206 protein-coding genes, 2 rRNA genes, 3 pseudogenes and 3 riboswitches are annotated in these 222,448 nt (G+C 73.1%); of the genes and pseudogenes, 95 read left to right on the top strand and 116 right to left on the bottom strand.

The window, feature by feature from the left end:
• From RM779_RS25085 to metE, 3 genes are all read right to left on the bottom strand, one after another.
• Nucleotides 1–3,913 (bottom strand): type I polyketide synthase (locus RM779_RS25085; RefSeq protein WP_394813386.1); only part of this gene is annotated, 3,913 nt, incomplete at its 3' end.
• 330 nt (nt 3,914–4,243) lie between these two features.
• Nucleotides 4,244–5,710, bottom strand: coding sequence for a beta-N-acetylhexosaminidase (locus RM779_RS25080; protein ID WP_311620016.1), 1,467 nt, complete (start codon nt 5,708–5,710; stop codon nt 4,244–4,246).
• Between the two features lie 264 nt (nt 5,711–5,974).
• Nucleotides 5,975–8,299, bottom strand: coding sequence for a 5-methyltetrahydropteroyltriglutamate--homocysteine S-methyltransferase (metE, locus tag RM779_RS25075; protein WP_311620015.1), 2,325 nt, complete (start codon nt 8,297–8,299; stop codon nt 5,975–5,977).
• 172 nt (nt 8,300–8,471) lie between these two features.
• Nucleotides 8,472–8,656: riboswitch (cobalamin riboswitch) on the bottom strand.
• 117 nt (nt 8,657–8,773) lie between these two features.
• On the opposite strand from metE, the gene RM779_RS25070 reads away from it, so the two are divergent.
• Nucleotides 8,774–9,820, top strand: a complete 1,047-nt coding sequence (locus RM779_RS25070) for an enoyl-CoA hydratase/isomerase family protein (protein WP_311620014.1) — start codon at nt 8,774–8,776, stop codon at nt 9,818–9,820.
• A gap of 660 nt (nt 9,821–10,480) precedes the next feature.
• Here the strand turns inward: RM779_RS25070 and RM779_RS25065 are convergent.
• Complete coding sequence (locus tag RM779_RS25065) at nt 10,481–13,516, bottom strand: AfsR/SARP family transcriptional regulator (protein WP_311620013.1); 3,036 nt, start codon at nt 13,514–13,516, stop codon at nt 10,481–10,483.
• Between the two features lie 217 nt (nt 13,517–13,733).
• Here RM779_RS25065 and RM779_RS25060 point away from each other — a divergent pair, with 217 nt between their 5' ends.
• Nucleotides 13,734–16,124: a tetratricopeptide repeat protein gene (locus RM779_RS25060; RefSeq protein ID WP_311620012.1), complete on the top strand. Its 2,391-nt coding sequence runs from the start codon at nt 13,734–13,736 to the stop codon at nt 16,122–16,124.
• A gap of 88 nt (nt 16,125–16,212) precedes the next feature.
• Here the strand turns inward: RM779_RS25060 and RM779_RS25055 are convergent, their stop codons facing one another.
• Nucleotides 16,213–16,827 (bottom strand): hypothetical protein, encoded by a 615-nt coding sequence (locus tag RM779_RS25055; protein WP_311620011.1) that lies wholly within the window; start codon nt 16,825–16,827, stop codon nt 16,213–16,215.
• Complete coding sequence (locus RM779_RS25050) at nt 16,824–18,077, bottom strand: hypothetical protein (RefSeq protein ID WP_311620010.1); 1,254 nt, start codon at nt 18,075–18,077, stop codon at nt 16,824–16,826. The genes RM779_RS25055 and RM779_RS25050 overlap by 4 nt, the downstream gene beginning before the upstream one ends.
• 251 nt (nt 18,078–18,328) lie before the next feature.
• Here RM779_RS25050 and RM779_RS25045 point away from each other — a divergent pair, with 251 nt between their 5' ends.
• The gene (locus RM779_RS25045) at nt 18,329–19,330 is read left to right on the top strand and encodes a GNAT family N-acetyltransferase (protein ID WP_311620009.1); all 1,002 of its coding nucleotides are present in this window, start codon (nt 18,329–18,331) and stop codon (nt 19,328–19,330) included.
• On the opposite strand, the gene RM779_RS25040 is transcribed toward RM779_RS25045, so the two are convergent.
• From RM779_RS25040 to RM779_RS25025, 4 genes are all read right to left on the bottom strand, one after another.
• Entirely contained in the window at nt 19,331–20,338 is a 1,008-nt protein-coding gene (locus tag RM779_RS25040; RefSeq protein WP_311620008.1) for a hydroxyacid dehydrogenase, read from the bottom strand.
• Between the two features lie 135 nt (nt 20,339–20,473).
• A complete protein-coding gene (locus tag RM779_RS25035; protein ID WP_311620007.1) occupies nt 20,474–21,559 on the bottom strand; it encodes a LacI family DNA-binding transcriptional regulator in 1,086 nt (361 codons plus the stop codon).
• A 132-nt stretch (nt 21,560–21,691) separates the two neighbouring features.
• On the bottom strand, nt 21,692–23,005 hold the full coding sequence (gene thrS, locus RM779_RS25030; RefSeq protein WP_311620006.1) for a threonine--tRNA ligase: 1,314 nt from the start codon (nt 23,003–23,005) through the stop codon (nt 21,692–21,694).
• A gap of 225 nt (nt 23,006–23,230) precedes the next feature.
• On the bottom strand, nt 23,231–24,046 hold the full coding sequence (locus RM779_RS25025; protein WP_311620005.1) for an alpha/beta fold hydrolase: 816 nt from the start codon (nt 24,044–24,046) through the stop codon (nt 23,231–23,233).
• Nucleotides 24,047–24,422: 376 nt separating this feature from the next.
• Here RM779_RS25025 and RM779_RS25020 point away from each other — a divergent pair, with 376 nt between their 5' ends.
• The 8 genes from RM779_RS25020 to RM779_RS24985 all read left to right on the top strand — a co-directional run bounded on the left by RM779_RS25020 (nt 24,423) and on the right by RM779_RS24985 (nt 31,198).
• Nucleotides 24,423–25,385 carry a sugar phosphate isomerase/epimerase family protein gene (locus tag RM779_RS25020; RefSeq protein WP_311620004.1) on the top strand — a complete coding sequence of 321 codons (963 nt, stop codon included), beginning with the start codon at nt 24,423–24,425 and terminating at the stop codon, nt 25,383–25,385.
• 102 nt (nt 25,386–25,487) lie between these two features.
• Nucleotides 25,488–27,620, top strand: coding sequence for a PQQ-dependent sugar dehydrogenase (locus RM779_RS25015; protein ID WP_311620003.1), 2,133 nt, complete (start codon nt 25,488–25,490; stop codon nt 27,618–27,620).
• Between the two features lie 155 nt (nt 27,621–27,775).
• Complete coding sequence (locus tag RM779_RS25010; RefSeq protein WP_311620002.1) at nt 27,776–28,981, top strand: helix-turn-helix domain-containing protein; 1,206 nt, start codon at nt 27,776–27,778, stop codon at nt 28,979–28,981.
• 108 nt (nt 28,982–29,089) lie between these two features.
• Nucleotides 29,090–29,413, top strand: coding sequence for a hypothetical protein (locus RM779_RS25005; protein ID WP_311620001.1), 324 nt, complete (start codon nt 29,090–29,092; stop codon nt 29,411–29,413).
• 145 nt (nt 29,414–29,558) lie between these two features.
• Nucleotides 29,559–29,741 carry a hypothetical protein gene (locus tag RM779_RS25000; protein ID WP_311620000.1) on the top strand — a complete coding sequence of 61 codons (183 nt, stop codon included), beginning with the start codon at nt 29,559–29,561 and terminating at the stop codon, nt 29,739–29,741.
• Complete coding sequence (locus RM779_RS24995; protein ID WP_311619999.1) at nt 29,738–29,959, top strand: hypothetical protein; 222 nt, start codon at nt 29,738–29,740, stop codon at nt 29,957–29,959. Before RM779_RS25000 ends, RM779_RS24995 begins: the two co-directional genes overlap by 4 nt.
• Nucleotides 29,960–30,063: 104 nt before the next feature.
• Nucleotides 30,064–30,660 carry a VanZ family protein gene (locus tag RM779_RS24990; protein ID WP_311619998.1) on the top strand — a complete coding sequence of 199 codons (597 nt, stop codon included), beginning with the start codon at nt 30,064–30,066 and terminating at the stop codon, nt 30,658–30,660.
• A 52-nt stretch (nt 30,661–30,712) separates the two neighbouring features.
• Nucleotides 30,713–31,198 carry a cupin domain-containing protein gene (locus tag RM779_RS24985; RefSeq protein ID WP_311620032.1) on the top strand — a complete coding sequence of 162 codons (486 nt, stop codon included), beginning with the start codon at nt 30,713–30,715 and terminating at the stop codon, nt 31,196–31,198.
• A gap of 14 nt (nt 31,199–31,212) precedes the next feature.
• On the opposite strand, the gene RM779_RS24980 is transcribed toward RM779_RS24985, so the two are convergent.
• On the bottom strand, nt 31,213–31,974 hold the full coding sequence (locus RM779_RS24980; protein ID WP_311619997.1) for a GNAT family N-acetyltransferase: 762 nt from the start codon (nt 31,972–31,974) through the stop codon (nt 31,213–31,215).
• Between the two features lie 215 nt (nt 31,975–32,189).
• Here RM779_RS24980 and RM779_RS24975 point away from each other — a divergent pair, with 215 nt between their 5' ends.
• The 5 genes from RM779_RS24975 (at nt 32,190) to RM779_RS24955 (ending at nt 44,282) form a co-directional block, all read left to right on the top strand.
• A complete protein-coding gene (locus tag RM779_RS24975) occupies nt 32,190–33,215 on the top strand; it encodes a glycoside hydrolase family 5 protein (protein WP_311619996.1) in 1,026 nt (341 codons plus the stop codon).
• A 121-nt stretch (nt 33,216–33,336) separates the two neighbouring features.
• Nucleotides 33,337–34,731, top strand: coding sequence for an aminotransferase class V-fold PLP-dependent enzyme (locus RM779_RS24970; RefSeq protein WP_311619995.1), 1,395 nt, complete (start codon nt 33,337–33,339; stop codon nt 34,729–34,731).
• A 60-nt stretch (nt 34,732–34,791) separates the two neighbouring features.
• Nucleotides 34,792–35,652 (top strand): GNAT family N-acetyltransferase, encoded by an 861-nt coding sequence (locus RM779_RS24965; RefSeq protein ID WP_311619994.1) that lies wholly within the window; start codon nt 34,792–34,794, stop codon nt 35,650–35,652.
• A gap of 181 nt (nt 35,653–35,833) precedes the next feature.
• Complete coding sequence (locus RM779_RS24960) at nt 35,834–43,426, top strand: SDR family NAD(P)-dependent oxidoreductase (RefSeq protein ID WP_311619993.1); 7,593 nt, start codon at nt 35,834–35,836, stop codon at nt 43,424–43,426.
• Nucleotides 43,413–44,282, top strand: a complete 870-nt coding sequence (locus RM779_RS24955; RefSeq protein WP_311619992.1) for an alpha/beta fold hydrolase — start codon at nt 43,413–43,415, stop codon at nt 44,280–44,282. The genes RM779_RS24960 and RM779_RS24955 overlap by 14 nt, the downstream gene beginning before the upstream one ends.
• A gap of 14 nt (nt 44,283–44,296) precedes the next feature.
• On the opposite strand, the gene RM779_RS24950 is transcribed toward RM779_RS24955, so the two are convergent.
• Complete coding sequence (locus RM779_RS24950) at nt 44,297–45,334, bottom strand: phosphotransferase family protein (protein ID WP_311619991.1); 1,038 nt, start codon at nt 45,332–45,334, stop codon at nt 44,297–44,299.
• Nucleotides 45,331–46,572 carry an acyl-CoA dehydrogenase family protein gene (locus RM779_RS24945; protein ID WP_311619990.1) on the bottom strand — a complete coding sequence of 414 codons (1,242 nt, stop codon included), beginning with the start codon at nt 46,570–46,572 and terminating at the stop codon, nt 45,331–45,333. Before RM779_RS24945 ends, RM779_RS24950 begins: the two co-directional genes overlap by 4 nt.
• Before the next feature lie 145 nt (nt 46,573–46,717).
• Between RM779_RS24945 and RM779_RS24940 the strand changes: the two genes are divergently transcribed.
• On the top strand, nt 46,718–47,764 hold the full coding sequence (locus RM779_RS24940; RefSeq protein ID WP_311619989.1) for a zinc-binding dehydrogenase: 1,047 nt from the start codon (nt 46,718–46,720) through the stop codon (nt 47,762–47,764).
• Nucleotides 47,765–47,768: 4 nt separating this feature from the next.
• On the opposite strand, the gene RM779_RS24935 is transcribed toward RM779_RS24940, so the two are convergent.
• A complete protein-coding gene (locus RM779_RS24935) occupies nt 47,769–48,104 on the bottom strand; it encodes a hypothetical protein (RefSeq protein ID WP_077062361.1) in 336 nt (111 codons plus the stop codon).
• Nucleotides 48,105–48,296: 192 nt separating this feature from the next.
• Nucleotides 48,297–48,415: riboswitch (SAM riboswitch) on the top strand.
• A 15-nt stretch (nt 48,416–48,430) separates the two neighbouring features.
• Here RM779_RS24935 and RM779_RS24930 point away from each other — a divergent pair.
• On the top strand, nt 48,431–49,726 hold the full coding sequence (locus RM779_RS24930) for an aminotransferase class V-fold PLP-dependent enzyme (RefSeq protein WP_311619988.1): 1,296 nt from the start codon (nt 48,431–48,433) through the stop codon (nt 49,724–49,726).
• Between the two features lie 65 nt (nt 49,727–49,791).
• On the opposite strand, the gene RM779_RS24925 is transcribed toward RM779_RS24930, so the two are convergent.
• The 6 genes from RM779_RS24925 to RM779_RS24900 form a co-directional block, all read right to left on the bottom strand.
• Nucleotides 49,792–50,442 (bottom strand): response regulator transcription factor, encoded by a 651-nt coding sequence (locus tag RM779_RS24925; protein WP_311619987.1) that lies wholly within the window; start codon nt 50,440–50,442, stop codon nt 49,792–49,794.
• 52 nt (nt 50,443–50,494) lie between these two features.
• A complete protein-coding gene (locus RM779_RS24920; RefSeq protein WP_311619986.1) occupies nt 50,495–51,856 on the bottom strand; it encodes a sensor histidine kinase in 1,362 nt (453 codons plus the stop codon).
• A 73-nt stretch (nt 51,857–51,929) separates the two neighbouring features.
• Nucleotides 51,930–52,514 carry a hypothetical protein gene (locus RM779_RS24915; protein ID WP_311619984.1) on the bottom strand — a complete coding sequence of 195 codons (585 nt, stop codon included), beginning with the start codon at nt 52,512–52,514 and terminating at the stop codon, nt 51,930–51,932.
• Nucleotides 52,515–52,685: 171 nt separating this feature from the next.
• Nucleotides 52,686–53,915, bottom strand: a complete 1,230-nt coding sequence (gene rocD, locus RM779_RS24910; RefSeq protein ID WP_311619983.1) for an ornithine--oxo-acid transaminase — start codon at nt 53,913–53,915, stop codon at nt 52,686–52,688.
• Nucleotides 53,912–54,724: a dimethylargininase gene (gene ddaH, locus RM779_RS24905; RefSeq protein ID WP_311619982.1), complete on the bottom strand. Its 813-nt coding sequence runs from the start codon at nt 54,722–54,724 to the stop codon at nt 53,912–53,914. Before ddaH ends, rocD begins: the two co-directional genes overlap by 4 nt.
• Nucleotides 54,725–54,808: 84 nt before the next feature.
• Nucleotides 54,809–55,312: an Lrp/AsnC family transcriptional regulator gene (locus tag RM779_RS24900; RefSeq protein WP_311619981.1), complete on the bottom strand. Its 504-nt coding sequence runs from the start codon at nt 55,310–55,312 to the stop codon at nt 54,809–54,811.
• Between the two features lie 110 nt (nt 55,313–55,422).
• Between RM779_RS24900 and RM779_RS24895 the strand changes: the two genes are divergently transcribed.
• On the top strand, nt 55,423–56,925 hold the full coding sequence (locus tag RM779_RS24895) for a PucR family transcriptional regulator (protein ID WP_311619980.1): 1,503 nt from the start codon (nt 55,423–55,425) through the stop codon (nt 56,923–56,925).
• On the opposite strand, the gene RM779_RS24890 is transcribed toward RM779_RS24895, so the two are convergent.
• Together RM779_RS24890 and RM779_RS24885 are read right to left on the bottom strand one after the other, a co-directional pair.
• Nucleotides 56,892–58,355 (bottom strand): sodium:solute symporter family transporter, encoded by a 1,464-nt coding sequence (locus RM779_RS24890; protein ID WP_311619979.1) that lies wholly within the window; start codon nt 58,353–58,355, stop codon nt 56,892–56,894. The genes RM779_RS24895 and RM779_RS24890 overlap by 34 nt on opposite strands.
• 1 nt (nt 58,356) lies before the next feature.
• Nucleotides 58,357–59,277, bottom strand: coding sequence for an arginase family protein (locus RM779_RS24885; RefSeq protein ID WP_311619978.1), 921 nt, complete (start codon nt 59,275–59,277; stop codon nt 58,357–58,359).
• Between the two features lie 357 nt (nt 59,278–59,634).
• On the opposite strand from RM779_RS24885, the gene RM779_RS24880 reads away from it, so the two are divergent.
• Both RM779_RS24880 and RM779_RS24875 read left to right on the top strand, forming a co-directional pair.
• Entirely contained in the window at nt 59,635–60,717 is a 1,083-nt protein-coding gene (locus RM779_RS24880; protein WP_311619977.1) for a glycoside hydrolase family 26 protein, read from the top strand.
• Between the two features lie 293 nt (nt 60,718–61,010).
• On the top strand, nt 61,011–61,307 hold the full coding sequence (locus tag RM779_RS24875) for a hypothetical protein (protein WP_311619976.1): 297 nt from the start codon (nt 61,011–61,013) through the stop codon (nt 61,305–61,307).
• 65 nt (nt 61,308–61,372) lie between these two features.
• Here the strand turns inward: RM779_RS24875 and RM779_RS24870 are convergent, their stop codons facing one another.
• Both RM779_RS24870 and RM779_RS24865 read right to left on the bottom strand, forming a co-directional pair.
• On the bottom strand, nt 61,373–62,077 hold the full coding sequence (locus tag RM779_RS24870; protein ID WP_311619975.1) for a UdgX family uracil-DNA binding protein: 705 nt from the start codon (nt 62,075–62,077) through the stop codon (nt 61,373–61,375).
• Nucleotides 62,078–62,106: 29 nt separating this feature from the next.
• Nucleotides 62,107–62,793: a cysteine hydrolase family protein gene (locus RM779_RS24865; protein ID WP_311619974.1), complete on the bottom strand. Its 687-nt coding sequence runs from the start codon at nt 62,791–62,793 to the stop codon at nt 62,107–62,109.
• An 84-nt stretch (nt 62,794–62,877) separates the two neighbouring features.
• Between RM779_RS24865 and RM779_RS24860 the strand changes: the two genes are divergently transcribed.
• Nucleotides 62,878–63,561 (top strand): TetR/AcrR family transcriptional regulator, encoded by a 684-nt coding sequence (locus RM779_RS24860; RefSeq protein WP_311619973.1) that lies wholly within the window; start codon nt 62,878–62,880, stop codon nt 63,559–63,561.
• Nucleotides 63,562–63,967: 406 nt separating this feature from the next.
• The gene (locus RM779_RS24855) at nt 63,968–65,401 is read left to right on the top strand and encodes a dihydrolipoyl dehydrogenase family protein (protein WP_311619972.1); all 1,434 of its coding nucleotides are present in this window, start codon (nt 63,968–63,970) and stop codon (nt 65,399–65,401) included.
• Here the strand turns inward: RM779_RS24855 and RM779_RS24850 are convergent.
• Nucleotides 65,358–66,071 carry a hypothetical protein gene (locus tag RM779_RS24850; protein WP_311619971.1) on the bottom strand — a complete coding sequence of 238 codons (714 nt, stop codon included), beginning with the start codon at nt 66,069–66,071 and terminating at the stop codon, nt 65,358–65,360. The two genes, RM779_RS24855 and RM779_RS24850, sit on opposite strands and share 44 nt — an antisense overlap.
• Nucleotides 66,072–66,130: 59 nt before the next feature.
• Here RM779_RS24850 and RM779_RS24845 point away from each other — a divergent pair, with 59 nt between their 5' ends.
• The gene (locus RM779_RS24845; protein ID WP_311619970.1) at nt 66,131–66,730 is read left to right on the top strand and encodes a GrpB family protein; all 600 of its coding nucleotides are present in this window, start codon (nt 66,131–66,133) and stop codon (nt 66,728–66,730) included.
• Between the two features lie 22 nt (nt 66,731–66,752).
• Here the strand turns inward: RM779_RS24845 and RM779_RS24840 are convergent, their stop codons facing one another.
• Nucleotides 66,753–67,442, bottom strand: coding sequence for a hypothetical protein (locus tag RM779_RS24840; RefSeq protein WP_311619969.1), 690 nt, complete (start codon nt 67,440–67,442; stop codon nt 66,753–66,755).
• A gap of 61 nt (nt 67,443–67,503) precedes the next feature.
• Here RM779_RS24840 and RM779_RS24835 point away from each other — a divergent pair.
• Together RM779_RS24835 and RM779_RS24830 are read left to right on the top strand one after the other, a co-directional pair.
• Nucleotides 67,504–67,737 (top strand): annotated as a pseudogene (locus RM779_RS24835) (mycothiol transferase); the annotation flags it as partial.
• A gap of 148 nt (nt 67,738–67,885) precedes the next feature.
• Nucleotides 67,886–68,653, top strand: a complete 768-nt coding sequence (locus tag RM779_RS24830) for a hypothetical protein (protein ID WP_311619968.1) — start codon at nt 67,886–67,888, stop codon at nt 68,651–68,653.
• Nucleotides 68,654–68,670: 17 nt separating this feature from the next.
• Here the strand turns inward: RM779_RS24830 and RM779_RS24825 are convergent, their stop codons facing one another.
• Together RM779_RS24825 and RM779_RS24820 are read right to left on the bottom strand one after the other, a co-directional pair.
• Nucleotides 68,671–69,069, bottom strand: a complete 399-nt coding sequence (locus RM779_RS24825) for a hypothetical protein (RefSeq protein WP_311619967.1) — start codon at nt 69,067–69,069, stop codon at nt 68,671–68,673.
• A 455-nt stretch (nt 69,070–69,524) separates the two neighbouring features.
• Nucleotides 69,525–70,070 (bottom strand): annotated as a pseudogene (locus RM779_RS24820) (ABC transporter ATP-binding protein); the annotation flags it as partial.
• Between the two features lie 136 nt (nt 70,071–70,206).
• A riboswitch (cobalamin riboswitch) is annotated at nt 70,207–70,333 on the bottom strand.
• Between the two features lie 140 nt (nt 70,334–70,473).
• Here RM779_RS24820 and RM779_RS24810 point away from each other — a divergent pair.
• Nucleotides 70,474–70,989 carry an RNA-binding S4 domain-containing protein gene (locus tag RM779_RS24810; RefSeq protein WP_394813387.1) on the top strand — a complete coding sequence of 172 codons (516 nt, stop codon included), beginning with the start codon at nt 70,474–70,476 and terminating at the stop codon, nt 70,987–70,989.
• A gap of 20 nt (nt 70,990–71,009) precedes the next feature.
• Here the strand turns inward: RM779_RS24810 and RM779_RS24805 are convergent, their stop codons facing one another.
• The 5 genes from RM779_RS24805 to RM779_RS24785 all read right to left on the bottom strand — a co-directional run bounded on the left by RM779_RS24805 (nt 71,010) and on the right by RM779_RS24785 (nt 73,906).
• Nucleotides 71,010–71,321 (bottom strand): GNAT family N-acetyltransferase, encoded by a 312-nt coding sequence (locus RM779_RS24805; RefSeq protein ID WP_311619965.1) that lies wholly within the window; start codon nt 71,319–71,321, stop codon nt 71,010–71,012.
• A gap of 125 nt (nt 71,322–71,446) precedes the next feature.
• Nucleotides 71,447–72,052, bottom strand: coding sequence for a DUF305 domain-containing protein (locus RM779_RS24800; protein WP_394813384.1), 606 nt, complete (start codon nt 72,050–72,052; stop codon nt 71,447–71,449).
• Nucleotides 72,049–72,705, bottom strand: coding sequence for a DUF3105 domain-containing protein (locus RM779_RS24795; RefSeq protein ID WP_311619964.1), 657 nt, complete (start codon nt 72,703–72,705; stop codon nt 72,049–72,051). The genes RM779_RS24800 and RM779_RS24795 overlap by 4 nt, the downstream gene beginning before the upstream one ends.
• A 332-nt stretch (nt 72,706–73,037) precedes the next feature.
• Entirely contained in the window at nt 73,038–73,412 is a 375-nt protein-coding gene (locus tag RM779_RS24790) for a hypothetical protein (protein WP_311619963.1), read from the bottom strand.
• The gene (locus RM779_RS24785; protein WP_311619962.1) at nt 73,409–73,906 is read right to left on the bottom strand and encodes a MarR family winged helix-turn-helix transcriptional regulator; all 498 of its coding nucleotides are present in this window, start codon (nt 73,904–73,906) and stop codon (nt 73,409–73,411) included. Before RM779_RS24785 ends, RM779_RS24790 begins: the two co-directional genes overlap by 4 nt.
• A gap of 82 nt (nt 73,907–73,988) precedes the next feature.
• On the opposite strand from RM779_RS24785, the gene pip reads away from it, so the two are divergent.
• The 7 genes and pseudogenes from pip (at nt 73,989) to RM779_RS24750 (ending at nt 79,691) form a co-directional block, all read left to right on the top strand.
• Nucleotides 73,989–74,948, top strand: coding sequence for a prolyl aminopeptidase (gene pip, locus RM779_RS24780; protein WP_311619961.1), 960 nt, complete (start codon nt 73,989–73,991; stop codon nt 74,946–74,948).
• An 87-nt stretch (nt 74,949–75,035) separates the two neighbouring features.
• Nucleotides 75,036–75,809: pseudogene (locus RM779_RS24775) on the top strand (sporulation protein); the annotation flags it as partial.
• Nucleotides 75,810–76,130: 321 nt separating this feature from the next.
• The gene (locus tag RM779_RS24770; protein ID WP_311619960.1) at nt 76,131–77,072 is read left to right on the top strand and encodes a sulfotransferase family protein; all 942 of its coding nucleotides are present in this window, start codon (nt 76,131–76,133) and stop codon (nt 77,070–77,072) included.
• Nucleotides 77,069–77,512 carry a hypothetical protein gene (locus RM779_RS24765; protein WP_311619959.1) on the top strand — a complete coding sequence of 148 codons (444 nt, stop codon included), beginning with the start codon at nt 77,069–77,071 and terminating at the stop codon, nt 77,510–77,512. The genes RM779_RS24770 and RM779_RS24765 overlap by 4 nt, the downstream gene beginning before the upstream one ends.
• A complete protein-coding gene (locus RM779_RS24760) occupies nt 77,509–78,705 on the top strand; it encodes a glycosyltransferase family 4 protein (protein ID WP_311619958.1) in 1,197 nt (398 codons plus the stop codon). Before RM779_RS24765 ends, RM779_RS24760 begins: the two co-directional genes overlap by 4 nt.
• 118 nt (nt 78,706–78,823) lie before the next feature.
• Nucleotides 78,824–79,204, top strand: coding sequence for a VOC family protein (locus tag RM779_RS24755; protein WP_311620030.1), 381 nt, complete (start codon nt 78,824–78,826; stop codon nt 79,202–79,204).
• Between the two features lie 112 nt (nt 79,205–79,316).
• Nucleotides 79,317–79,691, top strand: coding sequence for a VOC family protein (locus RM779_RS24750; protein WP_311619957.1), 375 nt, complete (start codon nt 79,317–79,319; stop codon nt 79,689–79,691).
• Between the two features lie 120 nt (nt 79,692–79,811).
• Here the strand turns inward: RM779_RS24750 and RM779_RS24745 are convergent, their stop codons facing one another.
• Together RM779_RS24745 and RM779_RS24740 are read right to left on the bottom strand one after the other, a co-directional pair.
• Complete coding sequence (locus tag RM779_RS24745; protein WP_311619956.1) at nt 79,812–80,663, bottom strand: ABC transporter permease; 852 nt, start codon at nt 80,661–80,663, stop codon at nt 79,812–79,814.
• Nucleotides 80,663–83,389 carry an alpha/beta fold hydrolase gene (locus RM779_RS24740; RefSeq protein ID WP_311619955.1) on the bottom strand — a complete coding sequence of 909 codons (2,727 nt, stop codon included), beginning with the start codon at nt 83,387–83,389 and terminating at the stop codon, nt 80,663–80,665. The genes RM779_RS24745 and RM779_RS24740 overlap by 1 nt, the downstream gene beginning before the upstream one ends.
• A 156-nt stretch (nt 83,390–83,545) precedes the next feature.
• Here RM779_RS24740 and RM779_RS24735 point away from each other — a divergent pair, with 156 nt between their 5' ends.
• From RM779_RS24735 to RM779_RS24725, 3 genes are all read left to right on the top strand, one after another.
• Nucleotides 83,546–83,773: a potassium transporter TrkA gene (locus RM779_RS24735; RefSeq protein WP_077062328.1), complete on the top strand. Its 228-nt coding sequence runs from the start codon at nt 83,546–83,548 to the stop codon at nt 83,771–83,773.
• A 3-nt stretch (nt 83,774–83,776) separates the two neighbouring features.
• Nucleotides 83,777–85,255: a cation:proton antiporter domain-containing protein gene (locus RM779_RS24730; protein ID WP_311619954.1), complete on the top strand. Its 1,479-nt coding sequence runs from the start codon at nt 83,777–83,779 to the stop codon at nt 85,253–85,255.
• A 162-nt stretch (nt 85,256–85,417) separates the two neighbouring features.
• On the top strand, nt 85,418–86,935 hold the full coding sequence (locus RM779_RS24725; protein ID WP_311620029.1) for an MDR family MFS transporter: 1,518 nt from the start codon (nt 85,418–85,420) through the stop codon (nt 86,933–86,935).
• Nucleotides 86,936–87,070: 135 nt separating this feature from the next.
• On the opposite strand, the gene wrbA is transcribed toward RM779_RS24725, so the two are convergent.
• The 3 genes from wrbA to RM779_RS24710 form a co-directional block, all read right to left on the bottom strand.
• Nucleotides 87,071–87,685 (bottom strand): NAD(P)H:quinone oxidoreductase, encoded by a 615-nt coding sequence (wrbA, locus tag RM779_RS24720; protein WP_311619953.1) that lies wholly within the window; start codon nt 87,683–87,685, stop codon nt 87,071–87,073.
• A gap of 159 nt (nt 87,686–87,844) precedes the next feature.
• The gene (locus RM779_RS24715; protein ID WP_077062325.1) at nt 87,845–88,081 is read right to left on the bottom strand and encodes a DUF397 domain-containing protein; all 237 of its coding nucleotides are present in this window, start codon (nt 88,079–88,081) and stop codon (nt 87,845–87,847) included.
• A gap of 38 nt (nt 88,082–88,119) precedes the next feature.
• Nucleotides 88,120–88,977: a helix-turn-helix domain-containing protein gene (locus RM779_RS24710; protein ID WP_311619952.1), complete on the bottom strand. Its 858-nt coding sequence runs from the start codon at nt 88,975–88,977 to the stop codon at nt 88,120–88,122.
• 208 nt (nt 88,978–89,185) lie between these two features.
• Between RM779_RS24710 and RM779_RS24705 the strand changes: the two genes are divergently transcribed.
• Together RM779_RS24705 and RM779_RS24700 are read left to right on the top strand one after the other, a co-directional pair.
• Nucleotides 89,186–89,650, top strand: a complete 465-nt coding sequence (locus RM779_RS24705) for an ATP-binding protein (protein WP_311619951.1) — start codon at nt 89,186–89,188, stop codon at nt 89,648–89,650.
• Between the two features lie 177 nt (nt 89,651–89,827).
• On the top strand, nt 89,828–91,597 hold the full coding sequence (locus RM779_RS24700) for a VanW family protein (protein WP_311619950.1): 1,770 nt from the start codon (nt 89,828–89,830) through the stop codon (nt 91,595–91,597).
• A gap of 48 nt (nt 91,598–91,645) precedes the next feature.
• Here RM779_RS24700 and RM779_RS24695 read toward each other — a convergent pair whose 3' ends face one another.
• Together RM779_RS24695 and RM779_RS24690 are read right to left on the bottom strand one after the other, a co-directional pair.
• Nucleotides 91,646–93,070: a transporter substrate-binding protein gene (locus tag RM779_RS24695; RefSeq protein WP_394813383.1), complete on the bottom strand. Its 1,425-nt coding sequence runs from the start codon at nt 93,068–93,070 to the stop codon at nt 91,646–91,648.
• 141 nt (nt 93,071–93,211) lie between these two features.
• Nucleotides 93,212–94,327: a substrate-binding domain-containing protein gene (locus RM779_RS24690; protein WP_311619949.1), complete on the bottom strand. Its 1,116-nt coding sequence runs from the start codon at nt 94,325–94,327 to the stop codon at nt 93,212–93,214.
• 96 nt (nt 94,328–94,423) lie between these two features.
• Between RM779_RS24690 and RM779_RS24685 the strand changes: the two genes are divergently transcribed.
• Entirely contained in the window at nt 94,424–94,864 is a 441-nt protein-coding gene (locus tag RM779_RS24685) for a MarR family winged helix-turn-helix transcriptional regulator (RefSeq protein ID WP_311619948.1), read from the top strand.
• A gap of 290 nt (nt 94,865–95,154) precedes the next feature.
• Complete coding sequence (locus tag RM779_RS24680) at nt 95,155–96,810, top strand: BCCT family transporter (RefSeq protein ID WP_311620027.1); 1,656 nt, start codon at nt 95,155–95,157, stop codon at nt 96,808–96,810.
• 1 nt (nt 96,811) lies between these two features.
• Here RM779_RS24680 and RM779_RS24675 read toward each other — a convergent pair whose 3' ends face one another.
• From RM779_RS24675 to RM779_RS24665, 3 genes are all read right to left on the bottom strand, one after another.
• On the bottom strand, nt 96,812–97,618 hold the full coding sequence (locus tag RM779_RS24675; protein WP_311619947.1) for a class I SAM-dependent methyltransferase: 807 nt from the start codon (nt 97,616–97,618) through the stop codon (nt 96,812–96,814).
• Nucleotides 97,619–97,670: 52 nt separating this feature from the next.
• Nucleotides 97,671–98,420, bottom strand: a complete 750-nt coding sequence (locus RM779_RS24670; RefSeq protein ID WP_311619946.1) for an SDR family oxidoreductase — start codon at nt 98,418–98,420, stop codon at nt 97,671–97,673.
• Nucleotides 98,421–98,524: 104 nt separating this feature from the next.
• Nucleotides 98,525–99,652 carry a DUF2330 domain-containing protein gene (locus RM779_RS24665; protein ID WP_311619945.1) on the bottom strand — a complete coding sequence of 376 codons (1,128 nt, stop codon included), beginning with the start codon at nt 99,650–99,652 and terminating at the stop codon, nt 98,525–98,527.
• 88 nt (nt 99,653–99,740) lie between these two features.
• Here RM779_RS24665 and gvpO point away from each other — a divergent pair, with 88 nt between their 5' ends.
• Genes gvpO through RM779_RS24615 form a run of 10 tightly spaced genes read left to right on the top strand, consistent with a single transcriptional unit; the run spans nt 99,741 to nt 104,577 of the window.
• Complete coding sequence (gene gvpO, locus RM779_RS24660; protein ID WP_079252243.1) at nt 99,741–100,043, top strand: gas vesicle protein GvpO; 303 nt, start codon at nt 99,741–99,743, stop codon at nt 100,041–100,043.
• A gap of 49 nt (nt 100,044–100,092) precedes the next feature.
• The gene (gene gvpJ, locus RM779_RS24655) at nt 100,093–100,554 is read left to right on the top strand and encodes a gas vesicle protein GvpJ (RefSeq protein ID WP_077062312.1); all 462 of its coding nucleotides are present in this window, start codon (nt 100,093–100,095) and stop codon (nt 100,552–100,554) included.
• Complete coding sequence (locus RM779_RS24650) at nt 100,551–101,291, top strand: GvpL/GvpF family gas vesicle protein (RefSeq protein WP_311619944.1); 741 nt, start codon at nt 100,551–100,553, stop codon at nt 101,289–101,291. Before gvpJ ends, RM779_RS24650 begins: the two co-directional genes overlap by 4 nt.
• Nucleotides 101,291–101,539 carry a gas vesicle protein GvpG gene (locus tag RM779_RS24645; protein ID WP_311619943.1) on the top strand — a complete coding sequence of 83 codons (249 nt, stop codon included), beginning with the start codon at nt 101,291–101,293 and terminating at the stop codon, nt 101,537–101,539. The genes RM779_RS24650 and RM779_RS24645 overlap by 1 nt, the downstream gene beginning before the upstream one ends.
• 8 nt (nt 101,540–101,547) lie before the next feature.
• The gene (locus tag RM779_RS24640; protein ID WP_311619942.1) at nt 101,548–102,000 is read left to right on the top strand and encodes a hypothetical protein; all 453 of its coding nucleotides are present in this window, start codon (nt 101,548–101,550) and stop codon (nt 101,998–102,000) included.
• A gap of 28 nt (nt 102,001–102,028) precedes the next feature.
• The gene (locus tag RM779_RS24635; RefSeq protein WP_311619941.1) at nt 102,029–102,901 is read left to right on the top strand and encodes an SRPBCC family protein; all 873 of its coding nucleotides are present in this window, start codon (nt 102,029–102,031) and stop codon (nt 102,899–102,901) included.
• Nucleotides 102,898–103,239: a gas vesicle protein gene (locus RM779_RS24630; protein ID WP_394813382.1), complete on the top strand. Its 342-nt coding sequence runs from the start codon at nt 102,898–102,900 to the stop codon at nt 103,237–103,239. Before RM779_RS24635 ends, RM779_RS24630 begins: the two co-directional genes overlap by 4 nt.
• On the top strand, nt 103,236–104,090 hold the full coding sequence (locus RM779_RS24625; RefSeq protein WP_311619940.1) for a GvpL/GvpF family gas vesicle protein: 855 nt from the start codon (nt 103,236–103,238) through the stop codon (nt 104,088–104,090). Before RM779_RS24630 ends, RM779_RS24625 begins: the two co-directional genes overlap by 4 nt.
• On the top strand, nt 104,087–104,299 hold the full coding sequence (locus RM779_RS24620) for a gas vesicle protein (protein ID WP_311619939.1): 213 nt from the start codon (nt 104,087–104,089) through the stop codon (nt 104,297–104,299). The genes RM779_RS24625 and RM779_RS24620 overlap by 4 nt, the downstream gene beginning before the upstream one ends.
• The gene (locus tag RM779_RS24615; protein ID WP_311619938.1) at nt 104,296–104,577 is read left to right on the top strand and encodes a gas vesicle protein K; all 282 of its coding nucleotides are present in this window, start codon (nt 104,296–104,298) and stop codon (nt 104,575–104,577) included. Before RM779_RS24620 ends, RM779_RS24615 begins: the two co-directional genes overlap by 4 nt.
• Before the next feature lie 10 nt (nt 104,578–104,587).
• Here the strand turns inward: RM779_RS24615 and RM779_RS24610 are convergent, their stop codons facing one another.
• The 6 genes from RM779_RS24610 to RM779_RS24585 form a co-directional block, all read right to left on the bottom strand.
• Complete coding sequence (locus RM779_RS24610) at nt 104,588–106,240, bottom strand: FAD-binding dehydrogenase (RefSeq protein ID WP_311619937.1); 1,653 nt, start codon at nt 106,238–106,240, stop codon at nt 104,588–104,590.
• 61 nt (nt 106,241–106,301) lie between these two features.
• Nucleotides 106,302–107,174, bottom strand: coding sequence for a 5-oxoprolinase subunit C family protein (locus tag RM779_RS24605; RefSeq protein WP_311619935.1), 873 nt, complete (start codon nt 107,172–107,174; stop codon nt 106,302–106,304).
• Nucleotides 107,171–107,791 (bottom strand): 5-oxoprolinase subunit B family protein, encoded by a 621-nt coding sequence (locus RM779_RS24600; protein WP_311619934.1) that lies wholly within the window; start codon nt 107,789–107,791, stop codon nt 107,171–107,173. The genes RM779_RS24605 and RM779_RS24600 overlap by 4 nt, the downstream gene beginning before the upstream one ends.
• Nucleotides 107,788–108,561 carry a LamB/YcsF family protein gene (locus RM779_RS24595; protein WP_311619933.1) on the bottom strand — a complete coding sequence of 258 codons (774 nt, stop codon included), beginning with the start codon at nt 108,559–108,561 and terminating at the stop codon, nt 107,788–107,790. The genes RM779_RS24600 and RM779_RS24595 overlap by 4 nt, the downstream gene beginning before the upstream one ends.
• Nucleotides 108,558–109,325: a putative hydro-lyase gene (locus RM779_RS24590; protein WP_311620025.1), complete on the bottom strand. Its 768-nt coding sequence runs from the start codon at nt 109,323–109,325 to the stop codon at nt 108,558–108,560. Before RM779_RS24590 ends, RM779_RS24595 begins: the two co-directional genes overlap by 4 nt.
• A 113-nt stretch (nt 109,326–109,438) precedes the next feature.
• Nucleotides 109,439–110,725, bottom strand: a complete 1,287-nt coding sequence (locus tag RM779_RS24585; protein WP_311619932.1) for an MFS transporter — start codon at nt 110,723–110,725, stop codon at nt 109,439–109,441.
• 183 nt (nt 110,726–110,908) lie between these two features.
• Here RM779_RS24585 and RM779_RS24580 point away from each other — a divergent pair, with 183 nt between their 5' ends.
• Nucleotides 110,909–111,604 carry a GntR family transcriptional regulator gene (locus tag RM779_RS24580; RefSeq protein ID WP_311619931.1) on the top strand — a complete coding sequence of 232 codons (696 nt, stop codon included), beginning with the start codon at nt 110,909–110,911 and terminating at the stop codon, nt 111,602–111,604.
• Between the two features lie 121 nt (nt 111,605–111,725).
• On the opposite strand, the gene RM779_RS24575 is transcribed toward RM779_RS24580, so the two are convergent.
• Nucleotides 111,726–112,712, bottom strand: coding sequence for a Rossmann-fold NAD(P)-binding domain-containing protein (locus tag RM779_RS24575; RefSeq protein ID WP_311619930.1), 987 nt, complete (start codon nt 112,710–112,712; stop codon nt 111,726–111,728).
• Between the two features lie 112 nt (nt 112,713–112,824).
• On the opposite strand from RM779_RS24575, the gene RM779_RS24570 reads away from it, so the two are divergent.
• Together RM779_RS24570 and RM779_RS24565 are read left to right on the top strand one after the other, a co-directional pair.
• Entirely contained in the window at nt 112,825–113,223 is a 399-nt protein-coding gene (locus RM779_RS24570; protein ID WP_311619929.1) for a YidH family protein, read from the top strand.
• Nucleotides 113,220–113,534 carry a DUF202 domain-containing protein gene (locus tag RM779_RS24565; protein ID WP_311619928.1) on the top strand — a complete coding sequence of 105 codons (315 nt, stop codon included), beginning with the start codon at nt 113,220–113,222 and terminating at the stop codon, nt 113,532–113,534. The genes RM779_RS24570 and RM779_RS24565 overlap by 4 nt, the downstream gene beginning before the upstream one ends.
• Nucleotides 113,535–113,542: 8 nt before the next feature.
• Here RM779_RS24565 and RM779_RS24560 read toward each other — a convergent pair whose 3' ends face one another.
• Together RM779_RS24560 and RM779_RS24555 are read right to left on the bottom strand one after the other, a co-directional pair.
• A complete protein-coding gene (locus RM779_RS24560) occupies nt 113,543–113,950 on the bottom strand; it encodes a VOC family protein (protein ID WP_311619927.1) in 408 nt (135 codons plus the stop codon).
• A gap of 62 nt (nt 113,951–114,012) precedes the next feature.
• On the bottom strand, nt 114,013–114,429 hold the full coding sequence (locus tag RM779_RS24555) for an AraC family transcriptional regulator (protein WP_311619926.1): 417 nt from the start codon (nt 114,427–114,429) through the stop codon (nt 114,013–114,015).
• Between the two features lie 301 nt (nt 114,430–114,730).
• Between RM779_RS24555 and RM779_RS24550 the strand changes: the two genes are divergently transcribed.
• The 6 genes from RM779_RS24550 to RM779_RS24525 all read left to right on the top strand — a co-directional run bounded on the left by RM779_RS24550 (nt 114,731) and on the right by RM779_RS24525 (nt 120,257).
• Nucleotides 114,731–115,693 (top strand): NAD(P)-dependent oxidoreductase, encoded by a 963-nt coding sequence (locus RM779_RS24550; RefSeq protein WP_311619925.1) that lies wholly within the window; start codon nt 114,731–114,733, stop codon nt 115,691–115,693.
• Complete coding sequence (locus RM779_RS24545; RefSeq protein WP_311619924.1) at nt 115,690–116,025, top strand: hypothetical protein; 336 nt, start codon at nt 115,690–115,692, stop codon at nt 116,023–116,025. The genes RM779_RS24550 and RM779_RS24545 overlap by 4 nt, the downstream gene beginning before the upstream one ends.
• A 70-nt stretch (nt 116,026–116,095) precedes the next feature.
• Nucleotides 116,096–116,557: a MaoC family dehydratase gene (locus tag RM779_RS24540; RefSeq protein ID WP_311619923.1), complete on the top strand. Its 462-nt coding sequence runs from the start codon at nt 116,096–116,098 to the stop codon at nt 116,555–116,557.
• 229 nt (nt 116,558–116,786) lie between these two features.
• Nucleotides 116,787–118,094, top strand: coding sequence for a hypothetical protein (locus RM779_RS24535; RefSeq protein ID WP_311619922.1), 1,308 nt, complete (start codon nt 116,787–116,789; stop codon nt 118,092–118,094).
• Nucleotides 118,095–118,156: 62 nt separating this feature from the next.
• Complete coding sequence (hmgA, locus tag RM779_RS24530) at nt 118,157–119,449, top strand: homogentisate 1,2-dioxygenase (RefSeq protein WP_311619921.1); 1,293 nt, start codon at nt 118,157–118,159, stop codon at nt 119,447–119,449.
• A 49-nt stretch (nt 119,450–119,498) separates the two neighbouring features.
• Complete coding sequence (locus RM779_RS24525; RefSeq protein ID WP_311619920.1) at nt 119,499–120,257, top strand: GntR family transcriptional regulator; 759 nt, start codon at nt 119,499–119,501, stop codon at nt 120,255–120,257.
• Between the two features lie 34 nt (nt 120,258–120,291).
• On the opposite strand, the gene RM779_RS24520 is transcribed toward RM779_RS24525, so the two are convergent.
• Together RM779_RS24520 and RM779_RS24515 are read right to left on the bottom strand one after the other, a co-directional pair.
• Complete coding sequence (locus tag RM779_RS24520) at nt 120,292–120,561, bottom strand: hypothetical protein (RefSeq protein ID WP_077062284.1); 270 nt, start codon at nt 120,559–120,561, stop codon at nt 120,292–120,294.
• A 321-nt stretch (nt 120,562–120,882) separates the two neighbouring features.
• A complete protein-coding gene (locus tag RM779_RS24515; protein ID WP_311619919.1) occupies nt 120,883–121,368 on the bottom strand; it encodes a carboxymuconolactone decarboxylase family protein in 486 nt (161 codons plus the stop codon).
• A 173-nt stretch (nt 121,369–121,541) separates the two neighbouring features.
• Between RM779_RS24515 and RM779_RS24510 the strand changes: the two genes are divergently transcribed.
• Nucleotides 121,542–122,477: an RNA polymerase sigma-70 factor gene (locus tag RM779_RS24510; protein ID WP_311619918.1), complete on the top strand. Its 936-nt coding sequence runs from the start codon at nt 121,542–121,544 to the stop codon at nt 122,475–122,477.
• A gap of 9 nt (nt 122,478–122,486) precedes the next feature.
• Here RM779_RS24510 and RM779_RS24505 read toward each other — a convergent pair whose 3' ends face one another.
• Both RM779_RS24505 and RM779_RS24500 read right to left on the bottom strand, forming a co-directional pair.
• The gene (locus RM779_RS24505; RefSeq protein ID WP_311619917.1) at nt 122,487–123,218 is read right to left on the bottom strand and encodes a class I SAM-dependent methyltransferase; all 732 of its coding nucleotides are present in this window, start codon (nt 123,216–123,218) and stop codon (nt 122,487–122,489) included.
• A 562-nt stretch (nt 123,219–123,780) separates the two neighbouring features.
• Nucleotides 123,781–124,872, bottom strand: a complete 1,092-nt coding sequence (locus RM779_RS24500; RefSeq protein WP_311619916.1) for a substrate-binding domain-containing protein — start codon at nt 124,870–124,872, stop codon at nt 123,781–123,783.
• Nucleotides 124,873–124,990: 118 nt separating this feature from the next.
• On the opposite strand from RM779_RS24500, the gene RM779_RS24495 reads away from it, so the two are divergent.
• From RM779_RS24495 to RM779_RS24470, 6 genes are all read left to right on the top strand, one after another.
• A complete protein-coding gene (locus tag RM779_RS24495) occupies nt 124,991–126,316 on the top strand; it encodes an ABC transporter substrate-binding protein (protein ID WP_311619915.1) in 1,326 nt (441 codons plus the stop codon).
• Complete coding sequence (locus RM779_RS24490; protein ID WP_311619914.1) at nt 126,313–127,239, top strand: carbohydrate ABC transporter permease; 927 nt, start codon at nt 126,313–126,315, stop codon at nt 127,237–127,239. Before RM779_RS24495 ends, RM779_RS24490 begins: the two co-directional genes overlap by 4 nt.
• Nucleotides 127,236–128,090, top strand: a complete 855-nt coding sequence (locus RM779_RS24485) for a carbohydrate ABC transporter permease (protein ID WP_394813381.1) — start codon at nt 127,236–127,238, stop codon at nt 128,088–128,090. Before RM779_RS24490 ends, RM779_RS24485 begins: the two co-directional genes overlap by 4 nt.
• Nucleotides 128,091–128,122: 32 nt before the next feature.
• A complete protein-coding gene (locus RM779_RS24480) occupies nt 128,123–129,106 on the top strand; it encodes a hydroxyacid dehydrogenase (RefSeq protein WP_311619912.1) in 984 nt (327 codons plus the stop codon).
• Nucleotides 129,103–131,025, top strand: coding sequence for a DUF2264 domain-containing protein (locus RM779_RS24475; RefSeq protein WP_311619911.1), 1,923 nt, complete (start codon nt 129,103–129,105; stop codon nt 131,023–131,025). The genes RM779_RS24480 and RM779_RS24475 overlap by 4 nt, the downstream gene beginning before the upstream one ends.
• 238 nt (nt 131,026–131,263) lie before the next feature.
• On the top strand, nt 131,264–132,697 hold the full coding sequence (locus RM779_RS24470) for an RICIN domain-containing protein (RefSeq protein WP_311620024.1): 1,434 nt from the start codon (nt 131,264–131,266) through the stop codon (nt 132,695–132,697).
• A gap of 48 nt (nt 132,698–132,745) precedes the next feature.
• Here the strand turns inward: RM779_RS24470 and RM779_RS24465 are convergent, their stop codons facing one another.
• Nucleotides 132,746–133,945 (bottom strand): helix-turn-helix domain-containing protein, encoded by a 1,200-nt coding sequence (locus RM779_RS24465; protein ID WP_311619910.1) that lies wholly within the window; start codon nt 133,943–133,945, stop codon nt 132,746–132,748.
• Nucleotides 133,946–134,119: 174 nt separating this feature from the next.
• On the opposite strand from RM779_RS24465, the gene RM779_RS24460 reads away from it, so the two are divergent.
• From RM779_RS24460 to RM779_RS24450, 3 genes are all read left to right on the top strand, one after another.
• Nucleotides 134,120–134,746 carry a hypothetical protein gene (locus tag RM779_RS24460; protein WP_311619909.1) on the top strand — a complete coding sequence of 209 codons (627 nt, stop codon included), beginning with the start codon at nt 134,120–134,122 and terminating at the stop codon, nt 134,744–134,746.
• Between the two features lie 227 nt (nt 134,747–134,973).
• A complete protein-coding gene (locus RM779_RS24455; RefSeq protein WP_311619908.1) occupies nt 134,974–135,996 on the top strand; it encodes a LacI family DNA-binding transcriptional regulator in 1,023 nt (340 codons plus the stop codon).
• Nucleotides 135,997–136,111: 115 nt separating this feature from the next.
• On the top strand, nt 136,112–137,788 hold the full coding sequence (locus RM779_RS24450) for a glycoside hydrolase family 13 protein (RefSeq protein WP_311619907.1): 1,677 nt from the start codon (nt 136,112–136,114) through the stop codon (nt 137,786–137,788).
• Between the two features lie 7 nt (nt 137,789–137,795).
• Here the strand turns inward: RM779_RS24450 and RM779_RS24445 are convergent, their stop codons facing one another.
• Together RM779_RS24445 and RM779_RS24440 are read right to left on the bottom strand one after the other, a co-directional pair.
• Nucleotides 137,796–138,224: a GntR family transcriptional regulator gene (locus RM779_RS24445; protein WP_171987819.1), complete on the bottom strand. Its 429-nt coding sequence runs from the start codon at nt 138,222–138,224 to the stop codon at nt 137,796–137,798.
• Nucleotides 138,224–138,688: a MarR family winged helix-turn-helix transcriptional regulator gene (locus RM779_RS24440; protein WP_311619906.1), complete on the bottom strand. Its 465-nt coding sequence runs from the start codon at nt 138,686–138,688 to the stop codon at nt 138,224–138,226. The genes RM779_RS24445 and RM779_RS24440 overlap by 1 nt, the downstream gene beginning before the upstream one ends.
• A gap of 114 nt (nt 138,689–138,802) precedes the next feature.
• On the opposite strand from RM779_RS24440, the gene RM779_RS24435 reads away from it, so the two are divergent.
• Together RM779_RS24435 and RM779_RS24430 are read left to right on the top strand one after the other, a co-directional pair.
• Complete coding sequence (locus tag RM779_RS24435; RefSeq protein ID WP_394813380.1) at nt 138,803–139,375, top strand: DoxX family protein; 573 nt, start codon at nt 138,803–138,805, stop codon at nt 139,373–139,375.
• A 27-nt stretch (nt 139,376–139,402) separates the two neighbouring features.
• Entirely contained in the window at nt 139,403–140,191 is a 789-nt protein-coding gene (locus RM779_RS24430; protein WP_311619905.1) for a dioxygenase family protein, read from the top strand.
• Here RM779_RS24430 and RM779_RS24425 read toward each other — a convergent pair.
• The 4 genes from RM779_RS24425 to RM779_RS24410 all read right to left on the bottom strand — a co-directional run bounded on the left by RM779_RS24425 (nt 140,179) and on the right by RM779_RS24410 (nt 145,058).
• Nucleotides 140,179–141,510: a lysine N(6)-hydroxylase/L-ornithine N(5)-oxygenase family protein gene (locus RM779_RS24425; RefSeq protein ID WP_311619904.1), complete on the bottom strand. Its 1,332-nt coding sequence runs from the start codon at nt 141,508–141,510 to the stop codon at nt 140,179–140,181. The genes RM779_RS24430 and RM779_RS24425 overlap by 13 nt on opposite strands.
• On the bottom strand, nt 141,507–142,997 hold the full coding sequence (locus tag RM779_RS24420; protein ID WP_311619903.1) for a pyridoxal phosphate-dependent decarboxylase family protein: 1,491 nt from the start codon (nt 142,995–142,997) through the stop codon (nt 141,507–141,509). Before RM779_RS24420 ends, RM779_RS24425 begins: the two co-directional genes overlap by 4 nt.
• A gap of 374 nt (nt 142,998–143,371) precedes the next feature.
• A complete protein-coding gene (locus tag RM779_RS24415; protein WP_311619902.1) occupies nt 143,372–144,271 on the bottom strand; it encodes an aminoglycoside phosphotransferase family protein in 900 nt (299 codons plus the stop codon).
• A gap of 34 nt (nt 144,272–144,305) precedes the next feature.
• Nucleotides 144,306–145,058, bottom strand: coding sequence for a hypothetical protein (locus RM779_RS24410; protein ID WP_311619901.1), 753 nt, complete (start codon nt 145,056–145,058; stop codon nt 144,306–144,308).
• Nucleotides 145,059–145,135: 77 nt separating this feature from the next.
• On the opposite strand from RM779_RS24410, the gene RM779_RS24405 reads away from it, so the two are divergent.
• Nucleotides 145,136–146,023 carry a class I SAM-dependent methyltransferase gene (locus RM779_RS24405; RefSeq protein ID WP_311619900.1) on the top strand — a complete coding sequence of 296 codons (888 nt, stop codon included), beginning with the start codon at nt 145,136–145,138 and terminating at the stop codon, nt 146,021–146,023.
• Here the strand turns inward: RM779_RS24405 and fxlM are convergent, their stop codons facing one another.
• From fxlM to RM779_RS24375, 6 genes are all read right to left on the bottom strand, one after another.
• A complete protein-coding gene (gene fxlM, locus RM779_RS24400) occupies nt 146,024–147,235 on the bottom strand; it encodes a methyltransferase, FxLD system (RefSeq protein ID WP_311619899.1) in 1,212 nt (403 codons plus the stop codon). It lies immediately after the preceding gene.
• Nucleotides 147,236–147,330: 95 nt separating this feature from the next.
• Nucleotides 147,331–148,488 carry a lanthionine synthetase C family protein gene (locus RM779_RS24395; protein ID WP_311619898.1) on the bottom strand — a complete coding sequence of 386 codons (1,158 nt, stop codon included), beginning with the start codon at nt 148,486–148,488 and terminating at the stop codon, nt 147,331–147,333.
• Nucleotides 148,485–151,538 (bottom strand): lantibiotic dehydratase, encoded by a 3,054-nt coding sequence (locus RM779_RS24390; RefSeq protein WP_311619896.1) that lies wholly within the window; start codon nt 151,536–151,538, stop codon nt 148,485–148,487. Before RM779_RS24390 ends, RM779_RS24395 begins: the two co-directional genes overlap by 4 nt.
• Nucleotides 151,539–151,636: 98 nt before the next feature.
• Complete coding sequence (gene fxlA / locus RM779_RS24385; RefSeq protein ID WP_311619895.1) at nt 151,637–151,816, bottom strand: FxLD family lanthipeptide; 180 nt, start codon at nt 151,814–151,816, stop codon at nt 151,637–151,639.
• A 220-nt stretch (nt 151,817–152,036) separates the two neighbouring features.
• The gene (locus tag RM779_RS24380) at nt 152,037–152,594 is read right to left on the bottom strand and encodes a GNAT family N-acetyltransferase (RefSeq protein WP_311619894.1); all 558 of its coding nucleotides are present in this window, start codon (nt 152,592–152,594) and stop codon (nt 152,037–152,039) included.
• Nucleotides 152,595–152,616: 22 nt separating this feature from the next.
• Nucleotides 152,617–153,951 (bottom strand): hypothetical protein, encoded by a 1,335-nt coding sequence (locus RM779_RS24375; protein WP_311619892.1) that lies wholly within the window; start codon nt 153,949–153,951, stop codon nt 152,617–152,619.
• Between the two features lie 224 nt (nt 153,952–154,175).
• On the opposite strand from RM779_RS24375, the gene RM779_RS24370 reads away from it, so the two are divergent.
• The 8 genes from RM779_RS24370 (at nt 154,176) to RM779_RS24335 (ending at nt 157,669) form a co-directional block, all read left to right on the top strand.
• Nucleotides 154,176–154,589 (top strand): hypothetical protein, encoded by a 414-nt coding sequence (locus RM779_RS24370; RefSeq protein ID WP_311619891.1) that lies wholly within the window; start codon nt 154,176–154,178, stop codon nt 154,587–154,589.
• Nucleotides 154,582–154,782, top strand: a complete 201-nt coding sequence (locus RM779_RS24365) for a hypothetical protein (protein ID WP_311619889.1) — start codon at nt 154,582–154,584, stop codon at nt 154,780–154,782. Before RM779_RS24370 ends, RM779_RS24365 begins: the two co-directional genes overlap by 8 nt.
• Nucleotides 154,779–155,015: a hypothetical protein gene (locus RM779_RS24360; RefSeq protein WP_311619888.1), complete on the top strand. Its 237-nt coding sequence runs from the start codon at nt 154,779–154,781 to the stop codon at nt 155,013–155,015. The genes RM779_RS24365 and RM779_RS24360 overlap by 4 nt, the downstream gene beginning before the upstream one ends.
• Nucleotides 155,016–155,068: 53 nt before the next feature.
• A complete protein-coding gene (locus RM779_RS24355) occupies nt 155,069–155,593 on the top strand; it encodes a nucleoside/nucleotide kinase family protein (RefSeq protein ID WP_311619887.1) in 525 nt (174 codons plus the stop codon).
• A 58-nt stretch (nt 155,594–155,651) separates the two neighbouring features.
• Nucleotides 155,652–156,482 carry a phosphotransferase family protein gene (locus tag RM779_RS24350; RefSeq protein ID WP_311619886.1) on the top strand — a complete coding sequence of 277 codons (831 nt, stop codon included), beginning with the start codon at nt 155,652–155,654 and terminating at the stop codon, nt 156,480–156,482.
• Nucleotides 156,483–156,758: 276 nt separating this feature from the next.
• Complete coding sequence (locus tag RM779_RS24345) at nt 156,759–156,995, top strand: helix-turn-helix domain-containing protein (protein ID WP_311620022.1); 237 nt, start codon at nt 156,759–156,761, stop codon at nt 156,993–156,995.
• A 60-nt stretch (nt 156,996–157,055) separates the two neighbouring features.
• Nucleotides 157,056–157,334, top strand: a complete 279-nt coding sequence (locus tag RM779_RS24340; RefSeq protein ID WP_311619885.1) for a deaminase domain-containing protein — start codon at nt 157,056–157,058, stop codon at nt 157,332–157,334.
• Between the two features lie 5 nt (nt 157,335–157,339).
• Nucleotides 157,340–157,669, top strand: a complete 330-nt coding sequence (locus tag RM779_RS24335) for an ankyrin repeat domain-containing protein (protein ID WP_311619884.1) — start codon at nt 157,340–157,342, stop codon at nt 157,667–157,669.
• A gap of 527 nt (nt 157,670–158,196) precedes the next feature.
• Here RM779_RS24335 and RM779_RS24330 read toward each other — a convergent pair.
• The 4 genes from RM779_RS24330 to RM779_RS24315 all read right to left on the bottom strand — a co-directional run bounded on the left by RM779_RS24330 (nt 158,197) and on the right by RM779_RS24315 (nt 163,508).
• Nucleotides 158,197–158,622: a type II toxin-antitoxin system VapC family toxin gene (locus tag RM779_RS24330; RefSeq protein WP_311619883.1), complete on the bottom strand. Its 426-nt coding sequence runs from the start codon at nt 158,620–158,622 to the stop codon at nt 158,197–158,199.
• Nucleotides 158,619–158,849: a FitA-like ribbon-helix-helix domain-containing protein gene (locus tag RM779_RS24325; protein ID WP_311619882.1), complete on the bottom strand. Its 231-nt coding sequence runs from the start codon at nt 158,847–158,849 to the stop codon at nt 158,619–158,621. The genes RM779_RS24330 and RM779_RS24325 overlap by 4 nt, the downstream gene beginning before the upstream one ends.
• 220 nt (nt 158,850–159,069) lie before the next feature.
• Complete coding sequence (locus RM779_RS24320) at nt 159,070–160,056, bottom strand: DNA polymerase Y family protein (RefSeq protein ID WP_311619881.1); 987 nt, start codon at nt 160,054–160,056, stop codon at nt 159,070–159,072.
• Complete coding sequence (locus RM779_RS24315) at nt 160,053–163,508, bottom strand: DNA polymerase III subunit alpha (RefSeq protein WP_311619880.1); 3,456 nt, start codon at nt 163,506–163,508, stop codon at nt 160,053–160,055. Before RM779_RS24315 ends, RM779_RS24320 begins: the two co-directional genes overlap by 4 nt.
• A 245-nt stretch (nt 163,509–163,753) precedes the next feature.
• Here RM779_RS24315 and RM779_RS24310 point away from each other — a divergent pair, with 245 nt between their 5' ends.
• On the top strand, nt 163,754–164,410 hold the full coding sequence (locus tag RM779_RS24310; RefSeq protein ID WP_311619879.1) for an HAD family hydrolase: 657 nt from the start codon (nt 163,754–163,756) through the stop codon (nt 164,408–164,410).
• A 36-nt stretch (nt 164,411–164,446) separates the two neighbouring features.
• On the opposite strand, the gene RM779_RS24305 is transcribed toward RM779_RS24310, so the two are convergent.
• On the bottom strand, nt 164,447–165,019 hold the full coding sequence (locus tag RM779_RS24305; RefSeq protein WP_311619878.1) for a TetR/AcrR family transcriptional regulator: 573 nt from the start codon (nt 165,017–165,019) through the stop codon (nt 164,447–164,449).
• A gap of 197 nt (nt 165,020–165,216) precedes the next feature.
• On the opposite strand from RM779_RS24305, the gene RM779_RS24300 reads away from it, so the two are divergent.
• On the top strand, nt 165,217–166,242 hold the full coding sequence (locus RM779_RS24300; RefSeq protein ID WP_311619877.1) for an aldo/keto reductase: 1,026 nt from the start codon (nt 165,217–165,219) through the stop codon (nt 166,240–166,242).
• Nucleotides 166,243–166,305: 63 nt separating this feature from the next.
• On the opposite strand, the gene RM779_RS24295 is transcribed toward RM779_RS24300, so the two are convergent.
• Entirely contained in the window at nt 166,306–167,115 is an 810-nt protein-coding gene (locus tag RM779_RS24295; protein WP_311619876.1) for a phytanoyl-CoA dioxygenase family protein, read from the bottom strand.
• Nucleotides 167,116–167,190: 75 nt separating this feature from the next.
• On the opposite strand from RM779_RS24295, the gene RM779_RS24290 reads away from it, so the two are divergent.
• A complete protein-coding gene (locus RM779_RS24290) occupies nt 167,191–168,117 on the top strand; it encodes an AraC family transcriptional regulator (RefSeq protein ID WP_311619875.1) in 927 nt (308 codons plus the stop codon).
• Here the strand turns inward: RM779_RS24290 and RM779_RS24285 are convergent.
• From RM779_RS24285 to RM779_RS24260, 6 genes are all read right to left on the bottom strand, one after another.
• On the bottom strand, nt 168,096–168,860 hold the full coding sequence (locus RM779_RS24285) for an urease accessory protein UreD (protein ID WP_311619874.1): 765 nt from the start codon (nt 168,858–168,860) through the stop codon (nt 168,096–168,098). The two genes, RM779_RS24290 and RM779_RS24285, sit on opposite strands and share 22 nt — an antisense overlap.
• Nucleotides 168,857–169,555: an urease accessory protein UreG gene (gene ureG / locus RM779_RS24280; protein ID WP_311619873.1), complete on the bottom strand. Its 699-nt coding sequence runs from the start codon at nt 169,553–169,555 to the stop codon at nt 168,857–168,859. The genes RM779_RS24285 and ureG overlap by 4 nt, the downstream gene beginning before the upstream one ends.
• Before the next feature lie 13 nt (nt 169,556–169,568).
• Nucleotides 169,569–170,243, bottom strand: a complete 675-nt coding sequence (locus RM779_RS24275) for an urease accessory protein UreF (RefSeq protein WP_311619872.1) — start codon at nt 170,241–170,243, stop codon at nt 169,569–169,571.
• A 12-nt stretch (nt 170,244–170,255) separates the two neighbouring features.
• Nucleotides 170,256–171,977, bottom strand: a complete 1,722-nt coding sequence (locus RM779_RS24270; RefSeq protein ID WP_311619871.1) for an urease subunit alpha — start codon at nt 171,975–171,977, stop codon at nt 170,256–170,258.
• Nucleotides 171,970–172,296 carry an urease subunit beta gene (locus tag RM779_RS24265; RefSeq protein WP_311619870.1) on the bottom strand — a complete coding sequence of 109 codons (327 nt, stop codon included), beginning with the start codon at nt 172,294–172,296 and terminating at the stop codon, nt 171,970–171,972. The genes RM779_RS24270 and RM779_RS24265 overlap by 8 nt, the downstream gene beginning before the upstream one ends.
• Nucleotides 172,297–172,358: 62 nt before the next feature.
• Nucleotides 172,359–172,661, bottom strand: coding sequence for an urease subunit gamma (locus RM779_RS24260; RefSeq protein WP_077062247.1), 303 nt, complete (start codon nt 172,659–172,661; stop codon nt 172,359–172,361).
• A 205-nt stretch (nt 172,662–172,866) separates the two neighbouring features.
• On the opposite strand from RM779_RS24260, the gene RM779_RS24255 reads away from it, so the two are divergent.
• Nucleotides 172,867–173,892 carry an aspartate-semialdehyde dehydrogenase gene (locus RM779_RS24255; protein WP_311619869.1) on the top strand — a complete coding sequence of 342 codons (1,026 nt, stop codon included), beginning with the start codon at nt 172,867–172,869 and terminating at the stop codon, nt 173,890–173,892.
• 111 nt (nt 173,893–174,003) lie between these two features.
• On the opposite strand, the gene RM779_RS24250 is transcribed toward RM779_RS24255, so the two are convergent.
• Nucleotides 174,004–175,086, bottom strand: coding sequence for a S1 family peptidase (locus RM779_RS24250; RefSeq protein ID WP_311619868.1), 1,083 nt, complete (start codon nt 175,084–175,086; stop codon nt 174,004–174,006).
• A gap of 459 nt (nt 175,087–175,545) precedes the next feature.
• The gene (locus tag RM779_RS24245; protein ID WP_394813379.1) at nt 175,546–176,466 is read right to left on the bottom strand and encodes a S1 family peptidase; all 921 of its coding nucleotides are present in this window, start codon (nt 176,464–176,466) and stop codon (nt 175,546–175,548) included.
• A 371-nt stretch (nt 176,467–176,837) separates the two neighbouring features.
• Here RM779_RS24245 and RM779_RS24240 point away from each other — a divergent pair, with 371 nt between their 5' ends.
• Complete coding sequence (locus RM779_RS24240) at nt 176,838–177,281, top strand: cell division protein SepF (protein WP_077062243.1); 444 nt, start codon at nt 176,838–176,840, stop codon at nt 177,279–177,281.
• Between the two features lie 37 nt (nt 177,282–177,318).
• On the opposite strand, the gene RM779_RS24235 is transcribed toward RM779_RS24240, so the two are convergent.
• From RM779_RS24235 to RM779_RS24225, 3 genes are all read right to left on the bottom strand, one after another.
• Nucleotides 177,319–178,581 carry a glycosyltransferase family 39 protein gene (locus tag RM779_RS24235; protein ID WP_394813378.1) on the bottom strand — a complete coding sequence of 421 codons (1,263 nt, stop codon included), beginning with the start codon at nt 178,579–178,581 and terminating at the stop codon, nt 177,319–177,321.
• Between the two features lie 88 nt (nt 178,582–178,669).
• Nucleotides 178,670–179,857 carry an acyl-CoA dehydrogenase family protein gene (locus tag RM779_RS24230; protein WP_311619867.1) on the bottom strand — a complete coding sequence of 396 codons (1,188 nt, stop codon included), beginning with the start codon at nt 179,855–179,857 and terminating at the stop codon, nt 178,670–178,672.
• A gap of 10 nt (nt 179,858–179,867) precedes the next feature.
• A complete protein-coding gene (locus RM779_RS24225) occupies nt 179,868–181,445 on the bottom strand; it encodes an MFS transporter (protein ID WP_311619866.1) in 1,578 nt (525 codons plus the stop codon).
• Nucleotides 181,446–181,820: 375 nt separating this feature from the next.
• On the opposite strand from RM779_RS24225, the gene RM779_RS24220 reads away from it, so the two are divergent.
• Complete coding sequence (locus tag RM779_RS24220; protein ID WP_311619865.1) at nt 181,821–182,780, top strand: phosphatase PAP2 family protein; 960 nt, start codon at nt 181,821–181,823, stop codon at nt 182,778–182,780.
• A 19-nt stretch (nt 182,781–182,799) separates the two neighbouring features.
• Here the strand turns inward: RM779_RS24220 and RM779_RS24215 are convergent, their stop codons facing one another.
• Nucleotides 182,800–183,015: a hypothetical protein gene (locus RM779_RS24215; RefSeq protein ID WP_311619864.1), complete on the bottom strand. Its 216-nt coding sequence runs from the start codon at nt 183,013–183,015 to the stop codon at nt 182,800–182,802.
• Nucleotides 183,016–183,436: 421 nt separating this feature from the next.
• On the opposite strand from RM779_RS24215, the gene RM779_RS24210 reads away from it, so the two are divergent.
• Both RM779_RS24210 and RM779_RS24205 read left to right on the top strand, forming a co-directional pair.
• Nucleotides 183,437–184,261 carry a hypothetical protein gene (locus RM779_RS24210; protein WP_311619863.1) on the top strand — a complete coding sequence of 275 codons (825 nt, stop codon included), beginning with the start codon at nt 183,437–183,439 and terminating at the stop codon, nt 184,259–184,261.
• 124 nt (nt 184,262–184,385) lie between these two features.
• A complete protein-coding gene (locus RM779_RS24205) occupies nt 184,386–184,685 on the top strand; it encodes a hypothetical protein (RefSeq protein WP_253195115.1) in 300 nt (99 codons plus the stop codon).
• Between the two features lie 28 nt (nt 184,686–184,713).
• Here RM779_RS24205 and der read toward each other — a convergent pair whose 3' ends face one another.
• The 13 genes from der to RM779_RS24140 form a co-directional block, all read right to left on the bottom strand.
• The gene (gene der / locus RM779_RS24200; RefSeq protein WP_311619862.1) at nt 184,714–186,180 is read right to left on the bottom strand and encodes a ribosome biogenesis GTPase Der; all 1,467 of its coding nucleotides are present in this window, start codon (nt 186,178–186,180) and stop codon (nt 184,714–184,716) included.
• Between the two features lie 59 nt (nt 186,181–186,239).
• Nucleotides 186,240–186,878 (bottom strand): lysophospholipid acyltransferase family protein, encoded by a 639-nt coding sequence (locus tag RM779_RS24195; protein WP_311619861.1) that lies wholly within the window; start codon nt 186,876–186,878, stop codon nt 186,240–186,242.
• Entirely contained in the window at nt 186,875–187,564 is a 690-nt protein-coding gene (gene cmk, locus RM779_RS24190; RefSeq protein ID WP_311619860.1) for a (d)CMP kinase, read from the bottom strand. Before cmk ends, RM779_RS24195 begins: the two co-directional genes overlap by 4 nt.
• 154 nt (nt 187,565–187,718) lie before the next feature.
• Nucleotides 187,719–188,804 carry a prephenate dehydrogenase gene (locus RM779_RS24185; RefSeq protein WP_311619859.1) on the bottom strand — a complete coding sequence of 362 codons (1,086 nt, stop codon included), beginning with the start codon at nt 188,802–188,804 and terminating at the stop codon, nt 187,719–187,721.
• A gap of 42 nt (nt 188,805–188,846) precedes the next feature.
• A complete protein-coding gene (locus RM779_RS24180) occupies nt 188,847–189,818 on the bottom strand; it encodes a pseudouridine synthase (RefSeq protein ID WP_311619858.1) in 972 nt (323 codons plus the stop codon).
• Nucleotides 189,818–190,456 carry an SMC-Scp complex subunit ScpB gene (gene scpB / locus RM779_RS24175; RefSeq protein ID WP_311619857.1) on the bottom strand — a complete coding sequence of 213 codons (639 nt, stop codon included), beginning with the start codon at nt 190,454–190,456 and terminating at the stop codon, nt 189,818–189,820. Before scpB ends, RM779_RS24180 begins: the two co-directional genes overlap by 1 nt.
• The gene (locus tag RM779_RS24170; protein WP_311619856.1) at nt 190,453–191,553 is read right to left on the bottom strand and encodes a segregation and condensation protein A; all 1,101 of its coding nucleotides are present in this window, start codon (nt 191,551–191,553) and stop codon (nt 190,453–190,455) included. Before RM779_RS24170 ends, scpB begins: the two co-directional genes overlap by 4 nt.
• Nucleotides 191,543–192,115 carry a hypothetical protein gene (locus RM779_RS24165; protein ID WP_311619855.1) on the bottom strand — a complete coding sequence of 191 codons (573 nt, stop codon included), beginning with the start codon at nt 192,113–192,115 and terminating at the stop codon, nt 191,543–191,545. Before RM779_RS24165 ends, RM779_RS24170 begins: the two co-directional genes overlap by 11 nt.
• The gene (locus tag RM779_RS24160) at nt 192,112–193,146 is read right to left on the bottom strand and encodes a ParA family protein (protein ID WP_394813377.1); all 1,035 of its coding nucleotides are present in this window, start codon (nt 193,144–193,146) and stop codon (nt 192,112–192,114) included. The genes RM779_RS24165 and RM779_RS24160 overlap by 4 nt, the downstream gene beginning before the upstream one ends.
• Before the next feature lie 477 nt (nt 193,147–193,623).
• Nucleotides 193,624–194,739, bottom strand: a complete 1,116-nt coding sequence (gene ald / locus RM779_RS24155; protein WP_311620019.1) for an alanine dehydrogenase — start codon at nt 194,737–194,739, stop codon at nt 193,624–193,626.
• 77 nt (nt 194,740–194,816) lie between these two features.
• Nucleotides 194,817–197,006, bottom strand: coding sequence for a tetratricopeptide repeat protein (locus tag RM779_RS24150; RefSeq protein ID WP_394813376.1), 2,190 nt, complete (start codon nt 197,004–197,006; stop codon nt 194,817–194,819).
• Nucleotides 197,007–197,052: 46 nt separating this feature from the next.
• Entirely contained in the window at nt 197,053–197,697 is a 645-nt protein-coding gene (locus RM779_RS24145) for an NUDIX hydrolase (RefSeq protein WP_311619853.1), read from the bottom strand.
• A gap of 84 nt (nt 197,698–197,781) precedes the next feature.
• On the bottom strand, nt 197,782–199,470 hold the full coding sequence (locus tag RM779_RS24140; RefSeq protein WP_311619852.1) for a CTP synthase: 1,689 nt from the start codon (nt 199,468–199,470) through the stop codon (nt 197,782–197,784).
• Nucleotides 199,471–199,809: 339 nt separating this feature from the next.
• On the opposite strand from RM779_RS24140, the gene RM779_RS24135 reads away from it, so the two are divergent.
• Nucleotides 199,810–201,615, top strand: coding sequence for a glycoside hydrolase family 15 protein (locus RM779_RS24135; RefSeq protein ID WP_311619851.1), 1,806 nt, complete (start codon nt 199,810–199,812; stop codon nt 201,613–201,615).
• Between the two features lie 33 nt (nt 201,616–201,648).
• Here the strand turns inward: RM779_RS24135 and RM779_RS24130 are convergent, their stop codons facing one another.
• On the bottom strand, nt 201,649–202,593 hold the full coding sequence (locus RM779_RS24130; RefSeq protein WP_311619850.1) for a glycoside hydrolase family 16 protein: 945 nt from the start codon (nt 202,591–202,593) through the stop codon (nt 201,649–201,651).
• 137 nt (nt 202,594–202,730) lie between these two features.
• Between RM779_RS24130 and RM779_RS24125 the strand changes: the two genes are divergently transcribed.
• Nucleotides 202,731–203,783: a LacI family DNA-binding transcriptional regulator gene (locus tag RM779_RS24125; protein WP_311619849.1), complete on the top strand. Its 1,053-nt coding sequence runs from the start codon at nt 202,731–202,733 to the stop codon at nt 203,781–203,783.
• 27 nt (nt 203,784–203,810) lie between these two features.
• On the opposite strand, the gene RM779_RS24120 is transcribed toward RM779_RS24125, so the two are convergent.
• The 5 genes from RM779_RS24120 to RM779_RS24100 form a co-directional block, all read right to left on the bottom strand.
• On the bottom strand, nt 203,811–204,923 hold the full coding sequence (locus tag RM779_RS24120) for a glycosyltransferase family 4 protein (RefSeq protein WP_311619848.1): 1,113 nt from the start codon (nt 204,921–204,923) through the stop codon (nt 203,811–203,813).
• Nucleotides 204,924–205,095: 172 nt separating this feature from the next.
• Entirely contained in the window at nt 205,096–206,898 is a 1,803-nt protein-coding gene (gene recN / locus RM779_RS24115) for a DNA repair protein RecN (RefSeq protein ID WP_311619847.1), read from the bottom strand.
• A 52-nt stretch (nt 206,899–206,950) separates the two neighbouring features.
• On the bottom strand, nt 206,951–207,865 hold the full coding sequence (locus tag RM779_RS24110) for an NAD kinase (protein WP_311619846.1): 915 nt from the start codon (nt 207,863–207,865) through the stop codon (nt 206,951–206,953).
• Entirely contained in the window at nt 207,862–208,686 is an 825-nt protein-coding gene (locus RM779_RS24105) for a TlyA family RNA methyltransferase (protein ID WP_311619845.1), read from the bottom strand. The genes RM779_RS24110 and RM779_RS24105 overlap by 4 nt, the downstream gene beginning before the upstream one ends.
• Before the next feature lie 7 nt (nt 208,687–208,693).
• Nucleotides 208,694–208,999, bottom strand: a complete 306-nt coding sequence (locus RM779_RS24100; RefSeq protein WP_311619844.1) for a hypothetical protein — start codon at nt 208,997–208,999, stop codon at nt 208,694–208,696.
• 257 nt (nt 209,000–209,256) lie between these two features.
• Here RM779_RS24100 and RM779_RS24095 point away from each other — a divergent pair, with 257 nt between their 5' ends.
• The gene (locus RM779_RS24095; protein ID WP_311619843.1) at nt 209,257–210,090 is read left to right on the top strand and encodes a siderophore-interacting protein; all 834 of its coding nucleotides are present in this window, start codon (nt 209,257–209,259) and stop codon (nt 210,088–210,090) included.
• A 58-nt stretch (nt 210,091–210,148) separates the two neighbouring features.
• Here the strand turns inward: RM779_RS24095 and manD are convergent, their stop codons facing one another.
• The 6 genes from manD to RM779_RS24065 all read right to left on the bottom strand — a co-directional run bounded on the left by manD (nt 210,149) and on the right by RM779_RS24065 (nt 216,604).
• Nucleotides 210,149–211,369: a D-mannonate dehydratase ManD gene (gene manD, locus RM779_RS24090; RefSeq protein WP_311619842.1), complete on the bottom strand. Its 1,221-nt coding sequence runs from the start codon at nt 211,367–211,369 to the stop codon at nt 210,149–210,151.
• 54 nt (nt 211,370–211,423) lie between these two features.
• Nucleotides 211,424–212,293: a carbohydrate ABC transporter permease gene (locus tag RM779_RS24085; RefSeq protein WP_311619841.1), complete on the bottom strand. Its 870-nt coding sequence runs from the start codon at nt 212,291–212,293 to the stop codon at nt 211,424–211,426.
• Nucleotides 212,290–213,258: a carbohydrate ABC transporter permease gene (locus RM779_RS24080; RefSeq protein WP_311619840.1), complete on the bottom strand. Its 969-nt coding sequence runs from the start codon at nt 213,256–213,258 to the stop codon at nt 212,290–212,292. Before RM779_RS24080 ends, RM779_RS24085 begins: the two co-directional genes overlap by 4 nt.
• On the bottom strand, nt 213,258–214,574 hold the full coding sequence (locus tag RM779_RS24075; protein WP_311619839.1) for an ABC transporter substrate-binding protein: 1,317 nt from the start codon (nt 214,572–214,574) through the stop codon (nt 213,258–213,260). Before RM779_RS24075 ends, RM779_RS24080 begins: the two co-directional genes overlap by 1 nt.
• A gap of 136 nt (nt 214,575–214,710) precedes the next feature.
• A complete protein-coding gene (locus RM779_RS24070) occupies nt 214,711–215,493 on the bottom strand; it encodes a FadR/GntR family transcriptional regulator (RefSeq protein ID WP_311619838.1) in 783 nt (260 codons plus the stop codon).
• A 43-nt stretch (nt 215,494–215,536) separates the two neighbouring features.
• Nucleotides 215,537–216,604: an HAD hydrolase-like protein gene (locus RM779_RS24065; protein WP_311619837.1), complete on the bottom strand. Its 1,068-nt coding sequence runs from the start codon at nt 216,602–216,604 to the stop codon at nt 215,537–215,539.
• Between the two features lie 45 nt (nt 216,605–216,649).
• On the opposite strand from RM779_RS24065, the gene RM779_RS24060 reads away from it, so the two are divergent.
• The 3 genes from RM779_RS24060 to RM779_RS24050 are packed head-to-tail and all read left to right on the top strand — an operon-like array spanning nt 216,650 to nt 220,351.
• Entirely contained in the window at nt 216,650–217,903 is a 1,254-nt protein-coding gene (locus tag RM779_RS24060) for a DUF1015 domain-containing protein (protein ID WP_311619836.1), read from the top strand.
• Nucleotides 217,904–217,950: 47 nt separating this feature from the next.
• Entirely contained in the window at nt 217,951–218,538 is a 588-nt protein-coding gene (locus tag RM779_RS24055; RefSeq protein WP_311619835.1) for a GNAT family N-acetyltransferase, read from the top strand.
• 4 nt (nt 218,539–218,542) lie between these two features.
• Nucleotides 218,543–220,351: an IucA/IucC family protein gene (locus tag RM779_RS24050; RefSeq protein WP_311619834.1), complete on the top strand. Its 1,809-nt coding sequence runs from the start codon at nt 218,543–218,545 to the stop codon at nt 220,349–220,351.
• Between the two features lie 7 nt (nt 220,352–220,358).
• On the opposite strand, the gene RM779_RS24045 is transcribed toward RM779_RS24050, so the two are convergent.
• The 4 genes from RM779_RS24045 to RM779_RS24030 form a co-directional block, all read right to left on the bottom strand.
• Nucleotides 220,359–221,048 (bottom strand): tetratricopeptide repeat protein, encoded by a 690-nt coding sequence (locus RM779_RS24045; protein WP_311619833.1) that lies wholly within the window; start codon nt 221,046–221,048, stop codon nt 220,359–220,361.
• Nucleotides 221,045–221,920 (bottom strand): hypothetical protein, encoded by an 876-nt coding sequence (locus RM779_RS24040; RefSeq protein WP_311619832.1) that lies wholly within the window; start codon nt 221,918–221,920, stop codon nt 221,045–221,047. Before RM779_RS24040 ends, RM779_RS24045 begins: the two co-directional genes overlap by 4 nt.
• Nucleotides 221,921–222,138: 218 nt before the next feature.
• Nucleotides 222,139–222,255, bottom strand: a 5S ribosomal RNA gene (rrf, locus tag RM779_RS24035).
• A 98-nt stretch (nt 222,256–222,353) separates the two neighbouring features.
• Nucleotides 222,354–222,448 (bottom strand): 23S ribosomal RNA (locus RM779_RS24030); the annotation flags it as partial.

Raw genomic sequence — 222,448 nt, 5'->3', positions numbered from 1 at the left:
CCGTCAGCCCATTGCTCGCACCGTCCTGATTCACCGCAGAACCCCGCACCACCGCCAGCACCCGATGACCGTTCCGCCGCGCATCCGACAACCGCTCCAACAGCAACACCCCCACCCCCTCCGCCCAGCCGGTGCCGTCCGCGCCCGCCCCGAACGCCTTGCACCGGCCGTCCGGGGACAGCCCCCGCTGACGGCTGAACTCCACGAACATCCCCGGCGTCGACATCACCGTCACGCCACCGGCCAGCGCCATCGAGCACTCGCCGTTCCGCAGCGACTGCGCCGCCAGATGCAGCGCCACCAGCGACGAGGAACACGCCGTGTCCACCGTCAACGCCGGGCCCTCAAGCCCGAAGCTGTACGCGATCCGGCCGGATGCGACGCTCGGGGTGATGCCGGTCAGGCGGTGGCCGCCGATGTCGTCGGTCGACTCGTGCAGCCGCGGCCCGTAATCCTGAGCGGTGGCCCCGACGAAAACGCCCACGCCGCTGCCGCGCATCCCGAGCGGATCGAGCCCCGCCCGCTCGAACACCTCCCACGACGCCTCCAGCAACAACCGCTGCTGCGGGTCCATCGCCAACGCCTCACGCGGCGAAATCCCAAACAACTCCGCGTCGAAATCCCCCGCCTCCGACAGAAACCCGCCCCGCCGCGTATACGACGTCCCCACCCGCTCCGGATCGGCATCGAACAACCCCGCGAGGTCCCAGCCCCGATCACCGGGGAAATCACCCACCGCGTCCCCGCCCCCGGCCACCAACCGCCACAAATCCTCCGGCGATTCCACCCCGCCCGGATACCGGCACGCCATTCCCACAATCGCCACCGGCTCATCCGCACCGCCACCGTCACCACCGGTGATGGACGGGGCGGGCCGTTCCTGCCGGGGGCCGTGCGCCAGGTAGTCGGCGAGCGCCGCGGGCGTGGGGTAGTCGAACAGCACGGTGCTGGGCAGCGGGTGCGCGGCGGCGTCCCGGAGCCGGTCGCGCAGCTCGACGGCCATGAAGGAGTCGAAGCCGAGGTCGCGGAACGTGGTGCCCTCCGGCACCGAGTCCGCCGAGGCGTGGCCGAGCACGGCCGCGGCCTCCTGCCGCACCAGGGTCAGGCGGTCGCGCGGCGGCACGGCCGACACGGCCGGCTCAGCCGGCGCGGCTTCGGGCCGGGGCTCGGGGTCCCGCTCCGGCCGGGCCGCGGCGGGCGCGCCGGGGGCCGGTTCGTCCAGCCAGTAGCGTTCCCGCTGGAACGCGTAGGTGGGCAGGGCGACGCGCCGGGCGGCGCGCCCTTCGGCGAACGGGAACGCGGACCAGTCGACGCGGTGGCCGCGCGCGTGCAGCCGGGCGGCCGCGGTGGCGGCCGTCCGCGGCTCGGGCTGGTCGGCGCGGAGCAGGGGCACGAACAGCGCCGCGGGGTCGTCCGGGAGGCAGCCGCGGCCCATGGCGGACAGCACGGCGCCGGGGCCCAGTTCGAGGAACGTGCGCGCGCCCGCGCCGTGGGCGTGCCGCAGGCCGTCGGCGAACCGGACGGGCCGCCTGGCCTGCGCCACCCAGTAGGCCGGGGTGCGGATCTCCTGCGGGTCGGCGGCGCGGCCGGTCACGTTGGACATGACCGGCAGCCGGGGGGCGTGGAGGCCGAGGCCGGCCACGATCTCGGCGAACTCGTCGAGCATGCCGTCGAGGTGGTGGGAGTGGAAGGCGTGGGACGTCGTCAGCTGCTTGACCCGGCGGCCGCGTTCCCGCCACTGCGCGGCGATGTCGGCGACGGCCCCGGCGTCGCCCGAGATGACGACGGCTTCGGGTCCGTTGACGGCGGCGAGGGTCACGCGTTCCTCGTGGCCGGCGAGCGTGGCGCGTATCTCGTCCTCCGACGCCTGCACGGCGACCATGCCGCCGTCGTCGCGCCGCGCCTGCATGAGGCGGCCCCGCGCGGTGACGAGGACGGCCGCGTCGGCCAGCGACAGGACCCCGGCGGCGTGGGCGGCGCCGATCTCGCCGACCGAGTGGCCGACGAGCGCGTCCGGGCGCAGGCCCCAGGTGGTGACCAGGTGGAACAGGCCCGCTTGGAGGGCGAACAGCGCGGGCTGGGCGTAGGCGGTGCGCTGGAGGAGGTCGGGGCGTTCGGCGATGACCCGCTGGACGGGCTCGTCCAGGTGGCGGTCGACCTCGGCGCATGCCGCGTCGTAGGCGGCGCGGAACGCCGGGGACGTCTCGCGCAGTGCCAGGCCCATGCGGGGGCGCTGGCTGCCCTGCCCGGTGAACAGCAGCCCGAGGCCGCCGGGGCCCGCGCCGTCGGCGGTGTCCGTGACCAGGTCAGGGGCCGGCCGGTGCTCGGCGAGCGCCGCGACCGCGGCGGCGGCCTGTTCCCGGTCGGCGGCGACGAACACGGCGCGGTGCGGCAGGTGCGTGCGGGCGGTGGCCAGGGTGTGGGCGATGTCCGCCACGGGCTGCGCGGGGTGTGCGTCGAGGTGGCGGGCCAGGCGGTCCGCCTGCGCCCGGAGCGCCGTCGGGGTGGCCGCGGACAGCAGCCACGGCAGGGCGCGCGGCCGTTCCTCCCCGGTGTCCTCAGCCTCTGCCTCTGCCTCTGCCTCGGTGTCCCACGCGCCCACGACCACATGGCAGTTGGTGCCGCCCATGCCGAAGGAGCTGACGCCGGCCACGGGCGGCCGCCCGGCACCCAGCGGGGCGAGCGGGACGAGCGGGGCGAGCGCGGTCTGCACGCGGAGGCCGAGGTCGTCGAGCGGGATGTCCGGGTTCGGGTGCTCGAAGTTGAGGCTGGGCGGGAGTTCGCGGTGGCGCAGCGCCAGCAGGGCCTTGAGCAGCCCCGCGATACCGGCCGCGCCTTCCAGGTGGCCGATGTTGGTCTTCACCGACCCGACCGGCAGGAACGTTCCCTCCTGCCGCGCGGAGCCGAGGACCGCGCCGAGCGCCGCGGCCTCGACGGGATCGCCCGCGCGGGTGCCGGTGCCGTGCAGTTCGACGAACGCCACGTCGGCCGGGTCCACCCCGGCCCGCCGGTGGGCCAGCGCGATGCAGTCCTCCTGGGCGCGCTGCCGCGGCACGGTGAGCCCCGCACCGCCGCCGTCGTTGTTCACGGCGCTGCCGTGGACGACTCCGTACACGGTGTCGCCGTCGGCCAGGGCCGCGGCCAGCGGCTTGAGGACGACGAGACCGGCGCCTTCGCCGCGGACGTAACCGTTGGCGCGCTCGTCGAAGGTGTGGCACAGCCCGTCGGGCGAGAGGGCGCCGAAGGCACGGACGCCCAGGGCGCTTTCCTCGGCGAGGTTGAGGTGCACGCCGCCCGCGAGGGCGACGGCGGACTCCCCGGCGCGCAGACTCTGGCACGCCTGGTGGACCGCGACCAGGGACGAGGACTGGCCGGTGTCGATGGTCATGCTGGGGCCGCTCAGCCCCAGGGTGTGGGAGAGCCGGTTGGCGACCATGCCGCGCTGGAGGCCGGTCACCGTGTGGTGGGTGATCGCGTCCGTGCCGCGCCGGTGGAGGAGGGCCGCGTAGTCGTCCGCGGTGGCGCCGACGAAGACACCCGTCTCGCCGCCGTCCGCGGCGAGCGCGGCCGGGGTGAGCCCCGCGTCCTCCAGGGCCTCCCAGCCGAGTTCGAGCATCAGCCGCTGCTGCGGGTCGAGCATCGCCGCCTCGCGCGGCGAGACACCGAAGAACGCGGCGTCGAAACGGTCGGGGGCCGCCAGGTAGCCGCCGGGGCCGAGCCCCGGCCGGTCGGCCGGGGCTTCGGTGATGGCGCTGCCGCCCCGGCGCAGTAACCGCCACAGCTCCTGCGGGTCCCGCGCCTGTGGCAGGCGGCAGGCCAGCCCGACGACGGCTATGGCTGTCGAGTCCTGCGCGGACGTCCGCGGGCGCGCGGCAGAGCTACCTGACGTTCCGGTCACGTGTTCCCCCGTCATGGCCACACGTCTGATCTGCTTCGGCCCGGGCTGGTACTCGGGCAGGTCAGTCCGCATCCTAGACGAGGCGGACTGCGCGTCGCTCCAGGATAGTTACGGCCCTGCCACGTTCCGCTCACCTCCCGTTGCGGCGCCGGGGCGCGGCGGCGCGTTCGGCCCCGGCGCTGAACTGCGGAGACTCCTGGGGCACCGGAGGAACGCCGCGGCGAAAGGGGCAGCTTCCGCACGAAACGGAACCGGCGCTTCGGGCGTGGCGCTTCAGTGAGGCTTGAGAGGCCCTGTATCGGGGCCGTACATCGAGCGCCGGCCCCGGGCCCGGGGCCGGGCCCGTCAGGCGGCCGGTTCCAGGGGCCGGTAGCCCACACCCAGCGCGTCGAGCAGCGGCAGATGTGCGGTCAACCGGCGGCGGAACTCGGCGAAGTCCCGGCCGCCCGCGGACCAGCCGACCTCGGCCAGGGCGGCCAACCGGGGAAAGGCGCGCCACTCGACCAGTTCGGGCGTCGGCAGGTACTCGCTCCACAACTGGCCCTGAACGCCCAGCACGCCGTCCGGCGGCGCGTAGCCGTACACCTCGGACATCGGCAGGCCGGCGCGGATGGCCAGCGGCTCCTGCGGAGCGTCGCTCTCCGACCAGTCCAGGTAGGTCCGTTCCTGCGGGGCGGCGATCACGTCGAGCCCCTGGCGGAGGGCCAGCGTGACGCGTTCCGACGTGCGCCAGGCGAAGACGGCCGTGCCCTCGGGCACGCCGTGCTCGATCAACTCGTCCCAGACGGCGGCCCGCCGCCCCAGGCCCGACAGGTGCCGGGCGAGCCGGGCGGACCACCAGCCGAGGAGCTGATCGGGCCCCGGCAGTCCCTCCTCCGCGGCGCGGCGGCGCGCGGCCGGGCTGGCCCGCCACTCGTGCGGGGGCACCTCGTCGCCGCCGATGTGCACGTAGCGGAAGGGGAAGACGTCCGTCAGCTCATCCAGCACGTGCCGGACGAACGCGACGGTCTCGTCGGCGGCGTTGAGCACGTGGGAGGAGATGCCCCACTCCCGCCGCACCGGCAGCCGGCGGGCCGGGTCGTTGCCCAGCTCGGGGTGGGCGGCGATCGCGGCCTGCATGTGCCCGGGGGCGTCGATCTCCGGCATGATCCGCACGCCGCGCCGCTCGGCGTGGGCGACCAGTCCGCGTAGTTCGCGCTGGGTGTAGAAGCCGCCGTGCGGAACCTCGTCGGTGCGGCGGTCCCTGGCGTGACCGACAGGGGAACCGGTCCGGAAGGCGCCGACCTCGGTCAGCCTCGGGTACCGCTCGACCTCGAACCGCCAGCCCTGGTCGTCGGTGAGGTGCAGGTGCAGGGTGTTCAGCTTGTACAGGGCGAGCAGGTCGACATAGCGGTAGAGGAACGGCAGCGGGTGGCACCAGCGGGCCACGTCGAGCAGCGAGCCGCGCCAGGCGTGCCGGGGCCGGTCGGTGATCTCCACGCAGGGCAGCCGGTCGCCGTCGGCGAGCTGCCGCAGGGTCTGCACCGCCCAGCGCAGCCCGGCCGGCGTCGCCGCCTCGCCCCGCACCCCGTCCGGCGTGACCCGCAGGCGGTAGCCCTCCGCGCCAAGGCCCGGGCCGGGGCCGTTATCCCTCGTCAGGGACAGTTCGATCCCCTCGTCCGCCGCGGCGCCGCCCGCGACGCCCAGTACCTCGCGCAGCAGATCGCCGATGTCGTCGGGGGCGCGCACCGCGGTGCCGGGGCCGAAGGTGAAGTGCCCCTCCCCCACGTGCATCGTCTCGGGCCGCGGCACGACGGTCGGCGGCCGGCCCACCGGGCGGCTCACCGGGCGGCGCGGCCGGTGCCGCGGGGGGATATAGGGGCGGTCGGATCGGCGGCCGGGGGCCGGTGCGCGGTGCGGTGCCGGGATACGTCCATGCCGTGCGGGACTCCAGACTCGTCGGCGAAGGGAAGGGGGCCGTGCCCGCCAATGCGACAGAAGGTACATCTCGCTCGACCCGCTGCCAATAGGCCGCGGCGCCCCCGCCCCCTGCGGCCGGTGCCCCCGCGGCGAACGCGGGCGCACCGGCCGCCGCGGTCAGGACCGAGCCGCGGGCAGCCGTGCGCGGACCTCGCGCGCCGCGGCCACCACGTTCGCCAGCGAGGCCCGTACCTCGGGCCAGCCGCGGGTCTTCAGGCCGCAGTCGGGATTGACCCACAGCCGTTCGGCGGGGATGGCCTCAAGTCCCTTGCGGAGCAGGGCCGCCACCTCCGCCGCCCCCGGAACGCGCGGCGCGTGGATGTCGTACACGCCGGGGCCCACCTCGCGCGGGTAGTCGGCGCCCGCGAGCTCGACGGCGACCTGCATGTGCGAACGCGCCGCCTCCAGGCTGATGACGTCGGCGTCCAAGTCGTCGATGGCGTCCAGGACATCACCGAACTCGGCATAGCACATGTGCGTGTGGATCTGGGTGTCAGGGCGCGCCCCGCCGGTGGTGAGGCGGAACGCTTCGGTGGCCCAGGCCAGATACCCGGCGTGGTCGGCGGTGCGCAGCGGCAGGGTCTCGCGCAGCGCCGGTTCGTCGACCTGGATCACCGCGCTGCCGGCCGCCTCCAGATCGTCGACCTCGTCGCGCAGGGCGAGGGCGACCTGCCGGGCGGTGTCGGCGCGCGGCTGGTCGTCGCGGACGAAGGACCAGGCGAGCATCGTGACCGGGCCGGTCAGCATGGCCTTGACCGGCCGGCCCGTCAGCGACTGCGCGTACCGGGTCCAGCGGACCGTCATCGGCCCCGGCCGCGAGACGTCGCCCGCGAGGATCGGCGGGCGGACGTAACGGGTGCCGTAGGACTGGACCCAGCCGGACTGCGTGGCGAGGTAGCCGGTGAGCTGTTCGGCGAAGTACTGCACCATGTCGTTGCGTTCCGGCTCGCCGTGGACCAGGACGTCGATACCGGCCGCCTCCTGGAAGGCGATGACGTCCCGGATCTCGGTGCGCACCCGCTCCTCGTAGGCTTCGGTGCCGATGCGCCCGGCGCGCAGGTCGGCACGCGCCGTGCGCAGTTCGGTGGTCTGGGGGAACGAGCCGATGGTGGTCGTGGGCAGCGGCGGCAGGGCGAGGCGCGTGCGCTGGGCGGCGGCCCGTTCCGGATAGGGCAGGGAACGGCGTGCGTCGGCGCCGGTGACGGCCTCGCCCCGGGCGCGGACCGCCGGGTCGCGGGTGAGGGGTGAGGCGGTGCGGGAGGCCAGGTCCGCGCGGTTGGCGGCGAGTTGGGCGCCGATGGCGACGCTGTCCCCGTTGAGCCCGCGGGCCAGGGTGACGACTTCGGTGACCTTCTGCCGGGCGAAGGACAGCCAGCGGGCGATCTGCGGGTCGAGGTCGCGTTCCGCCGACGTGTCGAGCGGAACGTGCAGCAGGGAGCAGGAGGCGGCGACGTCTACGCCGTCGGCCAGGCCGAGGAGCGTGGCCAGCGTGGCCAGGGAGCGTTCGAGATCGTTGATCCACACGTTGCGGCCGTCGACGACGCCCGCGACCAGGCGCTTGCCCGGCAGCCCGCCGGCGGCGGCCAGATCGCCGAGGTTGGCGGCGGCCCTGCCGGTGAAGTCCAGCGCGAGCCCGTCGACCGGCGTCTTGGCGAGGAGCGGCAGCGCCGGGCCCAGCCGGTCGAAGTAGGAGGCGACCAGGATCTTCGGCCGGTCGCCGAGCGCGCCCAGCTCGCCGTAGGCGCGGGCGGCGGCGGCGAGTTCGGACGGGCTGCGGTCCTGCACGAGCGCGGGCTCGTCCAGCTGCACCCAGCGGGCGCCCGCCGCGCGCAGATCGGCCAGCACCTCCGCGTACACCGGCAGCAGCCGCTCCAGCAGGGCCAGGGGCGGGAAGTCGCCCGCGACGCCGGGGGCGGGCTTGGCCAGCAGCAGGTAGCTGACCGGGCCGAGCAGCACGGGCCGGGCGGTCAGGCCGAGCGCGATGGCCTCCTTCAGCTCGGCGAGCTGCTTGGCGGGGTCCGCGGCGAAGGACGTGTCGGGGCCCAGCTCCGGCACGAGGTAGTGGTAGTTGGTGTCGAACCACTTCGTCATCTCAAGCGGCGCGACGTCCTGCGTGCCGCGGGCCATGGCGAAGTAGCCGTCGAGGGCGCTCGCGGCCACGGCCGCGCGGTGCCGGTCCGGGATGGCGCCGACCATCACCGAGGTGTCCAGGACGTGGTCGTACAGCGAGAAGTGGCCGGTGGGAACCTCGTCGATCCCCGCCTCCGACAGCTGCTCCCAGGTGGCGCGGCGCAGCCGGGCGGCGGTGCCGCGCAGGTCTTCCACGGCGACCCGGCCCTGCCAGTAGCCCTCGGTCGCCTTCTTCAGTTCGCGGTTGCTGCCCTGCCGGGGATAGCCGTACACGGTGGCCCGTGCTGCCGCGGCTGCGGACTTGGTGGTCAAGAAACTCTCCTTCGCGAGCATGTCTCCTGCTGACCGCCGGGACGGACGAGGGCTGCGAAGGGATGGCGAACGGGCGGCGGCCGCACGGTGGTTGCCGCGCCGCGCTCGCCCAGGCCGACCCGCCCTCGAAGGTCACCGCGATCACCGCGCGGAATCGGTCCCGCGCGGGCAGTGGCAGGTCTTCGGACTCGCGGGCACCTCTGCCAGAGGCAGAGACCTAGTGGCCGTCGCTTCCCAGGCCCGGCCGGACCCAGTGCATCAAGACGGCGGTCGTTCCCGCTCACCGCTGCGGGGCAGTCCCGGATTCCCACCGGGTTCCCTCTTGCGACGCGTCTGCCTGGCGGGCAGGGCGAACCAGCTGCGCCGCCAGCCTAACGCGCGCAGCCCCCGGCGCGGGGGCCGCGCCCGCGAATTGAGAAGATCGTCCGAGACCCCGACCGGAGACCGAGGGGAACGCACGACACCATGGACCGCATGATGGCCGCAGAAGCCCCCGTCCTGCTGCACACCGAGGGCCGCGCGGCCCGCCTCACCCTGAACCGGCCCGAGGCCCTCAACGCACTCACCCACCCCATGGTCCAGCACCTGGACCGGGCGCTGACCGCCTGGGCGGAAGACCCCGCGGTCCACACCGTCGTCATCGAAGGCGCGGGCCCACGCGGGCTGTGCGCCGGCGGCGACATCCGCGCCATCCACCGCAACGCGCTGGCCGGCGACAACGGGCCCACGCGGGCGTTCTGGCGCGACGAGTACCGCCTCAACGCACGCATCGCGCGCTACCCCAAGCCGTATGTGGCCCTGATGGACGGAATTGTCATGGGCGGGGGCGTCGGCATCTCCGCGCACGGCAGCGTGCGGGTCGTCACCGAACGCTCGCGCGTCGCGATGCCCGAGACGGGCATCGGCTTCGCACCCGACATCGGCGGCCTGCACCTGCTGGCCCGCGCCCCCGGCCGGCTCGGCACGCACCTGGCCCTGACCGGCGCCCCGGTGGGCGCGGCGGACGCCATCGCCTGCGGGCTCGCCGACCACTACGTGCCCGCCGACCGGCTCGGCGCCCTCCGCGAGGACCTGGCCACGGCCCCCGCCGCGGAGGTCATGACCCGCCACGCACGCCCGGCCCCCGCGGGCGAACTGGCCGCGCACCGCGAGTGGATCGACCACTGCTACGCGGCCGACAGCGTCGAGGAGATCGTGGCCCGCCTGCGCACCTCCCCCACCCCCGCCGCCCGCACCACCGCCGACACCCTCCTGGCCCGCTCCCCCACCGCGCTGAAGGTCACACTCGCCGCCCTGGGCCGCGCCCGCCGCCTCGACTCCCTGGAACGCGTCCTGGAACAGGACTACCGCGTCTCGTGCGCCGCCCTGTCAACCCCCGACCTGGTGGAAGGAATCCGAGCCCAGGTCATCGACAAGGACCGCACCCCCCACTGGTCCCCCGCCACCCTGCAAGAAGTCACCCCCTCAACAATCTCCCGCTTCTTCACCCACCGCGGCCCGGAAGAACTGACCCTGCCCTGAAACCCGCGAAACCCCCGAAAAACAAAGAAGGTCCGAGACCGTACGGTCCCGGACCCAGATCGGATCGACTCACGCGTAGAGACACACTTTGGGCACCAACCTCGCCGACTTCGTCTGATATGCGCCTCCCGCCTCTTCGTCTGCTATGACCGCGGCACCTGACACGGGATGACTGTCGTGCGCGGACGCACTGCTTGTCATTCCTACCAGGACGACGGCGGTGAAGGCCAAGAGGGGAACAATCGAAGAACGCTTCGGGGACAAGAAGGTGCGCCTTTCCGAACGGGATTATCCGCCTCGGGCGGCTTATCCGCCGAGGGCTGGATCAGCGTAGATCATCCAGCCAGCGGATGCCAAATCGTATGTTCGAAGAGGGAACCGGAGGAATATCGGGCCCGACGAGCACACGGGCATTACCCCACGGGCATGGCTCAATCACCGGCAGATTCGCACGGGACCACATTCGCGCGTCACGCCGACGGTGGCACGGACCACGAATATGGTACCCCCCGCAGGGCGGGCCGGTGACCGCGAATACCTTCTGCCCTGCGCGCTTGCCAGGGCCTTCGGCCCGGTCTCAGCTGTCTCGTTGATCGGTGAACTTGTCAGTCACCGACAGTCTGCGGGCCGGCCGCCCGGTCACGCCGGACAAGCCCGCCATCAAGACCTCAGAACGGAAAGTAACTCCCGTGCACGTGCAGCCTCACTTTCCGCACCGATACGCCGCGCCACCTCGAGCGCCGCCGCCGCATGCGAGGCCGCGGCCTCGTCGGCACCGAAGTGGTGCTCGGTGACAGCCATGTCCAGCAGGGCCTGGGCCTCTTCCGGCGCGGCACCGATGGCTCGGGCCACACCCAGGGCCTCCTCGTGGTGCCGCACGGACGCCTCTCTCCGGCCCTGCCTCCGCAGGATTACACCGATTCCATTCAGAACGATGGATTCGGTGCGCCGCTCACTGGCATCGCGCAGCACGGGCAGGGCTTTCTGGTACAGGTCGAGCGAGGAATCGAATTCGCCGAAGTGCTGAAGGAGATCTGCCAGATTTAGCTGGACGGTCGCACGCTCCACAGCACTGCCATGAGTCTCGAAGATCCGGAGCGCACGCTCATAGGAGGAACGAGCCTCACCTGGTTTGTTGCGTTCCCCGAGAATGTCACCCAGGTTATTGTGCGCCAACCCCATCAGCCGGTGATGGCCACTCGCCTCGAAACCCTCCAGAGCGGACTGGAAAAGTTCCTGAGCGGTGTCGAGATCGCCCAGGTGGAGCAGCGTGATGGCGAGATTGTTCTGCGCCCTGGCCGACTGGCCGCGATCGGATACTCGCAGCCGGATATCGAGTGCTTCTCGCTGCAGCACGGCGGCGCCGCGCCGGTCCCCCAGGAAAGTCTGGGGCACGGACAAACGCGTGAGTGCTTCCGCCACGATGTCCGCGTCACCCAGCGAACGAGCCAGATTCAGCGCCCTTTTCCCTGCGGTGACCGCGTCCGGCAGAAGGCCGGCGTGCGTGCGCGCCGCGCACAAGTCAATCAGGGCGCGGGCTTCTTCCGCCCGGTCCTCCGTGGTCTGCCAATAAGCGGCGGCCCGCCGTATCAGCTCCGCGGCCACGGAACCGAGACGTTCCGCGTCGTGGAATCCGGCAAGGACATGCGCAAACAGGGCGGCGCGTCGTGGGGGGCCGGCATCCCACGCGTTTTCGGCAGTTGCGAGCAGGTTCTCCCGTTCCGCTCCCAACCACGTACGCGCCTGCGCTTGGTCGGCCCATTCGGGAATCGTGTGCGCCACTGCGTCGAGAGGCGTTCGCGAGCGGTGGGGGTACAGAGTGCGATCGGCGGCGTCCGCGTACCGGAGATAAAAGTCGATCAGCTGGCTCCTGGCAGCCGCGCGTTCCGTCTCCGGCTCCTCCGAAGAGGCCAGTATCTGCGCGTACTCTCGCAGCAGATCGTGCAGGGAGTAGCGCCCGGGTACGAGTTCCTGAATGAGGTACCGGTCGAGAAGATCTTCGAGGACGTGCTCCGCCCGGTGGCTGCTCATGCCGGTCAGCGCGGCTACCGCCTCCGGTGTGATGTCCGGGCCGACATGGAGGCCGAGGCGCCGGAAGACTCGCTGCTGTTCGCCGGTGAGCAAGCGGTAGGAGAATTCAAATGCTCGCCAGATCTCTCGATCGCCGTCGCGGATCGCACTTATCCGCTGACTGCTGCCCAGAAGCCGTCGGGTCAGGTCGGAAAGACTCCACGTGGGGTGGGAGTTGAGCCGACCGGCCATGATCTCGAGCGCGAGCGGCAGGTAGCCGCTCAGCCGGACGATGTCCGCCACTTCCGCGTCGCCCCGCGTGCGTTCCTCGCCCACCAGTCGCCGGAACAGTGCGATGGCGTCGCGCTCCGGCAGCATGCTCAACGTGATGCGGCGCAGTCCTGGGATGCCGACCAGCCGGCGGCGGCTGGTCACCACGACGACGGACGGGGAATCGCCGGGCAGCAGCGGGCGTACCTGGTCGGGGTCGGCCGCGTCGTCGAGCAGTACCAGCACCCTTCGCTGGGTGAGCATCGCGCGCCACAGCGACGTCGCCGAGTCGAGGTCCCTCGGTATGCGGTCGGTCGGCGTGCCGAGGAAGCGCAGCAGGAAATCGAGCGCCGCCCCCGGGCTCATGGGGGCGGCGGCACCGGCGTGCGCCCGTAAATTTATATATATAAGCCCATCAGGGAATAAATGCCGCATCTCGCGCCCCACGGCGACGGCCAGCGCGGTCTTGCCCACGCCCGACATTCCCTCGATGGCCTCCAGGGCCACCGAGCCTCCCCCTCCCGCCGCGCTCTCCCCCTGCTCCAATGCACCCCTCAGCGTGGCGCGTTCCTGATCTCGGCCGACGAGACCGGCGGCGGGCGGCAGGTTGTCGGGGGGCGGACCGGTGGCAGACCGGAGCTGCTCCCTGACGCCACCGGGCACGAGTTCCCCAATGGGGACGTTGCGCAGGATGCTCTTCTGGAGGCGCCTGAGTCGGTGATCGGGCTCGACGCCGGATTCCTCGCGCAACCGCCGCCAGGTTCTCTGGTAGACCTGAAGAGCTTCCGAAGTCCGCCCGCAGCCGTAAAGGGCGAGCATCAGATGCTCGGCCAGCCGCTGATCCTCGGGGTACTGGCTGGTCAGCGAGACCAGCGAGCCGACGATGTCGGCGAAGTGACCACGCCGGAGGCCGATCTCAGCCCGGATGAGAGCGGCCGCGAGCAAGCGGGGCGTCAGTGAACGGCGCACTTCCTCTGCCCACAGGCCGGATATTCCCGCGAGCGGATCGCCGCGCCACAGAGGCACCGCCTCGTCGAGCGCCTGAAGTGCCCCCTCGTCATCGCCTCCGTCGACGAGATGGCGGGCTCGTGTACTGAGCAGGAGATAACGATAGAGATCAATGCTCTGCGGAACGACATCGAGGAGGTAGCCGTGATCCTGCTGCACCACGGGGGACTTATGTGTTCCGGGATGCTTCGTCGCCTTCCTGAGGCGCGACGTCAGAGAGCGCAGATTGCCACGTGGGGAAACCGGGGGCCGATCTTCCCACAATCGGTTGATCAATGTGTCGGAGGATACGGATTTGCGCACGTCAAGCGCCAAGGAGGCAAGTACGATTCGCTCTTTGATGGAGCCGGGACGGCGCACCTCACCGTCCACGACCATATCCACGCTGCCGAGTATCCGGAACTCCACCAGCCCCCTCCTGCCGGTATCGCTCCCCGATTCAAGTAAGACAGTATAAGAATGGCACACAAGCCGGAGTCGCCACCAGTACTCCGAAGGCCCCCTCACTCTCGATTGACACCCTTGCCCACCTTCGATCACTTGTACGACACTGAAGTTTCAGGATGGCCACGTGAATTGCCGAGGGGGAGCAGTGGCGGAATCTGAGTTGTCAAGGGCACTTACAGTGGCTCTCGACCGGGGGCAGGCCGAGCCGGCCCGTGCGGAGTTGGCCACCATCCTCGGCCAACCCCGCGGTCAATACGACGACATGGCGACACAATGGGCACGGCTCACGAAGACCGGCGCCGGGGCCGCGGACATCGCGTCGCTGGCCGAGACCCTGGCCCGATATGGCGAGCGGGACGCCGCACTGGCCGAAAAGCTGCGTCACTGGGTCGGCAGAACGCTGCGGAACAGGCCCCGCCTTCCCGACCGCGCCGATCACCACAACGTGATGGACGGGTTCGGCCAGAGCTGGGGAATGGCTGTTCAGGCCCGGGACATCCTCGGGGGCATTCATCTGCACGAGCAGGTCACCCGGCCGCCCGTGCCGCGGCAACTGCTGCCCGTTCCCGCCCATTTCACGGGGCGGGAAAACGACCTTGACGCGCTCGACGTCATGCGCAATGAACGAAGGGCCGACCGGCCCCAGGTCATCGTGGTCAGCGGCCCGGCGGGGGTGGGCAAGACCACCCTGGTGTCGCAGTGGCTGTGGCAGCACAAGGAGGAGTTCCCCGATGGCCACCTCTATGCGGACCTGAAGGGCTACTCACCCGCGCCTCCGGTTTCCCCATCCGACATACTCGGCGATCTGCTGCGGGCTTTCGGCCGGAAAGAACTGCCGGAAAAGCTGCCGGAGCTGACCGCACTGTGGCGTTCGGTGACCGCCGAGCTACGGTTCGCCCTCGTCCTGGACAACGTACTCACCGCGGCCGTGGCCCGGCTCATGCTGCCGAGCGCCTCGGGGAGCCTGGTGGTCGTCACCAGCAGGCACCGGCTGACCGGGCTGGTGACCGACGGCGCGTCCTTCCGGCACGTGGGCACGCTCGACGAACGGGCGGCCGTGGAACTGCTGTCACTCAGCGTGGGGCACGAACGGATCGCGCGGGAACAGTCCGCCGCGCGCCAGGTGGTCACGCTCTGTGCTTCGCTGCCGCTGGCCGTGTGCCTGGCCGCGGCCCGCATCACCGCGCGCCCCGAACAGCCGATGGCGCGTTTCGTCGAGGCCCTGACCCGGGGCGCCGGGCCGCTGGGCACGCTGGCCGTGGAAGGTGACCGCACCATGCAGACCGTCCTGGACGAGTCGTACGCGGCCCTGGCACCCGACGCGGCGGACGCCTACCGGCGCCTCGGCCTGCTGCCGATCGCCGTCTTCGACGCGTCCCTGGCCGGCGCCGCCCTGGGCTCCGACGAGCACGAGGCCGACCGACTGCTGCAACTCCTGCTGGACGTCAACCTGCTGGAGGCAGTCGATGGGAGCCGTTACCGCTTTCACGACCTCGTGCGCACCCACGCCGTGCAGTGGGGCCGACAGGAGGCCGACGCCGCACGCGAAGAGACGGTGGGCAGGTTCCTCGACTGGTGCCTGGCCGGCGCCACCGCGGCCGAGGAGACGCTGACGCCGTCCCACAGAACGCTGGGCCCGCGCACGTACCGCCACCCACCCGCGCCGCCGTTCTCCCTGCCGGACGAGGGTACGGCGATGGCATGGCTCGAAATCCACCGCGAGACGCTGGCGGCCGCCCTGCGGTATGCCGCGGACGCCGGGTGGGACGACACGGTGTGGCAGCTCACCGATGCCCTGTGGCCGCTCTTCCAGCGACTGCGCCTTTATGAGTTCTGGGCGGATGCCCACCGGCGCGGACTCGCCGCCGCGCGGCGCGTCGGGAACAGGCCGGCCGAGGCACGCATGCTGACCTCGGGCGGCATCGGCCTGCGCAGCGCCGGGCGTTGGGAGGACGCGGTCGAGTGGTTCCGCCAAGCGCTGGACCTGGCCAGGGAGACGTCCGACCGGCGGGACGAGGCCCAGGCGCTCAACGGCCTGGGCAGTTCGCTGAAAGGTGCCGGACGGCGTGCGGAGGCTGAGCGGTGCTTCACCGAGGCCCTCACCCTGCGCGAGGAGATCGGATACCGCCGTGGGGCCGCGCTCTCGCGGGTGCGCCTGGGCGAACTCGCCCTTGAGGCGGGGGATTTCGCGCGGGCGGTCACCTTTCTGCGGCGGGCCTGTGCCGATCTCGACGCGGAGAACGACACGTATGACGGCACCCGGGCGGGCGCCCTGCTCGGCTTCGCCCTCGTTCAGCAGGGGGACGAACGTGAAGGGCTCGGCCGGCTGCATACCGCTCGGGAGCACTTCGCCGCCACGGGCTCCGGTTTCTGGCACGGGCGGGTTCTCGACATGCTCGGTCAACTGGCGGCGCGCCGGGGTGACGCGGCGGGGGCGCGGGAGTTCTTCGAGCACGCCCTCCCGCTGCTCACCGCCGCGGGCGCGCCCGAGGCCGAACGTGTCGCGGAGCGCCTCAAGGAGCCGGCTCCCGAGACCCCCGAGGCCCCCGAGTTCCCCGGGCCCTCCTGACCTCCGGCTGCACCAAGGCCCGCCGGCGAAGGCGCGCCCAGCAGGCGGGCCCCGCCCCGGAAGGGCTCCGGGGCGGGGCCCGCCGCTCTCAGGCCACCGGGTCAGCGCCCGCCGCCGGGCCGTTCAGCGGCAGCAGCAGCACGCGTAGCGCGCCGCCCGCCACCGGCCGGCCGTTCCGGGTCAGGGCGACGGGGCCGAGCGCGGACCAGGGGCGGCCCAGTACCAACTGGCAGTGCAGCAGGGAGGCCACGGCGCAGCAGTCGCCCGCCGTGAGGGCCGGGCGGTGCGCGCCGTCCGGCACGACCCGCAGACGCGTTCCGTCCCGGGCGCCGACGACGCAGCCGCCGGTGTCCTCCCGCGCGGCGGCGACCAGGCAGCCCGGATACCGGGACAGCGCCCGGCCGACCGCCTCGGCGGCGCTGCCGCCGGGCTGCCCGCGGTCGATGCGCAGCACGTCGGCGGTCTCGTACCACCGGGAGCCGTACCGCGGATCGAGGGCCGCGCTCAGGTGAACGTCGGCCGCTCCCACGCCATGACCGCGGTCCGGGGGCGAGGCGAAGGGCGGGGCCCAGTGCCGCGCCCATAAGTGCAGCCGCTCCGACGAACGGGTCAGCTCCGCCGTCATTCCGGGAAGCGCCCCCGCCCCGGCCGGCGGCGGTCCTTCGCCCGCCGGGGCCACGGCGACGGACAGGCACCGCTTCATGCAGCCACCTCCGCGTCGTCCCCGGTCCCGTGGGTCCAGGTGTCCAGCGGCGGCGGCGCGGGGAGCGGAGGCAGCAGCGGCGGGCAGGCGGGCTCGCCAATCCCCAGCATCCGGTACATCAGCGACCGGATGTTGCGGTGGAAGTGCCCGGGCTCGGACGAGATGCGTTCAGCGATGCGCGCGTACGCGGACCGCCGGTACTCCCTTCTCGCGTAGTCGAGTTGTTCTTCGAGCGGGGACCCGGGCGACAGCACGGGCGCGGTGGCGGCCAGGGCCGCCGCGGGTGAGGCATGGTGCACCTCGGCGTGCGGGAAGCGGGCCAGCAGGATGGGGACCGGGGTGAGGGTCGCGTAGGAGGTCAGCGATCCGTGGTCCCCGATGACCCAGTCGGCCGCGGGCAGGACCGCCCGCCAGTCGACCTCCGGCGGGATGACGGCGATGCCGCGACGCCGGTATGCGGCCAGCCACGACCGGATCTGGTACCAGCCGTGTGCGGCCCAGATATTGGGGTGCGGCAGCACGGCCGTGCGGAACGTGTCCTGCGGCAGTTCGCTGAGCAGCCGGGGCAGGAGCGCGTCGAACGCCTGGAAGGACGCCGAAGCACCCCAGGTGCTCGCCACCACCACCAGCTTGCGGCCGTCGTTCAGGCCCAGTGCGCCGCGATACCGGTCGCGGTGCCCGATGCCGTCCAGGAGCCGGTCGTACGCCGGATCGCCGACCACCGTGGCGACCGGCAGCGCCTCGGGGCAGTCCCGGGCCAGCGTGGTCAGTTCGTCGCGGTGGGCCAGGGCGAGCGCGGCGGTGAGGAGCCGGTCGCCGCGCATGAGGTTGTCCCGGCTGAGCATGCCGGGCGGCCGTTCCCGCGCGGTGCCTCCGGCCCATGACTTCTGGAGCTTGATGTGCCCGGCGCCGTGGGAGAGCAGAACGAGCGGCGCCCGCACCGCGTCGATACCCTCCCAGCCGGCGGCGAGCGCGAGGTCGAACTCGGTCGCGGTCGCCTCCCGCCACGGCAGCACCGGGCTGCCGAGGCGGTGCAGGAACCGCGCCACTCCTTCGCTGAACGCGTGCGGGGCCACGGTGAAGTGAACCTCGATCCGCATGTCGGACTCCAGCAGCGGAAAGATGTCGAGCAGGCGCTGAGCGAAGGTGAGTGTCTGAGCGACAACGAGCACCCTCTTGCAGCCACGAACGGTCAGCCACCGCTCGTGAGCGTGAGGTATCGGCCCGTCGAGGCCGATCACGGATGACATGACGTCCCCCTTACGATCGCCCCGATCCCCCTGATCGGGGCGGTTGCACGGCCGCGCACCCGCCGACGGCATGGTGCCTCTCGGCCGCCAGTACGGCGCATGCCCGCGCGGGTGGACGGAAGCCTTGCAGAAAGGTTGCAGCGCGATGCCGCGCGGCGCAGTGCAGCGCCGCGCGGTGCCGCGCCTCGGCTGCGGCGCGGGGTGAGCCCCCGCGTTCCCGCATGTCACGGGCCCGGTTAAGGTACGCCGGTATGACGCATCGGCGGGATGGTTCGGATGGTGGGGCCTGCATACCGACGTCCGAACCCGATCTCGTGCTGCGGGAGTTGCTGGCCGCGGACGCCGGGGAGTACGTGGGTCTGCTGGCGGCGAACCGGGAGCACGTGGGGCGGTACGCGGACTGGGACGACGAACGGTCGTCCGATCCGGGGTGGATCGGGCAGCAGCTGGCGGAGGTGCCGTCGGACGGCTCCGTGCGGTTCGGCCTGCGACTGGGCGGAAGCCTGGTCGGGCGGGTGGACCTGATCGCGACGGCCGCCTCGCGCTACCGGATCGCGTACTGGCTGGACGAACGGCACACCGGGCGCGGCTTCGCGACGGCCGCGGCGCGCGCGGCCGTCGCGCACGCCGGGGACGTGCGCGGCGCGCGCGACGTGTACGCGGCGGTGACCGGCGCCAACCGGCGCGGCGCGGCGGTGCTGGGGCGGCTCGGCTTCGCCGCGGCCGGGGAGGCGCGGGAATACCGGCTGTTCCAGCGGGCGTTCGGCCCGCCGCCCGGAGCGGTGCCCGTGCCGCGGCCCGCGGCGCGCGTTCTGCTGGTGGACGGCGAGGGGCGGCTGCTGCTGTTCTCCGGGCGCAGGGACGGGACGACCTATTGGTACTCGGCCGGCGGCGGCCTCGAACCCGGCGAGAGCCACGAGCAGGCGGCCCTGCGCGAACTGCGCGAGGAGACCGGGCTGACCGGGGTGCGGCTGAGCGGCGAGGTATGGCGCGGCCGGCCGGTGATCGCGCGGTGGGGCGGCGTCGCGCACGAGCTGCGGCAGCGCTACTTCCTGGCGCGGGTGCCGGTCTGCGAGATCGACACGTCCGGCTTCGACGAGCTGGAACGGGCGCGCGTCACGGGCCACCGCTGGTGGACGCAGCAGGAGCTGGCGGCCACGGCGGACGTGCTGCGCCCGGCCGGGCTGCCCGGGCTGCTGGCCCGGCTGCTCGCCGAAGGGCCGCCCGCGCGGCCGGTGCTGGTGGACGCCTGATCAGGCGGCCCGGTCGAGCTGCTCGGGGGTCACGCGGTGCAGGAGGGGCGCGCCGGCCAGCAGGCGTTCCAGCTCCTCGACCACGGTGAGCCCGAGGCGCCGCAGCTCGTTGCCGTGCGAGCCGGCGATGTGCGGGGTGAGCAGCACGTTGGGCAGGCCGTACAGCGGGGAGTCGGCGGGCAGCGGCTCCGGCTCCGTGACGTCGAGGACGGCGCGCAGCCGCCCGGCGGCCAGCTCCGCGGTCAGCGCCCCGGTGTCGACCAGCGACCCGCGGGAGGTGTTGATCAGGACGGCGCCGTCGCGCATCAGGGCCAGACCGGAACGGTCGATCAGGTGCCTGGTCCCGTCGTTCGCCGGGGCGTGCACGCTGACGATGTCGCTGTCGGCGAGCAGCTCGGCGAGGCCGGAGGACCGCACACCGAGCCGGCCGGCCGCCGCGTCGTCCACGTAGGGGTCGTAGAGGCTGACGTCGAAGTCGAAGGGCCGCAGCAGCTCGATCACGCGGCGGCCGATGCGGGAGGCGCCGATGACGCCGACGCGGCGGCCGAGGTTGCCGATGCCGGGGTGAATCTCGCCAAGCGTGAACCGGCGTTCGGCACGGAGGCGGTCGGCGAGCCCGAGCGTGTCCTTCCCGGCCAGCAGGATCATCGCCAGCGTGTACTCGGCGACGGGCAGGGCGTTGGCCGCGGCGGCCGAGGAGACGACGAGGCCGCGCTGCCACTCCCGCGTCGGGAGCAGGTGGCGGACGGAGCCGCCGGTGTGGAGCACGGCCCGCAGCCGGGGGGCGGCGGCCAGCACCTCGGAGGGCACCTGCGGGCAGCCCCAGCCGGTGATCAACACGTCGAGCGACGGCAGCAGGGGCCCGATCCGCGGGTCGCGGAAGTCGGCCGCGACCAGCCCCGGGTCGATATCGGCCAGGGCCGTCAGCCGGGACAGCACCGCGGGCGGGAAGAGCATCGGCAGGTGCTTGGCGTCCAGGACGAACAGCGCAGAGGGACGTGCGGACATGAGGAAGGTCCCTCCCGGGCGGTAGAAATCGTTCTCTAATCTAGGAGGCGGCGAACCGCGCGGTCAACTTCCCGCAGATGTGCGCGGCCCGCGGCCCGGCGCGGCCACGGGCTCAGTCCGCCTTCGGCCGCGGGCTCAGTCCGCCTTCGGCGGCGGGGCGACGGACTCGCGGACGACGACGTGCGTCCCGAGCAGCACGTGCTGCTCGGGAACGCCCGGGCCATCCCCGCGGCGGTCGAGCGCCAGCCGGACCGCGGTACGGCCCATCTCCTCGTACGGCACGTGCACGGTGGTGAGTTGGGGGCGCAGATCGGTGGCAGGGGGCACGTCGTCGAAGCCGACGAGTGATACGTCCCGCGGCACGGAGAGCCCCGCCTCCGCGAGGGCCCGCAGCGCGCCCGCGGCCACGGCGTCGGTGAGCGCGAACACGCCGGTGAAATCCCGGTCCCGGTGCAGCCGGGCACGCATGCTCAGGTATGCCTCGCCGCGGTCGAAGGGCACCTTCTCCACCAGCGCCGCGTCGAAGGGAACGCCGAAGTCCGACAGCGCCCTGCGGTACCCGGCCAGGCGCTCCGCGCTGGTGGTCAGCTCCGCGTCACCGCCGAAGAACAGCACCCGCCGGTGCCCCGCCGCGAGCAGGCGGCTGGTGATCGCGTGCGCGCCGCCCTCGTTGTCGTACTCGACCACGGTGGCGGGCACGGAATCCCCCGGGGCCGGCCGGCCGCACAGCACCAGCCGTGATCCGGACTGGTGCAGGGAACGGGCGATGGCCGACATCTGCCGCCGGTACGGCTCGTCGTCGCGGACGCTGCCGATGAGGATGACGGCCTCGGCGCCCTGCTGCCGCATGAGGTGCACCGCCTCCAGCTCGCGCGCGGGATCGCCCCCGCTGACACACACCAGGCACAACCGCCCGCGGCGCGACGCCTCCTCCTCGATACCGTGCGCGACCTCGGCGAACGACGGCCCGCGAACGTCCTTCAGCACGAACGCGACGGTCTGCGCGCCGTGGCCGCGCAATGCCCTGGCGTGCGTGTTGGCCACGTAGTCCAGCTCGCGCAGCGCCTTCTCCACGCGCCGCCTGGTGGCCGAGGCGACCGGGTAGTTGCCCGCGATGACCCGGGAGACCGTCGGCACCGAGACACCGGCCCGGTGCGCAACGTCCTTGAGCGTGGCCCGTCCCGTCGCGGCGCCGCCAGGCTGCCCGGTCTGCGTCGTCACACGCGCCAGTTTAACCGCGGGCCCACGCGGGCCCTCCCCCGTGGCGCGGCCCGCGCATCCTTCGGAACGGGGCCGCGCGGGCGGGCGAGTTCCGGGCGCGGCGGGCTGCGGAACGGCCGTTCGTGCCGTGCCTCAGACGCCCCCGCCACCGTTCCCGTTCCCGTTCCCGTTCCCGTTCCCGTTCCCCTCACCGTCCCCCTCGTCCTCCCACAGCACGGTGCGGTGCGCGCCGACGAGTGCCGCGATGCGGGAGAGCGCGGCCTCGGCGGGCTGCGGGCCGGGGCGGCGCCCGTCCCGCAGCCGCAGCGACACCTGACCGGCCGCGGCCTCCCTGGCGCCGATGACCGCCTGGTACGGCACGAGGCTGGCCTGCCGGACGCGGGCGCCGAGGCTGCCGCGCTCCGGGCCTTCGACCTCGGCCCGCAGCCCGCGTTCGGCGCACCGCTGGGCCAGCGCGGCGGCGTGCGGCACTTCCGCGTCGGACACCGGCAGGACGACCAGCTGGGTGGGCGCGAGCCAGGGCGGGAACGCCCCGCCGTGCTGCTCGATCAGGTGGGCGACGGCCCGTTCGACGCTGCCGATGATGCTGCGGTGCACCATGACGGGCCGGTGGCGGCCGCCGTCCGCGCCGGTGTAGTAAAGGTCGAAGCGTTCGGGCTGGTGGAAGTCGATCTGGACGGTCGACAGGGTGGACTCCCGGCCCGCGCCGTCGGTGACCTGGACGTCGATCTTGGGCCCGTAGAACGCCGCCTCGCCCTCGACGGCCTCGTAGGGCAGCCCGGACCGTTCCAGGACGTCGGTCAGCAGCGCCGCGGCCCGCCGCCACATGCCGGGGTCGGCGACGTACTTGCCGCCTTCCCCCGGGAGGGAGAGGCGGTAGCGCGCGGCGCGGATGCCCAGCGCCTCGTAGGCGGCGCGGATCAGCTCCAGGGCGGCCCGCGCCTCCTCGGTGACCTGGTCGAGGGTGCAGAAGATGTGCGCGTCGTTCAGCTGGATGGACCGCACGCGGGTCAGCCCGCCGAGCACGCCGGACAGCTCGGAACGGAACATGCCGCCCAGTTCCGCGATGCGCAGCGGGAGTTCGCGGTAGCTGCGGCCGCGGGAACGGAAGATCACGGCGTGGTGTGGGCACAGGCTCGGCCGCAGGACGACCTGTTCCCCGCCCAGGTCGACCGGCGGGAACATGTCGTCGCTGTAGTGCGACCAGTGCCCGGAGATCTCGTACAGTTCGCGCTTGCCGAGCACGGGCGAGTACACGTGCCGGTAGCCGCCGCGGCGCTCGGCGGTGCGGATGTATTCCTCCAGGGTGTGCCGCACGACGGCGCCGTCCGGCAGCCAGTAGGGCAGTCCGGCGCCGATCAGCGGATCGGTGCCGAAGATGCCGAGTTCGCGGCCGAGTCTGCGGTGGTCGTGGCGGTGGCCGGGAACGGCGGGCTGGTCCTGCATGGGGGTCTCCTCGCGGTCATGGGACGGGTGACCGCAGGAAGAAGCCCCGGGGCACTCGCCCCGGGGCTTGAAAACAGAACGTCTGTCAGCGCGCCGGGACACTCTCCGGCGTCGTCGTCTCGAACACAGCGCGCTTCATACCGGCAACCGTAGCAGAGCGCCCCGCGCCGGATCGCACGGATAGACATCGTTTTCCGTCCATCCCCGCCTCCGCCTTGTCCACGTTCACCCGGGCTCGACGCCCGGGTCGGCGAGCTGGCGGTGGGGGGCGAGGAAGTCGAGGACGGCCGGGGAGGCGGTCTCGCGGAACTCCTCGAAGTAGGCGTGCCTGGCGCCGGGAACGAGGTGCGTGGTGGCGTTCGGGATGCGGCCGGCCAGGAGCGGGACGTTGGCCGCGGGGTTGAACCTGTCGTCGGTGCCGTGGATGACGAGGGTCGGAGCGGTGATGCGGGGCAGCGCGTCCCAGGCGTCGTGCTCCGCGCTCGCGGCCAGGTGGCGGCGCCGGGCGTGGGCGGGCATGCCCGGGTCGCCGACGGTCCGGTACGGGCCGCGGTGGGTGGCCAACCACGCAGGCGTGTACATGAGTTCGAGCAGGGTGCGGCCCGCCGCCTTGCGGTCCGGCTGCGACAGCGCCTTCCTGACGTCGTAGCCGCGTTCCACGCCGTGCTCGCCGCCGGGCGAGGTGCAGCCGAGGACGAGCGCGGCGACCCGGTCCTGGTGGTCGGCCGCGAGCCACTGGGCGACCCGGCCGCCCATGGACGTGCCGTAGACGTGGGCGCGCCGCACGCCGAGCGCGTCGAGCACGGCGACGGCGTCGGCCGCGAACTCGCGGGTGCTGTAGGGCAGGTCGGGCTTGTCGCTCGCGCCGGTGCCGCGGTAGTCGAACGTCGTGGTGCGGTAGCCGGCCTCCTCGAAGTCCTCCCGGACGCCGTCCCACCAGTGGTGGCTGTTGGACTGACCGGGCAGCAGCAGAAGCGGCTCGCCGCGACCTCGGGTCTGGTGGTGGAGCGTGACGCCGCCCCTGGTGATGGCTGTGGGCATGGCCCGACCCTACGCAGCCGGAACGCGGGGCGTGCGCCGGCGGGCTTCCGGGGCTTTGTACCGCTCTTGGACAGGGTTTCGCGCAAAAGTGCGGAACTTTCTCTTGACTATGAGGAAAGTCGTTCCTACGTTGTCGGCCATGGCAGGCGCGCCGGAGACGTCCGGCCCGCAGGAATCGACGAACACCCCGGCACGCGACCCTCGATGAGCGCACGCCCGAGCGTCCTCCGGCGCGTGCCCCCGCCCCACGATCCCCGGCCCACGATCCCCGGCCCGCCGTACTCGCCCCGGTCCACGCCCCACCGGCCCCGCGCCCCGTTCCGCGAGCCCGCGGCGGGGCCCGCCGTAGTACCGACCTTCCCCAACAGGAGCCGCCATGTGTTACGGATTTCCGGATGACCAGGCGCTGAGCGCCGCGCGTGCCCAGCGCGGCCCCGGCAGACGCGCCATGCTCAGGGGCGCCTTCGCGGGCGCGGTGGGCGCCGGCGCGCTCGCCGCGGGAGTGGCCACCGCGCCGGGCGCGCACGCCCACACGCACCGGCGCGGGCGCCCGCTCGTGCCCCCGGGGCGCATCAGTCTTCAGATCTACTCGATGCGCGACGACCTGAACGGCGAGCGCGGCTTCGACGAGACCCTGCGCGCGGTGGCCCGCATCGGGTACCCCCGGGTCGAGCAGGCCCTGGGCCTCTTCGGCCGCACCGCGGAGGAACTGCTCGCCTTCTACGAGGACATAGGCGTCCGGGCCACGTCGAGCCACAACGACATCAGCGCCGACGAGCAGGCCCTGGAGACCAAGCTGCGCGACGCCAGGACGCTGGGGCAGTCGTACATGAACGTGCCGTACCTGGACTCCGAGGTCCTGGACGACTGGAAGCGCTTCGCCGAGCAGATGAACCACGAGGCGGCCAGGGCGCGGCGCCACGGCGTGCGTTACGGGTACCACAACCACGCCCACGAGTTCACCCGCGACCTCGGCGGCGGCGTGACGCCCTGGGACGTGCTGACCTCGGAGCTCGACCCGCGTCTGGTGCACCTGGAGATCGACATCCACTGGGCCGTCACCGGCGGCATCGAGAGCGGCGACGGAGTCCGCGACCCGGAGCGCTTCACCATCGACGTCATCAGGTCCGCGCCGCAGCGTGTGCTCCAGTACCACGTCAAGGACCGCGACCCGGACACCGGGGACACCGTCGACGTGGGGACCGGGATGATCGACTTCGAGCGAATCTTCCGGGCCCATCCGGTCAAGGAGTACATCGTGGAGAACGACACCCCGGACGTGACGCCCCAGCAGACCGCCGAGGTCGGCTACGCCTACCTCCGTCACGGGCGCTGCTGAGGTCCGGCCGCCGCGCCGTTCTCGCTTACGAACACCCAGAAGAACCCGACCGGTTCCTGCCCGGCGCTGCCCGCCCCGGCCGGAACGCCACGAAAGGTCGTCATGCGCAACCTGCCCATCCTTGCCACCGCGGCGCTCATGGCCGCGGGGCTGCTGACCGCCCCCGTCCCCGCGGCGGCCCACGAGAACCATCCGCCGGACGAAACCGCCCCCGCCGACGAAGCGTTCCAGAAGGTCACCCTCAACGACACGCCCGGCGAGCCGATCGACCTGGCCGTCCTGCCGGACTCCCGGGTCCTGCACACCACCAGGAACGGCGAGGTCTGGCTCAACGACCCCGACAGCGGCCTCAATACGCTCGCCGCCCGGCTCGACGTGTACGAGCACGACGAGGAGGGCCTCCAGAGCATCGCCGTGGACCCCGGGTTCAACGGCCTCACCAACCGCTGGGTCTACCTGTACTACGCGCCCGTTCTCGACACCCCCGTGGACAACCCGGACACCCCGGACGTCAATGAGGGCGACGCGCCCACCACCGGGGAGCCGGCGGACTTCGAGCCGTTCGAGGGCGTGACCCGGCTGTCCCGTTTCCAGCTGAACGGGGACACCATCGACCTGGACTCCGAGCAGCAGATCCTGGACGTCGACGCGGACCGCGGCGTGTGCTGCCATGTCGGCGGCGACATCGCGTTCGACGGCAGGGGCGACCTGTACCTGGCCACGGGCGACGACACCAACCCGTTCGAGTCGGGCGGCTACACGCCCATCGACGAGCGCGAGGGGCGCAACCCCGCCTTCGACGCGCAGCGCACCGCGGCCAACACCGACGACCTGCGCGGGAAGGTGCTGCGCATCCGGGTGGGCCGGGACGGCTCGTACACCATTCCGCGGGGCAACCTGTTCGCCCCCGGCACCCCGCAGACCCGCCCGGAGATCTACCTCATGGGCCTGCGCAACCCGTTCCGCATCGAGATCGACCGGCAGACCGGCGACCTGTTCGTCGGCGACTACTCGCCGGACGCGGGCGAACCCGACCCGGAGCGCGGTCCTCAGGGGCACGGCAAGTGGTTCGTGGCCAGGGACGCGGGCAACCACGGCTGGCCCTACTGCGTGACGCCCGACCTGCCGTACATGGACTACGACTTCGCCACCGAGACGTCGGGCGAGGCGTTCGACTGCGCCGCGCCGGTCAACGAGTCGCCGCACAACACCGGCCTCACCGAACTGCCGCCGGTCGAACAGCCCGACGTCTGGTACCCGGGCTCACCGTCCGAGGAGTTCCCCGAGCTGGGCGAGGGCGGCGTGGCGCCCATGGCCGGCCCCGCGTACGACTACAACCCGTGGACGGCGATCGGCCGGCACCCGGTCGCCTGGCCGCGTGAGTACGACGGCGTCCCGCTGTTCTACGAGTGGACGCGCCACTACATCAAGGGCTTCCACTTCGACGAGTCGGGCGAGCTGACGGACATGGAGGATGTGGTACCCGGCATCGAGTTCTGGGGCGTCATCGACATGGAGTTCGGCCCCGACGGCGCGCTGTACGTCCTGGAGTACGGCGAGGGCTACTTCGCGGAGAACGACGCGGCGCAGCTGGCCCGCATCGACCACATCGGGTCCGGCGGCAACCATTCGCCGGTGCCGGTGGCGAGCGCCGACGTGACGTCCGGGGACGCGCCGCTGACCGTGTCGTTCTCCAGTGAGGGCACGACGGACGCCGAGGGCGACCGCCTGAGCTACGCCTGGGACTTCGACTCGGACGGGCGGGTCGACTCCCGCGAGCCGAACCCGCAGCACACCTACGAGGAGAACGACCTCTTCCAGGCCAGCCTCCAGGTGACCGACCACGGCGGGCGCCACCGCGGGCGTTCCGCGTCGGCCGAGGTGGAGATCTCGGTCGGCAACGACCGGCCGGTCGTCACCTTCGTGACCCCGCAGGACGGGGACGAGTTCGCCTTCGGCGACGAGGTCGCGTTCGAGGTGGAGGTGACGGACGACCAGCCGGTCGACTGCGCCCAGGTCACCGTGTCGTACATCCTCGGCCACGACACCCACGGCCACCCGCAGTCCTCCGCCACCGGCTGCTCCGGAACGATCCAGACGTCGCACCCGGAGGGCCACGAGGGCGAGGACAATCTCGCCGGCGTGTTCAACGCCTCCTACACCGACCCCGGCTCCGATGTCGGCACCCCGCCGGTCACCGGCAGGGCGGAGGTCGTACTGACGCCCACCCACTGACGACACCCACGCCGCCCGCAGAACGGCCGACAGAACGGCCGACAGAACGGCCGCAGCACAACAGCCCCGCCGGTTATGGCGGGGCTGTTCGCTGTTCACCCGTGTACTTACGGGAGGTACCGTCCTGAGTGCCTGAGTTCAGAACGGAGTTCAGCATGCGACATCCCGCTGACGACCACACCGGCGCACGGATCGCCGACTACAGGAAGCTGCGTCACCTCACCCAAGCGGGCTTGGCGCAGCGCGCGTTCGTCTCCCGGGGCACCATTGCGAAGATCGAGGCAGGGCTGTCGCCCGCCTCCCCCGCCGTCGTCGCGGCCGTCGCCCGCGCGCTCGAAGTCGATGTTGCCGTGCTCAACGGCCAGCCGTACCTCGAAGAGATGCGGCAGGACCAGCTCGACCGCATGATCGCGTCGCTGACTTACGCCCTCGACATGTACGACCTCGGACCCGATCCGGGCATCCGGCCCAGGCCGCTCCAGCAGGTGTCGGCCGATGTCGACGAGCTGTGCAAAGCGGCCTGCGCGACTGAGTACACCAGGACCGGTGACCGGCTGCCGGCGCTGCTGTCCGAGCTGACTACGATCATCAGCGGTCTGCCGGAAGGAGCCGAGCGCCGCCGAGCCGCTGCGCAACTCGCATGGTGCTACTGGGTGGCCTACGAATTCGCCTACCGGCTGGGGTTCCACCACCTCGCCGCCATCGCACTGGAACGCATGGGCTTCATGGGCGAGCAGGCCCAGGACCCGCTGCTCCTCGCGCTACGGCTCCAGCGCCGATCGAGCATGCTGTTGCGCCGTGGCGACAACCCGATGGCGCTCAGCGTCCTCGACCGCGCCCACCAGTTGGTGGCGCAGCACGACGCACCCCGTTCCGTGCCTGCGCTCGCGGTATCCGGGAGTCTCCACCTCGCGGGAGCCATCGCCACGGCGCAGGCGAAGAACGCCGAGGACGTCAAGGAACGGATGGCGGAGGCCCGTGCCGTCGCCGACCGCATCGGCAGGGATGTGCCCCTGGTGTACTGGGCGTCGTTCGGGCTGACCAGTGTCGCCCACTTCGATGTCGCGACCGCGGTCGAGCTGGGGCAGCTCGGCGAGGCGATGAAGTCCGCGCGGAAGGTGCGGTTCCCGGCGGATCACCCGCGGATGCGGGTCGGCCGCTATCACATGGAGCTGGCGCGGGCCTACTCGCGGATGGGCCGGTCGGAGGCGGCGCAGAAGGAGTTGTTCCGGGCGCGCGAGGCGGCGCCACAGCAGGCTCGGTATCACCCGCTGATGCGGGAGACGGTCGGCGTGTTGGTCCGTCGGTCGCGCGCGGTCCCGGGCACCCTCGCATCGCTGGCGGCCTGGGTCGGCTTGTAGACGCGCTACGAGGCAACACCCCCTGTTGTTCCCAGTTACGGGAACACCACGGACTGTTGCACACGCCACGCTGTGACGGTCAGCACATGATCTGTCACAGGAGCGAACATGTCGAGAGCTGCCTCCGAGACCCTGCCCGAGTGGTTGCCGTCCGGTGGTGCGGCGGTGTTGCCGTCCGGCCGGTGGTGGGACGCGGTTCGCGTCACCTCGCTCGCCGGTACCCGTGTGGTGGGCGTACTACGCGAGCGGTCCGGGCCGGTGATCGAGGATCAAGCGCTGCGCACGATGACGTGGCTGGTACCCGTCGGCTCGGCCGACGGGTGGCCGCGGGCCGGTGGAATGCTGGTCATCGGGGCGGGTCTGGCCGCGCTGGTCCCGCCCGCCGAGGGCATCGGCGGCCATGGGCGGACGGCGAATCGCTCCGGTGGCTGATCCCGCCGACCGCCACGTGCCTGACCGACCCCGACGCCCTGCGCGAGGCACTGGAACAGGCCCGGTGACCACGCTGCGCCGCGCGGGCGAATCGCCGATCGCGGCGAACCTGCTCCTCGTCATCGGCTCGCAGGAGTGAGCGTTCGTGCCCGCATCGGCCTGCCACCACCCCGGCGTCCTCGACCGCCGCACGGACGGCGCGTACTGCCCTCACTGCGATGCCCTGGTCTACACCGCCCGCGCCTGGGTCCCCCCTGCGGAGCCGCTGCGCGAGCCGCCCGCGCCACCGCTGACCGACACCGCCCGGACCGAAAGGACCGCACCATGACCCGCAGGCCCCTGGCCCGGGCCGGCCAGGTCATGACCTCCGTGGAAGTCACCGCGCAGACCGTGCGCCGCGGCGACCGACTGGCGATCGGCGGACAGGACTTCACCGTCCGCGACCTCACCACGATGCACCGCGGCACCAAACGACTGGAGTTCACCACCGGCGAGACGTTCACCATGACCAGCGGCACCGTCCGGTGGGCCGCCCGCCCCAGGTGACCGCCCCCGCGTGGCAGGGAGGGGGGCGCGGGCGTGCCGCGCCGGGCCCGGGGTAGGCGGCTGGAAACGGTTGCCGAGCGAGGGCGGTGACGAAAGTGGCGAGAATGGCGCTGTTCCGAGCGGTGCGCCGGCCGGCGTCCGGCGCCCGGACTCCCGTGCTGCAACGGCACACGAAGGGCGCGGTGCTGGCGCGGGGCGTGGTGCTCGCGGTGGCCATGGTCTGCATGGTGGCGTTCGCGGTCGCGCTGGCCCGGGTCACCCTGGTGCCCTCGCCCGGCTCCACGGAACTGGTGCACACCAACCTGCGGCCCGGGCACTCGATCCGTACCTACCTCGACCAGCCCGACTGGCAGGACACGGTCCGGCAGATCGGTGGCAACGTGCTGCTCGGGGTGCCGTTGGGCGTGCTGCTGCCGATGCTCTTCCCGCGCGTCCGCGGCCTCGTGCGGGTGATGGCGTTCACCGCACTGGTGATGATCATGGTGGAGATCGCGCAGGGCTGGATCGTGGCGGGCCGCGCGTTCGACATCGACGACGTCTTCCTCAACGTGACGGGGGCCCTGCTCGGCTACGCGCTCGCGGGCCGCCGGCTCGGCCGGGCCCTGCACCCCCGCCGCCACCACTGGTGGCACCGGTGGACCGGCGGACCCGCCGACGCGGAACGCGGTGCTGACGAGGACCACGGGCCCCGGGCCGCGTGACATGCTGGCCGAGAACGTGACGACAGCGCTTGAGGAGAACGACGTGGCGCCGATGCAGACACCCGATGTACTCGCCCGGGTGGCGGAGCTGCTGCGCGAGGCCCCTGTGGACCAGGACGGCGCGCTGTGGCGCCTCGGCCCCGCCGACCGCCAGCTCGACGCCAACGTGGTGCGTCTCGCCCCGCTCGCCGGCATCGCCGGACACATCGAACGGGACCTGGACGTCCTGCTGTTCGTGATCGAGGGGGCCGGGCACCTGGAGACGGACGCCGGGGACCTCGACCTCGTGCCCGGCACCATCACCTGGCTGCCGCGCGGCAGCCGCCGCGCCCTGTCCGCAGGGCCCGCCGGGCTGGTGCACCTCACGGTCCACCGGCGCCGCCCCGCGCTCGCCGTCCGGGGCACCGCGGCGGAGCAGGAGGGCGGCGAGGCGGCCTGCCTGCTCCACCGGGTCTGCACGGAGTGCGGGCGGCTGGCCGGCGAGCGGGACGCCCGCTACTGCGGCCGGTGCGGCACCCTCCTGCCCGAGGCGGCGTAAAGCGCGGCGTGCGGTCAGCCGCGTTCGAAGGCGAACGTGCGGCCGATCGTCGTGAACCCGAGGCGCTCGTACCAGTCGCGCGGCCAGTCCGCCTCGTCGGCCAGCAGGAACCGCGTGCCGCAGCCGGCGTCCGCGGCCCGGCGCAGCGCCGTGGTCAGCACGGCGCGGCCGTGTCCCTTCCCCAGGTGTTCCTCCGCGGTGAGCACGTCCTCGATCTGCGCGACGCCCGCGGCCGGGTCGAGGTAGAGGTCGGCCCAGGACGCGGGCTCGCCGTCCGGCGCGCGGGAGGCGATGAACTCCACGGTGTCCGCGCCGCGGTGGCGTACGGCGCGGCGCTCGACGAGCTGGCGGATCGCCTCCTCGTCGGCGGCCGGGAGGAATCCGCGCCAGCGTCGGACGAGCGGCGCGCGGAGCGCGTCGAGGCCGACCGCCTCGGCGGCGCCGCCCTCGGGCACCGGCCCGGTGTGCAGCATGACCAGGTGAACGGCCTTCGTGTAGCCGGCCGCGAGCAGGGCGGGGCCGCAGGCCGCTCCGGCCCGCTCGTCGAGCACGGTGATCAGGCGGTGCGGCAGGTGCCCCAGAAGCGCGTCGGCGGTGGCGGGCAGCGTGCCCGGGTCGGCTGCCCCGTCGACGATCAGCTGGTTGTCCGTGTGGGAGTGCCCCAGGGCGTCGTTGAGGACGGCGAAGCCGCCGGGCAGCGCGATCGTGCGCCCCGCCTGGCGGCGGGCGAAATCGGCCAGGAAGGAACGAATCCGCGGTAGGTGAGAGCCTGACATGGGGCCAGCCTAGAAGCCGCGGCGGAACGTACGCCTCCGCAATTCCGCCGGCGCACGCCGCGGGCCGGTCCGAGGGAGCGACCGGCCGCCGCCGGGCCTTTGGTACAGACCTGTTGACCGGGCCGGGAATTGCCCTTACTTTCGCACCGACCGCAGCTCCATTCCCCCACCCCCGGACGGCATTCGAAGCCCCGGGGACCTTGGAGAGGACGGCTATGGCCCTCGCCCACATCCTCCGCCGCTTCCGCGCCCCCGCCCTGACCGCCGGCCTGGTGGCCGGCACCGCGGCACTGCTCCCCGCCGGCCCGGCGGGCGCCGCACCCGCCGCCACCCCGTTCGAGAGCTACGGCGCGCTCGACGTGTGCGGCACCACGCTCTGCGGCGAAGACGGACAGCCGGTACAGCTGCGCGGCATGAGCACCCACGGCACCCAGTGGTACGCGCAGTGCGTCACCGACGGCTCCCTCGACGTGCTGGCCGACGACTGGGGCGCGGACGTGCTGCGCGTCTCCACCTACGTGCAGGAGGAGGGATACGAGACGGACCCCGAGCACTTCACCGAGCTGGCGAGCCGCATCATCGACCAGGCGACGGCGCGCGGGATGTACGTCATCGTCGACTGGCACATGCTCACGCCCGGCGACCCGAACGCCAATACGGAGCTGGCCGAGCAGTTCTTCACGGACATCACGGCGCGGCACGGCGACCAGGACAACCTGCTGTACGAGATCGCCAACGAGCCGAGCGGCGTGAGCTGGCAGGGCATCAAGAGCTATGCCGAGGACATCGTCCCGGTCGTGCGCGCGGGCGATCCGGACGCGGTCGTCATCGTCGGCACCCGCGGCTGGTCCTCGCTCGGCGTCTCGGAGGGCTCGGACGAGTCGGAGATCGTGGCCAACCCGGTGAACGCCGACAACATCATGTACACCTTCCACTTCTACGCCGCTTCGCATCAGGACGGGTACCTGTCGACGCTCTCCCGCGCGGCGGACCAGCTGCCGATCTTCGTCACCGAGTTCGGCACCCAGGAGTACACCGGCGACGGGCCGAACGACTTCGCGTTCGCCCAGCAGTACATCGACCTGATGGCCGAGAAGAACATCAGCTGGACGAACTGGAACTTCTCGGACGACTTCCGCACCGGCGCCGTGTTCGAGCCCGGCACCTGCGACAGCGGTTCCTGGGGCGACCCGGGTTCGCTGAAGGAGGCCGGCACCTGGATCAGGGACCGGATCGCCTGACGCCACGCCGCCGCCCGGCGCACTCCCCGCGCCGCCCCGCGCGCCTTGCCACCGTTCGCGGGGAAGGGATACGCAGACAGGCGGAGCCCGCCAGCCCGGCGGGGTGAACGGGGGTAAGGCCATGACCGGAACGGTCCGATGTCCCGTCGACGCGCTGCGCGCCGAGGAGTTCCCCTATGTCGAGGCGTCCGGCCGGGCCTACCTCGACCACACGGGCGCCGCGCTGCCGCCGGTGTCCCTGGTCCGCGGGCACGCGGAACGCGTCACCGGCGGCGTCTTCGGCAACCCGCACGCGGCGAGCCCCGCCTCCCGCGCCTCCACGGCGCAGGCGGCGGCGGCGCGGGCGGCCGTGCTGTCGTTCTGCGGGGCCTCGGCCGACGACTACACCGTGGTGTTCACGGCGAACGCCACCGCCGCGATCCGCCTGGTCGCCGAGGCGTTCTTCACCGCGGATGCCCCGGGCCCGCTCGCGCTGCTGGCCGACAACCACAACTCGGTGCTCGGCATGCGCCGTTACGCGGCCAGGGCCGGGGTGCCCGTCGGCGTGGTGCCGCTCGCGGACGATCTCACCGCGGGCTGGGACGCCGTCGCCGCCTGCCTCGACGCCTGCGAAACGGCGCGCGGCCCCGGCCTGTTCGCCTATCCCGCACAGTCCAACGCCAGCGGCGTGCGGCATCCGCTGGCGTGGGTGCGGGCGGCGCAGGGCCGCGGCTGGCGCGTGCTGCTCGACGCGGCGGCGCACGCGCCGACCGGCCCGCTCGACCTGTCGGCCGTGCCCGCCGACTTCGTCTGCCTGTCCTGGTACAAGATCACCGGTTATCCCCCGGGCGTGGGCTGCCTGGTGGCGCGGCACGACGCGCTGCGCGAGCTGCGCCGCCCGTGGTTCTCCGGCGGCACGGTGCTCGCCTCCGCCTCCGAGGCCGACTGGCACCTGTCCGCGCCGGCGCCCGAGCGCTTCGAGGACGGCACCCTGCCGTTCCTGCTGCTGCCCGACGTCACCGCCGCCGTCGCCTGGTACGCGGCCGTCGGGCGGGCGGCGTTCGCCCGGCACGCCGCGGCCCTCACCCGGCGGCTGCTGGACGGCCTCGGCGCGCTGCGGCACCCGGGCGGCGCCCCCATGGTGCGGCTGCTCGGCCCCGTCTCCGCGGCGGAACGCGGCCCGACCGTGGCGTTCCATCTGCTGCGCCGGGACGGCTCGCCCCTCGACGAACGCCTCTGCCTGGCCGCCGCGTCCGCCGCGGGCGTGGACGTGCGGTCCGGCTGCTTCTGCAACCCCGGCGTCGCGGAGGTGGCCAACGGCATGACGCGGGAGATCGTTCGCGCGGCGCTGTCCGGCGGGGGCCCGGCCGACCTGGACGGCTACCTGCGCCGGCTGCGGGTGCCCGCGCAGGGCGCCGTCCGTGCCTCGGTCGGCGCCGCCACGCACGCCGCGGACGTGGACCGCCTGCTCGCCGTGTGCGCCGAGGTGGCGGCGCGCCCGGGGCCGGGGTCCGCCGGGCCGCGCACCGGCTGCTGAGCGGGTCCGCCCGGCGGTAATCCCGTTGCCGGGCCCGGCGCGCCCTGCTGGGGTGGGCTCATGGATCATGCCGCGGTGCTCGACCTGTTCGACCGTTCGATGCGGCGCGGGGCGGTGGCCGACGCGCCCGGCGCCCGCGTCGAGCACGCCGGGAATGTGGTGCGGCAGGTTGGCGTGGACGCGGCGGCCGGCGCCTGGGAGGGCGTGCTCTGGTCGGACCTCGACGCGTCCACGGCGGATGCGGACATCGCCGCGCAGACGGCGTATGCCGCCGCGCTCGGCCGGGAGTTCGAGTGGAAGGTCTACTCGCACGACCGGCCGCGGGACCTGTCGGACCGGCTGCGGGCCGTGGGCTTCGTGCCGGAGCCGCCGGAGACGCTGATGGTCGCGGAGACCGCCGCCCTGTCGGCCGCGGACGAGCCGCCCGCGGGTGTTCGCCTGCGGGCCGTAGCGGACGAGGCGGACATCGCCGCGCTCGCGGACGTGCACGACGAGGCGTTCGGCGGGGCGCTGCCGCCCCGGCTGCGGCTGCGGCTGCACGCGCAGCTCGGAGCCGGAGCCGGGGCCGGAGCCAAGGCCGGGGCCGGGGCCGGGGCACCGGCCGCCGGCGGCACGAGGACCGTCGCGGTGCTGGCCCTGGCGGACGGCCGGGCGGTGAGCGCGGCCCGCATGGAGCTGGTGGCCGGCGCGCCGTTCGCCGGTCTTTGGGGCGGCGGCACCGCGCCGGAGTGGCGGGGCCGCGGTATCTACCGCGCCCTGGTGGCGTACCGGGCCTCCCGCGCCGCGGCGCTCGGCCACCGCTACGTGTACGCGGACGCCTCCGATCTCAGCCGCCCGATCCTCGCCCGCCTCGGCTTCTCACCGCTGAGCATCACTACTCCCCACGTGCTCCGGCCGGTCGGAAAAGACTATCCCGAGTGAACGGCTATCCCGTTCATATGTAGAAATGATGCTCGGCTGAACGCCATTGGCGGAATTCACGGTGCGTCTGGTACCCATGCTTCAGGGCATTCCGGATGCGCGAGGCTCCTCGACGACCAACTCCGCATCACACCGCCATTTTTTACCGGTGTTCGACATCCGTGAGCGTGGAGACTTACCCGTGACAGACGCTGTGGCAGATGAAGAAGACGCCGTCGCGATCGTGGGCGTGGCCTGCCGGATGCCCGGGGGTGCCGACGACCTGGCCGGGCTCTGGGACATCCTGGAGCAGGGCCGGGACGTGGTCACCACCGTACCGCCGGACCGCTTCGACACCGGGCGGTTCGTCGACGCCCGCGGACCGCGCCCGGGACGCAGCCTCACCGCGGCGGGCGGATTTCTCGACGACGTAAGTCAGTTCGACGCGGAATTCTTCGGCATTTCCCCCCGCGAGGCGTCGCGGGTCGACCCGCAGCAGCGTCTGCTTCTCGAACTCGCGGTCGAAGCATTGGACGACGCGGGGCAGGACAGGGCCGCGCTGGCCGGCTCGGACACCGCGGTGTTCATCGGCATTTCCGGCCACGACTACGCCGATCTCCAGGCGGCGGACACCGACAGCGTCAACGCCTGGACCATGGCAGGCGGCACGGCGGCCAATGCGGCCAACCGCATTTCCTACACCCTGGACTGGCACGGCGAGAGCGCCGCCGTCGACACCGCCTGCTCCTCGTCCCTCACCGCCCTGCACCTCGCCTGCGGTCACCTGCGGGCCGGGCGTTCGCGCGCGGCGCTCGCCGGCGGGGTCAGCATCCTGCTCAACCCCGCGCCGTTCGTCGGCTTCTCCGCCGCCGCCATGCTCTCCCCCACCGGGCGCTGCCGCTCCTTCGCCGCCGACGCCGACGGCTACGTCCGCTCCGAGGGCGGCGGCGCCGTGCTGCTCAAGCGGCTCGCCGACGCCCTGGCCGACGGTGACCGCGTCCACGGCCTGATCCTGGCCACCGGCGCGAACAGCGACGGGCGCACCGCGGGCCTGTCGGTGCCCAACTCGGCCGCCCAGGAAGCGTTGCTGCGGGAGACCTACGCCCGGGCCGACGTGCCTCCCGACGACCTCGTCTACTTCGAGGCGCACGGCACCGGCACGCCCTCGGGTGACCCGATCGAGTGCGCCGCGATCGGCCACGCGCTGGGCCGGCACCGCACCACGGGGCCGCTGCCGATCGGCTCCGTCAAGAGCAACCTCGGCCACCAGGAGTGCGCTTCGGGGATGGCCGGTCTCCTCAAGGCGCTCCTGGTGCTCCGGCACCGCCGCATTCCGCGGACGCTGCACGCCGAGCCGCTGAACCCGCACATCCCGTTCGACGCCTGGGGCCTCGCCCCCGTGCTCGGCGACCTGCCGGTGCCCGCCACGGCGGCCAGGCCGGTCGTCGGCGTCAACTCCTTCGGCTTCGGCGGTGCGAACGCCCACGCCGTGCTGGCCGCTCCGCCGCCGCCGCGGCCCCGGCCGACACCGGCGGCCCCGCGGCCCGTTCCGCGGCCCGTTCCGCTGACCGTTTCCGGGCGCACGCCCCGCGCCGCGGCCGCCATCGCGGGCCGCATGGCCGACCGTCTCGCGGCGGCCGGGGACGCCGAGTTCCGCGACGCGGCCTGGACGGCCACCAGGCGGCGCGCACACCACGAGCACCGCGCCGTCGTGCTGGCCGACAGCCCCGCCGAGGCGGCGCACGCCCTGCGGGCGCTGGCCGCCGGCGGCCGGGCGCCGGGTGCCGCCACGGCGACGGCCGTGGCCAGGGGCCGGACGGCGTTCGTCTTCTCCGGCAACGGCTCGCAGTGGGCGGGCATGGGCGCCGGGCTCCTCGCCCGCGAAGAAACGTTCGCGGCGGCCGTGGCCGACGTCGACAAGGCGCTGGCCCGCCACCTGGGGTGGTCCGTGGCCACCGCCCTGGCCTCCGGCGTCCACGCGGACCCGGGCCTGGCGGACGCCGCCGTGGCGCAGCCGCTGCTGTTCGCCGTCCAGGCCGGTCTGGTCAGCCTGCTGCGCGCGCACGGCATCACGCCGTCCGCGGTGCTGGGGCACAGCGTCGGCGAGATCGCCGCCGCCTGGGCGGCCGGTGCCCTCGACCTGCCCGCGGCCGCGCTGGTCGTGGCCGCGCGCAGCCGTACGCAGGCCGCCACGGCGGGCGCGGGCCGGATGGCCGCCGTGGGGCTCCCCGAGGCGGCGGCACACAAGGAACTGGCCGCGTTCGGCGGCCGCGTCGAGATCGCCGGCGTCAACAGCCCGCGCGACGTCACCCTCGCCGGGCCCGCGGCGGACCTGGCGGAGCTGGGGCGTCAACTGAACGGCCGGGACGTGTTCTTCCGCATGCTGGACCTCGACTACGCCTACCACAGCCGGTCCATGGACCCGATCGAGGAGCCGCTGCGCGCCGCCCTCGCCCGCCTGCGCCCGGCCCGGCCCGCCCTCCCGTTCGCCTCGGGCGTCACCGGGGCGCTGCTGGACGGCACGGACCTCGACGGCGACTACTGGTGGCGCAACGTGCGCGAGCCGGTGCTGTTCGCCGAGGCCGCCGAGGCGCTGCTCGCCGAGGGCTGCGACGTGCTGGTCGAGATCGGTCCGCACCCCGTCCTGACGCCCTACCTGCGGCGCGTGACCAACCTGCGGGCGGAGCCGGCGGCCATCGTGCCCACGTGCCGCCGCGAGGACGACGGGCCGGACCGGATGCACCGGGCGGTGGCGAGGATTCTGGCCTCGGGCGCCGCGGTGGACTGGTCCGCGGTCTTCCCCGAGCCCGGGCGCGTCGTCGACCTGCCCGCCTACCCCTGGCAGCGGGAACGGCACTGGAACGGCGCCCCCGGCTGGTGGTCGCGTTCCGGCGAAGGCGAAGGCGAAGGCGAGGCGGGCGGCGGCCCCCACCCGCTGCTCGGCCCCCGGCTGCCCGCCGGGGACGCCGTCTGGTCGGGCCCCGTGGAGCCCGCCCGCGTGCCGTGGCTGGCCGACCACCGGGTGGACGGCCTCGTCGTGATGCCGGGCGTGGCCTACCTGGAGATGGCCTTCGCCGCCGCGGGGCAGCTCGCCCCAGGCCCCGTGGAGGTCCAGCACCTGGCGATCAGCCGCGCCATCGTGCTGCCCTGGGACGACGAGGCGGCGGGCGGCCCGCGGGTGCAGGTCTCCGCGGGACCCGACGGACAGGCCCTGCGGATCGCCACCCGCGAGGGCGCCGACGCCGACTGGCGCGAACACGCACGCTGCCGCGCCCGCCGGCTACTGCGCGCCGTGCCGCCGCCCCTGGACGTCGATGCCGTCCTGGCGCGGCTCCGGCCCTGGCCGGGCGCGGCGGAGGCGTACGAGCAGGCCGCGCGCCGCGGCCTCGGCCTCGGGCCCGCGTTCCGCGTCGTCACCGGCCTGTGGGCGCGCGACGGCGAGGCGCTCGCGGCCTTCGCCGGCGAGGTGGACACCACCGGGTACCGGGCCCACCCGGCGCTGCTGGACGGAGTCATGCAGGCGGGCGCCTGCCTCGCGGCCGAACTCACGGGCCAGGACGCCCTGTTCCTGCCCGCCGCCGTCGAGAGCGCCCGCAGCTGGGACGACGTGCCCGCCGCGGGCTGGCTGCACGCCCGCTGCCGGGAGGTCACGGGCACCGAGGTCGGCTGGGACTTCACCGTCACCGACGGAACGGGGCGCGTCGTCATGGAGTTGACGGGCTGCCGGCTGCGGCTGTTCGCCCGCGGCGACAGCACGGCGCAGCGCCTGACGACGGTGCTGCGCGCCGCCCCGCGCGCGGCGGACGGCGCGCCGTGCGCCCTGCCCGCGCCCGGCGCGCTGCTGGAAGCGAGCGCGGCGCGGCGCGCCGCCCTGACCGCGGCCCACCGCGCCCAGCGGCCCGAACGCGCCCGGCGCGCCGCACGTGAGGTGCAGGCGCAGCTGGCGGCCCGCGCGCTGGCCGAGCTGCTGCCGGACGCGGACGAGGTGGGGCTGCCCGCGCTGCTGGCCGCCGGGGTGCTGCCGAAGTACGCGGGCCTGTGCCGGCTGCTCCTCGGCCTCGCCGCGGAACACGGGCTGCTGGCGCCGCCCCCCGGCGGCGGGGAACAGCCGCCGCGGCGCGTCGCCGCGCCGCCGGAGCCCGGCCGTGCGGTGCGGGCCGTGCTGTCCGCCGCGCTGCTCGACCAGCCGGGTTCGCTCGCCCTGTTCTGCCACTGCGGGGAGCACCTCGCCGAGGTGCTGTGCGGCCGGGCCGACCCGGTGGAGGTGCTGTTCGCCGATGCCGACCGGCACCTGGTGGAGCAGTTCTACAGCGACACCCCGGACTGCCGCTTCCACAACAGGACGGCGCGGGAGCTGCTGCGGGCCGCGGTCGAGGCGTGGCCGGCGGACCAGCCGCTGCGCATTCTCGAGGTCGGCGGCGGCACCGGCGGGATGACCGCGGAGCTGCTCCAGGTGCTGCCGCCGGAGCGCACCACCTACGTCTTCACCGACGTCTCCCCCGCCTTCCTGCCGCGGGCCAGGGCCCGTTTCGCCGCGCACGACTTCATCGAGTACCGGACGCTCGACCTGGCGGGGGACCCGGTGGCGCAGGGGCTGCCCGCGGGCGGCTTCGACCTGGTGGTCGCGGCGAACGCGCTGCACGTGACGGCCGATCTGCGGGACTGCCTGCGGAACGTGGCGGGGCTGCTCGCGGACGGCGGCCAGCTGCTCGCGTTCGAGTTCCACGACGCGCGCCTCGGCGCCATCGCCTTCGGACTGCTCGACGGTTTCTGGGCGTTCACCGACACGGAGCTGCGCACCGCGTCGCCGCTGCTGCCCGCGGACCGCTGGGCGACGCTCCTCGCCGAGTGCGGGTTCACGGATGTGTGCCGCGCCGGGGAGCCGGTGGCGGACGGCGCGGAGCCGGCGATGTCCGTGCTGCTCGCCCGCCGGGCGGGCGGGCCCGCCGCGGCGGACTGCGGGCCGCCCGCGGCGGCCGGGGCGGGCCTGGTCGTGGCCGCGGAGCGGCCGGCGGACGCGGCGGCGCGCGCCCTTGCCGCGGAGCTCGGCGCGGCGGCCGGGGCGCCGGTGCCCGTGGTGGACGTGGTGGACGTGGTGGACATGGTGGACATGGTGGACGTGGGCGCGGCGGGCGGGTTGCCGGGCGAAGTGCTCTCCGGTGTGCGGGGCGCGCCGCACGTCATCTTCCTGCTGGCGGACGACCCGGCCGCGGCGGACCCCGCGGGGGCGCTGGACGAGGCGGTGCGGCGCACCGCGTTCCTCGCCGCGCTCGCCGGGCACGAGCCGTTCGTCTCGGCGCCAGGTGCCGCGCTGTCCCTGGTCACGCGGCCGTGCGGGGCGCTGCCCGCGCCCGCGGGCGTCTCGCACGTGCGGGACGCGGCCGTGTGGGCCGCGGCCCGCACCTTCGGGAACGAGCGGCCGGGGGTCGCCGTGCGCCGCATCTCGTTGGACCGCGGGCCCGATCCGGCCGCCGACGCCCGGCGGCTGGCCCGGGAGCTGCTGGCGCCGGACGACGGCGACGAGGTGGTGCTGACCCGCAGGGGCCGCTTCACGCCGCGCATGCTGCCGCTGGGCGCCGCGGCGGACGAGGGCACGGGCGAGGACGCGGACGCGGCGACGGACGCGGCGACCGGCACGGGCGAGGGCGAGGGCGCGGAACGGGCGCCGTTCCGGCTCCAGTTGCGCGAGGCGAGCCTGACGCCGCGGCTGGCCTGGGTGCCCGCGCCGACCGCCACGCCAGGGCCCGGCGAACTGCTGATCGAGGTGCGGGCCGCGGGGCTCAACTACCGCGACGCGCTCCTCGCCACCGGGCTGCTGCCAGCGGGGGCGGAGGACGGTGCGGCCGTGGCGCACCGGCTCGGGCTCGAATGCGCCGGCGTGGTCCGCGCAACGGGCGCCGGTGTGGCGGAGTTCGCGCCGGGCGATCGGGTGTTCGCCCTGGCGCCGGGTTCGCTCGCCTCGCAGGTCGTCACGGACGCGCGTTCCGCCGGGCGCCTGCCCGACGGCATGGACTTCGCGGCGGGCGCGACCCTGCCCGTCGTGTGGTTCACGCTGCACCACGGCCTCGAACGGCTGGCCCGTCCGGTACCGGGCGAAACGGTTTTGGTGCACGGCGGGGCCGGCGGAGTGGGCCTGGCCGCCGTGCACCTGCTGCGGTCGCTCGGGGTCACCGTGATCGCGACCGCGGGCACGCCCGCGAAGCGCAGCCTGCTGCGGCTGCTCGGCGTCGAGCACGTGCTGGACTCGCGGAGCCTGCGCTTCGCCGAGGAGGTGCGGGAGCGCACCGGCGGCCGGGGCGTCGACGTCGTGCTCAACTCGCTGGCCGGCGAGGCTCTTACCCGGGGCCTCGAACTGCTGCGCACCGGCGGGCGGTTCGTCGAGCTGGGCAAGCGCGACATCTATGCGGACAGCCCGTTGCCGATGCGGCTGCTGCGGGACAACATCAGCGTGTTCGTCGTGGACGCCTCCCGGCTGGCGGCGGCCGCGCCCGAGCTGGCCGCCGAGCGCTTCCGCGCCGTGGCGGAAGGGGTCGCGGCGGGCACCTACCCGCCGCTGCCGCACCGGCGGTGGCCGGCCGCGGGCGTCGGGCAGGCGCTGGCCGCGCTCCAGCACTCCAGGCACCTGGGGAAGGTCGTCATCGACCTGACGCGCCCGCCGCGGGTGGCACGTCCCGCCGAGCCGCCCGCCCTGGACCCGGGCGGCACCTATCTGGTGGCGGGCGGCCTCAGCGGGCTCGGCGCCGACACCGCGCGTCGGCTCGCCGGGCGCGGGGCCGGGCACCTGGCGCTGCTGTCGCGCCGCGGCGCGGACACCCCGGGCGCGGCCGAGCTGCTCGCGGCCCTGCACGACCTCGGCGCGCGGACGTCCGTGCACGCGGCGGACGTCACGGACGAGGCGGTGCTGCGCGGGATCGTGGCGGACGCCGCGGCGCGGGGGCGGCCGGTGCGGGGCGTCGTGCACGCCACCATGCACATCGACGACGCGCCGCTCGCGGAGCTGTCGGCGGAGCGCATCCGGGCCGTGCTGGCGCCGAAGTTCCTCGGCGGCGCGCTGCTCGACGGGCTGACCGCCGAACTGCCGCTGGATCTGTTCCTGGCCTACTCCTCGTTCGCCGCGGGCGTCGGGAACCTGGGGCAGGCGGCCTACGCCGCGGGGAACCTGTATCTCGAAGCGCTGGTCCGCCGACGGCGCGCGGCGGGTTCTCCCGGGCTGGCCGTGGCGCTCGGCACGCTGGGCGAGACGGGCTTCGCGGCGCGCGATCCGCTGCTGACGAACCGTCTTGAGCGGATCGGGGTGCACCCGATGACGCCGGCGGAGGCGCACGCCGCGAGCCTGGCCTTCGAGGCGGCGGGCGTCGGCGTGGGCACCGTCGGGCACTTCGACTGGGACCGGCTGCGCGAGGTGATGCCGGGGGTGAACGGTCCGCGCTTCGCGGCCGTCCTCTCCGAGGGCGGCGGCCGGCCGCGCGACGGGGGCCCCGAGGAGCTGGGCAGACGCCTTTCCGGCCTGTCGGATGAGGAGGCCACGGGCGTGGTCGCCGACGTACTCGCGGAGGAGCTGGCCAGAGTGCTGCACACCGAGCCGGACCGCATCGACCGGGCCCGCCGCCTCGACCGGCTGGGCATGGACTCGCTGATGGCCGCGGAGCTGGTGGTCGCGGCGCGGCGGCGCCTGGGCTGCGACCTGCCGGCCCTGGAGATCATGAACGCCTCCGGACTCACCGACCTCGCCCGGCGCACCGTGCCCAGGGTCGGCCGCGCCGCGCGGAAGGAGCATACGGGTGTCCGGGCATGACACCGGAGAGGTGCGGGACTTCGCTTACGAGGGGTTCCGTTACAGCTGCCGGGTGGTGGCGGCGCACCGCCCGCGCCTCGACCCGGTGCTGATCCTGGGCGGGGCGTTCCAGGACAAGGACTCCTGGCGGCAGCACCAGCCGTACTTCGGCGCGATGGCCGACCTGGTCACCGTCGACCTGCCGGGCTGGGGCGACGCGGACGACCTGCCGGCCCGTTACGGCTACGACTTCCTGGCCGCCGCGCTTGAGCACCTGCTCACCGGGCTCGGCCGGCCGCGGGTCAACCTGGTGGGGGCGTCCTACGGATCGCTGGTGGCCTACTGCCTGGCGCAGCGCTGCCAGGACCGGATCGCGCGCATGGTCCTCAGCGGCGCGTTCGACGGCGTTCCCGCGCACACCAGGGCCACGCACGAGCGGACGGTGGAGTTGCTCGCGGCCGGCCGGACCGTGGAGTTCACGGAGGTGATGCTGTCGCTGCTGGCGCCGCGGACGCGGGCCGGGGCCGCGGACGGGCGGAACGAGGCACTGACGCGGCTGCTGCGCGCCCAGTTCGCCGGGATGACGCCGGAGGCGGCCGTCCGGTACGCGGAAAACTCGGCGCGGGTCCTCGCCCATCCGCGGCTGCGGTCCGGGGGGCACGACGTGCCGACGCTGGTGCTCGCCGGTGAGCTGGACCTGTGCACGCCGCCGGAGACGGGCCGGCGGGTGGCGGCGATGATCCCCGGGGCGGCCTTCGTGACGGTGCCGGACGCGGGCCACCTGATGTGGCTTGAGCGGCCCAGGCAGTTCGTCGGGCTGCTCGACGACTTCTTCTCGGGCCGGTCCGTGGGCGAACTGGCCTGCGGCGCACGGTGACCCGGGCGCCCGGGTCAGGCGGCGCGGACGGCGGCCGTGCAGCGGCGGTGCAGGTCCGCCACGACGGCGGGCAGGTCGCGGAACGCCGGGTTGTGGGTCTGGCCGTGGTGGTAACGGTAGGTGATCTGCTGGGCGATGGCCGCGAGCCGGAACCGGCCGAAGGTCTCGTAGAACGGCCAGTGGTCCGCGTGCAGGCCGGTGCGTGCGCAGTAGCGGGCCACGATCTGGGCGCGGGTGTACATGCCGGGCAGGTGGCTCGGCTGGCGGCGGGCGGCGAGGGCGGCGGGGCCGTCGCCGGCCTCGGTCCAGTAGGCGAGGGCGCTGCCGAGGTCCATCAGGGGGTCGCCGATGGTGGCCATCTCCCAGTCGAGGACACCGCGCACGCGCAGGTCGTCGGCGTTCAGGACGAGGTTGTCCAGCCGCCAGTCGTTGTGGATGACGCGGGCCCCGGTGTCGGCCGGCCGGTGGGCGGCGAGCCAGGAGGTGACGGCGGCGAAGTCGGGCGAGCCTGGCGTGCGGGCCCGTTCGTAGCGGCGGGTCCAGCCCTCGACCTGGCGCCGCACGTAGCCTTCGCCGCGGCCGAGTTCCGCCAGGCCGGGAGTCGTGGGGTCGACGCGGTGCAGCTCGACGAGGGTGTCGACGTAGGTCTCCGAGAGGGCTGTGGCGCGGGCGGTGTCCAGGGCGAGTCCCGGGGGCGGGTCGCGGCGCAGGACGACGCCGGGCACGCGGTCCATCACCAGGAAGTCGCAGCCGATGACGGCGGGGTCCCGGCACAGCGCGCGGACGGCGGGCACCAGGGGGAACGCGGGCGCGAGCGCCCGGAGCACGTGGTGTTCGCGAACCATGTCGTGGGCGGACGCGGCCTTGTGTCCTGCGGGCGGGCGGCGCAGGACGAGTTCGGCGCCGGGGTAGCGCAGCAGGTAGGTGAGGTTGGAGGCGCCGCCGGTGAACTGGGAGACCTCGGGGGTGCCGGTCAGGTGCGGAAGCTGCCGTTTGAGCCAGGTGTCGACGCGGGCGACGTCGAAGGCGTCCTCGGCGCGGACGGCGTTCACAACTGCTCCTGCTCCTGCTGCTGCTCCTGCTGCGCGGCGAGTTCGAGGCGGGCGACGAGGGCGAGGTGCACTTCGTCGGGTCCGTCGGCCAGGCGCAGCGCGCGGGCGGTGGCGTAGGCGGCGGCGAGCGGGGTGTCGTCGGAGAGGCCGGCGGCGCCGTGCAGTTGGACGGCCATGTCGACGACGTCACAGGCCATGGCGGGCACGGCCGCCTTGACCTGGGACAGCGGACCGCGGGCCGCGGCGGGCCCCCGGGTGTCGAGCAGCCAGGCGGCGTGCAGCACGTGCAGCCGCGCCTGGTCGATGGCGATGCGGGCGCGGGCGATGCGTTCGCGGTTGCCGCCGAGGTCGGCCAGCGGCCGGCCGAAGGCGGTTCGGGCCGTGGCGCGGCGGCAGGCGAGGTGCAGGGCGCGTTCCGCGAGGCCGATCAGGCGCATGCAGTGGTGGATGCGGCCGGGGCCGAGCCGGGACTGGGCGATGGCGAAGCCGTGGCCCGGGCCGCCGATGACCGCGTCGCGGGGCAGACGCACATCGGTGAAGGTGACCTCGCCGTGGCCGTAGGGCTCGTCGTAGTGGCCGAGCACGGGCAGCATCCGTTCGATGCGGACGCCCGGGGTGCCGGTGGGGACGAGCACCATGGAGTGCCGCCGGTGGCGCTCGGCGGCGGGGTCGGTGAGACCCATGAAGACGAGGAACCGGCAGTCGGGGTGGCCGAGGCCGGTGCTCCACCACTTGCGGCCGTTGAGGACGACCTCGTCGCCCTGGACGACGGCGGTGGCGGCCATGGTGGTGGCGTCGGAGGAGGCGACGCCGGGCTCGGTCATGCAGAACGCGGAACGGATCTCACCGGCGAGCAGCGGCGCGAGCCACCGGTCGCGCTGCTCGCGGGTGCCGTGGTGCAGCAGGACCTCGGCGTTGCCGGTGTCGGGGGCGTTGCAGTTGAAGACCTCGGGCGCGAGCGGCGAGTGGCCCATCTGCTCGGCGAGCGGGGCGTATTCGGCGGTGGTGAGGCCGGGCCCGTGCGCCGGGTCGGAGAGGTAGAGGTTCCACAGCCCGGCGGCGCGGGCGGCGGCCTTCAGCTCGGCGGTCACGGGCGGAACGGTCCACGGTCCCGGCCGTTCGCGTGCGGCGCTCAGGTGCGCCCGGTGTGCGGCCTCGGCGGGCAGGATCTCCGATTCGAGGAAGTGGCGCACGGATTCGAGGTAGCCGCGCGCCCGGGGAGTGTGCGCGAAGTCCACGTCGGCCTCCTCGTGCGGTCGTGTGGTGCGTGCCCGGGGAGGTTAGCGGCGGGCGGGGCGCGGCTCAACAGGGCGTGCCCTCCCGCGGTCTCGCGCGGTCTCGCGCGGTCTGGCGCGCGCGGCGAGGCGGGGCTACGGTCGGCCGGTGGAGACGATGCCTGCGGGACGGCTTGACGTGGCGGCGGGACGGTTCGCCGTCGAGGAGGTTCCGGTGCCGGAGCCGGGACCGGGCGAGGTGCTGATCGAGGTGCGGGCGGCGGGGGTGTGTCTCTCGGACGCGCACCTGATCGACGGCTCGCTGCGGCCGCTGTACCTGGCGGGCGAGAAGGTGACGCTGGGGCACGAGGTGGCGGGCGTGGTGCACGCGGCCGGCCCGCGGCTCGTGGGCGACTGGGCGCCCGGGCGGCGGGTGCTGCTGGCGGCCGGGCAGAGCTGCGGGGTGTGCCCCTCGTGCGTGCGCCGCAGGCCGTGCCCGCGGGTGCTGACTCGCGGTGTGGACTACGACGGCGGGTGGGCGCGGTACGCGCTGGCCCGCGAGGACACGCTGGTGCCGATTCCGGATGGGCTGCCGTTCGAGCAGGCGGCGATCATCCCCGACGCGGTCTCCACGCCCTACGCGGCCGTCGTGGGAACGGCGGGGGTGCGGCCTGCGCAGTCGGTGGGGATCTGGGGCGCGGGCGGCCTGGGGGCGCACGCCGTGCGCCTGGCGCGGCTGGCGGGCGCGGTGCCGGTCATCGCCGTTGACCCGCTGCCCGTGGCCAGGGAACGGGCGCTGGCCTTCGGCGCGGACGCCGCCCTCGACCCGGCGGCGCCCGACTTCACCGCGGCGGTGCTGCGTGCGACGGGCGGCGCGGGTCTCGACGTCGCGCTCGACGTCGCGGGCGTGCCCGCGGTGCGCGAGCAGGCCGCGGCGGTGCTCGGCGCGGCCGGTGTGCTGGTGCTGGTGGGGCTGACGCACGCGCCGTTGACGATCACGCAGGGCACGCGGTTCAGCTATCTGGGCAACCAGGTGCGCGGCCACTACGGTTCAGGACCAGGGCACATCGAGGAGCTGATCCGGCTGGCCACGACGGGCCGCCTGGACCTGGGGCCCTCGGTCAGCGGCCTGGTGCCGCTGACCGAGGCGCCACACGCGGTGGAACGGCTGACGAGCGGCGCGGACCGGCCGGTCCGCCTGGTGCTCGTGCCGTGAGCGGTCAGGCGTTCCTCGTCGGGAAGAACTTCACGCTGCCGGCCCCTTCGCTCTCGAAGCCGGCGCCGGACTGGATGTCCCGCGGCAACTCGTAGGTGCAGGCGCCGTCCGCGTACAGGCGGGCGGTGAACACCGTCGCGTTGAAGCCGCCCACGGCGGGCTCCTCAGGGTCGGCCAGCGGGTAGCACAGGTACGGCTCGGGAAGATCGACAACGTTCTCGTTGCCGCCGAGGGTGTGGTACCTGAACTCCCCGGTCTGTGCCTGGGCGGTGACGGCCGGTCCGGTGACGGCGATGAGGGCGGCGGCGGCCAGGGTGCCCGCGGCGTGTCGAATGCGCATGATGTCCTCTCGGCTTGGCAATGGCCCTGCGTGGCGGCGCCGCTGCGGGGCAGCGCCGTGATCGGGGCCAATGAACACCGCCCGTGCTACCCGGTGCAATCGCCCGCATGCACTGCGTACTTCCTTCGTGTGATCCTCGTCCCACGGGCGAGTGGCCGACGAGGCGGCGGTGTGTGGCAGAATCACCCACAAGGTCACGAGTGACAGCGCTGATGGACCCCGGTCCGCTGTCCGGCAACCCTCCTGCCGTGGTGGGGTGCTCCGGGTGATGACCGGGCCGCGGACAGCAAGGTCCGTGGCAAGCGCGGATCTTGGAGTTTTTCGCCATGACCACTCTGTCCTGCGGCACGCTGCCCGGAAACACGCACGCCCCCACCGGCCCCGCGCTGCCCGTACTGAGCGACGGGGTGCGCGTGCCGCTCGCCGCCGGCGGCGAAGTGGAGTACGCGGCCCTCGACTACGCGGCCAGCGCCCCCGCCCTGCGCTCGGTGTGGGCGGACGTCGCGGAGTTCGCGCCGCTGTACGGCAGCGTGCACCGCGGCGCCGGGTATCTTTCGCAGCGCGCCACGGAGTTGTTCGAACGCAGCCGGGAGACGGTGGCCTCGTTCCTCGGCTGCCGCCCGGACGACCGGGTGGTGTTCACCCGGTCCACCACCGACTCGCTGAACCTGCTGGCCACCGCGCTGCCCGCGGGCACGCACGTCTTCGTCTTCGAGACCGAGCACCACGCGGCGCTGCTGCCGTGGCGCCGCCACCACGTCACGCACCTGCCCGCGCCCCGTTCCCGCGCGGCGGCCGTGCGCGCCGCGGAGGCGGCCCTCGCGGACGCGCCCGCGGGCGCGCCGAAGCTGCTGTGCGTCACCGGGGCGTCCAACGTCACCGGCGAACTGTGGCCGGTGCGCGAACTGGCCGCGGCCGCGCACCGGCATGGCGCCCGCGTCGTGCTCGACGCGGCCCAGCTGGTGCCGCACCGGGCGGTGGACGTGTCGGAGCTGGACGTCGACTGGGTGGCGTTCTCGGGCCACAAGCTGTACGCCCCGTTCGGCTCGGGTGTGCTGGCCGGCCGCGCGGACTGGCTGGACACGGCCGAGCCGTATCTGGCGGGCGGCGGCGCGACGCGCGTGGTGGCGCGCGGCGCGGACGGCCGGCTGACGGCGGAGTGGTCGGCGGGCGAGGCCAGGCACGAGGCGGGTTCGCCGAACGTGATCGGGGCCTACGCCATCGCGGCCGCCTGCCGGGCACTGTCGGCGGCCGGGTACGGGGCGCTGGCCGAGCACGAGGAGCGGCTGCTCGGGGTGCTGCGGGACGGTCTCGCGGCGGTGCCCGCGGTCCGGGAGCTGTCGCTGTTCGGCCAGGACGCGCCGCGGATCGCGGTGGTGTCGTTCACGGTGGCGGGCCGGGACAGCGCGGAGTTCGCGCGGGAGCTGTCGGAGCGCTACGGGATCGGGGTGCGCTCGGGACTGTTCTGCGCGCAGCCGCTGGTGCGCCGGCTGCTGGGCGAGGCGGACGCGGACGGCGACTGCGAAGGGCCCGTGCAGGCGATCCGGGCCAGCTTCGGCGCCGGGACCCCGGCCGAGCACGTGCACCGCCTGATCCGCGCGGTGCGGGAGCTGGCAGGCTGAGGCCGCGGACGACGCGGCCCCGGCCGGGAGCGGCCACGGACCCGTTCACGTCATGACGGGTCGTGTCACGACGTGTGTTCGAGAAAGCGCAGCACCGCAAGGACCCGGCGGTGGCCCGGCTCGGTGGGGGGCAGCCCCAGCTTGAGGAAGATGTGGGCGACGTGCTTCTCGACCGCGCGTTCCGAGACGACGAACGACGCGGCAATGGAATGGTTCGTCCTCCCCTCCGCCATCAGCGCCAGCACCTCGCGCTCGCGCGGCGTCAGCGCGTCGAGCGCGTCGCCACGCCGGACCGCGCCGAAGAGGCGGCCCACGACGTCGGGGTCGAGGGCGGTGCCGCCTGCCGCCACCCGGCGCAGGGAGTCGGTGAACTCGGCGATGTCCATCACCCGCTCCTTCAACAGGTAGCCGACCCCCGCCGCGCCGTCGCCGATCAGTTCGGCGGCGTACCTCGTCTCGACGTACTGGGAGAAGATCAGCGTCCCGGTGCCCGGGTGGTCCCTGCGGATGGCGACGGCCGCCCGCAGTCCCTCGTCCGAGTGGCCGGGCGGCAGCCGGATGTCGATGACGGCGGCATCCGGCCGGTGTTCCGCGACGGCGGCGAGCAACGCCTCCGCGTCCCCGACGGCGGCTGCGACTTCGATGCCCCGCAGGCCCAGGAGCTGGACGAGGCCCTCCCGCAGGATGGCGGAGTCCTCGGCGATGACGATGCGCATGTGCTTCCGTTCGCTGATGCGGTGGTCTTCCGGCCTGCCGGCCCAGGCCCGCTCAGTCCGCCTGCCGACGGGCGGGCAGTTCGACGGTGACAGTGGTCGGCCCACCGGCCGGGCTGGTACAGGCGAGTGTGCCGTCCACCGTACGGACCCGGGCCAGCAGTCCGGTGAGCCCGCTGCCCGCTCCGGGCAGCGCCCCGCCGGCCCCGTCGTCCCACACGGTCAGCACCAGGGTGTCGCCCCGCACCCGGACGTCCACCAGGACGCGGGTGGCGCGGCTGTGCTTGGCCGCGTTGGCGAGCAGTTCGGCGGCGCAGAAGTAGGCGATGGACTCGACGGCGGGGGCCGGCCGGAACGGCAGGGCGGTCGTCAGGTCGGTGGGCAGGGGCCCGTCGGTGACGAGCGTGGCGAGCGCGGTGGCCAGGCCCTGATCAAGAACGGGTGGGTGGATGCCTCTGACCAGGCCCCGTAGATCGGACACGGCCGCCGAGGCGTTGCTCCTGGCCGTCTCGATCACGGCCAGGACCTGTTCCGGGTCCGCGCCGGCCTCGATCAGCTCCTGGATCGTGGCGAGGTGCACCCCGAGTCCAACCAGCCGGGCCTGCGTGCCGTCGTGCAGGTCGCGTTCGATGCGGCGCAGGGTGGCCGCGGCGTCGTCGACCGCCTGGGCGCGGGTCTCCTCCAGCGTCCTGATGCGGCGGTCGCGGTCGTCGGTGACGCCGGGGCCGAGGAGCGCTCGCTGCAGCAGCACGTGTGAAGTGGTGGCGACCCGCAACAGCCATGGCGCCGCCAGCAGCAGCAGGGCCCCTACCGCCATGGGCACCAGCCAGCGGGGCCAGGTGTCGAGTTGTACCCCCGCCACCTCGAGCGCGACGTGGTCGATGCTCCCGTCGGAGCGGCGGACCGTGTGGTTGTTCCAGTGCCGGACCACCGGGTGGGCGAACAGCAGGAGCCCGTACACGTATCCGACCAGCACCGCACACACCGGAAGCAGCGCGGCGAACGGCGCGGTGAGCGCGTATCCCACGGCACGCCAGCCGTCCCGCTGGGTCAGCCGCGCCCTCCGCCACCCCAGGGCGCCCCGCCACGACGGCTCGTTCCCCTCCGGGATGTCGGCCGGACGGTCGATCCGTTGACCGAGGAGTGCCCCGGTCAGGGCCCGCTGGACGTCGCCCAGGGCGAGCGCACCACGGACGGTGAGCGCCATCAGCCACAGGCCGAAGGTCGTCCAGGACAGCACCCCCGCAACGAGAAGTCCGGCGAGCACCAGCACCAGCCCCAGGAGCGCGAGGGGCAGCGCGCACACGGCACACAGCACGGCGGCGAGTGCCCGTGGCGCGAAGGGCGAGGCCAGGCGCGGGCGGCCCGGGCGAAGCCGGTCCCCGGTCCGGTACTGGTTCACTCGCCGCTGGTTCATGAGTCCCCCACTCGGGATCGTCGTCCACGGGCCGCCGGCCGCACACGTTCCGGCGCCGACGAGGGCGTCGGCCTCACAGTTGGTTCACGACGGGCCACGCCAGTGCGCCGCCGATCGCGACGGTCAGCAACGCCCTGACGAGGGTCGGGCCCGGGGCATGGCCCGTGCCCAGCAGCGCGGTGAGGAGCCGGCTCTGGGAGGTGGTCAGCCCCCGGCCTATCCAGGGCATCACGAGCAGGAACGTCACCCCACCGGGAATGGCATGCGTCAGCCAGGCGCCGACGAGCGTCGGCCCGCCCCAGTCCGTCTCCGGGTGGGCGTCCGGCCGCAGCGGATAGCCCAGGTTCATCGGCACCAGCCACCAGCCGTAGACGGTGACCAGCGCGGCGACCAGGTTAAGCGGCAGCGACAGCACCGCGTGCGCCAGCCCTCGCACCCTCCCGGCGCGCTCGGGCGCGGCGACCTCGACGCCGAGCAGCACTCGGGCCAGGCCCCGTTGCACCCGGCCGGCCGGCCCCCCGGCCAGGGCCAACGGCACGCACAGCGCGCCCACGGGCAAGGCGAGCAGCAGGTAGGCGACGCGCTTCCAGGTCTCGGCGAGGAACGGTCGGCGCAGGACGGTCAAAGCGCGGGCGGTGGCGGTGCGGCTCTCGGTCATGCGTCCAGCCTGCGCAGCGCGGGTGGGGAGATCCACCGTGCGACCACGGAGATCCGGGGTTCGGTTTCCCCCACCCGGCCGCCGTGGCGCGGGTGCGCCGGCCCGCCGGAACCGCACTCGAACGGCTGCATCCGCTTCGCGCAGCCGCACCGCCCGCCCGCCCGCCCGCGGTCAGGCGGAGAGGACCGCCGCCAGGCGGGCCAGTGCCCAAGTCAGCTCCTCCCGGGTGATCGTCAGCGGCGGGGCGAGGCGGATCGTCGAGCCGTGGGTGTCCTTCACCAGCACTCCCTCGGCCATCAGCCGCTCGCTGATCTCCCGCCCGGTGCCGATCGCCGGGTCGATGTCGACACCGGCCCACAGGCCGCGGCTGCGGTGGCCGACGACCCCGCGGCCCGCCAGGGCGGCAAGGCCCGCGTCGAGCACCTCGCCCAGCTCCGCGGCCCGCCGCTGGTACTCGCCGGTGCGCAGCAGGTCGAGCACGGCGGAGCCGACGGCCGCGGCCAGGGGATTGCCGCCGAACGTGGAGCCGTGCTGCCCCGGGCCCAGCACGCCGAGCACCTCCCGGCGGGCCACGACGGCCGAGACCGGCACGATCCCGCCGCCCAGGGCCTTGCCGAGCAGCAGCACGTCCGGCAGCACGCGCTCGTGCTCGACGGCCAGGGTGGCGCCGGTGCGGCCCAGGCCCGACTGGATCTCGTCGGCGATGAACAGCGCGTTCGCGCGGCGCGTCAGGTCCCGCACGCCCGCGAGGTAGCCGTCGTCCGGGATCACAACGCCCGCCTCGCCCTGGATGGGCTCGATCAGCACGGCCGCGGTGGTCTCGTCCACCGCCGCCTCCAGGGCCGGCAGGTCGTTGTAGGGAACGACGCGGAAGCCGGGGGCGAACGGGCCGAAGCCCTCCCGGGCGACCTCGTCGGTGGAGAAGCCGACGATCGTCGTGGTGCGGCCGTGAAAATTGTCCGCGGCCACCACGACCGTCGCCCGGTCCCGGGCCACGCCCTTGACCTCGTACGCCCACTTGCGGGCGACCTTGACCGCGCTCTCCACGGCCTCGGCGCCGGTGTTCATGGGCAGCGTCATGTCCAGGCCGGTCAGCTCCGCGAGCCCTTCTGCGAAGCCGGCGAGCCGGTCGTTGTGGAAGGCCCTGGAGGTCAGGGTGAGCTGGTCGAGCTGGCGGTGCGCCGCCTCGATGAGCGCCGGGTGGCGGTGGCCGAAGTTCAGCGCGGAGTACCCGGCGAGCATGTCCAGGTAGCGCCGCCCCTCCACGTCGCTGACCCACACTCCTTCGGCGCGGGCGACGACCACCGGCAGCGGGTGGTAGTTGTGCGCGAGGGCGGTGTCCTCGGCGCGGATCAGCTCCGCCGAGGAACGGGTGGCGGCCTGGGCGGTCGGTGCGGTCATGACCTGATCTCCTGGGTGCAGCACTTGATGCCTCCGCCGGCCTTGCGCAGCTCGGACAGGTCGACGGGGACGGGAACGTATCCGCGGCGGTCCAGCTCGGCGATCAGGCCGGACGCCTCGGGGGCGATGAACACGTGACGGCCGTCGGAGACGGAGTTGAGGCCGAAGGCCATGGCGTCGGCCCCGGTGGCGATGACGGCGTCGGGGAACAGCCGCCGGAGCACCGCGCGGCTGCCCGGGGAGAACGCCTCCGGGTAGTACGCGACGTTCTCCTCGTCCAGCGCGAACAGCGCCGTGTCCAGGTGGTAGAACAGCGGGTCGGTCAGGCGCAGGCCGACCGTCGGCACGCCGAACAGCTCCTGCGCCTCCGCGTGCGCGGCGATGGCCGTGCGGAAGCCGGTGCCGGCCAGGATCATGCCGCCGACGGGCACGAGGTCGCCCTCGCCCTCGCAGACGGCCTGGGGCTCGTGGACGTCGAAGCCGGCGTTCTTGAACCACAGCTCGTAGGCCGCGCTCTCCGGCTGCCGCTGCACGGCGTGGAACCGGGAGCCGAGGACGCGGCCGTCCAGAACGAGCGCCGCGTTCGCCGCGAAGACCATGTCGGGCAGTCCCGGCACCGGCGCGACCGTCTCCACGGTGTGGCCGTGGTCGCGGTAGGCCCGCAGGAGGCCGTGCCACTGGGTGAGGGCCAGAGCGGTGTCCACCGGCGCGTCCTCGCGCATCCAGGGATTGATGGCATACCGCACGTCGAAGAACCGGGGTTCGCAGGTCAGGTAGCGCCTGGGGCGCCGAACGCGCGTGACTGGCATGTCTTCCACGGTAGGAACGCCCCAGGCGGGCGACAAGAAACCACGATTGCGTATACGCGCAGCAGTGTTGCGTCCTTGGGCCGCTCAGCGGCGGTTCGTTTCGTCGGCGGGGGTGGCCGGGCTCGCGCCGGCCTCGGGGCTGCCGGACAGCAGGTGGGAGAGCACGATGTAGCTGATCGTCTTGTCGATGAACGGCTCCGCCCGGATGCGTTCGAGCACCTCCTCGAAGTGCTCGATGTCCTCGGCCCTGATGTGCAGCAGAGCGTCGGCGCCGCCGGTCACCGTCATCGCGGCGGTGATCTCGGGGTAGTCGCGGACCACCTCGGCCAGCCGCCGCGGGGGCGTCGCGCTGTGGCAGTAGACCTCCACGTACGCCTCGGTCCGCCAGCCGAGTGCCGTCGGCGAGACCATCGTGGTGAAGCCGGTGATCACCTCGGCGTCCCGCATGCGGTCCACCCGCCGTTTCACGGCCGGGGCGGACAGCCCGATGGCCGCGCCGATCTCGGCGAAGCTGGTGCGGGCGTTGGCCACGAGGGCGGCGACGATCTTGCGGTCGAGATCGTCCAGCGACGCGGGGTGACTTGTCATGATTGGTAGCCCTTTGTTCGGCCGGTGGGCGGTACGGCTAGTCTGCCTGTCATGGTGAATACCCCGGTCGGCGCCGGTGCGGCGCCCGTGCGACGGGCGGCGGCCCCGGCATGCCGCTGAGCGTGCGGGAGCTGGTGGCGCGCCGCGAGTTCCGGCTGACCGTGGTCGCGGGCGAGGCCGGGCTCGACCGGCCGATCACCTGGGTGCACGCCAGCGAGGTGCCCGATCCGACCCCCTGGCTCGAGGCGGGCTCGCTCGTGCTGACCACCGGCGTCGGCCACGAGGACCCCGCCTCGGTCGCGGCGATGGCCAGGCGGCTGGCGGCCACCGGCGCGGCCGGTATCGGCATCGCCGTCGACCTGGTGTACCGGACCGTGCCGCCCGAGGTGGCGGCGGTCGGCGAGGAGACCGGGCTGCCGGTGCTCGTGGTGCCCTACGCGACGCCGTTCGTGGCGATCTCCCAGGCGGTGGCCAGCCGCGTCGCGGGCGAGGAACGGGCCGCGCTGGAACGTGCCCTGCTGGTGCACCGGCGCCTGACCGAGGCGGCCCTCGCGCATGGCGCGGCGCCCGGCGCGGTCCGCGTGCTGGCCCGGGAGTACGGCGGCTGGGCGGCCGTGGTCGACGCCTCGGGCGCGGTCCTGCACGCCGCCCCTGAGGCCGCGGCGGCCGAGGCGGCCGAGGCCGCCGCGGAGGCGGGCGGCCTGCGGAGCCGGGAGGGGCAGTCGCTCTCGTTCGTCGATGCGCGCGGCCACCTGGTGGGGCACGCGCTGGGCACGGGGGCGGCCCGCGGGATGCTGCTGATCTGGCGGCGCGCCGCGTTCACAGGACCCGAGCACAGCGTCGTCGCCGCGGCTGCCTCGCTCGTGACGTACGAGTTCGAGCAGCGCCGCGCCGCCACGGCCCAGGCCAGGCGGTCCAGCGCGGACGCCGTGCACCAGGCTTTGCGCGAGGGCGCGGACCCGGCCGCGGCGCGGCGGCTGCTGTCGGCCTGGGGCCTGGACCCCGCGGCGGTCACCGTGCTGGTGGCCCGCGCCGCCCGCTGGCCGGGCGACGCGCACGACGTGCTCGCCGACCAGGACCTGCCCGTGCTCGCCGCCGCGGGCACCGACGGCGAGACGGTGCTGCTGACCTCAGAACCCGAACGGGTGCTCGCCCTGCTGGAGGACCGCACCGCCGGGGTGGGCGCCAGCGGCCGGGTCGGCGCGGGCGAGCTGGCCGAGGGCCTGCGCCAGGCCCGGCAGGCCCTGGTCATCGGGCTGCGCGAGGGCCGCCAGGTCACCTCGGTGGGCGATCTGGGGGTGATCGAGCTGCTGCTCGCCTCGGCCGAACGTTCCGTGCCGGACGCCCTGGTGCGGCGGCTCATCGACCCGCTGCGGCGCGCCGAGACCGAGCGCGGCATCCCGCTGGTCGCGACGGTCCGCGCGTTCCTCGACAACAACGGCTCGGTGGCCAGGGCCTCCGCCGAGCTGAGCGTGCACCGGCACACGCTGCACTTCCGGCTCGGCGTGGTGGGCGACGTGCTGGACGCGGACCTGGACTCCTCCTACGTCCGCCTTGAACTGGCCCTCGCGCTCCAGGCTCACGCGCTGCGCGGGGACGCCGCCGCGCCCTGAGCCGCCGGCGCCGGGGCCGGCTCCCCGGCGGCGGGCAGTTCGGGCAGGTCCTCGAAGTCGAGGTCTCCCGTCCCGGGGTCGGGGCGGGTGGCGAGGCTGACGCCGACGAAGGCGACCAGGCAGGCGAGCATGCCGTAGGCGACCGGCTCGTTCGCGTACAGGCCGGACACCACCATGAACAGCACGCAGGCCGCGGTCCCGGCCAGGACCCCGGCGACGGCGCCCGCGGTCGTGGACCGCTTCCAGAACATCGCGCCCACCACGGGCACCAGCAGGGCCGCCGCCAGCACGTCGGCGGCGACGGTGACCGCGCCGACGACGGAGTCCAGCGCGAAGGAGAACGCCAGGGCGACGAGACCGACGGCGAACAGGGCGATCCTGTTGGCCCGCACGCTCGCCAGGCGGGCCCCGCCAAGCGGGCGCAGCACGTCGTTGGTCAGCACGGTGGAGGCGCCGATCAGCAGGCCGCTGGCCGTGGACATCGAGGCGGCGAGCGCGGCGGCGATGACGAGGCCGAACAGGCCGACGGGCAGCACGAGCGAGGCGACGGAGGCGTAGGCGTCGTCCGGGTTGTCGAGGTTCGGCAGCAGGGCGCGGCTGGCCGCGCCGATGAGGGCCCCGGCGAGCCCGTACAGCGCGCAGTAGCCGCCGGAGGCCACGGCGCCCCAGCGGGCCACGCGCTCGGAGCGCGCGGTCAGCAGGCGCTGCCAGTTCCCCTGGTCGATCATGAACCCGAAGAAGAACAGCAGGAAGTAGGCGCCGATGGTGCCGATACCGATGCCGGTGGGCGAGAAGAAGTCGTCCGGCAGCTCCTCGCGCATCGTGCCGAAGCCGCCCGCCTCGTGGACGGCCAGGGGCAGCAGGAGACAGAAGATGCCCACGGTCTTGACGAGAAACTGCACGACGTCCGTGAGCGTGATCGACCACATGCCGCCCGCGACGCTGTAGACCATGATCGTCGCCCAGCCGATGAACGCGGCCGTGGTCGGCGTGACGTCGAAGACCACGGTCAGGACGCTGCCGATGCCGATGATCTGGCCGACGCCGACCATCAGGGTGTAGAAGACGACGATGGCCGAGCTCATGACGCGGGAGGAGCCGCCGAAGCGGCGGCCGAGCGCGTCCGGCACGGTGTAGACGCCGCTGCGGAACAGCTTGCCCGCGAAGAAGAAGCCGATCGCGGCGATGCCGAGGGCCAGGGCCAGCACCAGCGCCATGCCGGAGACGCCGTACTGCCAACCGAGGCTGACCCCGCCGACCGTCGAGGCGGCACCGAGGACGACCGTGCTCATGGCCGAGGTGTACATGAACGGGCCGAGGCGGCGCCCCGCGATCGCGAAGTCCTCTGAGGTGCGGCTGCGGCGCATGCCGTAGTAGCCGGCGAGGATCATGACCGCCAGGTACAGCAGGATGACGAGTTTGTCTGCCATATCAGAATTCCCCGGCTTCCTCGGTGTTCGAGCCGGTCACGCCACCGTGCACCACGAAGTGGGCCACGAGGTAGGCGGCGAGGTTGGCGGTCTGGTCGTGCAGGTCGGTGAGCGGGTTGACCTCGGTCAACACCATCGCATCCACGTGCGGAGCGAGGCGCTGGACGAGCGAGATGGCCTGGAACGACGTCAGCCCGCCGGGCTCGTGCGCGCCCGCGCCCGGGGCGTGCGCCGGATCGATGCAGTCGATGTCGAACGCGAGCAGCACCCGGTCGGCGCCGGAGACGTGCGCGATCACGTCGTCGGCGACCGGGTCGGCGCCGCGCCGGTGGATCTCCGCGGCGGGGATGTTGCGCAGCCCGCGGTCGGCGCGGTAGGCGAGCGAGGAGGGAAAGTTGAAGTGGCGCGACGCCAGCTGCACGCTGGCGGAGACGTCGACGGCCGGCAGTTCCGAGGCGCGGCGCATGCCGGAGCTGTGGCTGTGCGTGCCCTGCTGCTCGCTGCGGTCGAGCAGATCGAGGTGGGCATCGAGGTGGATGACCGCGACGCTGCCCGCGCCCGCCTCGGCAAGACCGCGGGCGGCCGGGAAGAGCAGGGAGTCGTCGCCGCCGAGGAGGACCGGAAGCCGTCCGCCGGCGAGCGTGTCGCGGACGCCGTCGGCGGCGGCGGCGAGGGTCGCCTCCAGGTCGTGGGCCACGGTGTGCACGTCGCCGCCGTCGGTCAGCAGGTCCTCGGGGAACGGGTGCAGCGCCGCGTGGTCGAGGCAGTAGATCTGTCCGTTCTCGCGGCGCTGGAGAATCCAGCTCATCGCCTGCCGGATGCGCGCAGGAGCGTAGCGGCTGCCCGGCCAGCCCAGCGTGGCGGCGCCGTCGAACGGGGCCCCGAGCAGGGTGTAGCGGCGATCGGTTCCGGTGGTGGACATGCGGCTCCTGTGAACGGCGAGTGGGCTGGCGCACATCGTGCGGGCGGCGGGGCGGTCCACCTATCGCCCGGATGTCGAACGCGGGCGGGCGCGGCTGGCCCGGTGGGCCAGCGGGGCGCGCCCGGCCGGGAAAACCGCAGCGTGGCGCCGGTGCCGGCGAATGCTCACCGGCCCGTCGGCCCGTGTTGGCTTCTGGTTACTTCCGCGTTTCCGCGGTGTGGCGCGACCGGACTACTAAACCGGTTCAGCGAATTCAGGTCCATACCATTGACGCGGACATGGCGCGCCTTTACGGTCCTCGCACCGGCCCGCGCGCAGGCCCCCCACCGACACCGTCGTCCGACTGGAGGGTCGCTCATGCGACGACTTCGCCCCCCGTTCCCCCCACGCCCCGCGCGCCGCACCCCGCGGCTGCGCACCGCCCTGGCCGTGACCGCGCTGCTCGTGGCAGTGCCGGTGACGGCCGCGCCCGCCGCGGCGGGCGCCGCGCCCCAGGCCCGCCCGGCGTTCGCCCCCGCGACCCCGGGGGACGTGCTGGCCTTCCTCGACCGCATCGGCGGCAGCGCGACCGTCACCGGCCAGCACAACAAGGAGCCCAACTCCTGGCCCTCGCAGTACACCGCGCAGGTCCACGAGATCACCGGCCGCTACCCCGGCCTGTGGGGCGGCGACTTCCTCTTCGCGCAGGCCGACGTCGAGAACCGGCAGACGTTGACCGACCAGGCCGTGACCGAGTGGGCCAACGGCTCGCTCACGACGCTCACCTGGCACGTCTGCCCCCCGACCCGCGGCTCGTCCTGCGGCTGGGACGCCGGAACCGGCGTCATGGACCGCCTGTCCGACGCCCAGTGGCAGGAGCTGATCACCGAGGGCACCGCGCTGAACCGGGCGTGGCTGGCCCGGCTCGACGAGGCCGTGCCCTACCTGCGGCAGCTGGCGGACGCCGGCGTCCCGGTGCTGTTCCGCCCGCTGCACGAGATGAACGAGGCGTGGGCCTGGTGGGGCGGCAGGCCGGGCCCGGACGGCAGCAGCGCGCTCTACCGCATCACGCACGACCACCTGGCGGGCACCCGGGCGCTGGACAACCTGATCTGGGTGTGGAACGTCAAGGACGTCCAGGGCGGCGCGGGGCAGGTCGCCGACTACTACCCGGGCGACGCCTACGTGGACGTCGTCAGCCTCGACGCCTGGATGAACCACTTCCCGCCCACCGCCTACTACGACGCGCTGCGCGGCCTCGCCGGTGACAAGCCGCTCGCGCTCGCCGAGGTGGGCCGCATCCCCAGTCCCGCCGAGCTGGCGGCGCAGCCGGAGTGGACCTACTTCATGGTGTGGTCCGAACAACTGAGGGACCCCGCGTTCAACACCCCGGAACGCGTCCGTGCGACGTATGACGACGCGCGCAGCCTGAGCCAGGGCCAGTTCGGCCTCGACGGCTGACATCCGTAAGCGCGTCCCGGGCGGCGTCCGCCCGGCGGCATCGGCGGGCGCCGCGGCGGGAACGCTTCCCACGGGCCGCGGCGAGCGCGGGCGGCCGGTGCGCGGGAGGAGGGTCGTTCCCGGTGGCGCCGCACGGCGAGCACGCACCGCGGGCCGCGCCCCGCTGCCGACTTCCCTGGTCGTCCGCGCCTCGACGTGAACGCTCCGGTGCGTGTCCCGGGGCGCGGTTCACCTGAAAGGATGACGCGAACGCCGCCGGACAGTGGCGGCCGGTCTCCACCGGAGGAGTTCTCGTGGTCCGCGATCTGTACGGCGTGCGCGAAGTGCCCGGGCCGCAGGACCCCGTTCCGCTGACGGAGGAGGAGGAACGACGCTGCCGCGCCGCCTTCCTCGTCCACATCGGCGAGCAGGTCGCGCGCCAGGGGTGGGCCACGTTCCCCGCTTACACGCCGGCCGAACGGGCGCGGCTGCTGGCCATCGGCCGCGAGCTGGGCGAACGGTGGGGCCGCACCGTCCGGGTGACGGCGGTGGACATGTGCTCGATGCGTTTCACCCTGACCGACGGCATCGAGCCGGACGACGGGCGCTGAGCGCTCCCGCCCGCGCCTCTCGCCCGCGCCTCCCGCCCGCGCCTGCGACCTGCGGCCGGGGCGGTTCAGGGGCCGCCCGCGCCCAGCGTCTCCGCCGCCACGCGCAAGTCGGCGACCAGCCCGCCGTAGACCGCGTCGCGGTCCTCGCCGGCCCGCAGCACCGCGGACGGGTGGATGGTCGCCACCAGCACGCGTTCGCCGTCCGGTAGTTCCAGCGGCAGCGGAACGCCGCGTTCCTTCGTCACGCGGAAGGACGAACCGCGCAGGGCTTTGCCCGCCGAGGCGCCGAGCGCCACGACGACCTCGGGGCCGACCTCGCGCAGTTCCGCGCGCAGCCACGGCTTGCAGGCCGTCAACTCCCGCAGAGTGGGCGGCTTGTGGATGCGCCGCTTGCCTGAGCCTGCGCGCGTGAACTTGAAATGCTTGACGGCGTTGGTGACGTAGGTCTGGTCCGGGTCGAGCCCGGCCTCCTCGACCGCGCGCGTCAGCAGCCGCCCGGCGGGGCCGACGAACGGCTCCCCGCGCCGGTCCTCCTGATCGCCCGGCTCCTCGCCCACCAGCATCACCCGGGCCCGCGGGGCGCCGGCCCCGAAGACCGTCCGCGTGGCGTCCGCGTGCAGCGGGCAGCCCTCGCAGCCCGCGGCGGCCCGCCGCAGGGCGGGCAGTCCCGCCTCGCCGTCCGGGAGGTAGGGCCCGGCGTCGTAGGCGTCCGGGCCGCTCCGCTCGCGCGGTGGCCGCCGTTCCGTTCCACGGCTCGTTCGCTGCGCCATGCGCGGCGAGTACCCCGCCGCCGCGCGTCCTATCCGGGCATCGGCGCGTCCACGGCGCGGCGGAACGCGGCGGAGTCGGCGACCCAGCCGAAGACCCGCTCGATCAGGACGAGCGTGGACTCGTGGTGCTCCCGCCCCTGCGGCTCGCCGGTGCAGTCGGCCAGCAGCACCGGCCGGTAGTCGAGGAACATCGCGTCCCTGACCGTCGACTCCACGCAGACGCTCGTGGTGCAGCCGGTGACGATCAGCGTGTCGACGCCGAGCCCGCGCAGCGTCGCGTCCAGGCCGGTGCCGTGGAAGCCGCTGAACCGGGTCTTCCCGATGACGAGGTCGCCGTCCCGGGGCGTCAGTTCGGCCAGAATCCGGGTGTTCCAGGTGCCGCGGACCAGGATGCGGCCGGTGCTGCCGTCGGGCGCGGCGGTCTCCTGTCCGACGTGGGTGGCGTGCACCAGCCAGTTCTTCGAGTCCCGCGGGCCCATGTCGGACAGGTCGGGCGCGTAGCCGTGCGTGAGGTAGATGACGCGGATGCCCGCCCGGCGGGCGGCGTCCAGCGCCGCGGCGGTGGGCGCGACGGCGGCCCGCACCACCGAGATGTCCCCTCCCCCGGCGTGCACTCCGCCGCCCTCGGCCCCGAAGTCGTTCTGCATGTCGACCACCACGACCGCCGTCCGCTGCGGGTCCGCTGTGAGCGGCCCCGGCCGAGCCTCGATGATCATGTCTGCCCCTCTCGCCAAACTACACAGCACGTGCACTTCTTGGAAAGTACACAGCATGCGCAGTTGTGTGCAAGGCTGAACGCCATGAGCCGCCCCATCCGCACACCGCGGAACGCCAGGAGCCGACGCACCCGCGCGGCGCTGCTGACGGCAGCGAGGAGCCTGCTGGAGGAGCACGGGCTCGAAGCGCTGACGATGACCGAAGTCGCCGAACGCGTCGGGATCTCCCGGCGCGGCGCATACCTGCACTTCGCGTCCCGCACCGAGCTGATGGCCGCGCTGTTCGACCATGTGGCGGACGAGGAAGGGCTGCATGCCTCGTTGGAACGGGTCTGGGCCGCCCCGGACGCGGAGGCCGCGCTGGCGGAGTGGGCCGCGCACCTCGCGCGCTACCACCCCCGGGTCCTGGCCGTCGACCGGGCCATCAGGCGAGTCGGACGGCGGGACCCCGACGCCGCCCGGCACATGGCGCGCGCCGCCGCTTCCCAACTCGCCCACTGCACGCGGCTCGCCGAGTGGCTGGCCCGGGAGCGGCGGCTCGCGCCGCCGTGGACTCCTGAGACGGCACGGGACATGCTGATGTCGCTGATCTCCACCGACATGGTGGAGACCCTGCTCACCGAACGCCGGTGGGCGGCCGAGACGTTCGGCGAAGGGCTGGCCCTTCTGCTGCACCGGACGTTCGTCCGCAGCCCGCAGCCCGCGGCAGGACAGGGGCTAGTGGAAGCTCACGCTGTAGGAGCCGTCGGACGGCACCTGTCCGGATAACGCCGTCGGGGTGGGTGAGGGAGACGGCTCCGCTGTCACCTCCGCCTGCTGGGACGGCGCCGGTGCGGGACCGCCGCCCTCCTCCTCGCCCGGGGCCGAGAACGCCCCGCCGATGAACGCCGCGACCACCGCCGCGCTCCCGCCGATGAATGCCGCGCCCAGCGCCGTTACCACGCCCGACGAGCGCTTTTCGCCATCCCCCGCCACGTTCCACCCCCTCGCCCTCCCGGCCATGACGACGACGTTACTGCCCCCACGCCCCTCCACACCATGCCTTCGCGCCTTCTGTGGAGAAAATGTGAGGGCACGCCGATCGGGCCGACGCCGGACAGCCGCGGCCCACCGTGCCTACGGTGGGCGCGAGCCATGCCGACGGTCCGCGATCTCTCGAGGAGCAACCACCCGCATGAACGACACCAACGAGTACGACGTCATCGTCATCGGCGCCGGGCCGACCGGCGAGAACGTGGCCGACCGGACCAGCGCCGCCGGCCTGTCCACCGCCATCGTCGAGGCCCACCTGGTCGGCGGCGAATGCTCCTACTGGGCGTGCATCCCCAGCAAGGCACTGCTGCGCCCGTCGGCGGCGCTCGGCGCGGCCCGCGCGGTCGGCGGCGCCAAGGAGGCGGTGCGCGGGCCCCTCGATGTGGCGGCGGTCCTGGCCAGGCGCGACGCCTTCGTGTCCGACTGGCACGACGACGGCCAGGTGTCCTGGCTGGAATCGGCCGGCATCGACCTGATCCGCGGCCACGGGCGGCTGGACGGGCCGCGCCGGGTCACGGTCGAGGCATCCGACGGCAGCGTGCGGCAGTTGACGGCCCGGCACGCCGTCGCCGTGGCGCCCGGCAGCGCGGCGAAGCTCCCCGGCCTGCCAGGCGTCGCGGAGGCCAGGCCGTGGACCAGCCGGGAGGCGACCGCCGCCAAGGCGGCGCCGGGCAGGCTGGCCGTCGTCGGCGGCGGCGTGGTCGGCGCGGAGATGGCGGCCGCCTGGGCGGCGCTCGGGTCCGAGGTCACGCTGCTGATGCGCGGGGAACGGCTGCTCCCGCGGATGGAGCCGTTCGCCGGGGAGTTGGTCGCGGAAGGTCTTGCGGAACGGGGAGTGACGATCCGTCCCGGCACGTCCGTCACGGCCCTCGCCCGGCCCGGCGGGTCTGGCCCGGTGACGGTGTCGCTGGACGACGGCGGGCGGATCGAGGCCGACGAGGTGCTGTTCGCCACCGGGCGCAGGCCGCTGACGGACGATCTGGGCCTCGGGTCCGTCGGCCTGGAGCCCGGCTCGTGGCTGGAGGTGGACGACGCGCTGCGGGTGCGGGGCGTGCCGGACGGCTGGCTGTACTGCGTGGGCGACGCGAACGGACGGGCGCTGCTGACGCACCAGGGCAAGTACCAGGCCCGCGTCGCGGGAGCCGTGATCGCCGCCCGCGCCACGGGCGAGCCGGTCGACGGCACGGCGTGGGGACCGCACGCGGCGACGGCCGACTCGGCCGCCGTGACGCAGGTGGTGTTCACCGAGCCCGAGGTGGCGTCGGTCGGGCTGACCGCGGCCGAGGCGGAGCGCGCGGGGCGCCGCACCCGCGTGGTGGATTACGAACTGGGGAACGTGGCGGGCGCGTCCCTGTTCGCCGACGGCTACCGGGGCCGCGCCCGGATGGTGGTCGACCTGGACCGGGGGCATCTGCTCGGCGTCACCTTCGCCGGGCCGCAGGCGGGCGAACTGCTGCACGCGGCAACGATCGCCGTCGCGGGTGAAGTGCCGGTGGACCGCCTGTGGCACGCGGTCCCGGCGTTCCCCACGGTCAGCGAGGTGTGGCTACGGCTGCTCGAAACGTTCCGGGGCTGATCCCGGCGGCGGCCCGCGCCGCCTCCCAGACGGCGGGCCCGCCCGCGACCGGCCAGGCGCGGGTCCTGCCGCGCTCGCGCGGCACCGCCGCGTCGGGGCCGAGGGCCAGTACCAGGCAGGGCGGGTCGGCGCCCTCGGCCAGGGCGGCGACGGCGCGGTCGTGGCCGTCGAGCAGCAGGTGGCCGTCGAGGCCGCTGACCCACCACAGCAGCACCGGCGCGAGCGTCCCGTCCCGCGCGTGCTTGCGGTACGCCTTGACCCGGCCCTCGTCCTGGCCGCCCAGCGGGCGCAGCGGAACGATGCCGTGCCAGCCGTCGAACCAGTCGAGATGGGCGGCCGGCCAGTCCGTGACGAGGTCGCCGCGCCAGCAGTAGGGCGGCGGCCCGGCCTCGTCGAGCAGCCAGCGGCCCGCGTGCAGCGGCCCGTTCCCCGCCGCGGCCAGCCGGGTGCGGAACACGTGCGCCCAGTCGGGCTTCCGCCGCATCACGGCCGCCCGCACCGGCGGCAGCGGCGAGACGTAGCCGGGGCAACGGAACAGCGACACCCCGTAGTTGTGCGGATCGACGCGGCCGAACAGCAGGGGCCTCGCCCCCTGGCGCACCAGCAGCCTGCCGCCGTCCGCGGTCTCGATCCGCAGACCCGGCCCGCCTGACGCGTCCCATCGGAGCATGCGCCCAGCGTAGGCCGGTACCCTCGGCGGACGACGGGCACGAGACGAGAGGGCGGCACGTGGACGAGGACAGGCGGCGCACGCCGATGACGGACGCGGAGATCGAGGCGGCGAGCGTCGGGGAGCCCTCGCGGGTCGACGGCCGCGTCGGCATCGCCGACTACGACCCGGCGTGGCCGGCGGTGTACGAGCAGGAAGCCGCGCTGGTCGGGCAGCGGCTGAACGGGCTGGTGCGGCGCCTGGAGCACGTCGGGTCGACCTCGGTGCCCGGGCTCCCCGCCAAGCCGGTCATCGACATGCTGCTGCTGGTGCCCGACCCCGCCGACGAGGCCGCCTACGTGCCCCCGCTCACGGCCGTCGGCTACCGGCTGGCCGTGCGGGAGCCGGAGTGGTACGAGCACCGCGTCCTGCGCAAGCAGGACCCGGCGCCCGCCGCCGGGGCGGTCAACCTGCATGTGCTGCCCGAGGGTTGCGCGGAGGCCGGCCGAATGTTGCGCTTCCGCGACCGGCTGCGGGCACACGCGGGAGACCGCGAGCTGTACGCCGCGACCAAACGCCGCCTCGCACAGCGCGAGTGGACGTACATGCAGCACTACGCGGACGCCAAGTCCGAGGTGGTGGAAGCCATTCTCGCGCGCGCCCTGCACGGCGCCGCCTGACGCCGTACGCGGGCGTGCGGCGTCAGGCGGCAGCCTCCAGCACCTCCCGTAGCCGCTGGGCATCGGGGACGCCGCTGACCGCCGCGTACACCGACCGGGCCCGAGTACGGGTGAGGCCCTGCCGGTGTGCGGCGGGCAGCTCGTCGTACGCACGACCCGCGATACGGGCGGCCTCGCCACGTTCACCGTTGTGTGCGAGGCAGGCCGCCCGGTCCAGAGCGATCAGGCTGCGCGTCATCACGCTGGGGCGCCGGGACAGTTGCAGAGCCCGGTCCTGTGACGCGTACGCACGCCGGGTCTCGCCGAGGAGGGTGAGTGCCTGCGAAAGATGGACGTGGTGCTTCTGCTCCGGGTAGCCGAACCACGTATCGGCGGCTTGGTCGCTGGGCAAACGGCTCAGGAGCCCTTCGGCCTCGTCGATTGCGCTCAGCGCCGCCGCTCGGTCACCACGAGCCGCGTGTGCACGGGCCGCCACAACGGTGACCAGTGCGGTGGCCGCGGTGGCCCGTCCGGCGGCCACTGCGCGCGCCTGCTCGGTGATCTGTCCGGCGACCGCCGCGGCCCCGAAGTTGAGCGGCACCATCGCCTCGCGGCCGAGCACCCAGGCGTGCAGGTCGCGGTCCCCGCTCTCCGCTGCGGCACGGCCCGCGGTATGAAACCAGCGGGTGCTTTCCCGGTGCGCCCCCATGTCGTGGAGCACGATCGCGGTCATGCCCGCCATGTGCGCGGCGATTCGGCACAGCCGGGTACGGGCGGCAACCGTGCGCGATGCTGCCAGCAAGGCGGACACTTCCGCTGAGGTGTTCGCGGCCTGGGAGGCGGAGGTGGCGCACGCACGGCGGGTCGAGGCGGCGGCGGAGTCGCTGGAGGTGACCGGGCGGCACACCAGAACCGGCGAGACGGTGTCGCTGCGGTTGGTGATGCTGCACCTGATCCACGAGTACGCGCGGCACAACGGGCACGCCGACCTGCTGCGCGAGGGCATCGACGGAGCGGTGGGCGTCTAATTCGCTTCCGTGGCGCGGGCGGTCGCGGGTAGCGTCCGCGGTGTGAGGTGAATCCCCCGGTGGCCGCGTCGTGCGGCCACGGACGTCGACATGGATCAGGCATCCGTGGCCCGCCGGGCCGCGGACACATCGACGTGGAGTTCTCACCGTGGAGTACGACCTCACCCCCGGCGCCGACGCCGAAACCACCCTGGCCGCGTTCCTTGCGCGTGCCGAGGCCGATCCGACCGTCCTCGGGGTGGTCCTGTCCGGCTCGCGGGCCCATGACGGCATGCCGACCGTGCGCTCCGACTTCGACGTGCACGTCGTCACCGGCGACGAAGGGCCGTCCGCCTTCGACGCGTTGGACGGTTACCGGTCGGACCAGCTGGACCTGGTGGTGCTGAAGCTCGCCGAGTTCCGTAGGCGCGGGCTGCCCGGCGACCCGCAGAGCTGGTCCCGTTACGCGTACGTGCACGCGCGGGTGCTGGCCGACCGCCTCGGCGGGGGCATCGCGGACATCCTCGACCGGAAGCGGACGCTGACGGCGGCGGAGGCGGCGGAGCAGGCGGCCGGCTACCTCGACGCGTACATCAACCAGGTCTACCGGTCCCTGAAGAGTCACCGCGACGGCCGGGGCGCGCTGGCGCACTTCGACGCGGCGGAGAGTGTCCCGTTCGCGCTGGAGGTGCTGTTCGCGCTGCACGGCCGGGTCCGGCCTTACAACAAGTTCCTGGAGTGGGAGCTGTCGCGCCGGCCGCTGGGGCGCGGCTGGGCGGCGGAACGGCTGCTACCGCGGCTGCGCCGCATCCTCGCCGACGGCGATCCGGCCGCGCAGCGCGGCCTGTTCGCGGATGTCGAACGCGCGGCCCGCGCCGGCGGGCACGGCGGGGTCCTGGACTCCTGGGGCATCGACCTGGAGTTCCTGCGGCCCTGAGGTCCTGGCCCAACGTCCTACCCGGCGCCGGTCATGTACTCCTCGCACAGCTGCCGCAGGTAGTCGTCCCAGATCGCGTCGCCGATCTCGCAGTCCTCCGGGCGCAGTTGGGGCCCGGTCGGCTCGGCGGGCGGTTCCGGGGGCGGGGGCGTCTCCGCCGCCGGGGGCGGTGTCCGCGTGGGCTCGGGGCTCTGCGGCGTCGGCTCCGGCGGTGGCAGGGGGGTGGTCAGGTCTTCCCTGGGGGACGGCTCGGTCAGCTCGGACTCCGGCTCCGGGGCGGGCGGGGTGTCCTCCCGGGTGCGGACGGGCCGGGGGCCGTCGCCGTCCGGTGGCGCCGGCTCTTCGGCGCCGCAGGCGGTGGCACCCAGCAGAACGACCAGCGTCGCGGCGCTCAACATCCTTGTCCCAGTGGTCACTTGGCCCCTCCGGCTGCGGTATTGCCGGATACTCTCTCAGACTGCGGATGGCCTCGGGCGGCTGGGAGGACCGGAGGGCCAAGGCTCCGGGGCGTGACCAGGGGCCGCGGGGGTGTCCCGCAGCAGGCGACGCGGCCACGGTGGTCGAGGCGGCCGGGTCCGACGATGCCCAAGCCGGGCGGCGACGCTCGTCGGCGTCGGGAACGCCGCGGTGTTCGCCGCGCGGAGCCCGGACGGGGCGGGTGAACGGGGGAGCGTTCACCCGCCCGTGCGGCCCGGCGGGCGGCCGCGGTCTACTCGGCCTCGGTCCAGGTGAGCGCAACGTCGTCGCCCTCGTCGAGGAGGAACTGGCAGCCGCCGACCGAGGTGGCGGTCCCGTTGACGGTGATCAGGTAGAAGTAGTCGGCGGTCTGGGCGTGCCCGGCTATCTCGGTCACCAGGTAGTCCTCGAACGACGCGTACACTTCCTCGGCGGCGGTCGGGTCGAGGGCGGAGGTGGGCTCGTCGAGAACGAGGACGGCGGGGTGGGCGGTGAGGACGGAGCCGATGGCGACGCGCTGCTGCTGCCCGCCGGAGAGGGTGCGCAGGGGGCGGTGCCGCAGGTCGGCGATGCCGAGCAGGTCGAGGGTCTCCTCGACGCGTTTGCGCATGGTGTCGGGACCGACCGCCAACTGCTCCATTCCGTAGGCGAGTTCTTCCTCGACGGTGTCGGTGACGAAGCCGGCGAGCGGGTCCTGGCCGACCACGCCGACCAAGTGCGCGAACTCCTGCGGGGAACGGCTCTGCGTGCTCTGCCCGGCGACGGTGACGCGGCCGGAGAGCCGACCGCCGGTGAAGCGCGGCACGAGTCCGTTGACCGCGCCGAGCAGCGTGGACTTCCCGGCGCCGGTGCGGCCGGCGACCAGGCACAGTTCGCCCTCGCCGATGTGCAGGCGGACGCCGCTGAGGGCCGGGCGCTGTGCACCGTGGTAGGCGAAGCCCACCTCGCCGAAGACGATCACGCGACGGCCTCCCTCGGCTGCGGGAGCGGCGGCGGGGCGAGGACGGCGGGCAGCAGCCCCGCGAGCACGGCGAGCGCCGGGAGCGCGGGCACCTCGGGCCAGGACAGCGGGGTGAGCGAGGGGTACAGGTCGGCGGGGTCTCCACGCCGCGGTCCGTGACAGTGGGAAGCGGTCTCACGTGCGGCGCGAGTGATCCGACTCACGGCACCCAGGCGGGCGCCGCTCACGGTTGCAGGTCAGTGCCGGATTCTCACCGGCTTCCCTCGGCCGTACGCGTATGCGGTTGTCGATCTGCCTTGCGGCAGACGTGAGTTCAGGTCTCGGTCCCCTCGGCCTGTTCCTGGGCGAACTCCTCGTCCTCGCCCGACCATTCGGCGGCCTCCGTGGGCGCGGGGCCAGGGGCCTGGGTGCCGCCGGGGGATGGCGTGGCCCCTTCGGTTTCCGCGCCCGGCGTCTCCCCCGGCTCCGCGGAGTCCTCGGCGCCGGGCTCGCCGGAGGCGCCGGGACGGGCCGGGCAGGGACCGGGAGGGCTAGAGTCGAAGGCATGGGTGAGGACGCGACGAGCGTGCGGGTCGATGCGTGGATCTGGGCGGTCCGGCTGGCCAAGACCCGGTCCGCGGCAGGCGCGGCGTGCCGGGCCGGGCACGTGCGGGTGAACGGCGAGCGGGTCAAGCCCGCGCACCCGGTGCGGACCGGCGACGAGGTGCGGGTGCGGCAGCCGGACCGGGAGCGGCTCGTCGTGGTGTCGCGGCTGCTGCGCAAGCGGGTCGGCGCGGCCGTCGCCGCCGAGTGCTTCGTGGACAACAGCCCTCCGCCGCCGCCCCGCGAGGTCACGGCGGCGCTGCCGGTGCGCGACCGGGGCACGGGCCGGCCCACCAAACGCGACCGCCGCGAGATGGAGCGGCTGCGGGGGCGGTAGCGCCGCGCGTCCCGGCGGTATCAGTCCGTCACGCGGCTGCCGCTGCGGTAGGCGAGGTCGTGGTACTCGGGGTGCCGCTCCAGCCAGCCGGAGATGAACGGGCAGGGCGCGAGCACCCGGAGCCCGCGGCTCCGCGCGTCGTCGAGCGCCGTTCTGGCCAGGCTGCTGCCGACGCCGCGGCCCTCGTAGCCCTCGGCCACCTCCGTGTGCGGGTACACCGCGAGGTCGCCGGTGCGCAGGTAGTCGGCGAAGCCGGCCCGTTCACCGTCGAGCCACGCCTCGAAGCGGGAGGCGTCCGTATTGTCGCGGACCGTGGCCTTGGTGCTGCTCATGGGCGCTCCTCGCGTGCCTGACGTGCCCCGCGTGGAAGCCGGCCGGCCCGGAGCCGGGTAACGCGGTCCCGGGCCGGCGGCATCGGGCGGTACCCGAGTTTCCGCGCGCGGCGTTTTGACACGTGTCAGGCGCCGCGTTCCTCCAGCATGTCCGCCATCAGGGAGATCTCGGACTCCTGCGCCTCGACCATGCCGGCCGCGAGGCGCGTGATCTCCTCGGTGTCGGCCCGTGCCACGGCGGCCGCGGCCATGTCCACGCCCCCGCGGTGGTGCACGGTCATCAGCTCCAGGTACTGGACCTCGGCGTCGCGGCCCTCGGCCTCGCGCAGCGCGTCCAGTTCCTCGTCGGTGGCCATGCCGGGCATGGGGCCGCCGCCGCCGTGACCGCCGCCCTCGTGCCCCGGCATCCAGACCATGGGGGTGTTCGTGCTCTTGCTCGCCCCCCAGTTCTCCAGCCAGCCGAGCATCATGCCGCGCTGGTTGGCCTGGGTGTTGATGATGTCGTAGGCGAGCAGCCGCACTTCCTCGTCGTCGGTGCGGTCGCGGACGATGAACGACATCTCGACGGCCTGCTGGTGGTGAACGGCCATGTCGCGGGCGAAGCCGACGTCCGCGGAGTCCTCCCCCGGATCGTCCTCGGCGGTGGGCACGAACGCCGACACGGCGATGAGCACCGCGGCGACCAGGCCGGTGAGGCCGCTGGCCGCCACCAGGGCCCGGCGGCCGGTCACTGCGACATTCCGCCCGTGCACGCGGCACCGGGCTCGGGGGTCTGGGGACCCTGCACGTAGGAGTCGAAGAACTCGGCGACCCGCGGGTCGTCGGCGGTGTCCAGCTGCAGCTGCGCGCCCCACGCGGTGAGCGTGATCGGCGACTCCTGGTCCGCCATGGGGCTCATCAGGGAGTAGGAGGTGGACGAGACGCGCTCGCTGAGGGTCTCCAGGTCGGCTTCCGCGGCGGTGTCGTTGTAGGTGACCCACACGGCGCCGTGTTCGAGCGAGTGCACCGCGTTCTCGTTCGGTATCTCGTCCTCGTAGACGTCCGCGTCGCAGTTCATCCACACCTGGGAGTGCTCGCCGCCGGCCGGCGGGTTCATCGGGTAGTCGACCTCGCCCTCGACGTGGTCGCGGGCGAGGTCCGACCAGGTCTCCACACCGGTGATGTCCGCCGGTTCGCCTGGCTGGGCGGTGTTGTCGCCGTCGTCGTCCTCGGAGGAGGAGACGATGAAAATGCCGCCGATGACCAGGGCGACGACGATGGCGACACTCGCGGCGATGGTCAGCAGGCGGTTGCGGCGATCGCGGGCCCGCTCCCTACGGCGGGCCTCCTCGATCTTCTCGCGGCGCCCGACAGCGGCGCTCTTCTTGTTCTTCTTGGCAGCCATGGCAACGTCCTCGGCGAGAGAGGGGAACGGGGGGTGTGGTGCACGGGCGCGCACGACCGGCGCGCGACCCGGTGGGGCGGCGTCACGTTCCCGCCCTGGGTCGTGTCGTTTGGATCTTCGTGGATCAGGCCGCGTCGTTGGATGCGGTGCTCCCCCAGCCTGGCGGCTGGGGGAGGAGTATCGCAGCTCGTATGTGGGGGTACCTCCCGGACGGAGTCTGGGGGACGTACTCGCGCGATGCGACAACTGGGCCCCTCCTGCCCGGTGGCGGGCAAGGAGGGAGAGGTGCCGTAGCCGGCGGCGCGGCCCCGCGAAGATCCGAACGACACGGCCTAGGTGCGCTGGATCTGGAGGCGGTGCAGGTCCACGGACGGCACGGCGTCGTGTACGGGCCCGGCCGGGCCCGGCGCGGCGCAGTCGAGTGCGGCGCGCGGGACCGGGTCGGGGGCGGGCACGTGGAGCGGGACGGGCGGCGGGGGCACCGGGTCGGCCGGCATGCCGGGGCCGCCGTGGCAGCTGCTCCCCGGCTCCTCGTAGTCCATGTCCGGCTCGATGCTCGTGTGGAGCCGCGGCCCCTCTCCGCCGCCGTGGGCCGCGGAGGGCGTGCACAGCCCGATGGCGCACAGCAGGGCGACGACGGCGAGTACACAGGCGGACACGGCGGTACGCCGCGTGGCGCCGGCCGGACCCCTGTGTGTTCGTATCATCGCCCGTCATCGTACTCATGAGCCCCTGCGGACGCAGCGGCGATGCGTGTACGGAACGGCCGCCGTTCCAGGGCGGCTTCCAGTGCGGTCAGCAGTTCGCCGAGCGGGTAGGGCAGTTCGGCTTCCAGGTCGGCGCGTGCGGCCTCCACCGCGGCCCACTCCGCGTCCAGGGCGGGCAGCAGCGCGCGGGCCCGTTCCGTGAGGTGAACGACGCGCTGCCGGGCGTCGCTGCCGACTTCGAGCGTGACGAGCCCGCGGCGGCTCATCTGGGCCACGGTCTGGCTGGCCGCCGAGTGCGTCACGCCGATAGCGGCGGCGAGGTCGCGGATCGAGCGGGGGCCGAGGGCGACGAGGGCGCGCACGACGGGCGTGAAGCGGGGCCGGTAGTCGTCGAGGCCGAGCGCGGGGTAGAGCGTCGCGACGTCGGACTCCAGCTGGTCGAGGAGGTGGCGCAGCCGGGTGCCGAGGCCGGAGACGGCGTAGGGGGAGGCCATGCCCCGTAATATCACAGCGCTGTTGTATGAGTGCTGTGATAACTGGCGGAGCGCGGAGAGAAGCCGGAGAGAAGAGGGAACGATGAGCGCGCTGTATCCGGAGATCGAGCCGTACGCCCACGGGATGCTGGACGTCGGCGAGGGCCACCGCATGTACTGGGAGACCTGCGGCAACCCCGACGGCGTCCCCGCCGTCGTCGTGCACGGCGGGCCAGGCTCCGGCTGCACGCCGGGCGCGCGCCGGTACTTCGACCCGGCGGCCTACCGGCTGGTGCTGTTCGACCAGCGCGGCTGCGGACGCAGCACGCCGCACGCGGCCGACCCGGCGACCGGACTCGGCACCAACACCACCGACCGCCTGCTGGACGATATGGACCTGCTGCGCGATCACCTCGGGATCGACCGGTGGCTGGTGTTCGGCGGCTCCTGGGGGTGCGTGCTCGGGCTGCTCCACGCCCTGCGCCGGCCGGACCGGGTCGCCGCGATGGTGCTCTCCGGCCTGGCCACCGGGCGGCGGGCGGAGACCGACCTGCTCACCCGCGGCCTCGGCCAGTACTTCCCCGCGGCCTGGGAACGCTTCCTGTCCGGCGTGCCCGCCGCCGACCGCGACGGCGACCTGCCGACCGCCTACGCGCGGCTGCTGCGCGCCGGGGACCCGGCCGTTCGGGAGCGGGCCGCGCGGGACTGGTGCGACTGGGAGGAGGCCTTCGACGTGGGCTCGGGCGGCCCCAACCCCCGTTATGCCGCACCCGACTTCAGGATGGCGTTCACCCGCATCGTCACCCACTACTGGAGCCACGGCTCCTGGCTGCCCGAGGGCGAGGTGCTGCGCCGGGCCGGTGAACTGTCCGGCGTGCCCGGCGCGCTCGTGCAGGGGGTGCTCGACCCGGGGAACCTGCTGGGCACGCCCTGGGAGCTGGCGCACGCCTGGCCGGGCAGCGAACTGACGATGGTGGGCGACTCGGGCCACGGCCGCGGTCCCGGGCTGGCCCGCGCGCTCGTTGCGGCCACCGACCGGTTCGCCGCGCAGGCGCACCGGTAGCGTGGGATCGCCGCGGCCCCGCGGGCACGTTGCCCGCGGGCCAGGCGCCGACACGGACGAGCAGCGAATGAGAGGGAGGGGACCGGGATGGTGTTCAAGAAGCTTCTCGGCGCATTGGGAGTGGGCGGTCCTTCGGTGGACACGGTGCTGAACGGCGGGGCCGTCGTGCCCGGCGCCGCACTGGCGGGTCAGGTGCTGGTGGAGGGCGGCACCATGGACACGGAGATCACGCAGGTCACCCTCGACTTCGTGGCGCGGGTGGAGTCCGAGGCCGAGGACGTGGAGACGCAGGGCACGGTGGTCTTCCACCGCGAGGTCGTCGGCGGCGGATTCAAGCTGACCGAGGGTGCCAGGTTCGCCATCCCCTTCTCCGTCGGCGTGCCCTGGGAGACGCCGGTGAACGAGGTGTACGGCCGCCAGATCGGCGTATCCCTGGGCGTGCGGACCGAGCTGGCGGTGGCCGGCGCCCTTGACCAGGGCGACCTGGACCCGCTGCTGGTGCGGCCGATGCCGGTGCAGCAGGCCGTCCTGGACGCGTTCGCGCAGCTCGGCTTCGGCTTCAAGTCGGCCGACCTGGAGCTGGGCCGCATCGGCGGCACCGGGCAGACGCTGCCGTTCTACCAGGAGATCGAGCTGACCCCGCCCGGCCAGTACGCGCACGCCATCCGGGAGATCGAGCTGACGTTCCTCGGCTCGCCGGGCGGCGTGGAGATCGTGCTGGAGGCGGACAAGCGGGGCGGCCTGTTCTCCGGCGGCGGCGACGCGCTCAACCGCCACGTCGTCGGCCACGCCGACGCGGCGGGCGTCAACTGGACCGCGCAGGTGGACGGGTGGGTGCAGCAGCTCGCCCAGCGCCACCGCTGACCCGGCCCGGACCTCCCGGCCGCCCGGCCGCCTGGCCACCCGGCCACCCGGCCGCCTCCTGACCTCCCCCCGGACTCCGGTCCTGGGGGAGGTTCACGTCCCGGGTCGAAACTCCCGGGCCATCACTCCTTTGTGTGCAATTCGCGCGTCCCTTATGACGGCCGAGCGCCGCACGCGCCACTCAGGGGCCCAAGCGCCACAAGGGAAACAACCCGCTTGGCGGGTACGGAATTACCGATCGCAGTATTTCTGGTGTATGAACGCGTACGCACCGACATCCGTTGTCCGGGCCCGGGTTGGTGTTTAGCCTCGTAGGCCATGACATTGCTCAGGAAACTCAACGCCGCGCTCGGTTCCGCGACCGGATTCCAGGTGCGCCGCGTGCCCAGGGGCCACGCCGGGCAGCGCGCCGGCTCGGCCCCCGCCCGCGCGCCGGGGCGTGTCCCCCCGCGCAAGCCGCGGGCCGGGGCCCCGGCCTACCGACGGCCCGCCGCCTCCGGCGCCGACCGGCTGCTGCGCCGCCCGGTGTTCATCATCGCGCCGGTGCGTTCCGGATCGACGCTGCTGCGGATGATGCTCAACGGGCACTCCCAGCTGCACGCCCCGCACGAACTGCACTTCCGCCGGCTCGAAGTGCACTTCGCCACCGGGCTCGCCGAAAAATCCCTCGCCGCGCTCGGACTTGGCCGCGGCGACGCGGAACACCTGCTGTGGGACCGGCTGCTGCACCGCGAGCTGGTGAAGTCGGGGAAAACCTTCCTGGTGGAAAAGACGCCGGGCAACGCGTTCGTCCACGAGCGCATCGCCGCCTGCTGGCCGGACGCCAGATTCGTCTTCCTGCTCCGCCACCCGGCGTCCATCGCCAGGTCGTGGCACGAGGCGGACCCGGTCAGGCGCAGCCCCGAGCACGCGGTCCTCGACTCCCTGCGCTTCATGAACGCCGTGGAGCGGGCCAGGGACCACCTGACCGGGCACACCGTCCGCTACGAGGAGCTGACGGAGGACCCGGCCTCCGCCCTGAAGGGCATCTGCGCCTTCCTCGACGTGCCCTGGGAGCCGCAGCTGCTCGACTACGGCGACCACAATTCGGGCGAACCGGTCAAGGGTCTCGGCGACTGGAAGGAGAAGATCCGCAGCGGCAGCGTGCAGGACGGCCGCCCGCTCCCCGCGCCCGGCGAGGTTCCCGCTCCCCTGCACCCGATCTGCGCCGCCTGGGGCTATCCGGCGGGCGGCGCCACCGCGGGGCGGCGGACGGCATGAGGGCCCACGCGGAACTCGCGCAGGTCTGGCCGCGCGACGGACGATTGCGCCTCGTCGGCGCGCTGCACGGCCACGACCCGGTCGGCAGCGCGGCGGCGCCCTGGACGCTGCTGCTGGTGCTGCGGAACGTGCCGGAGCACGTGCTGCGCTACCCGGCGCCGCTCGACGGGCCGGCGTTCGACGTGGCCCTGCCCGCGGCCGATCTCGCGCCAGAGGGCGTCGCCCTGCCCGCGTGCTGGGACCTGTACTTCTCGCAGGAGCCCGCCTCGGGCGCGCGCGAACGGCTGCGGGTGGGGCGGATGCTGGACGACATCGAGGGCAAGAAGAAGATCATGGTCTTTCCCGGGCAGTCCGTCGCCTTCGGCGACGGCACGGCGCTGGTGAAGCCGTACTACACCATCAAGGACAACCTCTCGGTCGAGGTGACACCGGCACCATGAAGATCCGTTACCTGCTGCTGCACGCGTACGGCATGGGCGGCACCATCCGGACCGTGATCACCCAGGCGAACGCGATGGCCGCGGCGGGCCACGACGTGGAGCTGGTCAGCGTGCTGCGGCGCCGGGACAAGCCGCACTTCGCCGTCGACTCGCGCGTGCGGCTGCGCACCCTGGCCGACCTGCGGCCCGGCGCCCGCGCGCCGCACGCGCGCGGGGTGCTCGGCCGGTACCGGGCCAGACGCACCGCCCGGCTCGCATCCAGGCCCCCGCGGCACATCCCGTTCAGCGAACCGGGCCACAAAGCCATCAACCGGCAGATCGAACTCGCGGTGATCCACTACCTGTCGGAGCTGCGCGACGGCATCGTGGTCACCACCCGCCCCGCGCTGAACATTCTCGCCGCCGAGTACGCGACCGGCGGCGTGATCCGCGTCGCTCAGGAACACGTCAATCTCGGCACGCACAAGGAGGATCTGCGCGCGGCGATCATCCGCTGCTACCCGCGGCTCGACGCCGTCGCCGTGCTGACGTCCAGGGACCGGGAGGACTACCTGCGCATGGCGCCGGGCACGCGGGTGACCCGCATCCCCAACGCGGTGCACTCCCTGCGGCAGAAGCCGTCGACGTGCGCCTCGCACATCGCGCTCGCGGCCGGCAGGCTCCGGCCGCAGAAGGGCTTCGACCTGCTGATCGAGGCGTTCGCGCGGCTGATCGAGGAGTTCCCCGACTGGCAGCTGCGCATCTACGGCACCGGCGACCGGCACGACCAGCTGCGCGCGCTGATCGACGAGCACCACCTCTACAACCACGTCCTCCTGATGGGCCGCACCGACCAGTTGGACGAGGAGATGGCCAAGGCGTCGATGTACGTGCTCAGTTCGCGGTACGAGGGGCTGCCGATGGTGCTGATCGAGGCGATGTCGCACGGTCTGCCCGTGGTGAGCTACGACTGCCCGACGGGCCCGGCGGACGTCATCAGCGACGGCAAGGAGGGCCTGCTGCTGCCGCCGGGCGACGTGCCCGCGCTGGCCGAGGGGATGCGGCGGCTGATGGGCGACGAGGGCCTGCGCGCACGGATGGGCGACGCGGCGCTCGGCACCGTGGAACGGTACTCCCCCGAGGCGATCCGCGGACAGTGGACGGAGCTTTTCGACGACCTGCTCGCCGAACGCCGCGCCCACCGGGGCCTGTAATGGCTTCGCCCGTGCTCGCCCCGTCCGGTACGGTCTCGGGGTCGTTTTCACTGCCGGGAGCCCATGAGGTTCGCGTGTGGCCACCCCGGCGGTTTCCAGGCTGAGAGCAGGTTTTGTCATGGCATGTCGTATCAGTGAACTCGTGCTCGGTTGCCGCGACCCTGAGGTGCTGGCCCGGTTCTGGTGCGAGGTTCTGGACTTCGTCGTGCTCGATCGCGAGGACGACGGCACGCTGGAGATCGGGCCTCGCGAAGGGTTCGGCGGTCCGCAGCCGACGATCATCCTCAGCCGCAGGGACGAGCCGGAGAAGGGGAAGCCCCGGCTGCACATCGACGTCAACGCCACCGACCGCGACCAGGACGCCGAACTGACACGCCTTCTGGCACTCGGTGCGCGCCCGGCCGATATCGGCCAGACAGGGGACGAGCAGTGGCATGTCCTGGCCGACCCGGAAGGCAATGAGTTCTGCCTGCTCAAAGCCCGCCTCGCCCCGCTCTGACGGGGGCGTCCACCGGGACGTCGCGGTGGCGTGTGCCGACGTTGCGCGATGAGTTCCGGCTGCGCGGCCAGTCCGTACTCGCGAGTGCCAATCGGATGGAAGGGAGAAGGACATGGACTCGCGAAACAGCATGAAGGTGGGCATGTACTCCTTCGACTGCCGTGACGCGGCGGCGCTGGCGGGTTTCTGGGCGGGCGTGCTGATGCGATCGGTCGACGAGGGGGCGTCGCCGGCGTTCGCGACGATCGGCTTCGAAGGGGACGGCCCGACCTGGATGTTCCACCAGCCAGCCGGTGAGCTCGCCGTCGGTGACAACCGCCTGATGCTCGATCTGGGCGGGGCGGACGACTGGGCGGAGCAGGCCGACCGGGTGGCGGCGCTGGGCGCGGAGCGTGTCGGTGACTTCGAGCAGGATGGTGTCCGCTGGGTCGTGTTCCGGGACCCGGAAGGCAACACGTTCCGGATCTTCGCTCCGCGCCCGCGGTAGCGGCGGCGATCGGCGGTTCCGGGCGTCGGCCCGGCCGCCGTCCCCGCCACCCTCCCGGCCCTCTGTGCCGCACCGCGGAAGACGGACCGGCAGGGGTGCGTCCTTCGAGGTGCGGGCCGTTCAGGAGACGATGTCCTTGGTGCGGAAGCCGCGGTAGGCGAGGGCGAACAGGACGAGCGCGAAGGCCACCGAGACGGCCGAACCGCGGATCATGCCGCCCCACTCCGGGTCCGGCTGAAGTGCGTCCGCCCAGGCGAACTGCCAGTGGGCAGGCAGAAATTCGCGCCAGGAGCCGAGCGCGGTGATGGCATCGAGGATGCTGCCGACGATGGTGAGGCCGATGGCGCCGCCGACCGCGCCGAGCGGCGCGTCGGTGACCGTCGAGAGCCAGAACGCCGCGGCGGCGGTGATCAGCTGGCTGACGAAGACGTAGCCGACGGCGACGGCGAGGCGGGCCGCGGCGTCCCCGGCGCCCAGTGAGCCGCCGGTGGGCAGCACCAGCGGGCCCCAGCCGTAGGCGACCGAGCCGACGCCGAGGGCGACCAGCGGCAGCACGGCCATCGCGGCGGCGCTGAACAGCAGCGCCACGGCCAGTTTCGCGGTCAGCAGCCGGGCGCGCGGCACGGGCGCGGCCAGCAGGTAGCGCAGCGAGGACCAGTTGGCCTCGGCGGCGATGGTGTCGCCGCAGAACAGGGCGACGGGCACCACCAGCAGGAAGCCGGTGGCCAGGAACAGGCAGGTGGCGGCGAAGTTGGCGCCGGAGACGGTCGCGGTGTCCAGCAGGGTGCTCTCCTGGTCCCCGCCGGGCTCGCCGCCGACGGCGAAGGCGGCGGCCACGACGAACGGCAGCGCCACCAGCAGCGCCGCGACGACCAGGGTGCGGCGGCGGCGCAGCTGCCGCACCGCCTCGACGCGCAGCGGGAGCGTGCGGTGGGGGCGGTAGCCGGGCGCCGCGTCCAGGGCCGTGGTCATCAGGCACCTCCGATGAGGGTGAGGAAGGCGTCTTCGAGGCGGCGGTGCGGGCCCAGGCTGTGCACGGGGATGCCGAGCCTGACCAGTTCGGCCAGCAGCGCGGCGGCCCGTCCGGTGTCGTCCTCCTCGCTCGCCCCGGCGTCGAGCCGGATCAGCAGCCCGCCTTCCGCGCGCCCGGCGGACGTCACGCCCGGCAGGGCGGCGACCTGCTCGATCAGCGCGTCGGTGAGCGGCCGGGGCGTGCCGACGAGGAGGGTGCTGCCGTGGCCGACGATGTCGGCCACGGGCCCGGCCTGCACCAGCCGGCCCTCGGCCATGACCACGAGGTGGGTGCAGGTCTGTTCGACCTCGGCGAGCAGGTGGCTGGAGACGATCACGGTCCTGCCGTCCGCGGCGTAACGGGTCATCACCTCCCGCATGGCGCGGATCTGCGGCGGGTCGAGCCCGTTGGTCGGCTCGTCGAGGATGAGCAGTTCCGGCAGGCCCAGCATGGCCTGGGCGATGGCGAGGCGCTGCCGCATGCCCTGCGAGTAGGTGCGCACCGCGCGGTCGACCGCGCCGCCGAGACCGGCGATCTCCAGGGCCTCGGCCAGGTGCGCGTCGGCGGCGGGCCGGCCGGTGGCGCGCCAGTACAGCTCCAGGTTGGCGCGGCCCGTGAGGTGGGGCAGAAAGCCGGCGCCTTCGACGAAGGCGCCGACACGGGAGAGCACCGGGGCGCCGGGCCGGATGGCGTGGCCGAAGACGCGGATGTCGCCCGCGTCGGGCGTGATCAGGCCCATGAGCATGCGCAGCGTCGTCGTCTTTCCCGCGCCGTTGGGCCCGAGGAGCCCGAGCACCTGGCCGCGGGCGACCCGGAAGGACAGGTCGCGGACGGCGTAGCGGTCGGCGGACCCGGCGTAGCGCTTGGACAGGTCGGTGATCTGCAGCGGAACGTCGGCGAGTTGCGGGTCGGGGGCCGGGGTGCGGGCCGAGGGGCGGCCGGTGAGCAGCAGGGCGGCGGCGATGACGGCGCCCGCGAGGGGCAGGCCCCAGGCCCACCAGGGCAGCGGGGTGCCGCCGGTGGTGACGCCGGGCGCGGTGGGGACGGTCAGTCCTGGGCCGGCGAGGGAGACGGTGTGGGTGGCGGGCTCGGCGGGCGAGGCGTAGCCGAGGTCGGTGGTGGACAGCACCAGACGCATGCGGTGCCCGGCCTCGAAGGGGTAGTCGACGGCGGGCAGCGGCACGTCGACCGTCCGGCCCCGGTCGGTGTTCTCGACGCGGAGGGGTGCGACGAGCTGGGCGGGCAGGGACTGCTGGGAGCCGTCGGGCGAGATGTCGTAGACCTTGGCGAACAGCACGGCGGACGGCGCGTCGGAGCGGATGTGCAGCCGCACGGTGGGCGTTCCCGTGACGCGGACCGTCTCGCTCAGCGGCTCGGATTCGAACTGGGCGAACTGGCCGGGGAAGTCGAGGGAGACACCGAAGCCCAGGGCGGTCGCCTCGCTGAGGGCGCCGAGCCCGGGGATGGCGGAGACCGCGGGCGGCGAGCCGCCGGCCGGGTTGACGAACGTCTGGGGCTCGCCGGCGAGTTCGACCGTTTCCCGGGCGGCGGTCAGGCCGGGGTAGGTCTCCCCGGTGGCGCCGCGCAGCAGCGTGGCGCCGTCGGTGGAGTCGAAGCCGGTGACGCGGGTGGCGCGGAAGGCGGGCCCGGTGTCGGTTCCGGTGTCGCCCTTCAGGTGGCGGTCGAACCAGTCGGTGACGCGGCCCTCGACGCGGTCGGCCTCGGAGATACCGCCGTCGTGCCCGGCCCAGATCCAGTCGACGGCGACGGGGGCACCGTTGTCCTGGACGGCGCGGGCGATGGCGTCGGCGTGGTCGAGGGGGAACAGCGAGTCGTGCTGGCCCTGGACGACGAGGGTGGGCACGTCGATGCGGTCGGCGACGGCGGCGGGGCTGCGTTCGTGCAGGAGCCGCCGGGCCTCGGCATCGGGCTCGCCGGAGACGGCGACCCGCTCGTACAGGTCGCACAGCTCGGCGGTGAACCGGCCGCAGCCCGGATCGGGCAGGGGTTCGGCGGCCTCGTCGAGGTAGCCGGCCTCGGTGGACCCGGTGGTGAACAGGATGCCGGCCCACAGACGTTTGAACACGCCGCCGGGGAACAGCGCTTCGGACAGGTCCCAGTAGGTGATCTGCGGGGCGATGGCGTCCACGCGCGGGTCGTGGCCGGCGGCGAGCAGGGCGATGGAGCCGCCGTAGGAGGCGCCGGCGAGGCCGACGCGGGGGTCGCCCTCGGCGTCGAGCGCGACCTCGGGTCGTTCGGCGAGCCAGTCGATGAGGTGCCAAACGTCGGCGACCTCGGCGTCCGGGTCGTTCAGCCCGATGCGCCCGCCGGAGGCGCCGAATCCGCGGGCGGACCAGGTGAGGACGGCGTAGCCCTCGCGGGCGAGCCGTTCGGCCTGGGGGCGCATGTCGTCCTTGCTGCCGCCGAAGCCGTGGCCGAGGAGCACGGCCGGGCGCCGTTCGTCCGCGGGGCCCGCGGTGAAGTAGGAGGTGTCGATCCGCACGGTGTCCTCGCCACCGGGCGACTCGGGCAGGTCGAACGCGCGGTCGTGGCGGTTGACGGTCCGTTCGCCGCCGTCGGCGAGCACGCTCCAGGTGCCCGCGCCGGCGAGGAGGACCAGGGCGGCGGCACCGGCGATCAGGCGCCCGCGCCCGCGGGGCCGACGGCGCGGCCAGCGGAGTCTCATGTGCCGGGGGGTCCCTTCGAGACGGCCGACGATCTCCCCACGCTACCCAATCGGTCCGGGGCACACGGACACGGTGCCAGGTCGCCGCGGCGGCGGGCGGCCCGGGGGAGAATCGGGGGGTTCGCACCGAGTTGGGGTAATCGTTCGGGAGGCACCATGGGCCAGGGAGTACACGTTCAGGATCTGCCGGGGGTCGGCAAGCGGTACGACATCGATCTGGGCCGCGCGGATCAGCGGATCTCGGTGGTGATGCGGTCGGGAGGGGTGCGGGACCTCTACGTCTTCGCGTCCGACTCCGCCGACCCGACGGCGGTGATCGAGCTGTCGGAGGAGCAGGCGCGCAAGGTGGGCGCCGTGCTCGCGGCCACGTTCTTCGAGGCGTGAGGCGTGGAGCACGCCGATCTGGTCGGGCTCGGCTCGGCCGTGCTGCTCGCGGGCCTGCTGGCGCGCCTGGCCCGCCGCTTCGGACTGCCGTCCGTGCCCTGCTACATGCTGGTGGGCATCGCCTTCGGCCCCGGCACGCCGGGGCCCGTGCTGGTCGATCACCCCGGTGAGCTGTCGCTGCTCGCGGCGCTCGGTCTCGTGCTGCTGCTGTTCCACCTGGGGGTGGAGTTCCCGCTTGACCAGGTGGTGGGCGGCGGCCGGCGGCTGTTCGTGGCGGCGGCCTGCTACATCGGGCTGAACGTGACGTCCGGGCTGCTGCTCGGTCTCGCGCTGGGCTGGGGCGGCTCGGAGGCGCTCGTGCTCGCCGGCGCGCTGGGCATCTCGTCCTCGGCGATCGTCACGAAGCTGCTGATCGAGCTGCACCGGCTGACGAACGCGGAGACGCCGGTGATCCTGGGGATCATCGTGATCGAGGACCTGTTCCTCGCCTTCTACCTGGCGCTGCTCTCGCCGGTGCTCTCGGCGGCGGAGTCGCCCGCTGAGCTGGCGGAGGACGTGGCGGTGAGCTTCGGCTTCCTGGTCCTGCTGTTCGCGGTGGCCAGGTACGGGGCGCGGGCCGTGGCGGCCCTGATCGGCAGCCGGGAGGACGAGCTGCTCGCGGTGCTGACGGTCGGGCTGGTGGTGCTGGTGGCCGGGCTGTCCCAGGAGGTCGGCGTCTCGGATGCGATCGGGGCGCTGATGATCGGCCTGGTGGTGTCGCGGACGGAGATCAGGGAACGGGTCGAGCGGCTGGTGCTGCCGCTGCGGGACGTGTTCGCGGCCGTGTTCTTCGTCACGTTCGGCCTGACGATCGACATCGCGGACATGGGCGCGGTCGCGGTGCCGGTGGCCGTGGCGATCTGCGTGACCCTGCTGGCGAACGTCTCGGCGGGGATCGTGACGGCCCGGCTGTTCGGCTTCAACCAGCGGGCGGCGGCGAACATCGGACTCACGGTGCTCGGCCGGGGCGAGTTCTCGCTGATCCTGGCGACGCTGGCGGTGGGCGCGGGGCTCGACGAGCGGATCGGCCCGTTCATCGCCTTGTACGTACTGCTGCTGGCGGTGCTCAGCCCGCTGCTCGCGACGCACTCCCGGTACCTGGCGCGGATCATGCCGGACCGGGTGCTGCGGCCGGGGTGGCGGTATGTGCGGGAGGAGACGATCAGCACGTCCTGCACGCACCTGGACCAGATCCGGGTAACCAGAACCGACGTGGACGTCTGCGCGGCGTGCGAGGCGCTCGGCGACGACTGGGTGGAGCTGCGGCTGTGCGTCACCTGCGGGCACGTCGGCTGCTGCGACGACTCGCCCCACCGGCACGCGAGCACGCACGCGAGGGAGTCGGGGCACCCGATCATCCAGTCGCTCGAGCCGGGCGAGGACTGGCGCTGGTGCTTCCCCGACGAGACGCTGGTACGGGCGCCGCTGGGCGCACAGCGGTAAGGCTTAAAGCTTTCACCAATTCGTTACGTGTACTAAGCACCTTGTCGTATCGTCGCAAACGGAGAGCCACTACAGGGAGCCCGTTTGACCACGCAGAGCAAGCAACCGCCGACACCCGCCGAGGCCGTACCGCCGCGGACCGCGCCCGGGGAAGCGGCGCCGATGACGCACCCGGAGATCATGAGGGCCCTCTCCGGGCTCCTCCTCGGCATGTTCACCGCGATCCTCTCCTCGACGATCGTCACCAATGCCCTGCCGCAGATCATCGGGGACCTCGGCGGCGGACAGTCCGCCTACACCTGGGTCGTCACCGCGACCCTGCTGGCGATGACCGCCTCGATGCCGCTGTGGGGCAAGCTTGCCGACCTGTTCAGCAAGAAGCTGCTGATCCAGACGGCGCTGATCATCTACGTCGGCGGCTCCGTCGTCGCCGGACTCTCGCAGAGCCCGGCCATGCTGATCGCCGTCCGCGTCGTACAGGGGCTCGGAGTCGGCGGGCTCGTCGGCCTCTCGCAGGTCATCCTGGCCGCCATGATCTCGCCACGCGAACGCGGCCGGTACAGCGGCTACCTCGGCGCCACGTTCGCCGTGGCCACCGTCAGCGGCCCGCTCATCGGCGGCGTCATCACCGACACCCCGTGGCTCGGCTGGCGCTGGTGCTTCTACATAGGCGTCCCGTTCGCCATAGCCTCGCTGCTGGTCCTCCAGCGAACGCTGCGGCTGCCCGTCGTGCGGCGTGAGGTGCGGATCGACTGGGCGGGCGCGGCCCTGGTCAGCGCCGCGGTCTCGCTGCTGCTGATATGGGTGACGCTGGCCGGCGACCGCTACGCCTGGGCGTCCTGGCAGACGGCCGCGATGGTCGGCGGCTCGCTGCTGCTGGGCGCGCTGTTCCTGGTGGTCGAGACCAGGGCGAGCGACCCGATCATTCCGCTGCGCCTCTTCCGCGACAAGACCATCGCCCTCACCTCCGTCGCGTCCCTCTTCGTCGGCATCGCGATGTTCAGCGGCACGGTCTTCTTCAGCCAGTTCTTCCAGCTGGCGCGGAACCAGTCCGCCACCATGTCCGGCGTCATGACGATCCCCATGATCGCCGGGCTCTTCGTCTCCTCCACCGTCTCGGGGCAGTTCATCACGCGCACGGGGCGCTGGAAGTACTGGCTGGTCAGCGGTGGGGTGCTGGTCACGGCGGGCATGGGGCTGCTGAGCACCATGCGCTACGACACCCCGTACTGGCAGGTCGCCTCGTTCATGGCGCTGATGGGCCTCGGCATCGGCATGATGATGCAGAACCTGGTGCTCGCCACGCAGAACCAGGTGGAGCCGAAGGACCTGGGCGCCGCCAGTTCCGTGGTCGCCTTCTTCCGCTCCTTCGGCGGCGCCATCGGCGTCTCCGCGCTCGGCGCCCTGCTCGCCAGCCGCGTCGCCGGCTACACCGAGGACAGCCTGGCCCGGCTCGGCGGGCCCCAGGCCGAGGCCGCCTCGGGCGCCACGGGCAGCGGCGCCATCCCCGACCTGGACCGGCTGCCAGGACCGCTGCGCACCGCGGTCGAGAGTGCCTACGGGCACGGGGTCGCCGACATCTTCCTGTTCGCGGCGCCCTGCGCCCTGATCGCGCTGCTGCTCACCCTCTTCATCAAGGAGACGGCGCTGAAGACCACCACCGGCGGCGGCTCCGCCTGACGCCGCCGACCGGGCCGACCAGGCGCCGGGCCGACCAGGCGCCGGGCCGACCAGGCGCCGGGCCGACCAGGCCGGCCGTTCGGAAAGGCCCGGTCCCGGCGGCCGGGGGGCGCCGCCGGGACCGGAGTCGGAACGTCAGGCGCCCTCGGCCTTCAGCGCGGCGGCCACCTTGACGACGCGGGCGGCCTGCACCCGGGCCGCGGCGAGCGCGTCCTCGTCGACCGGGAGGCTGCCCTGGGCGTCGACGTGAGAGGTGCCGTACGGATTGCCGTCCACAAACTTGACGGGGTCCGTGTAGCCCGGGGCGACGAGGATGCCGCCGAAGTGGTGCACGGAGTTGTACAGCGCCAGCAGCGTGGACTCCTGCCCGCCGTGCCGCGTGGCCGTGGTGACGAAGCCGCTGTAGACCTTGTCGGCCAGCTTGCCCTGGCCCCACAGCCCGCCGAGCTGGTCGAGGAACTGCTTGAGCTGCGAGGAGACGTTGCCGAACCGGGTCGGCGTGCCGAAGATCACGGCGTCCGCCCACTCCACGTCCGCCGGCGTCGCCTCCGGGGTGCCGGCGCTCGCCGCCGCGTGCGCGGCCCACGCCTCGTTGCTCGCGATGGCCTCGGCCGGGGCCAGCTCGGTGACCTTCAGCAGCCGCACCTCGGCGCCGGCCTTCTCCGCGGTCTCGCCGATCTCCTTCGCGAGGGCGGCGCTTGAGCCGGTCGCCGAGTAGTAGATGACGGCGAGCTTGACGGGTGTGCTCATGGATGACCTTTCTCGGGGTCGGTCCGGTTCACCGTTGAACCTTAAACTGAAGCGCGCCCGCTCCTCCACCCGGACACCGAAAAGGCCGCCGAGCTGCGCTGCTGCGCTGCTCCGCGGCCGAGAACCGTTCCAAGGGCCGGGCCAGGGTCGCCCCGCCCGTCAGGCGAACAGGAAGTCCGCCTCTCCGCGCTTTGCTCCGCTGATGAATGTCTTGATCTCGTGCACCGTGTAGATCAGCGCCGGCCCCTCGGGGTCGGTGGACTGCCGCAGGGCCACCCGGCCGTCGGCCAGCTTCAGCGCTTCCACGCAGTTGCCGCCGTTCGGGCCGCTCCACGGCTTGCGCCAGCCCTCGTTCCCAAGCTCACCAGCGGGCATGCCGTTGTATATATGTCCCATCGGGTGAGTCGGTTGACGCTTGTCGTCAGTCATCCGGGTCAGAGCTCCTTGCGAATCGCACCGAGAATCGCCTCGGTGTCGTGAACCGGTGCGGCCTGCGCACCCAAGCGGTCCAGCACCTCGAGGTAGGCCACAGTGTCGGGCCGCTCGTCGAGGTAGACCGCGCCGGTCAAGCTCTCCGCGTAGATGATGTCGGGCAGTTCCGGGATCTCGAATCGGAACAGCTGGAACGGCCCGAACATGCCGGGATGCGGACCGGCACTGAACGGCATGATCTGCAACGTGACGTTCGGCAATGCCGTCGCCTCGATCAGCCGGTCGATCTGCCCGCGCATGACGGAGGGCTCTCCGACACGGCGGCGCAGCACCTGCTCCTCGACCACGGCCCACAGCAGCGGGGCCCGTGACCGGGAGAGCAAATCCTGACGCTCCATGCGCAGCGCGACCCGGCGCTCGACCTCCTTCTGAGGGGCGTTCGGGAAGCCGGTCCGCAGCAGGACGCGTGCGTAGTCCTCGGTCTGCAACAGGCCGGGGACACAGTGCGGTTCGTAGGCACGGATCAGACTGGCCTCGCCCTCCAGGCTCACGTAGAGGCTGAACCAGTCGGGCAGGACGTCGCGGAAGCGGTGCCACCAGCCCGGCTGGTTCGCCTCCTCCACCAACCGCAGGAACGATTCGCCCTCGGCGGGCGGAACGTCGTAGCGCTCCAGCAGTGCCTTGACGTAGAGCGGCTTGAGGCCGACCTCCGCCTTCTCCATGCGCCGTACGGTGGTGGTGTTGACGCTGAGCGCCGCGGCGGCGTCGGCGAACGAGCAACCGGCCCGCTCCCGCAGATCTCTCAGGCGCAGCCCGAGGACGATCTGTCCCACGGTCGGCCCCGACCGTGCCTCTGCCACGTCGCCTCCTACAGCGCCGACTTCGTCTCCACCATGTACGGAAGAAGGTACGGAAGAAGTTTGCCACACCGGGTAGTGGCATCGACAGACATCCCTTCGCTTTCTGCAAATCGCAGAACTCCGCTTGCGCAATGCGCACATGGATGCGCATAGTTAACAGGTGACCCGGCTCACGATGGCTTCGGTACCACGGAAGGCGACCAGGACCGTGTCCCCACTTCACGGCACGACGCCGCTCCCCCGCCCCCGGCCGCTCCCCGCTCCGGTCGGCGCGCACGCGGGCCGGCGCGGCGAGCGTTTCGAACTGCCCGCACTGGCGGCCTCCGTGGCCGCCGCCCGCAGCCGGGTCGCCCTGCGGGCCGGCCACTGGGGGCTGCCGGAAACGGTCTGCGACACGGCGCAGCTGGTCGTCTCCGAGCTGTTCACCAACGCCATTCTGCACACGGACAGTGACGTTGTGCATTGTCGGCTTGAGGCCACCGGCCTGTTGCGGCTGCGCATCGAGGTCGCGGACGAGGGCCCGGGCCTCGACAAGCGCACCCCCGACGCCGCGAGTGCGGACGCGGAGCACGGCCGCGGCCTGCTGCTCCTCGACGCGCTTGCCGCCCGCTGGGGCGTCATCGGGCCGGACCGCGCCACGGGCTGCACGGTGTGGGCCGAGATACGCCCCTGACGATCGCGGCCACGACCACGATCGCGGCCACGATCACGGCCACGGGCCGGACTTCCGGCCCCTTCTGCCGCTTTTGCCGCTTCCGCCCGCGTACCGCGCCATTCCTGGTGCCGGGCACGCATTGCTAGGCTTCCTCGCGTCCTGCCGCCGCCCCGCGCGACGCCCCGAGGGAGTTCCGTGGCCGTCATACCGCCACCCCCGCCCCACCCGCCCCACGTTCCCGGGTCCGGGCCAGGGCCCCGCCCGCCCCGCATACCGCGCTTCGTGCTGCTCGGCGGCGGCCTTGCCGTCGGCATCGGCGGCCTCTTCCTCGTCGGCTCGCTCGCGCTCGGCGGCGAGATAGCCCCCGGCACCACCGTCCGCGGCGTCGACATCGGCGGGCTCTCGCCGGACGACGCGCGCGAACGGCTGACGACGGAGCTGGCCGCGCCCGCCGCCGCGCCCGTCGAGGTGCTGATCGGCGAGGACGACGAGCCCCACGAGCTGAACCCGGCGGTGGCGGGTCTCACGTTCGACCCCGCGGCGACGGTGGACCGCGCGAGTCGGCCGGGCCTGCTCGGCCGACTCTTCGGCACCGAGGGCGGGGAGATCGACCCGGTGGTGCGGCAGGACGAGGAGGCGGGGCGTGCCGCGCTGACCGCGCTGGCCGAGGACTCCGACACCACCGTCTCGGAGGGCGCGGTCGCCTTCGAGGACGGCGCGGTCCGCGTCACGCGGGCACGGGCCGGGTCCTCACTGGACGTGGCGGAGTCGCTCGGCCTGCTGCGGGAGGGTTTCCTGCCGTCCGGCGATGATCCGGACGCCGCCGGTCCGCTGCGGCTTCCGGTGACGGCGGCCCAGCCGGTCACGGACGCGGACGAGGTGGCGCGCGCCGTCGAGGAGTTCGCCGAGCCGGCCATGTCAGGACCTGTCGTGCTGGACGCGGGCGGCGCCAGGATCGAGCTGCCGCCTGAGGTCATCGGCGACCACCTGACCATGAACGCGGACGGCGCCGGCCGCCTCTCCCCCGCGCTGGACGGCGAGGCACTCGCGGACGACGAGCGGCTGGCCGAGCCGTTCGCCCGCGCGGCCGTCGCCCCCACCGACGCGACGCTGCGGCTGACCGGCGGCGAGGTGGTGGCCGAGGGCGGCGCCCCCGGCACCCGGGTCGTGACGGACGGCCTCGGCGACACGGTGCTCCCGCTGCTTCCGGGCCGCGGCGAGGCCGCGCGCACGGGCACGCTGCCGACCGAGCGGGTCGAGCCGGAGCTGAACGCGGACAACTACCGCGAACTCGGCATCGTGGAGGAGATGTCGTCCTTCACCGTCGGCTTCGAGCCGGCGGCTTACCGGACGACGAACATCGGCCGGGCCGCCGAGCTGATCAACGGCTCGCTGGTGCCGGCCGGCGACACCTGGAGCTTCAACGACACGGTCGGCGAACGCACCGAGGAGAACGGCTTCGTCGAGGGCGTCATCATCCTCGACGACCAGTACGAACGCGCGCAGGGCGGCGGCGTCTCGGCGGTGGCCACCACCATGTTCAACGCGGTGTTCTTCGCCGGGGTGGACCCCGTGGAGTACGGCGCGCACTCCTTCTACATCGAGCGCTACCCCGAGGGGCGGGAGGCCACGGTCGCCTGGGGCAGCCTCGACCTGCGCTTCCTGAACGACTCGGGCCACGCGATCTACATCCTGGCGAGCGCCACGGACACCTCGGTGACCATCACCTTCCTCGGCACCAAGCGGTACGACGAGGTCCTGGCGGAGGCCGGGCCGCGGGAGAACGTCACGCAGCCGGAACGCCGGGAGGACGAGGGCGAGGACTGCGTTCCGCAGCCGCCGCTCGAAGGCTTCGACGTGGCGGTGGACCGGGTGTTCGTCGAGGGCGGGCAGGAAGCCGGGCGGGAGACGTTCCGCACCACCTACGTGCCGCGCGACGAGGTCACCTGCCCCACGGCGGACTGACGTCCCCTGGCCGGTCCGCGGCTGCCGCGGGCCGGCCAGGGGGCGGGCTCACACCCTCAGTGCCCGCCGCACGGCGGCCTCCGCCTGCGCGTCGCCGCTGCCGGCGGAGGTGACGCAGCCGGCCTGGAGCACGTAGTGCCGCTCCGCGGCCCGCAGGGCGAAGCCGACGTGCTGCTCCACCAGCAGCACCGACAGGCCGCCGCGCCCGCTCAGCTCCAGAACGGTCCGCTGGATGTCGGCGACGACCGAGGGCTGGATGCCCTCGGTGGGCTCGTCGAGCAGCAGCAGTCCCGGGCGGGTGATCAGGGCGCGGGCGATGGCGAGTTGCTGCCGCTGGCCGCCGGACAGCAGCCCGGCCCTGCGCCCGCCCGCGGCCCGCAGCGCGGGGAACAGGTCGAGGGCCTCGTCGAGCGCCGCCCGGCCGTCCTTAAGGCCGTCGGCGACGAGGCGCAGGTTCTCCATGGCGGCCCAGAGGTGGACGGAGGTGTAGGCGGCCTCCATGGGGTCGGACGTCGGCCGGTCCTCGCCGTACTCGGCCTGGTAGGCGGCGACGAAGCGCTCGTTGGCCGCGCTCCGGGTGGTCTGGTAGTAGTTCCAGGAGGTCAGCTGGCCCGCGAGGGTCTGTGCGCCGATGCCGCGGACCTCTTCCTCGGCGATGGACACGGACAGCACGGGCATGCTCTCCGCGGTGAGGCCGAGCGCCTGGTACTCGCGGAAGAACGAGACGTTGCTGTCGCCGTTGAGGGTGTTGAACACCGCGTCGGCGCCCGCCGCCCGCACCTTGTTGGCGATCGTGGCGAACTCGGTGGAGCCGAGCGGCGCGTAGTCCTCGCCGGCGATCTCGATGCCGTGCTCCTCGGCGTACGCCTTGATGATGCGGTTGGCCGTGCGCGGGAAGACGTAGTCGCTGCCGACGAGGTAGAGCGAATCGACGCCTTCCTCCTCGCGGAGGTAGTCCAGGGCGGGGACGATCTGCTGGTTGGGGGTGGCACCGGTGTAGAAGATGCTGGGCGACTGTTCGAGCCCCTCGTACTGCACGGGATAGAACAGCAGCGAGCCGTTGCGTTCGAAGACGGGCAGTACGGCCTTGCGGCTGGCCGAGGTCCAGCCGCCGAACACGGCGGCGACCCGGTCCTGCCGGATCAGTTTCTCCGCCTTCTCCGCGAACGTGGGCCAGTCCGAGGCGCCGTCCTCGCTGATGGGCTCGATCTGCCTGCCGAGCACGCCGCCGGCCGCGTTGATCTCGTCGATGGCGAGCAGCAGCGCGTCGCGGACGGTGACCTCGCTGATGGCCATGGTGCCGGAGAGGGAGTTGAGCAGGCCGACCTTGATGGTGTCGCCCGACGTGTCGACTTCCGCGACGCTGCCGGCGGGCATGTCCTCTCCCGTTCTGGCCCCGCGGGCCGTCATCACCACGGCGGTCAGCAGGGCCAGTACGGTCGTGAGCAGGCGGGGTCCCCGGGCTTTGGGCATGTCCGTCCCCCTTGTTCCCTCGCGGGACGGGAATGCGGGGGTGGGGAGCCGGGCCGCGCCGCCCGGCATGGGCACGCCACAGCTTCAAAGGGGGCTGTTTCCCCGGGATTTCCTCGCCATTAATACTTCCGTTCGGAAGTATCACGGCCGTTCTGGCGGCCCGCTCCAGCCGTCGAGGTCCGCCGTCACCGCGAAATCGAGCCCGTCCGCCTCGGCGAGGTAGATCCGCTGGCGCGCGTGACGCCCGTTCAGGCGCAGCAGCCCGCGGGCCCCTTCCCACGCGACGTCGCCGACCGCGCCCTCGATCGCCGGCACGGCCCAGGAGCCCGCCCTGGTGATCAGCGCGGCCAGCAGCAGCACGCCCTCGTAGCAGGACTCCCCCAGCGCGCTCGGGGCGGGCGCATCGGGGCCGAACCTGGCCGCGTAACGGCCGTGGAAGTCGAGGGTGTCGGCGGTGGCGAGGGCGCCGAAGAACCCGGCCGTGGCACTGAGTCCGCGGGTCGCGTCGGCGCCACTGGCCAGCAGCATGTTCTCGTCCATCAGCGTGCTCAGGCGCAGGCACTGCCGGTCGAGCCCGGCGGCGGCGAACGCCCGGTTGAAGCGGACGGCGTCGCTGCCCACGAGCAGCATCAGCACCGCCTCCGCGGCCTGCCGTTCGATGCGGGCCAGCGCCGCGGCGAAATCGTCGGTGCCCAGCGGCAGATAGCTCTCGCCGCAGATCCGCCCGCCGCTCTCGCGCGCATAGGCGTGCGCGGCGCGGGCGGTGCGGCGCGGCCAGATGTAGTCGTTGCCGACGACGTACCAGCGGCGGACCCGCCGCTCCGCCGCCAGCAGCCGCATCGCCGGGCGGAGCTGGCCGTCCGGCGTCTCGCTGGTGAGGTAGACGCCCTCGGAGTCCTCCCCGCCCTCGTAGAGCGCCGTATACACGTAGGGCACGTGCCGGGCGATGCGTGGGGCGACCGCCTGCCGGACCGAGGAGATGTGCCAGCCGGTGACGCCGTGCACGATGCCGGCCGCGACCAGGTGCTCCACCTCGGCCGCCACCTGCCGCGGCGGCGCCCCGCCGTCCACGGTCACCAGCCGCAGCTCGCGCCCGAGCACGCCGCCGGCCGCGTTCACCTCGTCGGCGGCCAGCCGCGCACACAGCTCGCAGGCCGGCCCGAAGATCCCGGCCGGCCCCTGCCGGGGTACGACCAGGGCGACGCCGAGCACCTCGGGGTCGGGGCTCAGCGGCGCGGGTCGGTCCGTGCGCGTCACCGGCCCATGATGGCGGCTTGCGGGGGCGCACGCACTCCTGGACCGCACCACGAGACGCGCGGGCCGCGCCCCGCGCACCGGCCGTACGATGGCCCCATGCCCGTTGATCTCGTGGACCTGCTGACCCGGGCCGAGCGGCTGGCCGTTCGGCGGCTGCGGGGGGTGCTGGACGAGGCGGGGTGCTCCGTCGAGGCGTGGCGGGTGATGTCGCTGCTCGCCGACGGCGAGGGGCACGGGATGACGGCGATAGCCGACTGCGTGCTGCTTCCGCCGCCCACCCTGACCCGGCTCGTCGACCAGCTGGTCGACGACGGCATGGTGCACCGGCGCGTCGACCCGCTCGACCGCCGCCGCATCCTCGCCCACCTGACGCCGCGCGGCGCGGAGCGGTGGCGGCACCTGGACGAACGGGTGCGCGGCACCTGGGAGTTGCTGCCGGGCAGCGGTGACGACGAGCTGCTCGCGGTGCTGCTGCGCCGGCTCGCGGCGGGCCTGGAGGAGCCCGCGGCTCCCACCCCGGTGGACTTCACCGCTTGAACGCACCGCTTCCCTTTTCATAGGGTGCCGGGTGTTTTGCCCTCCGGAGCGGCTACGGTATGAATCTGCTCACTCACGCTGGGCTTTTTCGTCGCTGAGTGGTGAGTTTTTTTCGCATGCATCACGGAAATCGGGGTAGCCGCCCGCGCAGCACAGGGCGGCCCCCAGCGGGCCGCCCATCCGCTACATGTTGAAGGGAAGGATTGATACGCGTGCCAGGCGACAAGGGAGGCCCGACCACGGCGGGCGGCAGCAGACGGACGTTCTTCGGCGGACCGCAGACGGACCCGGTGGTGTTCGGGGTCGCGGCAGTGGTGACGCTGGCGTTCGTCGTCTGGGGCGCCGCGTCGTCGCAGTCACTCGCGGACGCCTCCGGCGACATACTGGAGAGCGTCATTCACCACGCGGGCTGGGGCTTCGTGCTCGTCGCCTCCGGATTCGTCGTCTTCGCCCTGTGGCTCGCGGTCAGCAGGTACGGCCGGATCACGCTGGGCAAAGAGGGCGAGAAGCCGGAGTTCAGGACGGTCTCCTGGATCGCCATGATGTTCAGCGCCGGCATGGGCATCGGCCTGATGTTCTTCGGCGTGAACGAGCCGCTGACCCACTTCGTCAGCCCGCCGCCGGGGACGTCCCCGGCCAACGAGGGCGACTCCATGGCCACGGCCATGGCGACCTCCCTCTTCCACTGGACGCTGCACCCCTGGGCGATCTACGCGGTGGTGGGCATGGCCATCGCCTACAGCACCTTCCGGCGCAAGCGCCGGCAGACGATCAGCGCGGTGTTCACGCCGCTCATCGGTGAGCGGCACGCCAACGGCGGAGTCGGCCGCGCCATCGACATCCTGGCGATCATCGCGACCCTCTTCGGCTCCGCCGCGTCCCTGGGACTCGGCGCGCTCCAGATCGGCAGCGGCATAGAGCATCTGGACTGGATGTCCGACGTCGGCAACGGGATGCTCGTTCTGATCATCGCCGCGCTGACCATGGCCTTCGTGCTGTCGGCCGTCTCCGGTATCGCCAAGGGCATCCAGTGGCTGTCCAACATCAACATGGTGCTGGCCGCGCTGCTCGCCCTGTTCCTCCTCCTCGTCGGCCCCACCGTGCTGATCCTGGACCTGATCCCGACCTCGGTCGGCACCTTCTTCTCCGACCTGCCCGACATGGCCGCGCGCACCGAGGCCAGCGGCGGCGAGGGCATCGCGGGCTGGCTGTCCAGCTGGACGGTCTTCTACTGGGCGTGGTGGATCTCCTGGACGCCGTTCGTCGGCATGTTCATCGCCCGCATCAGCCGGGGCAGGACCATCCGGCAGTTCGTCGGCGGCGTGATCCTCGTGCCCAGCGCGGTCAGCCTGGTCTGGTTCGCCATCTTCGGCGGCACCGGCATGCGGGAGGAACAGAACGGCGCGAACATCTCCGCCGAGGCGACGCCCGAGGCGCAGCTGTTCACGACGCTCAGCGAGTTCCCGATCGCGAGCATCACCGCGATTCTGGTGATGATCCTCGTCGGCATCTTCTTCGTCTCCGGCGCCGACGCCGCCTCCATCGTCATGGGCACGCTGTCCCAGCGCGGTGCCCTGGAGCCGAGCCGCGTCCTCGTCATCTTCTGGGGCGTGCTCACCGGTGCCGTCGCCGCCATCATGCTGCTGATCAGCGAGGAGGGGAGCACGGCACTCGACGGCCTGCAAAACCTGACGATCCTGGCCGCCGTGCCGTTCACCCTGGTGATGATCGGGCTCTGCGCCGCGCTGATGCGCGACCTGCGCCGCGACCCGCTCATCCTGCGCGGCGAGCGCGGCGAGGAGGCCGTGGAGATGGCCGTCATCGCCGGGCACGAGCAGTACAACGGCGACTTCGAGCTGCGCATCGGCCCCGGCTCCAACGGGACCGAGGACGGAGTCGACATAAAGGTCGGGCCGGGCAGGCCGCCCGAATCGACCGGGAAGTAGCTCAGGCGGGGCGGGTCGCGCGCACCGAGAACATCAGCGGAACGCGCGGCTCGCCCGCCGGGTACCGGTACTCGCGGGCGCCTGCCCGCTGAAGGACCGGGAAGCGCGGCCACATCGTGTGGTCGTGCTCGTGCAGGAAGTCGATCCGCAGGCCCGCCCCGGCCAGCGCGGTCACGATGTCACCGAGCGGGTGGTGCCACTGCACCTGCACCGTCCGCGACAGCGGCGGACCGTCGGTGTAGGTGTGCTCGAAGTCGAACGTCTCGCCCGCCCGGTCGAAGTAGTCCCGCTCGACGGCCTTGCCGTCCTCGCCGAGCAGCTCCGTGAACGGGTGGAACTCCACCAGGTACAGCACGCCGCCCTCGGCGAGGAGCGAGGCGACGACCCGGGCCCAGCGCGGCAGGTCGGGCAGCCACACCAGAGCGCCGATGCCGGTGTAGACGACATCGAACCGCTCTCCGCCCAGCGCCGCCTCCGCCTCGTACACGTCGGACACGACGAACCTGGCGCGGTCGGCGAGGCCGGTGTCGGCCGCCAGGGCCGAGGCGGTGCGCACCGCCTCGGCCGAGAAGTCGAGGCCGGTGACGCGGGCCCCGCGGCGCGCCCAGGAGAGCGTGTCCTGGCCCATGTGGCACTGGAGGTGCAGCAGGCTTCGCCCGGCCACCTCGCCCAACTCGTCAGGCTCGAACGGCCGCAAGTGGTCCTCGCCGGCCCGGAAGGCCGGCAGGTCGTAGAACTCGCTCGCGGCGTGCACCGCCACCCGGTCGTCCCAGTTCTCGCGGTTGTGGCGCAGCCAGTCCTCGATCATGGGGCGACCGTACGAACGGCGGGTACGCGCCGCAAGCGGATTTCCGCCCGCGTCAGGCGGAATGGCCGCCGTCGATGACGAGTTCGGCGCCCGTCACGTACGCCGCCTCGTCGCTCGCCAGGTAGGCGACCATGGCCGCCACCTCCTCGGCGCCGCCGAACCTGCCGAGGGCGGTCGCCGCCCGCTGCGGCTCGGCGAACGGGCCGTCCGCCGGGTTCATGTCGGTGTCGACCGGCCCCGGGCTCACGACGTTGACCGTGATGCCGCGGTCGCCGACCTCGCGCGCCAGCACCTTGGTCAGCCCGGTCAGCGCGGCCTTGCTCATGCCGTACAGCGTGCCGCCGGGGCCGCCCGCGTACCGGGTCAGCGCGCTGCCGACGGACACGATCCGGCCGCCGCGCGCCAGGCGCGCCGCCGCGGCCCGGGAGGCCAGGAAGACGGCCCGCACGTTGACCGCGAGCACCCGGTCCAGGTCGGCCGTCGTCAGGTCGCCGACCGGGGCGAGCACGCCGAGGCCCGCGTTGTTGACCAGCACGTCGAGCCGCCCGAACGCGTCCGCGGCCCGCCCGACGGCGCCGGTGACGGCCGCCGCGTCGGCGACGTCGGCGCGCAGCGCCACACCGCGGACCCCGGCCGCCTCGATCTTCGCCACCACCTCGTGGGCGGCCTCCTCGTTCCTGACGTAGGTGATGGCGACGTCGGCGCCCTCGCGCGCCAGCCGCAGGGCGACGGCGGCGCCGATCCCTCTGCTGCCGCCGGTGACCAGCGCCGCCTTGCCGCCGAGTCCGCTCTGCACGGTCATGTCGGTTGCTCCTCCTGCTCGGTGGTGCGAACGCCCTCAGTGAAGGCGAGCGGCACCTGGCCGCGCTGGCGGGAAACGGACGGCGCACTGCCCCCGCGCGCTTGTCAGGCGCCGGGGTGCGGGGCGTACGGGCGGGCGTACGCCCGGCGGCGGCGCGCCCGTTGAACGAGGAGCAGCGCGAGCACGGCGGCCAGGGCCGTGCCGCCGGTGGTCACGATCCAGGCCGGGACGCCGCCCCAGGTGAGCAGCCGGTCCTCGTAGATCACGGGCCGGTACTCGGTGTCCTCGGCCGTGCGGCGCAGCACGTGGTCGCCGTCGATCAGCTCGGGCCGCGGGAACTCCTGGTCAAGCACGGTCAGGAACGCCGGGCCCGCCGCGAGGTCGCGCAGCGGGCCCGCCGGCTGTTCGGCCACGGTCAGCGGCGCGGCGAAGGCGATGGCGGGCTCCTCGCCGCCGATGGTGTCCTGCGGCTCCATCCGGCCCTCGGCCAGGACGTACAGCCGCAGGGACTGTTCCGTCGTCGCCGCGCGGGAGAGCCGCATCGGGTAGACGAGTTCGTCGGAGGCGAACGTGAGGCTGATGGGGTCCAGGGTGCCGCCGAGCACGGCGGGCGTCTCCCCGCCCGCCTCCTCGGGGGCCAGCCGGATGGCGACGTACTCCCACTGCTGCTCGACGTACGGGGCCAGTTCGTCCGCGAGCCGGTCCGGCAGGTCGAAGCCGTTCTCACCGAGCCAGGCGTCCAGCGCCGCCGGGTCGGTCGCGGCCAGGCGTGCGACGTCGAACGGGCCGAGCCGGTCGCGGCCGATGACGTCCACGCCCGCGCCGCGGTCCTGCGGCGCGCCGCCCCCGGCGCCGTTCCGCATGTCGTCCGAGCCGAGCGGCCAGTCGCCCTCGCGCGGCCAGAAGTAGTGGCGGGTCTCGCGCACCGGCCGGATAGCGGCGCGCAGGTCGTCGAACAGTTCCCGGTCGCCGAGTTCGACCTCGGCGCGGCTCGGCACCGGCATGATCCACGCCGCCTCGCTCGCCTCGCCGCCCACCGTCAGGCTCATCACGATCCGCTGCGTCGTGCCGTCCCAGCTCACCGCCGATGTCTCCTGTTCGACGGTGACCGGCGTGTCCGGGTCGGTCACCATGCCGCCGCAGCCGCACGCGTACGCGGGCCAGGCGACCGCCGCCAACTGGGCCAGGAGCAGGAGCAGAACGGTCGTGGCCGCATTTCTTCCAGTGCTCATCATCTGCATGGACGGGCTCGCGGTACACACCGGTTCCTTTCGGACAGGCACGTTTGGCGCCTGTTTCCCAAGGAACCCGGCACGAGCCATGGCAGAGAAGAACACGCAAGCAGAGAGACGCGATGACGACGGCCCTCGTCCGGTGCTCGACGTCATGCGCACGGCGGGCGCCGAGTTCGCCGAGCTGACCGGTCTGCGCCCGGAAGCGGTGACCAGGCTGGAACGTTCGGGCGACGGCTGGGTGCTCGACGCCGAGGTCCTCGAACTGTCCCGGGTCCCGGACACGATGAGTCTGATGGCGACCTACGAGGTCGCGGTCGGCCCGGACGGCGAGGTCACCGGCTACCGGCGCGTGCGGCGCTACGAACGAGGGCGCTCCGACCAGCGGTAGCGGTCGGAGCGACGACGAGGCCGGCAAGGCCGGGCAGGAGGCCCACAGCATGACCACAGCAGTCGCGACAACACAGCCGACGGCGAACCGAGCCGGCGGGGGCGGCGGCTCCGGCACCCTCTACGACGTGCTGGAACTCATCCTCGACCGCGGGCTGGTGATCGACGCGTTCGTCCGGGTCTCGCTGGTCGGGATCGAGATTCTGAAGGTGGACGTCCGGGTCGTGGTGGCGAGCGTCGACACCTACCTGCGCTTCGCCGAGGCGTGCAACCGGCTCGACCTGGAGGCGGGGCCGAAGAAGGACCCGGGCGTGCCCGAACTGGTCGGGTCCGTGACCGAATCGGGGGCGCGCGGCAAGACCAAGGGCGCCCTGGCGGGCGCCGCCGAGACCATCTCCGACGCGTTCCGGCAGGGCAAGGACGGCGAGAGCGAGGGCGAGGAGGCCGAGAAGGAGCCGCGCCGCACCCGCCGTTCGAGCACGTCGTCCCGGCGGGAGAAGGACGCGGAATGACCACCTACGTGTACGGCATCGCGCGGGCCGGTACGCCGCGCCTCCTCCCCGACGGGCTGGCCGGCGTCGGCGACCCGCCGCGCCCGGTGCGCGTGCTGCGCTCCGCGGGCATGACCGCCATCGTCAGCGACTGCCCGCCGGGGCTGCGCCCCAAGCGGCGCGATCTGTTCGCCCACCAGCGGGTGCTGACGGTGGCCGCGGCGGGCGGCGCGGTGCTGCCGCTGCGGTTCGGCAGCGTGTCGCCCGACGATACGGCGGTCCGTTCGGCCCTGGCCGACCACGCCGAGCTGTACCGCGAGCAGCTGGACCACGTGGCGGACCGCGTCGAGTACAACGTCAAGGCCATGCACCACGAGAACGTCGTGCTGCGGCGCGTCCTCGACGAGAGCCCCGAGATCCGGCGGCTGAACGAGACCACCAGGACCGGCGGCGACGCCACCTACCAGGACAGGCTGCGGCTCGGCCGGCTGGTGGCCGAGGCGGTGCGGGACCGGGAGGCCGAGGACGCGCGCACCGTCGAGGAGGCACTCGCCCCGCACGCGGGCGCGAGCCTGCCGGGCCCCGAGGGCACGGGCCGGGTGGTCAACGTCTCCTACCTGGTGGGGCGCGACGAGGCCGCCGGTTTCCTCGCGGCCGTCGAGGAGTTGCGAGAGGCGAGCCCGCAGCTCGACCTGCGGGTCAGCGGGCCGCTCCCCCCGTACAGCTTCGTGCGGACCGAACCGGCCGAGGTCGCCTGATGGCCTTCGGGCTGCTGCGGGAGCTGCTGATGCTGCCCCTCGCTCCGGCCCGCGGCGCGGGCTGGGTGCTGGGGCAGGTCGTGGCGGAGGCGGAACGCACGTTCTACGACCCGGCGGTGGTGCAGCGGGAGCTGGCGGCCCTGGAGGAGGAACTGATCAACGGCACGATCGACGAGGCGGAGTTCGAGCGGCGGGAGGACGAACTGCTCGACCGCCTCCACCCCACTCACGATTGGATGACACGTTGACGAACAGAATGGCACTTGGCCTTGCCGTGACCACGGGTTACGTGCTCGGCCGGACGAAGAAGGCCAAGCTGGCACTGGCGCTCGGCGGAGTCGCGGTGGCCAGGAAAGTCGACTTGACGAACCCCAGACTGCTCCGGGCGGGCGACCAGCTGCGCGGGACCGCGCGTTCGCTCGTCGCCGGCCCGCTGGACAACCTGGCCGACGGTCTGCACGGCAGGACCGAGGCGGTGCAGGAGCAGCTGAACGGCGCGGCCTCGCAGGCCGCCGACACCGGTGGCAAGGCCGCGGACACCGCGAAGAAGACCGGCCGGGCGGCGGGCGGCTCCGCGAGCGGCTCGGCGAGCGGCTCGGCGGGAAAGGCCAAGTCCGCCGCGTCGGCCGCGCCGGCGAAGCGGGCCGCCAAGCAGCCCGCCAAGAGCGCGCAGGCCAAACGGTCGGGCGGAGGCGAGAAGGATGACTGACACGGCGAAACCCAGTCCGGGAGACCGCGTGAAGCAGGAGGCCGCGGCCTTCGCGACGGCCCAGGCCGAGCGGCTGCTCGTCAGGACCAGCCGCGGCCTCGGCCGGGCGACGGCCAAGCTGACCGACATAGCAGAGGGCAGGAGCACAGGACCCGTGAAACTCGCGATGGCGACGGGCAAGAAGACCGCCGAGGGCAAGGGCCCGGTGCGCGCGGCCGTCGAGGCGGGCGCCACCGGACTGAAGGACAAGGTCGTCTCCACGGTGCCCAAACCGCACCTGCCGCACCTGGGCGGCAAGGACGGCGGCAAGGACGGCGGCAAGAGCGGCAGCAGCGGCAAGTTCCTGACGGTCGTGGAGGACATCGACGTCGGCGTTCCGGTGCGCGAGGCGTACGGCCAGTGGACGCAGTTCCAGGAGTTCTCCGGCTTCGCCAAGGGCGTGCAGAGCGTCGACCAGGTCGACGACACGACCACGAACTGGCGGGCCAAGGTGGCTTTCGCGAAGCGGAGCTGGCAGGCCCACATCACCGAGCAGGTGCCGGACGAACGGATCGCCTGGACCTCGGAGGGCGGCAAGGGGACCACGAAGGGCGTCGTCACCTTCCACCGGCTCGGCGAGACGCTGACGCGCGTGCTGCTGGTCATCGAGTACTACCCCAAGGGCCTGATGGAGCGGACCGGCGCGCTGTGGCGGGCCCAGGGCCGCCGTGCCCGGCTGGACCTGAAGAACTTCCGCAGGTTTTTGATGCTGCGCGGCGAGGCCACCGGCGACTGGCGCGGCGAGATCGACCACGGCGAAGTGGCCGTCGGCCACGACGAGGCCGCCGCCGAGGAGCGCGAGGAGCGCGAGGAGCGCGACGCACAGGCGGAGGAGGAGAACGACAAGGACGCGCGGTCATGACCTCCCCCGCGATGCGCGGCCCGTACGGCGGCACGCCCTCGCTCTCCGAGACCGGCGGCGGCAGCGCCAACCTGGCGGACATCCTCGAACGGGTGCTGGACAAGGGCGTGGTGATCGCCGGGGACATCCGGGTCAACCTGCTCGACATCGAGCTGCTCACCATCAAGATCCGGCTGCTGGTGGCCTCCGTCGACAAGGCGAAGGAAATGGGCATCGACTGGTGGGAGCACGACCCGTCCCTGTCCTCCGGCGCGCGCTCGCGGGAGCCCGACCGCGAGATCGAACGGCTGCGCGACCGCGTCGCGGCCCTGGAGACGCGGCAGGAGGAGACGCCATGACGGACACGGGAACGGACACCGGAACGGCGGACACCGGAACGGGGACGCTCGCCGACGGGGTACGGCGCTACTGGTACGTGTACGCGGTCACCCCGGCCGCGGGCCCGCCGCCGCCGGAAGGGCTGCGCGGCGTGGACGGCGCCCCGCTGTGCGCGGTGCCGCACGACGACCTCACGGCGGTGGTGGGGGCGGTACCCGCGGCGGACTTCGCCGAGGAGCCACTGCGGCGGCATCTGGAGGACCTGGCCTGGCTCGAGGCGACGGCCCGCGGCCACCAGCACGTGATCGACGCGCTGACGGCGGACCCTGGCTGCGTGCTGCCGCTGCGCCTCGCCACGGTCTGCCGGGACACCGCGGGGGTGCGGCGGCTGCTGGCGGCCAACCAGGAGCGCTTCCTCGAAGCGATCAGCCGGCTGACGGGCCGCGCCGAATGGGGCGTCAAGGTGTTCGCCGACGCGCCGGAGCGCACCGAGACGGCGCCCGCCACCGGCCGCGACTACCTGCGGCAGCGCGCCCGGCGCCGTACCACGGACGACGAGGCGTGGCGGCGCGCGGAGGAGACCGCGCGGGCGGTGCACCTGGACCTCGACGCCGTCGCCGAGCAGTCCCGCCTGCACCGCCCGCAGGACCCGCGGCTGTCCGGCGAGTCCGGCCGCAACCTGCTGAACGGCGCCTACCTCGTACCGCGGGAGCGCGAACAGGAGTTCTGCGCCCTGGTCGGGCGGCTGGCCGGGCAGCTGAGCGGCCCGCGGCTCAGCCTGACCGGGCCCTGGGCGCCGTACTCGTTCGCACAGGTGAACGACCTGGCTCCGGCCCCGGCCCCGGAGCCGACCCAGGAGAACGCGACGTGAACGACGCACTGGCGACGCGCGAGATCGCGCTGGTCGACCTGCTCGACCGGCTGCTCGCGGGCGGTGTGGTGCTCACGGGCAACCTGACGCTGCGGATCGCCGACGTGGACCTGGTGCGCATCGACCTGCGGGCGCTGGTCAGCTCCGTCGCACCGGCCGCAGGGCAGGCGGTCCTGGGGGCCACGGACGGCACGGAAGAGGACAAATGAACGCACGAGAAGCGCGGATCGAGATGGACCGCGACACCGTGGAACGTGACCTGATGCGGCTGGTGCTCACCGTCATCGAACTGCTGCGCCAGCTGATGGAGCGCCAGGCGCTGCGCCGGGTCGAGCACGGCGACCTCGACGAGCGGCAGGAGGAGCGGATCGGGCTGACGCTGATGCTCCTGTCGGAGCGGATGGATCAGCTGTGCGCCCAGTACGACCTCGCACCGGAGGACCTCAACCTCGACCTGGGCCCCCTCGGCCCGCTGCTGCCGCGCTGAGCCCGTCGCGTCACAGGGCGCGGGCGGCGGCCCGCCCCGCGGTGCGGCCGGAGAAGAGGCAGCCGCCGAGGAACGTGCCTTCGAGCGAACGGTAGCCGTGCATGCCGCCGCCCCCGAACCCGGCGGCCTCCCCCGCCGCGTACAGGCCCGGCAGCGGCTCGCCCTCCGGGGTGAGGACGCGCGCGGACAGGTCGGTCTGGAGCCCGCCGAGCGTCTTGCGGGTCAGCACGTGCAGCCGGACGGCGATCAGCGGCCCGGCCGCCGGGTCGAGCATCCGGTGCGGCGCGGCGACGCGGATCAGCCGGTCGCCGAGGTAACCGCGAGCGCCCCGCAGCGCGGTGATCTGGAGGTCCTTGGTGAACCGGTTGCCCAGCTCCCGGTCGCGGGCCTCGACGAGGCGGCGCAGCGCGCCCGCCTCGATCAGATCCTCGCCGGTCAGCGCGTTCATCCCGCGCACGAGGGCGTCGAGGTCGCGTTCCACGACGAAGTCGGGTCCGTGTTCCATGAACGCCCGCACCGGCGCGGGTGCGCCCGCGCGGGCCCGGCCGAGGACGTCGCGGACGCTGCGGCCGGTCAGGTCCGGGTTCTGCTCCGAGCCGGAGAGCGCGAACTCCTTCTCGATGATCTTCTGGGTGAGCACGAACCAGGTGTACTCGTGGCCGGAGCGCGTGATGTGCTCCAGCGTGCCGAGGGTGTCGAAGCCGGGGAACAGCGGCACGGGCAGGCGGCGGCCCGTGGCGTCGAGCCACAGGGACGACGGGCCCGGCAGGATGCGGATGCCGTGCGCCGACCAGATCGGGTTCCAGTTGGTGATGCCCTCCGTGTAGTGCCACATCCGGTCCCCGTTGACCAGGCGCCCGCCGGCCCGTTCCGCGACGCCGAGCAGCAGGCCGTCGACGTGCGCGGGCACGCCGCTGAGCAGGTGCGCGGGCGGGGTCCCGAGCCGCCGCGGCCAGTGCGCGCGGACCAGGTCGTGATTGCCGCCGATGCCGCCCGAGGTGACCACGACCGCCTGGGCCCGCAGTTCGAACGCGCCGCTGACCTGGCGGTTGCTCGCGGTGCCGCGGCGGGCCGCGCTCGGGGCGAGCACGTCGCCGGTGACGGTGTCGAGCGCGCCCGCGCTGCGGGCGAGGCCGGTCACGCGGTGCCGGAAGCGCAGGTCGACCAGGCCGCGTTCGGCGGCGGCGCGTACCCGGCGCTCGAACGGCTCGACGACGCCGGGGCCCGTTCCCCAGGTGATGTGGAAGCGCGGCACCGAGTTGCCGTGCCCCGCCGCGTCGTGGCCGCCGCGCTCGGCCCACCCGACGACCGGGAAGAAGCGCAGCCCCTGGCCGCGCAGCCAGGAGCGCTTCTCCCCCGCCGCGAAGTCCACGTACGCCTCGGCCCACCGGCGCGCCCAGTCGTCCTCGGGACGGTCGAAGCCCGCGGTGCCCAGCCAGTCCTGCCAGGCCAGGTCGCGGCTGTCCCGGATGCGCAGCCGCCGCTGCTCGGGCGAGCCGACGAGGAAGAGGCCGCCGAAGGACCAGTGGGCCTGCCCGCCGAGTGAGGCTTCCGGCTCCTGCTCCAGCAGGATGACCCGGCGCCCGGCATCGGCCAGTTCGGCGGCGGCGGCCAGGCCGGCGAGGCCGGCTCCGATCACGATGACGTCGGCGTCGTACGCCATGGGTCTGGCCTCCCTGGACGCGGATGGGTGGTGAAGATCCTCGGCCGCGCCGGGGCGCACGTCAACGGGCGCGGCGCAGCGGCAGGAACCGCAGCGGGGTGCCGGGCACGGCCTGCGCGGCGGCGGCGAGGTCCCGTTCCGGCACGACGCCGATCACCGGATAGCCGCCGGTGGTGGGGTGGTCGGCGAGGAAGACGACGGGGCGGCCGTCGGGCGGGACCTGCACGGCCCCGAGTACCAGTCCCTCGCTGGGCAGCTCCGCCTGCCGGGTGCGGCTCAGCGGCGGGCCCTCGGTGCGCAGCCCGATCCGGTTGCTCGCGGACGCCACCCGGTAGCGGCCGGCCGCCAGGGCGGTCAGGGCGGCCGGCGCGAACCAGTCGTCGCGCGGCCCGGGCCTCAGGCGCAGCACCAGCTCCTCCGGCGGGCCCGGCTGCGGCACCGCGTCGGCGGGCGGCGGCGGGGCCACCGGGGCGCCGATGGGCAGGGTCGCGCCCTCGGCCAGCGGCGCGGGTCCCAGCCCGGAGAGCAGGTCGGCGGAACGGCTGCCCAGCACCCGTTCCGCGGCGACGCCGCCCCCCAGGGCCAGGTAGCTGCGCACGCCGCGGGCCGCCCGGCCGATGTCGAGGACGGCGCCCGCGGGCACGCGGAAGGCGGCGCCCCAGGGCGCCGGGCGGCCGTCCACGGTGACGCCGCAGGGGGCGCCGGTGACGGCCGCGGTCACGGCGCCGTGCGGGCGCACCGCGCATCCGGTGAGCGTCGTCTCCAGGGTCGCGGCGTGCGGCGGGTTGCCGACGAGACGGTTGGCCAGCAGGTGCGCGGGCAGGTCGAGGGCACCGGCGCGCGGCACGCCGAGGTGGGCGTGTCCCGGGCGGCCGAGGTCCTGCACGGTGGTCAGCGCACCGGGCCGCGGGACGGCGAACGCGCGATCGGTCACGAGGCGGGCTCCGGGACGAAACGGACCAGGACTCCGGGGACGAGCAGCGCCGCCGGTTCGCGGCCGGGGTCCCACAGCACGGCGTCCGTGGTGCCGATGAGCTGCCACCCGCCGGGCGAGGCGCGTGGGTAGACGCCCGTGTAGGGACCGGCCAGCGCCACGGAGCCGGGCGGCACGGCGGTCCGCGGCGTGCCGCGGCGCGGGGTGGCGTACCGCTCGGGCAGACCGGTGAGGTAGCCGAACCCGGGCGCGAATCCGCAGAACGCGACGCGGTAGGCGGCGCCGGCGTGGATGGCCGCCACCTCTTGCGGGCGGACGCCCCAGGCGGCGGCCACCTCATCGAGGTCGGGCCCGTCGTAGCGCACGGACAGGGTGAGGGCCGCCTCCGCGGCGGGCGGCGCCGGGGGGATCTCCCAGCGGGTCAGCCGCCGGGCGAGCGCGCCCGGCTCCTCGACGCCGTCGAGGAGCACGGTGCGCGCGGCCGGCACGATCTCCCCGATCCGCGGCAGGGTGCCGGCCGCGCGGCGGCGCAGCAGTTCGGCGTGCAGGGCCAGGGCCGCCTCACCGGTGGGCAGTTCGACGAGGAGCGCGTGGTCACCGACGGGCAGCACTCTCATGCGAAGGGCTCCAGACGCACACCGGCGGCGCGCAGTCCGTCGCGCACGCGGACGGCCAGGTCGCGCGCGCCCGCGGTGTCGCCGTGCACGCACAGGGAACGGGCGCGCACGCGGACCGTGCTGCCGTCGCGCGCGGTGACGCGGCCGTCCCTGGCGATGCCGACGGAACGCCGCACGACCTGCCCGGGGTCGCTGACGACCGCGCCCTCCTCGCGGCGCGGGACGAGGGTGCCGCCCGCGGTGTAGGCGCGGTCGGCGAACGCCTCGGCGACGGCGGGCAGTCCGGCCCGCCTGGCCGCCTCGTGGAGCCGGGAGCCGGGCAGGCCGAGGAGCGGCAGGCCGAGCCCGGTGAGGGCGACGCCCTCGGCCACGGCCGCGGCCTGCTCCTCGTCGCGCACCGTCCGGTTGTACAGCGCGCCGTGGGGTTTGACGTAGCGCACGCGGGTGCCCGCGGCGCGGGCGAACACCTCAAGGGCGCCGATCTGGTAGGCGGTCTCCGCGGCCAGTTCGCCGGGCGGCACGTCCATCGCGCGACGGCCGAAGCCGGCGAGGTCGCGGTAGGCGACGTGGGCGCCGACGGCCACGCCGTGCTCGGCCGCCAGCGCGCAGACGCGCCGCATGGTGGGGGCGTCGCCCGCGTGATACCCGCAGGCGACGTTCGCGCTGGTGACCACGGCGAGCAGCGCCGCGTCGTCGGTGAGGTGCCAGCGGCCGAAACCCTCGCCGAGATCGGCGTTGAGGTCGATGGCCCCGGTGTCGTTGCCGCTCATGCCACTCGGTACTCCTTGTCCCGTGCGTCGGTAATGAACATATAGCCGGGCGCGTGCGTGATGGCGAACGGGATGCGCGCCCGCATCAGGGCGGCCTGGGGGGTGACGCCGCAGGCCCAGAAGACCGGTACGTCGCCGGGCTCCAGGGTGACCGCCTCGCCGAAGTCGGGGCGGTCCAGGTGGCCGATGCCGAGCCGGGCGGCGTCGCCGACGTGCACGGGGCCGCCGTGGGCGGCGGGCAGGGCCGCGCTGGCCCGCCACGCCCCGGCGACCAGCCGCGCCGGGACGGGCCGCATCGACACCACGAGCGGGCCGTTGAGGCGTCCGCCGGGGCGGCAGGCCCGGTTGGTCACGTACATGGGCACGTTGCGGCCCTGTTCGACGTGGCGCAGCGGGATGCCCGCGTCGGCGAGGGCGTTCTCGAAGGTGAAGCTGCACCCGATGAGGAACGTCACCAGGTCGTCGCGCCAGTGCGCGGTGACGTCGGCGGGCTCCCCGGCGAGTGCGCCGTCCCGCCAGATCCGGTAGCGGGGCAGGTCGGTGCGCAGGTCGGCGTCCGGGGCCAGCGGGGTGCGCCACGCCCCGGGCGCGGTGACGTCGAGTACCGGACAGGGCTGGGGGTTGCTGCGGCAGAACTGGGCCAGGTCGGGCGCCCAGTCGGCGGGCACGGCGACCAGGTTGGCCTGGATGTGGCCGGGCGCCCAGCCGGCGGTGGGCCGGGCGGCGCCGCCGCGGAAGTGGGCGCGGGCGGCGGCCGGGCTCATGCGGGGCGGCGAGTCGGGGAGGGTCACGGCGGGCTCCTAGTGCTAGCGGTGCCGGGTGGTTGCCTGTGCTGCTTTCGGTGCGGTTGTCTGTGCTGCTTTCGGCCGGGCGCGGGTCAGGCGAGCTCCCTGCCCTTGGTCTCGGGCAGGCCGAGGAGGGCGATCAGGGCGAGCCCGTAGCCCGCGGCGCCGAAGATCAGGGCGCCGCCGACGCCCATGCTGTCGGCCATGAAGCCGACGAGGGTGGGGAAGAAGGCGCCGATGGCGCGGCCGGTGTTGTAGGTGAAGCCCTGTCCCGTGCCGCGGACGTCGGCCGGGTACAGCTCGGCCAGGAAGGACCCGAAGGAGCTGAAGATGGCCGACATGCAGAACCCGAGGGGGAAGCCGAGGACCATCACCAGGGTGTTCGCCCCCTCGGGGAGGTTGGTGTAGACGATGATCGCGGCGGCGGAGAGCACCGCGAACAGGGCGACGTTGTTCTTGCGCCCGAGGCGGTCGGTGACCCAGCCACCGGTGAGGTAGCCGGTGAACGCGCCGGTGATGAGGAAGGCGAGGTAGCCGCCGGTGCCGACGACGGTGAGTCCGCGTTCGTCGTCGAGGTAGGTGGGCACCCAGGTGGCCAGCGTGTAGTAACCGCCCTGTACCCCGGTCGACATCAGGACGGCGAAGAGGGTGGGCCTGCGCAGTCCTGGCCCGAAGATGGCGCGGAACGAGCCGCGGCGCGGGCTGCGCAGGCGGCGGGCCGCGGCCTCGGGCGCGTCCTGGACGCTGCGCCGGACGTAGACGAGGAGGACCGCGGGCAGTGCGCCGGTGAAGAACATGACGCGCCAGGCGGTGCCGTCCTCGAAGATCTGGAACACGACGGTGTAGACGAGGACGGCCAGGCCCCAGCCGACGGCCCATGAGCTCTGGATGAACGCGAGGGTGCGCCCGCGGTGCTTCGCGGAGGCGTACTCCGCGACGAGGATGGCGCCGACCGCCCACTCCCCGCCGAAGCCGAGGCCCTGGAGCGCGCGGAACGCGAGCAGTGTCTCGTAGGTGGGGGCGAGTCCGCACAGGACGGTGAAGAAGGCGTAGGTGGCGACCGTGATGAGCAGCGCCTTGACGCGGCCGATGCGGTCGGCGAGGACGCCCGCGACGGCGCCGCCGACGGCGGAGGACACGAGCGTGACGGTGGTGAGCAGGCCGGTCTGCCCGGAGTCGAGCAGGAAGTACGCCTCGATGGCGACCATGCTCAGCGGCAGTGTGAAGAAGTCGTAGGAGTCGAGGCCGTATCCGCCGAAGGCGCCGGCGAAGGCCCGGCGGCCGCGCGGTCCCAGCTCGCGGAACCAGCCGAGGGCGCCGCTGTCGTCGCGCTGTTCGCCGGAAGGGGTGGGGGCAACGGATGGTGCGGGCGTGCGCATGTGCACCTCGCGGATGAGGAGAAACCAGCAGGAAGTTGACTGATTTGCCCGGCAGTTGAGGCTGCCTTGACCAACAAGGTAGAGGATCGTTCAACAATCCTGCAATACCCATGTTGTCTCATCCTTGTTTCTGCGATTAACTACCCTGGGCACCGGGGTGGGGTGAGCGGAGAGAGGGAGCACGTGACGGACACCGGGGAAGCGCTCGCCGGACTCGCTGAGGACCGCGCCCTGTTGGACCGGAAGAGCACGGCGGAAGGGGTCGCGCACATCCTGCGCGGCCGCATCGCCAAGGGCGATCTCGCGCCGGGCACCCAGCTTTCGGAGAAGGAGATCGGCGAGGCGCTCGGCGTCTCGCGCAACACCCTGCGGGAGGCGTTCCGGCTGCTCACGCACGAGCGCCTGCTGGTCCACGAGCTGAACCGCGGCGTCTTCGTGCGCATCCTGACCGTCGAGGACCTGGTCGACATCTACCGCGTGCGCCGCCTCGTGGAGTGCGCGGCGCTGCGCGGCCTCGGCGCGCCGCCCCACCCGCTGGGCGGGCTCGAAGCCGCGGTCGCCGCCGGTGAGAAGGCCGCGCGCGCCGAGCAGTGGCGCGACCTGGGCACGGCGAACATCCACTTCCACCAGGAGGTGGTGGCGCTGGCCGGCAGCCCGCGCACGGACGAGGTGATGCGCGGCATCCTGGCCGAACTGCGCCTGGTCTTCCACGTGATGGAGGACCCGCGCCGGTTCCACGAGCCGTACCTGCCGCGCAACCGGGAGATCCTCGCCACGCTCGCGGCGGGCGACACGACCGGGGCGGAGGCCATGCTCGCCTCCTACCTCGACGACTCACGACGCCAGCTGTCCGAGGCGTACGGGCGCAGGCTCGCCTGATCCACGGCTGATCCACGGCCCGGATCGAGTCGCGGCCCGGGCCGGGACGGGGTCGCGGCCGGGGCCGGGACGGGGTCGCGGCCGGGGCCGGGACGGGGTCGCGGTCGGGGACCGGCCCGGGTCAGCCGAGGGCCGCGAGCAGTCCGCGTTCCCGCTCGGCGCCGAGTCCCGCGCGGCGGGGGCGGTCCAGGCCCTGGGCGCGTTCCCACCGCAGGGTGTCGGCCAGCAGGTCGGCGCGCGGCCGGTGCCGGAGCCCCGCGGCGCGTGCCGCCGCCCCCGCCCTGGCCGACCAGCCCTCCCAGCCGGGCCTGGCCAGCCACATCGGCAGCGACTCCTCGCCCATGTACTCGGCCACGCCGTTCGCCAGCAGCCACGCCGAATCGGCGGGCACCACCGGGCCGGTGTGCCCGCCGACGCTACGGGACAGGCCGATCCACTCCCCCAGCGGAACGACAGGACCGACCGCGTCGAACGTGCCGGTCAGCCCGCGCTCAGCGGCATCGAGCAGCCAGGCCGTCAGATCCCGCACGTCGACCGTCTGGGTCGGCATGGTCGGCGCGTCGGGAACGAGGAGCGGCCCCAGCGGATCGCGCGCCGCGCGGGCCACCCAGTAGCCGGAACGCCCGCTGTGGTCGCCAGGACCGCCGATGAGACCGGCGCGGGCGAGGAGGAGACGGCCGCCCACGGCCGCCGTCGCCGCCTGCTCGCAGGCGGCCTTCGCGGCGCCGTAGGACCCGCGGTCGGCCTCGCGCCCGCCGGCCGGAGCCAGCAGCGGCGCGGACTCGTCCGCGCCGGGCACGGCGTGCGAGGCATAGGCACTGATCGAGGAGACGTAGCTCCAGTGCCCGGCCCTGCCGCCCAGCGCGACCAGCGCGTCGCGGACGAAGCCCGGCTGCCAGGACACCTCCACCACCGCGTCCCACTCCCGGCCCCGCAGCGCCGCGTACGCCCCGGCTTCGCGCCGGTCGGCCGCCACCAGCCGTGCGCCGTCCGCGACTTCGCCGCTCTCGCCGCGCGCGAGGCAGGTCACGCGGTGGCCGCGTGCCACGGCCTGCCGCGACACTTCCCGACCCACCCACGCCGTTCCCCCGAGCACCAGAATGTCCATAGGGACACCCAAGCACCCCGCATACCGGGCGCCCAGTCGGATGAGCCGACAGCAGAGTGCCGCGCGTCGGCGCGCGCAAGCCCGCACCGCGGCCACCGCCTACGCTCATCACATGATCCGAAAGGCCCTGGAAACGGTGCGGCTGTGGTTCTCGCCGCAGCGCCTGCGGGCGGAGGGCGTCACGCCCGACTACCGCTTCTCGCTGGCGAACGAACGCACGTTCCTCGCCTGGCTGCGCACCGCGCTCGCGCTGCTGGCCGGGGGCATCGCCGTGGATCAGTTCCTCACCGACCTGCGCTGGGCGGTGCGCACCACGATCGCGCTGGTCCTTCTGGCCGGCGGCGCGCTGTGCGCCATCCGCGCGGTCAACCACTGGGTGCGCTCCGAACGGGCCATGCGCCGCGGCGAGGACCTCCCCGCCAGCCGCTTCCCCGCGCTGCTGGCCACCGGCACCGTACTGACGGCCCTCCTGGTGATCGGCGCGGTGCTGCTCGGCCGGGCAGGCGCATGACCCGCGACCCCGGCGCCCAGCCGGAGCGCACCCGCCTGGCATGGCGGCGCACGACCCTGTCGTTCGCGCTGGTGGTGGCCCTGGCCGGGCGCGGCGTCGCGACCGCGGAGGGCGCCCGCGGTGCGGGCGCCCTCCTGGTGGCGGCGACCGCACTGCTGTGGGTCGCCTTCCTGGCCCTGGCCCACCACCGCATCAGGACTCTCACCGCGCACAGGCAGCCTCCCCCGGTTGGCGCCACCGTGCCGGCCGCGACCGCGGTGGTGGCCGCCACGGCCCTGTGCGCGGCCGCACTGCTGGCCGACCCCTGGTGAGACCGCCGTCAGGTCTTCGGCTGGGTGAAGCGGATCTGGTTGCCGAAGGGATCGCGGAGGCCGCAGTCCGTTCCGTAGGGGCGCTCGGTGGGCTCCTCGGTGAACTCGACGCCCCGCCCCCGCAGCGTCTCGTACGTCTTGCGGCAGTCGTCCGTGCTGAGGATCAGGGCCCCCATCGCCCCCTTGGTCACCAGCTCCCTGACCTGCTGCGCCGTCTCCTCCGACAGCGCAGGAGCACCCGGCTTCTCCAGCAGGACCTGGCGCTCCGGGCGCCCGGGAACGCAGACGGTCAGCCAGCGCATGAAGCCCAGGTCGACGTCGGCGCCGACTTCGAGGCCGAGCGTGCCGACATAGAAGTCGAGGGCCTGGTCCTGGTCGAGGACATATATCTGCGAGTGCGTAATGGCGTTGAACATGAGCCTCACGCTACCGAGCGGGCCGGCCGGAAACTTATCCGAAACTGCTCAGCCGAAACGGCTCAGCCGTTGGACGGCAGCCGGCCGGCGCTCGGCCGTGTCCACGCCATCGTGAAGCACGTCGGCACGCCCGCGGTGGCGGCCGCCGCCTTGCGGTAGGCCCTCGGTGAACTGCCGACGATGGCGCGGAACGTGCGGCTGAAGGTGCCGGGGCTGCCGAAACCGACGTCGAAGCAGATGTCCGTCACGCTGCGGTCGGTATCCCGCAGCAGGGACATCGCACGTTCGACACGGCGGCGTTGCAGGTAGCGGTGCGGCGTCTCGCCGAACGTCTCCCGGAACGTGCGGGAGAAGTGCGCCTGGGACACGTGGGCGATCCGGGCCAGGGCCGGCACGTCGAGCGGCTGCGCGTAGGCGCGGTCCATCGCGTCCCTGGCCCGGAGCATGCGGCGGTTGGTGTCCTCTGCGGCGCGGCTCACAAGGCCCATCACACCACGGTTCCGCCCCCCGCCGGCCGGCGGATCAGGCGGCGGACCGTTCGCCGGACATGCGGCGGCGCGGCGCGGGCTGCCGGATCGCGCCGCCCCGAAGACGTGCTGTACGCACCCGCGACCTGCCCCTGCCCCTGCCGGTCCAGCTACGGCACCCACCCCACCCGGCAGGCGGCGGCACCACGCACCTTTGGGTAAGTACGCACTTAATTGTGGGTACTTGTGCCACCCGGTCGCCTCGGTGAGGGTGAGGAACGACAGCGATCAGCGCACCCGAGGGGATACCCACATGAGTAACAACACGCAGGTCAGCGTGCTCGGCCTCGGCGAAATGGGCCGGGCCCTGGCCGCCGCCCTGCTCGCCGCCGGACAGCCGACCACGGTGTGGAACCGCACCGCCGCCAAGGGGGACGAGCTGGTGGCGCGCGGCGCGTCGCGCGCCGACTCGGTCGAGGCGGCGGTGACCGCCGGTCCCGTGGTCATCGTGTGCCTGCTGGACCACGGCTCCGTGCTGGAGACCCTGGAGCCGGTGGCCGGACAGCTGGCGGGCCGCACGGTCGTCAATCTCACCACCGGCACGCCCGCGCAGGCCGAGGAGCTGTCGGCCTGGGTCACCGGGCACGGTGCGGACTTCCTGGCCGGCGGCATCATGGCCATTCCGACGACCGTCGCCACCCCGGACGCGTTCTTCCTCTACAGCGGTCAGCAGCGGGTCTTCGACGCGCACCGGGACGTGCTGGAGGTGCTGGGCGAGGCGAGGTACCTCGGCGCGGACACCGGTCTCGCCTCGCTCTACGACCTTGCACTGCTGAGCGGGATGAACCTGATGTTCGAGGGCTTCCATCACGCGGTCGCGATGGCCACCTCGCGGACGGAGGGCACCGCGGCCGACTTCACCGGGCTGCTCGTGCGCTGGCTGGTGAACATGGCGCGCGTGCTGCCCGCCTTCGCCGCGGAGGTGGACGCGGAACGGGAGTCGGGCGCCGAGCCGCGGCTCGTCCAGACACTCGACTTGCAGATCGCCGCGATGGCGAACATCGTGGATGCCTCCAGGGCGGCGGGGGTCGATCCCGCCCACCTGGAGCTGTCCCTGGCGGGGCTGAGGGACCTGCTCGGCCAGGGCCACGTGGTGGCAGGTGCCCCGACCGCGGTGCGGCGCCTCAGGCTCGCCGGACCGATGGCCGGTTCCCACGTGGCGCGGACCGGGTCGCCGAGTGGGACGCACGGGAACGGAGGCGGGGGGCGCGGATGACGAGCGGCGGCATGGCGTGGTCGGTGCAGGAGTGCCGGGAGTGCGGGCATCCGCGCGCGGACCACGACCGGCTGGTCCGCGTCGACGGCCGGTGCCGGGGAACGACCGTCGGCCGGGCCGGTGGCACCGCGCCCCGGCCCTGCGACTGCCGCGAGTTCTGGCCCAAGCCCGCGGACGTGGGCGGTCCTGAGACGTGGCCGTGTGCCTCGTGCGGCCATCGGCGGCACCTGCCGGCCCCGTGCCGCGGAACGGCGCCGAACGGCCACGGCCTGCCGCGGGAGTGCGCCTGCGGGTACCGGCCGAAGGAGCCCTGGCTCGACCAGGTCGTCTGACCCGGGTCCGGGGTTCCGGCGGTCCGCCCGGCCCCGTTCCCCTCTTGCTACCGGCGAGTATCCTGGCGGGATGACGGAGCCGCGTATCTTCACCTCGCCGGACGCGCTGCGTGCCGCGGTGGGCGAGCAGTTGGGTGTCAGTGACTGGCTGACGGTGGACCAGCAGCGGATCGATCTCTTCGCCGAGGCGACGGGCGACCATCAGTGGATTCACACCGATCCGGAGCGGGCGGCGCACGGCCCGTTCGGGTCGACGATCGGCCACGGGTACCTGACGCTGTCGCTGCTGCCGGCCCTGCTACCGGATCTGATCCGGGTGGAGGGCGTCCGCATGGCCCTCAACTACGGGGTCAACAAGGTGCGTTTCCCCTCCCCCCTGCCCGCCGGCTCCCGTATCCGCGCCACCGGCAGCCTGGCCTCGGTGACGGACGTCCCCGACGGTATCCAGACCGCGCTCGCGGTGACCGTGGAGCGCGAGGGGGGCACCAAACCGGTCTGCGCCGCGGAAACGGTCACCCGGTACTTCTTCTGAGCGGTCGGCTCGCCGGGCCGGCGCGCGGAGGCGCCCGGGGCGTGCGACGGCGGCGTGGAGGACGGGGTCGTTCATGGCTCCACCGTCAACCACCGGGCACAACCCCCACGCGCGCGTGACCGCAACGGCGCGCACGCGAACTCGATCGTGTGATGGTGACGCAGGGCTCAACGGCCCTGTGCCACCGTGCGCCCTCCCGACGCGGGCGCCGCCGTGAGAACACAGGACCATGACGAACCGGCGCGGCCCGAACTACGAATTGCGGGCGCTGCTCACCGAGGCCGGCTGGACCCAGGAGGCGCTGGCCCGCGCCGTGAACGCCCTGGGTGCCGAGATCGGCGCGATCCTCCGGTACGACCGCACGGCCGTGGCGCACTGGCTGTCCGGAACGCAGCCACGGCACCCCGTTCCGCAGCTGACCGCGGAGGCGCTGACCCGGCGCATCGGCAGACCGGTCACGCCCGAGGCGGCCGGATTTCCCGGCTGCGCCCGGGACACCACCCCGGCCGACCCGGTCGCCGGGCTCACGGCGCTGTGCCGCACGGACACCGATGCCACCCGGCGCACGCTGCTGCACCAACGCCCCTACCGGGTGGCCGACGCGGTGGTGACGGGCGCCCCGGCGCACGCCGTGCCAGGCCGCCCGCTCGGGGGGCGCACGGAGGTCACGGCGGCGCTGCACGACGCGATCGGGTTCTTCGCGGCGTCCATCGACACGCACGGCGGGCGGCACGCCCGCAGCGCGCTGTCCGCGTATCTTGCCGACGACGTGATGCCCCTGCTCACCTCGGCGCAGCCGCAGCGGCTGCGCCGCGAGGTCCTGGTCCTGGCCGCCCGCCTCGCGTTCCTGCTGGCCCGCATGTACGAGGACGGGCTGCTGCACGGCGTTGCGCAGCGCTACTACACCTGTGCGCACCGGCTGGCCGACGAGTCGGGCGACCGCACGACCTGGAGTGTGGTGGTGCGCGCGATGAGCGCCCAGGCGCAGCGCCTGGGACACCTGCCCTCGGCGCTCCAGCTGGCCGATGCCGCGCACCGGGGGGCGCGCACGGCGCCCCCGGCGCAGCAGGCGTACGTGCAGGCGCAGCTCGCGGTGGTGCTCGGGCGGACCGGTGACCGCCGGGGGGCGCTCGCGGCGATGGGCCGCGCCGAGCGGGCGGCCGAGCGCGCCGGGAGCGCGTCCGCGCCGTTCGACTGCTACCCGGCGGCCGCGCTGCACTTCCAGACCTCGGCCGTACTGGAGTCGCTCGGCGACCTGCACGGTGCGCTGGCGGCGCTGCGCCGGGCGGCGGGCGAGCGGGCCGCGTCCGATGTGCGCGGCCGGGCGCTGAGCCAGGCCAGATTCGGCCAGTTGCTGCTGCGTACCGGGCATCTGGACGAGGCGTGCGCGGCCTGGGAGAGCTTCCTCACGGCGCGCGAGCGGCTGCGTTCCGGTGACGCGGAACGGGCGATGCGCGACATGCGGCAGGCGCTTCAGCCCTACCGCAACCGCAGGCCCGCGGCGGAGCTTCTGGCACGCACCGTGCACGGACGTTGACGCCGCCGCCCACAATTCCTACGGTCGAACAAAGGAATGGTTCGGCGACGGGAGCGTGGGCGATGGGCACGGAGACACGGGACATGGGCGAAGCGGCCGGCTCCGCCGGCGGGTTCGGCAATCAGCACAGCAGCGAGGCGGTCGCGGGCGCGCTCCCGCTCGGACGGAACTCGCCGCAGCGCGCCCCGCTCGGCCTGTACGCCGAGCAGCTGAGCGGGACGGCGTTCACCGAGCCGCGCGCCACGAACCGCAGGTCGTGGCTCTACCGCATCAGGCCCTCGGCCGCGCACCCGCCGTTCCTGCGCATCGGGAACGGCGAGCTGCGCGGCGCGCCGTTCGCCGAACGGGAGCCCGATCCGAACCGGATGCGCTGGGACCCGCTGCCCGAGCCGCCGGCGGGCACGGACTTCGTGGCCGGCCTGTGGACCCTGGGCGGCAACGGTGACGCGCGCGGGCGCACGGGCATGGCCGTGCACCTGTACCGCGCCAACGCCCCGATGACCGACCGGGTGTTCGGCAATGCGGACGGCGAGCTGCTGATCGTTCCCGAGCGCGGCACGCTGCTGGTGCACACGGAGTTCGGGCCACTGCGCGCGGGCCCCGGGCACATGGTGCTGATCCCGCGCGGGGTGCGCTTCCGCGTCGAGCTGCCGGACGGCGCCGCACGCGGGTACGTGTGCGAGAACTACGGGGAGCCGTTCGAGCTGCCCGAGTTGGGCCCGATCGGCGCCAACGGCCTCGCCGCCGCCCGCGACTTCCTCGTTCCCGCCGCGGCGTACGAGGAGGCGGCCGGTCCGGTGGAGGTGATCAACAAGTTCGGCGGGAGCCTGTGGGCCGCCCGTTACGACCACTCTCCGCTCGACGTGGTCGCCTGGCACGGCAACCACGTGCCGTACCTGTACGATCTGCGCCGCTTCAACGTGATCGGGTCGGTCAGCTTCGACCACCCGGACCCGTCGATCTTCACGGTACTGACCGCCCCGGGGGCCGACTTCGTCGTCTTCGCCCCGCGCTGGCTGGTCGGCGAGGACACCTTCCGGCCGCCGTACTTCCACCGCAACGTGATGAGCGAGTACATGGGCCTGATCGAGGGGGCGTACGACGCCAAGGCCGAGGGGTTCGTGCCGGGCGGCGGCTCGCTGCACAACATGATGTCGGCACACGGCCCGGACAGGGAAACGTTTCAGCGGGCCGGTGCGGCCGAGTTGAAACCGCAGAAGATCGACGACGGGCTGGCGATCATGTTCGAGACGCGCTGGCCGCTGACGCTCACCGAGCAGGCATGGAGTACGCCGTCCAGGCAGCGCGCGTACGACGAGGTGTGGGAGGGTCTGAACTCCCACTTCCCCTCCTGACCCGGGGACGGCCCCGAGGAAACGACCCGACGAGCCGAAAGCGACCGCCGTGACCGTCTTCGCCCCCGACTCGCTTGAGCTGAACCGGAAGCTGCCGCTGTGGTACCAGGTGTCGCAGTCGCTGCGCGCGTCCATCCTGGGCCGCCCCTCCGAGGCGCCGTTGCGGCTGCCGACCGAGGAGCAGCTGGCCGCCCACTACGGGGTGAGCGTGCTGACGATGCGGCAGGCGCTCAAGGAGCTGGAGCTGGAGGGGCTGATCACCCGCCAACGGCGCCGCGGCACGTTCATCCGGCCGACCGCGGGCGGGGGCACGCCGGTGCGGCTCCTCGGCTCGGTGGACACCATCGTGGCGCAGCAGTCGGGAGAGGTCACCACCCTGCTCGACCACGGCCCCGTGCCCGTCCCTGCCGAGCTGGCCGAGTACTTCCCCGGCGTCGCCGAGGTGGTCCGCTTCCGTCGCCTGCGGCGGGACCGGGCCACCGGCGAGGCGGCGAACTGTGCGGAGAACCTGGTGCGTCCCGAGGTCGCGGACCGGATCGACCCGGCCGCGCTCGAACGCTGGCCGATGACCAAAGTGCTGCGGGACATAGCCGGAGTGACGGTCAGCCGGATCGCCAACACCGTGCAGGCGCGGCTGGCCGATCCGCCCGTGGCGCAGTTGCTCGGCGTGCCGTTGCTGAGCCCGATCCTGCACATCACGGGGGTCGAGTACGACGGACAGGGGCAGGCCGTGGACGTCGCGCGGATTCACTACCGGGGGGACCGGTTCTCCTTTGCCGTGTCCATGGACGCCTCCCCCGACGAGTGACCGCCGGGCCGCCGGGCCGGGCCCGGCGGCCGGGTCAGCCGCGACCGCCGAACAGCGTGCGGCGCAGCCTCCGCAGCGGTGCGACGAGGAGCACGCGGGGACCGCGGCGCGCGCGGGCCAGGGCCTTCTCGTCGCGCTGGGTCAGCTCGCGCATCAGCGTCGTGGCCTCCTCGGCCTCGCGCTGCGGCACCGCGGGGCCGGAGAGCACGCTCAAGTGACGGTCGAGACGAGCGCTGTTGGCGCTGCTCCCGCAGTTGATGGCAGGCACTCGTGGCGGCCCGCTCCGCGCTGTTATCTGCTTCATGACTCTCCCACCCGTACAACGGCACCCGGTCCGGGCAGGGTAACCCTAACGCCCCACGGGGACGCATGGGTATCCCGGTCCCATGATTCACCTTTCCCAGCAACGGGGTTGACGAACACCCGGAGACAGGAGTTCACCCACCGAAACCCCAGTGCGTGCGCGGCACGGCGGTCTGATCATGAACGGAGCGACCGCACCGGCCGCGGCCACCCCACCAAGGAGTGACCGCGACCGCTCCCCCCCCCGTCGGAGAGGGTGTGACATATGCCACGGCAGGACACCCACGGGCCGGTGCGGGCCCGGGCCGGATGCGTCCGCCGCTCAGTAGAAGTCGGCGGCGAACATGCCCGGCTCGTAGGAGCCGCCCGGCTCGTGCACGATCACGGTGAGCCGGTTGGCCGCGTTGATCAGGGCCACCGCGGAGACCAGCGCGGCGATCTGGTCATCGTCGTAATGCTCGCGCACCTGGGCCCAGGTCGCGTCGGACACACCGAGGTGGGCGTCGGCGAGCCGGGTACCCTCTTCGGCGAACGCCAGCGCCGCCCGTTCGGCCTCGGTGAACACGGTGGACTCGCGCCAGGCGGCGACCAGGTGGAGCCGGACCGCGGTTTCACCGGAGGCCGCGGCCTCCTTGGTGTGCAGGTCGACGCACCAGCCGCAGCCGTTGATCTGGCTGGCGCGCAGCGACACCAATTCCAGGGTGGACTTCGGCAGCGATGACTGGTGGATCACCAGGCCCGCGTTGGCGAGCCGCTTGGCGAACTTGGTGGCGACCTCGTTGGCGCGCATGTCGAATCGGGCTTCCATACTTTCGTCCTCTCTCGTGGTGTCGCACGGAACGAACACGAGATGCCGGCGGGCCGCTCCTTGTGACGGGACGGTGGCGTGACGTGCGCCACCTCTCAAGGGCGTCACAAAGCTGCGGGGACCGGCGTCTTGTGCGCGTGACACCGTCCGGAGCGAACAGGCAGGGGCAGCCGGTGCAGAGCGAGCGCGGCGAACGTACGGAGGACACGGCCCGGCGGCCCGCCGAGGGCGGCACGGACCCCGCCACGGAGGCGTTCGTCGCCCACCGCAATCTGCTGTTCACCGTCGCCTACGAGTTGCTCGGCTCGGCCGCCGACGCGGAGGACGTCCTCCAGGAGACCTGGCTGCGCTGGGCGGGCGTCGACCTCGGCACGGTGCGGGACCAACGCGCCTACCTGGTGCGGATCACCAGCCGCCAGTCCCTCACCCGGCTGCGCACGCTCGGCCGGCGCAAGGAGTCCTACGTCGGTCCCTGGCTGCCCGAGCCGCTGCTCACCACCCCCGACGTGGCCGAGGACGTCGAGCTCGCCGACAGTGTCTCGATGGCCATGCTGCTGGTGCTGGAGACGCTCGCCCCGACCGAACGCGCGGTGTTCGTGCTGCGCGACGTCTTCGACCTCGCCTACGACGAGATCGCCGAAGCCGTCGACAAGACGCCCGCCGCGGTCCGCCAGATCGCCCACCGGGCACGGGCACACGTCGCCGCGCGCCGGCCGCGCGGCACCGTCTCCCCGGCCCAGAGCCGGAACGCGCTCGCCGCCTTTCAACGGGCCGTCGAAACGGGCGATCTGCAGAGCCTGCTCGACATCCTCGCGCCCGACGTCGTCCTCCTGGGGGACGGCGGCGGAGTCAAACAGGCCGTCCTGCGGCCCATCGTGGGGGCCGACAAGGTGGCCCGCCTGCTGGCGGCCGGGCTGGGCAGGATCACCGCGGAGTCGCTGCGGCCGGCCCAGGTCAACGCCTACCCGGCGCTGATCATCCGGCTCGGCGGGGAGCTGGACACCGTCGTGGCGGTGCGCGTCGACGACGGACTCATCACCGGGCTCTACGCCGTGCGCAATCCGGAGAAGCTGTCGCACATGCAGCGGGAGACCGCCCTGCGCCGCTGAGCCGGCCGGTCAGGGGCGGGCGCGGAACAGGGCCGTCCAGAGGAACGGTTCGCCGAACCGGCCGGACGTGGGCGGCTCGTCACACATGCGGCGCAGTTCGACCTCGGCCAGGTCGGCGAAGATCCGCCGCAGCGACTCGGGCGTGTAGGCGAGGCCGCCGTGCAGACCGGACGTGCGGTAGAAGTCGGCGTCGGAGAGCTCCGAGCCCATCGCACCGGCCGCGAAGCAGGTGAGGGCGAACCGGCCGCCGGGCGCGAGCAATCGGTCCAGGAGGGCGAGGTAGCTGATGCGGCGGTGCGGCGGCAGGTGGTGGAAGCAGCCGGAGTCGTAGATCAGGTCGTAGGGGCCGGTGAGCCCGGCGCCGGCCGGGCCGAAGGCGTCGCCGCACACGAAGCGGACCGCGGAGCCCGCGGCACGGGCGCGGTCCTCGGCCCAGGCGACGGCGACGGGTGAGAGGTCGACGGCGTCCACGTCGAAGCCCCGCGCGGCGAGGTGGCGGGCGTTGCGGCCGGGCCCGCAGCCCAGGTCGAGAGCGCGGCCGGGAGTGATCAGGCCGTGGTCGAGCCAGGAGACGAGGCTTTCGTCCGGCTTGTCCGCGAAGAACGGGACCGGCCTGGCGCGGTCCGCGTAGAAGTCGTCCCACCAGCCGCCCGCGTCGGCCGTCCAGCGGTCGGCACCCGGCGCGAACAGCGTGTCCATGAGCCCCAGCACATCGTCCACGGTGCGTATGTTCCGGTCCATCACATCCCCTTCCCGACTCACTTCGATCGTAGGCCCGTTTCCGGCGAATCCCCAGCTCAGAGCGGGTGAACGGCGGCCGTGTGCGGTCGTGCGGCGGCCCCGCGCGGCGCCGCGGACCTACCCCGGCCCCGCCGGGCCCAGCGGGGCCCGGGCGCCCCCGCGGCGGGCCACCTCGGGACGTTCCGCCGCGCGCCCGGCCCACTTTCCGCACGAGTTCACGCACGGGCCGCGGGAACGCACCCTTCACCGACCACCGACGGAGCCGTCCGGTACCGGTCCGCCGGCTCGTCGCGGGCGGCGCGGGCGGCGCGGGCGGCGCGGGCGGCGCGGCCCTGGACGATGGCCGACGTCGCGTCGAGGAAACATCGGTCAACGAATCGCGCAGCAAGTGATCCGAAGGCATCGGAAACGATCGGCACGGTGAGTAACCGCAGGCCGAAATCGTCACCTTCCGTTATCGCTGCACCCGTTGAACCGCCGCGGGCCGGGATGAGTCGCCCTCCGCACCGCACCGCGCCCGGGTCGGGCGGCAAACGAAACACACCCGGGGCCGCGGCGGGGCTCAATCCGGCTGACCGCCGCAGGACTCGCGGACCTCAAGGGTCGGCCACAGCTGCACGCGGTGCACCGGGCGGCCGCCGGCCTCCGTGGCACGGGCCAGGGCCAGTTCGGCGGCCAGTTTGCCCAGCCGGTGCTTCTGCGGGCGGACGGCGGTCAGCGGCGGATCGGACGTGGCGGCGACCTCGTCGTCGTACGAGACCACGGCCAGCTCGCCGGGCACCGCGATGCCCAGATCCCTGGCGCGTTCCACCATGCCGATGGCCTCCCGGTCGGAGTGCACGAGCAGCGCCGTCATCCCTTGCTCCCGGCAGCGCCACAGCACTTCGTCGTACGCGGTCGCCCAGCCGGGGGTGCCGTAGCTGACGACCTCGAACAGCCAGGCGTCGGGCCGGGGCATGCCCAGCTCGGTCATGGTCTCCGCCCACCCCTGCCGCAGCGCCCGGCTGGTGGGGCTGCTCCCGGAGAGGATCAGCGCGATGTTGCGGTGCCCCAGGGTCACCAGGTGCCGGACGCCGAGCCCGGCACCGATCGCGTGCGCCGTGGTGGCGGCGTCCAGGGCCAGGGTCGGCAGTTCGGGCGGGGGCTGGCGCTCCACCAGCACCACGGGCACCGGCAGGGCGGCCAGCCAGCGCAGCAGGTCGAGGCCGTAGGTGCCGGTGACGACCGGGGCGACGAGCAGGGTGCGGACCCCGCGTTCCAGCAGGGCGGTGATCTGCCGCCGGTCCTCGCCCGGCTCGTAGCTGGAGACGCGCATCACCAGCCGGCCCTCCGCCGCGTTCACCGCCGTCTGGGCGCCCTGGATGACGTGCGGCCAGTAGTACTCCACGGACGGCACGACCATGCCGAGCAGCACGCCGGCGGCCGTGGGGCCGAAGGGGGTGCGCTGCTGTTCCGGCTCGCGGCCGCGGCGGTGGCGCAGCGTGACGCCGCCGTGCACCCGTTGCAGCAGACCCCGGTCGGCCAGGGCGGTGACGTCGCGCCGCACGGTCACCGCCGAGACGCCGAGGCGCTCGACCAGCTCGCTCAGCCGGACCGTGCCCTGCTGGCGCACGGCGGCAAGGATGCGCTCCTGGCGCTCCGAGGGAAGGAACACCGGTCGCCCTCACTTTCGCATTTGATCGATTTTGATCGTTATGGTTCCGGGTGATTGACCGTGAACTATCCCACAGGTTGGAGTGGCCCGACAGATTGTTCGGGAAGGAAGAGAGGCTATGGCGCAACACACCGGCTGGTCGCGCCGCGCGCTGCTGCGCGCGTCGGCCGGCACCGCCGCGTTCGCCGCCGGTGGCGTCGGTCTCGCCGGCTGTACGTCCTCGACAACCGCCTCCGGGGCGACCCGGGTCACCCTGTGGTCCTGGATGACCGGGATGGATCAATACGTGGCGGCGTTCAACGCGGCACAGAACGACGTCCACGTCGACCTCAGCGTGATCGCCGCCGGTCTCTCCGGCGGCTACGCGCAGCAGACCAACGCCATCAAGGCCCACAACGCGCCCGACATCCTGCATGTCGAGTACCAGGGCCTCATCCAGATCCTGGCCACCGGCGGCCTGCGGGACCTCACCGAGGACATGGCCGACCTCGCGGACGGATACTCGCCGGCCGCCTGGCGGTCCGTGCGCCCGGACGGGCGCACCTGGGCCGTCCCCATGGACCTGGCCCCCATGGCGCTCTACTACCGCAAGGACCTCTTCGACCAGCACGGCATCCCGGTCCCCCGCGACTGGCGCGAGTTCACCGACGCCGCCGAGCTGGTGCGCGAGGCCGACTCCGACGCCCGGCTGACGACGTTCCCGCTGAACGACGGCTCCTTCTTCGCCGGCATGTGCTGGGGCGCCGGGGACCCGTGGTGGCGCATCGAGGGCGACACCTGGCTGGTGAACGTGGCCGGCGAGGGCACCCTGCGCACCGCCGAGTTCTGGCAGGAGCTGATGGACGCCGACCTGGTGCGGAACGGCGGCACCGGCACCCAGGACTGGATCGCCGGCATGCACGAGGGCCGGCTGTGGGGATACCTGGGAGCCGCCTGGGGCGTGGGCACGCTGAAGAAGTCCATCCCCGACGACACCGGCCGCTGGGCCGTGACCGCCATGCCGGTCTGGGACACGAACCGGCCCGCCAACGGCGTGCAGGGCGGCACGGCCTTCGGGATCTCCGTGGAGAGCGAGGTGGCCGAGGCGGCGATGACGTTCCTGCGCTGGCTCAGCACCGACCCCGAAGTGCCGCGCATCGGCGCGGCGTTCACCTCGCCGTTCCCCGCCTACCTGCCCAACCGGGACGTCGCCCGCGAGGTCGTCCCCGACGACTACTTCATCGGCGCCCCCGTGTACGACGTGCTGGACGAGGCGGACGCCCGCGTTCCCGAATGGACCTGGGGCCCCAACGCGCTCGGCCTGTTCTCCTCGGTCGCCGACTCCTTCGGCGGCGTGTCCACCGGCGGCACCACCATCCCCGCCGCCGTGCGCGAAGTGCAGGAGGCGGCCGTGTCCACCATGCGCGACCGCGGCCTGTCGGTCAGGGAAGGGGGTGCGGCGTGACCGTCGTGACCCCCGACCCGGCCGGCGGGAAGACGCGGCAGGACACCGCGGCCGGGCCGCGCCGCCGCTCCCGGCTGGCGCCGCTGGTGCTGGCCGCGCCGTTCGCGCTGCTGCTGCTGTGCACCGTTCTGGTGCCCATCGGCTACGCCCTCTACCTGAGCCTGTTCACCGAACGCCTCTCCGGGCTCGGCTTCGACGGCCCGCACGACGTCTTCGTCTGGCTGGAGAACTACGCCGACGTGCTCGGCGACGCCGCGTTCCGCGAGAGCGTGGGCAACGTCGCCCTCTACGCCGTCATCCACGTGCCCCTGATGCTCGGCGGCGCGCTGGTGCTCGCCCTCCTGCTGGACGGCGCGACCGTGCGGCTGCGGCAGGTGTGGTCACTGGCGGTGTTCCTGCCCTACGCCGTGCCCGGCGTGATCGCCGGACTCATCTGGGCCTACCTCTACAGCCCCAACATCGGCCCGCTCAACGACGTGCTGCCCTGGGACCCGCTGGGCAGCAACGGCGTGCTGCCGTCCATCGTCAACATGGCGACCTGGCAGTGGATGGGCTACAACATGATCATCTTCTACACCGCGCTGCGCACCGTGCCGCGCGACGTGCTGGAGGCATCCACCGTCGACGGCGCGGGGCCGATACGCACCGCGCTCGCCATCAAGGTCCCGATGATCCGGCCGACCATGTTCGTCGCGCTGGTCTTCACCGTCATCGGCTCCCTCCAGCTGTTCACCGAGCCACTGGTACTGCGCTCGTTCACCACCTCGGTGACCAGCACCTGGACGCCCAGCCTGTACGTCTACGAGGCCGCGTTCATCAGCAACGACTACGGCCGGGCCGCCGCCGCCTCGCTGCTGCTCGCACTCGCCTCGGCCCTGCTCTCGGCGCTGGTGATGCGCCTGTCCGCCCGGAGGTCACGATGAACGCGCCGCGGGGGACATCCCGTTGGATGTCCAAGAGTGTGGTGCACACCCTGCTGCTGATCGCGGCGCTCTACAGCGTGCTCCCGCTGATCTGGCTGTTCACCTCCGCCACCAAGAACGTCGGGGACTTCTCCACCACCGGCGCGTTCGAGCTGGGCGACTGGAACCTGTGGAGCAATCTCGGCGACCTGTTCGCCGAGGAGGACGGCGTCTTCCTCGACTGGGTGCGCAACTCCCTGCTCTACGCCGGGCTCGGCGCCGTCCTCGGCGCGCTGATCTGCGCCGCCTGCGGCTACGCCATCGCCAAGCTCGACTTCCCCGGGCGGCGTGCCCTGTTCGCCGTCACCCTCGCCGGCGTGCTCGTGCCCACCACCGCACTCGCGCTGCCGCTCTACCTGCTCGCCTCGGAACTGCGCATCGTCGACACCTTCTGGGCCGTCTTCATTCCCCTGCTGACCAACCCCTTCGGCGTCTACCTGGCCCGCGCCTACGCCGAGGCCGCCGTGCCCGACGAGGTGCTCGAAGCGTCCCGCGTCGACGGCGCGGGCGAACTGCGCACCTTCTTCACCATCGCGCTGCCCATGATGCGGCCCGGCGTGGTGACCGTTCTGCTGTTCCAGTTCGTCGGCATCTGGAACAACTTCTTCCTGCCTCTGGTCATGCTGACCGATCCCGAGCTGTTCCCCATGACGCTCGGCCTCTTCCAGTGGAGTTCCCGCGTGAGCCAATTCCCCCAGTACAGCCCTCTGGTCATCACCGGCTCGCTGCTCGCCGTGGTGCCCCTGGTGATCGCCTTCATCGTGCTCCAGCGGCAGTGGCGCTCCGGCCTTGCCACCGGGAGCGTCAAGTGAGCCACCAGGCCGGGCCCCAGACCATGCTCGTCATGGGGCACGACACCTTCACCGCCCAGTTCGCCGAAGCCGAACTGGCCCGGCTGCGCTACCTCGCCGCCCTCGGCGACCCCCTGGTCACCGACGAACTGCACTCCCCAGGAACGCTCGGCCGGCTGGCCGAGACCGAAGTGCTCATCACCTCCTGGGGCTGCCCCTACCTCACCGAGGACATCCTGAACGCCGCCCCGCGCCTGCGCGCCGTCCTGCACGCCGCGGGCTCGGTGCGCTCGCACGTGAGCCGGGCCGTCTTCGACCGCGGCCTGCTCGTCACCACCGCCGCCGAGGCCAACGCCGAGCCCGTCGCCCACTACACCCTGGCCGCCGTGCTCTGGGCCTTCAAAAAGGTGCCGTTCCTCGGCGCCGACGCCCGCACGTTCCGCACCGACTGGAGCTACCGCGACCGCCGCGGCGAACTGTCCGGACGCGACCGCACCGTCGTCCTCGTCGGCCACTCGCGGATCGGCGCGCGGGTCTGCGCCCTGCTCACCCGCCTCGGCCTGGCCCGCGTCCTGATCGTCGACCCCGTCGCCGACCCCGCCGCCATCCGCGCGGCCGGCGCCCAGCCCGCCACCCTCGCCGAGGCCCTGCCCCAGGCCGACGTCCTCAGCCTGCACGCCCCGGCCCTGCCGCAGACCCGCGGGCTGATCGGCGCCGCGGAACTCGCCGCGCTGCCCCGGCACGCGGTGCTGATCAACACCGCGCGCGGCAGCCTGGTGGACACCGAGGCGCTCACCCGGGCCTGCGCCGACGGCGGTCTGCACGCCATCCTCGACGTCACGGAACCGGAGCCGCTGCCCGCCGACTCCCCGCTGTACGACCTGCCGAACGTGCTGGTCACCCCGCACGTCGCCGGCTCGCTCGGATCGGAGACCCGAAGGATGGCCCAGGCCGCACTCGACGAACTGGAGCGCTACCGCGCCGGCCGCCCCCCGGTGGACCCGGTGTCCTCGCACGACATGGCGGTGCGCGCATGAACCCGGACCGAACGCTCTCGCCCCACACCGGCTGGACCCGCGCCCACTGGGCCGCCGCCGCCGACCGGCTGCTGGCCGCCGTCGACCGGCACCGGTCCCCGCTCGGCGCGCGCGTCGACCTGCCGGGGCCGCCCAGCACCTTCGGCCCCGCCTCCGACGGCCTCGAAGGCTTCGCCCGCACCCTGCTGCTGGCCGGCTTCCGCGTCGCGGGCGAACGGGGCGCCGACCCCACCGGGCTGCTGGAACGCTACGCCGACGGCCTTGCCGCAGGCACCGACCCGGCCTCGCCCGAGGCGTGGCCCCGGCCGGACGAGCTGGGGCAGGCCAAGGTGGAGGCCGCCTCCATCGCGCTCATCCTGCAACTCACCCGCCCCTGGCTGTGGGACCGGCTCGACGACCGGGTGCGACAGAACACCGTCGACTGGCTGGCCACCGTCATCGGCCAGCCCTACCCGCCGATCAACTGGGTCTGGTTCCGGATCGTCGTCGAGTCCTTCCTGCGCGAGGCCGGCGGCCCCTGGTCCGCCACCGACATCGAGGAGGACCTCGCCGTCCACGCGTCCCTGCGGCGCCAGGGCGGCTGGCTCTCGGACGGCGCCGACCAGCGCGCGTTCGACCACTACACGGGCTGGGCACTGCACCTCTACCCGCTGCTGTGGAGCCAGGCGTTCGACGTCACCGGCACCCTCTGCCCGCCCGGACTCCGCCAGACGTGGGCCGACGACCTCACGCACTACCTCCACGACGCGGTCCACCTCCTCGGCGCCGACGGCTCCCCCCTGCTCCAGGGCCGCAGCCTCATCTACCGCTTCGCCGCCGCGGCCCCGCTGTGGACCGCCGCCTACACGGGCACCGGCGACCTGCCGCCCGGCCTGCTGCGCCGCGCCGCCAGCGGCATCGTGCGGCACTTCGCCGACCACGGCGCGCCGGACGCCGACGGGCTCCTCACCCTCGGCTGGCACCACCCCTGGCCCGCCATGAAGCAGACGTACTCGGGCCCCGGCTCGCCCTACTGGGCCGCCAAGGGCATGCTGGGCCTGGCCCTCCCCGCCGACCACCCCGTGTGGACCGAGCCGGAGGCGCCCCTTCCGGTGGAACGCGGCGACTTCGGCCGGGTCGTCGAGGCACCGGGCTGGCTGGTCTCCGGGCGGGACGGGCTGGTCAGCGTCGTCAACCACGGCACCGACCACGCGAGTCCCGGCGCCACCGTCACCGACGCCCCGCTGTACGCGCGGCTCGGCTACTCCACCGCCACGCTCCCGCCGCTGACCGGACCCACGGTGGACGCGCCGCTGGACAACGCCGTGGTGCTCCTCGACGCCGAGGGCCGCGCCACACACCGCACCGGCTTCACCGCCCACTACGCCCGCCAGGCACCCGGCGGGGTGCTGCTCGCCGCCTCCGGCGGGCACACGTACTGGGTGGACCCGGCACCCGACACCGGGGCCGACCACGGCTCGGGGCGCACCGGCCGGATCACGCCGGGCCCCGGCATCACCGTCGCCTCGGCCGTGCGCGACGGCGTCGAGGTCCGGCTGGTGCGCGTCGCGACCGCCGGACTCCCGGCCGGACCGCACACGCTGCGTCTGGGCGGCTGGCCGGTCGCCGCGGCCGACCGGCCGGCGGCGGGCCCCGGGGCCACCGCGCGCACCGCCGCCCTGCGTTCCGCGGTCCTGCCGCTGCGCGGCTTCCCCGGGGCAGGGGTGCACGCGGAACGCGACTCGGGGCCGCTCGGCACCTGGACGGCCGTGCCCTGGGTCGCCACGGACGGCACCCTGCCGGCGGACGGCCTCCTCGCGGCCCTGGTCATCCTCGACCGCGGCGGGGAACCCCTCGGCGACGCACCGGAGTTGACCACCCATCCGGAAGGAGCCACGATCCACTGGCCGGACGGCCACAGAACGCGGGTGCCGATCTGACGTTGCCGTTCGCTCCTGACCGTTCCTGACCACTCCTGCCGCTCCCCGGCCTTTCCGCGCGGGAGGGATTGACTGTCCGACGCCCCGCCGCATACTGAACGACATCGGCCGCTCATGTTTGCGTAAACATGTCGGCTGCCGTGCTCACCGCTCTTTCGAACGACCCCTTCACGAGCCGCGTCAGAAAGGTAGGGCACCCATGCACTCCCCCACCGCGAGCGCGCCAGGAGGCCGGGCCGTGCGCCTCGCCCGGCTGCTGGTCACCGCTCTCTGCCTGAGCCTCGCCGCCGTCGTCCTCGCGGCGCCGACGGCCAGGGCGGCACCGGTCACCGTGCTGAACGGGACCCAGTTCACCGATCCGAACGGTGACCCGGTGCACGCCCATGGCGGCGGTGTCATCGAAGTGGACGGCTACTACTACTGGTTCGGGGAGAACCGGCAGGAGGACAGCAACGCCTTCCGCTACGTCTCCGTCTACCGCTCCGCCGACCTGAAGACCTGGGAGTTCCGCAACCACGTCCTCACCCAGGCCTCCGACCCCGAACTCCAGCAGGCCAACATCGAACGCCCCAAGGTCATGTACAACGAATCCACCGGGCAGTTCGTCATGTGGATGCACAAGGAGAACGGCCAGGACTACAGCGAGGCCCGCGCCGCCGTCGCCGTGTCCGACACCGTCGACGGCGACTACGCCTGGCAGGGCAGCTTCCGCCCGCTGGGCCACATGTCCCGTGACATCACCGTCTTCGTCGACGACGACGGCACCGGTTACATGGCCTCGGCCGCCCGCGAGAACTACGACCTCCACCTCTACCGCCTCACCGACGACTACACCGACGTCGAAAGCCTGGTCGCCAACCCCTGGCCCGGCGGCCACCGCGAAGCCCCGGCCCTCTTCAAGCGCGACGGCATCTACTTCATGCTCACCTCAGGCGCCACCGGCTGGAACCCCAACCAGCAGCAGTACGCCACCTCCACCAGCCTCACCTCCGGCTGGAGCAGCATGCGGAACATCGGCGACTCCACCACCTACGGCTCCCAGACCGCCTGGGTCCTGCCCGTCCAGGGCACCAGCGCCACCACCTACATGTACATGGGAGACCGCTGGGGGAACTCGTTCGGCGGCCGGGTGAACGACTCACGTTACGTCTGGCTCCCGCTGTCGTTCCCGACGAACCGCACGATGAGCATGAGCTGGTCCCCCGAGTTGGCCATCGACGCCGACGCCGGAACGGTCCGCGGGACCGGCGGGCCCTACCAGACGCTGACCGCGCGGCACTCGGGAAAGTGCCTCGACATCCCGAGCCGGTCCCAGACCGTGGGCCAGCAGCTCGCGCAGTACCCGTGCAACGGCGGGGGCAACCAGCACTTCTGGCCGCGCGACGCGGGCAACGGCCACGTACAGCTCGTCACCCGGCACAGCTCCCTGTGCCTGGCGGTCGCGGACGGCTCCGCCACCGCGGGCGCCGCCGTGGTCCAGACGACGTGCGGCGGCGGGCCCGAACAGCAGTGGCGGGTGACCGACACCGGCGACGGGTACGTCCGGCTCGCCGCCCGCCACAGCGGCATGTGCCTCGACGTCTCGGACGAGTCGACGGCGGACGGCGCGCGCCTGATCCAGTACAGCTGCTCGGACGCGCAGCACCAGCAGTTCAGGCGGGCGACCGTCTGATCCGCCTGCGGAGGGGTCCCGGCCCGCGCGCGGCGCGGGCCGGGACCCTCACCCGGCGCGCCAGCTCTCCGTGTCGAATCCGTACAGGTGCGTCGCACCCTCCCCGCCACCGCTGGTGCGGAACGGCTCGCCGCCCTCGTCGATGACGAGCGTGCCGCGCTCCTCGCCGCTGCTCCACTCCAGCTCGACCGACCAGGAGCAGTCGCAGCCACCGGCCGCCGCCTCCACCCGGAGCACCAGGGGCTCGTCCGCGGTGACGGCGAACGGCAGGGCGGGGGCCGGGAGTTCGGTCATGGTGTCGCCGTCGAAGCCGGCGACCGGCCGGGCGACGGGGCGTTCCGCGTCGAGGTCGACCGCAAACGTGGCCGGCGTCAATGCGCCCCCGCAGCCCAGCGACATGTCGAAAACCGGCCATTCCAGCGGCGCCCTGCGCTCGACGACCCGGATGTGCACGGCCTCGACGACGACCGTGCCGGGCAGCGCCGTGCGGACCGTCGACTCGACGATGGTGGAGTCGCCGTGCACCGCACCGAGCCGGTCGGCCCACGGCTCCGCGTCCTGCGCGACCGGCGGCGGCGGAACCTCGGCGGCAGGCCGGTCGATCAGGTAGCGGTGACCGCAGCCGCCCGCCCACACGTGGGAGCGTGCGGTCCAGGTCAGGGGCGCCTCGGCGGAACTCGCCACGGGCGGCCGGTCGGTGGGAGAGCCGCCGGAGCTCGCGGCGTTCAGCGCGGTGACGATGACGACGAGCAGCGCGGCGAGCCCGGCGGCCAGCGGCCAGCGCCGCCGCCCGCGCCCGGCGGGCACCGGCGCCCCCCGTTCCTCCTGCTCCGGCTCCGGCACCTGCTCCTGCTCCTGCTCCTGCTCCTGCTCGGTCGCCTGTTCCGGCTCCGGTGCCCGTTCCCGCTCCGCCGGCTCCCGCACATCCGACGCCGCACTGCACTCCGGCTCCCGCTCCTTCCGCGTTCCCGCGGAGCGCGACGCGGAGCGTGCCGCGGGGCGCAGGGCGTCCGCGCGCAGCCACAGGCGGTGGAGGTCGACCAGCTCCTCTTGGGTGGCCCCGCACCGCCGGGCCAGCCGCTCCACCGGGGCGTACTCGGCGGGGACGACCGCACCCGAGCAGTAACGGTGCAGTGTCGACGTGCTGATGTGCAGGTGCCGGGCGAGCGCGCCGAAGCTCTGCCCGGAACGTTCCTTCAGCTCGCGCAGCCGCTCCGCGAAGCGCTCGGCCGCGACGTTCCCCGTCATCTCTCCCCCATCTCCCCGTCCCCGGCCGCCGTTCCAGGGAAGGCCCATCGTCCCACGTCAGAGCGCCCGGGAACGTCCCCGCGTCCCTGATCGGCACGGAACTGTTGCCGGGCGCGGCGCGCGGCCCGCAGGCTGCTCGCGGCAGACATCCGCACGTTCCTTCTGGGGGGACACGTGAATCTTCTTTCCTCCGGCCGCCGTTACGCGGCGGCCGGTTCGCTCGCCGCGGCCTGCGTCCTGGCCGTGACCGTTCCGGCCGGCGCGCAGCCGGCCGCCGCCGAGGTACCGCCCGAGGCGTTCCTCACCGGCGACGAACTGCCCGCGCACGACACCGGCTGGTACTCCTCGGGTGCCGTGGCCGGGCTGCCGGAGTGGCCGGTCTTCTGCTTCGAGGACCAGCTGCCCGCCGAGGACGCCTGGCACCAGCCGTACTGGACCGAACTCGACACCAGCGCCCTTCAGGTCGTCGTCGATGCCGGCGACGAGGCCGGGGCCGAGGCGCTGGTCGCCGCGCTGTCGACGGCGGCGGCCGACTGTGCGGCCGACTGGCTGCGCGAGAATCCGGGTGCCGCCGCGGCCTGGGACGACTACGGCCCGGTCGAGGCCGCCGACGGCGGCCACGTGTACGGCGTGCACACCGCCCCGCAGGAAGCCGGGCTCGGTGTGCGGCTGTTCGGCGTGGGCCGGGACGGCACGCGGGTCACGCTCGTCGACTGGGGCCAGATGGGCACCCTGGAGGACGCGCCCGTCGAGGAGTTCGGCACGACGCTGAGCACGGCCCTGGACAAGCTGGGGGCCTGACGCCGCAGATGTCACCCGGTGCCTGCCGTTCGGGGGCGGACAGGCACCGGGTGACTATTTCTGCACACGTTTACATCACCTGTTTCAAGCGTTTCACCAGGGACTCTCTCGTCAAAGTGACGGTTACGCGCACCAATTCGGCGAGAACTCAAGATCTTTACATGTAAGCGATTGCATTCCCTCCTCGGTCGGCAGTACGTTCGGCACACTGCCGTGATCGGAGGGTTATGGCCGCCAGCATCATTGATGTCGCCCGGCGCGCGGAGGTGTCCACCGCGACCGTCTCGCGGGCCCTGCGCGGGCTGCCGAACGTGTCGGAGGCGACCCGCGAGCGCGTGCTGCGCGCCGCGGAGGAGCTGTCGTACTCGGTCTCCCCGCACGCCTCCTCCCTCGCCTCCGGCCGGACCGGAACGGTGGGGGTCGTCCTGCCGTTCGTCAACCGGTGGTTCTACAGCCAGGTGGTGGCCGGCATCGACACGGTGCTGCGCGCCAACGACCTGGACATACTGCTGTACAACCTCGGCGACGAGCGGGTGCACGAGCGCTTCTTCGCCCGCATGCCGCTCCGCCGCCGCGTCGACGCGTTGATCGTGCTCAACCTGCCGCTCTCCGCGAGCGAGTCGGAGACGCTGGTGTCGCTGGAAGTGCCCATAGCCGTGCTCGGCACCCGCATACCCGGCTGCTGGCACGTCGCCATCGACAATGCGGAGGGGGCGAGCACGGCGGTCCGCCACCTGATCAACCTCGGGCACCGCAGGATCGGTATGATCACCGGCGCCCTCGGGGACCCCAGGGGCTTCACCACGCCGATCGTCCGTCAGCATGCCTACCGCACCGTACTGGCGCAGGCGGGGATTCCCTACGACCCGGATCTCGAAGCCCCGGGTCACCTCGGCATCGAAGAAGGCGCGTCGGCGATGGCACAGCTGCTCAGCCTGCCCGATCCGCCCACCGCCGTCTTCGCCGAGTCCGACCAGATGGCGTTCGGCGCGCTGCGCACGCTGAGCCGGATGGGCCTGCGCGCCCCGGACGACGTCTCGGTCATCGGCTTCGACGACCACGAGACCGCGGAGCTGCTCGACCTCACCACCATTGCACAACCCGTATCCCACCAGGGCGAGTTGCTTGCTCGTCAGATTCTGGACGCGCTGTCCGGAGCGAGCGAGGAGCCGACCCGGGTGGTGGTGCCCACGAGGCTGGTCGTCCGTGGGACCACCGGCGCATGCTCACGCAGCGCGCCTCTCTCATGATCACCACTCACCCCGGCCGGGACCTGAACCGGACCAGCACAGCCGCACTACTGCGCGGTGAGCCGCTCAATCCGCGCATTTTCCAGGGTCAACTCGCAAGAGGAATGGAAGATACGTGCCCCGCACCCGCATTCATCAGAACACGGCCGCACCCTGGTGGCGCACCGCCGTCGTGTATCAGGTCTACATCCGCAGCTTCGCCGACGGCAACGGCGACGGCATCGGCGACATCGCCGGACTGCGGGCCCGGCTGCCCTACCTCAGGGAGCTGGGCGTCGACGCCGTGTGGATCAATCCGTGGTATCCGTCGCCGATGGCGGACGGCGGCTACGACGTGGCCGACTACCGCGGCATCGACCCGGTCTTCGGCACGCTGGCCGAGGGCGAGGAGATGATCGCCGAGGCGCACGCCCTCGGCATCCGCGTCGTCCTGGACATCGTGCCCAACCACACCTCCGACCGGCACCGCTGGTTCACGGAGGCGGTCGACGCGCCTCCCGGCTCACCGGAACGGGACCGGTACGTCTTCAGGGACGGCCGCGGACCCGGTGGCTGTGAGCCGCCGAACGACTGGCGCAGCCGCTTCGGCGGCCGGGCCTGGACCCGGGTCACCGAGCCGGACGGCTCGCCCGGGCAGTGGTACCTCCACCTGTTCGCCTCCGAGCAGCCCGATCTCAACTGGTCCAGCCGCGAAGTGCGGGCCGAGTTCGAGTCGATCCTGCGCTTCTGGTTCGACCGGGGCGTGGACGGGTTCCGTATCGATGTGGCCCACGGTCTGGCCAAGGACCCCGCCCTGCCCGACCTCGGCCTGCCGGAGGGGGTGCTGTTCGACGAGGACCGGCAGCTCGACAAGCACCCGCACTGGGACCTCGACAGCGTGCACGAGATCTACCAGACGTGGCGGAAGATCGCCGACTCCTATGCGGGCGACCGGCTGTTCATCGCCGAGGCCCATGTGAACGACGACCGGCTGCCGTTGTACGTCAGGCAGGACGAGTTGCACACCGCGTTCAACTTCTCGTTCCTGAAGTCCGCCTGGGACGCCGAGGAGCTACGCGCGGTGATCGATCGCTGCGTCACCACGCTCGGCGCGGTGGGCGCGCCCTCGACCTGGGTGCTTTCCAACCACGACGTGCCGCGGCACGTCACCCGGTACGGCCGCGCCGCGACGTGCACGCACGAGCACGACGTGGACCCGGGGCCGAGTGATCTCGGGCTCGGGCTGCGGCGGGCGCGGGCGGCGGCGCTGCTGATGCTGGCGCTGCCCGGCAGCGCCTACCTGTACCAGGGCGAGGAGCTGGGCCTCTGGGAGGTCGAGGACCTGCCGGAGGGGGTGCTGGCCGACCCCACGTGGGAGCGGTCGGGCCACACGGTGCGCGGCCGGGACGGCTGCCGGGTGCCGCTGCCCTGGTCGGGGTCCGACAGCCCGTTCGGCTTCGGGCCCAAGGGCAGCAAGCCGTGGCTGCCGCAGCCGGCCGGCTGGGAGTCGCTGACCGCGCAGACGCAGTCCGGGATTCCGGCGTCGATGCTGGAGCTGTACCGTTCGGCGCTGCGGCTGCGTCAGGACCAGCCCGGGTTCAAGGGCGAGTCGCTGCGCTGGCTGGACGCGCCCAAGGGCGTGCTGGCGTTCGAACGGTCGCCGGTGCTGCGCTGCGTCGTCAACTTCTCGGGCGAACCGTTCCCCCTCCCGAAGAACTGGGGCGTGCTGCTGACCAGCGACCGGATCACGAACGGGACCCTGCCGCCCGACACCACGGTGTGGCTGTGGGGCGGCGGCGCGTCGCGCGCCTGACCGCCGGCTATCCGGTCGGGGGGCGCGCGTCCCCGGTCGGGTAGGCGGCGCGGATCGCGTCCTGGACCACGGCCTCGGCCGCGGCGCGGTCCAGGCCGAGCCGGGCGACGCGCTGCGCGTAGGTCTGGGCCGCCGCCGCTGCCTCCCGCGCGGCGGCGTCCCGGGCCGCGGCGACGAACGTGCCGTTGCGGCCCCTGGTCTCCACCACGCCGTCGCTCTCCAGCGCGCGGTAGGCCTTGGCCACGGTGTTCGCGGCGAGCCCCAGCTCGTCCGCGAGCCCGCGGACGGTCGGCAGCCGGTAGCCGACGGGCAGTTGCCCGCGCCGTACCTGCTCGGCGATCTGCGCGCGGAGCTGCTCGTAGGGCGCGCCGGGCGCCCGGGAATCGATGGTGACCTTCACGGAGGCGATTGTGCCGCAGCCGCGATCCGGCGGCATCACGCCCCGTGCTCGCGCAGGCGGTCGCTGACCTCGCCCAGGGCCTCGGCGAGGACGGTCAGCTGGTGGCGGTCGAGGCCGTCTATCAGCACCTCGCGCACCCGCGCCACGTGGCCGGGCGCGGCCGCGCGCAGGGCGGCGACGCCCGCGTCGGTGAGCCGGGCCGTGACGCCCCTGATGTCGCCGGGGACCTCACCGCGTACGACGAGCCCGCGCTCCTCAAGGCGGCCGATCTGGTAGGTGAGGCCGCTCTTCGACGTGATGAGGGATTCGGCCAACTCTGTCATCCGCAGCCCGGCACCGCCGGCGGCGGCGAGCTTGACCAGAATCTCGTACTGCGGGTGGGAGAGGCCGGCCTCCTCCTTCAGCTGCTGCTCAACGCTGCGGAACACGCGGTGGCTGGCTTCGAGGAACGCTGTCCAGGCCGCCATTTCCTGCTCGTCGAGCCACCGGGTTTTCGCCATACGGCCATCATAGGGAGGTTGTTCGGATCTGAAGTGCCGAGTACTGTCGGCCCGGTAGTTGTTTTAATTTGAACCAGCCCCCCGTATCGACAGCGCCCCCGCAGGAGGCCGCCCGTGACGTCCCCCACCACGACCGGTACCGCGCCCATCGCTCCGCCCGCCGCAGCCCCCGCCCCGCTCCTCGGGCAGGCACCCGCCGGGCTCGACCTCGGCCTGCTTCTCCTCCGCCTCGCCGTCGGCCTCACCATGGCCGCGCACGGCAGCCAGAAGCTGTTCGGCTGGTTCGACGGCGCGGGACTGGACGCCACCGGAGCGGGCTTCACATCCATGGGTTATCCGTCCGGCGAGACCATGGCCCTGGTGGCCGGTCTGTCGGAGACCTTCGGCGGACTCGGGCTCGCCCTCGGTCTGTTCACGCCACTGGCCGCGGCGGCGGTGCTCGGCACCATGATCAACGCCGTCTTCGCCGTGCACTGGGAAAGTGGATTCTTCCTGCCCGCCGGCTACGAGTACGCCATGATCATGGGCTTCGGTGCCGCATCGCTCGCGCTCACCGGACCGGGGCGCCTCGCCGTCGACCCGCTGCTGCCCGTTCCCGCGCTGCGCACCCACCGCACGACCTACGGCGCCGCCGCGCTCGGCCTCGCCGTGGTGACGGCGGTCATCGTCCTGCTGCTGCGCGACTGACATCCCCGCGTCCCACGAGGAAAGCCGATGAAGGACACCGCCGCGCGCATGCCCGTGCTGTACCTGAGCCACGGGGCGCCGCCCCTGGCCGACGACGCGCTGTGGCCCGGACAGCTCGCCGCCTGGGCGGCGCTGCTGCCCCGGCCGCGGGCGGTCCTGATGGTGTCCGCGCACTGGGAGAGCGCCCCGCTCACGCTGGGCGCGACCACCACGGTCCCCCTGACCTACGACTTCTGGGGCTTTCCCGAGCGCTACTTCCGCGTGACCTACCCGGCGCCGGGCGCGCCGTGGCTCGCCGAGCGCGTGCGCGGGCTGCTCGCCGGGCCCGGCGTTCCGGTGCACGACGCCCCCGGCCGCGGCCTGGACCACGGCGCGTACGTGCCGCTGGCCGAGATGTACCCGGACGCCCGCATCCCGGTGCTCCAGCTGTCCATGCCGACCCTGGAGCCGGAGCGGCTGCTCCGGCTCGGCCGCCGTCTCGCGCCGCTGCGCGACGAGGGCGTGCTGATCGTCGGCAGCGGCTTCTTCACCCACAACCTCTCGGAGCTGACCTGGGGTTCGGGGCCGCGGGAGGCGCCCGGCTGGTCGCGGGAGTTCGACGCCTGGGGCGCGGAGGCCCTGGCGGGCGGGGACGTCGACGGGCTGCTCGACTTCGCCGTGCGGGCACCCGCCGGGCGGCGGGCGCATCCGCGCACCGAGCACTTCGCGCCGCTGTTCCTCGCGCTCGGCGCGGGCGAGGCCGACCTGTCCCGGCAGCGGACGGTGATCGACGGCTTCTGGGCCGGCCTCGCCAAGCGGTCCGTTCAGCTGGGCTGACCGAACGTCTGGAACGCGGTCCTGCGCGGGACGCGGAAGACGTCGCGGCCCGCCACCGCGTTCAGGATCAGCGCGCCGCGGTAGGCGCCGATCCCCAGGTCTGGGGCCGCCGCACCGTGCGTGTGCAGCTCCGCGTTCTGCACGAAGAGACCCGCACTCACCTCCGGAACGGTGCGCACCCGGTGACCGGCCGTCACGTCGTAACGGCCCTTGTCGTCCCAGGAGATCAGCTTCTCCACCGGCGCGATGCAGTCGGGGCGGCGCCCGGCGTAGCCGGTGGCCGCGACCACGGCGCCGGTGGTGCGCTCGGCCCGGCTGCCGGTGTCCGCATGTGCGGTGGTGAGCCGCACGGTGCCGTCCGCCACCCGGGCGTCCAGCAGGGCGGTGGCAGGCAGCAGGGTCACCGGCGGGCGGTCGCCGTCGAGCAGGTGGTCGTACAGCTCGTCGTGGATGAGGTCGATCGTCTCGGTGTCGATGCCCTTGTACAGCTGCCACTGGGAGGTGATCAGCCGGTCGCGCACGGCCGGTTCGAGGCCGTTGAAGTACCGCATGTAGGCGGGCGTGGTGTATTCGAGGACCAGCTTGGAGTAGTCCAGCGGGGCGAAGCCCCAGGACCGGGTGAGCCAGGTGACCGCCCAGCCCGCCTCGCGCTGGCGCCGCAGCAGGTCGAGGAAGACCTCGGCGCCGGACTGCCCGGAGCCGACGACCGTGACGTCGCGCACCCCGGCTGCGGTCAGCCCGTCGACGCGGTTCAGGTGCTCGCCGGAGTGGAAGACCCGGTCCCCCGCCACCTCCGCCGCCTTCGCGAGGGCGGGCGGCAGCGCCGGCTCGGTGCCGACGCCGAGCACGAGGTTGCGCGCGGCGTGGACGGCGGTGCGGCCGGTGCCGGTGTCGCGCACCGTCAGCTCCCACAGATCGCGCGCGGCGTCCCAGCGCACCTCGTCGACCGAGGCGCCGAACCGGCAGCCGGGCAGCCGGGCCGCGGCCCAGGCGCAGTAGTCGGCGTACTCGCGCCGCGGCACGTGGAAACGTTCCGCGATGTAGAACGGGTACATCCGGTCGTGCTCGACCAGGTAGTTGAGGAACGACCAGGGGCTGGTGGGCCGGATCAGCGAGACGAGGTCGGCGAGGAAGCCGACCTGGAGCGACGCCCAGTCGAACATCAGGCCCGGGTGCCAGTCGTAGGCGGGCCGCCGGTCGAAGGCGGCGAACGAGAGGCCGTCGACCTCGTCGGCGAGGGCGGAGAGCGAGAGGTTGAACGGCCCGATGCCGACCGCCGCCAGATCGAGCACCTCGGGCTCGGCAGCGTCGCCGCTCACGCCGCCTCCTCCACGGCGGAGCCGGCGGCGACGACCGCGGCGATGAGTTCGTCGATGTCGTTCTTGGTGGCCTGCGGGTTGAGCAGGGTCAGTTTCAACCGGACCCCGCCCGCCGCGTCGGTGCGGCCGATGAGCGCGGTGCCGCGGGCGAGGAGGCGGCGGCGGAGGGCGCCGTTGACGGCGTCGGCGTCGGCGCCCCGGGCGCGGGGCAGGTAGCGGAAGACGACGGTGGTGAGGGTGGGCGCCGCGGTGAGTTCGAGCCGGGGGTGGGAGGTCACCGTGCCCGCCGCGTGCAGGGCCAGGTCGTGGCAGGCGTCCAGCATGGCGCCGATCCCCTCCTGACCCAGCGCCAGGAAGGTGGCCGCGACCTTCAGCGCGTCGGCCCGCCTGGTGGTCGCCAGCGAGTGGCCCAGCAGCCCGTCGTAGCCCGCCGCGCCGTCGTCGTCCGGGTTGAGGTAGGCGACGCGCAACCCGGTGGTGGCCGCGAAGTCGCGGCCGTCCCTGGCCAGCAGAACGCTGGCCGCGGCGGGCTGCCAGGCCGTTTTGTGCAGGTCGATGGTGACCGTGTCGGCCGCCTCGATACCGTCGAGCAGGGGGCGCATCCGGTCGGAGAACAGCGCGCCGCCGCCGTAGGCCGCGTCCACGTGCAACCGCACGCCGTGGCGGGCGGCCAGGGCGGCGATCTCGGGCAGCGGGTCCACCGAGCCGTAGTCGGTGGTGCCCGCGGTGGCGACGACGGCGATCGGCACCTCGTTCTCGCGGCGCCCGGCGAGCGCGCGGGCCAGCTCGTCGGTGCGCATGCGGTGGGCGCCGTCGGCGGGAATCAGCCGCACGGCGTCCTCGCCGAGGCCAAGCACGGCGCAGGCGCGGGCGACGGAGAAGTGCGCCAGCTCCGAGCAGTAGACCACCGGTTCCGCGGCCAGGCCGGTGAGCCCGGCGCTCCTGACGTCGCGGCGCGCGCCGAGCGCGGCATCGCGGGCGATCAGCAGGGCCTGGAGGTTGGAGGCGGTGCCGCCCGGGGTGAGGACACCGTCCCCCTCCGGCCCGTAGCCGGCGAGCGCGGCGAGCGCACGGACGACGCGGCGTTCGATCTCGACCGCGTAGGGGCCGCTGTCCCAGGTGTCGACCGAGGCGTTGAAGACGGACGCGAGCACATCCGCGGCGGCGGCCACCGACAGGGCGGGCGGCTGGAGATGCGCGGCGGCGTGCGGGTCGGCGAGGTCGACGGTGTGGGCGGCGTAGGAACGGGCGAGGGCGAGGACGGCCTCCCGGCCACCGCCGGTGCGGGGCAGCGGGCCTTCCGGCAGCTGGGCGTCCAGCAGACGCGCCAGCTCCTGCGGGGTGAGAGCGGGCAGCGGCCCTGTGCGGCGGCGCAGGGCTCCGGCGGCCTCCCTGGTCAGCTCGGTGACGAGTCGCCCGACGTCGGCGAGGCCGGCCGGGTCGGCGGCCAGCAGATCGGGCTCCAGGAGCGTGGGGGGCGCGGGCACGGGTGGGGCATGGCCGGGCATGCTCATGGGTTCTCGGGGTGTCCCTTGTCTTGGCGGCGTGTTGCGGCGGCGTGCTGCGGCGGCGAGCGGCTGCTTTCGGGGGCTGGGGCGTACGCCGGGGCAGGCTCGGCGGACGGAAGCCCCGGGTGCTCCCGCGGTCTCCGCCCACCGGATCAATTTAGGTTAGGCATACCTAAGTTTGTCAACCGGGCCTGCCCGGACGCCCCCGCTTCCGGGGTCACAACCACCCGGAGCAGAACGGAGGTTGACCGCCGCTTCGGCATCGACGCCGCCGTGGGTGCACTGGGGCTCGCGGACGGTGGCGCACCACTCGGTACGACGAACTCCCCACCGGAAGTGGATGCCTCGGTGCCTCAGCCCTCGTCGAGCACCGTCCGGATCACGTGCCTGGCGTTGTGCGCCATCGCCGCGTTCGTCCCCCGGTAGTAGGGCAGCGCGATCAGCGCCTGCGACAGTGTCCGCCCCCGGCCGCGCGTCCAGGTCGCGTCGTCCACACCCAGCGCCTCGCGGAAGACCTCCCTCGCATCGGCCGGCAGCAGGTTCCACGCCGGAAACAGATCGCACGCCGGATCACCCACCCCCAGGCATCCGAAGTCGATCACCGAGGTCAGCCTGCCACCGTTCACCAGCAAGTTGCCCGGCATGAGATCGGCGTGCAGCCACACCGGCGGGCCATTCCAGCCAGGGGCCTCCAGCGCCTCCGCCCACACAGCGGCGGCGGCGTCACAGTCGACGCCTTCCTGCGGCAGCCCGCGCAGTTCCTCGATCGCGGTCCGGGTCGCCGCGTCGAGCGAGGCGACCGGCCCGCCACGGTGGGCTTGCGGCGCCCCGGGCAGGGTGATGCTCCGCATCGCCGCCACGAACGCGGCCAGATCCCCGGCCAGCGCGACGGGGTCGCTCAGCGCCCCCGCCACCGGGTTCTCCCCCGCGAGCCACTTGTACACCGACCACGGCCACGGATACCCCTCGGCGGGCCGCCCGCCGCCGAGCACCTCGGGAACGGACGTGGGCAGGCGGGGCGCGAGGCGCGGCAGCCATGTTCGTTCCAGCGATACGTCGCCTGCCCCGCCGGCCGTCAGGGGAAGCCGTACGACCATGTCGTCCCCCAGCCGGAACATGGCGTTGACCGTGCCGCCCGAAGGAAGCCGCGCCACCGCCAACCCCGCCCACCGCGGGAACTGCCCGGCGATCAGCCGCCGTACCAGGTCGTCGTCGATGGCTTGTCCTGTGCTCCCTGTGCTCCCTGTGCTCATGGCACGCCATCCGACCGCCGGACGCCGACGAGCGTCAAACGCCTTTCCGGTCGGCGGGCACCACATCCCATCCCATGGCCGAGAGCCGGCCGACGGCAGCCCCGATGGCGGGGCCCGCGCCGTCCTCGTCGATCCAGGGCAACCAGTTGAGCGACAAGTCGAGAGACAGGTTCCCTGCTTCGTTGACGATCCGCACCCCGAACGGAGCGCTGCCGGAATACCAGTCGAGCGGGCCGGCCACCCACAGTTCGCCCGCGGACTTCTCGACGGGAAAGCGGATCACCCCGTTACCGCAGGACACCGGCAGCTCGCTGCCGTCGCTGCCGTCGCCTTCGAGAAGAGCGCGCGTCGCCTCGGGCAGGCGCACCCGGACTGCTTCGACGATCAGTTCGATCCAGCCGGTCCTGGTGTCGGACCCCGAGCACTCCTGCTGGGCGAGGATGGTGCGGAACCAGTCCAGGATGACGGCACGGTCCAGCCGCTCGCGCCGGGCCACCAGGAGCCTGTTCCAGATATTTGGAATTCGGACCCATTCCGGCGGCGCGGCGACCCGTAGCTGGTGAAAGCGCGCGGTCGGCTCCGGCTCCCTGAGCGGGTAGCCGAATTCGGCGTCACAGCAGGCGAGTTCGACGTTCACCGCGAGCGGTTCGAAAAGACCGTCCCCGAGAGCGAAAAGCGCGTCGACGGCCAGCACGGCGAAGTCCAGCTGATCGTCGGACCCGTCCGGGGCGACGAGCTCGGCATACACATGCGGGCGGGCCTCGAACCTGATGCTCACCTCGGTCACGCCGCCGCCCTCACGTCTCGGCCGCCTCGGTCGGACGAGCCGGGACCACGCTAAGGCAGCCTTCTAGGCTGCTCCACATGCCCGACGACATGACGCACGCGAAGCGCGACGACCGGCCCGAGGAATCCCGGCGGGAGGGCCTGCGCCGGACTTTCGACGAGGACGCTGAGCTGTACGACCGGGCCAGGCCCGGATACCCGCCGGGCCTGTACGACGACCTCGCGGAACTCGCGGGCGCCCGCCCCGGCGGCCACGTGCTGGAGGTGGGCTGCGGCACCGGACAGTTGACCGTGCCTCTCGCCCGGCTCGGCTGCCGGATCACGGCCGTCGAGGCGGGCCCGCACATGGCCGCCGTCGCCCGCCGCAATCTTGCCGGGGCCGCGGCGGTGGAGGTGGTGACGGCGGACTTCGAGAGCTGGCCGCTGCCGGAGGAACCGTTCGACGTGGTCGTCGCGGCGACCGCGTTCCACTGGATCGACCCGGCCGTGCGGATGGCGAAGGCCGCCGAGGCACTGCGCCCGGGCGGGACGCTCGCCGTGGTGCGAACGCAGCATGTGAGGGGCGGCACCGAGGAGTTCTTCGTCGAGGTCCAGCGCTGCTACGAGCGCTTCGATCCGGACACCCCACCCGGGCTGCGGCTTCCCCCGGCCGCCGACATCGACGGCTCGGACCATGCGCACGAGGTCGCACTGAGCGGCCGGTTCGGCCCCACGGTCTTCCGCCGCCACGAACAAGACCTCACGTACACGACGTCGGACTACCTGGATCTGCTGCGCACCTACTCCGGCCACCGGGCCCTTCCGGAAGCCGCCAGGACCGGACTGCTGGAATGCATCGCAAACCTGATCGACAAACGGCACGGCGGCCGGGTGACCAAGCGTTACCTCATCGAACTGGCAGTGTCACCCACCTCCGGTGGTCGGCGTGCAGGCGCCGCTCGGCAGGGCGGCACGAGCTGGGCGTGATCAGAAGGTGATGACGAGGCGAACAGCATGCTTGTCGATGACCAGCCCTCCGGGGAGTTTCTCGTCTTCGGTGTCCGCGGGGTGGGCGGTGATGATGGGTTGGCCGGCGCGGTCCTGGTCCCAGGCCCGGGTCTGTGCGCATAGCCTTTCCGCGAGTTGTCGCCCGGCGGGGCCGTGGCCGATTGCGCCGAGTTCGGAGCGGCGTTCGGTCCCCTCGGCGGTTTCAAGGCGGCGCACGGTCAAGTACGCCAACGAGCCGTCTTGGGCCAGTGCGGGGCTGCGGACGGGGATGACGGGAGTGCACAGGCCGGTTTGAACGGCGGTGGTGTCGGCGGCGATGCGGCAGGTGCCGGGTTCGGTTCCGGTGAGGCGAAGCCACACGCCGTCGAACGAGTCGTACGGGCCGACCGTCACTCCAGACCAGGCCTTCGCCTTCGGCTGGCTGAGGACGTCGTGCAGGGCGACCGGGTCGATGGGCTGGTCGGCGTCCCAGTACAGGGTGACGTGGCGGCCTGAGGCGATGGTGCCGTCGCGTTCGCCGTCCTGACCGACCATGGGCACGAAACCACAGAGTTCGACATCGTCGGAACGCAGGTGGCCGGCTTCACGGACGAAAGCGACGGAGCGAGTCTGGCCGCGCCAGCGCAGCGGCACCACCAGCCGGCCGCCGACGGCAAGTTGGTTCCACCAAGCGGGTGGGAGGTCCCAAGCGCCGACGGTGACAATCAGACGGTCATAAGGAGCATTCTCGGCGTCTCCCAGGGCGCCGTCGCGGGTGGCTACGTGGACGCGGCCGTAGCCGGTGGCTTCCAGCGCCTTGGTGGCCTGGTCGGTTACTTCCGGATCGATGTCGACGGTGGCGACGTGACCGTCTTCGCCGGTGAGGTGGGCGAGCAGGGCGGCGTTGTAGCCGGTGCCGGCGCCGATCTCCAGAATGCGCCGCCCGGGGTGGACGTCGAGTTGCTGAAGCATCATGGCGACGACGGACGGCACGGACGCACAGGAGAGGGCGGTCCCGTCCTCGGCGCGCTTGGTGATGACGGCCTGGTCCGCGTAGGCGTCCTCAAGATCGGCGGCCGGCACGAACCGGTGGCGGGGTACGTCGCGCATGGCCTGCTCGACCCGGTCGGAGGCGAGAGAGCCTTCGGCGGTGAGCTGGTCGACCATGGCTGACCGCAGGGCCTCAGGCGAGGTGTGGGTAGTGGCGTTCATCGATGTTCGGGAAAATCCTTCCGTGAGGTGCCCGCCGGACCAAGCGGAGAGCAGATGCTAATGAGTTGAGCGCGGGGGCGAAGTGCGACAGGCCGTCATCCGGCCAGCAACAGGCAGGTGTCCCAGGCCACTGTCTCGCTGGCGGTGGAGCAGGTCAGCTCGATGCCCGCGGTGCCCTCCAGTAGCCCGTGGCCGTCGGGTATGCGGTGGTGCAGGTGGCCGTCCAGCCGTTGCCGCAGCGCGGTCAGACGGGTGGCAATCTCTTGGTCGTGTGCGTCGGCGGCGGTCCGGCGGGCGGCCTGGAGGAGTCCGGCCCAGCCGTGGCATACGGAAGTGTCGCTGAGCTGGGCGAGTTGACGTTCGTCGGCGAGGCAAGCGGCCAGGGCCTGTTCGGCTTGTTGCTTCCGGTCGGTGTCGCTGAGGGCGAGAGCGGCAAGTTGCTGGGCTCTGGCCAGGCCCGGGGTGCCGTAACACCACGAGGGTCGCCCAGGACCGCGCTGGCGGACGGTGCCTTCGCGGTGTTCGGTACGGGATACGATCTCCGGCCACCAGGGCGCGCCCTCGGTGCCTTGGCGGCAGGAGTCCAGCCAGGTGGTGATCTGTTCGATGGCCTCGATGTGTCCGGGAACGATGATGCCGTGCCTGAGGGTGGTGGCCAGCAGGGCGAGTGGGCCGGTGACGCCGTGGGCCATGCCGAGGTTGCCGTGTCCGCCGTCGGGGCAGGGGCGGCCGTTGGTGTTGTCGGTGGTCCACCAGCCCGGCAGTACCTCGCTGCCGATCGTCAACGGCGCGGCCAATCGCACCAGGTAGGACAGCACCTCGGCCAGCAGATCGCCACCGCGGTGTCGGTGATGAAGGTGGACGCCGATACCGGTCAGGCCGCTGATCAGGTCGAACTCACGCATTCGGGGCAGCTCACCGCGGTCGATGCGCCGATGTGCGGCATCCAGGCAGGCCCGGGTAAGGCGCATGATGTGCCCGTCGAGGGTGGCCAGTGCATCGTGGTAGGCGGGCTGGGCGGCGGTGTGGAGCGTGAACGCGATGGCGGGGGCGCCGTGGAAGAGGCCGCAGACATCAGGGTGGGCGAGCACCGGTTCGCGGGTCATGGCCGCGGCCCAGGTATGTGCCGTGGCCCAGGTGCGGCGACCGGTGCCGGCCGCGATCATGTGGGCGAGGGCAATTCCGGCGGCGCCAGTGGACAGGGACTGGCCCCAGCCGGGGGGCGGGCTACTCGGCGGGGTCAGCGGGATCACCGGGCTTCGCCTCCCTTCTGGTGGTGCCAGGCGAGTGCTGCTTGCCTGGCCAGGCGGCGGCAGACGGCCTCGCCGTCGCGGTCGATGCCGCGGGCCCGGTTGTGGTGCATGTGCAGCAGCGACTCCAGGACCGCGTCGGTGTTCATGCCGTCCGGCAGCACTGCGGCGTATGCGGCGAGGGCTTTGGCTCGTGCCTGCCAGGCTGCGGCGATCTGGCCGGAAAAGCTGTCCGGGGTGAGGTGTTGGGCAAGGCGTACGGCCTCGCCAGCCGTCACGCGGTCAGCTGTCTGCCTGACGGCGGGAACGGGGTGGCTGGACAGCCACCGCATCGCCTGCTCGGCGCCGAGAAACCCGCGGACGGTGTCCACCATGCCCCAGACGGTCAGAGCGATAGGGGAGACGGCGGAGGCGGTGAGGTGGCGGAGCTGTGCGGCGACGGCCTCCGAGTCTGCGGTGAAGACGGTCTCGGCTGCCTCCATGGCCGTGCCGGTGCCGTAGCGGCCGGTCTCGGGGTGGTAAGTACCGAAGGCCAAGGGGCCGACGAGCCGCTCGCCCCGTAGCTGGTCGGCCCACCGCGCGACCGCCTGCGTGCAGACCGTGGCCTCGTCATCGCTTGGGATGCGGACGCGCAAGCGGATGTGGTCGGTCTCACGCGCACTGCGGTAGCGCACGAACCAGTACGAGGTCTCCTCGCCGAGTTCGGCGAGGAGACCGGGCAGATGGTCGGCGATGATCTCGTCCATCCGTTCGGGGTGGGTGGAGATCCTCGCATTCAGCCAGCGGGAGGCCGCCGAAGCGGGAGCCTGCCCGTGGCCGTGATTGGTCACCACGGGCAGCGAGCCGACGAGCGGGTTCGGCGCGAGCGGGCCCGCCGCGACCAGCGGCAGGGCGACCTCGTGGGCGTGTCCACCAATCCAACCCAACTCGTCGGCGCTGTCGGCGGATTCAGCCAGGATGGCTGTGCCGTACCGTCCCAGGTGGGCGTGGACGAGGGCGGCATGCAGCGGCACGTCGAGGTCGAGGCGGAGGCTGCGGTCCTCCTCCCGCAGCTCGACCGCGGCCGGGCACTGCCAGCGGTCCCGCCACTCTGTCAGGGCACAGTGCCAGCCGGTGGGATCGGCAGCCGCCTGGGGCAGGTCGCGGGCGGTCAGCCGCCACCGGGCCGGGGACAGGATGGTGCGGCGGTAGCGCACGCGGGGCAGGATGGGCAGCCGGGCGTGCGGGCCCCAGTCGAACTCGGTCCAGGCGGCCAGGCCGGCGCGGGAGATCTGGGTGAGGAACCGGGCCAGCGGCACCAGTTGTTTCTCGATCGCCAGTGCGTGGAAGATCTGCGGCTCGACCACCCGGCGCCTGGAGATGCTGACCAGGTGGAGCCGTTCGCGGGTGGCGGTCAGTGCCAGGTCTTCCAGCTCGATCACCTCCACCCCCGCCTCCGGAGCGCGGTGTTCGCCGAGCGGGATCACGTGGCGCAGGAAGAGGGGTGTGCGGCAGATGTTCTGCGCGTGGGGGTAAATGGGTGGGGTGGATAGTTGCGCGGCCAGGGCCCCATCGGTCACGGTTGGTAATGCCCCGTACACATGCGCAAGGGCCGGTCCAGTGATGTCGGCGAACCGCGCCGTGAAGGTTCCGGCCGAGCGGCCGGGGGCGACGGAGAGCGTGAATTCGCCGCGGCCGATGGCCTGTGGGCTGACCGCGTGAATGCGGGCGGAGACCTCCACATGCGGTGGGATGTACCGCTCATCGAGGAGGTCGGCGGCGAGCGAGTGGATCAGCTCGTCGGTGAGGGTGATCTCACGGCTTCCGTCGGCCATGGCCTGCCAGGCCAGCGTGGCCAGTCGCTCGTCCCGCGCAGTGAGCACCGAACGGGGCTGGGGGTAGACACTGCCGGGATAGCCTGCCGGATAGCCCAGCCCCGCGTCCGGGTGGAGGACTTCCCCCAGCGGTACCAGGGTGCCAGTGCCGTAGCGTTCGCAGAAGGCGGTGTACCACTCGCGCCAGGCGGCCGGTCCGGTCGGCTCGCGCGTCAGCCGCAGCAGCACGGACGCGGCCCGCTCCGCCTCATGCGCGACGCTGCGGGGGATCTGCGCCTCACAACCAAGGCGAAGGTTGATCACCAGCGGGGTCCGTCCGGCCGTCGGGACCCGGCGCATCCGGCCGGTGAGCGCCGCACGGAGCCGGGCTTGCTCGCCGGGAGTGGATACGTGGTTGTGGCGGTGCACCTCACGGTGGACGGCCTGAAGCTCCTCCAGCCACCCGGCGGCCCCAGCCACGGTGTCGGCGCCGGCCTCACGCAGGCGTGTGATCAGGTACTCCAGCGGATCGGCCACGGTGAGCGGAGCCCGCAAGCTGGTGATCAAGAACCCCTGGCGGATCAACTCAGTGAGCATCCTGCGCACCACGCCAGGCCCGGCAGCGGGGAACCGATCGGCCAGCTTCCCGGCCAGGGAGCGGAAGGGCACGGGGGAGGCTGCCGCCTCCTTGGCCACGGTGACCGCAGCCGTGTTGCGGATGGCCACCCGGCCGGGACCATGGGGCACTTGGAGGTACCGGCCGCGGGGCTGGGCCAAGTTGGTGAAGACAACGGGGAGACGGTTCAGCAACTCATCGTTCGCCTCCAGGCGGCTGGTGATGTCGGCCAGCCACTGCGCGTCCGCACCGGCGGTGCCGCGGTGGCTGCCAGCGAAAGACGTCCAGGCCGTGTCGCCCACGGTCACCGGCGCTACGCCCGCGAACAGGCCGAACGGAGTCGGGCGGCCGGTCGCCCGCAGCAGGTAGCGGGCGGTGGACAGTGTGACGCGGCGGAGTTGCCTGGCCGACAGCTCGCCGCCGGCGCGGGCGGTGTCAATGCGGTGGGCGAGGGTGGGGCTGGCCAAGCGGACGGCCTCCGCGGTTTGCGGATCGGACCACACACGCTCCAGCCAGGCCCGCACGGCGCCGGGGTCACTCGGCTCGGGCCAGATATCCGGGTCGGATGTCAGCGGGACGGAGGCGGCCCGTAGAACGGCCGCACGCGTGTGCCGGTACAACGGTGTGCCGGTCGATGTGCGCATCGGTTCCCTACCTTCCGGCCGGGAGGAGAAACGGGGTGGGGCTGGAGGAACATCCGCTCCTCCAGCCCTCCTGGGCAGGACCGGTATCCGGCTTTGGATTAGGTGCTGGTACAGGCCGACGCGCAGGTGCCCTTGCAGCCGTCGTTGGTGTCGCAGGCCGTGGGCATCAGGTCCTGGTGCACATCGGCGATGACGTGCACCTCAAGGGCGAAGACGTCGTCGACGCTTTCGCCTGCGGATGCCCCTGCGGCCTCCTCCAAGGTTGTTGCGGTGGTCATCGGACCTCCTCGATCTTTTTCCGGACACCCCCGCCCGTTGGACGGGGGGTGGTGCAGACCTGCCCGGCCCGGCCAGAGGGAACCCGGGTCCTGGCAAGTCGCCTGTGGGTAAGCCCGTGGTGCGTCTTCGGCAGCCCTTTCCGGTGGGCATCAGCCTGAACTCATGCCCTCAACGTGTCACTTCCGGATGCCCTATGGAGCCGACCGGGCGGGCCGCTCCTCACACTGGAGGGGCGGACGTCCACTCGTCACGGATGGCCGAGTGCACGATGGAGTCGCGCCAAGCACCCCGGACATGGACGTGGTGCCGGATGCGGCCCTCCTCGACGAGCCCGGCCCGGTCAAGGACGGTTTGCGAGGCTCCGTTCTCCGGAGACCTCGCCGCCCAGATGCGGTGCAGCCGCAAGTCCTCGAAGCCGAGGGTGAGAAGAGCCCGGACCAACTCCGTTCCGTAGCCCGCGCCCCAGACTTCGGGATGCAGGGCGAACCCGATCGTCGCCGCCTGCTGCCCCTGGCCGTCCAGCGCCAGGCGGGCATACCCGACGAGTCGTCCGGCCTCCCGCTCACAGACGGCCAAGGCGTACTCCTCACGCGGTGCGGCGAGCGCGGAAACCATCGAACGAGCCACGATGTGGCCGACCTGTTCACGGCTGCGGGGCTCGAACGAAAGGTGCTCCGTCGCGGCAGGACTGCCGTAGATCGCATGAACGGCGGTCACATCGTCCAAGGTCAGCTCTCGGAGGAGGAGACGTTCGCTGTTACGGCTCACCGGGTGCACCCGGGAACTTTACCCCGGGAGGTCATCGAGAAAGTGTGCGTGCGGGGGCAGCGGCGAACGCCTCGATCTCGACCCGCAGTTCCCGGGCCGGAAGTGCGTTCCTGCTCGGGGTCTCGGCCAAGGCCCGGTGAACGCGCTGAGCACTGATGACGATTCCGGCAGTGCGCTGGCCCGTAGGGAGATCGAGAACGGGTCGAATCGCCTCGGCAGCCCCGTCCAACTGGTCACCGGAGATGCGAGCGAGGGCCAGGTTGGTCCGGGCCCCGGCTTCGTCGCCATAGGCCCAATCAGCCCGGTCGGCACTCTCGTAGGCTGCCACGGCTGCGACGGCCCGCTGCTCCGCGGTGGGTGTTGCCCCTGGGAGCAACACCTCCGCCTCAGCGGTGTAGTACAGCTCTCGAACGTAAGGGAAGGTCACCAGCCCACCGATCGCGTCAAGATCATCGAGCTGCACCCGGTCACGCGCGTCCTCCCCCTTGCGGATCGCCGCCGACATGCCGTCGGCATCGCCGAGGACTGCCGCGGCGCGGGCTTGCAGGCCAGCCAGCCAGACACGGACTGTGCCGGTATCCTGCGGCGTAGCGGCCTCGCCGCTACGGGCATAGTGGGCGGCGTCTTCCGGACGCCCGGCCCAGTAGGCGACGAGGCTTTGCAGGCCACGAATCCATCCGCGCGCGGCGGCATGATCGGCCTGGTCGGCGCAGATGTAGGCGGCACGTGCTTGCCGCATGGCGCTCACGGGATCGCCCAGATCGTGGCTGGCCTTGGCCAGTATGCCGGACGCGAGCGCTGCCAGAAGGTGAAGATCGCGGGCTTGGCCGGGCTTGGTCCACCCGCTCTCCAAGATGCGGAAGATGGTGTCCTGAACGTCCACGAGGTCGTCGAGGATCGTGCCGAGTGCCACGCGCGGGTAGGCCACGGCAAGCCTGTGGACTTCTTCTCGCATATGGGCCATTGTTTCTGGTCCCACCTGCTGCGACTCGGCCGTCATCGCCCATTTCATTGCTCTCTGCGCTGCCATTGCCGCGCTCCTTTTCAAGTCGTGTTGGTCCGAGTCGTCGTCCTCGGCGGCGGAACCCAGGTCGCCGCGAGCCGGGGCAGCAGGGGTGGCGACAGGCGCAAGGAGTTCGTCAGCGGAAAAACCGAACAAGCGCTCAAGTACCCGCCGGGCATCCGGCTGCGGCGTTACCGTGCCGGCGCACCACCGTTCGTAAGAGCTCTCGGAGACAGAAAGTGCTCCGAGGCCCGGGGTGCCGTCCGTCTCGGCCAGCTCACGCGCGGCCTTTTCGAGATGACTCCGGAAAGTTGAATACGACCAGTTGCGCTGTCGGAGCAAGACGCGGAGAAGAGTACTCATGTCGTCCCCCATCTGAGACGTGGCGACCTGTAACGACAGTAAGTCCGGAGGCACATTCCGGGAACCAGGCCTGGAACAGCTGGGGGAGCGATGCGGGGCAGACGGCGGGGGAGCATCACACAAGGCTCAAGGTATGAGGGGCAGATGAGGGTGCCTATGCGACGGGCAGACAGACACGCTCTCTGTACGTGACGAAGTGGTCACATCGCCGAGAGGAGCCGACCATGGCAAGATCCGAAGTATTGCCCGACTGGATTCCGCACGAGGGTGTGGAGTCGTTGCCGTGTGGCCGGTGGTGGGACGGGGTGCGGTTGCCGACGTTCGTCGGGATGCGGGTCGTCAACCGGCTTCGCAAGCACTCCGGCCCCATCGTGCAGGACCAGGTCGCGGAAGACGTGACCTGGCTCGTGCCACCCGGTGCCGCCGACGGCTGGGAGGAACGGGCCCCCGGAGTGGACGTGCTTCGGGCACCACGAGTGGTGGCGATCCCGCCGGCCGCCTGGTGCGATGGCCCCTGGAGCGGCGCACCCGCCACCCGGTGGCTGATCCGGCCCACAACCACCTGCCTGACCGACCCGCCACTGCTCCTCGACGCCCTGGGGCACATCCTCCCCGCCCGAGGAGGCAGCCGTGCCTGACGCACCGCTGCCCGTCCTGCTGATGGGCCTCGACCTCGAACGGGACTTGACGCCACGGCAGTGGTCCGGGACCGCCTGCGTACTGTGCCGGACCTGGCTCGGCCACCACCCCGCCGAACGCTCCCGCGTCCTCGCCACCGTGAACAGCCACCCGCTGCGCGCCTGCACACCGAACTGCGAGGCGCGATCGTGAACGCCGGAGTACTGGTATCCGTCGAAGTGGACGCCGCAACCATCGCCCGCGGCGACCAACTCATGATCGGCGGCCACACCTTCACCGTCACCGACATGACCGCCATGCGCGGCGGCGCCAAACGCCTCCTCTTCAGCTCCGGCGAATCATTCGTCATCAACCGCACCACCACCCTATGGGCCGCCCGCCGCACCAACCCCCGCCTCCCCCGCAGACACCACCACAGCCCCTGACCAGCTCAAAAACCACATGCCAGGGCGGCCCGCGCCCTGCCAGGCTGGCAGCCATGACCGCTTACGAACTGTTACTCATCGGCGGTGGTGCAGGCGTCGGGAAGACGACTGTCGGGTGGGAGGTATCCGCGGCACTGCAGACGAAGGGAACGGCGCACTGTCTGATCGAGGGGGACTACATGGACCAGATCCATCCGGCCCCCGCCGGTGACCCCCACCGCGCAGCGATCACGGAACGGAACATCGCGGCAGTATGGTCCAATTACGCCGCTCTGGGTCAGCACCGCCTCGTCTACACCAACACGGTGAGCATCCTTGATGAGCCCATGATCAGACAGGCGATGGGCGGCGGCGTGATCACGTCCACCTGTGTCCTGCTCACGGCCGAGGAGGCCACCGTGAGGAAGCGGCTCGCCCAACGGGAAATCGGTTCCCAGCTTGCCGTTCACATCAAGCGGAGCCTGTGGATGGCACAGCATCTCAGTGAGAAGGCTCCTGCGGACACCGTCCGCATCCCGACGGACGGACGGTCGGTCCAAGACATCGCCCGCCAAGTAATTCAGGCAGCCGCCTGGTAGGGAGGCATCGATCTGGAAGCCTGCTGAGCCAGGGCGGCTGCTGGGAAGATCGCGTCTTATGACTTCCGTTCCATGGAGTACCCACGCCGTCGAGCTCCGGTCCGACAGCGTGATCAAGAGGTTCCGGCGTGAGTGTCGTGGAAAGTGCGAGCGGGAGTGGCGGGCGCTGACGTTGCTCGCCGCGTATGCACCGGGATTGGCTCCGGTCCCTCAAAGGGCGGACCTTGCGGCGGAGGAGCCGGTGGTGGTGATGTCACGCGTGCCTGGTGAGCCGATGCGAGGAGAGCCGCTCGACGATCAGCGGCTCAAGGCTTTGGCCGCGGCAGCGAGCGAGCTCTATGGGGCTGTGCCTGCGGAAGTTTTGGCTGAGATCCCCGTCCGGCCTGGTCAGCAGCATCAACTGGTCGCCCAGATCCGCGCCTGGGCGCCGCAGGCTCGCCCGCGAGTCAGCGATGAGGTGGGCGAGGCCATGGACCGCGGCCTTGATTGGCTGGCCCGTTCAGGCATGGAACGAGCCAGCCAATCAGACGTCCCGATGGTTTTCGGCCCGGGGGACGGCAACCTCGCCAACTATCTGTGGGACGGCACTCGCGTGCGGATCGTGGACTTCGAGGATTCTGGTCTCAGCGACCGGCCCTTCGAACTGGCGGAGATCACGGAGCATGTGGCCAGCTGGGTCGGCCCACCCCTCGACGTGGAGGCCTTCCTCGATCTGTTCGACCTGGCCGCCGCCGAACGTGTGCGGTTGACGGAGTGCCGCAGGCTGCTGGCGCTCGTCTGGTTGTTCCTCCTGTCCTTTGACGACCCTCAGCATCCCCGCAACCGGCCGGGAACGGCCGAGCGGCAAGCCGCCCGGCTGTCCGCACTTCTTACCAATGCCAGGCACTGATAGCCTTCCGAGCCGAGACTGATTCATGGCCGTCGCCTTCAGCACCTGGAGGTCCGGCATGCCGAGGTCGACCGGCTGCGGTCGACCATCGGTGGGGGTGCCTGAACATTGCGCGTGCGGAAGATAGCGCAGCGGCCCCGCCGGTGTGAGGGGGCAAGCCATTCGTCGTTCCACGGCACGAACCGCCCGGAGTACCGTTTCGAGTGTCGAGGTCGAATACAGCACAGGCGAGGTCAGTAGCGCGATCGCACCGCCACGCCCCGAGAGGGCCACGGAATCGGAACGCGCATCCAAGAGCTGCGCGCCATCCGCGGCTTCTCCCTGACCGAACTTGGCCGACGAGCCCATATCTCCGCATCACAGCTCTCCCGAATCGAGAGCGGGACACGCTCGGTCAGCCCGATCGTAGAAGCCAGCGTCGCACGCGCGCTCGGCGTGACCGTATCCGTGCTCCACGGACAGCCTACATTCACATGCTCCAGGCCGAGCAGTTGGATGCACTGCTCACCTTGATCAGCATCGCGCTCGATGCATGGGACATCCCTCCGGACGATGCCCCACCACGGGCCCTGGATGAGCTGGCGGCCGACGTCTGTCGCATCGTGCGGCTGCAAGAGGCAGCGCTACATGCCTCGTGCCCTACCGAATCAGAACCCGAACAACAGCCGCTATTTCGACACCGAGTTCAAGCTGCTCAACTACATCGCCAACCAGCTGGGCCTACCGTCGTCCACGCACACCGGCCGGATGGACTTGCACTCCAAGCTTGAGGTGTGCGGGTCACGCAGCTCAGTGATCGACCAGTTCCGGAGCGATTTCCCGAATATCGAGATCAACGTGTCCTGGGGGTGACTATCATGGTGGCTGATTTCTCTCCTGCTCACCAAGCCGTGGAGATGGAGGACCTCGACGCACTCGGCAAACTGCTGGACGTCGGCGCCGATGTCCACGAGGAACACGACGGCCTGTCTCTGCTGCACCATGCGCTGGACATCGCTTTCAACAGCGACGCCGAGTGCGGTGAAAAGCAGATCGACACCGTCGCCTTTCTTCTTTCCCGGGGAGCTGACCCCACCCGACGCTCCGGTGGCGGTACCGGAGTCTCGGCCGAGCACATGGCGTTCCTAGCCGACAACGCCCGCATCTTTGGAATGTTCGCGGCATGGAAACGGGAACACGGCCTCTGAAACCACATTCCCGCTCAGCGGGCCCGCCCCTCAGCCATCCGGGGCGGGCCCGTCCTGTCCATGCTCATCCCCCGATCACCACGCCCCATCCTCGTTGACAGACCCGGTCCGTTATGGGCTGGCGGCGCTGGTGGCCTGCGGGACTCGGACGGTGATCGGAGCAGTCTTCGGGACGGCCACCACCGGCGAGTTGGAGTACGCCCGTCGGCTGGCGGGTGACCTACGCACCGGGAGGCTGCTGCTGTCGAACTCGCGCTCTGAGTTCGGGAATCGTTGAGCCTGCGGAAACCTTCAGACCGCTGACCTGCTGGGGCCTCGACTTCGGCGACAGGGCGGCCCACCGCTGAGAATCGCTGTTGACCCGTGACCAACCGTCCTGACGGGCACGCATCGGGCATGGTGCCGCGCTGGCCGGACGTGCGGAGGATCGGGGCCTTCACCTTGGCGGCCTCGACCCGCGCGGGCCCGCGTTGACGGCAGGGAGGCGTTGCACTGCGGACGGTGACACGATTCTGCGAGCAGTCAGATCAGGTCTCCTCGACGCCGATGACCTCGATCGTGCATCGCGGCTTTTGGATGCCCCGCTTGATTCTGGCGTCCGTGGTGATGAAGGGGACGCCGAGAGTCTCGGCGAGGGCGACGTAGGTGGCGTCGTAGGCGGACAGGTTGGCGTGCAGGACCCGGACGCGTGGCAACAGGGGCATTGCCTCATGACGGTCGATGCGCAGGGCGCTGTACGTCTTGATGTGCTCGTCGAGCACAGCCTTCTGCAGCTTGGGAAGGCCGCTTCTGGTGCCTCGTGCCATGCCGAGGAGTGCGGATGCGACTTCGGTGTCCAGGAGGTGGGGAGCGTGCAGGGTGTCTTCCTGGGCGACGCGGGCACGGACCTGCTGGCCGACGACCCCGCTGTCGGTGAGAAACATGGTGATGGCTGAGCAGTCAATGACGATCAACGTGCGGCTCGTCCTTCGTCGATGAGCGCGAGCACATCATCGTTGTCGACCTCACTGACCGCGTACTGCTCGGCACGCTGCGCGATCTCGGCAAGAGTGGGCCGAGTTGCTTCCCGGGTGACGAGGGCAAGGAGGTAGGTCTGGAGGGACTGACCGGCTTCAGCGGCGCGGATCTTCAGGCGGGAGGCGATGTCGTCAGGCACTTCCCTGATGGTGAACGCAGTCATGACTGCATTCTAGCGTCAATGCAGTCATTATGCAGTCAGAGGAAAGTGGTGAGTGCCCACGACGGGTGGGCGGGCCCGGTTCAGGACATCGTTCCCCGCCGGGGCGGTCGTTCTGGAAGCCCGCTGAGCCATCAATCCGCGATGTCGACATGTCGCGGACACTTCCGCCGGGGCCAGGATCGGACGTTCGATACGCACGCACGCTTCAGCTCGCGGTCGTTCAGGCCACGTCCAGGTGGCCCGCGGGGGTGGCTGCCTTGGGGCCGAAGAGTCTGCGGGCGCGGTCCGCCGCCGCCTCCGCGCGGTGGCGGCGTTCCTCGGTCGGGTCCAGGGAGAGCTGACGGGTGGTGTGTGCCGCGTCCGCAAGCTCCTCCGCGCGCAGGGCGACCGCGCGCACCCGGGCGCGCTGGAGGCCGAGCGCGTCGTGCAGTGCGTAGGCCGCGCCGGTCAGGTCCTGGGTGTGCGCGGTCGGTTCCGCGAGGGTTCGGCTGCGGGTGGTGGTGCTCCGGTCCGCGTAGTGGACGGTCAGGGTGAGGGCGCGGGCGGCCTGCCCGGCACCGCGCAGCCGGTAGCCCAATTCGTCGGCGAGGGTGAGCAGGGCGCGCCGCCGCAGCCCCGCGTCCAGTTCGTCGTGGCCGAAACGGTGCTCCGCCGACGCCGAACGGGCCGGGGCGGACGGGGTGACGGGCGTGGGGTCGGTGCCCTGCGCGAGGGCGCGGACGCGGCGGGCGCGGGCGGCGCCCAGGATGCGCTGGAGGGTGGCGGGCGGCGCGGCGGCGATCCGGCCCACGGTGTCAAGGCCGTAGGAGGCGAGGGTGCGGGCGGTGGCGGCGCCGACGCCGTGGAGGGCGGTGGCGGGCCGGTCCGCCAGGAAACCGGCCACGGCGTCCGCCGCGTCGGGCAGTTCGGCCACGCCGGGGGCGCCGTGCGCGTCGGCCGCCATGCGGGCCAGCAGCGGGTTGGCGGCGACGCCGATGACGCAGTCCGTGCCGTGCAGCGCCAGCGCCCGCACCCGGACAAGGCCGGCGAGCCCTGCGGCGTCGCGCCCGAAGTACCGCAGGGCGCCCCCGACATCGGCGAACGCCGCGTCGGGCGGCAGGGCCTGTACCACGGGCGTGATGCCGTGGAGCAGCCGCAGCAGTGCCGGATGTCCTTCGGCGGAGGCGGCGGAGCGGCCGAGGAACCGCACGTAGAGCACCCGGGTCATCCGGCGCTCCCCGGGCTCGCGTGCCACAGCTTGCGCGGGTACTTGGCGGAGTCCCCGGCGGGCCGCAGGTCGGCCCAGGGGTGCAGGGAGTAGCCGGTGGACAGCTCGATGCGGCGGTCCTCCGTAACGTCGTCGCCTTCGCCGGAGACAGCCGCCGCGCCGTCGTCGCCGCCCGCGGCGAGCCGCGCGGCGACCGCGTCGAGGCCGCCGGTGCGGCGGAGTTCGGCCAGCTCGTCGAGGTCCCAGGCGGTCCGGCCGACGACGCTCAGCGTCCGCGGACCGCGCCGCTGGACCGTTCCGCGCACCAGCAGCAGCCAGGAGTGGAAGACCGTGCGGGCGGACGCGGGGTGGCTGTCCTCGAAGAAGGCCAGGTCGACCAGGCCCGTGGTGTCGTCGAGGGTGACGAAGATGATGCGCTTGCCGGACCTGATGGCCGGCGTCTGGGTGGCGGCCTTGGCCCCGGCGACCAGCACCGTTTCCCCGTGCGCGGCCTCGCGCAGGCGGCGGGCGGACAGGACGCCCAGCTCCTTGAGGAAGGCGTGGTGGCCGCTCAGGAGGTGCCGCGTGGTCTCCATGCCGAGCACGCCGAGTTCGGCGCCGAGCCGTTCGTCCTCGTCGAGGTCGGGCAGCCCGGCGGGGGGCGCCTCCTCGCCGTCGTCGAGCGGCAGTTGGGGGCCGCCCGGCCGGCCGGCCGCGCGCCGCTGCGCGTGCTGTTCCGCGAGGTGCAGCAGCAGGTCGCGGCGATTGCCGCCGAAGGCGTCCAGGGCGCCGACGCGGGCCAGCCGTTCGGCGACGGGGCGGGAGGGGGCGGCGCGGCCGAGCAGGTCGGTGAGGGAGGTGTACGGCTGCCCGGCGGCGATCCGTTCCGCCTCCTCCTCGGTGATGCCCTGCACCTCGCCGAGGGCGAGCCTGACCCCCAGCACCCCTGATTCAGACTCCAGTTCGATTCTATAGGCCGCATCGGACCGGTTGACGTCGAGCGGCAGCACCGGCACCCCGCGCCGCCGCGCGTCGGCGAGCAGCAGCCGCTTGGGGTACATGCCCGGATCGTGCGTGAGCAGCCCGGCGTAGAAGGCGGCCGGGTGGTGCGCCTTGAGCCAGGCGGACTGGTAGGTCGGAACGGCGAAGGCGACGGCGTGCGCCTTGCAGAAGCCGAAGCTGCCGAACGACTCCAGGATCTCCCAGGTGCGGGCGACGGCCTCGGGCGGATAGCCGCGCCCGCCCGCCTCGGCGGCGAACCAGTCGCGCACCCGCCCCCGGCGTTCCGGATCGGACAGCGCCCGCCGCGCCTCGTCGGCCAGCGCCCGGTCGCAGCCGGTCAGCGTGGCCATGATGCCGATGACCTGCTCGTGGAAGATCACCACACCGTGCGTCTCGCGCAGCACCGGCTCCAGGTCGCGGTGGGGGTAGCGCGGCGCCCGCCGCCCGCGCCTGGCGTCGATGAACGGCCGCACCATATCGGCCCCGACGGGCCCGGGCCTGAACAGCGATATGTCGACAACGAGGTCGTGGAACGTCTCCGGCTGAAGCCGCCCGACGAGATCGCGCTGTCCCGGCGACTCGATCTGGAAGCAGCCCAGCGTCTCGGTCGAACGGATCAGCGCGTAGGTCTCCTGATCCCCCTGCGGAACCCGTTCCAGATCGATCCGCTCCCCCGTGACCCGTTCCGTCTCGCCCACCGCGTGCGCCATGGCGGACTGCATCCGCACCCCCAGCACGTCGAGCTTGAGCAGGCCGAGATCCTCCACGTCGTCCTTGTCGAACTGCGACATGGCGAACCCCTCACCGCTCGTGGGCACCACGGGCGTGCGCAGGCGCAGCGAGGCGTCGGACAGCAGCACGCCGCAGGGATGCATGGCCACCCCGCGCGGCAGCCCGTCCAGCGCCTCCACCAGCTCCCACATCCGCGGCCCGTAGCGGTCGGCGTCGACGTCGCGCAGCTCGGGCAGCTCGGCCAGCGCGGCACGCGCGTCCCTGGCGCGGATGTGCGGGAACGCCTTGGCCAGCCGGCCGACCTCGGCCGGGTCGAGGCCGAGCGCGAGGCCGACGTCCCGGACGGCATGCCGCACCCGGTAGGTCTCGGGCATGGCGACGGTGGCGACCCGCTCCTCCCCGAAGCGCTCGAAGATGGCCCGGTACGCCTCCAGCCGGCGGGCCGACTCCACGTCGATGTCGATGTCGGGCAGCGCGCCGCGGCGTGGGGAGAGGAACCGTTCCATCAGCAGGCCGTGCTCGACGGGGTCGGCGTGCGCGATGCCAAGTAGGTGGTTGACCAGCGCCCCGGCCCCGGAACCGCGGGCGGCGACCCGGATGCCCAGGCCCTTGAGGTCCTCGACGACCTGGGCGACGGTGAGGAAGTAGGAGGCGTAGCCGAGGCGTTCGATGATGGCCAGCTCCTCGTCCAGGCGCCGCCAGCGCGCCGCGTCCCGCTCGTGGCGGCGCACGACCATCCCCGCGGCGCAGCGCGAACGCAGCGCGCGGTCCGCGGTGCGCCCGGCCGCGCCCACGAGCCCGGGCTCGGGGAAGTGCACGCCGCCGAGGCCGAGGTCGCGGCCCGGGTCGACCCGGCAGTCCGCCGCCGTCTCCTCGGTGAGGGCGAGCAGCCGGTGCGCGGCGGACCGCCCGTAGCCGGCCGCCTCCGCGGCGCGGACCGCCGCGGCGGCCATCTCCTCCGGCCCCTTCAGCCAGCGCTCCCCGCCGTCCAGTGAGCCGCGCGGATCGATGGGAACGAGCCGCCGCGCCGCGTCCAGCACATCGGCGACCGCGCCCTGGCCCGGGTCGGCGTAGCGGACCGCGTTGGTGAGCACCGGGCGCACGCCCTGTTCCGCGGCGAGGCCGAGGGCTCGGCCCGCGGCGGCGGCCGGGCCCGCGGCGTCGGCCTCGATGCGCAGCGCGCCGCCGAACCGTTCACGCCAGGGGGCGAGCAGCCGGGCGGCCAGGTCGGGGCGGCCGGCGGCCAGCGCGCGGCCGGGCTCGGAGGCCGGTCCGAGCAGGACGGTCAGCCCGTCCCCGTACGCCTCGGACCACGGCAGCACGGGCCGTTCGCCGCCGACCGCACCGCCGGCCGCACCGGCGTGCGCGCCGGCGTGCGCGGCGGTGACCAGCCGGCACAGCTGCGCCCAGCCGGCCGCGCCGTCCCTGGCGAGGAAGATCACCCGTGGCGCCGATTCATCGGCGAAGGCGCCACCGCGCACCGGGGTCCTCGGGCGCCGCCGCGCGGCCTCGGCCGGGCGCTGCGGGGAGACGGCGAGCTCGACCCCGTACACCGGGCGCACCCCGGCACGCGCGCACGCCTTGGTGAACCGCACGGCGCCGGCGAGGGTGTCGCGGTCGGTCAGCGCCACGGCGTCCATGCCCCGCTCGGCGGCCCGCTCGGCGAGCCGCTCGGGGTGCGAGGCGCCGTAGCGCGCGGAGAATCCGGACGCCACGTGCAGGTGTGCGAAGCCCGGCATCCGCACCTCCTGTCACACCCGGCCCCCCTGTTTCGCCGCTGTCCGTCTCCACCATAAACCAGCCATCGAACGCATGTGCGAATCTGACGAACGACCAGGTCACACCCCCGCCGACCGGGGCCGACGTGGCCGAAACCATCCCCGTTACGCCGCCGCCACCGCCGCCCGCACGGCCCGCTCCACGCCCGCGCGCAGCCGCGCAGCCGTCTCCCGTGGCCGTCACCCGGACAGGCTAGGCTGTCGGCGTGACGCCTCCTTCCGCCCCTTTCGACCTCGTCATCTTCGACTGCGACGGCGTGCTGGTGGACAGCGAGCCGCTCGCCCTGCGGGTCTGCGTCGAGTTGGGCGAGGAGCTCGGCTGGCCGCTCACCGAGGGCGAGATCATCGACCGCTTCCTCGGCCGCTCCGAGCGCGCGGTCCGCGCGCAGATCGCCGAGCGCCTCGGCGAGGAGCAGGCGGCCGTGTGGGGCGAGCGGTACCGCGAGCGGCTGGACGCGGCGATCGACGCCGAGCTGACCGAGGTGGAGGGCATCGGCGAGGCACTGGACGGCATCACCATCCCGCACTGCATAGCGTCGAGCGGCCTGCATACCAAGATGCGCCGCACCCTCACCCGCACCGGCCTGTATCCGCGGTTCGAGGGGCGGATCTTCAGCGCATCCGAGGTGGCCCACGGCAAGCCGGCGCCCGACCTCTTCCTGCACGCGGCGGCGCGGATGGGGGCCGAGCCCGAGCGCTGCGCGGTGGTGGAGGACAGCCAGTACGGCGTGCGCGCCGCGCGCGCCGCCGGCATGCGCTCGTTCGGCTACGCGGGCGGGCTGACCCCGGCCGAGTGGCTGGCGGGCCAGGGCACGGTGGTGTTCGACGACATGCGCAAGCTGCCCGCCCTGCTGGCCGCCTAGACCACCTAGGCGGCCTAGGCGGCTAGGCCCCGCAGGTCAGGCGGGTGCCGTGGGGCGCAGCCCGCCGCGGACGATCGCGATCATGCGTTCCCTCGCGGCCGGTTCCGGGCCTGACCGCTCCCGGGCGACGCAGCCGCTGAGCAGGGCCTTGACGTCGGCCACCTCCACGTCGCCGCGCACCGCGCCGGCCCGCTGGGCCCGGGCCAGCAGCTCCCGCCAGACGCCGGTGACGTCGTAGCCGCCGCGGGCCGCGGCGGCCTCCATGTCGAAGCCGACCCCGGCGAGCCCTTCGGCCAGCCCGCGGTCGGCCGCGCCCTGCTCGGCCATGAGCCGGAAGAACGCGAAGAAGCCCTCCGCCGGATCACCGTGTTCGAGCAGGGCCCGGCCGTCCCCGACGATCTGCCCGACGCGCTCGCGGACGATCGCCTCGTACAGCGCCTCCTTGGTGGGGAAGTGCCGGCTGACCGTTCCCGTGCCGACGCCCGCGCGGCGGGCGATCTCGTGGACGGGCACGGACATGCCCTCCGCGGCGAACGTGTCGATGGCCACGGCGAGCACCCGGGCGCGGTTGCGCCGGGCGTCGGCGCGCAGGGGACGTTCCTCCGGCACCTTGGTCCGCCTTCCTGCTCTCCCCGACTGCTCGCCCTCCCGATTCTAGGTCTCGGCTCCGCGGGGCGGCCCGGCTCCCGGACGGCGTCCGGACCGCGCCGCCTGGACAAGCGGGATGGGCGTCCCGTATTTTTAAACGGGACGGCCGTCCCGCTTCTGTGGGCGGCTCCCCCGCACATCCCGTGAAAGGACCCCCGATGCACACGGTTGCCCTCGGCCCCACCGGCCTGGAGGTGTCCGCCATCGGCCTCGGCTGCATGAGCATGAGCGAATTCTTCGGCCCGGCCGACCGGCAGGAGGCCCTCGCCACCCTGCGGCTGGCCGTCGACCAGGGAGTGACGTTCCTGGACACCTCCGACATGTACGGCGTCGGCTCCGCGAACGAACTCCTGCTGGGCGACTTCCTGCGCACCTCGGCGGCCCGCGCGGACGTGGTGGTCGCGACCAAGTTCGGCGCCGTGCGCGACCCGCACGACGGGCGGCTGCTCGGCCTGCGCGCCGACCCCGCCTACGTGGCCGCCGCCTGCGACGCGAGCCTGCGGCGGCTCGGCACCGACCACATCGACCTCTACTACCTCCACCACCCGGACCCCAAGGTCCCCGTCGAGGACACCGTCGGCGCCATGGCCGCCCTGGTCGCCGCGGGCAAGGTGCGCCACCTCGGCCTGTCCAACGTCACCGCCGCGCAGCTGCGCGCCGGCCACCTGGTCCATCCCGTGGCGGCCGTGCAGAGCGAGTGGTCGCTGTTCGGCCGGGACGCGGAACGGGACCTCGTACCGGCCTGCGCTTCGCTCGGCATCGGCTTCGTTCCCTACTCGCCGCTCGGCCGCGGCTTCCTCACCGGCCAGTACTCCTCGGCCGCCCACCTCACCGAGGACGACTTCCGCCGCACGATCCCCCGCTTCAACGGCGAGAACGCGGCCCACAACGCCCGCCTGCTCGCGCCGCTGCTGCGGATCGCGCAGGCCCGTTCCGCCACTCCGGCGCAAATCGCCCTGGCCTGGCTGCTCGCCAGGCCGGCGCACCACGGCGGGCTGCCGGTGGTGCCGATCCCCGGCACGAAGCGCCGCGCCCGGCTCCTGGAGAACGCGGGCGCCGCCCACATCCGCCTGACCGCGGCCGAGAACGCGGCCCTCGACCCGCTGGCCGAGCGCGTCAGGGGCGCCGGATCACCCGAGCCGACCCCGGAACAGCTCCGGATGCTCCACCCCGACCGGGCCTGAGCCCAGGGCCGGCCGGCACGGGCCGCGCGCCCGGCCGCCCCCGTGCGCCCGCCCGGCCAGGGCTCAGTGCGGGCCCGCGGCGTCGAACTCCGTGCCGCAGGGGCCCGCACCCTCGCTCTCCGCCAGCGGCACCCGGTCGCCGTTCATCGACAGCGGCCGGTACCAGTGGCCTATCCGCTCGGCGGACCGGCCCACGTAGTGGCAGATGAACGAGCGCCGGAACCGGTCGGCCGTGCGGTTGGGCTGCGAGCCGTGCACCAGGCTGCCGTTGAAGAACAGCACGTCGCCCGGCGACATGTCGACCGGCACCGTCTTCAGGCCGGGCGGCGGCGGCACGTACTCGCGGACGAACGAAAGCTCCGGATCGGCCTCCTCCGGGCAGAAGAGGTCCATCCGGTGCGTTCCGGGCACGACTTCGAGGCCGCCGTTGTCCCGGTCGATCTCGTCGCAGGCGATCCACGCCGCCACGCACGTGCCCGGCTCCACCCGCAGGTAGAAATTGTCCTGGTGCAGCGCCTGGCCGCGGGCCCCCGGCGGCTTGAAGTAGAACATGCTCTGGGCCGCGAGCGCCTCCTCCCCCAGCAGGTTCTCCAGGATGCCGCGCAGCCGCGGCTCCAGCAGGTACCGCAGCGCCAGCTCGTTGATGCGGTGGGGGTGCATCACGCGCGGGAAGCTGTGCAGCGGGTCCGCCGGTCCTTCGTCCTGTCGGCTCCGCGGCTCGAAGTGGCCGGGAATCGGCCCGCCCGCGTGCAGCGCCATGAACTCCGCGCGCACATCCTCGATCTCCGCCGCCCCGAACAGGCCGCGCACCACCAGGAAGCCCTCGTCCTGGAATTGCCCGACGTAGTCGTCCACGGCCGTGGTGACTGTCATCCGCCCGCTCCTTCCGTGCGCCTTCCGCGAGCCTTCTTCCCCTGCGACGCTAGGCCCGACCGCACCGCGCTGAGGATGCCCGTGAACGCTGCCGACCTGCCAGAAACCCCTGCCCCGCCGCCCGGCCTGGTCACCGCCGGGTACTTCGACGAACGTCCCGGTTACGCCGTCAGCAGGCCGAGCGGCACCGAGAGCTGGCTGTTCACCTGGACCGCGGTCGGCCGCGGGCTGCTGCGCCAGGGCGCCGCGCGGGCCGAGGCGGGACCCGGCGACCTGGTCGTGCTCGGCCCCGGCGTTCCGCACCACTACGCGACCGCGGCGGGCGCGGAGCGCTGGGCGTTCTGGTGGGTGCACTGCCGGGCCAGGGCGGCCTGGGCCGCGTGGCTGCGCCCGCACGCCGCGGGCGCCCGGCTGTACGCGGTCGTGCCCGTGCCCGCCGCCGTCCGCCCCCGCATCGCCGCGGCCTTCCGCCGCCTGCACGCCGACGCCAGGTGGTCGGGCGAGGGCGCGCCGCCGGAGCCGGACCCGCGGCCGGTGCCGAACCGGGTCGCCGTGGCGCACGGGGCCGCCGCCACGGAGCTGGCCCTCGGCAGCCTTGAGGAGATCGTCCTGCTGGCCACCGCCGCGCCCCCGGCCACAGCAGCCACAGCGGCCACAGCGACCGGGGCGACCGGGGCGGGCACCGATCCGCGCGTGCGGCGGGTGGCGGCGCTGATCGCCGCCGACCCGGCCGCCCCGCACACGGTCGAGTCACTGGCGGCGCGGGTCGCGCTGTCCCCGTCCCGGCTGGGGCACCTGTTCGCGGAAACGCTCGGCGACACCCCGATGCGGGTGCTGCGCGACGCCAGGCTGCGGCACGCCGCGCGGCTGCTGGAGGTGACGGATCTGCCGGTGGCGCGGGTGGCCGCCGCCTCGGGGTTCGCCAGCCCGTTCCACTTCAGCCGGGTCTTCCGCGCCCGCTACGGCGTGCCGCCCGGCGCCTACCGGGAGCGGCACAGGTAGCCGGCGCCGCGTTCCAGCAGGCGGCGCAGTGCCAGGGCGTCGTCCGCGACGGCGGTGACCAGCGCGCCCGGTCCGGCAAGCGGCGTCAGCACGGCCGTGCCGCCGAGCGAGCGGGCCTCGGCCGGCGCGTCGGCGAGACGCGGGTCGACCACGAGCAGCTGGCCCACCGCCCGGTGGCCACCGAGTACCGCGCCGCCGTCCCAGCCCGGCGTTCCGGGGCCGAACGCGAGCTGCTGGTCGAACAGCGGCCGCCCGTCGCGGCGCACCGTCAGCCGGGCGCGCAGCCGGCCCGGCTCCTCCCCCGCCCGGCCGAGTACCTGCTCCTCGCGCAGCACCAGGCGCGCTCCGGCGGCCAGGTCGACGCGGGTGGTGGTGTGCAGTTCGCTGCCGCGGGCCGAGATCACGGGCTCGGGCAGCCAGCGCAGCTCTCCGCCCTCGCCGACGGCGAGGGCGGTGTCGTAGGTGGCGGGCTCCGACGGCGCGCGGCCCGGCAGGGCGAGCGTGGCCGCGGCCGAGCCGACGCGCAGCGCCGCCCCGGCCGCGACCTCGGCGGTCAGGCGCAGCCGGTCGCCGCCGAGCGGGGCGCTCATCGCGCCGACGACCGCCACCTGGGCCCACGGCCCGGCCGCGCGGGTGCGGCGCAGGGCCAGGGGCGCTTCGCTGCGCAGCACGGGCAGCGCGCCGCCCGGGGCGGCGGCGATCCTGGCGTGTGCGACGACGCCGGCCCGGCCGGGTGCGTTCACGCGCCGGCCCCGGCCGGGTGCGCCGCGGTCCAGGCGGCGAGCCGGCCGCGCACCCAGTCGGCGACAGGGCCGATGCCGCCGGGGGCGGTGAGCGAGGTGAACGCGACCGGCAGTTCGCCGCGCTGAGCCCGCGCGTCGCGCGCCATGGCGGCCAGGTCGGAGCCGACGTGGGGGGCCAGGTCGGTCTTGTTGACCACCAGCAGGTCGGCCGTGGTGACCCCGGGGCCGCCCTTGCGGGGGATGTCGTCGCCCGCGGCGACGTCGATGACGAAGACCTGGGCGTCGACGAGGCCCGTGGAGAAGGTGGCGGTGAGGTTGTCGCCGCCGGATTCGACGAGGATCAGGTCGAGCGGCCCGGTGCGGTCCTCCAGTTCCTCGACGGCCTCCAGGTTGGCGGAGATGTCGTCCCTGATCGCGGTGTGCGGGCAGGCGCCGGTTTCGACGGCGGTGATGCGTTCGGCGGGCAGCACGGCGTTCCGCAGCAGGAAGTCGGCGTCCTCGCGGGTGTAGATGTCGTTGGTCACGACGGCGATGGCGAGGCCGTCGCGCAGTTCGCGGCACAGGGCGGCGACCGTGGCGGTCTTGCCGGAGCCGACGGGCCCGCCGAGGCCGATGCGCAGGGCGCGGCGCGTGCCGTCGGGGCGGAGGGTGCAGGTGTGGCGGGTGGGGTACGTCTCGTGGTGGTCCAGGTGCATGGCGGGGCTCCGTTCAGGAGGCGAAGAGGCGCACGGGCCAGGTGGCGTGTGCTTCCGCGGTGATGTCGAGCAGCGGCGCCGAGGCGGCGGGCAGGGCGTCGGTGCCGTGCCGGGGAACGGCCGCGGCCGCGGCGGTGGCGCGGTCCGCGACGCGGTCGAGGTCGGGGGCCAGCCGGGCGAGCACGGCGGTGGCGTCGAACGGGTCGAGCCCGAGCAGCCGCACGGCCGCGGAGGCCGGCCCATTGACGGCCTCGTGGGCGGCGGCCAGGGCGGCGTCCCGCGGGGCGAGGCCCGCGGCGCGGGCCGCGAGGCCGAGCACGACGGGCTGGTGGAGCCCGCCCGGGTGCTCGGCCGCCACGGCGTCCAGGTGCGGTGCGGGCCAGGTGGCGCGGGCGGCGCGCAGCAGCTGCCGGCCGAGCCTGCGCGCGGTGGCGCGCAGCGCGGGCGAGGGCGTGCGGGCGTCGGCCGCCTCGTCCAGGTCGCGCGGATCGCAGCCGCCGCAGGCCGCGGCGGCGAGGGCGGCGGCGGTGAGCCCCGCGGTGTGCAGGCGGCCCGAGCAGAACGCGGCCAGCGTGGCGGGGCCCGTGACCCGGCCGGCGCGGACGGCCGCCTCCATGCCGCCTGAGTGGGCGTGGCCCCCGGCGGGGAAGCGGCCGTCCGCGATCAGGAGCAGTGCCGCTGCGGACATCGAACGGGCCCGTCAGAAGAGGAAGTAGCGCTGGGCGAGGGGCAGTTCGGTGGCCGGCTCGGGGGTGACCGGCTCGCCGTCGACGGTGACGGTGAAGCTGTCGGGGTCGACGGTGACGTGGGGGCGCGCGTCGTTCAGCCGCATGTCGGCCTTGGTGGTGCCGCGGGTGCCCGCGATGGCGACCGGCCGCTTGGCCAGGCCGAGGCCGTCGAACGGCCCGCCGTCGAGGGCGAGGTGGGTGACGAAGTTGACGGAGCCCGCGGCCGCCGCCCGGCCGAGCGCGCCGAACATGGGCCGCGGCAGCACCGGCTGCGGCGTGGGGATGGAGGCGTTCGAGTCCCCCATCTGCGCCCAGGCGATCTGGCCGCCCTTGATGACAAGCAGCGGTTTGACGCCGAAGAACGCGGGCTCCCAGAGCACCAGGTCGGCCAGTTTGCCCGGCTCCACGGAGCCGATCTCGTCGCCGAGCCCCTGGGCGACCGCCGGGTTGATCGTGTACTTGGCGACATAGCGACGGGCCCGGTGGTTGTCGGCCGGGCCGTCGCCCGGCAGTGCGCCGCGCCGCCGTTTCATCACGTGGGCGGTCTGCCAGGTCCGCATGATCACCTCGCCGACGCGGCCCATGGCCTGGGAGTCCGAGGAGATGATGGAGATGGCGCCCAGGTCGTGCAGGACGTCCTCCGCGGCGATGGTGGAGGGCCTGATGCGGGACTCCGCGAAGGCCAGGTCCTCGGCGACGGCCGGGTTGAGGTGGTGGCAGACCATCAGCATGTCGAGGTGTTCCTCGACGGTGTTCAGGGTGTGCGGCCGGGTCGGGTTGGTGGAGCTGGGCAGCACGTTCGGCTCGGAGACGACCGTGATGATGTCGGGCGCGTGCCCGCCGCCCGCGCCCTCGGTGTGGTAGGCGTGGATGGACCGGCCGGCGATGGCGGCGAGGGTGTCGGCGACGAAACCGGCCTCGTTGAGGGTGTCGGTGTGGATGGCGAGCTGGGCGCCGGTCTCCTCGCACACCCCGAGGCAGGCGTCGATGACGGCGGGCGTGGCGCCCCAGTCCTCGTGGATCTTGAAGCCGACGGCGCCGCCGCGCAGTTGGCTGAGCATGGCCTCGCGGGAGACGGTGCTGCCCTTGCCGAGCAGCCCGACGTTGACCGGGGTGTCGTCCAGGGCCTGGAGCATCCGGGCCAGGTGCCAGGGCCCGGGCGTCACCGTGGTGGCCTTGCTGCCCTCGGCCGGTCCCGTGCCGCCGCCGACGAGGGTGGTGACGCCGGAGGCCAGGGCCTCGTCGGCGAGGCGCGGCGAGATGAAGTGGACGTGCGCGTCGACGCCGCCCGCGGTCAGAATCCGGCCGTTCCCCGCGATGATCTCCGTTTCCGGGCCGATCACCAGGCCCGGGTGGACCCCGTCCATCGTGTCCGGATTCCCGGCCTTGCCGAGCGCAACGATCCGGCCATCCCTGATCCCGAGATCGGCCTTGACGATGCCGGTGTGGTCCAGTACGACGGCGCCGGTGATCACGGTGTCCGGGGTGCCCTCGGCGCGGGTGGCGCGGGACTGGCCCATCGACTCGCGGATGACCTTGCCGCCGCCGAAGACGGCCTCGTCCCCGGCGCGGCCGGGGCCGCCCGCCAGGTCATCCTCGACCTCGATCAGCAGGTCCGTGTCCGCCAGCCGCACCCGGTCGCCCGTGGTCGGCCCGTACAGGTCCGCGTAGCGGGCCCGTGTCAGCTCAGTCACGGGCCCCGCCCTCCCCGAGTGCCCCGCCGGCCCCGCCGCGCAGTCCCGGGACGATCCGGCGGCCGGCCAGCGGCACCAGGGCCACCTCCGCGGGGATGCCCGGCTCGAAGCGCACGGCGGTGCCGGCCGGGATCGCCAGGCGCAGGCCGCGGGCCGCGGCCCGGTCGAAGTCGAGTCCTGGATTGGCCTCGGCGAAGTGGTAGTGGGAGCCGACCTGGACGGGCCGGTCCGCAAGGTTACGCACGGTGAGCCGGGTGACGGGGGCGCCCTCGTTCAGCGGTACCGGCGTCTCGGCGAACAGGATCTCTCCGGGAATCACGACTGCCCTTCTCGGGTATCGGCCGCGGAGCCGCGGCTGCTCGGGGCTCTGGCCCCGGAATGTCAGGCGATGGGCTCGTGGACGGTCACCAGCTTGGTGCCGTCGGGGAAGGTGGCCTCGACCTGGACGTCGTGGATCATCTCCGGAACGCCTTCCATCACCTCCGCCCGGCCGAGGACCCGGCGGCCGGAATCCATCAGCTCGGCGACGGTGCGCCCGTCGCGCGCGCCCTCCAGGACGTGCGCGGTGATCAGCGCGACGGCCTCCGGATGGTTGAGCCGCAGGCCCCTGGCGCGGCGGCGGTCGGCCACGTCGGCGGCCACATGGATGAGCAGACGTTCCTGCTCGTGCGGGGTCAGTTGCATGCTTGCCCACCTCACGTCGTCCGGTCGGAAACCGCCAGAACTGGAGGCTAGTTCGACCTCGTTACGGCGGCGTTACTTTCATTCAGAAGTATCAACGTGACGGGGCTCACCGAGTGTGACCGACGTCAAAGAATTCGCCGTCGTCCGGCCATCCGGTGCAGGGTAGGAGCAGGTCTGGAGACCCGCAACGGACACGAGGAGCGTCATGAGAATCGGGATCATCGGTGCCACCGGCCAGGTGGGCGGCGTCATGCGGCAGATACTGGCCGAACGGAAGTTCCCGGTGGACGAGCTTCGGCTGTTCGCCTCGGCCAGGTCCGCCGGCAGCACGCTCCCCTGGCAGGACGGCGCGATCACGGTCGAGGACGCGGCGGCCGCCGATTTCTCCGGTCTTGACATCGCCCTGTTCTCCGCGGGCAAGGCCACCTCGAAGGAGCTGGCGGAGCAGGTCGCGTCGGCCGGCGCGGTGGTCATCGACAATTCCTCCGCCTGGCGCATGCACCCCGAGGTCCCGCTCGTCGTCTCCGAGGTCAACCCGCACGCCGTCGCCCAGCGCCCCAAGGGAATCATCGCCAATCCGAACTGCACCACGATGGCCGCCATGCCGGTGCTGCGCCCCCTGCACACGGAGGCGGAGCTGACCGCCCTGGTCGTGGCCACCTACCAGGCGGTATCGGGCAGCGGGCTCTCCGGCGTCGCGGAGCTGGACCGGCAGACGCGCGGCGCCGTCGCCCAGGACGCCGCCCGGCTCACGTTCGACGGGCTCGCGGTGGACTTCCCCACGCCCGAGCAGTACATGCGGCCCATCGCGTTCAACGTGCTGCCGATGGCCGGCTCGATCGTGGACGACGGCCTCGACGAGACCGACGAGGAGCAGAAGCTGCGCAACGAGAGCCGCAAGATCCTGGAGATCCCCGGCCTCAAGGTGTCGGGGACCTGCGTCCGCGTCCCCGTCTTCACCGGCCACTCCCTCCAGATCAACGCCCGCTTCGCGCGTCCCCTCCCGCCCGACCAGGCGCGCGAGCTGCTGGCCGGCGCGGCGGGCGTGGAACTGTCGGACATCCCCACCCCGCAGCAGGCCGCCGGGCGCGACGCCAGCTACGTGGGCCGCATCCGCCGCGACGAGACGGCCGACAACGCCCTGTCGCTCTTCGTCTCCGGCGACAATCTGCGCAAGGGGGCGGCGCTCAACGCGGTCCAGATCGCGGAGCTGGTCGCCGCCGAGCGCTGAGCGCCGAGGTCCCGAGGACCCCGCACACGCGGTTCCCCGCCCGCCCGGCCCCTTGCGGGGCGGGCGAGCGGGGAACTTTGTGCGTGCGAACGGTGGTGTGCCGTCGGCCCGTTACGGCAGGGTCGCGCCCACCGCGTCGAGCGCGTCCGTCACCGGGTAGAAGAACGTCTGACCGCCCGAGGAGCAGTTGCCGCTGCCGCCCGAGGTGATGCCGAGGGCGTCGGAGCCGGAGAACAGCGCGCCGCCGCTGTCGCCGGGCTCGGCGCAGACGGTCGTCTCGATGGTGCCGTTGACCGTGCCCTGCGGGTAGCTCACGGAGACGTCCACGGCGGTGACTTCGCCGCCGTGCAGGCCCGTCGTGCTGCCACTGCGCTCCACCGACTGACCGACGGTCGCCTCGGCGGCGCCGGTGATCTCCTGGGAGGAGCCGTCGTACCGGTTGACGGCGCTCGGGTTGTCGATGTCCGCGCTGTACTCGACGAGCGCGTAGTCGCCGCCAGGGAACTCGCCCGCGGTCATGGTGCCGATCTCGCCACCGCCGGAGGAGTCGGACCAGCTGCTGCCGACCGATCCGCAGTGCCCGGCGGTCAGGAAGCCCGGCTGGCCGCCCACCGACACGTTGAACCCGAGCGAGCAGCGCGCGCCCGAGCTGTAGATGGCGTCGCCGCCCGCGATGAACGGCTGGTACTCGCCGGCCCGCTGCTCCAGCGTGGCCAGGCCGTCGAGGGCCTCCACCGAGTCACGGACCGAGGCCAGTTCCTCGCCCGTCACCGTGCTGTCCACGGTGACGCGCACGGTGTTGCTGACGGGGTCGATCGACCAGGCGGTGCCCGGTACGGCGAAGTCCTCGACCGAGGCCCTGACTTCGGTCAGCGTGGCGAGGCTGTTCTCGACCACGCGGGCTTCGGCCCCTGCTTCCCGCACCGTGTCCGCGGCGGCCTCGTCCACGACGTTGACCACGAGGGTCTCGGCGTCGGAGTCGTAGAAGGTGCCGCCGGCGGCCTCGTCGCTGAGCAGACCGGCCAGGGAGCCGGCCAGTTCACCGGCCTCGGCCGAGGAGAGGACGTCGGGAACGGCGTCGGTTGCGGGAGAGGTGGCGTTCGCCTGAGTGACGGCGAACGAACCGGCGAGGAGCGCCGCGAGCCCGGTGGCTGCGACGGCCATGCGCCGGTGTGAGGTACGTCGGTGTGTCACGCTCTTCCTCCTGTGGGGGTTGGAGCCCTTTGGCTCCGGAGAGAGCACGGACTTGGCCAGTCCTGCGAGGTCGGTCACGTCCATGCCAAGCGGTGTTGGCGAGTATTCCCACCATGGCTGAGTCATACAAGCACGAGATCTTGCCCCGGACATACGATCACACTGCGCGGTGTAATACGCGTAAACCCTCCAGAACACACGGCGTTTTCATGCCTAGGCCACCCAGAGGAGGCACCCCGTGCCGCCCAAGTGTCACCGGGTGTGAGGGGAGCATCCTTGCCCCGTGAGGTCTATACCTGTCTGAAAATCGTTGTTACGGGCCGTTCTTCGTGCCGGCTGTCCGTTTTTCGGCCTCGCGGCACGCGACTTGGGCCACTCCGCTCGCGCCCACCACACAAAAACCGCCCCCGCCCGGGGCGCGGGCGGGGGCGGTCGGTGCGTACTACCGGCGCGGGGGCGCTAGATGACCCTCACGCCATAGGCGTTGAGGGCTTCCACGATCGGCTGGTAGAAGGTCGTGCCGCCGAAGGAGCAGTTGCCGCTGCCCCCCGAGGTCAGGCCTAGCACGGTGTTGCCGGAGAAGAACGGGCCGCCGCTGTCCCCGCCTTCGGCACAGGCGTTGGTCCGCGTCAGCCCGGAGACGACGTCGCCGCCGCCGTAGTCGACCGTGTAGTTGAGCCCGGTCACCGTGCCGCTGCGCAGGCCCGTGGTGCTGCCGCTGCGCTGCACCGACTGACCGTTGGAGGCGTTGGCCGCGGCGGTGATGTCACGCGTGGAGCCGTTGTACAGGTTCACCGTGCCCGGGTGCGGCACAGAGCTGTCGTAGCGCACGATCCCGTAGTCGTTGCCCGGGAAGCTGGAGCCCGCCGTCGGGCCGATGTAGGTGCTGAGTGAGGAGTTCGTGTACCAGTCGGGGAAGCCCTCGGTGCAGTGCCCCGCGGTGATGAAGTAGTACGTGCTCCCGGACTGGACGTTGACTCCGGCCGAGCAGCGCCAGCCGGCGTCGGCGTAGATGGCGTCGCCGCCCGCGATGTAGCGCTCGAGCGTGCCCGGCATGTGCTCCACCGTGATGGCGTCGGCGAGCGAGCCCGCGTCCTTCAGGATGCTGTCGACCTCGGCGTCCGTGACGGTCTCGTCGACGCTGAGCAGAACCCTGTTCGTCTCCTCGTCGACCGTCCACGCCTTGCCGCCGTCGACGTCCGAGGTCAGCACCGCATCGCTGGCCGCGGCCAGCTGCGAGGCCGAGAACGTCTCCACGGGCTCCGCCTGGGCGGAGCCCGGCATCACGAATGCCGCCATGGCGAGCAGGCCCGTCGTGGCGGCGGTCAGCCCCAGCCGTCGGGTCCCGCGTCTGTGGGGGTTGGTGCGCTTCAAACTCACTTGGCTTCCTCCAGTTAAGGAATCAGGGGCCGCTGGGTGAGCGGCCCGTGAGGCCTGGTCAGGAGCCCGCTGTACGGCATGCCCCTGACAAGCGCTGCATTGAGTCTTCTCGCCGTCAGCCCTGTTGCCAAGAACGCCTTTCGGTCAGAGCGGACACGCCCCGTGTCACCCGGTTGGCGGGGCGTGCACAACTTACTCTCCGTCAGCGCCCCGACACCGCAATCCCGCTGATGAGACGGCACATCGTATGCACCAGAACCGTTACGAAAGCGGCCCGAAGCGGCTATCCGCTTGGCGCATTGTCCGCATCATGGTCAACCATAGGAGGGCCGCGGACGGGTAGGGGACCGCGTAGCAGAGAGGAGGCGACCATGGGATCGGTGCGCAAGGCGAGTGCCTGGCTTGGCCTCGTCGACGACAGCGAGATGCGTTACTACGACGATGAGTACGCCGAAGGGCCCGAGCCGGGGGAGAAGGCTCCGTCGTGGACGACGGACCCCAGGCTCCGGGTGGCGGCCGAGGCCGCCGAGGAGCAGGGCGGCAGGATCGCCACCGTCACCCCCGGCAGCTTCCGGGACGCCCGCCGCATCGGCGAGCTGTTCCGGGACGGCATCCCGGTCGTCGTCAACCTCACGGTGCTCGAATCCGCCGACGCCAAGCGCGTCGTCGACTTCGCCGCGGGGCTGACGTTCGGGCTGCGCGGCGACATCGAGCGCGTCGCCACCCGCGTCTTCCTGCTGACCCCGGCCGACTACGAGGTCGTCAGCGGCGACAGCCGCCACGCCTCAGAAGGCGGATTCTTCAACCAGAGCTGACCCGGCTCCGCCGTCACGGCGGAGCCGGACCGCCGGGTCACGGCGGCCCAGAGCCGGTCAGCCAGACGGCGCCGTAGAGCGCCGCCCCGGTCGCGGCCGTGACCAGCACGACCGCGACCACTCGGGCGCGCGCCCCGGCCAGCGCCACCGCGGCGGGCAGCAGCAGGGGGAACGCGGGGAGCAGCAGGCGGGGCTTGCTGCCGAAGTAGCCCGCCGCGCACAGCGCCAGCACCACCATCACCCCGCCGTACACCAGCAGCGGAAGCGGCAGCCCCATCCGCACGCACCGCACGCACACCCACAGCAGCAGCGCCACCCCCGCGCACAGCCCGAGGCCCGCCACGGGGTTGCCGCCGGCCAGCCGGTCCCCGATGAACCGGGCGAACGCCCACCCGCCGTCGAACCCGTTGCCCCAGTCCCCCTGCACCCGTAGGTAGCCGAGCGGCTCGCCGGTACGCGCGCCCACCCACAGCACGTAGCCCGCCCAGCCCAGCGGCGCGAGCAGCACGCCGGCCAGCATGCGCCGGTGCGCCGCCCACGGCCACGGCCCGGCGGCCCCGCCCGCCGTGCGTTCCGCCGTGCGTTCCGCCGCGGGCTCCGCAGCGCGCCGCTCCGCCCGTTCGGCGAGCAGCACCGCCAGCGCGGCCGCGGCCACCGCGGCGGCCACCGCGAGGCCGGCCGGCCGGCAGAGCCCCGTGGCGGCCGACAGCAGCCCGGCCGTCAGCCACCGACCGGTGAGCACGGCGTACAACGACCAGGCGGCGAGCGCCGTGAACAGCGCCTCGGTGTAGGCCATCGACTGAACGATCCCGACCGGCACCGCCGCCCACAGCACGGCGAGCAGCACCCCCGCCCGGCGGCCGTACAGCCGCTCGCCGATGGCGAAAAGCGCCCAGGCCGCGGCGAGCGAGGCGACGGCACTCACCAGCAGGCCAGCCTCCCCCGCGGAGAGCGGTGAGACGGCGGAGATCAGACGTTCGAGCCAGGGAAGCAGCGGAAAGAAGGCCAGGTCGGAGTGCACCCCGCCGTCGTCCGCGACGACCGTGCGGCCGTAGCCCTCGTCCGCGATGCTCGCGTACCAGACGGAGTCCCAGCGCCCGGACAGCAGGCGCACCACGCCCTTGTCCTCGGCCGGGTCCCACAGCGCCAGCACCATGACGCACAGCAACCGGACGGCGGCGAAGCCGAGCAGCGCGGGCGCCACCGCGCGCAGCCGCCGCAGCGTACGGGCGGCGCGGCCGGCGCGGCCGTCGGGGCCGGCCTCTCCGGACAGGGCACCGGCGCTGGCGAGATCCGTCACGGTCCGATTATCTGTGATGCCCGCCGCGGCCCTCGACCCGGCCCGAACGGCCCGGCCCGCGTCCGCGGGCCGCGGCCCGCGGACGCGGTCAGCCGAACGCGTCCAGGCCGGTGAGGGCCTTGCCCAGGATCAGCTGGTGCATCTCGCTGGTGCCCTCGTAGGTGAGGACCGACTCCAGGTTCGCCATGTGGCGCATCACCGGGTACGCGTAGGAGATGCCGTTCGCGCCGAGGATCGTCCGCGCCGTCCGGCAGATCGCCAGCGCCTCGCGAACGTTGTTCAGCTTGCCGAAACTGACCTGTTCCGGCCGCAGCCGCCCGGCGTCGAGGCGGCGGCCGAGGTGCGAGGCGAGCAGCAGCCCCTTGTGCAGTTCGACGGCCATGTCGGCGAGCTTGGCCTGGGTGAGCTGGAAGCCGCCGATCGGCCGGCCGAACTGCTCACGGGTGCGCGCGTAGTCGAGTGCGGTCTCCAGACAGGTGCGTGCGGCCCCCAGGGCACCCCACACGATGCCGTAACGGGCGTGGCTCAGACAGCCGAGCGGTGCGCGCAGCCCGCGCCCCTCCGGCAGCGCGGCCGCGGCGGGCAGCCGTACCCCGTCGAGCACCAGCTCGCTGGTGACCGAGGCACGCAGCGAACCCTTGTGCCGGATGTCGGACGCCGAGAAGCCCGGGGTATCGGCGGGGACCACGAAGCCGCGGATGCCGTCCTCCGTCCGGGCCCAGACGACGGCGACCGAAGCCACCGAGCCGTTGGTGATCCACGTCTTCCTGCCGGTCAGCACCCAGTCGCCGCCGTCCCGTTCGGCACGGGTCCGCATCCCGGCCGGGTCCGAGCCGTGGTCGGGCTCGGTCAGCGCGAAGCAGCCGATCGCCTCCCCCGCGGCCATCGACGGCAGCCAGCCCTCGCGCTGCTCCGCCGAACCGAACCGGTGGATCGCGTACATCGCGAGCGAGCCCTGCACCGAGACCAGCGAGCGCACCGCGGAGTCGACGGCCTCAAGCTCCAGGCAGACCAGACCGTATTGCACGGCCGACGCCCCGGCGCAGCCGTGGCCGTCCAGCGTCATGCCCAGGGCGCCGAGCGAGCCCAGCTCCTTGGTCAGACCGCGGACGTCGGGCAGCTCGCCCCGCTCGTGCCACTCGGCGATGTGCGGCAGCACCCGGTCGCGGGCCCACGCGCGCACGGTCGCCCGCAGCGCGCGGTCCGTGTCGTCGAGCAAGTCGTCGATGCCGAGCGGGTCCGCGGGGTCGAACGGGGGCAGGATTCCGGCAGCCATGGCGCCGACGTTACGGGCGGGTAACCCCGCTCGGCAAGAGCGTCGGGGCCTTCTCGTCCCGCGCGGTGTGGCCGGTCAGCTCGCGCGGCAGGCGCAGCGCCGCGAACGCGCCCGCGACCAGCAGCAGCGCGCTGGCCAGCAGCGTCATGTGCATCCCGTGCACGAACGCGTCACGCGCCGCGTCACGCAGCGCCTCCCCGGGGTCCCCGCCGATCCTGGCCGCCACGGTGAGCGCCTCGCCCAGCGAGTGCCCGGCCGACTCGGTGTCCGCCGCGCCGACGCCGTCCACCCGGCGCACCGCGGGCGCGTACATGGCGTTCATGACACTGCCGAGCAGGGCGATACCGAGGCCGCCCCCGAACTGGTAAGCGGTCTCCCCGATGGCCGCCGCTCCCCCGGCCTGCCCCGCCGGAACGTCGCTGAGCATCGACTCGTACGACCCGAACAGCGTGGTCTCAAGGCCGAAGCCGAGCAGCACGAAGCCGACGGACATGACCAGCGGGCGGTCGTGGTCGTCCAGGCAGGTGAGCGTCAGCACGGCCACCGCCGTCAGCGCGAAGCCCAGCGCGACCATGCGGCGCGGGCCGAGACACTGGAGCATGCGGGAGCCGGCCAGCCCGGCGGCGATCGCGGCCAGGCTCAGCGGCAGCAGCCGCAGCCCGGTCTGCAACGGGGAAAGACCCAGGACGAGTTGCAGGTACTGGGCGGCGACCAGGGCCAGGCCCACCAGGGAAAGCACCGTGAGCACGATGCAGCCCACCGAGGTGCCGAACGCCGGCCGGGAGAACGCGGACAGGTCGATCAGCGGCTCCCGGCGCCGCCGCTGCCTGCGCACGAACGCGGCCAGGAGCCCGCAGCCGAGCCCCGCCGCGGCCGCGGTGCCCGGGGTGAACAGGTCGCCGCCGCCGGCCCGTTTGACCGCGAGGATCACGGCGAAGAGACCGGCCGCGGCCAGCAGCGCGCCGCCCACGTCCCACGGCCCCCGCCGGTCGCCGGTGGACTCCGGCAGCACCAGCGCGCCGACCGGCAGGCACACGGCCATCAGCGGAATGTTGATCAGGAAGACCGATCCCCACCAGAAGTGTTCCAGGAGTACGCCCCCGACCAGCGGGCCTATCGCGGCGCCCACGGCCGCGACCGCGCTCCAGATGCCGATGGCCAGCGCCCGTTCGCGCCGGTCGGGGAAGACCTGCCGCAGGATCGAGAGCGTGGCGGGCATGATCATCGCGCCGCCGACGCCGAGCAGCCCGCGGGCCAGGATCAGCACCGCGGGGGTGGCGGCCCAGGCGGCGAGCGCGGAGGCGAGGGCGAAGCAGGCGTAGCCGATCAGCAGTACCCGGCGCCGCCCGACGCGGTCGCCGAGGGTGCCGAAGAGAATGAGCAGCGCCGCGCAGGCCAGGGGATAGACGTCGACGATCCACAGCAGTTCCACGCCGCTCGGCCGCAGGTCCTCGCTCACGGCGGGCACGGCGACGTGCAGCACGGTGGCGTCGACGGCGACGAGGAGCAGGCTGGCACAGAGGACGACGAGAACCGTCCAGCGGCTGCGGTCCTGAGCGGGGATTCCGGGTGGGGTCGCCCCGGACATCAACGCACCTCCCTGTCTTGCGCCGTCCCCTCGCCACCGCGGGGGAAACCCGGCGGTGCGCGCGCGCCGGGCACGGTGAAGAGGGCAGATGGTCAGACAGACTACGACAGCCCGGTCCTCCCGACCCACCGCTCCCCCGCCCGCCCCCGGGCACCGCGGCGGGTAACGCGCCGTGCACGTTGTTCACCTGGACATTGCCGCGGAATGCGACGGCGGAAGCCCGTTCCGCACCACCGTCACGGCAAATCCGGGCCTCCCGGAATTTCGTAAAGCCGGGAAATAGGATGGCGGAAAATGTCAGCCCTACATCACATCGCCATTACGAAGGCGGGCCGCAGCAGGAAGCCCGCTATCACGGGCTGTAATCTGGCGAGTGTGCGTACCGACCGATTCCTAGCCCGCCTCGAACAGGAGCCGCAGCCGCCGAACGTGCCGGCTCCTGTTATGAGCCGTACCCGCTTGATGCTCCTGTGGGCCACCCTGGGGTTCTACGCGGTGACAGTGGCGGCGGTGTGGGCGACCACCTGGCTGGTCGACCTGGACTGGCAGGTGATGCTGTTCCGGCCGTACAAGCAGTGGCCCGGCATGCACGCGTTTCTGGACTATTTCGTCGTCCTGGGCCAGCGCGGCCCCACGGCCGTGCTGATCGCCGCGTGGCTCGGCTGGCGCTGCTGGCGGCAGCGGACGCTGCGCCCGCTGCTGGTGATGGCCAGCGCCCTGCTCCTGCTCAACCTGTCGGTCGGCGCCGCGAAGCTGGGGATGGGCCGCGAGGGCCCGCACTACGCCAACGTCATCGGTTCGAACGAGATGTGGCTGACCGGCGATATATTTCCCTCCGGACACACCGCCAACGCCGTCGTGACCTGGGGCATCCTCGCCTACCTGGCCACCACCCCCCGGGCCAGGCGGACGCTGTCGGTCATCGCCGCGGTCTTCGCGCTCGGCGTGGGGGCCACCACCGTCTACCTCGGCACCCACTGGGTGAGCGACGTGCTCCTCGGCTGGGCGGCCGGACTGCTCGTGCTGCTGGCCCTGCCCTGGTGCGAGCCGCTGATCGCGACGGTCGAGCGTTACGTGTTCTTGCTGCGGGACCGGCTCTACGGGGTGCCGGGGCAGCCGCGCGGCGCCGTGCCCGCGTTCGATGTGCCGCAGCACCTGCCCGCCACGGCCGGCCGCACGTCCGAGGAGCCGCGCTCGCGCACGGAGCCCGCGGTGACCGCCGGGAGCAGGGCCGGCACCGCACCCCGCGGGGTGAACGGGGGGCGGCTGCGGCAGCCGGGCCGCACGCACCCGAGCTGCCCCGAGCACCCGGCGCGGCCGGTCAGCAGCCACTGAGGCGGCGCGGGGGCCGCCGTCAGCCGTGCCAGCAGCGGACGACGCGGCCGTCGCGCACCGCGAGGTTGAGCCGGCCGGGCATGTGCTCCATGGTGATGATCGCGTCCGGCGCGAGGCGCCGGACGCGGGGCCACCCGCGGCCGTGGGCCCGCCGCTCCGCCGCGTCGGCGTCCAGGCCGACGTACTCCTCGGGGCTGTCGTCGGGGGTCCTCGGCGGACGCGGAATCGGTGCCATGCCGCCACCGTACGGCCTCGTCCGACCACCCGGAAGTCCCGCCAGGATCAGGGGACTGTCACGCTTGTGTCACAGCGGACCCCCCGCCCACCCGTTCGGCGTAACGTGCACGTTCTGTAATTAATGGACCGCCCTTAATGGTGTCACCGCCCTTCGTATGTAATTCCGAGAGGCCGGTGAGGCGAATGCGGCAGGCCCGTTGTGAACGCCTCGTATTCACCTTTCCTGTGAACACGGTGAACGGATGGTTTATAGCAGCTCACCACCGACGGGAGGTCGCTCACCCGTGCGGGGTTCGCGACGGCGGACGACTCGCCGTTCGATTCCGGCCCACCCGGCGTGACCCCGCGCGGCTCCCGCCGTTGTGCACGGGGCACCCCGCCGCGGAGCGCGGGGAAGACCCCCAACCGAGGAGCCGACAGTGTCCCCCTTGCTCGACGTCAGCGACGACGTACGCGCCGAGATCGGCGACGAAGAAGCCGATCGCCTGCTCGCCGGCGAGAACGCCCCGGGCAGCTACGACTGCACCTCATGCCGCACCCCGGGCAACCCCGGACAGGAGCGCACCAGCACGGTCCTGTTCGTCGGCGGGGAGACGGCGGTGCTCGCGTTCGCCCACGCCTCCTGCATCCCCTCCCAAGTGGTCTCCGTCTCCGAGGAGCAGCTCCAGGGCGCCGTGCGGTCCATCACCGGCCAGACCGCCGTGCCCGCACCCGCCGCACCGGTGTCCCCGGCGTCGCCGGCCGCGGCGGCCGGTAACGCCGGCGAGACCGGTCAGGCCGTCCTCGGCGTGACCTGCGGGCAGATCCTGCTCGGCAACGACCTGCACCCGGCGATCGTCGTCGAACCCACGGGCCCGATCGCCCGCCCCGGCTCCACGGGACCGGGCGACGACTTCCTGCCGCTGCTGATCGAGGCGGGCTTCCTGCCCGTCACGAACGTCGCCACCGAGCCGTCGCTGCTGCCCGGCTGGTCGGTGCTCATCGCCATGGGCCAGCTGCACGCCGTCCTCCAGGGCAATCCGGCCGGCGGACAGCCGAGCGCCTGGTGGCAGGCGCACCAGCCGCTCACCCTGACCGACGGCTGGCGGGCCAGCGCCAACCAGCGGCACACCGTGCTCGTGTACGCCGCGCCCGCCGGCTCCATCGGGCAGCAGCCGCGGGAGGACCTGCTCCGCGACGCCCTGGAGAAGGCCGCCGCCGGCGGCACCCTGGTCGCCGCCGCCATGCCCCTCGCGGGCACCTGAGTGGCGCGCGGGCGGCGGACGATCGGGGGGCAGGACCGCATCCGGTGCGGCGCCCGCTCGTTGGAACGATGTGCACGCTTACGAATCCTCCAGGCCCCAGCCCAGCCACCGGCACATCCCCGGCATGCGTTCGTCCTACGAGCGGCCGGCGCCCTCGGCGACGCCCATCTACGACGCCCTGTGCGCCGAGTACCGCAGGCTGTTCCGGGCGCTGCCCGGGGACCGCACGGGCGAGGAGGACCTGCGCTTCGTGGCGTTCTCGACCAGCTACGGCGTGGGCGCGGGCAGTTGGCGCTGGCGTGAGCCCGGATACGCCGGGTACGGCGGCATCGGCACCCCCCAGGCGGCGCGGCTGAGCCCGGCCGCGCTGCCCCCCGGCGGACGGCGCGGCGGCGACCCGCACGAGGCTGCCAGGAGCCGCTGAGGCGGCTCCTGGCAGCGCCCGGGGGGCGTCACTTCCGCCGGCCGCGCTTCTCCCGCACGCGGACCGAGACCTGGATCGGCGAGCCCTCGAAGCCGAACTCCTCGCGCAGCCGCCGCTCGATGAAGCGGCGGTAGTTCGCTTCGAGGAACCCGGAGGCGAAGAGCACGAAGCGCGGGGGCCGCGTGCCCGCCTGGGTGCCGAACAGAATCCGCGGCTGCTTCCCGCCGCGCACCGGATGCGGGTGGGAGGCCACGAGCTGGCCGAGGAACCCGTTCAGCTTCCCGGTCGGCACCCGGCTCTCCCAGCTCTCCAGCGCCGTCTCCACGGCCGGCACCAGCTTCTCGACGTGCCGGCCGGTGCGCGCCGAGATGTTGACCCGCGGCGCCCACTGCACCTGGACCAGCTCCTGCTCGATCTCCCGCTCCAGGTAGAACCGGCGCTCCTCGTCCATGACGTCCCACTTGTTGTAGGCGATCACCAGGGCCCGGCCGGCCTCCACGGCCATGGTGATGATGCGGGTGTCCTGCACGCTGATCGGCTCGTTGACGTCGATCAGGACCACCGCGGCCTCCGCCTTCTCCAGGGCGGCGGCGGTGCGCAGCGAGGCGTAGTAGTCCGCACCGTCCTGGAGGTGGACCCGCCGCCTGATGCCCGCCGTGTCGACGAATCGCCAGGTCTTCCCGCCCAGCTCGATCAGCTCGTCCACCGGGTCCCTCGTAGTCCCGGCCACGGGGTCGACGACCACCCGCTCCTCGCGCGCCACCTTGTTCAGCAGGGACGACTTGCCGACATTCGGCCGCCCGATCAGCGCGATGCGGCGCGGGCCGCCCGCCGTGTCGCCGAACGTCTCGGCGGGCGCGTCCGGCATGACCGCGAGCACCGCGTCGAGCATGTCGCCCGTGCCGCGGCCGTGCAGGGCGGAGACGGGGTGCGGCTCGCCGAGGCCGAGTGACCACAGGTAGGTGGCGTCGGACTCCATCGAGAAGCCGTCGACCTTGTTGGCACACAGCACGACGGGCTTGCCCGCCCTGCGCAGCAGCTTGACCACGGCCTCGTCGGTGTCGGTCGCGCCCACCGTGGCGTCCACGACGAGGACGACGGCGTCGGCGGTTTCGATGGCGAACTCGGCCTGGGCGGCGACGGACGCCTGGATGCCCAGCACGTCCTGCTCCCAGCCGCCGGTGTCGACCACCTTGAAGCGCCGCCCGGCCCACTCGGCCTCGTAGGTGACGCGGTCCCTGGTGACGCCGGGCCGGTCCTCGACGACGGCCTCCCGGCGGCCGAGAATCCGGTTGACCAAGGTCGACTTGCCGACGTTCGGCCGCCCGACGACGGCGAGCACCGGCAGCGGTCCTGCCGCCGCCGCGGCGAGGTCGCCCTCGATGTCCTCGGCGTCGAAGCCCTGCTCCCTGGCGAGCTCCATGAACTCCGCGTACTCGGCGTCGCCGAGCGCGCCGTGCGCGTCCGCGCTGCCCGGGTGGTTCTGGTCGTTCATGGAGTCCTGTACCTCGTCCGTGTCCGTTGATTGAGTGCGTGGAGGACGCACGGCCGACCCTAACGGGCCGTGCGCCGCCTGGCGTCGCGCAGATGGGCGGCCAGGCTCTCCTGGAGGCGGGCCGTCGCCTCGTCGAGCGCCGCCCGGGTGCGCCGCCCGCCACCGACGGTGACCGGCTCGCCGAACACCACGTCGATGCGGGAGCGCGCGGCCGGGAGCGCCGGTATGACCCGGCCCCGCCGCTCGCCGCTGCCGAGCACGACGACGGGCACGACCGGCGCCTGCGCGCGCAGCGCGAAGTAGGCCAGGCCCGAGCGCAGCGCGGCGAAGTCCCCGACGCCGCGGGTCCCTTCCGGGAAGATGCCGAGCACCCCGCCCGCGTCGAGCACCGCGAGCGCGGAGGTGACGGCGGCGCGGTCCGCGCCCGACCTGTCGACCCCGATCTGACCGATGCCGCGCAGGAACGTGCCCAGCGGCCCGATGAACGCCTCCTGCTTGACGAGGAAGTGCACCGGGCGCGGCGCGGTGCCCATCAGCACCGGGCCGTCGACATTGTGCGCGTGGTTGACGGCGAGGATGACGGGGCCGGCGGCGGGCACCCGCCAGGCGCCGAGCACGCGGGGCCGCCAGACGGTGTGGATCACGCCGACCGACAGGCGGCGTCCGGCCGCCGCGCCGCGGGCGGCGGGCGGGGTCACCGTGCCCGCCGCTTCCACTCTTCGACCAGGGTGACCACACACTCGACGACCTGCCCGAGCGTCAGCTCGCTGGTGTCCACCTCCACCGCGTCGTCCGCCTTGGCCAGCGGCGACGCCTTGCGGCCCGAGTCGACCGCGTCCCGCTTGACGAGCGCCTCCCGGGTGGCGGCCACATCGGCCGCGTCCTTCCCCTTCAGCTCCGCGCTGCGCCGCGCGGCCCGCACCTCGGGTGAGGCGGTCAGGAAGACCTTGACGTCGGCGGCGGGCAGCACCGTGGTGCCGATGTCCCGGCCCTCGACGACGATGCCGCCGGGGGCCTCGGCCGCGATGGTCCGCTGCAGCTCGGTGATCCGGACCCGCACCTCGGGTACGGCACTCACCGCGCTGACCGCCGCGGTGACCTCGGAGGTGCGGATCGGCGCCGAGACGTCCGCGCCGTCCACCGTGATGGTGGGCCCCTGGGGGTCGGTGCCGGAGACGATCAGGGGCTTGTCGCAGGCGCCGGCGACGGCCACGGGGTCCTTGACGTCGATGCCGTTGGCCAGCATCCACCACGTCATGGCCCGGTACTGGGCGCCGGTGTCGAGGAAGCCGAGGGACAGGCGCGTGGCGACGGCCTTGGAGGTGCTGGACTTTCCCGTGCCGGAGGGGCCATCGATGGCGACGATGACGGAGGATTCAGCCACGGCGGTGCGCACCTTTCTCAAAGACGGGTCCCGTGCGCCTCATGCTCGGCGCGGGAGAGGCATGGAGGGCCCGGCGCCCCCCGGCAAGGGCCGACGCCCCGCTCAAGAAAAGGGCCCTCACCAGAAGAAGCGTACCGGCACCCGGGTGGCGGCCCTACTGCCGGATCGACCAGCCCCGCTCGCGCAGCGACGCGATCAGGACGGGTGCGGACACCGGCTCGACCATCAGCTGAACGAGACCGGCCTGCTGCCCGGTGGCGTGCTCGATGCGCACATCCTCGATATTGACCCCGGCCCGCCCGGCGTCGGCGAAGATGCGGGCCAGCTCGCCCGGCTGGTCCGTGATGAGCACCGCCACCGTCTCATACGCGGCCGGCGCGGCCCCGTGCTTGCCCGGCACCCGCTCCCGGCCCGCGTTCCCCCGCCGCAGCACGGCCTCGATGCCCGCGGCGCCGCCCTCGCGCTTGGCCTCGTCCGCTGCCTCCAGGGCGCGCAGCGAGCGGATGGTCTCCTCCAGGTCAGCGGCCAGCTCGGCGAGGACGTCGGCGACGGGCCCCGGGTTGGCCGCGAGGATGTCCAGCCACATGCGGGGCTCCGAGGCCGCCAGCCTGGTCACGTCCCGGACCCCCTGCCCGCACAGCCGGACCGCGGACTCGTCCGCGGTGCCGAGCCGCGCGGCCAGCAGGCTGGACAGCAGCTGCGGAGCGTGCGAGACCAGCGCGACGGCCCGGTCGTGCGCGTCCGCGTCCATGACGACGGGCACCGCGCGGCACAGCGCGACCAGCTCGAGTACGAGGTTCAGCACCTCGGTCTCGGTGTCAGGCGTGGGCGTGAGCACCCACGGCCTGCCCTCGAAGAGGTCGGCGGTCGCGGCCAGCGGCCCGGAGCGCTCCCGGCCCGCCATGGGGTGCGAGCCGAGGTAGGAGGCCGTGTCGCCGCCGAGACCGGCCAACTCGCGGCGCGGGCCGCCCTTGACGCTGCCGACGTCCGCGTAGGCGCGGGCCGCGCCGCGGCGCTGGAGACCGGCCACGGTGGGGGCGATCAGGGCGGGCGGCACGGCGATCACCGCGAGGTCGACCCGGCCCTCGGGCTGCTCCTCGGTGCCGGCGCCGAGGGCGGCGGCCGTTCGGGACCGGTCCGGGTCGGTGTCGGCCAGGTGCACCCGCACGCCCCGGCCGGAGAGGGCGAGGGCGAGGGAGGTACCGATCAGGCCGGTGCCGATGACGAGGGCGGTGCGCATCGTTCCAGCGTAGTGCCGCGGGCGGCGGCGCAGGGCCGCCCGTTACAGGCCCACCTCGCGCATCAGCCGGCCCACCTCGGTGTTGGTCATCCTCCGCAGCCAGCCCGACTTCTGGTCGCCCAGCACGATCGGCCCGAACCTGGTCCTGACCAGCTTGTCCACCGGGAAGCCCGCCTCGGCGAGCATACGGCGCACAATGTGCTTGCGGCCCTCGTGCAGCGAGACCTCGACCAGGTAGTTGCGCCCGGTGTTCTGCACGACCCGGAAGCTGTCGGCGCGGGCGTAGCCGTCCTCCAGCTCCACGCCCGCCTTCAGCCGCTTGCCGAGGTCGCGTGGGATCGGCCCCTGGATGGCGGCGAGGTAGCCCTTGGTCACGCCGTACTTCGGGTGCGTGAGGCGGTGGGCCAGCTCGCCGTGGTTCGTCAGCAGGATCAGGCCCTCGGTGTCGGTGTCGAGCCGGCCCACGTGGAACAGCCGCGTCTCGCGGTTCTGCACGTAGTCGCCCAGGCACTGCCTGCCGTCGGGGTCCTCCATCGAGGACACGACGCCGACCGGCTTGTTCAGCGCGAAGAACAGGTGCGACTGGGTGGCGACGGTCAGACCGTCCACCCTGATCTCGTCCTTGTCCGCGTCCACCCGCCGCCCCTGGGAGGTGACAATCTTGCCGTTCACCTCGACCCTGGCCTGGTCGATCAGCTCCTCGCACGCCCGCCGGGAGCCGAGCCCGGCGCGGGCCAGCACCTTCTGGAGGCGCTCGCCCTCCTGGTCGCCGAACGTCTTGGGGAGGCGCGGCCCCGCCGGCTTGTCGTGGCGCGCGCGGTTGCGCTCCTCGATCTGCGCGTCGTACTCGCGGGAACGCGCCGGAGCGGCCCGCTTCTTGCGCGGCGCCGGGCCGCCGCCGCTGCCGTACCTGCGCTCCTCCGGGCGGGGCCGGCCCGAGCTCTGCTGCCGGTCGTCGCGGCTGTTGCCCGCGCCCCGGTAGTTCCGGTTGCTGTTCCTGCCGCTGCTTCGCATCAATGATCCGTTGGGGAGTCGCCGGTGTCGTCTTCTTCGTCCACGTCGAACGACGGCACTCCCTCCTGGCTCTCGCCCTCGACCTGCTCCGCCTCGGGGAGGAAGGGCGCCAGCTCGGGTAGCTCGTCAAGGCCGCGCAGGCCCATCCGCTCCAGGAAGTAGTGCGTCGTCACATACAGGATCGCACCTGTTTCGGGTTCGGTGCCCGCCTCGGCCACCAGCCCGCGCTGGAGCAGGGTGCGCATGACACCGTCACAGTTCACGCCGCGGACGGCGGAGACCCGGGAACGGGTGACCGGCTGCCGGTAGGCGACGACCGCCAGCGTCTCCAGGGCGGCCTGCGTGAGCCGGGCGTGCTGGCCGTCCAGGACGAAGCCCTCGACGGCCGCCCCGTACTCGGGCCTGGTGTAGTAGCGCCAGCCACCCGCGATCAGCCGCAGCTCGAAGCCGCGGCCCTCGCGCGTGTACTCGTCGGCCAGCTCGCGCAGCGCGGCCGCCACCGCGCGCCGCGGCCGGTCGAGCACCTTCGCCAGGTGCTCCTCGGTGGCCGGCTCGTCGACGACCATGAGGACCGCTTCCAGCGAGGGCTTCAGCGGCGGCTGCGCGGGCGGTGCCGCGGTGGTGGTGTCCTCGCTCATGAAAGCTGCGCCTTTCCTTCCTCCCGGGCCCCGTCCGCCGTCTCCCGCGGCACGGCCTGGTCGAACTCGTCGGTGACCAGCGGACGCCCCGGCTCGGCCCCCTGCCAGCTGATGATCAACGGGCCGAGCGCCTCGTCCTGGTCGAGCGTCACGGCACGCTCCCGGTACAGCTCTAGCAGGGCGAGGAAGCGGGCCACGACGGTGAGCGTGTCCTGGGCGTCGCGGGTCAGCTCGGCGAAGTCGGCCCGGCCCAGCTCCCTCAGCCGCGCGACGAGGACCTCGGCCTGTTCGCGCACGCTGACCAGCGGGGCGTGGATGTGGTCGACGTACACCTGCGGCTTCGGCTTGGGCTGCATGGCCTTCACCGCGAGGCGGGCGAACCCCTCGGGGCCGATGCGGATGACGACGTCGGGCAGCAGCTCGGCGTGGTGCGGTTCGAGGCCGACGGTGCGCGGATGGCGGCTGGCCTCAGCGGCCAGGCGGTCGTTGAAGATATCCGCGACCCGCTTGTAGGCGCGGTACTGGAGCAGCCGCGCGAAGAGGAGGTCGCGGGCCTCCAGCAGCGCCAGGTCGGCCTCGTCCTCGACCTCGGCGGTGGGCAGCAGCCTGGCGGCCTTCAGGTCCAGCAGGGTGGCCGCGACCACCAGGAACTCGGTGGTCTGGTCGAGGTCCCAGTCCGGGCCCATGGCACGGATGTGGGCCATGAATTCATCGGTGACGCGGGAGAGGGCGACCTCGGTGACGTCCAGCTTGTGCCGGGAGATGAGCTGGAGCAGCAGGTCGAACGGCCCCTCGAAGTTTTCGAGAACGACCTTGAACCGCCCGTCGTCCGCGTCCTGGGCACCGTCCGCGGACTCCTCCGGGTCTGCGGCGGCTTCCTCGGCCGCTGGCTCGGCCGCGGCCTCGGAGGGCTCCTCGGCCGTGGCGGGCGGCGGCGGCTCGGCGCCCGCCGCCGGAGTCCCGGCGCCGGCATCGGCCGGCTCCTCGGGAGTTTCACCGGCGGGCGCGGGAGCGGCTTCGGGAAGCTGCGTTCCCGGGCCGCGGCCGAGCAGGCGCCGGTGGCGTGCCGGGGTGGTCACCCGGGGGTCAACGGCCACGCAGGCGGCGCACGAGGATGCTCGCGTCGCCGCGGGATTCCAGATCGGCCAGGACGACGGCGACGGCCTCGCGCACGATGCGGCCGCGGTCCACGGCGAGACCGTGCTCGCCGCGCAGCACCAGCCTGGCGTGCTCCAGGTCCATCAGCTCCTCGGCGGAGACGTAGACCGTGATCTTCTCGTCGTGGCGCTCACGCCCGCTGGGGCGGCGAGGGCTGCGCCCGCGGCGCCGTTCGTTCGCCGGTGCGGCGCCCGTGCTGTTCGCCCGGGCGCTCTTGCCCGCGCCGGACGGCGTCTGACGGCCGGCGGGCTCGCGCTTGGGCTGCCCGGGCACGGCCGCCTCGCGGCCCGCGCCCGGCGTGCGGCCCGCGGTCTTCGGCTCCTGCTGCCGCGTGCCCTCGCCCTCCTCACCGCCGGGCGCCTGCTCCCCCGGGGAGGGGGAGGGCACCCGCGGCGCGGAAGGGCTCTCGGCGGTGCCGCCGGCGTTCTCGGGAGGGGACGAGGGCTGCACCGCGGCCCCTCCGGTACTACGGAACAGTTCGTCGGCCGCCGGGAGACTCACTCGGCGTGGCACCGGGCGAGCACCTCCCTGGCCAGCTGGCGATACGCCGCCGCCCCCACCGAGTTGGAGGCATACGTGGTGATCGGCTCCCCGGCGACCGTGGTCTCGGGGAAGCGGACGGTGCGCCCGATGACGGTGTGGTAGACGTTGTCGTCGAACGCCTCCACGACCCGGGCGAGTACCTCCCGGCTGTGCACCGTGCGGGAGTCGTACATCGTCGCCAGGATGCCGTCGAGGCGCAGCTCCGGGTTCAGCCGCTCCTGCACCTTCTCGATCGTCTCGGTGAGCAGTGCCACCCCGCGCAGGGCGAAGAACTCGCACTCGAGCGGAACGATCACCTTGTGCGCCGCGGTAAGCGCGTTCACCGTGAGGAGGCCGAGCGAGGGCTGGCAGTCGATGATGACGAAGTCATAGTCGCCGAGCAGCGGTTGCAGCGCCCGCTGGAGGGTGGACTCGCGGGCCACCTCGCTGACGAGCTGCACCTCGGCCGCCGAGAGGTCGATGTTGCTCGGCAGCAGGTCCATGCCGGCGACCGCCGTCTTCAGCAGCACCTCGTCCGGCGCCATCCCCCGCTCCATGAGCAGGTTGTAGACGGTGAGGTCGAGCTCCATCGGGTTGACCCCGAGGCCGACGGACAGCGCGCCCTGCGGGTCGAAGTCGACCAGCAGCACACGGCGGCCGTACTCCGCCAGCGCGGCCCCCAGATTGATGGCCGAGGTCGTCTTGCCGACCCCGCCCTTCTGGTTGCACATGGCGATGATCTTGGCCGGACCGCGCTCGGTGAGCGGCCCGGGAATGGGGAAGTACGGCAGCGGACGGCCGGTCGGTCCGATGCGCTCCCGGCGCTGCCGGGCCGCATCGGGGGCGATGGTGGCCGCGTACTCGGGATCGGGCTCGTACTCCGCGTCCGGGTCGTAGAACTGCCCGTCCGGAAGCTCTTCGTAGTCGGGGAAACGGCCGGCCTCGCCGCCCGTTCGGTCTCCTGCCATGGCATTGGCGTCATGGCTGTCCGTGCTCTGATGCGCTGTCATGCTCGGCTGGCTCTGGTGGGTTGCGTAGGAATGGACAGCGACGGAGCTCCTGTGGCCCGCCGGCTCCGAGGCGCCCTGATGCCGCTCCGGGACCCCTGGTTGTCCCCCCCGGGGAGTAATTGTCGACTCATTCACAAGTCGTCTTACCTCCTTGGGGACCAGGAAACTTCTAGACAGGGTCAGCGTTGCACCATGCCGACGTTTGGCGACTCTATGGCGTGTCGGTGGTTCGCAGCAACACAATCCGCCGGACCGGCACGGATGTGTCGGGCCTCGAACATTCGGTTGTCAAGGCCACAAGACGCGTCAGTGGGACGATTCAACGGCGCACGAATCGGTTAAAGCACTACGTTCGCGACGAGTTGGCCGCCGCGCGACGGCGCGCGCGACGCCCGCTCCGCGCCGACGCGCCGGGTTCGCGCCCGGCGTGGTGTGACATTCCCGATGTTGACGCCGGGAGTTGACCGCGCCCGCGTATCAGCCGAGCACCGCGTGCAGCTCCGCGTGCGGCAGGTCGTGCGCCTGCGCCACCGGGCCGCAGACGACGTGGCCGTCGTGCACATTGACCCCCGCGGCGAGCGCCGGGTCACGGCGAACGGCCTGCTGCCAGCCCTGGTTGGCCAGCTCCACGATATACGGCAGCGTCGCGCTGGTGAGCGCGTGGGTGGACGTGCTCGGCACCGCGCCCGGCATATTGGCGACGCAGTAGAGGAGCGATTCATGGACCGCGAACGTGGGGTCCGCGTGCGTCGTCGGGCGCGAGTCGGCGAAACAGCCGCCCTGGTCGATCGCGATGTCGACAAGAACACTGCCCGGCTTCATGCGCGCCACCGTCTCATTGGTCACCAGCTTGGGCGCCCTGGCCCCCGGCACGAGTACCGCGCCGACGACCAGGTCGGCGGCGAGCACCGCCCGTTCGACCTCGAAGGCGTTGGCGGCCACGGTCCGTACCTGGGTGCCGAAGATCCGGTCGGCCTCGCGGAGCTTGGCGATGTCCTTGTCCAGGACGGTGACCTGGAAGCCCATGCCGACCGCGATCTGCGTGGCGTTCCACCCCGAGACCCCGGCGCCGATGACGACGGCCGAGGCCGCCGGGGTGCCGGGCACGCCGCCGGGCAGCACACCGCGCCCGCCGGCGGAACGCATCAGGTGGTAGGCGCCCACCTGCGGCGCGATCCGCCCGGCCACCTCCGACATCGGGGCCAGCAGCGGGAGCTGGCGGCCCGGCCCCTCGACCGTCTCGTAGGCGATGGCCGTGGTGCCGGAGCGCAGCAGCGCGTCGGTGCACGCGCGGGAGGCGGCCAGATGGAGGTAGGTGAACAGCACCTGGTCCTTGCGCAGCCGGTGGTACTCCTCGGCCACTGGCTCCTTGACCTTCAGGACCAGGTCCGCCCTGGCCCACACCTCGTCGGCGTCCGCGACCAGCTCGGCCCCGGCCGCGGCGTACTCGTCGTCGGGAATGGCGGAGCCGAGGCCGGCGCCCCGCTCCACGTAAACCTGGTGTCCGCCGGTGACGAGCTCATGCACTCCGGCCGGGGTGGTGGCCACGCGGAACTCGTTGTTTTTGACCTCACGGGGGATGCCGACCTTCACGTCGATCACGGTCCTTGCGTCACGGAGGGTTACGGCAGCCATTCTAATGAAGGATTGACCGATGTACAGCCTTGCTTTCAGTCAATTTTCGGCGACTCTAGCTCTGTTTCATTACTGTTTCCCTCTGTAGTCACAGAGGATTCCACCGGGCGGGTCCGGGCCAGGAGCGCCTGGGCCGCGGAACGGTGGGCAGCGGCGGCCGCGGAGTGGCCGAGCCGGTCGGCGCTGTCGGCGAGGCGCAGGCGCAGCGCGGCCTGGAGGCGGCGGTCGCCCGACCGTTCCGCCAGCCGCAGCGCCTCCTCCCCCGTGCGGCCCGCCTCCTGAAGCCTGCCCGCGTACTCCTGCACCCGCGCCGTCTCCGCGACAGCCCGCGCGTGGGCACGCGCGTCCCCCGTCCTGCGGTGCGCCGCGGCGGCTGCGCGCCAGGCGCGCAGCGCCTCGGGCCAGTTGCCGGTGTAGGTCCACGCGGCGGCGATGCGGCCGTGCAGCCGCGCCTGCGCGAGCAGGTCGCCGCGGGACTGGGCGAGCGCGACGGCCCTGCTGTACCAGTCGGCGGCCCGCTGCCAGTCGCCGAGCTCCGCGTAGGTGCCCGCGATGGACTCCAGAGTGCGGCCGACGGCCAGCGGGTCGGCCTGGTCCCGTTCGCTCCTGGCCGCCTCCAGGGCGGCCCGGTACCGCTGAAGGGCCTCGGCCAGGCGGCCCGTGCGAGCGTCGATGTCGCCGAGGTTGAGCAGCGCGGCGGCACGTTCCCTCGGCAGGTTCTGGCGCTCGGCGACGCCGAGCACCAGCTCGTGCAGCCGGTACAGCTCCGGGGCCGCCGCCTCCGCGCCGCGGTGGGCGATCAGGGCGCGGCTGAGGGCGCTCACCAGGCGGCGGGCGAGCGTGTCGAGCTGCCCGTCCGCCACGACCAGGCGGGCGGCGGCCAGCAGCGCCGGCTGCCGGGAGGCCAGCCAGCCGGCCGCCTCGGCGCGTCCGGCGAACCGGAGGGAACCGGGCAGGCCCGCCAGCCACGCGCGGGCCGGCGTGCCCTGCGGCTCGGTGACCGCGTGGCAGGCGCGCAGCAGCCGGACGGTCCGCTCCAGCATGCGGGCACGCGCGAGCAGGATCTCCGCGGGCCGGTCCCCGGCGTGCAGCAGCGCCCGCAACAGCGCGTCCAGGCAGCCGGGCACCAGGTACTGGGCGCCGCCGCCCGCGCCCTCGCGGGCGGGCACAGGCCGCAGCAGCCCCGCGGCGGCGAAGCCGGCCAGGGCGGTGCGGGCGGTCGGCACGGGGCAGCCGGCCAGGGCGGCGGCGGTGTGCGCGTCGACCAGGCCCGCCGGGGCCAGCGCGAGCAGCCGCAGCATCCGGGCCGCGGGCGCGGGCAGCGCGGCGTGCGCGAGGCGGAACGCGCGGCGCAGCGGCTCGTCCGCGGCGTCGGGCGGCGGGTACGGGGGCGGGGCCGGGAAACCGGGCGGGGCGGACGAGGGGGGCGGAGCGGCGTCCTCGTCCGCCTCCTGCTCGGCGGCCTCGCCGGAGGCGGCCGCGGCATCTCCCGCCTCGGCCATGCGCCGCACGGCGTCGGCGACGGTGGCCTCCGGGTGCGCGGCCAGCCAGCCGGCCACGAGAACGAGGGCGGCGGGCTGGTGGCCGCACGCCTCGGCCAGGGTGTCGGCCGCGCCGGGGTCCACGGTGATGCGGACATCGCCCGCGCCCCGCTCCAGCAGCGACACGGCGGTGATCCGGTCCAGGGCACCGATGGTGCAGGGGCGGACGTCGGGCACCTTGGGAAGCGGCCCGCGCGAGACGGCCACCACCAGGCAGTCGCGGTGGTCGGGCACCAGCTCGGCGAGTTGCTCGGCGCTGTAGACGTCGTCGAGCAGCAGCACGACGCGGCGCCCGTCGAGCGCCTCGCGCAGGATGTCGGCCAGCTCGTCCTCTTCGGCCCCGGGCGGGGCGTCGGCGCCCAGCTCCGTCAGCAGGTCGCGCACGACGCGTTCGACGGGCACCGGGCTGCCGCCCGGCTCGGTCAGCCGGGCGCGCAGCAGCCCGTCCGGGTAGTCGGCGCCGCCGCTGATCCCGGCGGCGAACTCCTCGGCCAGCGCCGTTCTCCCGCTGCCGGGACGGCCGGCGATCAGCAGGACCCGGCCGCGGGCCACGGGGCGGCCGGCGAGGGTGTGGAGGCCGGCCTTCTCCACGTCGGAGTGCAGCGCGGCCAGCTCGCTTCTGCGGCCGAGGAATCCGGGAGAGCCGGCCCCGCCGGTGACTGTCTGTTCGGTCACATCCGTCACGGGCCGAGCGTATGCCACGCCGCGGCAGGGGGCCGGTCAGGACACGTCAGGCCGGGAACGGGCGGGCAGGCCAGGGCGCGTTGGCGGGGCGCAGCGACTCGACGCCGTCGCCGGCGCGGGCGGCCTGGAGCGCCAGCACGCCCACGGCCAGGCAGGTGTTGTGCAGCCGGCCGGCGAGCACGCCGCGGACCAGATCCGCCACCGGCACCCGGTCGTGCCGCATGTCGGCCTCCTCGCCGAACACCTCGAACCGTTCGCCCTCGGCCTCCGACAGCTCCCTGGCCAGGAAGACGCGCACGGCCTCGTCGCTGCCACCCGGTGTGGTGTAGACGTCGGCGAGCACGCGCCAGTCCTCGGCCTTCACGTGCGCCTCCTCGTACAGCTCCCGCTGCGCGGCGTGCAGGGGATTCTCGCCGGGGACGTCGAGGAGCCCGGCGGGGATCTCCCAGAGCTTGTGGCGGACCGGGTGGCGGTACTGCTCGATGACGACCACCCGGTCCCGTTCGTCGAGGGCGAGAACGGCGACGGAACCGGGGTGCACCTGGTAGTCGCGGCGGGCGGCGGAGCCGTCCGGCATCACCACGTCGTCGGCGCGGACGCTGGTCTTGTTGCCCGTGAACGGGGTGTCCGTGGCGGTCACGGACCAGTGTTCCGGGGTGTCGGCGAGGAACTCGCGGGGCTGCTCGGTCATGGCCCCAAGTCTGCCCCGCCCACGGCCCCCGTCCGGCACGGCACCCCGCGACGGGCCGCGTCGCGGGGCGCCGGAGGGAACGCCTCAGTCGGCTCCGCGGCCCGGTGCCTCGTCCGGGTCGGCGACCTGCGCGCCACGGCCGGCCACGGCCGCCCGGATCAGCCCGGCGAACAGCGGGTGCGGACGCGTCGGCCGGGACCGCAGCTCCGGATGCGCCTGCGTCGCCACGAGGTAGGGGTGCACGTCCCGCGGGTACTCCACGTACTCCACCAGCTTGTTGTCCGGGGAGGTGCCGGAGAAGACGAGTCCCGCCTTCTTCTCCAGCTCCGCGCGGTAGGCGTTGTTGACCTCGTAACGGTGCCGGTGGCGCTCCTCGACGTACGGCTCGCCGCCGTACACCTCGCGGACGACGGAGCCCTCGGCGAGCTTGGCCGGATACAGGCCGAGCCGCATCGTGCCGCCCATGTCACCGTCGCCGGCGACGATGTCCAGCTGCTCCTCCATCGTGGAGATCACCGGGTGGGCGACGGCCTGGTCGAACTCGGTGGAGTTGGCGCCCTCGATCCCGGCGAGGTTGCGCGCCGCCTCGATCACGATGCACTGGAGGCCGAGACACAGCCCGAGCAGCGGGATGCGCTGCTGTCTGGCGTAGGTGATGGCGGCGATCTTGCCCTCGATGCCGCGGTCGCCGAAGCCGCCGGGAACGCAGATCGCGTCGCAGCCCGCGAGCTGCTGGGCCGCCCCGCCCGGCGGGCGGCAGTCGTCGGAGGTGACCCACTTGATCCGGACCCTCGCGTTGTTCGCGAAGCCGCCGGCCCGCAGCGCCTCGGTCACCGACAGGTAGGCGTCCGGCAGGTCGATGTACTTGCCGACCAGCGCCACCGTCACATCGTGCTCGGGACGGTGGACGCGGCGCAGCAGATCGTTCCACTCGGTCCAGCTGACGTCGCGGAACGGCAGGTCGAGGCGGCGCACGACGTAGGCGTCCAGGCCCTCGTCGTGCAGCACCTTCGGGATGTCGTAGATCGATTTGGCGTCCATGGCGGCCACCACCGCGGCCTCGTCGACGTCGCACATGAGCGAGATCTTCCGCTTGATCGCGGTGGGCACCTCGCGGTCGGCGCGCAGCACCACCGCGTCGGGGTGGATGCCGATACTGCGCAGGGCGGCGACGGAGTGCTGGGTGGGCTTGGTCTTCAGCTCGCCCGAGGGGCCGATGTAGGGCAGGAGCGAGATGTGCACGACGAAGACGTTGTCCCGCCCGACCTCGTGGCGCACCTGCCGCACGGCCTCAAGGAACGGCAGCGACTCGATGTCGCCGACGGTCCCGCCGACCTCGGTGATCACCACGTCGACGTCGTCGGTGGCCATCCGGCGGATGCGGTGCTTGATCTCGTTGGTGATGTGCGGGATCACCTGCACGGTGTCGCCCAGGTACTCGCCGCGCCGCTCCTTGGCGATCACGGTGGAGTAGATCTGACCGGTGGTGACGTTGGCGCTGCCGTCGAGGTCGACGTCGAGGAAGCGCTCGTAGTGCCCGATGTCCAGGTCGGTCTCGGCCCCGTCGTTGGTGACGAAGACCTCGCCGTGCTGGAACGGGTTCATGGTGCCGGGGTCCACGTTCAGATACGGGTCCAGCTTCTGCATGGTGACTCGAAGTCCGCGTGCCTTGAGCAGCGCTCCGAGGCTGGAGGCGGTGAGCCCCTTGCCGAGCGAGGAGGCGACCCCGCCGGTGACGAAGATGTGCTTGGTCGTCGTACTACTGGGCGGCATGGCCAAGTGGAGCTCCCGTGGTCGCGAGGTCGGATGCAGGACGCTCCGGCGCGGGGATACTCCGGGGGAACGTCGCTTGGGTTCGGGGGTTCACTGCCCTCCGGTCCACGGGCTACCAGGGTATCAGTGGAGGGAACCTAAGGTGACGCCGAAGTGTTTCCATCGAAAGACACCGACATTTTTGAACCAACGTGAACAAGCTCACCCGGGCTGCCCTGGGCAACTGTGACGTACGTCCAGCAGATCGGTGAGCGTCGTCGTATTCTGCTCGGACGCCCAAATGGGCGACGGAAAACCGCACGTCCCACGGGGCGGAACACTGTTCGACTGGAGTGGCAAGTGGCCGGGCGCATCGAGGATTACGCACTCGTCGGGGACATGCAGACCGCCGCCCTTATCGGGCGTGACGGGTCGGCCGACTGGATGTGCCTGCCGCGCTTCGATTCCCATGCCGTGTTCGCCGGGCTGCTCGGCACCGACGACCACGGCTTCTGGCGGATCGGTCCCGCGTACGGCAAGGACATGCCGCCGCCGCGCGCGAGCCGGCGCCGCTATGTGGGTGATTCGCTGATCCTGGAATCCGAGTGGGACACCCCGCGCGGCACGGTCAGAGTGACCGACTTCATGCCGCCGCGCGGGACGGACGCCCCGCAGCTGGTCCGCATCGTCGAGGGCGTCAGCGGCCGGGTGCCGATGCGCTCCGCGCTGCGGATGCGGTTCTCCTACGGCTGGGTGGTGCCCTGGGTGCACAAGGTCGAGGACCGCACGGTGGCCGTCGCCGGGCCCGACTCGGTGTGGCTGGACACCTCGGCCGACACCTACGGCAAGAACCTGACGACCTACTCCGACTTCACCGTCGCGCCGGGCGACCGGGTGGCGTTCACGATCGTCTGGCAGCCCTCGCACAAGAGCGAGCCGCCCGTCGCCGACCCGGAGGAGTCGCTGCGGGTCACGGAGGAGTTCTGGCGGGGCTGGGTCGCGCAGTGCAGCTACCACGGTCCGTACCGCGAGGCCGTGGTCCGCTCCCTGATCACCCTGAAGGCGCTGACCTACGCGCCCACCGGCGGCATCGTCGCCGCCCCCACCACGTCGCTCCCCGAGGAGATCGGCGGCTCGCGCAACTGGGACTACCGCTTCACCTGGCTGCGCGACGCGGCGATCACGCTGTCGTCGCTGCTGCGCACGGGCTACCACGACGAGGCCCGCGCCTGGCGCGAGTGGCTGCTGCGCGCGGTGGCGGGCGACCCGCAGAACCTGCAGATCATGTACGGCATCGCGGGCGAGCGCGAGCTGGCCGAGGCGGAGCTGAGCTGGCTGCCCGGCTACGAGAACAGCCAGCCCGTCCGGGTGGGCAACGGCGCCGCGGGGCAGCTCCAGCTCGACGTGTACGGCGAGGTCACCGAGGCGCTGCACCTGGCGCACATGACGGGCCTGGCCCGCAACGACCACGCCAACCTGCTCCAGCTGAAGCTGATCCGCTACCTGGAGGACCACTGGGACGAGCCCGACGAGGGCATCTGGGAGGTCCGCGGGCCGCGGCGGCACTTCGTGCACTCCAAGGTGATGGCCTGGGTCGCCGTCGACCGCACCGTGAAGCTGGTCGAGTCGGGCGAGGTGGACGGCCCGCTGGAACGGTGGCGCGAGCTGCGGGACGAGATCCACCGTTCGGTGTGCGAGCAGGGCTACGACAAGGAGCGCAACACCTTCACCCAGTCCTACGGCTCCAGGGAGCTGGACGCCTCCCTGCTGCTCATCCCGCAGATGGGTTTCCTGCCGCCCGACGACAAGCGGGTGATCGGCACCATCGAGGCGATCCAGCGGGAGCTGTCCACGCTGGACGGCTTCATCCTGCGCTACCCCACCTCGGGCGAGGAGGCGGGCGTCGACGGCCTGGAGGGCGACGAGGGCGCGTTCCTGGCGTGTTCGTTCTGGATGGCCGACGACTTGGCGATGATCGGCAGGGTCGACGAGGCCCGCAAGCTGTTCGAGAAGCTGCTCGCGCTGCGCAACGATCTCGGCCTGCTGGCCGAGGAGTGGGACCCGCGCCGGATGCGCCAGGTGGGCAACTTCCCGCAGGCGTTCAGCCACGTGCCGCTGATCGACACGGCGCTGCGCCTGACGGCGTCGGGGGCGTACGGCGGCTGATGCGGCGCGCTCGGCCGCCGTACGCCCGGCCGGTCAGGGACCGGTGACCGATACGGACACGTAGTCCACGGTCAGCTTCCCGCCGGACACGGTGGCGGGCGTCGGGGTGGTCTGTCCGGCCACCCCGTTGGGGAACGCGCCGCCCATCGCCAGGTTGAGCAGGATGAAGTGGCCGTGGTCGGTGGCGTTGGCCCACGTCGCGGCGTCCATGTCGGCGGAGCTGACCGAGTGGTACTCCTGGCCGTCCAGGTACCAGCGCAGGTACTCGGTGTCACCTGTGCGGTCCAGCTCGATGGCGTACTCGTGGAACGCCGTGCCGCAGGTGTCGCACGGAGTGGAGGCGCCGATGCCGTTGGTCTCGTTGCACGGGCCGCCGGGGTTGACGCCGCAGTGCAGCACGCCCCAGACCTGCGGCAGGCCGTTGACGTTCTCCATGATGTCGAACTCGCCGATGCCCGGCCAGTTCCAGTAGTTGCCGCGGTAGTCGCCGCCCAGCGTCCAGAACGCGGGCCAGTAGCCGAGGGCCTGTTCACCGGAGACGTCCGGGCGTTTCAGGGAGGCCTCGATCCGCAGCACGCCGCCTTCGGGCGCGGCGAAGTCGGCGCGCTGGGTCTCGATGCGCGCCGAGGTCCAGGCGTCGCCGTCGCGCAGCGCGGTGATCTCCAGCTGTCCCGAGCCGTTCAGCTGGATGTTGGCCGGGTCGTCGGTGTACGTCTGGATCTCGCCGGTGCCCCAGTTGGGCGGCCCGCCCGGGTAGCCGGTGCCGGTGTCGATGATCCAGTCGCTGCCGGCCGGGAGGGAGCCGGCCGGTCCTTCGAAGTCGCTGCGCCAGATCTCGGCGAGCGTGCCGGGCGCGTCCTGTGCGGCGGTGTCGGGCTCCTGCGCGCCGGCGGTGGGGAGGGAGAGGGTGACCAGCGCGGCCAGGGCGGCCACGCCGGCCGCGGCGGCGGCCGGCCACCTGCGGATTTTCAGTTTCATGACAGTGCACTCTTCCGGTGTGGGGGGAAGTGGGGGGTCCGTACAAAAGACGGTGAGAGCGCTCTCATGTCGTGACACTGCACACTGCCGCCGCATGCCGGTAGCGTCAAGAGCCCGCGAAGGAAGAGGACTGAAAAGTGCACGGTGACCATCCCACCCTGGAGGCCGTGGCCGCCCATGCGGGCGTGTCGCGCGCGACCGTCTCACGCGTGGTGAACGGCACGGCGGGGGTCAGGCCCGAACTGAGGGAACGGGTCAAGGCGTCGGTGGCCGCCCTGGGGTACGTGCCGAACATCGCGGCGCGCAGTCTGGTCACGCGCCGCACCGGCGCCGTCGCCGTGGTGATCGCCGAGCCCGAGACCCGGGTCTTCGCGGACCCGTTCTTCGCGCGGCAGCTGCGGGGCATCAGCAGGACGCTGGCGGCGCACGACACGCAGCTGCTGCTGATGCTGCTCGAACAGCGCGCCGACTACGAACGGATAGGGCGCTACCTGACCGGTGGTCATGTGGACGGCACGCTGATGTTCTCGCTGCACAACGACGACCCGCTGCCGGCCATCGCGGCCGCCTCCGGTCTGCCCACCGTCTTCGGCGGCCGGCCGGGCTGGAGCGGCGCCGAGCGGCAGGCGGACATCCTGTACGTGGACACGGACAACCGGGACGGCGCCCGGCAGGCCGTTCGCCACCTGCTCGAACGCGGCAGGAAGCGGATCGCGGTGATCACCGGGCCCCTGGACCAGACCTCCGCCTCCGACCGGCTCGACGGCTACCTCGACGCGCTCGGCGCCGAGGCCCCCGACCCCGGCCTGCACGCGCACGGCGACTTCACGGTGGAGGGTGGCGCGCAGGCCATGGCCTGGCTGCTCGACCGCTCCCCCGGCCCCGCGGCGCGGCCCGACGCGGTGTTCGCGGGCAACGACCTGATGGCGACGGGCGCCCTGCGGACGCTGCGGGACCGCGGCCTGCGGGTGCCGGGCGACGTCGCGGTCGTCGGCTACGACGACCTCGAACCGGCCGCCACCTGGTCCGAGCCCTCGCTGACGACGGTGCGGCAGGACGTGGAACGGATGGGCGAGCTGATGGCCGGCCTCCTGCTGCGACGCCTCGGCCGCGGCGGCGCGGCCGGGAACGACGCACCCCCGGCCCCGGTGGTCACTCCGGCGCGCCTGGTCGTCCGCGGCTCGTCGTGACGGGCGCCCCGCGGACGGCGGGGCGCGTCACGGGGCGGCGGCCAGCTCGTCGTACACGCTGAGCACCTGGGCCACCGTGGTGTCCTCCGTCGGCCAGCTGCGCGCCCTGGCGCGCCCGGCCGCGGCCAGTGCCGCGCGCCGGTCGGGGTCCGACAGCAGCGCGCCGACGGCGGCGCCCAGCGCCTGCGGATCGCCGTAGGGCACCAGGACCGCGGCGTCGCCGACGACCTCGGGGACGCCGCCCACCGCCGTCGCGACCAGCGGTACCCCGCGCCGCAGCGCCTCCTCGGCCAGCGGGGCGCGTCCCGCCCAGCGGGCGATGAGCAGGGCCACGTCGGCGTCGGCGAGCAGCGCGGCCGGGTCGTTCCCCCGGCCGAGGAGCCGGACGGGCAGCCGTTCCCGGTCGATGCGCCGCTGGAGCGCCGTGCGCTCCGGCCCCTCGCCGACGACGGCGAGCAGCGGCTGGGGCGCCAGCCGCCGCCAGCCGCGGGCGGCGGCGAGCAGGACGCCCGCGGTCTGCGAACGGTCGAGCCGCGCCTCGGCGACGAGCAGCGGCCTGCCGACGGCGCCCAGCTCGGCCCTGAGCTTGCACGGCGCGGTGCCCTCGTCCGCCGGGGGCGCGGACGGCAGGGCCACCGGCGCGAGGCGGGCGTCGCGCGCGCCCCGGCTGCGGGCCCGGTCGACGAGGTCGGAGGTGGTGGCGAGCACCACGGACGCGGCGCGTGCCACGCAGGACTCGGTGAGGCTGCGCCCCCGGGCGCGCAGCCCGGGGACCGTGGACCGGCTGTGCCAGGTGACGACGAGGGGCGTGCCGCGGCCGCGCAGCGCCAGCGCGCCGAGCAGCCCGGCCCGCATGCCGTGGGCGTGCACGAGGTCGGCGTCCGCGCACAGGGCCGCGAACATGCCGAGCGCCGCCGGGGTCATCCGCACCGGGACCGGCACGAAGCGCGCCCCGGCCGCGGTGAACCGGTATTTGCGCTCCGCCGGGGGCGCGGCCCCGACCGTGACGCGGACACCGCGGGCGACGAGGCCCGCGGACAGCGAACGAACGTGTGCGCCCGTGCCCACGCTGCCGCCGCCGAGGAGCTGCACCACGTGCAGCGGGGGACGGCCGTGCGGCGGTGCGGTCGAGCTGCTCACGCCATCCTCTCCCGGACTTGCCCGCCGTAGCGGCTTGGTGGTCGCGTCGCCGCCGGCCGGCCCGCGGTGCGCTCGGCGACCTCCCGTTCGCGGGAGTGGGACGGCGTCCAGGATGCCAGCCGGGCCCCTGATCGCGGTAGCGCCCGCCACTCGCACGGGTGAGTGAACGGGCCTATGCCCCCCGCCCCCCGCCGGCCGCGCGGCGGCCGAGGCTCGCCGCGGTGGCCAGCAGTTCCTCGGCGTGGGCACGGGCGAGGCTGGAGTCCTCCTGCCCGGCGAGCATCCGGGACAGCTCGCGCACCCGCCCCTCGCCGTGCACGGAACGCACGCCGCTGCGGGTGACCGACCCGTCGCTGGTCTTCTCCACGACGAGGTGCCGGTCGGCGAACGCGGCGACCTGCGGCAGGTGGGTGACCACCACGACCTGGGCGGAGTCCGCGAGCCTGGCCAGCCGCCTGCCGACCTCGACCGCGGCCTTGCCGCCCACCCCGGCGTCGACCTCGTCGAACAGGTAGGTCGGCACGGGCGCCGCGTCGGCGAACACCACCTCGACGGCCAGCATCACGCGGGACAGCTCGCCCCCGGAGGCACCCTTGGCGATCGGGCGCGCCGGGGCGCCCGGGTGCGGGGCGAGCAGCAGTTCGACTTCGTCGGCGCCGTGCGGGCCGACGGCCACCTGACGGCCGTCGAGGTCGATCGCGTCCTCGTCGTCCGGTGCCGCCTCGGTCAGGCGAACGTCGACGAGGACGCGCGCGTGCGGCATGGCGAGCTGGGCCAGCTCCTCGGTGACCGCGTCGGCGAACCGCTTCGCCGCCTCGCGGCGCGCGTCGGTGAGCGTGGCGGCGAGGCCGGCCAGCCGGTCGCGCAGGGCGTCACGTTCCGCGGTGAGCTCGCCGATGCGGTCGTCGTCGCCGTCCAGCTCGGCGAGGCGCGCGGCGCCGTGCTCCGCCCAGGCCAGCACGGCGGTGCAGCCTTCGGTGTCCCCGTCGCGGTCGGCGTACTTGCGGATGAGGTGGGTGAGTGCGGCGCGGCGCTCCTCCACGGCGGCCAGGCGCAGCGGGTCGGCGTCCAGGCCGTCGGCGTACCCGGCGAGGTCGCCTGAGATGTCGGCCAGCAGGATGGCGACCTCGCCGAGCCGGTCGGCGAGTCCGGCGAGCGCCGGGTCATGGTCGCGGACAGCCTGGAGCGCGCGGTGGGCGCCGCCGGCCAGGGTGACGGCGTCGACGCCCTCGGGGTCGGCCGGGTCGCCGGCCAGCGCACCGTGGGCGGTGGCCGCGGCGGCGGCCAGCGCCTCGGCGTGGCCGAGGCGCGCGGCCTCCGCGGCCAGTTCGGCCTCCTCGCCCGCGCGCGGCTCGGCCGCGGCGATCTCCTCGAGTCCGAACCGCAGCAGGTCGGCCTCCTGGGCACGTTCGCGGGCGCGGGTGGTCAGCTCGGCCAGCTCGGCGGCGACGGCGCGCAGCCGCTGGTACGTCTCCCGGTATTCGACGAGGGGGGCGGACACGGCCCGCCCCGCGTAGCGGTCGAGGGCCCGCCGCTGCCGCGCCGGGCGCAGCAGCCCCTGCTGGTCGGTCTGGCCGTGGACGGCGACCAGGTCCTCGCCCAGCTCGCCGAGCAGTCCCGCGGGAACGGTGCGCCCGCCGACGTGGGCGCGGGAGCGGCCCTCGGCCGAGACGGTGCGGCTGACGAGCAGCGCCCCCTCGTCCAGCTCGGCGCCGGCTTCCACGGCCCGGTGCGCCGCCGCGGAGTCGGGCGCGACGGCGATGCGGCCCTCCACGACCGCGGCGGCGGCGCCGGCCCGTACGTACCCGGCGTCCGCGCGCCCGCCGAGCAGCAGGCCCAGGCTGGTGACGACCATGGTCTTGCCCGCGCCGGTCTCCCCCGTCACCGCGGTGAAGCCGGAGGACAGCTCGACGATGGCGTCGTCGATCACGCCCAGGTCCTTGATCCGCATCTCCTCCAACACGGATACGACCATACGAGGTTAACCGGGCACCTGGCGACGACGGCCCCTGCGGGGAGGCTCCGGCTCAGTGCGTGCCGCCGCGCCAGCCGGCCACCGGGAGGGCGAACTTGGCGACGAGGCGGTCGGTGAAGGGGGCGTGGTGGAGCCGCGCCAGGCGCACGGGAACGGCCCCGCGGCGCACTTCGACGCGGGCGCCGGGCGGCAGGTCGACGCTGCGGCGGCCGTCGCACCACAGCACGCCCGGCCGGGTGTGGTGCCTCAGCTCGACGGCGAGGACCGAGTCCGGCGCGGTGACCAGCGGTTTGGCGAACAGGGCGTGGGCGCTGATGGGCACCATCAGCAGCGCCTCGACCTCGGGCCAGACGACGGGCCCGCCGGCGGAGAACGCGTAGGCGGTGGAGCCGGTCGGGGTGGCGCAGACGACGCCGTCGCCGCCGAAGCCGGAGACCGGACGGCCGTCCACCTCGATCACGACTTCGAGCAGACGTTCGCGGGCGGCCTTTTCCACGGACGCCTCGTTGAGGGCCCAGTCGGCGTACACGGTGTTGCTGTTGTCACGCACGAGAACGTCGAGGGTCATGCGCTCCTCGACCTCGTAGGCGCGGCCGACGACGCGGTCGACGACCTTGTCGAGGTCGTCGCGTTCCGCCTCGGCGAGGAAACCGATGCGGCCGAGGTTGACGCCCAGCATGGGCACGCCCGAGGCGCGGGAGAACTCGGCGCCGCGCAGCAGGGTGCCGTCGCCGCCGAGGACGATGAGGAGTTCGCAGCCGTCCAGGACGCCGCAGCCCGGCGCGTCCTTCTCGACCCGCTCCACCGCCGGGGGCAGCGGCAGGTCGGCGGCCTCCTCGGCGAGTACGCGGACGCCGATGCCGTGGGCGAGTAGCCCCTGGACCACCAGCTCGGCGCTGCGGATGGCCGCGGGGCGGCCGGTGTGCGCGAGCAGGAAGACGGTACGTGCGTCCTCGCTGGTGGTCACTGCGGGCCCTCCGTCACGGCGCGGTCGACGTCGGCCGGGTCGAGTGCGGGTGCCCCGGCGCACAGCCAGAGAAAGTATTCAACATTGCCGGAGGGACCGGGCAGCGGGCTGGCCGTGACGCCCGCCACGCCGAGGCCGTGGCCGGCCGCGTGCCGCGCCACGGTGCGCACGGCCTCGGCGCGCAGCTGCGGGCTGCGCACGACGCCGCCGCTGCCGAGGCGTTCGCGGCCGACCTCGAACTGCGGCTTGACCATGAGCACGAAGTCGGCGCCGGGAGCCGCGCAGCGGACCAGGGCGGGCAGGACCAGGCCGAGCGGGATGAACGACAGGTCGCCGACGACGAGTTCGACCGGCTCGCCGCCGATCTCCGCCACGGTCAGCTCCCGCACGTTGGTCCGGTCCTTGACGATGACGCGGTCGTCGGCGCGCAGGGACCAGGCGAGCTGGCCGTAGCCGACGTCGACGGCGACGACCGGGGCAGCGCCCGCCCGCAGCAGCACGTCGGTGAATCCGCCGGTGGACGCACCGGCGTCCAGGGCGCGCCGCCCGCCGACGGTCAGGCCGCGGGGGGTGAACGCCCCCAGGGCCCCCGCGAGTTTGTGGCCGCCGCGGGAGACATAGTCCGGATCGCCGTTGTCCTCGCGCACGACGACGGCGGCGCTGGTGGCGACCTGGGTGGCGGCCTTGGCCGCGGTGGCGCCGTCCACGGTGACCCGCCCGGCGTCGATCAGCGTTCTGGCGTGCTCCCTGGAACGGGCCAGCCGGCGCCGTACCAGCTCCGCGTCGAGTCGGCTCAGACGTCGCTGTGTCGCTGCTGCCACGGGGAGTTCAGCTCCTGGGGGTGACGGACGGCCGGTCGAGGGCGGCCAGCGTCTCGCGCAGGCCGCGGTGGACATCCTCGTACACCTCGACGTGGCCGCCGACGCCGAGTCCGTCGGCGTCGGCGAGACGCGCCAGCCGGGCGTCGACCTCGGCGTTACCGGTGCGCTCGACGGCGATGCCGAGCGGGCGCGGGCCGTCCTCGGCCTGTTCGCCGGCGGCCGGAGCCTCGTCGCGGGGCTGGGCCTCGTCGCGGACCTGGGCCTCGTCGTGGGGCTGGCCCTCGTCGTGGGGCTGGGACTGGGGCTGGTGCATGCTCCCGACGCTACCGGGTGGCCGCCCGGGCCCGCCGCCGCGCCGCGGGAACGGCCGCGGCACATCGGGCGCGCGTGGGTCGCACGTCCCTCCGGCCGCCGGCCGGCTGCTGGTGGATCTCGCGGACACCGCGCCAGTTAGGTTAGCCTAACCTTTGCCCGAATCGACCGAGAGGCCAAGGCAGTCCGTATGGCCAGACCCCGCCGCGGCCCGAGCGGCTCGGCTGACGCCGAAGCCGGACCCCCGGGAGGACGACCATGACAGCCGCACCCTTCGAATTCTTCGACGTGCACGTCCTGCGCGCCGACCGCATCAGCCCCGGATTCGTCCGGGTCACCGTCGGCGGTGCGGCGCTGACCCGGTTCGCCGGCGGCGGCCGGGACCAGCGGATCAAACTGTTCCTGCCGCACCCCGGCCAGCCAAGGGCCGTCGTGCCGCGCGGCGCGGGCGCCGGCTGGTGGCCCGCCTGGCAGCGCATGAGCCCCGGCGAGCGCGCCACGATGCGCACCTACACCGTGCGCGAACACCGCCGCGAGCCGGACGAGCTGGACATCGACTTCGCCCTGCACGGCGACGTCGGCGTCGCCTCCCGGTGGGCCGCGCGGGCGGTCGCGGGCGACGAGCTGACGCTGCTCGGCCCGGTCGAGGAGGACAACGGCGGCGTCGACTTCCGCCCGCCGCCGGAGGCCGACTGGGTCCTGGTGACCGCGGACGCCACCGCGCTCCCGGCCGTCGAGGGCATCCTCGCCTGGCTGCCGCCCGGCATCGGCGCCAAGGTGTGGATCGAGGTGGACCACGCCGCCGACCGCAGGGAGCTGCCGACGAAGGCGGACGCGGACATCACCTGGCTGGTCCGCGGGGAGGCGCCGGGCGCCTCCGTGCTGGACGCGGTCAGGAACGCCGCGTTCCCCGGCGGGACGCCCTACGCGTGGCTCGCCGGCGAGGCGAGCACCGTGCGGGGCCTGCGCCGCCACCTGGTGAACGACCGGGGCGTGGACCGCCGCCGCATCACGTTCACCGGCTACTGGCGCCGCGGCACCTCCGAGGAGGACCTGATCAACGAGGCGATCGCCGCGGCGGCCGCCGCCTGACGGCCGCCGCGCCGTTCCCCGCCGCCCGGCCCTGCGGGCGGCGGGTCCTGGCCCCGCGTCACCAGTCGTGCACGGTGCCGTCCTGGAGCCGGTTGACCGGCAGGTAGGACGGTGCGTAGGGGTGGGCCGCCGCGAGTTCGCGGTCGAGTTCGACGCCGATGCCCGGCTCCTCGCCCGGGTGCAGGTACCCGTCGGCGAACGTGTAGGCGTGCCGGAACACCTCGTTGGTCAGCGCGGTGTGCCCGGAGAACTCCTGTATCCCGAAGTTGTGCACCGCGAGGTCGAGGTGGATCGCGGCGGCCATGCCGACCGGCGAGATGTCCTCGGGCCCGTGGATGGCGCTCTTGATCTGGTGCTGCGCGGCGTAGTCGAACAGCTTCTTCAGCGGCGAGACCCCGCCGAAGTGGGTCACCGCGGAGCGCACGTAGTCGATCAGCTGCTCGTCCACCAGCGTCCGGTAGTCGTGCACGCTGTTGAACACCTCGCCGATCGCCAGCGGCGTGGTGGTGTGCTCGCGGACCAGCCGCAGCCCCTCCTGGTTCTCGGCGGGCGTGCAGTCCTCCAGCCAGAACAGCCGGTACGGCTCCAGCTCCTTGCCCAGACGCGCGGCCTGGATCGGCGTCAACCGGTGGTGGGCGTCGTGCAGCAGCGGCAGCTCGGGGCCGAACTCGCCGCGGACCGCCTCGAACACCCGCGGGATGTGGCGCAGATACGCGTCGGTGTCCCAGTCCTCCACCACCGGGCGGGCCACGCGCCCGCGGCCGGCGCTCTCCTCGGCCAGCTCGGCCTCGCTGCGCACGCCGTACACCTTGGTCAGGCCGGGCACGCCCGTCTGCACGCGGATCGCGGGGTAGCCCTCGGCCAGCCGCGCGCGAATCGAGTCGAACAGTTCGGGAACGTCCCGCCCGCCCGCGTGCCCGTAGGTCCGCACGCGCTCGCGGCTCGCGCCGCCCAGGAGCTGGTACAGCGGCAGACCCGCGGCCTTGGCCTTGATGTCCCACAGCGCGACGTCGACCGCGGCGATGGCCGCCATGGTCACCGGTCCGCGCCGCCAGTAGGCGCCCCGGTACAGGTACTGCCAGGTGTCCTCGATGCGGTGCGGGTCGGTGCCGAGCAGCAGCGGCACGACGTGGTCGGTGAGGTAGCTGGCGACGGCGAGTTCACGCCCGTTGAGCGTCGCGTCGCCCAGGCCGGTGAGGCCCTCGTCGGTCGCTATCTCCAGGGTGACGAAATTGCGGCCGGGGCTGGTGACGACGACGTTCGCGTCGACGATCTTCATAGGGGGTTCTTCCTGCGCTTCCTGGCGTGGGGCGGGCGTGGACGGGCGGGGGCGTCAGCCCTTGGTGGCTCCGGCCGTCAGACCGGCCACCAGGTACTTCTGCCCGATGAGGGCGGCGATGACGACGGGCACGGTGATCAGGCTGGCGGCGGCCATCAGCCCGCCCCAGTCGGTGCTGGCGTAGGAGATGAAGTTGAACAGCGTCACGGGCACCGTCTGCGTGTCCTCGTCCGCGAAGATCAGCGCGAACATGAAGTTGTTCCAGCTGGAGACGAACGCGAGCAGCGCGGCGGTCGCGGTGCCGGGCGCGGCCAGCGGCAGCGCGATCCGCCAGAACGCGCCGAAGGCGCTGAGCCCGTCGGTGCGGGCGGCCTCCTCCAGCTCGACCGGCAGGCTCTCGAAGAAACCGATCATGATCCACAGGATCAGCGGCACCGAGACGAACATGTGGCTGAGCACCAGCACGGTGTAGCTGCCCACCAGGCCGATCTGCGCGAACAGGTAGTACCACGGCACCAGCAGTGAGATCGCCGGAACGATACGCGCGACGAGCACCACCGAGCCGGTGCGGTGCATGCGGAACCGGCCGACGGCCCAGGCGGCGGGCACGGCGATGACGGCGGACAGGACGGTGGAGACCACGCCGACGATCAGCGAGTTCAGCATGGAGCGGAAGACCTCGCCGTCCTCCACGATATTGCGGAAGTTGTCCAGGGTGGGCGAGAAGATCAGCCCGACGCTCGGGTCGGTGACCTGGACGTTCGTCTTGAACGCGGCGGCGAACATCCACACCAGCGGCAGCGCGAAGACCAGGGACACCACGGTGACGGCGACGCCGCGCAGCCACGACCAGCTCCGCCGCCGCCCGCCGCTGCGGACGCGGGGGCGCTGCGGCGCGGGACGGGACGAGGTCGCGGCACTCATGCGGACTTCCTTCCGGCGCGGCGCCTGAGCACGACCACGACGCCGATGATGAAGAGGGTGAACAGGACGAGCACGGCCGAGGCGAGCCCGTACTCCTGGTAGTCGAACGTCAGCCCGTAGGCGTAGACGTTGAGGGTCTCCACCTCGAAGTCCGAGCCGCCGCCCGGCCCCTTGGTGGCGTAGAGGATGTCGAACGTCTTCAGCGCGTCCACGGAACGCAGCACCAGCGCGGTGGCCAGCGTGGGGCCGAGCATCGGCAGGATGACGTGCCGGAAGCGCTGCCAGCCGTTGGCCCCGTCGACCCGGGCCGCCTCCTCCGGCTCCTCGGGCAGGGTGGACAGGCCCGCGAGGAGCAGCAGCGTCATCATCGGCGTCCACTGCCAGACGTCGATGAACATCAGGGTCGGCAGCGACTGGCTCACCGAGCCGAGGAACTCCTGCGGCGGCAGCCCGAGGGAGTCCAGCAGGTGGTTGGCGATGCCGTTGGTCGGGTCCAGGATGAGCAGCCACAGGATGCCGATGGCCACCGGCGTGGTGAGCAGCGGGATGATCAGCAGCGTGCGCACCCAGCGCATGCCGCGGAACGCCTTGCGCATCAGCATCGCGAGGGCGAGGCCGAGCACGGTCTCGATCGCCACGGCACCGATCGTGAACCAGACGGTGCGCCGGATCGCCGGCCAGAAGCGCCTGGAGTCCTCCAGCGCGTCGGTGAAGTTCTGGAAGCCGACGTAGCCCTTGTCCGCGTTCACCGCGCCGAAGGCATCGGTGAAGCTGAGGTTGACGGTGAAGATCAGCGGAAAGACGATCATCGCCCCGACGAACACGAGAGCGGGGGCGAGCATGGCCCACTTCAGCCGCCGGTTGGCCTGCTCGAACGTGCGGGGGGCGCGCGTGGCGCGCGGGCGGCGCGAGCCGGAGAGGGCCGCGCGCTCCGGGGTCGTCTCCGGGGCCTTGGTGGTGGGCATCAGCTCTCCCGGTGGCGGTTGTCGCGGACGAGGAAGTCGGCGAACTCGGCGTCGGCGTCGCGCGCGACGGGCGGCACCGATTCCCCGAGAATCCCGGCCACGAGCGGACGGCCGACGATGTCCCTGGCGCGGCTGACCTGGAGCACGTCCGGCCGGTCGTGGCCCAGGCCGTTCTCGGTGCTGATCCGCATGCTCTCGGCCAGTTCCCCGGGGAACGCGCCGAGCGTCGCGGGGTCCGACCACGCGGACTCGCGGGCCCCGGGTATGCCCTCGGACTGGAGGGCCGCGACCATCTCGGGACTCGACGCCCAGCGGATGAACGCCCAGGCATCGTCGCGCAGCAAGGAGAACTCGTTGATCGCCAGGCTCCACGACGGGATGTTGTGCGGCCGCGACCCGGCGGGGCCCGCGGGGAACGGCGCGAAGCCGACGGTGTCCTGGACGGTCGAGACGCCCGGGTCGAGGAAGTTGGTGTAGATGGCGTCGGCGTCGATGTAGAACGCCGCCTTGCCCTGCGCGAAGATCGGCATGGCCTGTTCGAGGCTCATGTTGGTGACGCCGGGCGGCCCGGTGCGCTCCAGCAGCCGCCCGTAGAACTCGTAGGCCGCGATGGCCTCGGGCGTGCCGATCGCCGACCGCCCGTCGACGGTGAAGTCGCCGCCGAAGGAGTACAGGAAGCTGGACCACTGGCTGACCGAACCGTTGCGCTGGCCGCGTCCGACGTAGCCGAAGAAGTTGTTCCGCCGGTCGGCGAGCTCCAGCGACTGGTCCATGAGGGCGTCCAGCGTGCGCGGCGGGCCGCCGAGGTCCGCCACGAGGTCCTTGCGGTAGTACAGCGCGGGCCGCTCGGTCACGACGGGGACGCTCAGCACCTTGCCCGCGGTCGCGGAGCGCTCACGCGGCGCTTCCTGGAAGTCGTCCCAGCGGAAGGCATCGTCCCGCACCCGGTCGGACAGGTCGGTGAGCCAGCCGTTGTGGGCGAAGATCAGCTGCTCCTGGAGCGCGCGGACCATCATCACGTCCACGTCGGTCGCCGACGCGTTCAGCTTCACGTTGTAGCTGTTGGCAAGCTGGTCGGCGGTGAGCATCGATATGGACACCCGCCGGCCGATCAAATCCTCGAACTCGTCGAGGCGCTTGCTGATCGTGTGCGTCCACACGTGATTGATCGCCATGATCCGCAAGGGCGCGTTCGGCGAGGCGGTGCCCCCGCCGCTCGAACAGGCGCCGAGCGTGACCCCGCCCGCGGCTGCCGCCGCGGCCGCCGCGAGTTTCCCGAAGGAACGGCGGCTGAGGGACTGGCTCCTCGTGGACATCCGCGTCCTCGACTTTCTTGCTACGTTCTGTCCCGCTTTTTGTGGTCCAACTGGTAGGACCAGTGGGACCATAACAGCGAGACCGCCGGATGACCACCCTCAATCCAGCGGGAACTCCGGAAGCCGCCGACCGCGACTAAGAGTGACCGTTCTCCTGCCGCAGCAGTGTCTCGATGTGCTGCTGCGCCATGACGCCGACACTCACGTCCAGGTCCGGCCCGTACGTGCGCAGCCCCAGCCGCAGATGCTCCCGCATGTGCCGGCGCGCGAGCTCGACGTCGCGGTCCAGGATCGCGGCCAGGATCTCCGGATGGTGCGGCACCCCCGGCTCGCCGATCGACGGGTCCGAGTTGGACCGGAGCATCATCTCGAACATCATGCCGCTGATCGACGACAGCATGATCCGCAGCACCGGATTGCCGCTCGCCGCCGCGATCGCGTCGTGGAACGCGAGGTCCGCGTTCGCCTTCACGATCACGTCCGTCGCGTGCAGCAGCCCGTCGTTGGCCGCCCGCATCACGGCCAGATCCTGCTCGGTGGCCCGCTCGGTGGCGAGCCCCACGATCTCGACCTCCAGCGGAATACGCGCCTCGATCAGCTGCCTGACCGTCGGCCGCCCCGCCCGGTACAGCGCGTCGTAGCTGCGCGCCTGCCCCGAGGACTGCTCGCTGACGAACGAGCCGCGGCCGGGCGCCACCGAGATCAGGTGCTGCGCCTCCAGACGCCGCAGCACCTCGCGCACCACATTGCGGCTCGCGCCGAACTGCGTGGCCAGCTCCCGCTCGGAGGGAAGCTTGGCCCCGACGGCGAACTTCCCGGACCGGATGTCGTGCTCCAGCTGACGAGCGATCCGCTCGGTCAGCAGTCCCCGCTGCTGAGGGGCGACGCGGCCCGGCGCTGAGGCGGGGACGGCGGACATGCTCTGGAGGATACAGGGTGCCGCCACCGCGGTGACTCCCGCGTCACAGCCCCAGCCGCGCGACGGCCGGCCCGCACTCCGCCGTGCCGCGCTCCCGCCCCGCCGCCGACCAGGCCGCGGCGCACAGCGCGCGCAGCCCGTTCAGCGGGTCGTCGTCCTGCCCCGACAGCTCCAGACGCCCGGCGCGCACCGACGCCCGCCACCCCCCGCAGGCGAACCCGTCGCCGTCCGGCGCCGGGGCCGGCTGGGCGACGAGCAGGCCGCGCAGGTCGGCCGCCACGTACGTCGGCCGGTGCGCAGGCCGCGCCGCGAGCAGTTCCGCCGCGTCCGTCACACCGCTCAGCACCAGCAACGAGTCGACGCCGCCGGCGTGCGCGCCCTCGATGTCGGTGTCCAGCCGGTCGCCGACCACCAGCGGGCGCCGCGCGCCGGTCCGCAGAATGCTCTCCCGGTGCATCGGCGGGCACGGCTTGCCCGCCACGCGCGGCTCCTTGCGGTACCCGGTCGCGATGCGCACGACCTCCACCGCGGCCCCGTTCCCCGGCGCCGTGCCGCGCCCGCTGGGGATCGTCAGGTCCGTGTTCGAGGCGAACCAGGCCGCCCCGCGGTTCACCGCGAGCGCCGCCTCCGTCAGCACGCCCCAGGGCAGTTCCGGGCCCCCGTACCCCTGCACCACCGCTGCGGGATCGTCGTCCGCCGAGTCCACCGGCAGCAGGCCCCGTTCGGTCAGCGCCACCCGCAGGCCCTCGCCGCCCGCGCACAACACCCGGGCGCCCGCGGGCAGTTGCTCGGCGATCAGCCGCGCCACGGCCTGCGCCGAGGTGACGACCTCCGCGGGCTCCGCGGGCACGCCGAGCCGCGTCAGATGGTCCGCGACGGTCCGCGGCGTCCTGGCCGCGTTGTTCGTCACGTACGCCGACCGCATCCCGCGGGACCGGGCCGTCCGCAGCGACGCGACGGCGTGCGGCAGGGCGTCGCCGCCCGCGTAGACCACGCCGTCCAGGTCGAGCAGCGCCGTGTCGTACGCCTCGCACAACGCCGAGGCGCACGCGCCGGGCGCGGTCCGCGGGGCGGACGGCGGGTCGCTTCGTTCATTCGTCGATTCAGCCATGTCGGTCCGATCATTGCGCACGCCCCCAGCGCCTACGATGCGGGGATGCACGCCGGTCTCGACCTCGCGCCGTTCCGCGCCCTGCGCTACGCCCAGGACCGCGTCGGCAGCCTCGCCGCCGTCACCTCCCCGCCCTACGACGTCGTCGTCCGCCCGGACGGGCTGCGCGAACTCCAGACCGCCGACCGGTACAACATCGTCCGGCTGATCCTTCCCCAGGCCGACGACCCCGCCGCGGCCCACCGCGATGCCGCACGGACGCTGCGCGGGTGGCGCGCGGAAGGCGTGCTGGCCGCCGACCAGGACCCGGCCGTATGGGTCTACGAGCAGCACGCGGGCGGAACGCTCCAGCGCGGTCTGATCGGTGCCCTCGCGCTCAGCCCACCCGAGGCGGGCGTGGTGCTGCCGCACGAGGACGTCATGCCGGACGTCGTCGAGGACCGGGCCGCGCTGATGCGGGCCACGGCCGCCAACCTGGAACCGCTGCTGCTCGCCTGCCACGGCACCGACTCCACCACGGACGCCGTCGAACGCACCGCGCGCCGCCCCCCGTTACTGGCCACCACCACCGCGGACGGCACACGCCACCGCCTGTGGCCGGTGACGGAACCGGCCGAAGTAGCCGCGCTCACCGGGGGCCTGAAGGGCCATCGGGCCCTGATCGCGGACGGCCACCACCGCTGGGCGACCTACCTGCGGCTGTCCGCCGAGCACGAGGGCCGACCGCCATGGGACCGCGGACTCGTGCTGCTGGTCGACACCGCCAGGTACCCGCTGCGTGTGCAGCCCATCCACCGCGTCCTGCCCACGCTGCCGCCGGCCGTGGCCCTGGCGCGGCTGAACGGCGCGTTCCGCACCCGGCGCCTCGACGTGCCGGCGGCGCACGCCCTGGACATCCTCGACACGACGCCGGGCACGGCGTTCCTCCTGGCGGGCGAGGGCCACTGCCACCTGCTCGACCGGCCAGAGCCGGGGCTGCTCGACCGCACCGTCCGCCACGACCGCCCGCCCGCCTGGCGCCGCCTGGACGCCACCGTGCTGCACGCCGCGCTGCTCGGCGCGCTGTGGCGGGCCGACGTCGAGCCGGGAACGGTGCGCCACCTGCACGACGCGAACGCCGCCGTCGCCCAGGCCGAGCGGGCCGGCGGCAGCGCCGTCCTGATGCGGGCCGTGGCCGAGCCGACGGTACGCGCGCTCGCCGAGGCCGGGGTCACCATGCCGCACAAGTCGACGTCGTTCGGCCCGAAACCGGCCACGGGCCTGCTGCTCAGGCCACTCGACATTGCCGACGAAAATTAGGTTAGGCTAACCTCACTCCCAGCTTGACCGCCTCATCTGGGAGCCGCATGAGCGCCACGATTTTCGCCCGACAGGACGACCGGCTGGGGCAGTTCGCCCTGCGCCGCGTCGACCCCGACACCGACGCCGAGCTGCTCCACCGTTGGCTCACACACCCCAAGTCGGTCTTCTGGCTGATGCAGAACGCCCAACTCACCGACGTGCAGGAGGAGTTCCGCGCCATCACCGCCTCCCCCACGCACGAGGCCCTGCTCGGCCTGCACAACGGCCGCCCCGCGTTCCTCGTCGAACGCTACGACCCGGCGACCGAGCCGGCCGGCGCCGCCTACGACGTGCGTCCCGGCGACGTCGGGATGCACTTCCTGGTCGCCCCCACCGACACCCCGCTGCACGGCTTCACCCGCGCCGTGATCACCACCGTCATGGAACTGCTGTTCGCCGACCCCGCCACCCGCCGCGTCGTCGTCGAACCCGACGTGCGCAACCGGTCCGTCCACGCACTGAACGCCGCCGTCGGCTTCCGCGTCGAACGAACCGTCTCCCTCCCCGGCAAGGACGCCTACCTCAGCACCTGCACGCGCGAGCAGTACGCACCGGCGGCAGCCGCCGCCCCGGCGACGACCAGGAGTGAATGACCCCATGCCCCTCCCCCACCCCCACCCCGCCGCCGGACACGAGATCGTCGCCCACCTCACGCCCGAGCACTGGGACCGCGCCAACCGCCTGCTGATCCGCAAGGCACTCGCCGAGTTCTCCCACGAACGCATCCTCACCCCGGAGCGCGCGCCCGACGGCCGCCACACCGTCCACAGCGACGACGGCACCGTCGCCTACCGCTTCGCCGCCCGCCGCCTCGCCCTTGACCACTGGCAGGTCGATGCCTCCAGCATCACCCGCGAACGCGACGGCGCCCCGCTCACCCTCGACGCCCTCGACTTCTTCGTGGACCTGCGCGGCACCCTCGGCCTCGACGACTCCGTCCTCCCCGTCTACCTCGAAGAGATCAGCAGCACGCTGGCGGGTACCGCGTACAAACTGGCCGCACCCCCGCGCACCGCGGCCGAACTGGCCCGCGGCGACTTCCAGACGATCGAGGCGGGGATGACGGAGGGCCACCCCTGCTTCGTCGCCAACAACGGGCGCATCGGCTTCGACGGCCTTGAGTACCACGCCTACACACCCGAGGCCGCCGCCCCCGTCCGCCTGGTATGGCTGGCCGCCCGCCGCGACCTGGCCACGTTCAAGTCGTCCGCCGACCTCGACTACGACACGCTCATCGCCCAGGAACTCGCCCAGGAAACCCTGCACGCCTTCGCCGGCCGCATGGCCGACCTCGGCCTCGACCTGGACGACTACTACCTCTTCCCGGCGCACCCCTGGCAGTGGGTCAACAAGCTGACCATCACCTTCGCCGCCGAGATAGCCCGCCGTCACCTGGTCTTCCTCGGCCACAGCGACGACGAGTACCAGGCCCAGCAGTCGATCCGCACGTTCTTCAACACCAGCGCCCCCGGCAAGCACTACGTGAAGACCGCCATCTCGGTCCTCAACATGGGCTTCCTGCGCGGTCTCTCCGCCGCCTACATGGACCGCACCCCCGCCATCAACGACTGGGTGGCCGAGACCGTCACCGGCGACGCGTTCCTCACCGCCAACGGCTTCGGCGTCCTGCGGGAGCGCGCCTCCATCGGCTACCACCACACGCAGTACGAGGCCATCGCGGAAAAGGGCTCGCCCTACCTGAAAATGCTCGCCGCCCTGTGGCGCGAGAGCCCGGTCCCCTCTTTGCGGCCCGGCGAACGCCTCGCCACCATGGCCTCGCTCCTGCACGTCGACCGCTACGGCGACCCGTTCGTCGGCGCGCTCATCGAGGAATCCGGCCTCACCGCCGACGACTGGCTGCGCCGCTACCTCACCGCCTACCTGACGCCGCTGCTGCACTGCCTGTACACCTACGACCTGGTGTTCATGCCGCACGGCGAAAACGTGATCATGGTGCTGGCGGACGGGGTCCCGCAGCGGGTGTTCATCAAGGACATCGCCGAGGAAATCGGCGTCATGAACCCCGACACCCCGCTGCCCCCCGTCATGGAGGCGCTGCGGCTGGACATCTCCGACGACCTGTGGACGCTCACCCTGTTCACCGACGTCTTCGACTGCTTCTTCCGGTTCCTCAGCGCCATCCTCAGCGAGGCCGGCCTGCTCGACGAGGACGACTTCTGGGCCGCGGTCGCGGAGTGCATCACCGACTATCAGAAAGCGATGCCCCACCTGGCCGAGAGGTTCGAGCGCCTCGACCTGTTCGTGGAACGTTTCGCCCTCTCCTGCCTGAACCGCCTCCAGCTGCGCAACAACCAGCAGATGGTGAACATCCAGGACCCCGCGCAGGCCGCGGAGGCCCTCCAGCTCATCGGGACGCTGGAAAACCCCCTGGCCCGCTTCGCCTGAGCGGCGGTCACTCCTCGCCTGGTTCGTCGGCGTCCGGGTCCAGGGCGTCGACGAACTCCACCCCGTCGATCTCGGCAAGCCGGTCCGCGGCATTCGTGGTGCCGCCGCTGTCGGCCTCGACCGTCTTCGCGAACCACTCCCGCGCATCCTGCTCGCGGCCCACCGCGAGCAGGGCGTCCGCGTACGCGTAGCGCAGCCTGGCCGTCCACGGATGCACGGCCGTGGACGCCAGCTCCTGGCTCTGCAACGTCACGACCGCCGCCTCCGCCTGACCGAGGTCACGCCGTGCGCCGGCCGCGACGAGCCGCATCTCGACCTGCCCCGCCTTGTCCAGCTGCCGCACCTCGGGCTCCCCGGCCATCGCCAGCGCCCGCTCCGGCCGCCCGATACCGCGCTCGCAGTCCGCCATGATCGGCCACAGGTCCACCGCCCCGGACATGCGCCGGGCCGCGCGGAACTCGGTCAGCGCCTCGCTGTACTTCTCCACCCCGTACGCGGCGAAGCCGGCGGCCTCGCGCACGGCGGCCACGCGCGACGCCAGCCGCAACGCGACCCGCGCATAGCCGTAGGCCCGCTCGGGGTCCTCATCGAGCAGCTGCGCCACCATGACCAGGTTCCTGGCCACGTCGATCGCCAGCGTCTTCGGCAGGCTCATCAGCTCCTGCCGCACCGACCTGTCGATCTCCTCCCCGGTCACCTCGTCCGGGATGGGCAGCCGCCGCGTCTGCTGCTCCGGACCGCGCGCCCGCCCTTCGCGCCGGTACCCCGCACGGGGACCACCGCGGTCATCGCGCCGCCCCCGGAAGTCCCGCCCGCCGGGCCGATCCGAGTCACGGCGCTCGTCGCGCCTGTCGTCCCTGCGGTCGTCCCGCCGGTACCCGGCGGCACCGCCACGCCCCCGGTCATCGCGCCGGAACCCAGCCCCGCCACCCCGCGGCCGGTCAGCATGGGGCCGGTCACCCTGCGGACGGTCGTCACGGCGGAACCCACCACCGCCACGCGGCCGATCAGCATGCGGCCGATCATCCCGCCGGAACCCACCCCCGCGGGGCCGTTCACCGTACGGCCTGTCGTCACGCCGGTCATCCCGCCGGAAGCCACCCCCGCCACGCGGCCGCTCGCCCTGCGGCCTGTCGTCACGCCGGTCATCCCGCCGGAAGCCACCGCCACCGCCACGGGGACGGTCACCCTGCGGCCTGTCGTCACGCCGGTCATCCCGCCGGAAGCCACCCCCGCCACGGGGACGGTCACCATACGACCGGTCATCCCGCCTATCGTCTCGGCGAAAACCACCACCACTGCCGCCAGGCCGGCCATCACGCCTGTCGTCACGACGGAACCCGCCACCACTGCCACGCGGCCGTTCGCCCTGCGGCCGATCGTCACGCCGGAACCCGCCACCACTGCCGCCAGGCCGGCCATCACGCCTGTCGTCACGACGGTCGTCCCGCCGGAAGCCACCGCCACCGCCACCGCCACGGGGACGGTCGCCCTGCGGCCGATCGTCACGCCGGTCATCCCGCCCGAACCGGCCAGAGCTGCGCGGCCGCTCATCACGGCGAACATCACGACGGTCCCCGTCCCGCCCACCGAAACGACGTTCGTCCCGCCGGTAACCGCGGTTCCGCCCGTCGTCCCGCCCATCCCGGCCGGACCCGCGCTCGGGCCGCGCCGGCCGTCCCTCGTCCGAATTCGACATCGCCGTGATTCCTGCCTCTCAGCTCACAAAAAAAAGACCTCTGATTTCCCAGCATGAACGCTGAGAAACCAGAGGTCCCATAAAAATTGTCCGGCGGTGTCCTACTCTCCCACACGGTCCCCCATGCAGTACCATCGGCGCTGGAGGGCTTAGCTTCCGGGTTCGGAATGTAACCGGGCGTTTCCCCTCCGCCATGACCACCGGAACACTTTGGAAGTGCTCCAAGCGAACAAGCGCACTCTTCACTTGTCACTTCAAGAAAAATAGCCGTCGGCTAAGAATTCACAGTGGACGCGAGCATCTGCGGACAAGCCCTCGGCCTATTAGTACCGGTCAACTCCACCCGTCACCAGGCTTCCATCTCCGGCCTATCAACCCCGTCGTCTACAGGGAGCCTT

The sequence above is a fragment of the Streptomyces johnsoniae genome, assembly GCF_031845565.1.
Lineage (GTDB): Bacteria > Actinomycetota > Actinomycetes > Streptomycetales > Streptomycetaceae > Streptomyces > Streptomyces johnsoniae.
This window is presented reverse-complemented; position numbering and strand designations above follow the sequence as displayed.

Coding starts and splice junctions, on each gene's coding strand:
- RM779_RS25070 (WP_311620014.1), top strand. CDS start 8,774: ATGATGGCCGCAGAAGCCCCCGTCCTGCTGCACACCGAGGGCCGCGCG.
- RM779_RS25055 (WP_311620011.1), bottom strand. CDS start 16,827: ATGAAGCGGTGCCTGTCCGTCGCCGTGGCCCCGGCGGGCGAAGGACCG.
- RM779_RS25050 (WP_311620010.1), bottom strand. CDS start 18,077: ATGTCATCCGTGATCGGCCTCGACGGGCCGATACCTCACGCTCACGAG.
- RM779_RS25045 (WP_311620009.1), top strand. CDS start 18,329: ATGACGCATCGGCGGGATGGTTCGGATGGTGGGGCCTGCATACCGACG.
- RM779_RS25040 (WP_311620008.1), bottom strand. CDS start 20,338: ATGTCCGCACGTCCCTCTGCGCTGTTCGTCCTGGACGCCAAGCACCTG.
- thrS (WP_311620006.1), bottom strand. CDS start 23,005: ATGCAGGACCAGCCCGCCGTTCCCGGCCACCGCCACGACCACCGCAGA.
- RM779_RS25025 (WP_311620005.1), bottom strand. CDS start 24,046: ATGCCCACAGCCATCACCAGGGGCGGCGTCACGCTCCACCACCAGACC.
- RM779_RS25020 (WP_311620004.1), top strand. CDS start 24,423: ATGTGTTACGGATTTCCGGATGACCAGGCGCTGAGCGCCGCGCGTGCC.
- RM779_RS25015 (WP_311620003.1), top strand. CDS start 25,488: ATGCGCAACCTGCCCATCCTTGCCACCGCGGCGCTCATGGCCGCGGGG.
- RM779_RS25010 (WP_311620002.1), top strand. CDS start 27,776: ATGCGACATCCCGCTGACGACCACACCGGCGCACGGATCGCCGACTAC.
- RM779_RS25005 (WP_311620001.1), top strand. CDS start 29,090: ATGTCGAGAGCTGCCTCCGAGACCCTGCCCGAGTGGTTGCCGTCCGGT.
- RM779_RS24995 (WP_311619999.1), top strand. CDS start 29,738: ATGACCCGCAGGCCCCTGGCCCGGGCCGGCCAGGTCATGACCTCCGTG.
- RM779_RS24990 (WP_311619998.1), top strand. CDS start 30,064: ATGGCGCTGTTCCGAGCGGTGCGCCGGCCGGCGTCCGGCGCCCGGACT.
- RM779_RS24985 (WP_311620032.1), top strand. CDS start 30,713: ATGCAGACACCCGATGTACTCGCCCGGGTGGCGGAGCTGCTGCGCGAG.
- RM779_RS24980 (WP_311619997.1), bottom strand. CDS start 31,974: ATGTCAGGCTCTCACCTACCGCGGATTCGTTCCTTCCTGGCCGATTTC.
- RM779_RS24975 (WP_311619996.1), top strand. CDS start 32,190: ATGGCCCTCGCCCACATCCTCCGCCGCTTCCGCGCCCCCGCCCTGACC.
- RM779_RS24970 (WP_311619995.1), top strand. CDS start 33,337: ATGACCGGAACGGTCCGATGTCCCGTCGACGCGCTGCGCGCCGAGGAG.
- RM779_RS24965 (WP_311619994.1), top strand. CDS start 34,792: ATGGATCATGCCGCGGTGCTCGACCTGTTCGACCGTTCGATGCGGCGC.
- RM779_RS24935 (WP_077062361.1), bottom strand. CDS start 48,104: ATGCGCATTCGACACGCCGCGGGCACCCTGGCCGCCGCCGCCCTCATC.
- RM779_RS24930 (WP_311619988.1), top strand. CDS start 48,431: ATGACCACTCTGTCCTGCGGCACGCTGCCCGGAAACACGCACGCCCCC.
- RM779_RS24925 (WP_311619987.1), bottom strand. CDS start 50,442: ATGCGCATCGTCATCGCCGAGGACTCCGCCATCCTGCGGGAGGGCCTC.
- RM779_RS24920 (WP_311619986.1), bottom strand. CDS start 51,856: ATGAACCAGCGGCGAGTGAACCAGTACCGGACCGGGGACCGGCTTCGC.
- RM779_RS24915 (WP_311619984.1), bottom strand. CDS start 52,514: ATGACCGAGAGCCGCACCGCCACCGCCCGCGCTTTGACCGTCCTGCGC.
- rocD (WP_311619983.1), bottom strand. CDS start 53,915: ATGACCGCACCGACCGCCCAGGCCGCCACCCGTTCCTCGGCGGAGCTG.
- ddaH (WP_311619982.1), bottom strand. CDS start 54,724: ATGCCAGTCACGCGCGTTCGGCGCCCCAGGCGCTACCTGACCTGCGAA.
- RM779_RS24900 (WP_311619981.1), bottom strand. CDS start 55,312: ATGACAAGTCACCCCGCGTCGCTGGACGATCTCGACCGCAAGATCGTC.
- RM779_RS24895 (WP_311619980.1), top strand. CDS start 55,423: ATGCCGCTGAGCGTGCGGGAGCTGGTGGCGCGCCGCGAGTTCCGGCTG.
- RM779_RS24890 (WP_311619979.1), bottom strand. CDS start 58,355: ATGGCAGACAAACTCGTCATCCTGCTGTACCTGGCGGTCATGATCCTC.
- RM779_RS24885 (WP_311619978.1), bottom strand. CDS start 59,277: ATGTCCACCACCGGAACCGATCGCCGCTACACCCTGCTCGGGGCCCCG.
- RM779_RS24880 (WP_311619977.1), top strand. CDS start 59,635: ATGCGACGACTTCGCCCCCCGTTCCCCCCACGCCCCGCGCGCCGCACC.
- RM779_RS24870 (WP_311619975.1), bottom strand. CDS start 62,077: ATGGCGCAGCGAACGAGCCGTGGAACGGAACGGCGGCCACCGCGCGAG.
- RM779_RS24865 (WP_311619974.1), bottom strand. CDS start 62,793: ATGATCATCGAGGCTCGGCCGGGGCCGCTCACAGCGGACCCGCAGCGG.
- RM779_RS24860 (WP_311619973.1), top strand. CDS start 62,878: ATGAGCCGCCCCATCCGCACACCGCGGAACGCCAGGAGCCGACGCACC.
- RM779_RS24855 (WP_311619972.1), top strand. CDS start 63,968: ATGAACGACACCAACGAGTACGACGTCATCGTCATCGGCGCCGGGCCG.
- RM779_RS24850 (WP_311619971.1), bottom strand. CDS start 66,071: ATGCTCCGATGGGACGCGTCAGGCGGGCCGGGTCTGCGGATCGAGACC.
- RM779_RS24840 (WP_311619969.1), bottom strand. CDS start 67,442: ATGACCGCGATCGTGCTCCACGACATGGGGGCGCACCGGGAAAGCACC.
- RM779_RS24805 (WP_311619965.1), bottom strand. CDS start 71,321: ATGAGCAGCACCAAGGCCACGGTCCGCGACAATACGGACGCCTCCCGC.
- RM779_RS24795 (WP_311619964.1), bottom strand. CDS start 72,705: ATGGCTGCCAAGAAGAACAAGAAGAGCGCCGCTGTCGGGCGCCGCGAG.
- RM779_RS24790 (WP_311619963.1), bottom strand. CDS start 73,412: ATGATACGAACACACAGGGGTCCGGCCGGCGCCACGCGGCGTACCGCC.
- RM779_RS24785 (WP_311619962.1), bottom strand. CDS start 73,906: ATGGCCTCCCCCTACGCCGTCTCCGGCCTCGGCACCCGGCTGCGCCAC.
- pip (WP_311619961.1), top strand. CDS start 73,989: ATGAGCGCGCTGTATCCGGAGATCGAGCCGTACGCCCACGGGATGCTG.
- RM779_RS24770 (WP_311619960.1), top strand. CDS start 76,131: ATGACATTGCTCAGGAAACTCAACGCCGCGCTCGGTTCCGCGACCGGA.
- RM779_RS24765 (WP_311619959.1), top strand. CDS start 77,069: ATGAGGGCCCACGCGGAACTCGCGCAGGTCTGGCCGCGCGACGGACGA.
- RM779_RS24760 (WP_311619958.1), top strand. CDS start 77,509: ATGAAGATCCGTTACCTGCTGCTGCACGCGTACGGCATGGGCGGCACC.
- RM779_RS24755 (WP_311620030.1), top strand. CDS start 78,824: ATGGCATGTCGTATCAGTGAACTCGTGCTCGGTTGCCGCGACCCTGAG.
- RM779_RS24750 (WP_311619957.1), top strand. CDS start 79,317: ATGGACTCGCGAAACAGCATGAAGGTGGGCATGTACTCCTTCGACTGC.
- RM779_RS24745 (WP_311619956.1), bottom strand. CDS start 80,663: ATGACCACGGCCCTGGACGCGGCGCCCGGCTACCGCCCCCACCGCACG.
- RM779_RS24740 (WP_311619955.1), bottom strand. CDS start 83,389: ATGAGACTCCGCTGGCCGCGCCGTCGGCCCCGCGGGCGCGGGCGCCTG.
- RM779_RS24735 (WP_077062328.1), top strand. CDS start 83,546: ATGGGCCAGGGAGTACACGTTCAGGATCTGCCGGGGGTCGGCAAGCGG.
- RM779_RS24725 (WP_311620029.1), top strand. CDS start 85,418: ATGACGCACCCGGAGATCATGAGGGCCCTCTCCGGGCTCCTCCTCGGC.
- wrbA (WP_311619953.1), bottom strand. CDS start 87,685: ATGAGCACACCCGTCAAGCTCGCCGTCATCTACTACTCGGCGACCGGC.
- RM779_RS24715 (WP_077062325.1), bottom strand. CDS start 88,081: ATGGGACATATATACAACGGCATGCCCGCTGGTGAGCTTGGGAACGAG.
- RM779_RS24695 (WP_394813383.1), bottom strand. CDS start 93,070: ATGCCCAAAGCCCGGGGACCCCGCCTGCTCACGACCGTACTGGCCCTG.
- RM779_RS24685 (WP_311619948.1), top strand. CDS start 94,424: ATGCCCGTTGATCTCGTGGACCTGCTGACCCGGGCCGAGCGGCTGGCC.
- RM779_RS24675 (WP_311619947.1), bottom strand. CDS start 97,618: ATGATCGAGGACTGGCTGCGCCACAACCGCGAGAACTGGGACGACCGG.
- RM779_RS24670 (WP_311619946.1), bottom strand. CDS start 98,420: ATGACCGTGCAGAGCGGACTCGGCGGCAAGGCGGCGCTGGTCACCGGC.
- RM779_RS24665 (WP_311619945.1), bottom strand. CDS start 99,652: ATGAGCACTGGAAGAAATGCGGCCACGACCGTTCTGCTCCTGCTCCTG.
- gvpO (WP_079252243.1), top strand. CDS start 99,741: ATGGCAGAGAAGAACACGCAAGCAGAGAGACGCGATGACGACGGCCCT.
- gvpJ (WP_077062312.1), top strand. CDS start 100,093: ATGACCACAGCAGTCGCGACAACACAGCCGACGGCGAACCGAGCCGGC.
- RM779_RS24650 (WP_311619944.1), top strand. CDS start 100,551: ATGACCACCTACGTGTACGGCATCGCGCGGGCCGGTACGCCGCGCCTC.
- RM779_RS24645 (WP_311619943.1), top strand. CDS start 101,291: ATGGCCTTCGGGCTGCTGCGGGAGCTGCTGATGCTGCCCCTCGCTCCG.
- RM779_RS24640 (WP_311619942.1), top strand. CDS start 101,548: ATGGCACTTGGCCTTGCCGTGACCACGGGTTACGTGCTCGGCCGGACG.
- RM779_RS24630 (WP_394813382.1), top strand. CDS start 102,898: ATGACCTCCCCCGCGATGCGCGGCCCGTACGGCGGCACGCCCTCGCTC.
- RM779_RS24625 (WP_311619940.1), top strand. CDS start 103,236: ATGACGGACACGGGAACGGACACCGGAACGGCGGACACCGGAACGGGG.
- RM779_RS24615 (WP_311619938.1), top strand. CDS start 104,296: ATGAACGCACGAGAAGCGCGGATCGAGATGGACCGCGACACCGTGGAA.
- RM779_RS24610 (WP_311619937.1), bottom strand. CDS start 106,240: ATGGCGTACGACGCCGACGTCATCGTGATCGGAGCCGGCCTCGCCGGC.
- RM779_RS24600 (WP_311619934.1), bottom strand. CDS start 107,791: ATGAGAGTGCTGCCCGTCGGTGACCACGCGCTCCTCGTCGAACTGCCC.
- RM779_RS24595 (WP_311619933.1), bottom strand. CDS start 108,561: ATGAGCGGCAACGACACCGGGGCCATCGACCTCAACGCCGATCTCGGC.
- RM779_RS24590 (WP_311620025.1), bottom strand. CDS start 109,325: ATGAGCCCGGCCGCCGCCCGCGCCCACTTCCGCGGCGGCGCCGCCCGG.
- RM779_RS24585 (WP_311619932.1), bottom strand. CDS start 110,725: ATGCGCACGCCCGCACCATCCGTTGCCCCCACCCCTTCCGGCGAACAG.
- RM779_RS24575 (WP_311619930.1), bottom strand. CDS start 112,712: ATGGACATTCTGGTGCTCGGGGGAACGGCGTGGGTGGGTCGGGAAGTG.
- RM779_RS24570 (WP_311619929.1), top strand. CDS start 112,825: ATGATCCGAAAGGCCCTGGAAACGGTGCGGCTGTGGTTCTCGCCGCAG.
- RM779_RS24565 (WP_311619928.1), top strand. CDS start 113,220: ATGACCCGCGACCCCGGCGCCCAGCCGGAGCGCACCCGCCTGGCATGG.
- RM779_RS24560 (WP_311619927.1), bottom strand. CDS start 113,950: ATGTTCAACGCCATTACGCACTCGCAGATATATGTCCTCGACCAGGAC.
- RM779_RS24550 (WP_311619925.1), top strand. CDS start 114,731: ATGAGTAACAACACGCAGGTCAGCGTGCTCGGCCTCGGCGAAATGGGC.
- RM779_RS24545 (WP_311619924.1), top strand. CDS start 115,690: ATGACGAGCGGCGGCATGGCGTGGTCGGTGCAGGAGTGCCGGGAGTGC.
- RM779_RS24540 (WP_311619923.1), top strand. CDS start 116,096: ATGACGGAGCCGCGTATCTTCACCTCGCCGGACGCGCTGCGTGCCGCG.
- RM779_RS24535 (WP_311619922.1), top strand. CDS start 116,787: ATGACGAACCGGCGCGGCCCGAACTACGAATTGCGGGCGCTGCTCACC.
- hmgA (WP_311619921.1), top strand. CDS start 118,157: ATGGGCACGGAGACACGGGACATGGGCGAAGCGGCCGGCTCCGCCGGC.
- RM779_RS24520 (WP_077062284.1), bottom strand. CDS start 120,561: ATGAAGCAGATAACAGCGCGGAGCGGGCCGCCACGAGTGCCTGCCATC.
- RM779_RS24515 (WP_311619919.1), bottom strand. CDS start 121,368: ATGGAAGCCCGATTCGACATGCGCGCCAACGAGGTCGCCACCAAGTTC.
- RM779_RS24505 (WP_311619917.1), bottom strand. CDS start 123,218: ATGGACCGGAACATACGCACCGTGGACGATGTGCTGGGGCTCATGGAC.
- RM779_RS24495 (WP_311619915.1), top strand. CDS start 124,991: ATGGCGCAACACACCGGCTGGTCGCGCCGCGCGCTGCTGCGCGCGTCG.
- RM779_RS24485 (WP_394813381.1), top strand. CDS start 127,236: ATGAACGCGCCGCGGGGGACATCCCGTTGGATGTCCAAGAGTGTGGTG.
- RM779_RS24480 (WP_311619912.1), top strand. CDS start 128,123: ATGGGGCACGACACCTTCACCGCCCAGTTCGCCGAAGCCGAACTGGCC.
- RM779_RS24475 (WP_311619911.1), top strand. CDS start 129,103: ATGAACCCGGACCGAACGCTCTCGCCCCACACCGGCTGGACCCGCGCC.
- RM779_RS24465 (WP_311619910.1), bottom strand. CDS start 133,945: ATGACGGGGAACGTCGCGGCCGAGCGCTTCGCGGAGCGGCTGCGCGAG.
- RM779_RS24455 (WP_311619908.1), top strand. CDS start 134,974: ATGGCCGCCAGCATCATTGATGTCGCCCGGCGCGCGGAGGTGTCCACC.
- RM779_RS24445 (WP_171987819.1), bottom strand. CDS start 138,224: ATGCCGCCGGATCGCGGCTGCGGCACAATCGCCTCCGTGAAGGTCACC.
- RM779_RS24440 (WP_311619906.1), bottom strand. CDS start 138,688: ATGGCGAAAACCCGGTGGCTCGACGAGCAGGAAATGGCGGCCTGGACA.
- RM779_RS24430 (WP_311619905.1), top strand. CDS start 139,403: ATGAAGGACACCGCCGCGCGCATGCCCGTGCTGTACCTGAGCCACGGG.
- RM779_RS24415 (WP_311619902.1), bottom strand. CDS start 144,271: ATGAGCACAGGGAGCACAGGGAGCACAGGACAAGCCATCGACGACGAC.
- RM779_RS24405 (WP_311619900.1), top strand. CDS start 145,136: ATGCCCGACGACATGACGCACGCGAAGCGCGACGACCGGCCCGAGGAA.
- fxlM (WP_311619899.1), bottom strand. CDS start 147,235: ATGAACGCCACTACCCACACCTCGCCTGAGGCCCTGCGGTCAGCCATG.
- RM779_RS24390 (WP_311619896.1), bottom strand. CDS start 151,538: ATGCGCACATCGACCGGCACACCGTTGTACCGGCACACGCGTGCGGCC.
- fxlA (WP_311619895.1), bottom strand. CDS start 151,816: ATGACCACCGCAACAACCTTGGAGGAGGCCGCAGGGGCATCCGCAGGC.
- RM779_RS24375 (WP_311619892.1), bottom strand. CDS start 153,951: ATGAGTACTCTTCTCCGCGTCTTGCTCCGACAGCGCAACTGGTCGTAT.
- RM779_RS24370 (WP_311619891.1), top strand. CDS start 154,176: ATGGCAAGATCCGAAGTATTGCCCGACTGGATTCCGCACGAGGGTGTG.
- RM779_RS24355 (WP_311619887.1), top strand. CDS start 155,069: ATGACCGCTTACGAACTGTTACTCATCGGCGGTGGTGCAGGCGTCGGG.
- RM779_RS24350 (WP_311619886.1), top strand. CDS start 155,652: ATGACTTCCGTTCCATGGAGTACCCACGCCGTCGAGCTCCGGTCCGAC.
- RM779_RS24340 (WP_311619885.1), top strand. CDS start 157,056: ATGAGCTGGCGGCCGACGTCTGTCGCATCGTGCGGCTGCAAGAGGCAG.
- RM779_RS24335 (WP_311619884.1), top strand. CDS start 157,340: ATGGTGGCTGATTTCTCTCCTGCTCACCAAGCCGTGGAGATGGAGGAC.
- RM779_RS24325 (WP_311619882.1), bottom strand. CDS start 158,849: ATGACTGCGTTCACCATCAGGGAAGTGCCTGACGACATCGCCTCCCGC.
- RM779_RS24320 (WP_311619881.1), bottom strand. CDS start 160,056: ATGACCCGGGTGCTCTACGTGCGGTTCCTCGGCCGCTCCGCCGCCTCC.
- RM779_RS24315 (WP_311619880.1), bottom strand. CDS start 163,508: ATGCCGGGCTTCGCACACCTGCACGTGGCGTCCGGATTCTCCGCGCGC.
- RM779_RS24300 (WP_311619877.1), top strand. CDS start 165,217: ATGCACACGGTTGCCCTCGGCCCCACCGGCCTGGAGGTGTCCGCCATC.
- RM779_RS24295 (WP_311619876.1), bottom strand. CDS start 167,115: ATGACAGTCACCACGGCCGTGGACGACTACGTCGGGCAATTCCAGGAC.
- RM779_RS24290 (WP_311619875.1), top strand. CDS start 167,191: ATGCCCGTGAACGCTGCCGACCTGCCAGAAACCCCTGCCCCGCCGCCC.
- ureG (WP_311619873.1), bottom strand. CDS start 169,555: ATGCACCTGGACCACCACGAGACGTACCCCACCCGCCACACCTGCACC.
- RM779_RS24275 (WP_311619872.1), bottom strand. CDS start 170,243: ATGTCCGCAGCGGCACTGCTCCTGATCGCGGACGGCCGCTTCCCCGCC.
- RM779_RS24260 (WP_077062247.1), bottom strand. CDS start 172,661: ATGCAACTGACCCCGCACGAGCAGGAACGTCTGCTCATCCATGTGGCC.
- RM779_RS24255 (WP_311619869.1), top strand. CDS start 172,867: ATGAGAATCGGGATCATCGGTGCCACCGGCCAGGTGGGCGGCGTCATG.
- RM779_RS24240 (WP_077062243.1), top strand. CDS start 176,838: ATGGGATCGGTGCGCAAGGCGAGTGCCTGGCTTGGCCTCGTCGACGAC.
- RM779_RS24230 (WP_311619867.1), bottom strand. CDS start 179,857: ATGGCTGCCGGAATCCTGCCCCCGTTCGACCCCGCGGACCCGCTCGGC.
- RM779_RS24225 (WP_311619866.1), bottom strand. CDS start 181,445: ATGTCCGGGGCGACCCCACCCGGAATCCCCGCTCAGGACCGCAGCCGC.
- RM779_RS24215 (WP_311619864.1), bottom strand. CDS start 183,015: ATGGCACCGATTCCGCGTCCGCCGAGGACCCCCGACGACAGCCCCGAG.
- RM779_RS24205 (WP_253195115.1), top strand. CDS start 184,386: ATGCGTTCGTCCTACGAGCGGCCGGCGCCCTCGGCGACGCCCATCTAC.
- der (WP_311619862.1), bottom strand. CDS start 186,180: ATGAACGACCAGAACCACCCGGGCAGCGCGGACGCGCACGGCGCGCTC.
- RM779_RS24185 (WP_311619859.1), bottom strand. CDS start 188,804: ATGCGCACCGCCCTCGTCATCGGCACCGGCCTGATCGGTACCTCCCTC.
- RM779_RS24180 (WP_311619858.1), bottom strand. CDS start 189,818: ATGCGAAGCAGCGGCAGGAACAGCAACCGGAACTACCGGGGCGCGGGC.
- scpB (WP_311619857.1), bottom strand. CDS start 190,456: ATGAGCGAGGACACCACCACCGCGGCACCGCCCGCGCAGCCGCCGCTG.
- RM779_RS24160 (WP_394813377.1), bottom strand. CDS start 193,146: ATGACAGCGCATCAGAGCACGGACAGCCATGACGCCAATGCCATGGCA.
- RM779_RS24145 (WP_311619853.1), bottom strand. CDS start 197,697: ATGACCGAGCAGCCCCGCGAGTTCCTCGCCGACACCCCGGAACACTGG.
- RM779_RS24140 (WP_311619852.1), bottom strand. CDS start 199,470: ATGCCGCCCAGTAGTACGACGACCAAGCACATCTTCGTCACCGGCGGG.
- RM779_RS24130 (WP_311619850.1), bottom strand. CDS start 202,593: ATGAAACTGAAAATCCGCAGGTGGCCGGCCGCCGCCGCGGCCGGCGTG.
- recN (WP_311619847.1), bottom strand. CDS start 206,898: ATGGTCGTATCCGTGTTGGAGGAGATGCGGATCAAGGACCTGGGCGTG.
- RM779_RS24100 (WP_311619844.1), bottom strand. CDS start 208,999: ATGCACCAGCCCCAGTCCCAGCCCCACGACGAGGGCCAGCCCCACGAC.
- RM779_RS24095 (WP_311619843.1), top strand. CDS start 209,257: ATGACAGCCGCACCCTTCGAATTCTTCGACGTGCACGTCCTGCGCGCC.
- manD (WP_311619842.1), bottom strand. CDS start 211,369: ATGAAGATCGTCGACGCGAACGTCGTCGTCACCAGCCCCGGCCGCAAT.
- RM779_RS24085 (WP_311619841.1), bottom strand. CDS start 212,293: ATGAGTGCCGCGACCTCGTCCCGTCCCGCGCCGCAGCGCCCCCGCGTC.
- RM779_RS24080 (WP_311619840.1), bottom strand. CDS start 213,258: ATGCCCACCACCAAGGCCCCGGAGACGACCCCGGAGCGCGCGGCCCTC.
- RM779_RS24075 (WP_311619839.1), bottom strand. CDS start 214,574: ATGTCCACGAGGAGCCAGTCCCTCAGCCGCCGTTCCTTCGGGAAACTC.
- RM779_RS24070 (WP_311619838.1), bottom strand. CDS start 215,493: ATGTCCGCCGTCCCCGCCTCAGCGCCGGGCCGCGTCGCCCCTCAGCAG.
- RM779_RS24065 (WP_311619837.1), bottom strand. CDS start 216,604: ATGGCTGAATCGACGAATGAACGAAGCGACCCGCCGTCCGCCCCGCGG.
- RM779_RS24060 (WP_311619836.1), top strand. CDS start 216,650: ATGCACGCCGGTCTCGACCTCGCGCCGTTCCGCGCCCTGCGCTACGCC.
- RM779_RS24055 (WP_311619835.1), top strand. CDS start 217,951: ATGAGCGCCACGATTTTCGCCCGACAGGACGACCGGCTGGGGCAGTTC.
- RM779_RS24050 (WP_311619834.1), top strand. CDS start 218,543: ATGCCCCTCCCCCACCCCCACCCCGCCGCCGGACACGAGATCGTCGCC.